Genomic DNA, 230,686 nt, shown 5'->3' with positions numbered 1-230,686 from the left:
GTCATCCTGTTGGGTGATCAGCTGGCGGATCAAAGCAAGAAGCGCCATTGCAAGCACAGCACCGATGAGCGGCGAGAGCATCCAGCTGGCCGCAATACCACTGAAGGTGAACCAATCTACCGCGCCAAATCCCGCCGCTGCGGTGGTCGCGCCCAATATGGAGCCGATGATGCTCTGGGTGGTGGAAACTGGTGCGCCCATCCATGTGGCCAGATTGACCCAGAGCGCCGATGCAATCATGGCCGACATCATCGCCTGCACAACGGTTTGTGGGGCGCTCATGGCCTCTGGGTCGATCAGCTTGCTGGACACCGTCGCGACCACTTCGCTGCCACCAAGGAGTGCGCCAGAGACCTCGGCCAAGGCGGCGGCAATCAGGGCTGCGGTCATCGGAAGCGCCTTGGCACCAACCGCAGGCCCCATGTTGTTGGCCACGTCATTGGCCCCGATGTTGAGCGCCAGATAAGCACCAAACACGGCCGCAACCATGGCCATGATGGTCGTAGGCGATGTGCCGAGCACGAGTGCGGCCTCGACACCGGCCAGTGCCATGAATGCGAGCGCCAATCCGAGCCCCAAAAGCGGGCGCACGACATAGCCTGTGGTGCGCTCCATCTGGTTGAGACGGGCGAGATCTTTGTCCAGCAATCTCCAATCAGGGCGCGCCATCACAGGGAACTTTCGTCAAAACGACAATTGGCTACGGGATGCCCGGCATGTCCGGCAGACTGACCGGATGCCTTATGGGCGAGGATAAGGGCGAAGGGTAACAGCGAGTTCAAGAGGGGCGGAAGCTGTTCAGAAGGTCTTGAAGCTGAGGTTCGCGCACCATTTGCGCGGCTTCTTGAGGTGGCACCCAGTTGCGCTTGCGCTCATGAGCCTCTGGAAAATCATCGCGCAGATCTTCGACCTCGATTGCATAGACCAAAGTCTCCAAAGGCTCCGCAGTGCCGTTATCGAGACGTTTGTCATATTCAAAACGCCCCACCGGAGCCTCGTCGAACTGCCCCTGACGCACGCCTGCTTCTTCCCAGGCTTCCTGTGCGGCACTTTCTGCACTGGATTTACCTTCCATGGGCCAGCCCTTCGGGATGACCCAGCGGCCTGTATCTCGGCTTGTTACAAGCAACACCTCGCACCCCGTGTCGGTACGGCGAAAGCACAGCGCCGCAACCTGCAGCCTGCGCGGGCGCGACAGCATGGGAAGAAAGGTCTGAGACCAGAATTTCTGCAGTAACTGTTGCATCGAATGCTCGAAGCCTTTTGGGCGTGTTCTTATACTCTTTAGCTGAACGAGGAAGTGCAGATAGTCTTGTTCTGGGGTGAGTACAACTTCTTTGTGTTAAACTTTCGCTACCGTTGCTCTTATATCATTGTTGCATCGGCTATTCACTTGCGCGGGCGGGCGCGCAGGGTTGCTTCGGCTTGAGTGGGATCTTCGGGCCAGGGGTGTTTGGGGTACTGCGCGCGCATGTCCTTGCGCACATCGGCGTAGGAGCCGGACCAGAATCCCGGCAGATCGCGGGTGATCTGGATCGGGCGACGGGCTGGCGACAAGAGCGTGACCTTCAGTGCCACACCCGCGACGGTGGGATGGCGGGTGACGCCGAACATCTCCTGCAGGCGGACCTCGATCCCCGGCGTGTCGCTGGCGTAGTCAATGGGGATCTTGCGCCCAAGCGGTGTCACGAAACTGCCCGGAACCTCGCGGTCAAGGAGCTGGGTCTGTTCCCACGTCAGCGCGGCGCGCAGGGCCGGGAGCGCGTCAAAACCCTTCCAATCAGCGTCCGTGCGCATGCCCGTTAGCATGGGCAGCAGCCAGTCCTCGAGAGTTGCCATCAGGCCCGCCTCGGAGAAATCCGGCAGGTCGTGGCCTTCGGCGCGCAGCAGTTCGACACGGGTGGCAAGCCGCGCGGCGGCGGGCGACAGGCGCAGGCCGAGGTCACGCACACCGTCGAGCATGGCGGTGGCGGTGGCCTCGGGCGGGACGTCCTTCCAGATGCGGTCGTCCAGCACCAGCGCGCCAAAGCGTTCCTGTTTGCGCGCCACCACGCGGCGGTCGCGTTTGGACCAGCTGCAGAGATCCTGCCAGTGGATCTGATCTGCAAACAACGCGCGGATTTCGGCCAGGGTTATCTGCGCCGCAAGGCGGATCTTGGCCTCGCGCGGATTGCCGTCGCTGTCGGTCACAACAAGGTAGGAGGCCGCGGCCAGCGGGTCGGAGTTTTCCAGCACCGCGCCCTTGCCACCAGAGAGCACATAGCGGGCGTCATCGCCCTTGCGGCGCTGCGCCACCCGATCCGGATAGGCCAGCGCGGCCATGGCCGCCGCAGAGAGCGGCTCTGATGTGGCGGCGGCGGCGGGTCTGCCCGCGGCGCTGGTCGAAGCGTCGCTCTGCCCGCCGCGTTGCCGGCGCAGGCGCTTTGCCTCGCTGGTGATCGCCTGCAGAGCGGGGGTCTTGACCTGATAGGGGCGGCGGTCGCGGAAGCGGCGCAGATCCCGCAGGGCCTCAAGACGCAGCGCCAGATCGACCGGCGCGCCGCGCAACGGGTCGCGGTCCGCCATCAGCGCCGCCAGTGCGGCGCTCTCCGGTCCCGCCACTGCCAGCATATGCGCCAGACGCGGGTGCAGGGGCAGGCGGGCCAGCGCGCGGCCATGGTCGGTGATCCGCATCTGCCCATCCAGCGCGCCGAGCATCTGCAACAGGGCACGCGCCTCGGACAGGCTACCGGCAGGGGGCTGGGTCAGCAACGGCAGATCCGCAGGCTCCGCGCCCCAAAGCGCCAGTTCCAGCGCCAGACCGGTGAGGTCTGCGGCCTCGATCTCGGCCCGGGGGTAGGCCATCAGCGCGCCCTCTTCGCCCTTGGACCAGAGCCGATAGCAAGTGCCCTCGGCCACGCGACCGGCGCGGCCCTGCCGCTGAGTGGCTTCGGCGCGGGTCACGCGTTCTGTCACCAGCCGCGACATGCCAGCACCGGGGTCGAACCGGGCGCGCCGGGCCTGTCCCATATCCACCACGACGCGGATGTCCTCGATCGTCAGGGAGGTTTCGGCGATGGAGGTCGCCAGCACCACCTTGCGCCCCTCGGAGACGGGGGCGATGGCGGCGCGTTGTTCGGCAAAGGGGAGGGCGCCAAACAGCGGACGGATTTGGCAATTCCCGGGCAGACGGGCCTCCAGCGCGCTGGCGGCGCGGCGGATTTCGCCCTCGCCGGGCAGGAACACCAAAAGGCCCCCGCCGGTTTTGCGGGTCTCCCCTTCCGCGCGGGCGACCAGATCCACCAGCGCGTCCAGCTTGCGTGCCTTGGCGGGCAGGGGGCTGTCGAGCCAGCGGGTTTCGACCGGGTAGCTGCGGCCCTCGGAGGTCACGATGGGCGCATCCATCAAGGCCGCCACCGGGCCTGCATCCAGCGTGGCGGACATCGCCAGCAGCAAGAGGTCGTCGCGCAGGGCACCTGCAACCTCCAGACAGAAGGCGAGCCCCAGATCGCCATTGAGGGAGCGTTCGTGAAATTCGTCGAAGATCACCGCGCCGACGCCCGGCAAGTCCGGGTCCGATTGCAGCATCCGGGTCAGGATGCCTTCGGTGACAACCTCGATGCGGGTGGATTTTGAGGCCTTGGCCTCGCCGCGCACCCGGTAGCCGACGGTCTGACCGGGGCTTTCTCCCAGGGTTGACGCCATGCGCTCTGCCGCTGTGCGGGCGGCGAGGCGGCGGGGCTCCAGCATCAGGATGCGCCCGGTGGTCAAGCCTGCCTCAAGGATCGCAAGCGGCACCTTGGTGGTCTTGCCCGCGCCGGGGGGCGCTTGCAGCACCGCGCGGCCCCGCGCGCGCAGAGCATCAATCAGGTCGGGGAGCGCGTCATCAATCGGGAGCCTTATCATGGCGGCGCTTATCGCCAATCGCGGGCTTAACGTCCAGCCTGCGTAAGCCCACCTTGCAACGTCACAGTGCCGAAAACCGTGGCGACTTTGGCGGCGGACATGTGGAAACGCCCATCCGGCCCGGCTTCGTAGCTGAGTTCGAGATCAAAGGACTTTGCCCGCGCCAATTCTCGCGTGCTGTAGCCGTCTTCGCGGTGCAATGTGCCCCGGCAGACAAACCCCGCCCCCTTTGGACGTGGCGGGCCCAGCACCAGCCGCGTGCGTCGTGCCCCATCAAAGATCGGCTGATCGAGAGTGCAGAGATCATCTGCTGCTTGCGGTGCCACTGCGCGGAAAATGGCGGTCGCCGGATCAACCGTGTCGCGCTGATGCTCCGGGCGAAGAGGCGGGGTGTCGGCACCAAGACGCCCGCCGGTGACCCGGGGCACGCCATTCGCATAATCGAGTTGAGCCGTCGATTGCCTCTGCCCGGTGTTGACGTTTTCCAGGAACCACGCGGGCCGAGGGCCTGCAGGGGTCCAGCGCCCCCGTGCCTGCATCTCGAAATGAACCTTTGCCAATAGCGCCACCGCACCGGTCGAGGTAAAGCGACTGCGCACGCCATAGGTGCCACCGCTGCGCTGGCTGGCAAGAGTGAAAGTGCCAAGTTTGACGCCGAGGCCCCGCACAACATAGTGCTGCTGATCGCGCGTGCTGGGGTCATTCGCGAATACAACCATGGGCGATATGAAGGCCGCGAGCAGGATAACCCCTCTGAGGACAAGGTAACGGCGCATCAAGGCAATTCCTTTCCAATATCAAGCGTATGTTTCAAAGCGGCATTGAGGTTTTGCGGCAGGGCCACTGGACAAGCGCGCCCCGGCTGCGCCATCAATGCGCGGCAAGGACGAGAGGCGCGCCATGGACATCGCACAGCTGAGTGACAGGATCTTAAACGCGGACCGTCGGGCCTTGGCCCGCGCCATCACATTGGTGGAAAGTGCGCGTCCGGATCACCGTGCGCAGGCGGATGACTTGCTGTCGCGGCTGGCCAAAAGCGACCGTCAGGCACTTAGGATCGGTCTGTCAGGAACGCCCGGGGTGGGTAAATCCACCTTTATCGAGGCCTTTGGCATGATGCTCATCGGGCAGGGGCTGCGGGTTGCGGTGCTGGCGGTTGATCCCAGCTCGGCGCGGTCCGGTGGATCAATTCTGGGGGATAAAACCCGGATGGAGCGGCTCAGCCGTGAGCGCGCGGCGTTCATTCGCCCCAGTCCCAGCCAGAGCCACCTTGGCGGCGTCGCACGCCGCACCCGCGATGCGGTAGCGTTATGCGAGGCGGCGGGGTTTGACGTGGTGTTGATCGAAACCGTGGGGGTGGGGCAGTCGGAAACCGTTGTGTCGGAACTGTCCGATCTGTTCCTGTTGTTGCTGGCCCCGGCAGGTGGCGATGAGCTTCAGGGCGTGAAGCGCGGCATCATGGAGATCGCCGATATGATTCTGATCAACAAGGCCGATGGCGATCTGAAAGCGACGGCGACTCGCACCTGCGCCGATTATGCCGGGGCGCTGCGGCTTTTGCGCAAACGTCCGCAAGATCCGGATGGTTTTCCCAAGGCGTTGACCGTCTCTGCAATCGAGGCCGCCGGGTTGGATAAGGCGTGGGCAGAGGTGCAGGCGCTGGCCGGGTGGCGGCGCGAAAACGGGTTTTGGGACCAAAACCGGGCGCAGCAAGCGCAGTATTGGTTTTCTGAAGAGGTGCGACAGGCGCTTTTGGCGCGGCTTCAGACCTCTTGGGCAAAGACGCGCATGACGGAACTGTCGAAAAAGGTGGCTGAGGGCGCGCAAACCCCACAAGAGGCTGCGCGCGATCTGTTGACGGGTTTGGGTGTCGCGGACCTTGACCCGTCGCGCGTGGGCTAGGACCTGCGACTCAGGTGCGACGGTTGAGGGTGTTCACGGCCTAATATGGCGTGCACACGCTTGCATCTTGGCCTCGAAATTGTAAAAGCCCGCCAGCGCTGGAGGGGATGGCGCGGGAATGTCGGCTGGTCTGCCATAAAAGCGTCGCATATGGCTTGACCATCTTCGCGATTCCTCCTAAACGCATCCAACCAGTTTTCGGGCGCAGCCAATGGCAGCGCCCTTGTAATTTGGCGACTGATTCCAAAAGGCCGGGCAGGCTGTACTCGGGTCGGGACGCCGCAGATACGAAGGATAACACCATGTCGCGCCGTTGCGAACTGACCGGAAAAGGCCCGATGACTGGCAACAATGTCAGCCACGCCAACAACAAAACCAAGCGTCGTTTCTTGCCGAACCTGAACGACGTCACCCTGCAGTCCGAGACTCTCGGCCGCGGTGTGAAGCTGCGCATCTCTGCTGCAGCGCTGCGTTCGGTTGATCACCGTGGTGGTCTGGACGCCTTCCTTGCCAAAGCAAAAGACGCAGAGCTGTCTGACGCGGCGCTGAAGGTCAAAAAAGAAATCGCAAAGGCACAAGCCGCGCAGGCCTGATAGGCTGCGTGATTTCTTGATCCTGCCCAAGAATTTCAAAAGACCACCGAGTGCGAATCTCGGTGGTCTTTTCCGTTTGGTGCCAACGATTCATCTCCGCGACTCTTTGCCCGCGGCTTAGGGTCGGGGCTTGTGGCATGTCTGTCTTCCTGAGATATGATTGTGCCAATGACATTGCTTAGACGGTATACCGCCCTGCTGCTCGCGGCGGCATTGTTGCTGACCGGCCATAGCGCCGCTGCCAGCCGCTTTGCGCGTGATGCGACGGGGCAGGTCATCCTGTGCACCGGCACGGGGCCTGTGACTGTCTATGTCGACGAGAACGGCGAACCGACGGGCGCGCCGCATATCTGCCCGGACTGCATCAATCACATCCTTGATCTGGCTCAGAGCCCGATGGTGTTCCTCGCGCCCGCTGCCGTGATGCGGCAAGCGCATCGACTGCCCTCGCGCGCGCAGAGCGATGTTGCAACGGAGCGCACGGCCCGTGCGCGCGCGCCACCGTTGGTCTGACCTGTTCCCAAACTTTACGTCAGGCCGGTTGCACGCATGTGCCCGAAGCCAACAGTCAAATTCTCAAGGAGACAAAAGATGTCCTTTAAATCTCTCAGCCGCTCGGCAGCATTTTCCGCGATTGCAACTCTCGCTCTTGCGGGCACCGCTGCGGCGGAAATGGTCGTGCAGGACGCCTATGCGCGGTCCAGCAATAAAATGTCGGGCGGGGCCTTCATGGAGGTCCTCAATCAGGGCGACACCGATGACCGCCTTGTGGAAGCGCGCTCTGACGTGGCCAAGCGGGTGGAGTTGCACACCAGCAAAGAAGACGCCAACGGCGTTATGAAGATGATGCCTGTAGAAGAGGGCTTTGCGATTCCGGCAGGTGGGACGCATATGTTCCAGCGGGGTGGCGATCACATCATGTTCATGGGCCTCAACCGTGAACTCAAGGATGGCGATAAAATCGACGTCGCCTTGGTGTTTGAAAAAGCCGGAGAGGTCCCGGTTCAGATCGAGGTGGATATGGACCGTCAGCCGACAGAAGGGCATGCGGGCCACGATAATCACGGCGACCACAGCGAGCATTCCAACTGATCGTCTGCAGGTCTTTGACCGCAGGCAGATGAACGCAAAGCCCCGGCATATGTCGGGGCTTTTTTATGCGTTGCTGCCCGTCAGCAGGCCTTCAACCCATTTTGGCACAATCTCTGTTGCAGGGCCAAAATGACGCTCTCCAAAGGCCCGGCTGATCTCCGAGGGTTCCAGATTCAGCTCGACCGTATCAGCGCCATTGGCTGCCGCTTCCTGCACAAAGGACGCGGCCGGGTAGACCTGCCCAGAAGTCCCAATCGACGCGAACAGATCGGCCTCTTCCAGATGAGAGATGATCTCTTCCATGTGATAGGGAATTTCACCGAACCAGACCACATCGGGGCGCGCCTGTTGAGCGCCACAGGCGGGGCATGTTGTCGCCAGTGTCATTTCCATAGGGGCCTGCCATTGATGCGCGCAGGCAGCACAGAGAGCGCCTCCTAATGTGCCGTGCATGTGGAGCACATTGCGCGCACCTGCTGCTTCATGCAGCCCGTCCACGTTTTGCGTCACGATGACGACCTCTCCCGCCCAGTGTTGTTCGAGCTGCGCGAGGGCGAGATGGGCCGCGTTCGGCTGGGCTTCTGCGGCCTGTTGGCGGCGTGCGGAGTAAAAGCGATGCACCAGCTCGGGGTCGCGGGCAAAACCCTCAGGTGTTGCTACATCTTCGATCCGGTGCTGGGACCATAACCCGCCCTCGTCGCGAAATGTGCCGAGCCCGCTTTCTGCTGAAATCCCGGCACCGGTGAGGATCACAATCTTGCTCATGTCACGCCCTTTGTGTCGCGGTTTATTCATGGTCGCTGTGTTGATAAACTGGCATAGTCGGGCAGGTGCCGAAAATACTTAATTTCAGCATTTCAAATCTAAAAGGGATCTTCCGTGAAAAGCGTATTGTTTGTCTGTCTTGGTAATATTTGCCGATCGCCCGCTGCGGAGGCGCTTTTTCGAGAAAGATGCCCTCATATACGAACGGATAGTGCTGGCACCTCGGATTTCCACGTGGGAGAGCCGCCATACGCGCCTATGGCGACCGCAGCAGGCGCGCGTGGAATTGATATGAGCGATTTGCGGGCACGACAATTCACCACGAGTGATTTTCGAAACTTTGATTTGATCGTCGTGATGGATAAAGAAAACCGGCGCAACGTGGAGAGCTTGCGCCCAGCCGGAAATACCACCCCGGTCGAGCTGTTTGCTCCCTTTGCTGCGGAGGGGACTGCAGATGAGGTGCCTGACCCCTATTACTCCCGCGACTTCGACGGCTGCCTCGACCTATTAGAAAGCGCTGCAATTGGATTGCAGCGCAAGATCTCGTAACGGTGATTGGGGGGGCGTCGGTAAACCTTAGCTCTCAAGCACGCGCAATTGCCCGGCCAGCCATGGCAGGCGGTTGATTGCGGGTGCGATGATCTGGCTTTGGGTAAGGCGACGCACAGTGCCGGCAACTTCGAGCGGAACCGTGTCCGGCCAATCCGACTGCGCAAACAGAGAAATGCGACGTGAAAAGCCTGCGAAGGGCAGGGCGAATGCGTCGATCTCTTCGTGGAAACGCGCGGCACGCATGTAACCCAGCGGCGTGGTGATCGCCCAACCGATGCGGCGTGCAACCATTGCCATCAGCGCAAGATGAGAGCCAATTTCGAAACGGTCATCAAACTCCATCTTGTGGCGGGTCAGATGAGATTCGATCTGCTGGGAGATCAATTGATCACGGGCATAGCGCAACAAAGGCAGGTGATTCAGTTGATTTCCAACGTCATCCGGGTCGGTGACGCGTCCGCGCGGTGCAACAAGGATGAACGGATCTTCGATCAGCGGATATTCGTTCATATCGGAACGCAGCTCTCCGGTGGAAGCGGCGACGCCGATATGCAGTTCTTTTTCTGCCATGGCCTTATAGATGTCATGGCTGGACGCGGTGACCATCTTGAAGCGGCATTGGGTCAGGCTATCGGCCAAAATGGTTGCAAGGCGCGGTGTCAGATCATTGTCGAAGTCATCAATCAGCCCCATGGAAAGCGCGGGCAGATGTGAAAGATCCATCACCGTAAGCTCGCTCTGGGCCAGTCGTAATTCGCTCAAAACCGCCTGAGTGCGGGACAGGAAGCTGCGCCCGGCCGAAGTCAGAACCATAGGGCGACGACCGTGATCTACGAGATCGGAGCCAAGGGCTTTTTCGAGGTTGCGAAGCTGCTGGCTGACCGCTGGCTGACTAAGACCAGTAATGTCGGCAGCCTGCGCAACAGAACCCGACTTGGCCAAAGCTTCAAAAACTTCTAGCCCTCGGAGAGTAACGCCTTTCATAAGCATAGGTTGGCTCCCAAAAGTCCAATTTCATTCAAACTCCGTCACGCGATGCTTCTGCCGGGGGAGCGTCTGAACACTACACATCACAGGATTTCCCTGCATGCGAAACAATCTTCAATGTTTCTATTTTTATTTTATTAGTTTGAAAAGGAAAAAGTTATCAATTCGGATGATTTATAGGAAGTTTCACGTTTTTGAAAGAAAAATGGTCACGGGCAACGCCAATTAACCATTTTTCCATCAAAGATCAAAGTTGACGGTAAACGCAGCATTAACCGCAGATGCGCTCGGCGTCACTTCCAAAAACTTTGTATTTCTTCCACAGGCGAGCATCGCTGCTGCGTGCTGATTGGCGCACTTCTTGTGCCCGGTGGGGATCAGCAAACCATTTGGAGACGGTGCGCTGTTCGGATTTGGTCAATCGGCCTTCGGCGACCTGCTGGATGCAACGGCACAGGTTTGCCTCGGCAGCGCTTCTGTTTGAATTGCGGCATGCACGCTCAATCGCCCCGGCTTCAGCTGACGGTGCGACAAAGAGGGTGGAGGTAACGCATAGGCAGGCGGCGAGGGTCAGTCGGAACACGATCATCATTCTCCGGTTGGCACAGTTGGGAATACGAGAAATTTGACTACCTATTCCACATCTCAACGGGAGATTTCAATGGGGAGACAGCGGAGTTTGGCTGCTTGGGATCTCGTAGGCGGCAACAGGTCGCATCTGCGTGCATTTCACCGGCGCACAAGCGCACGATCCACCTTGACCAAACGCAAAATCCCAATCATATGCGCTTGTCATGACAGAGCTCTCGAAAATCCGCAATTTCTCCATCGTCGCTCATATCGACCACGGCAAGTCCACGCTTGCTGACCGCCTCATCCAATCGACGGGGACGGTGCAGGATCGTGACATGAAAGAGCAGCTGCTCGACGCCATGGACATCGAGCGCGAGCGGGGCATCACCATTAAGGCGAACACCGTCCGCATCGATTACGAGGCCGACGACGGTGAACGCTATGTGTTGAACCTGATCGACACCCCCGGTCACGTCGACTTCGCCTATGAGGTCTCCCGCTCCATGCGCGCGGTTGAAGGTTCTCTGCTGGTGGTCGACTCGACCCAAGGGGTTGAGGCGCAAACACTGGCGAATGTCTATCAGGCAATCGACGCAGATCATGAGATCGTACCGGTTCTCAACAAGATCGACCTGCCCGCCGCTGATTGTGATCGCGTCGCCGAGCAAATCGAGGATGTGATCGGCATTGATGCGACAGATGCCATTCAGGTGTCAGCCAAAACCGGCATTGGCATCAAGGAAACCCTTGAAGCAATCGTGAAGCGCCTGCCCGCACCAAAAGGGGAGCGCGACGCCCCTCTGAAGGCGATGCTGGTGGATAGCTGGTATGATGCCTACCTCGGCGTCATCGTGCTGGTGCGCATCATGGATGGCGTTCTGAAAAAGGGTGACCAAATCAGGATGATGCAGACCAACGCCCGCTATGGTGTTGAGCGTATCGGTGTGTTCCGCCCTGCCATGCAGACTGTTGATGAGCTTGGCCCCGGCGAAATCGGCTTTATCACCGCCTCGATCAAGCAGGTGCGCGATACCAAGGTGGGCGATACCATCACCCATGATAAAAAGGGTGCCGAGGTCGCGCTGCCGGGCTTTAAACCCTCGGTGCCGGTGGTGTTCTGTGGTCTGTTCCCGGTGGACAGTTCCGAATTCGAAGACCTGCGCAACGCGATTGAGAAACTTGCGCTCAATGATGCGTCTTTCTCTTACGAGATGGAAACCTCTGCGGCACTGGGCTTTGGCTTCCGCTGCGGCTTCCTGGGGCTCTTGCACCTTGAGGTGATCCGCGACCGGATCGAGCGCGAATACAATATCGAACTGATCACAACCGCGCCCTCCGTGGTTTATCACGTCTTTGGCAAAGACGGTGTGATGTCCGAACTGCACAACCCTGCCGACATGCCCGATCTGTCCACAGTGGATCACGTCGAAGAGCCGCGCATCAAAGCGACCATTCTGGTGCCGGACGAATATCTCGGTGATGTGTTGAAACTCTGTCAGGATCGCCGTGGCATTCAAGAAGACCTCTCCTACGCGGGGTCGCGCGCCATGGTCGTTTATGATCTGCCGCTGAACGAAGTGGTCTTTGATTTCTATGACCGGTTGAAGTCGGTGACCAAGGGCTATGCCTCTTTTGACTATCAGATGCTCGGCTACCGTATCGATAATTTGGTCAAAATGTCGGTGCTGGTGAACGATGAGCCTGTGGATGCGCTGTCGATGATGGTACACCGCGACCGCGCCGAAGCGCGGGGGCGTGCGATGTGCGAAAAGCTCAAGGAGCTGATCCCGCGCCACATGTTCAAGATCCCGATTCAGGCAGCCATCGGCGGCAAGGTCATCGCCCGCGAGACCCTTTCCGCAATGCGCAAGGACGTGACCGCGAAATGCTACGGCGGCGATGCCACCCGGAAGCGCAAGCTCTTGGACAAGCAAAAAGCCGGTAAGAAAAAGATGCGCCAATTTGGTCGTGTCGATATCCCGCAGGAGGCGTTTATCTCTGCACTGAAGATGGACGATTGATCCTCAAGGCCTCCCTCAGCGGGAGGCCTTTTTCGTTGCGCGCCTGCTTGGGTGAGGGGGGAACCCTGCGCCGGAACACCGGATCGACTTGTCGTCGACCTGTGTGGGGAGGTGGTTCCTGCCACATGTTGTCTGCGCTTGCATTCTGGCCCCGCTCAGGTGCAATGTCGCGCCGATTTGAACCACTATAAATGAGGTGAAGCATGATCCCGGTCAAAGGCGTCACAGGACAAAACGTGGCAGTGCTGGGGTTGGGGCGTTCGGGGCTTGCCACTGCGCGTGCGTTGCGCGAGGGCGGGGCCGAGGCGATCTGCTGGGATGACAACCCTGCCGCGCGCGAAAACGCCGAAGCGGAGGGGTTCACCTGCCGCGAGTTGACCAAGCAGGGCGCATTCGAAGGCATCTCAGCCCTGATCGTGTCACCCGGTATCCCGCACCTCTATCCCAAACCGAACCCGGTGGTGCGTGCGGCATTGAGCGCGGGTGTCCCGGTGGACAATGACATTGGCCTGTTCTTCCGCTCAGTGGCGACGTCGGAATGGGATGAGTTCGACACACCGCCAAAAGTGATCGCGGTGACTGGCTCCAACGGGAAATCAACCACGGTGGCGCTGTTGCACCACATTCTTGAACATGTCGGGCGCAACAGTCAGATGGCGGGCAATATCGGGCGCGGGGTGCTGGACATCGACCCACCCGTGGACGGCGGTGTCGTGGTGCTGGAGCTCTCATCTTATCAGACGGATCTGGCGCGTGCGCTCACCCCGGATGTGGCTGTTTTCACCAATCTCACCCCGGATCATCTGGACCGCCACGCAGGCATGGGGGGCTATTTCGCCGCCAAACGACGTCTGTTTGCCGAAGGTGGCCCTGACCGCGCGGTCATTGGCATCGACGAGGATGAAGGCCTGTTCCTTGCGGGGCAGATGAGTGAGGGCAATGGTGACGACCGGGTGATCCGCGTCTCATCGGAGCAAAAACTCTCTGGCAACGCGGGGTGGAGCGTATTCGCCCGCAAAGGGTTCCTGTCGGAGTACCGCAAGGGTCGGCAGGCGGGATCAATTGATCTGCGCGACATTCCCGGCCTGCCCGGTGCGCATAACCACCAAAACGCCTGCGCGGCCTATGCGGCGGCGCGCACCCTTGGTCTTGCGCCGCGGGTGATTGAGGCTGCGATGAAGACCTACCCGGGCCTGCCACACCGCAGTCAGCGTGTCGCGCAGGTGAATGGGGTGTCTTATGTGAATGACAGCAAGGCCACCAATGTGGACAGCGCGGCCAAGGCGCTGAGCGCATTCAAAAAGATCCGTTGGATCTGCGGCGGTCTTGAAAAAGAAGGCGGGCTTGAGGCGCTGAAGGGTGCGACAGGTGAGGTTCTCAAGGCCTATGTGATCGGTCGCGAAGCGGCGCAATTTGCCATGCAGCTCAACGTCGATGCGGAGGTCTGTACCACTATGGCAGCGGCGGTTGAACATGCGATGGCCGATGCAGGTGAGGGGGAGACTGTGCTCTTGGCTCCTGCGGCGGCGAGCTTTGATCAATACGATAGCTTTGAAAAACGCGGCGAGGATTTTATCGCAGAGGTCACAGCGCGTCTGAACGGCCAGGGCCCCAACGATTAACCCCGGATAGCGGTTCCTGCGGCGTGGCCTGACGCCCATGCCCATTGGAAGTTGTAACCGCCAAGCCAGCCGGTCACATCCACTGCTTCGCCAATAGCATAAAGGCCGGGCACCGCCTTGGCCTCCATGCTACGCGACGACAGCGCATCGGTGTCGATGCCGCCCAATGTGACCTCGGCGGTGCGGTAACCTTCGGTGCCCGTGGGTTTTAATCGCCAGTCTTTCAGCCGGTCGCACAGCGCCTGAAGCGCTGCGTCGGACTGATCGGCCAATCGCCCCTTAAGGCTGCCATCTGCCGCCAGATCCTCTACCAGCCGTGCGGGTAGGTGGCGGGCAAGTTCTGTGGTCAGATCCTTGCGTCCGCTCTGTTGGCGTTGCTCGCGCAGGGCCACAAAGAGATCCACCTCCGGCAAGAGGTGCACCGCGATCTCCTCGCCCTCGCGCCAATAGCTGGAGATTTGCAGGACCGCAGGGCCAGAAAGTCCACGGTGCGTGAACAGCAGGGCCTCATCAAAACTGGCCTCGGCATTGGAAATGCGCGCAGAGACCGACACGCCCGCAAGGGGTTTGAACCGATCCGCCCCAAAGGTGAAGGGCACAAGGCCCGGGCGTGTGTCCAGAACATGAAGGCCGAACTGCGTGGCGATCTCATAGGCAAGCCCAGTTGCACCCATTTTGGGGATCGATTTGCCCCCCGTCGCCAGCACGAGGTTTTGCGCGGTGACCGTCACGGGTTTGCCTTCGCGTTCCAGCCGCACGGTGAAACCGGCGCTGCCATGAGACACATCGACCACCGAGGTTTGCAACCACAGATCGGCGCCCGCATCGCGCAGCTCTTTGACCAGCATCGCAACGATCTGTCGGGCGGAGTCGTCACAAAACAGCTGGCCAAGGGTTTTCTCGTGCCATGCGATGCCATGGCGGGTGACCAGCTCGATGAAATCCCATTGGGTGTAGCGCGCCATCGCCGATTTGCAGAAATGCGGATTCTGCGAGAGGTAGTTTTCCGGCGCTGCATACATATTCGTAAAGTTGCAGCGCCCGCCGCCAGAGATGCGGATCTTTTCGCCCGGTGCCTTGGCATGGTCCACCACGAGGCAGTCGCCCCCTGCGCGCGCTGCGCACATCATGCCAGCTGCGCCAGCGCCGAGAATCAAGGTTTTTATCCGCATGGGCCGCATCGACCATGAAAGCGCGCACCACGCAAGTCGCAGCTGCAAAAGCAAATGTGACCACTGCGGGGCGGAATGATGTCATTTTCCCCGGCTGGATGCCCGGAAGATGCTGGCCTGATCGGCGCAATCGGGTTACACTTTAGCCAATAAGTCCCAAAAACGGGACACATCGAGGCGAAACAGGCCCTGCACCTATGGGCCCAATCAAGGCAGTGAACCCATGACTGAGATGGTCTATGGCGCGCTTCCCGCGCAAGAGGGGGAGCCGATCCTCCCGAAATGGTGGCGGACACTGGACAAGTGGACGACGACTTTCATCGTGTCCCTGTTCATTGTTGGCCTGCTTCTGGGGCTGGCGGCGTCGGTTCCGCTGGCGGCGCGCAACGGTCTGGACAATTTTCACTATGTGCAGCGTCAGGCCTTTTTTGGCTGTAGCGCATTGGTGGCGATGATGCTGACCTCGATGATGTCGCCGACGCTGGTGCGCCGGTTGGCGGTGATCGGTTTTATCTTTGCTTTCGTGGCGATGGCGCTCTTGCCCATCTTCGGCACCGATTTTGGCAAAGGGGCGGTGCGCTGGTACAGCCTTGGCTTTGCGTCGCTGCAACCGTCGGAGTTTCTAAAGCCCGGTTTCATCGTGCTTGCCGCCTGGATGATCGCCGCCAGCCAGCAGATTTATGGCCCTCCGGGGACGCTGCTGTCCTTTGGGCTTTGCATGGCAGTTGTGATGCTTCTGGTGCTGCAACCCGACTTCGGTCAGGCCTGTCTAATCCTCTTTGGCTGGGGCGTGATGTATTTCGTCGCCGGCGCGCCGATGCTGCTGTTGGTGGGCATGGCAGGCGTGGTGATCTTTGGCGGCGTCGTTGCCTATTCCAACTCCGAACACTTTGCCCGCCGCATCGATGGCTTTCTGAGCCCGGACCTCGACCCGACCACGCAGCTTGGTTATGCCACCAATGCGATCCGTGAGGGTGGTCTGTTTGGTGTCGGCGTCGGCGAAGGACAGGTGAAGTGGTCACTGCCGGATGCGCATACCGATTTCATCATTGCCGTCGCGGCCGAGGAGTACGGTCTGGTGCTCGTCTCCATCATCATCTTCCTCTACGCGATGATCGTTGTCCGCTCGCTGTTCCGCTTGATGCGCGAGCGGGACACATTCATCCGCCTCGCCGGGGCGGGGCTGGCCTGCACATTCGGCGTTCAGGCGATGATCAACATGGGCGTTGCGGTGCGTCTTCTGCCCGCGAAAGGCATGACTTTGCCGTTCGTAAGCTATGGCGGCTCCTCCCTGATTGCAGGCGGCATCGCAATGGGTATGCTCCTAGCCTTCACCCGGTCCCGACCTCAGGGCGAAATCGCGGACGCCTTGCGCGGACGTGGGCGCGGATAAGAGAGGTGGGCCGGTCAACGGATAAGAACGCGAAGGCAGGCACAAGATGACACAGAAACTGCTCCTGATGGCGGCGGGCGGCACCGGGGGGCATATGTTCCCCGCGCAGGCCTTGGCAGAAGCGATGTTGCGCAAGGGCTGGCGGGTGAAGCTCTCAACCGATGCGCGTGGTGCGCGCTATACCGGCGGCTTTCCCCATATGACCGAGATCACCGAAGTTTCTTCGGCCACATTTGCGCGCGGTGGGCTGCTGGCAAAGGCCATGGTCGCGCCCCGCATCGCGGCTGGCGTGGCCTCGATGGCGCTGGAAATGCGGCGTGAACGGCCTGATGCGGTGATCGGCTTTGGCGGCTATCCCTCGATCCCGGCGCTGGGGGCGGCGACGCTGTTGGGGCTGCCGCGCATGATCCACGAACAAAACGGCGTGCTGGGCAAGGTGAACCAGAAATTCGCCACCCGCGTGGCGCAGGTCGCGTGCGGCGTCTGGCCCACGGAGCTGCCGGAGGGCGCGCATGGCGTGCATGTCGGCAATCCGGTGCGCGGCGCGGTGCTGGAACGTCAGGGCGCGCCCTATATTCCGCCCGGCGATTATCCGATGTCGCTCTTGGTGATCGGCGGCAGTCAGGGCGCGCGCATCCTGTCGGATGTAGTACCCGGCGCAATTGCCGCGCTGCCCGAAGCCCTTCGCCGCCATTTGCGCGTCAGTCATCAGGCCCGCGACGAAGATCAGGCGCGTGTTGCGCAGTTTTACGCCGATGCGGGGATTGATGCCGAGGTGCAGCCCTTCTTTACCGATGTGCCGTCGCGCATTTCCGAGGCGCAGCTGGTGATCTCGCGCTCCGGTGCGTCCTCTATTGCGGATATTTCGATCATTGGGCGCCCTTCGATCCTGATCCCGCTCGTCACAGCTGCAGGGGATCACCAGACTGCCAATACCCGTGGGCTGGTTGAAGCAGGCGGTGCCATTCGTATCCCGGAGAGCGCCCTTGACACTGCAACACTAGCAGAGCAAATCGCCGCAGTCCTGACCAATGCCCAAGGGGCCACCCAGATGGCGAACGCAGCATTGAGCACAGGCATTCCCGATGCCACGGATCGTCTCGTGGTGCTTGTTGAACATTTGTCCGAGGAAGCTGCCCAATGACCCCTGCCACCAAATTGCCCGGCGACGTCGGCCCGATCCATTTTGTCGGCATCGGCGGCATCGGTATGTCTGGCATCGCCGAAGTTTTGCTCAATCTCGGCTATGTGGTGCAGGGTTCGGATCTGAAATCCTCCAAGATTACCCAGCGACTGGAAACCCTCGGGGCCACCGTGTTTGAGGGCCAGCGCGCCGAGAATTTGGAAAACGCCGAAGTGGTGGTTATCTCCTCCGCGATCAAACCCGGCAATGCCGAGCTGGACGAAGCCCGCGCGCGCGGGCTGCCGGTGGTGCGCCGGGCCGAGATGCTGGCCGAACTGATGCGGCTCAAGTCCAACATCGCCATCGGCGGCACCCACGGCAAGACCACCACCACGACCATGATGGCCGAGCTGATGGTCGCGGGCGGCTTTGATCCCACCGTGGTCAACGGCGGCATTATCCACGCCTATGGTTCGAACGCGCGGATGGGGCAGGGCGAATGGATGGTGGTCGAGGCCGACGAGAGCGACGGCACCTTCAACCGGCTGCCCGCCACCATCGCCGTCGTGACCAATATCGACCCTGAGCATATGGAACACTGGGGCGACTTTGACCGGCTGCGCGACGGGTTTTACGAGTTTGTCTCCAACATCCCCTTTTACGGCCTTGCGGTCTGCTGCACCGACCACGCCGAGGTGCAGGCGCTTGTGGGGCGGATTTCGGACCGCCGCGTGGTGACCTATGGCTTTAACGCACAAGCGGACGTGCGGGCGGTGAACCTCACCTACAAAGGCGGCGTGGCGCATTTCGACATCCTGCTGCAAGCCGAAGGGCAGAAGATCGAAGGTTGCACCCTGCCGATGCCGGGCGATCACAACGTCTCTAACGCGCTGTCGGCGGTGGCGGTGTGCCGTCACCTCGGCATGAAGCTGGATGAAATTCGCGCAGCACTTGCGGCCTTTGGCGGCGTGAACCGGCGCTTCACCAAAGTGGGCGAAGTCGACGGCGTCACCATCATCGACGACTACGGCCACCACCCGGTGGAAATTGCCGCCGTGTTGAAGGCTGCGCGTCAGGCCATTGGCTCTGAGGGTGAGGGCCGCGTCATCGCGGTGCACCAGCCGCACCGCTATTCGCGCCTGTCCAGTCTGTTTGACGATTTCTGCGCCTGTTTTAATGACGCCGATGTGGTCGCCATTGCCGAGGTCTTTGCCGCCGGGGAGGACCCCATTGAGGGCGCCAGCCGCGATGATCTGGTGGCGGGGCTGATCCGCCACGGCCATCGCCACGCCCGCGCGATCCTCAACGAGGACGATCTGTTGCGTCTGGTCCGCGAACAGGCGCGCCCCGGCGACATGGTTGTGTGCCTCGGTGCCGGTACGATTTCGGCTTGGGCCAACGGCTTGCCCGAAAGACTGAAGGGGTGAGGTCGGACGCACTCCGGCCCGCGACGGCAAAGGGGAGGGGCAGATGATGTCCCTCTCGCTCATTGCCAGCGCGGTCTGGGTGCTATGTGCGAGCGTGGTGGCGTTCCTGCCGCTACGCTACCAACGCCCACCGGGGCTGTTGCTTCTGTTGATTGCGCCCGTCCTGATCTGGTTGCTGTACCGAGATTTTGGCTTGTCCGCCGCAGGTCTTGGCCTGTTTGCGTTGCTGTCGATGTTCCGCAAACCTCTGACTTACCTATTGCGCCGCTCCTTTGGCGGGACCGAGAGTGGAGGCCCCCGGCCATGAACACCTCGTTGATCCTTGCGTGTCTCTGGGTGGTGCTGGCCAATGTGCTGGCGCTGATCCCATCAAAAGACAACCACTGGACCCGCGCCTATGTGCTGATCGCAATCGGCATCCCGATCCTCGGATATGTCACCTATGAAAATGGCCCATGGTGGGGGTTGGCGATGCTGGTTGCGGGCATGTCGATCCTGCGCTGGCCGGTGATCTATCTGGTGCGCTGGCTGCGCGGATTGCGCAAGGGTTGAGCACTTGCCAAGCCGCTCGCACTGCCGCAAGTTGAGCGCAAGGGTATTTTGAGGCGGCTATGGTTGAGATTGGCGAGATTACGGATCAAGACAGCCTGATGAAATGGTTGGATGGGCAACCGCGGGAAGTCTTTGTGGCGGTTGCACTTCGAATGGCTCTCAGGGTGTGCCCCATATTTCTTCTTGAGGCTTTTGAAGCTGACAAGTCAGAAGGTGAGCAATTAGCTTTGGCAGGTATTGGAGCGTTGCTCTTGTCATCAGTCGCTCATGAAACCGATAATGCTTGGTTGCGTACCAGAGCTGCGGATTTGGCTCGCCGACACTCCGTTGCAAAAAGGAGTGCTGTCAAGGCAGCAGTATTTGCTTCAGTCTTTGTGAGCGGCAACGCTAACACGATGCGTACATCGATTGGCGCTGCGCTTGCTGCTTTTCGTGAGTTTGGTAAGTCAAATAAGTATGTTGATGCGGGATTGGCTGATGAAATCGCCATCGACAATATGCGACATGACTGTTTGGCTGTATCGCAAGGCAACGATGTTTGGCAGTTGCCGCTTTGGGTAGATGAGAACCCGATAGGTCGTGATATAGTTAGGCTGTTCGCAAGGCTCCATGACGCCGTAGGTGATTGGTCGTTCTGGAGGGAGTGGTACGAGCAGATGCTCGATCCCGTTTCAAATCCGCCCAACTGGGATCTGCTGGAACAGGTTGCGCTGATCGAGCCTCAGGTCTGGGATGCCGGTCCAGAAGCCGTGGGCGTGGCAATCGAGAGGATCAAGGAGGGGCGTATTAAAAATGTGCGGTCCCGATCCACCAACATGGATGTGATCGACGAGCGGCAACATGTGCTGCAATCCACGATGGACAGTCTGCAGGATGAAGTGTCCTCGCTGGAAGAGCGCTTGCCATTGCTTTCCAAAGAGAATGAAGCACTTCACGAACGATATGCCGCGCTCTCAAAAGAGATAGACGCGCAGAAAAAGAATTTTGAAACCTCCTTTGACGCGTTGAGTGAGGACTATAAGAACAAGTTCTCAACCGCGTTGGCGGGTTTTGTTGAGGATCAGAAGATCAAGGCCCCGGTTGAGCTCTGGCAGGAGAAAGAAACCGAACACACCGAACGGCGCAATAAGGCTTGGGTGGGGTATCTTCTTGCGCTTGCTCTTGTCGCAACCCTGATTGTTGTGATCATAGGTGTGCTTTGCTTTGGAAATGAAATATTGGAACGGGTTTTGACGCCGGTTGGCTGTGACCCGATCAATAAGCCTGAGCTTTGCAATGGTTTCAGTTTCCGAGGGATGATCGTCTCTGGTTCGGTGCTGACCTTGCTGACACTGGCGCTGTGGTTTGCGCGAATCCAGATGAAGGAATACCTGTCAGAGCGGCATTTGGCGCTGGATGCGCGCGAGCGCCGGGCCTTTGCACAGGCCTATATTGGGCTAATTAATGAGGGCGATAGCGTGACTGATGAGGCTAGGGATCAGCGTGCACTTGTTTATGCGGCACTGTTTCGGCCGAGTTCAGATGGCATAATTAAAGAGGATAGCGGGATTGATCCCTCGCTGACAGCAGCGTTGAGTAAGCTACTGTCGAAATGATGTGCTAAGCGTCCGACCGAGATGGGGGCGGAGCGCGCACACCGGGGCGGGCGCGTTACTTTCGCTGGCGGGATCGGATTGTCTGAGCGGAAAGCCGCTTTCCTTGGCTCTTTCTTCTACGTGTGGGATAGCCTAAACCCTGCGCGAAACCTGAAGTGAGCCATCATGACCGACCTTCCTGCCGTACGCGGGCGACTGACGCCGAACCGAGACCTCTCAGACCTCACTTGGTTGCGCGTGGGCGGGCCTGCGGACTATCTGTTTCAGCCTGCGGATCTTGAGGATTTGCAGAGCTTCCTGCGGGATCTCCCTGCAGATGTGGATGTCTTTCCCATGGGGGTCGGGTCAAACCTCATCGTACGGGACGGCGGTTTGCGCGCAGTGGTGATCCGGCTTGGTCGGGGGTTCAACACGATTGAGGTCGAGGGCGACACCGTAACTGCAGGCGCGGCGGCGTTGGATGCGCATGTGGCCCGCAAGTCTGCTGAGGCTGGGGTGGACCTGACATTCCTGCGCACTATTCCCGGCAGTATCGGCGGAGCGGTGCGAATGAATGCCGGATGCTATGGCTCCTATGTCGCGGATGTCTTCGTCTCCGCGCAGGTGGTCTTGCGCGATGGCAGTCTAAAAACGTTGACGGCTGACGTTCTGAATTTCCAGTATCGCCAGACCGACCTGTCAGAGGGCGCTGTGCTGGTCTCCGCCACGCTACGCGGCCCCGAGGGCGATCCCGGTGCACTTGCCACGCGCATGGAAGAACAATTGCGCAAGCGTGACGAAAGCCAGCCCACCAAAGAGCGCTCGGCGGGATCGACCTTTCGCAATCCGGCGGGATTTTCCTCCACGGGCAAGGCTGATGACGTCATGGACCTCAAGGCGTGGAAGGTGATCGACAACGCCGGATTGCGGGGTGCGACCCTTGGCGGCGCGCAAATGAGCGTAAAACATTCCAACTTCATGATTAATGCCGGTGGCGCAACAGCCGCTGATCTTGAAGGATTGGGCGAAAATGTGCGAAAAAAGGTTTACGCGGACTCCGGCATTTGGCTAGAATGGGAAATCATGCGTGTGGGCGATCCTGAGCGGTCGTAACCTCCGAAAACTCAAGTGAATTCATGAATATGGGCCAGTGTGGCGATGTGCCGTCCGGGCTCTGTGGCGAGGTTTCGAGGGGATCAGGGCGCGCTGACAGGTTACCTTGGTTAATGAAGCTGTAACGCTTCAGTCATAATCTGGGCACTGTCGGAGCAGGCCGTGACGTGTTCGCAGGTGTGAAAATTCGACAAAGGGGAACAGGCCCCCGTTGTCGAGACAAAGAATTACTGTACGGGAGCCGGAAAACCGGTGCCGTTATAATGATAATACGGGCGCAAATGCCCGAGTAAAATTGAGGCAGTGATCGTGGGTGGAGCGAGCGGAACACTCCCGAAGGTTGCGATGTTGATGGGTGGCCCCTCTGCCGAGCGCGAGGTGTCACTGTCGACGGGGCGTGAATGCGCCCGCGCGCTGAGAGGGGAGGGCTATGAGGTGGCCGAGGTCGATGCAGGCCCGGACCTTGTGGCGCAACTCAAAGACATCAAACCGGATGTGGTTTTCAACGCGCTGCATGGCCGTTGGGGCGAAGACGGCTGCGTGCAGGGCATTCTTGAATGGCTGCGCATTCCCTACACCCATTCCGGCGTGCTGGCCTCCGCTTTGGCGATGGACAAAGAACGTTCCAAGGCGGCCTATCGCATCGCTGGTCTGCCGGTGGTGGATAGCGTTCTGGCCTCAAAAGATGAGGTCATGGCCGGCCATGTGATTACGCCGCCTTATGTGGTAAAGCCCAACAATGAGGGCTCCTCCGTCGGGATCTATATCGTGCATGAGGCCGCTAACAGCCCGCCGCAGCTCTCGGACGAGATGCCCGCGCAGGTGATGGTCGAAACTTATGCGCCGGGTCGCGAGATGACAGTGACGGTGATGGGCGATCGCGCACTTTGCGTGACCGACATCCTCACCGATGGTTGGTACGACTATGAGGCCAAATATGCCACGGGCGGGTCGCGTCATGTGCTACCTGCGGATGTGCCCGAAGAGATTACCAAGCTCTGCCTTGACTACGCGGCTCGCGCCCATGACGTGCTTGGCTGTCGCGGTATCTCACGTACAGATTTTCGTTGGGATGAGGCACGCGGTGCCGAGGGGCTGGTGCTTCTTGAGACCAACACACAGCCGGGCATGACGCCAACTTCTCTGTCGCCTGAACAGGCGGAGCATTGCGGGATCACATTTGGTCAGCTTTGCGCGTGGCTGGTGGAGGACGCCTCATGCGAGCGTTGACCTCCCGTATGTCTCGCAACCGTGCCGCCGAGGGAAAGGCCGATCCCGCGCCCTCCCGGCTGAAGTATCGTATTCAGCGCTGGATGCTCACCCCCGGTATTCGCACCGGGTTGCGTGTAGGGTTGCCGCTTGGTGCCATTTTGATCGCTGCGGGCAGTTATCTGGCGAGCGAGGCGCGCCGGGATCACTTGGTGGCTCTTTATAATGAGGCGCGCGCCTCCTTTGAGACCCGCCCCGAATTCATGGTTAACGTGATGGCCATCGACGGGGCGGGAGAGAGTGTTGCGACCGACATCCGCGAAGTCACCTCTCTGGATTTGCCGCTAAGCTCCTTCGATCTGGATCTTCCTGCCATTCGCGATCTGATCGTGGGGCTTGATCCGGTCAAAACCGCAGCCGTGCGCATCCGCCCCGGTGGCATCCTGCAGGTCGATGTTGTGGAGCGTGAGCCTGCGATTGTCTGGCGCAGCCGGGACGGTTTGGCGCTGCTCGATGAAACCGGTGCCTTTGTGGCGGAACTTGGTCAGCGCAGCCTTCATCCTGAACTGCCACTGATTGCAGGGCGGGGCGCGGACAAACGCGCAGCGGAGGCCCTGCGTTTGTTTACGGCAGCGCGCCCACTTGGGGATCGCTTGCGCGGCATCGTGCGTATTGGTGAGCGCCGCTGGGACGTTGTGCTGGATCGTGGTCAGCGCATTCAGTTGCCGGTGGAACGCCCGGTGGCAGCGCTTGAGCGGGTGATCGCCGTAAGTGAAGTAAAAGATCTTTTGGAACGGGACGTGGCTGTCGTGGATTTGCGCCTGCCTGCCCGTCTGACCGTGCGGATGAATGCACCAGCCGTTGAGGACTGGTGGCGCATCCGTCAATTGAATGAGAGCTCCTATTGATATGACAGACCTGTATCAATCCCAACGTGCGATGCGGCAGATGCGCCGCCAGGCCATGCAACGCGGTGTGGTGGCCATTCTGGATGTGGGCAGTTCCAAGATCTCCTGTCTGGTGCTGCGGTTCGACGGGATCGGGCGGCTGAGCGAGGACAACTCCATCGGTTCTCTGGCGGGGCAGTCGGGGTTTCGCGTCATCGGTGCGGCCACCACACGCTCGCGCGGGGTGCAGTTTGGCGAGATTTCCGCCATGCAGGAAACCGAGCGCGCCATCCGCACAGCCGTTCAGGCGGCGCAGAAGATGGCCGAGGTTCGGGTCGATCATGTGATTGCCTGTTTCTCCGGCGCTCTGCCGCGCTCTTATGGGCTGGATGCCACGGTCGAACTCGAAGGGCAGGAAGTCACCGAGAACGAAATCGCTCGTGTGCTGGCCGCCTGCGAGGTGCCGGAATATGGCGCAGGACGCGAGGTGCTGCACGCGCAGCCGGTGAATTTCGCACTCGACAATCGTTCCGGTCTTGAGGACCCACGTGGCCAGATGGGACAGGCGCTTTCGGTTGATATGCATATGCTGACGGTCGAGGCGGCAGCGATCCAGAACCTGGTGCGCTGCGTGCAGCGTTGTGATCTGGAGTTGGCGGGGATTGCGTCCTCGGCTTATGTGTCGGGCATCTCAGCTCTTGTTGAGGACGAGCAGGAACTGGGCGCGGCCTGTATCGACATGGGGGGCGGAACCACCTCGGTGTCGATCTTCATGAAGAAACACATGATCTATGCCGATGCGGTGCGCATGGGCGGCGATCACATCACCAGCGACATTTCCATGGGGCTCGGGGTGCCGACTGCCACCGCTGAGCGGATCAAGACCATGTCGGGGGGCGTGCATGCCACCGGGGCGGATGACCGTGACATGATCGACATCGGCGGCGAGACCGGCGACTGGGAGCGCGACCGCCGCACGGTTAGCCGGGCGGAACTCATTGGGATCATGCGTCCCCGGGTCGAGGAAATCCTGGAGGAGGTGCGCGTCCGTCTCGACGCCGCCGGGTTCGACCATCTGCCGAGCCAGCAAATCGTTCTGACCGGCGGCTCCAGCCAGATCCTCGGGCTTGATGGGCTTGCAAGCCGCATCCTTGGCCAGCAGGTACGTCTGGGGCGCCCGATGCGGGTGCACGGGCTGCCACAGGCGGTGACCGGGCCGGGCTTTGCCTCGGCGGTGGGGATGTGTCTCTTTGCTGCCCATCCGCAGGATGAGTGGTGGGATTTCGACGCGCCGGTGGACCGGATGGCGGGTGGATCGATGCGCCGCGTCGTGCGTTGGTTTAAGGACAACTGGTGATTTGCGCGGCGCTCGGCAAACCTTTGCCGATTGCCGCAAATGCGCCAAAAGTTACCCACAGGTTTCCCACAGCTTCTCCACATTGGTCGTGACAGGCCCGTGCGGATCAGGTAAAGCTGCATGAAATAGGCTGAAAATCAGCGATGTGCGAGGCCGAGCAGGGGTTCGCCGCAATCTGAAGTTAAGGTTTTTGCCGTCCGCGTTTTGCGTGCGGGGTGACCTTCTGTTGTGTGTTGGTCCTGTAATTTACACCATATTTCGCCAGAAAGGCGATATTCGGCAAGTTCCCACGCCTTTTGGCCCATATTTTGTGGGGCAATGCGCTTTTGGGGATGACGAGACTCATGCGTCGCGATAAGATTAAGGCAGAAGAGTGACAATCGACGCCCTTGCGGGAGGGCTAAAAACACAGGCGGAAAAAGCATGACCCTGAACCTTTCGATGCCCGGACAAGAAGAGCTGAGCCCCAAGATCACCGTATTTGGTGTGGGCGGTGCGGGCGGCAATGCCGTCAACAACATGATCGCCAAGCAGCTTGAGGGCGTAGATTTTGTTGTGGCCAACACCGACGCGCAGGCGTTGCAGCAAAACGCGGCCAAGAACCGGGTGCAGCTCGGCGTTAAAGTGACTGAAGGTCTTGGCGCGGGCGCACGTCCTTCGGTAGGCTCTGCTGCAGCAGAAGAAAGCATCGAACAGATTGTGGATCACCTCGCAGGCGCACACATGTGCTTCATTACTGCGGGCATGGGTGGCGGCACCGGTACCGGCGCGGCTCCGATCATCGCGCAGGCGGCACGTGAACTTGGCGTTCTGACCGTGGGTGTCGTGACCAAGCCCTTCCAGTTTGAGGGTGGTAAGCGGATGCGTCAGGCGGAAGAGGGTGTTGAGAGCCTTCAGAAAGTCGTCGACACGCTGATTATCATTCCGAACCAGAACCTGTTCCGTCTCGCCAATGAGAAAACCACCTTTACCGAGGCGTTCTCCATGGCGGATGACGTGCTCTATCAGGGTGTTAAAGGCGTCACCGACCTGATGGTCCGTCCGGGCCTCATCAACCTCGACTTTGCTGACGTTCGCGCCGTGATGGATGAGATGGGCAAAGCGATGATGGGCACCGGAGAAGGTGAAGGCGAAGATCGCGCCATTCAGGCTGCCGAGAAGGCCATCGCCAACCCGCTGCTCGACGAAATCAGCCTCAAGGGCGCCAAAGGTGTGCTTATCAACATCACCGGTGCGCATGACCTGACCTTGTTTGAACTGGACGAGGCGGCAAACCGCATCCGCGAAGAGGTCGACCCGAACGCAAACATCATCGTTGGCTCCACGCTGGATACCGAGATGGAAGGCAAGATGCGCGTTTCCGTCGTTGCAACGGGTATCGACGCGTCTGAAGATGCCCATGAGGTTCCGGTTCCGCGCCGTCCGATGTCTGCTCCGCTGACCAAAACCGTGAGCGTTGAGGAAAACCGTCGCGCACCTCTGGAGCTGACCGAGCCGATGGAAACTGCGGCCCCAGTTGCTCAGGCAGCGGCTGAGGTTCCTGCCGGGCAAGAGCCTTCGCTCTTTTCCGAGTTTGACTCACAGCAGGGCGCACAAAACGATGACCTGATCGAGGATGTGCGCGAAAGCGCCGATGCGACTGATGGTCTGCCGCCGCCTGCGTATCAGCCGCAACCTCAGCAGCAGATGCAACAACAGCAGCCGCAGCAGGTTCAACAGCAACCTGTGCAGCAGCAACCCGCAGTAACGCAGGCCGAAGTGTTCGTTGCACCGCGTGCCCCGGCGCCGGGAACACCATCACAGGATGCAATCGTGCGTCTGCGTGAAGCGGCTCAGCGTCATCAGGGTGGCCAGCAACAGCAGCAACCTGCAGCGGCCGCGCCGCAACAGCAGCGTCGTGCAGCAGATGCGCAAGAGCAGCGTCGTTTCGGCCTGAATTCTCTGATCAATCGTATGACCGGCCATCCGCAGGAGACGACGCAAAATCGTCCCCAAGCGGCGCAACGGGTCCAGCCGAGCATGCAGAACGCACAGCCCCAGCAGGCTGAGCAGCCGCATGATGAAGATCAGGAGCGGATCGAAATTCCAGCTTTCCTGCGTCGTCAGGCCAATTGATCTGTCAATAAATACGTGAAAAAAGGCCGCCGAAAGGCGGTCTTTTACTTTTTGTTTTCATGGGGTTAGGTTAGTCTCAGCGGTGTTTTGCCAAACTGTAATATTCATGTTTCATTCGGTTACAAAGATTGAATTGAGGCTAGTGCACAGAGCCCTTAGGTGTACCGGCAAGGCGGCCCCAGAGGCCGAAGCTACCCATGAGGCACATTGTGCAAAACACGCTCAAAGCAGCAGTTACCTTTGAAGGCACCGGCCTGCATTCAGGCAAACCGGCCAAGATGATTGTGCGCCCGGCTCCCGCCGAGCATGGCATCACCTTCATGCGGACCGACATTGCCTTGGGTAACACACTCATTCCAGCGCGCTGGGATATGGTGGAGCGCACCGCGCTGTGTACACGCCTCGTGAACGGAGCCGGTGTGTCGGTTTCGACCGTAGAACATATCATGGCGGCGCTTGCAGGCTGTGGTATCCACAATGCTCGTGTCGAGATCGACGGGCCTGAAGTACCCATCATGGATGGCTCTTCTGCAGAATTTGTCCGCAAGATGATGGCGACTGGCATCCGTCGCCTGGGCGTACCTGTCCGCGCATGGAAAGTGTTGAAACCGGTCATGGTGGAAACCGAGGACGCGCGCGCAACCCTGTTGCCCTGCGACCGGTTGAAAATCTCTTTTGACATCGAGTTTGCGGAAGAGGGCATTGGCCATCAGAGCCGCGAACTGGACCTGCGCAACGGCACTTTTGCTCGCGAACTCTGCGACAGCCGCACATTCTGCCGTCGTTCCGACGTTGAGGCGATGCAGGCCAATGGTCTCGCGCTCGGCGGTGTGCCGGGAGAGAATGCAGTGGTTTTTGATGGCCCTGTGGTCCATGCAGGTTCCGGTCTGCGCCACCCGGATGAGCCTGTTCGTCACAAGATGCTCGATGCACTTGGGGATCTTGCACTGGCAGGCCTGCCGATCTTTGGTCACTATGTGGGGGAACGGGCAGGGCACTCGCTCACCAATACTCTGCTTCGTGCGCTCTTTGATACGCCGGGTGCCGTGCGCGAAGTTACCTGTGATCCGATCATGACCGCACGCCTGCCGGGCCAAGGCTTGGTCTGGTCCGAAATCCCGGCACAGGTGCGCCGCGTCGCCTGATCGCGGGTCGTGCAAATACTCCAATCAGATATGAAACGGTCGGCTCGCGTCGGCCGTTTTTCACTTTGTGCTTCGGTGCGCGTGTTTGAGGCTATGGAATGCTGCGGTTTGAGGAAGCAACCAGACTTGACCCTCACCGGCTTTCTCTGCCAATTGAGCTTGAGCAGTGTGAAAGGCGTTTTGCACATCATATGAATGTGCTAGACCGTGGCGACGCCCCGTCCCATACATGGGATGTAAGGCCCCGCCCGCGCCAAGACGCAGGCGAAAGGACGCGGTCGCGAGGCTGCAGAACGAGACGGTGAAGTGAGGCAGGAATGATCGGCATCAGGGCAGCAGCCAAAGGGATCGGAGTGGTCGCACTGATGGCGACTCTTGCCGCGTGCGGTGGTGCGGATGGTGATGCACAGCGCTCGGGACAAGATCTCGAAGTATTTACTCCGGCTCAGATCTACGAACGCGGTGAGTTTGAGCTTGCTCGGAACCGCGAACAGGATGCGGCTTATTATTTCTCTGAGGTTGAGCGGCTCTATCCCTATTCTGAATGGGCCAAGCAATCGCTGATCATGCAGGCCTTCACCTATCATCAGGCCGAGGATTACGAGAACAGTCGCTCCGCTGCACAGCGCTATATCGATTTCTACCCCACTGATGAGGATGCAGCCTACGCGCAGTATCTTCTGGCGCTGAGCTATTATGACCAGATCGACGAGGTCGGGCGCGATCAGGGGCTGACGTTCCAGGCGTTGCAGGCGCTGCGCACGGTGATCGAGGTTTATCCCGATAGTGAATATGCCACTTCCGCGATCCTGAAATTCGACCTCGCCTTTGATCACCTTGCGGGTAAGGAGATGGAGATCGGTCGCTACTATCTGAAGCGCCAGCACTACACCGCAGCGATCAATCGCTTCCGTGTGGTGGTTGAGGATTTCCAGACCACCTCGCACACGGCCGAAGCATTGTATCGCCTGATCGAGGCTTATCTGTCGCTCGGTCTGACAGATGAGGCACAGTCTGCTGGCGCCATTCTGGGTCACAACTTCCAATCAACAGATTGGTATGAGGATGGCTACAAACTGCTGACTTCGCAGGGCCTCAAGCTCAAGGATCGTGGCAACAACTGGCTCGCCAAGATCTATCGCCAGTCGATCAAGGGCCAATGGCTCTGACGGACTACAGTTCTGCGCAATTGGATCCGAGCGTTGGTGTGCAGCGTTCGGATCGCGCTCAATACGGGGCATCTAGATGCTGCGCGCGCTTGATATTCGCGACCTTCTGATCATCGACCATCTGGAACTGACGTTCCAGCCGGGTCTGAATGTACTCACCGGGGAAACCGGTGCCGGTAAATCCATCCTTCTTGATTCTCTGGGCTTTGTGCTGGGCTGGCGCGGACGCGCGGCGCTGGTGCGCCAAGGTGCTGCGCAAGGGGAGGTCGTTGCGGAATTTGATCTGCCCGAGGGACACGCGGCGCGGGCGGTGCTTGAAGAGGCTGGGTTGCCGGTTTCAGACAGTCTGTTGTTGCGGCGGGTAAATACCGCGGATGGGCGTAAAACGGCATGGGTCAATGATCGCCGTTGCTCGGGCGAGGTACTCAGAGCGCTTTCTGATACATTGCTGGAGCTGCATGGCCAGCATGACGACCGGGGCCTCCTTAATCCGCGTGGCCACCGGGCGATGTTGGATGAATTTGCCAATGCCACAGCCCAAGTGGAGGAGGTACGCACCGCATGGAGCGCCGCAGCCCGCGCACGCAAGCAGGTGGCCGATACCCGTGCAGCCTTGGAAAACGTGCGCGCAGAAGAGGAATTCTTGCGTCATTCGGTGTCCGAACTGGACCAGTTGAACCCGGAACCCGGCGAAGATGAGAATTTAGACACCCGCCGCCGTCATATGCAGGCCGCTGAGCGTATCCGGGGCGATATTGCCCGCGCGCACAGCCTGTTGTCTGAAGGGGCGGAGGGCGCGATGGGAGAGGCGCAGCGCTGGCTCGAAGCCGTCTCAGGTGATGCAGGCGAAGCGCTGGATGCACCATTGGCGGCCCTGAGCCGCGCCATGATCGAGCTGGGCGATGCTCAGGACGGGGTGGAGCGGTTCCTCGAAGGGCTCGATTTTAACCCCGGCGATCTGGAAGATTGCGAGGAGCGCCTCTTTGCGATCCGCGCCTTGGCCCGCAAACACAATGTCCAGCCAGATGATCTGGCAGAGCATGCGGATGTGTTGCGCCAAAAACTTCAGGCACTGGATGCGGGCGATCAGAATCTTGCGGATCAGGAAAAAGCACTGAAGGCGGCAGAGGCCACATATCAGACCGCAGCAGACCGTCTGTCCGCCAAACGTCGCGATAGCGCGGCGACATTGGATGCGGCGGTAATGGCGGAGCTGGCACCGTTGAAAATGGAACGCGCGGTGTTTGAAACCTTGATCACTGACGCAGAACCGGGCCCAGAGGGCGTGGATGCGGTGGCCTTCACCGTCGCGACAAACCCCGGCGCGCCAGCTGGTCCGCTTAATAAGATCGCATCCGGTGGCGAGTTGAGCCGCTTCCTGCTGGCGCTCAAGGTCTGTCTGCGCGGCGAGGATGCAGAAAAAACGCTGATCTTCGACGAGATCGACCGTGGGGTCGGAGGCGCAACTGCAGATGCGGTTGGGCGGCGGCTCAAGGCGCTCGCAGATGGCAGCCAGGTGCTGGTTGTCACCCATTCGCCGCAGGTGGCGGCGCAGGGGGCCCATCACTGGCGGGTGCAGAAATCCGTTGAGGCGGGCGTGACGCTGTCGCAAGTGGTGCCACTCAGTGACGACGAGCGGATTGATGAAATTGCGCGTATGGTCTCGGGGGACCGCATCACACCAGAGGCACGCGCGGCGGCCAAAGCTCTGCTGGCAGACGTCTAGCTACGCGCCGCAAGAATATTTGTTAACCCTCACAGGATGGGTGTGGCACTGATAGGTCAGTGAAGGGATCGGAGAACCTAAATGGCGCGATTTGAACGCTCTGCACTGTCCGAATATTTTGCCCAAGCCAAGGCGAGCCTGAAGGATGCGCAGCGTGTTCTGGTCCACCGTGGCCCGAGCCAGCTACAGTTTTGGCTGATCGCCATGATCATCGGTATCCTTGCAGGCTTTGCTGCACTGTTCTTTCGCAAGGGGATCACCGCATTGCAGGGCGCGGTCTATGGTGCGGAGGACGTCGACTATCTGCATAGTTTCGCCGCCACGCTGCCTTGGTATGTGCTGCTTTTGGTCCCGGTGCTTGGGGGGCTGATTGTTGGGATCATCCTGCATCGCTTTACGCCGGACGGCCGTGTACGCTCTGTTGCCGATGTGATCGAGGGCGCGGCCCTGCGCGACGGGCGTGTCGAGATCCGTGAGGGGCTTGCCTCAGCCTGCGCCTCGTTTCTGACTCTCTCTACCGGCGGGTCTTCGGGCCGAGAAGGGCCTGTGGTGCATATCGCGGGTATGATTTCCACATGGATCAGCGATCGCATTCGCGCAGATGGGGTCACCGGGCGGGATCTCTTGGGCTGTGCGGTGGCGGCAGCGGTCTCTGCGAGTTTTAACGCACCTATCGCGGGTGCGCTCTTTGCAATGGAAGTGGTGCTGCGGCATTTCTCGGTCAATACTTTTGCCCCGATCGTGGTGGCTTCCGTTGCTGGCACGGTGATCAACCGGCTGGAATATGGCGATGTGACCGAGTTCGTTCTCGCAACCCCCGGCGCGTTGCAGTTCTATGTAGAATTGCCTGCCTTCTTGATCCTCGGTCTGATCTGCGGCGTTGTGGCGGTGGTGCTGATGCGCTCGATCTTCGTAACCGACAGGTTAGGGAGCGCGGTCCAATCCGCGCTTGGCGTGCCACGCTGGTTGCGTCCGACAGCTGCTGGCTTTCTGCTCGGCATGATCGCGATCTGGTTTCCCCACATTATCGGCGTTGGCTATGAGACCACGGTTCTGGCGCTATCTGGTCAACTGCTGCTCAGCCAAGCGATCCTCTTCACCATCGTAAAAGTGGCCGCCGTTTCCATCACGATGGGCGGGCGCATGGGCGGGGGCGTGTTCTCGCCTTCCCTGATGGTTGGTGCTTTGACGGGGCTTGCCTTTGGGCTTATCGCCACCAACCTGCTGCCAGATGTGTCGGGCACCCACACGCTTTATGCCTTTGCGGGGATGGGGGCTGTGGCGGCGGCGGTGCTGGGCGCGCCCATCTCAACCACGCTTATCGTGTTCGAACTGACGGGGGACTGGCAGATCGGTCTGGCGGTGATGGTCTCTGTGTCAATGTCTACCGCTCTGGCCTCGCGCCTTGTGGACCGGTCGTTTTTTCTGACCCAACTGGAAAAGCGTGACATTCACTGCGCCGCAGGACCACAGGCTTACCTTCTGGGCACGCTGCGGGTCGGAAAAGTCATGCGCCCGCTGTCAGCCTCAGATCCTGAGAGCGCGCAATTTCTGATGGACGAAGGCATTGCAATCAGCCCAACCGCGACGCTGGAGGCGGCATTGCCGATCTTTGACAGGGCAGGGGTAGAATTCATTCCCGTGGTTGATGAAGAAGAGCTCTCCGAAGAGACCGGAGAGCCAAAGATGACCCTGATCGGGGTCATCCACCATATTGATGCGCTCAAGGCCTATAACCGGGCTTTGGTCGCCATCGCCGCAGAAGAACATCGTTAAGGCACGTAGAGGGCGTGCGCCCCGAAGGGGCTCCGGGCCCAAGGCTGCTTGTGCTGCATCTTTGATGCAGCGCACAGGCGCGGGAGCCACCCCCGGTCTGTGATGCGTCAGCGCTGACGCCAGAGGGCGTGGAAGATATGCGTGAAGGTCGCAGCGCCCAGGATCGGGATCAACAGGTTCACCAACGGGATCGACAGCGGCATCGCCATCAACACACCCGCTGCCCAGATCGTGGCACCATGACGTCGCCGCAGGCGTTTGGCTTCCACCAGCCCAACCCGGCGCGCGGCGGCGAGGGTGAAATACTCACGCCCCAGCAAGAACCCGTTGAGACCCCAGAAAATGAACAACGCCGCTGGGGGGAACATCACATAGAGGATGAGCGCGAGCACGTTTGCAGTGAGCAAAACGCCGAGAAAATTCACGGTGTCTTTGACGCCTTCCCAAATCGATAACCCCGGAACCGGCGGCAAGTGGGGATAGTGTTTGGCCTCAACGGCGGCAGCCACCTCGTCCAGAAACATCGATGTGATCGCCGAGGCGACCGGAACCATCAAGAACACCGACAGCAGCATCATGAAGAAGAATGATCCGACCGAAAGCAGATCATTCAGCCATGTCACCTGACCAATCAGCGGCAATGTCGTTTCAGGCCCGACCAGCGATTGGATCAAGATCAAAAGCGCTGCATAGGCCGCAACCAGCAGCGCAAACGTAAGCCCCACACCGAGAAAGAGAACCCGGCGAAAGCGCGGGTCTCCAATTTGGCCAAGAGCATTGCCAAAGGCGGTAAAGATCATGTTTCAACCCATGTGGTGATCGCATCGACATCCGGACGCGGGCGCTCGGGCGGCACGGCACCTTCGGTGGCGATATGGATGAGGCCCGCGATACGTTCGTTTTCCGCCAGATCAAAGGCAGCTTTGCAAAATCCGCGATCATGGCTCATCCAGCCAGAGAGCCAGTTTGCGCCCCAACCCGCGGCCAGTGCCGCGTTCAGCAGCGCGAGGCAAACGGCGCCTGCGGAATAGGTCATCTCCAGTGGCGGGATCTTGGGGCTGTCCTTTTGGATCTCAACCACCACCACTGCAAGCTGGCCGAGGTCGAACTGGCTGCGTGCCTTGGCGATATCCTCGGAGGATTTGCCCAAACGCGCGCCCGCTTCTGCAGTGAGATCACCCAGCCGCTGCATCGCGCCCTTTTCCACCACGATAAAACGCCAAGGCTCCAGCTTGCCGTGATCCGGCGTACGGGCGGCTGCCGTCAACAGCGGCATGAGGTCTTCACGTGTGGGAGCAGGAGCGATCAGCGTTTTGGCCGGGCGAGAACGGCGATTGTGCAGAAAGTCGAGGGCGGCATCATTGCGTTGTGGCATATGTAAAACCTTTTTACATCTTGTCCTGCCCTATGTCGGGCAGCTTGAGGCGGGTTTCAAGGGGAAAGCGGCCTTGCGGGGCCAGTCACTTGAGTGCGCGGGACTGGGGGCTGGGAACGCATCTTCTGCGGGTGTATTGCTGCCACGAGAATGTGTCCACGGGCATCATCGCACATGACAAGTGGCGCCAATGCACAACAGGCTTTTATGCGCGCCTCAACAAGGACCATGACTCATGGCAAAACCTAAAGCACGCGCATTGGCCGACCTGAGTGATCTGGCTCAACCCGGCGCTGAGATCACGGTGCGTGTCACGCCAAAAGCGGCCTATAACGCAGTGCTGCGCCAAGGGGATGTGATCAAAGTGATGGTGACCACCGTCCCAGAGGGCGGCAAGGCAACTGCGGATGTCGCAGCCCTATTGGCGCGCGCATTGGGTGTAGCACCGTCGCAGATTACTCTGCGTCGCGGGGCAACCAGCCGGGACAAGACATTTGTTCTGACAGAGCAGTGACGCGCACGCTTTGAGGCGATCCACGGGTTGGGTCAGCCGTTCTTTTCCATCACCAGCCGATAAACCCCCTCGGGCAGGTCCAGTGCCGCAGCGAGGTCTTGAACCTGTTCGGGCGATAAGGTGATGCGCAGCGTCGAATTGGTGCGGGGATCGAATTGTTCGATTGTGACACATTCGGCGAAAGCATTGATGATCACATCCTCGTTCAGATGGGTTTTACCCTCATCGACGAGCGTGATCACAGTGGAATCAAATTCATGCTCAATGGTAAACATGACCTGAGCTTGCCATCGGTTTCGCTACGCTGGCAAGTCGCGTTCGACATTCGGTTCCAGTATCTGTGACGGGCAGTTGATTGCATATACTGCAAAATCCGGGCTAGCCTGAGGCAACCGATTGTGGAGTACCATGCGCCGTTTCCTGATTCTTCTCGTCCTCTGGGTTGCAGCTTGTACCGGGATCAACCCGGACGATCCGCATTATCGTGCCTTTGTTGATGTGGCGCAGAAGGTGGAGCCTGTGGGCGAGGCGCAGTGCCGGAAGAAGAACCCAAACCGCAATTGTGATTTTCAGGTTCAACTCGATCTTGATCCCGCAGCACCGGCAAACGCCTTCCAATCCGTAGACCGCAGCGGTCGTCCGGTGGTGATTTTTACAGGAACGATGCTGAAAAGCTTTCGCAATGCCGACGAGATGGCCTTCGTCATGAGCCACGAAATGGCCCACCACATCCTTGGCCATCTCGATCGACAACGCATCAACGCGGTGAAGGGAGCGGTTTTCCTCGGTGAATTGGTGTCCCTCGAAGGGGGCACGCCGGAGCAGGTGGCCAATGCCCAATATGTCGGCGCAGTTGTGGGCGCGCGTAGCTATTCCAAGGCGTTCGAGCTCGAAGCTGACACGCTCGGCACGATCATCACTCATCAGGCTGGTTACCGCCCAAGCATTGGCGTCAAATACTTTGATGCGATCCCCGATCCCGGCGATGCATTTCTGGGCACCCATCCCGCCAATCCGGATCGCATCCGTTTGGTCAATCAAACCATCCGCAAATACCGCCTGAACTGAGAGGGCATCATGTCAAAGGATACCGAGGTCACCCGGCTGGCCCTCAAAAAGCTTGGCGTGGTGCTGACAGATCGCGGATCAAAATACGCGGTGAGTGGTGCATGCGTGCGCAGCCGCGAGGATGTGGATGCAGTGCTCGCCACCCTCAAAGCAGAACGCAGCTACGCCAAGGCCACCCACAATACATGGGCCGCAATGCTGCCTACCGGTGCGCTCAAGGCTGACGATGGTGAAAGTGGCGCAGGTATGGTGATCCTGCGCATGATGGAACGTGAGGGTCTCAGCGATCATGTAATCATCGTAACGCGCTGGTATGGAGGCAAAAAACTCGGTGGAGATCGATTTCGCCGAGTGCAGGATGCAGTCCGCGCCTATATTGAAGCGCTCTGAGGCGCAGGCGTAAAACCTCTATTTGACCTGCATCAAGGCGCTATGTGTCGGGGGACGGCATGCTTCTCCCTGAATTCAGGAGCAGGAGCGCGCAGCATGATTGACCCGGAAAAGCTCAAAACCCACGCAGCCCTTTTTGACAAGATGGGCAAAGCGGTCGGTCTCGATCTCGAAGAAGAAGCCATAAATGGCAATCTTCAGTTCGACGAGATTGCCGAGGCGGTATTGCGCTGTACGCGCTGCGCCTGTCCCAAGACCTGCTCTCGCTATCTGGATGGTTTGACCGAGGAGGTCGAGCGCACGCCCGACTATTGCCGCAACGCTGATCTGCTGAGCTATCTTAAGGAAGAGCGCGCGATGGCGGCGGAATAAGGGCCGCAAACAGCCAGAACGATACACAAAAGGCGACCCGGAGGTCGCCTTTTTCATTGGAAGGGCAGGACGTCGCCTTAGCCCAATTTCTTCGCGACCAGTTCGTTCACAGCCTTGGGGTTGGCCTTGCCGCCGGTGGCTTTCATCACCTGACCGACGAACCAGCCCGCAAGTTTCGGGTTCTCTTTTGCCTTTTCCACCTGTGCGGGGTTGGCGGCAATGATCTCGTCCAGAGCTGCCTCAATCGCACCGGTGTCGGTGACCTGCTTCATGCCGCGCTCTTCGACGATCTGGGCCGGGTCGCCGCCTTCGGTATAGACGATCTCAAAGAGGTCTTTGGCGATCTTGCCGGAGATGGCGTCAGAGGCGATCAGATCAATCACACCGCCAAGCTGCGCAGGCGAAACCGGGCTGTCGGTGATGTCCTTGTCATCCTTTTTCAGGCGACCGAACAACTCGTTGATGACCCAGTTCGCGGCCAGTTTGCCGCTGCGGCCCTTGGCCACCTCATCAAAATAGTTGGCGCTTTCCAGATCTGCAGTCAGCACGGAAGCGTCATAATCGGTCAGGCCAAAGTCTTTGATGAAGCGCGCTTTTTTCTCGTCGGGCAGCTCGGGAAGGGCCGCCTTGATGCCATCCACCCAGTCTTGCTCAATCTCCAGAGGCAGCAGATCGGGGTCGGGGAAGTAACGATAGTCATGCGCTTCTTCTTTGGAGCGCATCGAACGGGTTTCACCCTTGTCGGGATCATAGAGCCGGGTTTCTTGCACCACTTCGCCGCCAGCCTCGACAATGGCGATCTGACGCCGGGCTTCAACCTCGATCGCCTGCTGGATAAAGCGCATGGAGTTCATGTTCTTGATCTCGCAACGAGTGCCGAGATGCGAGAAATCCTGCGTTTCCTGATACTTTTCGTACTGGCCCGCGCGGCAGATGGAGACGTTCACATCGGCGCGCAAGTTGCCGTTCTGCATGTTGCCGTCGCAGGTGCCAAGGTAACGCATGATCTGGCGCAGTTTAGCGATATAGGCGGCGGCTTCCTCGGGGCCACGAATGTCCGGGCGCGAGACGATTTCCATCAGGCACACGCCGGTGCGGTTCAGGTCCACAAAAGACATCGACGGGTCCATGTCGTGGATCGACTTGCCGGCGTCCTGTTCCATGTGGATGCGCTCAATCCGCACCATGCGTGCAGTGCCGTCGCCAAGCTCCACCAGCACTTCGCCTTCGCCCACGATGGGGTGATAGAGCTGGGAGATCTGATAGCCCTGCGGCAGATCGGGGTAGAAATAGTTCTTGCGGTCAAAGGCGGACCAGAGATTGATGTCCGCCTTGAGGCCAAGGCCCGTGCGCACCGCCTGTTCGACGCAATATTCGTTGATCACCGGCAACATGCCGGGCATCGCCGCATCCACAAAGGCCACGTTAGAGTTGGGCTCCGCGCCGAATTGGGTCGAGGCCCCCGAGAAGAGCTTGGCATTGGAGCTGACCTGGGCATGCACCTCCATGCCGATGACCAGTTCCCAGTCATGCTTGGCGCCCGCGATCACTTTGGGCTTGGGGAGTTCATATGTCAGGTCGAGCATGGTTTTCCGCCGTATCCGTATATCTGTGTCTGCAAAGCGTTCTAGGCCCGTGGGCGGCAGGGGGCAAGGGGGCAGGGGGTACAGGAAACCGGGAGCTGGGTCGATATTTCCACTTTTGCACGGGCTGCAAGCCCGGGCAGCGCCCGTCCGCCCCCATGGGCGGGCGCTTCGCTTCCGCCCGCGGACGTGCGTTGCCCTCAGCGAAGGATGGCTTGGCGGTGATTCAGCCTCTTGGCGGCGTGTGCAGGCAGGGCTAGAACTGGCAGCCCGAGCAGTTCAAAAGGAGGCCGCCTTGGACACATCCGCACGCATCAGCCAGACCATCGCCGGTGAAATCAGTGCCAACGCCAATCAGGTGAGCGCTGCCGTTGCGCTGCTGGACGAAGGCGCCACCGTGCCCTTCATCGCGCGCTACCGCAAAGAGGTCACTGGCGGGTTGGATGACACCCAGCTGCGCACACTCGCTGAGCGTTTGGACTACCTGCGCGAGATGGAAAAACGCCGTGCGGCCATCCTCGAGTCGATCAAATCTCAGGATAAGCTGACGGATGATCTGGCGGCCTCCATCGCCAAGGCGGAGACCAAAGCGCAACTGGAAGACATCTATCTGCCCTACAAGCCCAAGCGCCGCACCAAGGCGATGATCGCGCGGGAAAACGGGCTGGAGCCGCTGCTGGATGCGATTCTGGCGGATCGCGCAGCCGACCCCGAGGCGCTGGCGGCAGGCTATCTGTCCGAGGCGGTAGAAGACACCAAATCAGCCCTGAATGGTGCCCGTGACATTCTGACGGAACGCCTGACCGAAAACGCCGATCTATTGGGGCGTTTGCGGACCTATATGCAATCCGAGGCCGTACTGAGCGCCAAGGTCGTCGAAGGCAAGGAACAGGCGGGCGCCAAGTTCTCCGATTACTTTCAACACTCTGAAAGCTGGAAAACCACCCCCTCGCACCGGGCGCTGGCGATGCTGCGGGGCTCCAATGAGGGCATCCTGACGCTGGACATCGCGCCGCCGGGCGAGGAGGGCGTGGCGCGGGCCGAGGAGATGGTCGCGGCGGTGCTGGATGTGCGCGGCAGTGCACCGGGCGACAAATGGCTCCGTAAGGTGGCGGGCTGGACGTGGCGGGTGAAACTGTCGCTGTCGATGATGCTGGAGCTGATGGGCGATCTGCGCACGCGGGCACAGGATGAGGCGATCGCCGTCTTTGCGCGCAATCTCAAGGACTTGCTCTTTGCAGCGCCAGCCGGTGCGCGACCGACTCTCGGGTTGGACCCGGGCATTCGCACCGGCGTCAAAGCGGCGGTGGTTGATGCAACCGGCAAATTGGTGGCCACCGAGACCCTGTACCCGTTTCAACCAAAAAATGATCTGCGCGGGGCGCAGGTCTCTATCCTGAAGCTGATCGCAGAACACGGTGTCGAGCTGATCGCGATTGGCAATGGCACCGCCAGCCGCGAAACCGAACGCATGGTGGCAGAGGTTCTGAATAACCTGCCCGCCAAGGTCAAAGCCCCGACCAAAGTGGTGGTTTCTGAGGCTGGCGCTTCGGTCTACTCCGCGTCCGAACTGGCCGCGCGAGAGTTCCCGGATTTGGATGTCAGCTTGCGCGGGGCGGTCTCGATCGCGCGACGCCTGCAGGATCCGCTGGCGGAGCTGGTCAAGATCGAACCCAAGAGCATCGGTGTCGGCCAGTACCAGCATGATGTTGACCAGCACAAACTCTCCAAATCGCTGGAGGCAGTCATTGAGGATGTGGTGAATGCGGTGGGCGTCGACCTCAATATGGCCTCAGCCCCGCTCTTGGCGCATGTCTCGGGCCTTGGCCCCGGCCTCGCCGAAGCCATCGTGGCCCATCGCGATACCAACGGCGCATTCGCCACCCGCAAGGAACTGTTGAAAGTCGCACGTCTCGGCCCCAAGGCGTTTGAACAATGCGCCGGGTTCTTGCGTATCCAAGACGGCAAAGAGCCTCTGGATGCGTCCGCCGTACACCCCGAAAGCTATGATGTCGCGCGTAAAATCGTGGCCGCCTGTGGGCGTGATATTCGCCAAATCATGGGTGATGGTGCTGCATTAAAATCCCTGCGCGCTGAAACATTTGTTGCGGGCGACGTTGGCCTGCCCACCGTTCGGGATATCTTTGCGGAGCTGGAAAAACCGGGTCGTGACCCGCGCCCGTCCTTTGTGACTGCCAGCTTCACCGATGGTGTGGAAGAGATCACCGATCTCAAACCGGGCATGGTGCTCGAAGGCACGGTGACCAATGTCGCGGCCTTTGGGGCCTTTGTCGATATCGGCGTGCATCAGGACGGGTTGGTGCACGTCAGCCAGCTGGCCGACAAATTCGTGAAAGACCCGCATGAGATCGTGAAAACCGGTCAGGTGGTGAAAGTCACAGTGGTCGAGGTAGACGTGCCTCGCAAACGCATCGGTCTTACGATGAAAAAAGACGGTGGCGCGTCCGCACGGGATGATCGCAATGCCCGTGGTCCCGCAAGGGGGGGCGCGCGCGATGGAGCGAAGGGGCGTTCATCGCAACACTCACGACAAAAGATGTCGGCCGCCCCCAAAGGCAAAGCCAACAACGACACCGGTGCGCTGGGCGCGGCTCTGATGGACGCATTCAAGAAGAAATAGCGCAAGGGAGACGCGCTGCCCCTGTCCTCTTCTAACCCCAAATATCCCGGGGGAGAGGCCCTGCAAGGGCCGAGGGGGCAGCGCCCCCTCTAACCTGCGGTGACTTCGGGACCGGTGTCGGTGAAAACCACCCGATAGCCCGCCTCAATGTCATCGCGAAACAGATCTGCAATGGCACGCAGCGCATCCATTCTACCCCGTTCGGCAAATTGCCGGACGGACCGCACCTGCGTGTCATTGTCAAACCCGGTTGATGCATGTGCCCAGATCATCGGATGCAATTCACGCAGATGGTTGCGGATCAGCCAATGGGCGGCCTCAGCGATCTGTGCCCGGATCTGTGCAACCTCGGCGGGCGTTTCAGCCTGTGAGCGCAGGGCGATACTACAATAGGCTGACATCAGGTTGATGCGTTCCTGAGAGGGCGCACGGGCAACGATATCGGCCACCCCATCCAGAAAAAACGCCACATCGACACCCTGACAGGCGGCATCGGACTGCGCTAGCGCGTCGAAATAGACCCAAGTATACCCCGCAGCGCCCCAGTGGTCTTGCACCAAGGAAGCAACGCGGCGCGCCTCTAACTCCAATGCCATCAAGCCTTCAGCACCTTGTTCCACAAGATGCGTCCCAAGCGCGCGCAAATGGCGCGGGTTGCCGGGGTCAAGGCGGATCAGATCAATGTAATCATCGGCGATTTGCCGCAGATCAGCCGAGCGATCCGCACTATAAAGCGCGCAACGCGCTGCGGCTACAAAGGGTTTGGCTGCCGCTTGCGCCGGGATCTGCAGCAACAGCGCTTTGGCACGGTTTTGATGAGCTTCTGACCGCGACGTCAGGGTCGCCCGTTGCCGGTTCGCTTTGCGCTTTGATATCCGACGGCAGGCCCAGGCAATATCCAGATGGGCAAGCGCCACCAGCGTGGACATGACCGGCGTGCGCTCACATTCCAGCCGCATCCGTTCAAGCGACATAATTCCGTCCAGTGTGACACGTTCAGAGGGCGACAGGCCTTCGCTGAGCGCATGCTCAACAGCATTTATGACATCCGCTCGGGCCCCATAGGCAATGAGATCCGCAATGGGCGTGCCGCCGGGCGTCGCTTCGCGGGCCGTGTCTGCCGCGATGATCCGCGCCTCGACATCGTCCCATCGTTCTTGGCGCGCCAGAAATTGCCCTTGGGCTATGGCGGCATCGGCGGCTTCGTCCTCTGCATTGGTCGCGGGCACCGGGATGGACAACACGTCCTCAAGGCGCAAGGGGGCCTCCGGTTCCTTGGCCTGTGTCCGTGCCGATGCCAGCGATAACGGCAAACGGAGCTTTGGAAAATTCATCCCGTCACGAGCAAGCAACGTCGACACGCGAGGTGCGATCAAGCGGAGCGCTTTTTTTAAACCGTCTTTTGCCGGTGGTGCAGAGAGTGGCATCAGCTGGTCCCAATTATTTTCAGCAGTCTGTTCTGAACCAAACTGTCTGAAAGATTTGAGGCGCAAACATGGCAGGGGCGGGGTGTTCACCAGATCAATTTCGACAGGCCGCCGGGTAATGGCGGCAAAAGCGCGGCATTTTGCCGATAGTGCGAAAAGTCCGGGCAGAAGGCCGCCGATTGGTGCAGCTTAGAGAACAGTAAAATGCTGTCGTTTCATCGCGATCCGGCGCGCGGCCAATGCATCCTCAAAGGCGGACAACTTGGGAGTGACCTCCGCGGGAATGCGATGATGCGTGCCGATGCGTGTGTGAACGGTCGCGCGAATGGAAAAATCCCAGCGTGTCACCAGTAAGATATGATCGATTTCGCCCAGTGCGATATCGGCGCTACTGCGCACGCTCTGCCAACGCAAGCGATCTTCGGAGAGTTCAAGCCACGCAACGGGATTGCGCCACATTTCCCAAAGGGCTGGGAGCAGCGGCAAGGTCAGGAGCACAACAATCCAGCCGCGCGCCCCAAACATAAACGCGATTACGCCTACCGCCAGCGCCCATGCGCCGATCACCAATATGGTGCCAGTTGAGCGCGCGTCCCGTCTGAAACGGAACGCGCGGAGATTTGGGTCGCCCGTCTCAGGCATCAAGGATACGGCTCACCATCTCATTGGTGTCACGGCTCAGGCCGTCTGCAGCTTTGATCCGTTTGAGCTCGGTCAGGATTTTCTCTTGCCGCTCTGCATCATAGCGCTTCCACGTCTGGAACGCGGTACACATGCGGGCAGTGGTCTGTGGGTTCAGCGGATCAAGCGCGATCAACTGATCTGCCAATAGGCGATAGCCGCTGCCATCCGCCTGATGGAAACCGGCGTGGTTCATCGACAAGGCCCCCATCACCGCGCGGAAGCGATTGGGGTTCTTGATGGTAAAGAGCGGATGCCGGGTCAGCGCTTCGGCCACGCCGGGGGCACGTTCAGGACGTGCGGTGGCAACCTGCAATGCAAACCATTTGTCCATCACCAGCCGGTCGTCTTTCCACTGCTCATAAAACGCCTGTGATTGCGCCTCGCCTTTTTCGGCCTTTAGCAAACACGCCAGTGCGGTGTTTTGCACTGTCATGTTGTCTGCCGTTTCAAACTGTTTGGCTGCGGCCTCTGCGCCATCTATGCGGGTCAAAAGCGCCAGAATACGCCCGTTGAGCGCCCGAAGGCCCGCATCCCGCGCGTCCGGCTTATAAGGCCCCTCGACCTTAGTTGCCGCAAACAGCCGGGGCAGGCTATCTGAGAGGTTCTGAGCCAACGTCTGAGCAAAAGTTTCGGCCGCATCATGGATGGCATCCGGGTCGGGCGTCACACCCTGATCGGCAAGCGCCTGCGCAATCTCGCTCTCGGAAGGGGGTGCCAGCACCAGCGCGCGGAAGGCTGGATCAAGCGCATCATCCCGCACCAGAGATTGCAGTGCGTCCAGATATTGCGCATCCGGGCTTGCGCCCTCGGTCACCATTGCAATGCGCGAGGCCTTGGCCAACTCACGCCCCGCTTCCCAACGATTGAAGGGATCCGTGTCGTGGGCCAACAGGAACGCACGCTCCTCGGCCGAGGTCTCGCGTGTCAAAATGACCGGTGCGGAGAAATCCCGCAGGATTGACGGGATCGGACGGGCCGACAGCCCCTCAAAGCGGAAACTCTGTTCGGCCTTCGTCATTTCCAGCACGGTGGTTGGAACCACCTCATCGCCATTGGGGTTGAGCAGCCCCACCGCAATCGGAATGACTTTTGGGTCTTTGTGATCCTGACCGGGGGTCGGCGGCGTGGTCTGGCGGAACGTCAGCGTATAGGTGCCACCCTCATAGGAGTCCTGCACCGTAAGGCGCGGCGTGCCTGCCTGACTGTACCAATTCTTGAACTGTGCCAGATCGCGGCCGGTGGAATCCTCAAACACCTTGATCCAGTCCTCAATGGTGCAAGCCTGCCCATCGTGACGCTCAAAGTAGAGATCGAGTGCGGTGTAATAGGCCGCGTCCCCAACCAACCGTTTCAGCATGCCGATCACCTCGGCACCCTTTTCATAGACGGTTGCGGTATAAAAGTTGTTGATCTCCTGAAACGCCTCGGGGCGCACCGGATGGGCGAGGGGGCCATTGTCCTCGGGGAATTGGCGCGCCCGCAGGTCAATCGCATCCTCGATCCGCTTCACCGGGGCAGAGCGCATGTCGGCCGTGAACTGCGCATCGCGATAAACGGTCAGACCCTCCTTCAGACAGAGCTGGAACCAATCTCGGCAGGTGATCCGATTCCCGGTCCAGTTGTGAAAGTACTCATGAGCGATGATGGCCTCAATACGTTCGAAATTTGCATCTGTAGAGGTTTCTGGGCTGGCCAGAACACAAGAAGAGTTGAAAATGTTCAATCCCTTGTTTTCCATCGCACCCATGTTGAAGTCATCCACTGCGACGATATTGAACACGTCTAGGTCGTATTCGCGCCCATAGACTTCCTCGTCCCATGTCATCGACTTTTTCAGCGCTTCCATACCAAAGGCACATTTGTCCTCGTCACCGGGGCGCACCCAGATGTTGAGTTCCACATCCTTGCCGGAGCCTGTGGTGAAGCGATCCGGATGATTGATCAGATCGCCTGCCACCAGCGCAAACAAATAGGCCGGTTTGGGCCATGGATCGTGCCATTCGGAATAGCCCGCCCCGCGATCACCGGGGTTGCCATTGGACAGCATGACCTTTTCCTCGCCCTCAATGCGCACGCTAAAAGTGCTCATTACGTCAGGGCGGTCGGGATAATAGGTGATCTTGCGGAACCCTTCGGCCTCACATTGGGTGCAATACATGCCATTGGACATATAAAGCCCTTCAAGCGCGGTATTGGCCTGTGGGTTGATCTCGACCTCGGCCTCCCAAATGAATGGCTTATCCGGCACATCGCAGGTTAGTCCCGTGTCGGTCAGAACTGGCGTGACCGCCTCACCGTTGATGCGTGAAGATATCAGTTTAAGCTTTTCACCATGCAGGAAAAAATTCCGGTGTGGGGCGTCTGGATTGGGAACAAAGCGGATCTTTGACAGCACCCGCGTGGTTTCCGGAGCGAGGCGAAAAATCAGCTCGACACTCTCCACGACAAAGCCAAACGGGGCATAGTCCTTTAGGTAGAACGTCTCTGGCTGGGTGCTTGGAGCGGCGTCGTTCATGGATACATCCTTCGCGATTTTTGGGAACCTGCGCCGGGGCGCGTGCGTTTCACCTCCAAGACCTATGCAACCGAGGGCAGACGGGCAAGCTCCCTTCGTCCTCATTTGAAAGGAGAAGCTCATGTCCGAAGCTGACACACCGATGACCACCCAGCGTGAGGTTCGCCAGCGCAAGCGCGGGCTCTACTGGCTGATTGCTCTCGTTGCGCTGATCTTGCTTGGTCTTGCGATCTTCGGGCTTGGGGATGACCTCACAAGCATCGAAGGGCAGGCGATTGATGCGCCCGCCGCTGAGAGCGTGACCACAACGGGTGAAAGTGGCGATTGATCCCCTAGAGGGTGCGCCGTTCATGCGAAATTGTGGACATAAAACTAGAGCATCGTCCTGCAAATCTGCAACATGGGCGATGCTCTATCCATTTGTATTGTCGCGCAATATTATCCGAAAACCGGTTCCCACTTTTCGGATTGCGCTCTAGACATATGAAAAAGGGCGCCCCGATTTCAGGGCGCCCTTCTTTGGATTTTATGCACTGACCTCACTCGATGATATTGAGGAGTGTGCTGAGGGATTGTTTTGCGTCGCCGTAGAACATGCGGGTGTTTTCCTTGAAGAACAGCGGGTTCTCGATGCCGGAATAGCCGGTGCCCTGACCGCGTTTGGAGACAAATACTTGTTTCGCCTTCCAGCACTCCAGAACCGGCATGCCGGCGATCGGCGAGTTGGGGTCTTCTTGCGCAGCCGGGTTCACGATGTCGTTGGAGCCGATCACGATGGCCACATCCGTCTCCGGGAAGTCGTCGTTGATCTCATCCATCTCCAGCACGATGTCATAGGGCACCTTGGCCTCGGCCAGGAGCACGTTCATGTGTCCGGGCAAGCGCCCCGCCACCGGATGGATCGCAAAGCGCACGTTTTTGCCCTTGGCGCGCAGGCGGCGGGTCAGCTCGGCCACATTGGACTGCGCCTGCGCCACCGCCATGCCGTAGCCGGGGATGATCACCACGCTGTCGGCTTCTTCCAGGGCCGCGGCCACGCCATCGGCGTCAATCGCCACCTGCTCGCCCTCGACCTCCATCGCGGGGCCGGTGCTGCCGCCAAAGCCGCCCAGGATCACCGAGACAAACGAGCGGTTCATCGCCTTGCACATGATGTAGCTCAGGATCGCCCCCGAAGAGCCCACCAGCGCGCCGACCACGATCAACAGATCATTGCCAAGGCTAAAGCCAATCGCCGCCGCCGCCCAGCCGGAGTAGCTGTTGAGCATGGAGACCACCACCGGCATATCCGCACCACCGATACCCATGATCAGGTGATAGCCGATGAACAAGGCCGCCAGCGTCATCAGCACCAGCGGCAGCATGCCGCCCGCGCCCAGATACCAGAACAGGCACAGAAGCGAGATCCCCGCCGCGCCGATGTTCAGGAGATGCCCACCGGGCAGTTTGGTCGCCGCCGAGGAGACCTTGCCCGAGAGCTTGCCATAGGCAATCACCGAGCCGGTAAAGGTCACCGCCCCGATAAAGACCCCAAGGAAGACCTCCACCCGCAGGATGTTGATCTCAATGCTGTCTTTCTTGGCCAAGAGGGCGGCAAAGCCTTCGAGCGTTTTGCGCGCGCCTTCGTCCATCGCCAGCACCCGGCCCAGTTCGATATGGGCGTTAAAGCCCACCAGCACGGCGGCCAGACCCACCAGCGCATGCATGCCCGCCACCAGTTCCGGCATCTGGGTCATCTCGACCTTGGAGGCCAGCATATAGCCGATCACACCGCCCGCGCCGATCAGCACCAGCGACAGGAACCACAGGCCAGAGCCCGGCCCGATGAGCGTCGCAAACACCGCCAGCGCCATGCCGGTAATGCCGTACCAGACCGCGCGTTTGGCGCTTTCCTGGCCCGAGAGCCCGCCAAGCGAAAGGATAAAGAGAACCGCCGCGACCACATAGGCCGCCGTCGTGAATCCAAAGTCCATGATCTCTCCTCCCTTAGGATTTCTGGAACATGGCGAGCATGCGCCGTGTCACGAGGAAGCCGCCGAAGATATTGATCCCGGCCATAAAAACGCTGAGGGCCGCGAGGAAAATCACCAGCCACGAGCCAGAGCCGATCTGCATCAAGGCACCGAGAATGATGATCGAAGAGATCGCATTTGTGACCGCCATCAAGGGCGTGTGCAGGCTGTGCGAGACGTTCCAGATCACCTGAAAGCCGACAAAGACCGAGAGCACAAAGACGATGAAGTGCTGCATGAAGCTCGCCGGGGCCACCAGCCCAACGGTCAGCAACAACGCAGCGCCCACCGCCAGCAATGTGACCTGATTCTTGGTCTGCTGCTTAAAAGCCGCGACTTCTGCGGCGCGTTTTTCCTCGGCCGTCAGCTCCTTGGGTGGTTCGGGTTTCTTTTGCGCCGCAATGGCTTGCACCTTGGGCGGCGGCGGCGGGAAGGTGATCTCGCCCGCATGGGTCACGGTGGCCCCGCGGATCACGTCATCCTCCATGTCATGCACCACCTGACCGTCCTTTTCCGGGGTCAGATCGGTCATCATGTGACGGATGTTGGTGGCATAGAGGCTGGAGGACTGGCTCGCCATCCGGCTGGGGAAATCGGTGTAGCCGATGATGGTCACACCATTGTCGGTAACGACCTTTTCGTCCCGCACGGTGCCTTCGACATTGCCGCCCCGCTCGGCCGCCAGGTCGACGATGACCGAGCCGCGTTTCATCGCCGCGACCATATCCGCCAGCCACAGCTTCGGGGCCTCGCGGTTGGGGATCAGCGCGGTGGTGATGACGATGTCCACCTCCGGCGCCAACTCGCGGAACTTGGCCAGCTGGGCCTCGCGGAATTCCGGGCTCGATACAGAGGCATAGCCGCCGGTGGCCGCCCCATCCTGCTGCTCTTCCTCAAAGTCGAGATAGACAAATTCCGCGCCCATCGACTCGACCTGCTCGGCCACTTCGGGGCGCACGTCAAAGGCGTAGGTGACTGCGCCCAGCGAGGTGGAGGTGCCGATCGCCGCGAGGCCCGCAACACCGGCGCCCACCACCAGAACCTTGGCCGGGGGCACCTTGCCCGCCGCCGTGATCTGGCCAGTAAAGAACCGGTCAAAATTGTTGCCCGCCTCGATCACCGCGCGGTAGCCGGCGATATTGGCCATGGAACTCAGCGCGTCCATCTTCTGCGCGCGGCTGATGCGCGGCACCATTTCCATGGCGATCACGGTGGCGCCCTTGGATTTGGCGAGCTCCAGCCCTTCTTCATTGCCGCCCGGATTGAAGAAGGAAATCAGCGTCTTGGATTTATTGAGCCGCTTCAGTTCGGTCTCATTGGGTGCGCGCACCTTGGCGATGATATCGGCGGCTTTCCACAGCCCGGCGGCGGTCTTGATCACCTCCACCCCGGCCTCGGCATAGGCCGCATCGGTAAACCCCGCAGCCTCACCCGCGCCAGACTCAATACAGCACTCAAACCCCAGCTTCTGAAGATCAAGCGCCGACAATGGCGTCATCGCTACACGCGACTCGCCCTCGGCTATCTCTTTTGGTGTGCCTATTTTCACCAGTCGTCCCCCTGTCTGCATCGATCAAATTGATCGCATGCGCACGTTTCGCAAACACATTACATACATTGCGCAACAATCTTGCGCAAGCAATTTGCCGCGTTGCGGCAAGATTTTGAATTCACGCCCCTTATTTGACCTTTGGTCAGGTTGAGCCGTGACTGATCCACCGAACACTGTGCGCCCACAGCAGCAGATGTGACGCAGAATGAAAAGGACGCGATGGGCGATTCATCCCCTTTGCGACATTTCAACCTTCGATGACGCCAAATTCGCGCATGAGATTGTCAATCTGTCCATGAAACCTGTGCGGATTGGCGACAAAGTGATGTCCGGAGGGCGATGTTGACTTGATCAGGCAGAAAGGGGCAGGGACACAGGGCGATGGTCCTGCGCCCAGGCGCGAACAGCCGCGCCAAAGGCCTCAAACAGCGGACGCGAAACAGGGTCCTGGCCTGCGCGATATTCGGGATGCCACTGCACCGCGAGCGAAAATCCGGGAGCATCTTTGACATAGAGCGCTTCGGGGGTTCCGTCTTCGGCCTCCCCGTCGATCACAATTCGCGCACCCGGTGCCTTTATGCCCTGACCGTGGAGCGTGTTCGTCATCACTTCGGGTGCACCGAGCAGTTGATGAAAAACCCCACCCTCGCGCAGTCGCACCGGATGGCGCAGGGCGAATTTCTCTTCAATGGTACCATCTGGGGGCATGCGGTGGTTCATCCGGCCGGGCAGGTCGCGAATTTCCGGATAGAGCGTTCCTCCCATGGCGACGTTCACTTCCTGAAAGCCGCGGCAAATGCCCAAGAACGGCTGCCCCCGTTCCACACAGGCACGCACCAGGGGCAGGGTGATCGCATCACGGGCGCGGTCGAAATCGCCATGCGCTTCGGTCGCGTCTTCTCCGTATTCCTGAGGGTGCACATTGGGCCGACCACCGGTCAGCAAAAAACCGTCAAAGCTTTCTAGGAGTTCCTCGACAGAGACAAAGCGCGGATCGGTCGGGATCAGGAGCGGCAAACAGCCCGAGACATTGGCCACCGCGTCCGAGTTCATGGTGCCCCCCGCATGGGTCGGGTATTGGTCATTCATGAGGTAGGAATTGCCGATAATGCCGACTTTGGGGCGCACGTTTGATCTCCAGATTAATGTGTTCGTCCTATCACACTAATGTGGCTCGTCTTTTGCGCGCAAGGGCGCCGGGCGGCGCATAGGCCTGTTCGTTGATGCACAGACCTGAGGTTTCAGCCCCGAAAGGCTGAAACCTGTTGTATAAAGACGGGCGATCAGCCCCGCGCCTTAAGTTCCAGACGGCGGGCGTGCAGGACCGGCTCGGTATAGCCAGAAGGTTGCACGCGGCCTTTGAACACCAGATCGCAAGCCGCCTGAAACGCGACACCGTCAAAGCTCGGGGCCATCGGGCGATATGCAGGATCAGACGCGTTCTGGCCATCCACAACGGCGGCCATCTTCTGCATCGCGGCCATCACTTGCTGTTCGGACACAACCCCGTGGTGCAGCCAGTTTGCCAGTGCCTGACTGGAAATCCGGCACGTCGCGCGATCCTCCATCAGACCAACATCATTGATATCGGGCACTTTGGAACAGCCGACACCCTGATCGACCCAGCGCACCACATACCCAAGGATGCCTTGGGCGTTGTTTTCAATCTCGCGCGCGATGTCCTCGTCCGAGAGGTTCTCGCCAGCCATCACCGGGATCGTCAGCAGATCATCAAGCGTGCCACGCGCGCCGCCTGCCTTGAGTTCATCCTGACGGCCAAGAACATCAACTGTGTGGTAGTGGGTTGCATGCAGAGTTGCCGCAGTGGGCGAGGGCACCCAAGCACAGGTCGCACCGGATTTCGGGTGGCCGATTTTAGCCTCCAGCATGTCGCCCATACGGTCGGGAATGGCCCACATGCCCTTGCCGATCTGCGCGCGTCCCTTGAGACCGCAGGCCAGACCGATATCGACATTGCTATCCTCATAAGACGCGATCCACGCGGTGGATTTCATCTCGCCCTTGGGCAGCATCGCCCCGGCTTCCATCGAGGTGTGGATTTCATCACCGGTGCGGTCAAGGAAGCCCGTATTGATAAAGGCAACGCGCGATTTCGCGGCACGGATGCATTCCTTGAGGTTGGCCGAGGTGCGGCGTTCTTCGTCCATGATGCCGATTTTGACAGTGTTACGTGGCAGTCCCAGCGCGTCTTCGACATGGTCAAAGATCTTTACGGCAAAGGCGACCTCCTCGGGGCCGTGCATCTTTGGCTTCACCACATAGACCGAGCCATGCAGCGAGTTGCCACCGTCCGCCTGCAAATCATGCATCGCGATCAACACGGTGATCATCGCGTCCATCAGACCTTCGCCCGCCTCACGGCCTGCGCTGTCCAGAATGGCCGGATTGGTCATCAGGTGGCCCACATTACGCACCAGCAACAGCGAACGCCCCTTGAGCGACGCCGCCTCACCTGCGGGCGTGGTATAGGACACATCGTCATTCAGGACGCGGGTAAAACTCTTGCCACCTTTGCTGACCTCCTCAGCAAGGTCGCGTTTCATCAGGCCGAGCCAGTTGGAATAGGCTGTGACCTTGTCTTCGGCATCGACGCAGGCGACCGAATCTTCGCAGTCCATAATCGTCGACAGCGCGCTTTCCAGCGTGATGTCATTGATCCCTGCCGCATCGTCTTTACCGATGTTGCCTGCGGCGTCGATCTCAAGGATCGCGTGCAGGCCGTTGTTTTGCAAAACAATCCGTGTGGGGGATGTGGCATCACCGACGTAGCCTGCAAATTGGCTGGCGTCCCGAAGTGCGGGAACCAATGCGCCGTCTTCCACTCGTAGGCCAGAGATGTCGGACCAAGAGCCACTGGCAAGCGCGAAGGTCTCATTCAGGAAGCGGCGGCCCCATGCGATCACCCGCGCGCCGCGCGTCGCGTCATAGCCCTTGCCGCTTGGCAAATCACCCATGGCGTCGGTGCCATAAAGCGCATCATAGAGGCTGCCCCAACGGGCATTCGCGGCGTTCAGCGCAAAACGTGCATTGGTGATCGGCACCACCAGTTGCGGCCCCGGTACATGCGCGATTTCGGGGTCAACATTTTCTGTCTCAATCTCAAAATCCGGCCCCTCGGGCACCAGATAGCCAATTTCGGTCAGGAATTCCTTATAGGCCGCCGCGTCGTGCGGCTGACCGCGACGTTCCAAATGCCACGAGTCGATTTTGCCTTGGATCTCAGCACGTTTGATCAGCAATGCGCGGTTTTCGTCGCCCATTCCATCAACCAGACCGGACAATCCAGCCCAAAAGGCATCCTTGCTGACACCGGTACCCGGCAGTGCCTGTTCTTCGACAAATGCCACCAGTTCGGAGGCCACCTGCAGTCCATTCCGTTCGATCCGGCTCATTGTACTCTCCTTCTGGCGGTGCACGATTGCATGCAGTTTGATACGGGATAAGTTTCCGATCAGCAACAAAACGAGCCCTCTGGAAATGCAAACGCATCTTATTGTTTTTCAAGAAAGTGCTGAGGATTTTCGCTGCCGTTTTGGATGGCACGCGCAGTGACGCGCCGAAAGTGCGGCACCGGCCCGGCAATCACCGCTGCGGATTTATACGTCACTTTGTATACCGTTGCATTCATCTAACATGTTGATTAGAAATAAAAACTTTACACATAGGGAGGTGTTTGGCTACGGTCTGGAAACTCTTGTGGGAAGGTTCCTATGGCCGCGATAGAAGATCACCCCTTGCGCTATCAGCTTGCAAATGAGCTGCACGCGCGCCCGTTTCCAACCATCCCCGTGCCCGGCACGGTGGCCTATCTGGCAGTGAAACAACCAAGCGAAGCGGTGCATCGCGACCGGATGGCGGACCTGCAGCACCTGAAAGATCTGTTGGATCGCCACGGTGCACCACATCCGCAACCCGGAGCCACGCATCACACGGCGCAGCTTGGCCGCTACACGCTCAAATGGGAGCAGCACACGGAGTTTGTCTCCTACACGCTACACGGCGACGGGATCAGCGACCGCGCCTTTGACCCGAAGGATTTCGAATTGTTCCCGCCCGATTGGTTGGAAAAAGCGCCGGGGCAGCGGATTACCTCGGCCTTGATCCGCGTTGTGGCGCGACCAGACCCCGAACAGATCAAAACATGCGTGCGCGATTGGTTTGTCCCCGAAAGCCTCGCCATGGCGACGGTGCTGGATGACAACGCGGTGGTTGCGGGGGATTTTCGGATCGACCCGGCAGGGCACATGCGGTTTGCATTGTTTGTGAATAAGGAAACCGGCCCGCAGCGGGTGGGACGGGTGGTGCAGCGCCTGTGCGAGATTGAGACCTACCGGGCGATGTCGATGCTGGGGTTTTCGCGTGCGCGCGGACTGACGCCCACCATCAGCGCCATGGATGCGTCGCTCTCTGAGATGATGCGAGAGATGACCCGCGGCCATGTTCCAGCCGATCAAACACTGAGCCAGCTTCTGACGATCTCTGCCGAACTTGAGGCCATGGCGGCGCAATCGGCCTTTCGCTTTGGCGCGACGGGGGCCTATGCGGCATTGGTCAATCAGCGGATTTCCCTGTTGCGAGAAGAGCGCTTTGTCGGGTTTCAGACCATGGCCGAGTTCATGCTGAGGCGGTTTGAACCCGCCATGCGCACGGTGGAATCCACGGAAAAGCGGCTTGATGTGCTGGCAGACAGGGCGCGCAGGGCAGGGGAGTTGCTGCGAACCCGTGTCGATGTTGAGCGCTCGGCGCAGAATCAGGCTTTGCTCGAGAGCATGGACCGTCGTGCGGATCTGCAATTGCGGTTGCAGCACACGGTTGAGGGGCTTTCGGTGGTGGCGATCAGCTATTACGCGGTGTCGCTCGCGGCCTATGCACTCTACCCGCTCGGCAAGGCCTTGGATCTCAGTAAAGGAATGCTGACCGCGATTCTGACGCCGCTGGTGATCGGTGCGGTGTTCCTGGCGGTGCGGCGCATTCGAAAGAGCCTGCATTAGAAAACGGATGTCCGTCCCTTGCAGGTTGAAATCAAAAAGGCCGCCTCATCGGGCGGCCTTTTCGATTGTTAGTAGTGCCTCAGCGGCCCCGAATGCGTGGGTCCAATGCATCGCGCAGGCCGTCGCCGAGATAGTTCACCGACAGAACCGTCAGCGAGATCAGGATACCGGGCCAGAGTACACGCTCGGGGAACAGGGTCATCCGGTCCACCGCATCATTCAGCAAACGCCCCCACGTCGGGAAATCTGGCGGGAAGCCAAAGCCGAGGAAGGAGAGCGCCGACTCGGTGATGATCGCGGTGGCGATCCCGAGCGTTGCGGACACCATGATCGGCGACAGCACGTTGGGCAGGATGTGGCGCGAGATGATGCTGCCGGGCTTGGTGCCGATAGAACGGGCCGCCAGAACGAACTCTCGTTCCTTGATGGCCAGTACATCGCCGCGCACAATCCGTGCGGTCGGCATCCATGAGGTGATCCCGATCAGGCAGACGATCAACACGAAGATGCCGCCTTCCGGACCGATGGATTTGGACAGGCTCTCGCGAAACAGCACCGCAGCCACAAGGATCATCGGCAAGAGGGGCAGGGCGAGGAACAGGTCAGTCATCCGCATCAGGAGACCGTCGAGCTTTTTGAAGTAGCCCGCCAGCACCCCGATCAGGCTGCCAAGGATCAGCGCAAGGATCATCGCCGCCATACCCACCGCAAGCGACACCCGGCCACCGAACATCAGGCGCGCAAGCATGTCACGGCCCAAATTGTCAGTGCCCAAGGGATAGGCCCAGTCCATCTTGGCTGAGGGGTCCCACAGCACATGATAGATCGGGCGCATGTCGCGCAGGGTGATGAAGTCGCGGCCCGTGGGCACGAATTTCGCATCGTTCCAGTAGACGAACGGGCCGACCACAACGCCGAGCACGATGAACATGAACAGGCAGCCACCAAACAGCGCGCCCCGGTGAGATTTGAACTGCACCCAAATCTCGCGCCATTGGCTGCGCGCCGGTTTGGAGAGTTCGTCCTGCACGCTGGAATGCTGCAGGGTCTTGTCTTTTGCAGCGTCAGTCATAGCGGATCCTCGGGTCGAGAATGCCATAGAGCACATCGGCGATCAGGTTGAACAGCACGATGAGCACGGCAAAGATGAAGGTAAGCGTCTGCACCATGGGCAGGTCATTGGCCTGAATGGCGCCGATCAGCAACTGGCCGATGCCGTTCACCTTGAACACCTGCTCGGTGATGATGGCGCCGCCAAAGATCGACGGAATACCCAATGCGATCACGGTCACAACCGGGATCATGGAGTTGCGCAGCACATGCACCATGACGACGGTATATTCGCCCAAGCCCTTGGCACGCGCGGTGCGCACGTAGTCCTGGTTGAGGTTGTCGAGCATGGACGCCCGCATAAAGCGGCTGAGCTGTGCGGTGATCTGAAGCGCGAGCACCATCACCGGCATCACCATCTGCTGGAGTTGCTTCACGAAGGTCTCCCAACTGGTGATCTCCAGCGTGGTGTCATAGATCGACGGGAACCAGCCAAGCTGGACCGAAAAGATCACAATCACCAGAACACCAGAGAAGAATGGCGGCACCGAAAAGCCCACCATCGACACAAAGGTGCCGAGCTGGTCGAACCAGCTGTACTGGCGATAGGCAGAGTAGATGCCGATCGGCAGCGCGATCAGGATCGCAACGATGTAGGCGGTGCCCACGACCGAGAGGGTCTGCGGCAGGCGCTGCACCACGATGTCCATCACCGGGGAACGGGTCTGCCAGGAGATCACGCGCAGATCGCCGGCGGAAAAGGAAGTGCCGAAGATATGGTCGATCAGAACCTGGGGTTCGATCCAGAAGAACTGCACGATCCATTTCCAGAACCGGATATGGACGGGCTCGCCAAGGCCGAGGGCCAGGCGCATCTTCTCTTTCACTTCGGGGGGGACGGTCAGGGGGACCTGTGCCATGGGATCGCCGGGGGCGAGTTCCAGCAGCAGGAAAATCACGAGACTGATAAACAGCAGGGTTGGCACTGCTATGATCAGCCGTCGGATGGTAAAAGTCAGCATCAGCCGGGCGCCTTTGCAAATGGGTTGTCGACAGGTCCGCGTTTGCCTTGCCCTTGCGGGGCGGGGTTTCGCGCGATGCAGGGTCTCTTAAGCTAAGTCCGATGTAACAACAATGCCGGACCGCGCAGAGAATGGTAACGCGAATATCAGCGGGCCCCGGCATGAGAACCGGGGCCCTTCTGGTCGCGGACGAACGCTTATTCGGTGCGGTACCAGTCAGCTGCGTTCCACAGCTCGCTGTCCCACACGTTGAGGTCGACACCACCCAGCGTGTTGGACACACCAGACAGACGGCCACGGTGAACGATCGGGATCATGCCACCTTTTTCAAACACGATGGTGTTGAGTTTCTGACCGATCTCGATGCGCTTTTCAGCGTCGGCGGTTTGGCTCAGCTCTTCGTGCAGCGCGTCATACTCTTCATCGCAGAAGCGGGAGATGTTCTCACCCTGCCACTGGGACGCCGGAGTCGGTGCTTTGTCGCACAGACCGTTGCCGAAGTAGGACTGCGGGTCGGTGCCGTTGAAGGTGTTGGCGTACATTTCAACGTCAGCATAGAACTTCTGGAAGGTGTCCGGGGAGCCGGGATCGCCACCAAAGAAGACGGAACCGTTGATGTTACGCAGTTCGGTTTCAACACCGATCTCGCTCCACCACTGTTTGATCAGCGCTTGGAAGTCCTGACGCACCGCGTTGGTGGAGGTCTGGAACAGGATCTCGAGCGGAACACCGTCTTTTTCACGGATGCCGTCGCCATCGGTGTCGACGATGCCAGCCTGATCCAGCAGGGCATTCGCGCCAGCGATGTCTTGGACGTTACAGCCCTCGGGGTTGATCGCAAATGCTTCCGGTGCCGGAACCCAAGAGCAAGACGGGCGGCCCGCTTTGCCATAGCCGATCTCGACCAGCAGTTCGCGGTCAATCGCCATGGACAGCGCTTTGTAGACCGCCGGGTCAGACAGGAACGGATGCGGACGGATCACCGAACGCTCTTCCGGGCTCAGGTCCGCAGAAGGGTTGGTGTTGTTGAGCATGATACGCTCCAGCAGCGGACCAAAGCCTGCAACGGCCTTGCCTTTGCCGCCAGCTTCCATCTGCGCGATGACATCGGGTGCCAGCTGCAGGTTCCATGCGTAGTCAAACTCGCCGGTTTCCATAACCGCACGGCCCGCTGCGGTTGCGTCGCCGCCACCTTTCAGCAGAACTTTTGCGAAAGCAGGTTTTGCCGGGTCGCGGTAGTTCGGGTTTGCCGACAGGGTAATCACGTCGTTGGGTTTGAACTCATCCACAACAAACGGGCCGGTGCCGATCGGGTTGAAGTTCGCTTCGGTACACTCAGGCGCTTTGGCACCGAGGCACTCGCCGAACTGTGCGGCCTGAATGATCGGGCTCTCACCACCAACAAAGGGGCCGTAAGGGTAAGGGGTCGCCTTGTCGAAGGTCACCACGACGGTGTTCTCGTCGGGTGTTTCAACACCGGTCACGCCTTCAAATTTGGTGACCTGCGCACAACCGCCCTCGGGGTGGGTGCAATACTCGTAAGTGAACTTGACGTCTGCCGAGGTCAGATCGGTGCCGTCGGACCATTTGATGCCCGGCTTCAGCTTCCATGTGATCTGAGTCAGGTCTTCGCTGACGCCGCCGTTGCTGACGGTCGGGATTTCCTCAACCAGCCACGGAACCATCTCGCCAGAGGCATTGAAACGCGCCAGCGGCTCGATCACGAGCGAGGCTGCTTCCACGTCCTTGGTGCCGCCGGACAGAAACGGGGTCATGATGGACGGGGCTTGCCAATAAATAATGTTGACCTGACCGTCCGAGCCACGCTCGGCAAAGGCCGCAGGTGCGACGGCGGCAGTTGCCACAGCACCCAGCAGAAGGGTTTTCAAAGTCATTACACTCTCCTTGTCGGAACCGACATAGTGTTATCGTTGTTAAAGGCTGCACATTGGTTGAGGCGTGCAACCCGCGACCGCCTGAAGACGGTCAAGGTATTGCGTCCACCGCGGACGTATGGATGTCAGGAAACCCCGCAGATAGTTTCTACGGATGAGAGGGTCCGTTTTGCCGGACCTGTTTTCTTAACCCCCTGTCGCCTTTGGCGTTCACTGCGGATATCGAACACAGTGTTGTGAAGAAATGCAAGACCTGGCCGACATGAAAACCGGTCGGGGGTTTGACGGTCAGGGCTGCATAGGCTTAGATCGCGCCCAAATAGGCACCGCCAAGGTGCGTCAAAACAGACAGGATACGCGGATGCTGGACCAGCCCATTGCACAAATCAAAGGCCTTCGGGTCGAATTCGAAACCAAGGACGGCCCAGTGGTCGGTGTTGAGAATGTTTCGTTTGACGTTACGGCTGGTGAAACTTTGTGCATCGTAGGGGAGTCCGGATCGGGCAAATCTGTCTCGTCCCTCTCTCTTATGCGTCTTGTTGAATATGGTGGCGGCACCATCGCGGCGGGCGAATTGATGTTCGATCCGGGCGATGACAAGCCCATCGACCTCGCCAAATCCGAGACCGATTTGATGAAGCAGATTCGCGGAAATCAGATCGGAATGATTTTTCAGGAACCGATGACGGCGCTCAATCCGGTGTTCACTGTGGGCCGCCAATTGACCGAAGGTCTGCGAATCCACAAGGGCATGACCAAGAAAGAGGCAGAGGCGCGCGCCATCGAGATTTTGCGCGAGGTCCGCATCCCCGAGGCCGAGCGGCGGATGAAACAATACCCGCATGAACTCTCTGGCGGCATGCGCCAGCGTGTGGTGATCGCAATGGCCATGGCCTGCGAGCCGCGTCTGTTGATTGCGGACGAGCCCACAACCGCGCTCGACGTGACCATTCAGGCCGAAATTCTTGCACTGATGGATCGTCTGAAGCGCGAAACCGGCACCGCGGTGATGTTCATCACCCACGATATGGCGGTGGTGGCGCAGATGGCCGATCGCGTGGTGGTCATGTATCGCGGCAACAAGGTCGAAGAAGGCACCGTCCACGAGATCTTTGAGAACCCGCAGCACGACTATACCAAGGCGCTGCTGGCCGCGGTTCCAAAGCTCGGAGAGATGCGCGGTAAGGATTACCCCGAGCCCATGAAGCTGATGGGCGTCGAGCAGGCCGAGATTAAGCCGATCAAAGGCACCGATGAGGTGCTGCTGAATGTGGAAAACCTCGTCACCCGTTTCCCGGTCAAGGGCGGCATTTTGCGCCGCACAGTGGCGCAGGTGCATGCGGTCGAGGATGTGTCCTTTAAGGTGTTCAAAGGTCAGACCCTCAGCCTCGTGGGCGAATCGGGCTGTGGTAAATCCACCTGTGGCCGATCCATCCTGCGCTTGGTGGAGCCCACTTCCGGCAAGGTTGAATTTGAGGGCCGCGACGTTCTTGGCTTCAGCCAAAAAGAACTGCACAAGGCGCGCCTTGATATGCAGATGATCTTTCAGGATCCCTTTGCTTCGCTCAATCCGCAGATGCAGCTGATGGATCAGGTCGCAGAGCCGATGAAGAACTACAACATCGCCTCTGGCTCTGAAATTCAAGACCGGGTTGCCGCGCTCTTTGATCGGGTGCATCTGCCGCGCAGCTTCATGCGCCGCTTCCCACATGAAATGTCAGGCGGCCAGCGTCAGCGCATCGCAATTGCCCGTGCCCTCGCACTGAACCCGAAACTGATCGTCGCGGATGAAGCCGTCTCGGCGCTGGATGTGTCGGTGCAGGCGCAGGTTCTGAATCTGATGATGGAATTGCAGGCCGATCTGGAGCTGTCCTTCCTTTTCATCAGCCACGATATGGCGGTGGTCGAGCGCGTCAGCCATCAGGTGGGCGTGATGTATCTGGGCCGCCTCGTGGAAATCGGCCCACGTGCACGGGTGTTTGAAAACCCGGCGCACCCCTACACGCAAGCGCTGATGAAGGCGGTTCCCATTGCCGATCCGAACCAGCGCAAAAGCGAGAAGGATCTGAACTTCAAGCCGATCCCATCGCCGATCCACGGCATGAGCTATCAGGCCGAGCCGTCGCAATACATGGAGGTGGAACCCGGCCATTTTGTGCTGACCACCGACTCCGGCTACTGATCATGACCAACAGACTGTCCCCGCTGGAGATCATGACGCGTCTGGTCTCCTTTCCAACTGTGAGCCATGATACCAATCTGCCCCTCGTCGAATGGGTGGCCGAGTATCTCAGCTCTCACGGGATTGAGCACTACATCTGGATCGATCCAGAACAGCCTGAAAAGGCGGGACTTTACGCACATGTCGGCCCCAAGGTCGACGGCGGCGTGGTCTTGTCTGGGCATACGGACGTGGTGCCCGTCGAGGGGCAGGACTGGAGCTCTGACCCTTATGTGGTGGTGGAACGCGACGGCAAATATTTTGGCCGTGGCTGCGCTGACATGAAAGGCTTTGACGCGCTGGCGCTCTGGGCACTGGTTGAGGGGCACTATGCGGACCTTCAGCGCCCGCTTCAGCTGGCTTATACCTTTGACGAGGAAATCGGCTGCACCGGTGCGCCGCCCCTGATTGAAGAGATGCAGACACATCTGCCCAAGGCAGAATCTGTGATTGTGGGTGAGCCGTCGATGCTGAAGGCCGTAACCGGTCACAAAGGGGCCTTTGCCATGGCCACCCATGTGCGCGGCTATGAGGTCCACAGCTCTTTGATGCATCAAGGCGTGAGCGCGGTGATGGAGGCGGCGCGGATCATCGACTGGGCCAACCATCGCAACACCGAGAACCGCGCCAAGCCGCAAACCGAGGTGGCCGCGATGTTCGCACCGCCTTGGACCACGGTGCATGTGGGCAAGGTGTCTGGCGGCACTGCGCATAACATCACGGCAGGGGACTGTCATTTCTGGATGGATTTCCGCGTTGTGCCGGGCGAAAGCCTTGATGATTGGCAAGCCGCCTACGAACAGGAGATCGCCCGTGTCGAGGCAGAGATGCAGGCCGTCAATCCCGAGGCGGGCATCAGCATAGATAAAGCCTTTAGCGTGCCGGGATTGGTGCCAGAAACCGACGGTGCCGCTGAAACATTGGTGCGGGCACTCACCGGTGACAACGCGCGCCATGTGGTGAGCTATGGCACCGAGGCCGGTCACTATCAGGTTGCGGGCTACTCCGCCGTGGTCTGCGGCCCCGGCGACATTGCCCAAGCGCATCAGGCGGATGAGTTCATCACCGTTGCGCAGTTTGAGGCAGGCACCCAGTTCATGCGCGATCTGATCAAGCGCCTCGCGGCTTGATGAAACCAAACGCCCCGACCTGCCGCGCCCCTTAGTGGCGGTGTGGGTCAGGGCGGACTGCCCCCAATCGGGTGCTCAGCGGCGCTGGGCGCGCTCAAATCAGGCGGGGCATGGCACCTGTTGGTTCAATTGTGCAACAACCCTTGCCTTCCGATCCGCCTTGCGGCACTCATTTCGCTAACACGTTAAGGAGAGAGCCCATGCCCGTCCGGAATCGCTTTGCCGAGTTGTTGCCCGAAATCACCGCGTGGCGTCATGATTTCCATGAACACCCCGAGTTGATGTATGACGTGCACCGCACCGCCGGGCTGGTGCAGGAACGCCTGACCGCCTTTGGCTGTGACGAGGTGGTGCCGGGGATCGGCAAGACCGGTGTGGTTGGCGTCATCAAGGGCAAGAGCACCGCGTCCGGCAAGGTGATCGCCCTGCGTGCCGACATGGACGCGCTGCCGATCCACGAGGAAACCGGGCTGGAGTATGCCTCCAAGACGCCGGGCAAGATGCACGCTTGCGGCCACGACGGCCACACCGCGATCCTGCTGGGGGCTGCGAAATACCTCTCTGAGACGCGCAATTTCGACGGCACCGTGGTGCTTTTGTTCCAACCTGCCGAGGAAGGCGGGGCAGGGGGCAAGGCCATGGTCGATGATGGCGTGATGGACCGTTGGGGCGTGCAGGAGGTCTATGGCCTGCACAATATGCCAGGCCTGCCGGTGGGCCACATCGCCACCCGCGTCGGCGGCCTTTTGGCCTCCTCGGATGAATTTGAAATCGAAGTCACCGGCAAGGGCGGCCATGCTGCCGCGCCGCATGATGCCATCGACACCACGCTGGTGGCGTCGCAGATCGTGGTCTCGCTGCACTCCATCGTGTCGCGCACCGTGAACCCGATCCACCGTGTCGTGCTGACAGTCGGCACCTTTGAGACCGACAGCACCGCCTCTAATGTGATCGCCCATCGTGCCAAGCTCAAAGGCACCGTGCGCACGCTAGATGCAGAAAACCGCGAGCTGGCCGAAGACCGCGTGCGCCGCGTTGCCGAAGATACAGCATCGGCGTTTGGTGCCACTGCCAAGGTCACATGGACGCCCGGCTACCCGGTGACAGAAAACACCGCCGATGAGGTTGCTCATGCCGTGGAGGCCGCGCGTGCTGTCACCGACAGCGTTGATCCCGAAACCGCGCCCATCATGCCGTCCGAGGACTTCGCCTACATGCTTGAAGCCCGCCCCGGCGCCTATATCTTCCTCGGGAATGGCGACACCGCGATGTGCCATCACCCGGCTTATCAGTTCGACGACAGCGCCATCCCGCTTGGTTGTAGCTGGTTTGTAGAACTCTGCGAACGCCGGATGCCTGCCAGCTGAGTTTTCAGGGGGCTGAGGTTCAGGCCCCGGGCAACCGCCTGCCGCGCGGGGTGCCCAATTATGATAGACAAGGAGAAAGACCCATGCCCGTCAAAAACCGTTTTGCCGAACTTCAGGCAGAGATCACCGCGTGGCGACGCGATCTGCACGAAAACCCTGAAATCCTGTTTGAGACCCACCGCACCAGCGCGCTGGTCGAGGAAAAGCTCAAGGAATTCGGCTGCGACGAAGTGGTCTCGGGTATTGGCCGCACCGGCGTTATAGGCGTGATCAAGGGCAAATCCGACACGGCTGGTAAGGTCATCGGGTTGCGCGCCGATATGGACGCGCTGCCGATCCACGAAGAAACCGGTCTGGAGTATGCCTCCAAGACCGCAAACGCCATGCACGCCTGCGGCCATGATGGCCACACTGCGATGCTTCTGGGCGCGGCGAAGTATCTGTCGGAGACCCGCAATTTCGACGGCACCGTTGTGGTGATCTTCCAACCCGCCGAAGAAGGCGGCGGCGGCGGCAAGGAAATGTGCGACGACGGCATGATGGACCGTTGGGGCATCCAAGAGGTCTACGGCATGCACAACTGGCCGGGCCGCCCGGTGGGCAGCTTTGCCATTCGTTCGGGCGCGTTTTTTGCCGCGACGGACCAGTTCGACATCACCTTCACCGGCAAGGGCGGTCACGCTGCAAAACCGCATGAGACCATCGACTCCACCGTGATGGCCGCGCAGGCGGTGTTGGCGCTGCAAACCATCGCGGCCCGCAACGCCGACCCGGTGCATCAGATCGTGGTGTCCGTGACCTCCTTCGAGACCTCTTCCAAAGCCTTCAACGTGATCCCAGAGCGCGTGCAAATCAAAGGCACGGTGCGCACCATGGCCCCTGAGATGCGCGACCTTGCGGAAAAGCGCATCAAAGAGATCTGCGCCGGTATCGCCTCCACCTTTGGCGGTGAGGCAGATGTGACCTATTACCGTGGCTATCCGGTGATGGTGAACCACGACGAGCAAACCGAATTTGCCGCCAAAGTGGCGCGTGATGTCTCTGGTCAGTGCGACGAGGCGCCGCTTGTCATGGGCGGCGAAGATTTCGCCTTCATGCTCGAAGAGCGCCCCGGCGCTTATATCCTCGTGGGCAATGGTGACACCGCCGCCGTGCACCACCCCAAATATAACTTCACCGACGATGCGATCCCGGCTGGCTGTAGCTGGTGGGCCGAAATCGTCGAGCAGCGCATGCCTGCGGCCTGATCACGCGGTATCGCCAAGACATAAGCCAGACATAAGAAAGGGGGCCAAATTGGCCCCCTTTCGCATGGAAAACACCCTACCTTACGCAGACAACACACGTCCGCTCCATGACTGGGTAGGTTACTTGGTATAGCTCTGGCCAACGATGGCACAGCGGTCAAAGCCGTCGGGCAGGCTTGCCTCACACTGGCTCAGCGCCGCAACGTCAGCAGCTTTCTGATCGCTAAAGCCCCAAGATTGACCGGTCGGCAGTACAGCTGCTGGCTCGGCACAGTCAATCGTCACACTGGCAGGATAGACTGGCACCGCGTAAGAGCCGTGACCGTCGATTTTCGCAGCCCAATCCACCATGGCCTCTTTGGCGCTGGTGCAGAGACCTGCGTCAACGCGCAGCATGCGCAGATCCTTGTCGACCATCGGGTTTGCGGATTGTGCAAAAGCCGGGGCGGACAGTGCAATTGCGGAGCCAAGGGTGATTACGGCGAGAGAAACCTTATTAAACATCGAAAACCTCCTGCATCATGGCGGGCATGACAGCTGTTACGTCTGCATCGGCGCCGTGTCGCGCCGTCTGACCTGAAAACGACTCAAACACTCAAAGGTTCCGAGATTTTTATGCACCCGTCTCGGTGCATAGGTCATCGGTTATGGTAAGCGTTTGAAAAGTCGCAATGTTACGGGGCTGCGATTTGATGCAATTTATTGGCTCATTTCGCGCTTCAAAAAACCAAAGGGCGCTGCATTGCCCCCTTTGGTCGGTTTGAAACCTCTATTGAGCGAAGCTCTGCCCAATAACCGCGCAGGTTTTGAAACCGCTCGGGAGATTGGCGGTACAGGCGGCGAGGGCAGCTGCATCCGCCGATTGCTGATCCCCAAATCCCCAAGATTTCCCAATCGGCAGGGTTGCACCAGAATTGCTGCAATCCACGGTCTGGCCAGCCGGGTAGCGCGGAACTGCAAAAGATCCAAATCCGTCAATCTTACGCGCCCAAGACACCATTTGCTGTTTTGAAGAGGCGCAAATGCCTTTTGAGATCCGCAGGATTCGTGGGGTGTCGGATGACATCTTCATCGGATTGCCTGCAACAGCGGGGGCCGCGATACCCAGTGACAGTGTAGACAGGGCAGCGGCGAGGGCTACAGATTTAAACATATTAACCTCCAGACAAAAGAAGAATTCAAATTCTTCAATACTGTGAGTCGTTCTCATGTGTGAGGTGGACTCAGGACGTTAACGAGCATCTCTGTTTTTGCGGAGAAATATCGGGAAAAACCGCCCAAATCGCGTCATTTATTAACGTTTCGGCAATATTTAGCTGATCGCAACAGGGTTGAAGCACGGAGCGCTTAGAAGCGGCAGTATTAAATTTCCAAAATGAGGGGCGGCGTTAAAACGGCTCCCCAGTCAAAGGGCGTAAATGGTCAATTGTTCAGTAGCTCTCGATAGATAGCGATGAGCGTTTCAGCCTCACGCTCAATGGCAAACTGCTCTTCGACCCGCTGCCGAGAGGCAACTGACCACGCGCTCAAACGCCCCTCTGGCGTCAGTACCGCATCAATGGCCCCTATCATCTGCGAAACCTCGCCGGGGTCGATCAGCTTTCCGGTGATGTCTGGTGCGATGAGTTCTTCGAAGGCACCGACCCTAGTTGCAACCACTGGCACTCCGCAGGACATCGCTTCGAGCGGGGTGAGGCCAAACCCTTCCCAGCGTTGTGGCGCAACATAGAGATCAAGCGCCTGATACCACTGCGCCACTTCCCAAACGGGCACCTCTGGGGGGAACAGCAATCGATCCTGCATTCCGGCTGCGGCGACCCGTGCGCGCAGGTCGCGTGCGAAATCGACGTGTTTTTCGGTAGCCCGTCCCATAACCACGCCCACAGCTTTGGGGTGATTTTTCAGGATTTCGAGCATGGCATCTACAAAAACATCGGTGCCCTTTTGCGCGCGGATACGGCCATAACAGCCAACGAGTATCGCCTCTTCGGGCAGGCCGAGTTTGCGACGCAGGGCAGGTTTGTCGGCGGTGGGCGTAAAATCGCGTGTGTTGATACCGTGATGGACGACTTGCGCAGGCACCTCCAGATACTTCGCCCCTTTAGCCGAGGTGGCAATGACCTGATCCATCTTTGAAATCAACCATTTGGTGTAACCTGTGTGCTTCCTTTGCGATGCGGAGGTAAAGAGCAGTTTTAGATTTTTGCGAAGCAAGACCTTAAGCAACAACCCGCCCAGCATTTCGACATTGCGCCGCGCGTGCCAGACGCGCGCACCTTGAGGGCCATTACGCGACATCGTCAGCAGTTGAATCACCGACAGATGCGGCAGTTCTGCGGGAAGGCCGCTGCCCGCGGTTGCAATAGTGATCTGCTGCGCCTGCAGGGGAACCAATCGCACAATCGTGGAGGTCACGCCAGACAGGCGACGTTTGAAATTAGGTGCAATCACCTCGACCAACTTGGCGTCAACCTGCGTCATCAGGCTCTCCTGTCGGTGGCGGCATCAGCTGAAGAAGCGCCGTCACGGTTTGATCCATCTGATCGGACTGGCGCGCAAGAAAGCCGCGCGCCCGGTCGCGCGCTGTGTCTAGGGTATGCGGCTCTGTCAGCCAAGCCCCGACCGCATGGGTAAGCGTCTCGGCGCTGGTCACTTCTTTCGCGGCCCCCACCTCGATCAGCTCGGCAAAGGATTCGGCAAAATTATAGCCACCGGGACCGGTTAGCACCGCACCACCGGCCTGCATCACCTCAAACGGGTTGTGACCGCCAATCTCGCGCAGGGAGCCACCCAAAAAGACCAGCGGACACAGGCTGTACCAGATGCCAACCTCGCCCAGCGTGTCGGCAAGATACACTTGAGTGGAGGTGCGGGGCAGGGCGTCGCGACTGCGCCGGATCGAGGTCAGGCCCGCCTCGGCAATCATCGCCTCCAGCTGGTCGCCTCGGTTCGGATGGCGCGGGGCTAGCAGCAGCAGCAAATCGGGGTGATCCACCAGCAGCGCCTTATGTGCCGCCAGCACGGTCTCCTCCTCGCCCTCATGGGTGGAGGAGGTCACCCAGACCGGGCGCGGGCCAATGGCGTCGCGGACCTCTGTCAGTGTGTCTTGATCCACCGGCAGCGGATCGGAGAGCGCCTTGAGGTTGCTGCCTTCCTTCAGACGGGCGGGATCGGCACCCATGGCCTTCAGGTTGACGGCGGTTTGCGCATTTTGCGTCAGCATCAGCGCGAACTGATCCAGCAGGAACCGCGCCGTGGCGTGGCGTTTGGTCCAACTGGCGACCGATTTCGGCGACAGGCGCGCATTCAGCAGCACCAGCGGCACGCCCGTCCCCCGTGCGCGCACCAGCATTTGCGGCCATAGCTCGCTCTCGACAAAAACGCCGAGGTCGGGTTTCCAATGGTCCAGAAACCGCGCCACAGCCGCGCCGGTATCCAGCGGCGGAAACTGATGGCGGGTGCGGGGTGGCAGCCGCTTGGCAATCAGATCGGCCGAGGTCGGCGTGCCGGAGGTAATCAGAAACTCCAGATCCGGCGCCGCCTCGCCGAGGCGGTGGATCAGCGTCAGCACCGACAGGCTTTCTCCGACCGAGGCGGCATGAAACCAGACCAGACGGCCCGCGGGGCGGGGCAGGGTGGCATAGCCCAGACGCTCGCGCACCCGCGCCTCTGGCACGCCATGCTGGCGCAGCTTACCCGCAACCTTGGACCACATCAGCGGGGCCAACAGTGCAGAGGCACCGCGATAAAGATGATAGAGCAGAGTCGGGCGGACCTGCGATTGATCGCTCATATATGGGGCCTTACCCGCCGGTGTGGCTCATGTGGCGCGGCATCTGGCCGTCCACGGTCTGGCGGGAGTAGTCAAAATCATGCCCTTTGGGCTTGAGGTTGATGGCGGCGCGAATGGCCTCTTCCAGCGGGGCCTCTGTGTCGGGGTGGTCCCGCAGCGGCGCGCGCAGATCGGCCATGTCTTCCTGACCAAGGCACATATACAGCTCACCAGTGCAAGTGAGGCGCACCCGGTTGCAGCTTTCGCAGAAATTATGGCTGAGCGGCGTGATGAACCCGATCTTCTGGCCGGTTTCCTCAAGCCGCACATAGCGGGCAGGACCACCGGTGCGTTCGGCCAAATCAGTGACTTGATAGCCAGCCTCGTAGGCTTTGCGCACATCCTTCAGCGACCAATACTGGCCCAACCGGCTTTCATTGCCGATATCGCCCATTGGCATCACTTCGATCCAGGTCAGATCAATGCCACGCTCGGCGCACCATGCGGTCATCGAGAACAGCTCGTCCTCGTTAAAGCCCTTGAGCGCGACTGCGTTGATCTTGATCCTGAGTCCCGCAGCCTGCGCCGCATCAATGCCCCGCAGCACCTGCGGCAAGCGGCCCCAGCGGGTGACATCTGCGAATTTCTTCTCATCCAGCGTATCAAGCGAGACATTGACCCGCCGCACACCCGCATCAAACAGCGCTTGTGCGTGTTTTTCCAACTGTGAGCCGTTGGTGGTTAGGGTCAGCTCCTTGAGCGCGCCGCTGTCCAGATGGCGGGTCATCGACCGGAAAAAGGTCATAATATCGCGGCGCACCAAAGGCTCACCGCCGGTAATGCGCAGTTTCTCGACCCCGAGATGCACAAAGGTGGAGCACATGCGGTCCAGCTCTTCCAGCGTCAGAAGCTCTTTCTTCGGCAGGAAGGCCATGTTCTCGGACATGCAGTAGACGCAGCGAAAATCGCAACGGTCGGTGACCGAGACCCGCAGGTAGGTGATCGCGCGTGCGAAGGGATCAATAAGAGGTGCTGTCATAAAGACATAGGTAAGGCGGTAATTCGCTCAGGACAATAGGGGCTTGCATGGAGCAAGCGGCATTGTGACTGGCATCCGCGCAGCGGTGCCGCTAGGGTCGCGCCATGACTCGACGTGTGTTCAAATATTTGACCCTTGCCGCGCTCGCTGCCGGAGGGGTCTCCGCGTGCAACGCCCTTGGCGGTGTGCATCTGAGTTCTCAGGTTCTGCAGGGCTCCGGCTCTGGTGTGCAGATGGAGCCCTCAAGGCCGGTCTCCCCGGATGCGCCGCCTGCAGTGCAAACGCAGGAGCTTTCGTCCTCGGGCGGCACCACATGGTCCTCTCCGTCTGATCGCCAAGAGGTCAGCACCGCCGCGTTGGACACGCCCGCCTCCCGTGAGGTCGCGCCTGTGACAACAACCACACCGCAGACCAGCGCACCGGCGCCTGTGGTGGCCTCCGCGCAGTCTTTTGTTGGCCAGAAAACCACCGTCGCAGGTCTGGGCGACCCCGGTCGTGATGGGTTGTGGATGGAAACGCCGCTGGTCTCATCGCGCCGCAATGCGCGTCTGACTGCGCCGAACGGCAAATCAATCGTCGTCACGCTGGAGCCGATCTCAGGTGCCGCAGGGCAGGGCAGCCGCCTGTCGATTGACGGGATGCGGGCGCTGGGCTTGCCTTTGACGGAATTGGTCGAATTGAAAGTTGGCCCGGCTTAAACGCCGCGCCAACCTGAATTTACGCGTTTATTTCAAGTATTTTACCGCTTCTTTGCGGGCAAAGGCCTTCATCTGATCGCCATGTTCCGCAAGAAACGCACGGGTGCGGTCTGCGTCATGTTTCGACAGATCCCGGAGCCACCACGCGATGGATTTCTGGATGAACCAGTCGCGATCTTGAACATAGGTCGCCGCCCAGCCGAGGATGCGCTCGCGCGTGGCTAGATCCGCAGGTTTTGGATTGGACAGTTTGGCCCACGGCAGGGTGGAGACTAGCGCCGCGCGGCGGCTCCACATATGGTCTGATGTGGTCCAGCCTTCGACCACATCCAGCCGCGCCGGATCAGCCTGCAAACGCTTGGAAATGGCCGAGGCCGCGTGATCCGCAATCGCCCAGCTGTCGAAATCGGGAACCCAGGTTTGCACAAGATCCCAGACCGCCGTGTCCGGCTTGATCCGGGCCTGCGTCAGCAGCTTGGCCGCAAGAATGCGCGCTTCAAAGATGTCACTGGCCCAGAGGCCTGCGGCAAGATCCACGCGGGCCTCAAGGTCCAGTTGCCCGCGCCAGTCACGCGACAGCGTGTTGAGCACCTCATTGCCGACACCCAGAACCGTGCGGCTCTGTTTGTGATAGGCGATCATCTGCTCTGCGCGCCCCGGTTCAACCTGCGCCCGGAGCGCGTCCAGCGCCGCGTCCGGCGTCATTCGACCGTCACCGATTTGGCAAGGTTGCGCGGCTGGTCCACATCCGTGCCTTTGGCAATCGCGGTGAAATAGGCGATCTGTTGCGCCGGAATGGCATAGAGGATCGGCGCCAGCGCGTCGGGCACCTGCGGCATGGTGATGACCTCGGCGGTGCCGTCAGAGGCTTCGCGCGCGCCATCGGCATCCGTCACCAGCACCACGCGCCCGCCGCGTGCCATCACCTCCTGCATGTTGGAGATGGTCTTTTCAAACAGCGCATCACGCGGTGCCATAACGATCACCGGCACACTGTCATCAATCAACGCGATGGGCCCGTGTTTCAGCTCGCCCGAGGCATAGCCTTCGGCGTGGATATAGCTCAGCTCCTTGAGCTTCAGCGCGCCCTCCAGTGCCAGCGGATAAAGCTGACCGCGACCAAGGAAGATAATATCACGTGCCCCCGCCAGATCGCGCGAGACGGTGGCAATCTGCGCTTCAGACGCCAGCGACTGATGGATCAAACCGGGGAGGGCGCGCAGATCGGCGGGCATGCCTGCGGGCAGGGGCAGACCGCGATCCTGCGCCGCCTTGAGCGCCAGCATCAACAGCACCGTCAACTGGCAGGTGAAGGCTTTGGTCGAGGCCACGGAGATTTCCGGGCCTGCGTAGATCGGCAGCACCACATCGCTTTCCCGTGCGATGGAGCTTTCGGGCACATTTACCAGCCCGGCGATGACATCCGCCTTGCCCACCATGTAGCGCAGTGCGGCCAGCGTGTCGGCAGTCTCGCCGGACTGCGAGACAAACAGCGCCAGCGTGCCGGGGCTGACGGGCGGTTCGCGGTAGCGAAATTCAGATGCTACATCGACCTCGACCGGCAGGCGCGCGATGGTTTCCAGCCAGTATTTCGCAACCATACAGGCATAATAGGCCGTACCGCAGGCGACCAGAGACAGGCGCTCGATCTTGCTGAAATCCAGCCCCTCTGGCATCTGGATCTCGCCACTGTCGCTCAGATAAGCCTTCAGCGCCTTATCAACCGCAACCGGCTGTTCGGCGATTTCCTTGGCCATGAAATGCTTATGGCCATCCTTGTCGACGCGGGCGTTTTCCAGCTTGATCTGGCGCATCTCGCGGTTGGCGAGGTTGCCCTTGGCGTCCCAGATCTCAAGGCTCTGGCGGGTGAGGACGGCAAAATCGCCCTCTTCGAGATAGGTGATCTGATCCGTCAGCGGGGCCAGCGCAATCGCATCCGAACCCACATACATTTCGCCCTCACCATGGCCCACCGCCAGCGGCGAGCCCTTGCGCGCGGCGACCATCAGATCCTCTTGACCGTCAAACAGGAAGGCCAGCGCAAAAGCGCCATCCAGACGCGCCACGGTCTTGCGCGCGGCCTCCGTCGCGGAGGTGCCGTCACGCATATAAAACTCGCAGAGCAGCGCCACGGTCTCGGTATCGGTCTCAGTGACAAAGCGGATACCATGACCGGCAAGCTCGTCGCGCAATTCCTTGAAATTCTCGATGATGCCGTTGTGAACCACCGCCACGCAACCTGCCTGATGCGGATGCGCGTTGGACACGGTTGGCGCGCCGTGGGTGGCCCAGCGGGTGTGGCCGATGCCGGATTTGCCGGGCAGCGGATCATGCACCAATACATCCGAGAGGTTCACCAGCTTGCCCACGGCACGGCGACGGTCCAGATGGCCACCGTTCACGGTGGCGATGCCGGCGCTGTCGTAGCCGCGATATTCCAGTCGCTTCAGCGCCTCAACCAGAATGGGCGAAACCTCGTGAGTGCCGAGCACCCCAATAATACCACACATAAAATCTATCCTTTGGCCTTCGCCGCTTTTTTCGCGCGCAGCATGTCCATCAGCTTGCGCGCGCGGCCGGGTTTGTTTGTCTGCTGGGCGCGTGCAATAGCAAGATCCCCGTCATCAACATCCTTGGTGACGATGGTGCCGGTTGCGGTCATCGCCTCATTGCCGACCTTCACTGGGGCCACCAGACAGGTGTTGGAGCCGATAAAGGCCCGCGCACCGATCTCTGTGCGGTGCTTCATTACGCCATCATAGTTGCAGGTGATGGTGCCCGCGCCGATATTTGTCGCCTCTCCGACAGAGGCATCGCCGATGTAGCTCAGGTGATTGACCTTCGCGCCCGCCGCGATTTCGGCGTTTTTGATCTCAACGAAGTTGCCCACATGGGTGTCCTCTGCCAGCTCTGCACCGGGGCGCAGGCGGGCGTAGGGGCCGACCTTGGCGCCACGCGACACGTGACAGCCCTCAAGATGCGAAAACGCCCGGATCAATGCGCCGCTCTCCACGGTGACGCCGGGACCAAAGACCACATTGGGTTCGATCACGCTGTCGCGCCCCACGATGGTGTCAAACGCCAGATAGACCGTCTCCGGTGCCATCAGCGTGACGCCGAGGTCCAACAGCTCTGCTCGTGCGCGGGCCTGAAAGACCGCATCCGCGGTGGCCAGATCGGCGCGGGAATTGATGCCGAGCGTCTCGTCCTCGGGGCAAGCCACAGCCGTCACCGCAAGCCCGTCCGCACGGGCCAGCTCCACCAGATCGGTCAGGTAATATTCGCCAGAGGCATTGTCGTTGCCGACCCTATCTAGCAGGCGGAACATCACGTCCGCATCGCAGGCCATCAGGCCCGAATTGCAGAAGGTGATCGCACGCTCGGCCTCGCTTGCGTCCTTGAACTCGACAATCTTCTCAAGGCTTTCCCCGTCCATGATCAACCGGCCATAGCGTGCGGGGTCCGCCGCCTCAAAGCCAAGGATCACCAGATCAGCGCGGCTGCGGGCGGCAATCATGCGCTCCAGCGTGTCTGCCGACACAAACGGCGTGTCGCCATAAAGCACCACCACATCGCCCTGAAACCCCTCAAGCGCCGCACGGGCCTGCAGGACGGCATGACCGGTGCCAAGTTGCTCTTCTTGCAGAACCACGGCGGCATCCGGGTCAATCTCGGTGGTGGCGGCGCGCACCAGATCTGCCTCATGACCTGCCACGACCACCGTGCGATCCGGGTCAAGCGCACGCCCTGCGCGCATGGCATGTTCCAACATCGGAGCTTGTGCAATCGGGTGCAGGACTTTTGGCAAATCGGAATTCATCCTGGTGCCTTTGCCTGCGGCGAGGATGACGAGGGCAGTGCTCATGGGGTGTTTTCCCTTTGAGTTTTTGTTGCCCCCGTTCTATCCGCTAACAGAGGATGCGCAAGGTGCGTGACCATAAACTTCAGTTGCGACTTGCAATATCTGGCGGCGAATTTGCGCCGAAGCGGAGGACTTTTGATGCGCACAGTGATCTTTGACCTTGATGGCACCCTGGCCGATACTTCCGTGGATTTGTTGGCGGCGGCCAATCACTGCTTTGGGGTTATGGGGCTTGGTGACATGCTGACCCACCCCGAGGACGCCAAGATCGCGCTGCGTGGCGGCAAGCGTATGCTGACCGAGGGGCTGACCCGTGCGGGCCAGTTCAAGGACGCCACGGTAGAAGAATACTACCCCGTGCTGCTAGAGGCTTACCGCGATGGCATCGACACGCATACGGTGATGTATCCCGGCGCAATGGACGCGGTGGAGGCCCTGAAAGCGGCAGGCTACGGCGTTGGCATCTGCACCAACAAACCCGAAGCCTTGGCTGAGGAACTGATGCAGCGCCTTGGCGTGCGTGATGCGTTTGCGTCTCTCGTGGGCGCTGACACTTTGCCGGTGCGCAAACCGGACCCCAAACCGCTCTTTGAGGCTGCTCGCCGGGCCGGGGGCGCGCCTGAAATGTGCGTGCTGATCGGGGACAGCGACACGGACCGCAATACCTCAAAGAATGCAGGGGTGCCGTCAGTGCTGGTGACTTTTGGTCCGGCCGGGCCGGAGATGGCCGCGCTCAACCCCGAGGCGCTGTTGCATGATTATGCCGATCTTCCGGGGATCGTGGCGGAGCTGATTGGGGTCAACAACATCGGCTGACCCCGCATTCGGTCTCAGGGCGTCATGATGGCGGCACGCTCGAACACGGCCTCGGCGGTGGTCAGATCATCATAAACCAGACGGACCTTGATGTTTTGCACGGACCCCAGCTCAAAGCTGCGGTATGGCGCGCCATCGCCGCTCTTGATTGCGCCGGGAGAGCCCTCATCGGCGTGGCATTTCGGCATGTCCCAGATTTCATACTCCCCCTCATTGATGGCCACTTCCATCTGCAAGAGCCCGCAGCGCCACGCCCACAGATGGGTCACATAGACCAGATCCTGCCCGTCATATTCCCGCACCGCGACCCAATTGGCCTGCGTTGCGTTCAGCACGGGTTTCACCTCGGTGGCGGTCAGGAATTTGCCGGTCACAATCTGCGGTTCTGCCGTGAGGCCGGTGGTGTCCTGCGCCTCGGCTGCGGTGCTGTAGATCGCTGCCGCCAGCGCAATCGGGGTGAAAATGGAAGACATAAAAAGGCCCTTTCGCGGGTTCGGGTCATCGTTGCGCCCAAAGCTACCCTGAGCCGAAGGGCGAGGGAACCGCAAAACCTGCGGCGAGCTGGCATCCCGCGCGCTCTTGACCTTGGGCGGGCAGCGGATCATGACTTTGCTTATGACAGAGCGATTTACCGGAAACTTCACCCAGCAAGACCCCATCCCCGAGGAGGCCATCGCCGCCGCCGTCGAGGTGATGCGCCATGGCCGTATTCACCGCTACAACCTTGCCGGTGACGAGCAGGGCGAAACCGCGCTTCTGGAGCAGGAATTTGCGCAGATCATGGGGGCAAAATATTGCCTTGCGGTGGCATCGGGCGGTTATGCGCTCGCCACCGCCCTGCGCGCCATTGGGGTGGGGCACGGGGATAAGGTGCTGACCAACGCCTTTACCCTCGCGCCAGTGCCGGGGGCGATTGCTTCGGTGGGGGGCACGCCGATCTATGTGGGTGTGACCGAGGATCTGACCATCGATCTTGAGGATCTGGCGGCGAAGGCGCAGGACGCCAAGGTCTTGATGCTCAGCCATATGCGAGGGCATCTGTGTGATATGGATCGCCTGATGGAGATCTGCACGGCCGCCGGGGTCACGGTGATCGAGGATTGCGCCCACACCATGGGGGCCAGTTGGAATGGCACGCTGTCCGGGCGTCATGGATTAATCGGCTGCTACTCTTGTCAGACCTACAAACACGTAAACTCCGGCGAAGGCGGCCTGCTGATCACCGATGATGCGGAGGTCGCGGCCCGCGCCATTATGCTGTCGGGGTCTTATATGCTCTATTCGCGCCATTTGGCGGCACCTGAACCTGAGGTGTTTGAGCGGGTTAAATACGACACCCCCAATATCTCGGGCCGGATGGACAATCTGCGCGCCGCGATCCTGCGCCCGCAGCTGCGTGATTTGAACGCTCAGGTCGATCGCTGGAATGAGCGTTACCGCACGCTGGAGGCAGGTCTGCGCGACACGCCGGGCCTTACCGTGATTGAACGCCCAGAGGCGGAGGTCTATGTCGGCTCTTCCATCCAGTTCCTGCTCTTGGATTGGTCTCCGGAGGCCGTTCAGGAGGTGCTGACACGATGCGGTGCGCGTGGCGTGGAGCTAAAATGGTTTGGTGTGCCGGAACCTGTCGCCTTTACCTCGCGCTACGACAGCTGGCGCTATGCCCCGGCGCAAAGCCTGCCTGACAGCGACCGTATCCTTGCGGGCATTATGGATATGCGCGTGCCGCTGACCTTCAGCCTTGAGGATTGCGCACTGATCGCCCGCATCATTCGCGCCGAGGTCAGCGCGGTCTGGCAAGCGCAGGGCGCAGATGGCTGACCCTATGTCGCGCTAGACCGCGATTTGCGTGACCGTGGACGGCTCCAGCAGCGCCCGTTGATTTTTGAGCGCCCGCGCAATGAATTGTTTCTGGCGCGCGTTTTGCGGAATGGGACGGGCAGGGGCGGTCAGAACACCGCCCATCGCCGCCAGTTCCGGGAACAGATAGGTGATCTCTGCCCGTGCTTCCGGTGTGACCGCCGAAAGAGAGCGCTCCGTGACCAGAAAACTCTCGCTCGGCGCGCCATTGGCATAAACTACCTCATGCGCATCAAACAGCATGTGAAAATAGATCACCGGCTGCTCTGCGTCGCATAGGCTGACATCGGGATGATCCAAGAGGCGTGCCGCTGCAACAAAAACCTCAGCCTCGCCAAACATTCGCTCTGCAATCCGCGAGCGCACCAGCATACGATGCTGACGCGAGACATAGAGCGGCTGTTGCGGCAAGCCGCCGCCCAATGCGCCGCGTCCAATCCGCACCGGGCGCAGTTTCGGGTTCTGCGCGAGGTGCTGACGCGACAGCGGACGCCGTCCCATCCAGCGCAGTGGCCTGAGCCCACGCGCGGTAACGATCATATCGCCGGGACGCAGATCCTCAATGCGGCGTTGCCCCCGTGCGGTCTCAATCAGCGTGCCTGCGCAAAAACACACCATCATCTCCACATTGTCGATGATCGCGCCGAGGCTGTCGTTGGGGCCAATCTCTGTAAAACGCAGAGTGTAATCGCCCGCAGCGGGGAACGTGATGTTCAATGACACCTGATTAAAGCTGTTGGTGGTGGGCAGAACCGTCATCGACGAGACGACATTGCCCGCATCATCAAGGATTTCGACCTCGAACCCTTCGATACCAGCGTTAGAAGTGGAGGCGTTACGTAGCGCCACATCAAAGGTCAGCTGTGTTGTGATCGGATCGTCGATGCTAAATGTCTGCTGCATGACTGTGGTCTGGCCAGCACGACCATCCAGTTCCGCCACGCGATTGCCGGAGCCGCCACTGATGTAGGACGACTGCGTATATGAGGCTTCGATATCGTTGCCCGTCCAATGCGCAGCACCACTGTCAAACGTGCCATTCAGAATCAGATTGTGAAGCGGCATGAGACGTATCTCTCCCGTCGGGCCAAACTGTTTATGGTAACTTATTGGTAGGGGATATGGCCAAAGTGGGGCCAAAAGTAACCCTTTGATTAAAAAAACAATCCAATGTGAAGTTTTCGACCCGCAAAGACCGATAGGCCGCCATTTCACCGCGCATGCGTGTCCACAAACCCGTCGCGGCGGGAGCGGAGCGAACATCGGCGTTGACCGATCTGCGGGGCTGTGGCATTTATTGAACAAGTGTTCATTAAATATCGTGACTCGGGAGGAGACGCGCAAATGTTCAACGCAAGCATGACATTCGATCTGGGCGAGGACGTAAACGCCCTGCGCGACATGGTGCACCGCTGGGCGCAAGAGCGCGTCAAGCCAATGGCGCAGGAGATCGACCAGAAGAATGAATTCCCCGCCGACCTCTGGAAAGAAATGGGCGAGCTGGGCCTTCTGGGGATCACCGTGGATGAGGAATATGGCGGCGCGGGCATGTCCTATCTGGCGCATACCGTCGCGGTTGAGGAAATCGCGCGGGCCTCGGCCTCGGTATCGCTGTCTTACGGCGCGCATTCCAACCTCTGCGTCAACCAGATCAAGCTCAACGGCAACGCCGAGCAAAAGGCCAAATACCTGCCGCGGCTGATTTCCGGCGAACATGTTGGCGCGCTGGCAATGTCAGAGGCTGGCGCGGGCTCCGACGTGGTGTCGATGTCGCTGCGCGCTGAAAAACGCAATGACCGCTATGTTCTGAACGGCAACAAATACTGGATCACCAACGGTCCTGACGCGGACACGCTGGTGGTCTATGCCAAGACCGATCCCGAAGCAGGCTCCAAAGGCATCACCGCCTTCCTGATCGAGAAAGAGTTCAAGGGGTTCTCCACCTCCAAACATTTCGACAAGCTCGGAATGCGTGGATCGAACACTGCCGAGCTGGTGTTCGAGGATGTGGAAGTGCCGTTTGAAAACGTGCTGGGCGAGGAGGGCAAGGGTGTGCGCGTCCTAATGTCCGGTCTGGATTACGAACGCGTGGTGCTTGCGGGCATCGGCACCGGCATCATGGCGTCATGCATGGATGAGATGATGCCCTATATGGCCGAACGCAAACAGTTCGGCCAACCCATCGGAAACTTCCAGCTGATGCAGGGCAAGATCGCCGATATGTACACCGCGATGAACACCGCGCGCGCCTATGTCTATGAGGTCGCAAAGGCCTGCGACAAGGGCACGGTGACCCGTCAGGACGCGGCTGCCTGCTGTCTCTATGCCTCCGAGGTGGCGATGACGCAGGCGCATCAGGCGGTGCAGGCTTTTGGCGGGGCGGGCTATCTCAGCGACAACCCGGTTGGTCGGATCTTCCGCGATGCCAAGCTGATGGAAATCGGCGCGGGCACATCGGAAATCCGACGCATGCTGATTGGACGCGAATTGATGTCGCATATGAGCTGATGCGGATCGTCTACTGGATCCCGATTGCGGTGCTGGCGTTGGTGCTGGCCGGGATCGGGTTCCGCTATGGCATCATTCGCCAAGGCATCACCGAGTCCGATGTGATCACGCATTACGCGCAAAAATATCTCGCGGATCACGCAGTTGCCGGGGCCGCTGGCCGGGCAAAGCTCAGCGATTGTGTGGCGCGGCCCGCAAAAGACGCCGGTTTCTGGACGTGGCTTGTGGTCACCTGCCGCCCTGATGGCACCGCTCAAGACGTGGGGTTTCGCTATCAGGTCAACTGGTTGGGTGGGCTGATTGATGTCACAAGGCTGGGGCAAACGCCGCCCACAACGCCCCAGACCTGAGAGAGGGCCGATTGCAGGCGGATACGCCTTGAAGGCTGCCACAAAAAAGGCGCCGCAGACAGGCGGCGCCACTTGGATCAAACGCCGGGCAGGCAAGGCCCACCCGGCATCTGGAAGGGATCAGAAGCGGTGCACGTAGGAGACACCCACAGTGATCGGATCAATGCTCGCGGTGCCGATGGGGGCACCGTTCAGCTTGGCGTCGGTGTCGATATCCATGTAGCGCACGTTCAGACGCAGCGCGCCCCGCTCAGAGATTTTCCAATCCGCCCCCACGGTTGCAGCAAGACCAAAACTGTTGTCCAGATCCAGACGCCCCAACGGGGTCTTTTCCGAGAAGAAGGTGGTGTAGTTCACACCCAACCCGACAAAGGGCGTGATCTTGCTGTTGGTGGGGATGTGATAGACCAGCGACAGGGTCGGCGGCAGATGTTTGGCGGAACCAATGTTGGTGCCGCCAAGCGCAATGTCATGCTCAAACGGGGTGGCTGCCAAAAGCTCGATACCGAGGTTGTCGCGGATGAAATACTCCGCCGTGAGCGACAGTTGGGTGTCGTCGTCAATCTTGGCCGCAGCACCGGCAAGGGTGCCATTGTCGGGTTTGGGGTTCACGTTGATGATCCCGACACCGAAGGTCCAGTCGCCCTGCGATTGTGCCATGGCAGGGGCGGCGAAGCTCGACGCGGCAACGCCCAGGGCGAGGGCGGAAACCAGAGTTTTCATGGGGGTAATCCCTTCTTCAATCAGTACGTCGCGACAGTGCCACGTCAGCCGCGCGACATCTCTGATCCAGATCAAATTCCCTCTGCCTTTCCCCTTGGAAAGACAGGGAAAAATCGCATATCAGCTATGCGCTACGTGCAGGGTTAAACATGACTATCAAACGCATCATTCCGGGGCTGACAGAGGCAGGCGCTTGGGACATTCCAGAGCGGCTCAATATGGCCGCGCAGGTGATGGATCACGCGGCCGATAAACTGGCGATCATTGACCTCACTTCCGGGACCCGCCGTGATGTGAGCCATGGGGATCTGGCTGTGATGGTCGATGGTCTGGCGCGCGCATTGCTGCAACGTGTCGCCCCCGGTGATCGGGTTGGCGTACTCCTGTCTCAGTCGCCGTGGTGTGCGGCGGCGCATCTGGCGATCTGGAAGATCGGCGCCATTTCCGTGCCGCTCTTTAAACTGTTCCAGCACGACGCCCTTGCCAACCGGGTGGAGGATGCAGGTGCAAAATATGTGCTGACCGACCGGGAGGGCGCGGCGCAGCTTGGCGATCTGGCCGAGCCGCTGATCGCCGCAGAGATTGGCGTCGAGGGCGATCCGGTGCCCTTTGCCGATACTGGATCTGAGGACCCGGCGGTCATTATCTATACCTCCGGCACCACCGGCAAACCCAAGGGAGCCTTGCACGGGCACCGGATGCTGACAGGGCACCTGCCGGGCGTGTCGATCAGTCACGACCATCTGGGCCAACCCGGTGATTGTCTCTGGACGCCCGCAGACTGGGCGTGGATCGGCGGGCTCTTTGATGTCGCCATGCCGGGGCTTGCGCTGGGCGTACCGGTGGTAGCCGCGCGGCTTGATAAGTTCACGCCAGACACCTGCGCCGAGGTGATCCGCTTGGGCGAGGTGCGCAACGTCTTCTTTCCGCCCACCGCCCTGCGTATGCTGAAAGCGGCGGGGCAGGGGCTTCGGGCCTTGCGCTCTGTGGCCTCCGGCGGAGAGCCCCTGGGCGCGGAGATGCTCGCTTGGGGCCAGCGTCATCTGGGCGTCACCATCAACGAATTCTACGGCCAGACCGAATGCAATATGACGGTGTCCTCCTGTGGCGCGGACTTCCCCGTTCGCCCCGGATGCATCGGGAAACCGGTGCCGGGGCATGTGGTCGAGGTGATCGACGCAGACGGCCAGCCCACCCGTGAGGAAGGCGATGTGGCGGTGCGCCGTGGTTCCGGGTCCATGATGCTGGAGTACTGGAACCGCCCCGACGCTACCGCCGAGAAGTTTCACGGCGACTGGCTGGTGACGGGCGATCGTGGCATCTGGGAGGCGGGCTATCTGCGCTTTGTGGGGCGCGAGGATGACGTGATCACCTCTGCCGGTTACCGCATCGGCCCCTCCGAGATCGAGGATTGCCTGATGACCCACCCCGCGGTGGCAACGGTGGGCGTGGTCGGCAAGCCCGACGCCCTGCGCACTGAGATCGTCAAGGCCTATGTGGTGCTGAAGCCGGACCACGCCCCGAGCGAGAAAGAGCTGCAGGACTACGTCAAAGAGCGCCTTGCCAGCTATTCCTATCCCCGCGAGATCTCCTTTCTGGAGGCCTTGCCGATGACGGTCACGGGCAAGGTGATCCGCAAAGAACTCAAGGCGCGGGCTGCGGGGGAGGCGAAACAGAAATGAGCAACAGTAATACTGCCGACGACCTACAGCAGTTTTTGACGGAAGTAGATCGAAAATTTTATGATGAGTTTGACCCTTTTTACTTCTGGACCCTTGCGGAGTGTTTGAACAAGGCAACACCAAGCAGGTTTCGTATTCAGGACATCGATTCTGGTGAAATCTTGGGCGAGCATTCCGTTCTTGATGGACTTATGAAATCTCGTAAACGCTATGCAGAGTATGCGATCCATACCATTAGGGCGTTGCGCTACTTTTCCTCTGAAACACTGATTCTATTCGTTTTGTGCGGTTCAGACTTTGGGCCATTTGCGCGAATTGCATCCACGATTCGGGAAAGGGCATTGGCTCAGGTCTATCGGGCGCTGAAAGATGAAAAAGTACCTGAAGGGTTTGAGGTAGCTATTGGCGGGCAGACGCTCGCATTCGATGAATGGCTATCCTACCAACTTTTTGCTGACCCGAGACAGTTGGATGCCGCCACTGAAGGAGAGATTAAGCAGCTGGTTGTCGAGGAAGCTGAACTACTTTGTGAACGCGGGGCAATAAACGCATTTAAGCACGGAAAGCCAACCTATTTTGGCTCTGGCGTTGCTTTAAAGGTCAAAGACGAAAATGGTGAGTTTATCGTCCTGAACGAAGTTGTTTCAGGGCTGAATTGGGTGGATTGGTATGAAGGCAAGGATAGGGACTTCTCCGTAGCTTTTGGGACCGAAGAGCTGAATTCGGAACAAGATATGAAACGTCTCATGGCTGTTTCTTTACTGCTGCATTCGATTTGTTTGATCAGAAGAGCAGTATTAGCAGGGGAAACACAAGTTGATGTGCACCTCCCCAATAACTTTGAAACCGGCCTTTCTGTGAAAAGGCAGAAGTTCAAGTTTTCGTTCAAGCAAAAAGGGAGTGCCAGCTAAATGAAACTTCAATCCAAGGCAATGCCCTCCTCTGAAGGGTTCAAGGCAAACAAAGCTGCCCATCTCTCCGCTCTGGCCGAGATCAGCGAGGCCGCCGAGGCCGCGCGCTTGGGCGGGGGCGAGAAATCCCGTGCCCGTCATGAAAGTCGCGGCAAGATGCTGCCGCGCCGTCGGGTGGCGAACCTGCTCGATCCCGGCTCGCCCTTTTTGGAGGTCGGCGCGACGGCGGCCCATGGCATGTATGGTGGCGCAGCCCCGGCGGCAGGCGTGATCGCAGGCATCGGGCGCGTCCACGGTCAGGAGGTGATGGTGGTCTGCAATGACGCCACCGTGAAGGGCGGCACCTATTTCCCGATGACGGTGAAAAAACACCTGCGCGCCCAAGAGATTGCCGAGGAAAACAATCTCCCCTGCGTCTATCTTGTGGACAGTGGCGGTGCCAACCTGCCGCAGCAGGATGAGGTCTTTCCCGACCGCGACCACTTTGGCCGGATCTTCTACAACCAGGCGCGGATGTCGGCCAAGGGCATTCCGCAGATCGCCGTGGTCATGGGGTCCTGTACCGCGGGGGGTGCTTATGTGCCGGCAATGTCCGACGTCACCATCATCGTCAAGGAACAGGGCACCATCTTTCTTGCAGGCCCGCCGCTGGTGAAGGCCGCCACGGGCGAGGTCGTCTCGGCCGAGGATCTGGGCGGCGGGGATGTACACACGCGGCTTTCGGGCGTGGCGGATTACCTGGCTGAGGATGACGCCCATGCGCTGGCCCTCGCGCGGCGCGCGGTCAGCCATCTCAATCGCACCAAGCCCCAAGGCGTGAACTGGCAAAGCCCGGAAGAGCCCGCCTATGACCCCGAGGAAATTCTTGGCGTGGTGCCGGGCGATCTGCGCACGCCCTATGACATCCGCGAGGTGATCGCGCGTCTCGTTGATGGTTCGCGCTTTGATGAGTTCAAACCCCGCTTTGGCGAAACGCTGGTCACCGGCTTTGCCCACCTCAAGGGCTGCCCCATCGGCATCATCGCCAACAATGGCGTGCTCTTTTCAGAAGCCGCACAAAAGGGCGCGCATTTCGTCGAACTCTGCAGCCAGCGCAAGATCCCGCTGGTCTTCCTGCAAAACATCACCGGTTTCATGGTGGGCCGCAAATACGAAAACGAAGGCATCGCCCGCCACGGCGCCAAGATGGTGACGGCGGTGGCCTCCACCAATGTGCCCAAGATCACCATGCTGGTGGGCGGCTCCTTTGGTGCCGGAAACTACGGCATGGCCGGGCGTGCCTATTCGCCCCGGTTCCTCTGGACATGGCCCAACTCGCGCATCTCCGTGATGGGCGGCGAGCAGGCGGCGGGCGTTCTGGCCACGGTCAAACGCGATGCGATCGAGCGCCAAGGGGGCACATGGTCCGCCGAGGAAGAAGCGCAGTTCAAACAGCCCACAATCGACATGTTCGCCGAACAAAGCCATCCGCTCTATGCCTCCGCACGGCTTTGGGATGACGGCATTATCGACCCACGTAAGAGCCGCGATGTGCTGTCGCTGTCGCTCAGCGCCGCCCTCAACGCCCCCATCGAGGACACACGCTTTGGCGTGTTCCGCATGTAACCTCTTCTAACCTCAAATATCCCGGGGGTCCGGGGGCAGAGCCCCCCGGCCGCGACGGTCCCTCAAAAGGAGCACCGCAAGATGTTCAACAAGATCCTGATTGCCAACCGTGGCGAAATTGCATGCCGGGTGATGGAAACCGCCCGTCGTCTGGGTGTACGCACGGTCGCCGTCTACTCCGATGCTGACCGAGACGCCAAACATGTGGCTCTTGCGGATGAGGCTGTCCATATCGGTCATGGACCTGCCCCGGCGGATAGCTACCTGCTGCAGGACGAGATTCTCGCCGCCGCCAAAGCCACCGGCGCGCAAGGCATACATCCGGGCTATGGGTTCCTGTCGGAAAACCCCGATTTCGTGGAAAAGGTCGAGGCCGCAGGTCTCGCCTTCATCGGCCCCTCTGCCAGCGCGATCCGCAAGATGGGCCTCAAGGACGCCGCCAAGGCGCTGATGGAAGAGGCGGGCGTGCCCGTTGTTCCCGGCTATCACGGCGACACTCAGGACGCGGGCTTCCTCGCCGAACAGGCCGAGAGCATCGGCTACCCGGTCCTGATCAAGGCGGTCGCGGGCGGCGGTGGCAAGGGCATGCGGCTGGTCGAGGACCCCAAGGATTTCAACGATGCGCTGGCCTCGGCGCAGGGCGAGGCCACCACATCCTTCGGCAACCCGGCGGTACTGATTGAAAAATACATCCAGAAACCGCGCCATATCGAGGTGCAGGTCTTTGGGGACGGCACATCGGCGGTGCATCTGTTTGAACGCGACTGTTCGCTGCAACGTCGCCACCAAAAGGTGATCGAAGAAGCCCCGGCCCCCGGCATGACCGAAGAGATGCGCGCCGCCATGGGGAGGGCCGCCGTGCGCGCCGCCGAGGCGATCGGATATGCGGGCGCGGGCACGGTGGAGTTCATCGTCGATGGCTCGGACGGGCTGCGTGCGGACGGGTTCTGGTTCATGGAGATGAACACCCGTTTGCAGGTGGAGCATCCGGTCACGGAACTCATCACTGGCGTCGATCTGGTGGAATGGCAGCTGCGCGTCGCCTCTGGCGAAGGGCTGCCCCTGCAGCAGGAGGATCTCTCCATCAGCGGTCACGCCTTTGAGGCACGGCTTTATGCCGAGGACGTGCCCAAGGGCTTTTTGCCTGCCACCGGCACGCTCTCGCATCTGGCCTTCCCCGAAGGCGTGCGCGCCGACAGCGGGGTGAGGGCAGGGGACACCATCAGCCCGTGGTATGATCCGATGATCTCCAAGGTGATCGTGCATGGCCCCTCCCGCGCCGCCGCACTGCGCCAGCTGGATGACGCGCTCGCGCGGACCGAGGTTGCCGGAACCGTGACCAACCTTGCCTTCCTCGGCGCGCTGACCCGTCACGCGGGCTTTGCCGCAGGCGATGTGGACACGGGCCTGATCGCACGTGATCTCGACACGCTCGCGGCAGCTCCAGTCGCAAAGCCCGAGCATAAGGCCGCCGCTGCGATGGCTGCGCTCGATCTGATCGAGGCGCGCCCTGACATGGGCTTTACGTTGTGGGCCGACCTGCACCGCTCCGTCACGCTGGAGTGGCAGGGCGAGCGGTTTGAGGCCACCGTCGAGGTCAACGGCCCCGACCGTCAGGATTGGACGATTGAGGGCGCGCATATCGCCGTGAACCGCATGGCCTCAGGCTGGGTGATTGGCAGCATGCCCCTGCCGCCCCTGTCGATCTGCGGCGACACGATCACGGTGTTTGATGACTACGGGCTGAGCTTTACGGTGATCGACCCGCTGGACCGCGCCGCAGGCGCCGCCGGGGATGGCAACCTGATCGAGGCCCCGATGCCGGGCTTGGTCAAGGCGGTCTTTGCCGAGGCGGGTGCCGCAGTCAAAGAAGGCGACCGGCTCGCCATCCTTGAAGCCATGAAAATGGAACACTCTTTGCTGGCCGCCCGTGACGGTGTGGTCGCAGAAGTTCTTGCGCAAGCGGGCGATCAGGTGGAGGCTGGAGCAGCGTTGGTCCGGCTGGAGGAAGATGCCTGAACCGCGCCCATGAACCGGGAGGAGCAAAACCCATGAAAGACCGCGTCGAGATCTTTGAGGTGGGCCCACGCGACGGGCTGCAAAACGAAAAGCGCGACATCCCCGTCGCCGACAAGGTGGCGCTGGTGGATTGCCTCAGCCGCGCAGGCTTTTCCCGGATCGAGGTGGCGAGTTTCGTATCTCCGAAATGGGTGCCGCAGATGGCGGGCAGCGCCGAAGTGCTGGCCGGGATCACCAAGGCCAAAGGCGTGCGCTATGCGGCGCTCACCCCGAATATGCGAGGCTATGAGGACGCACTGGCTGCGCGCGCCGATGAAATCGCCATTTTTGCCTCTGCATCCGAGGGGTTTTCACAGGCCAATATCAATGCCTCGATTGCCGAGAGTATTGAACGCTTTGCACCCATTCTGGAGGCCGCGCGCCATATTGACCTGCCGGTGCGGGGTTATGTCTCCTGCGTGACCGACTGCCCCTATGATGGCGCTGTCGCCCCCGACAAAGTGGCCGAGGTCGCGGATCGGCTGTTCTCGATGGGCTGCTATGAGATCTCGCTGGGCGACACTATCGGCAAGGCCACCCCCGACAAGATCGCCAAGATGCTGATCGCGGTCAAAGACGCCGTGCCAGTGACGCGGCTTGCGGGGCATTACCACGACACCGCAGGCCGGGCCGTGGACAATATCGACGCCTCGCTGGCGCTGGGCGTGCGGGTGTTTGATGCCGCCGTGGGCGGGCTTGGCGGCTGTCCCTATGCGCCGGGTGCGGCGGGTAATGTCGCCACCGAGGTCGTGCACGAACACCTGACCCGGCTGGGCTATGACACTGGGCTGGATGGCGATGTCTTGCAGGAGGCTGCCGCCATGGCGCGCGCCCTGCGCCCCATTGCCGCCGATGCCTGACCCTTCATCATAATAAGGACCCTTAGGCCATGTATGACACGCTAACGCTCACGCGCGATGATCGCGGCGTGGCGACCCTGACGCTCAACCGTCCCGAAAAGCACAACGCCATGTCGGGAAAGATGCTGCAGGAATTGCAGGATGCAGCGCGCGCGCTGGCTGCGGACCGAAGCGTGCGTGTGGTGGTCCTGACCGGCGCGGGCAAAAGCTTCTGCGCCGGGGGCGATCTGGCGTGGATGCAGGCGCAGATGGATGCGGATGCCGAGACCCGCGCCCGCGAGGCGCGGGTGCTGGCGGACATGCTGAACCTTCTGAACACCTTGCCGCAGCCCTTGATCGGGCGGCTACAGGGCAATGCGTTTGGCGGTGGCGTGGGCATGGCCTCGGTCTGTGATGTGGCCATCGGCGTCGACAGCCTCAAGATGGGCCTCACCGAGACCAAGCTCGGCCTGATCCCTGCCACCATCGGCCCCTATGTCATCGCCCGCATGGGCGAGGCGCGCGCGCGGCGCGTCTTTATGTCGGCACGGCTTTTTGATGCGTCGGAAGCGGTGGAGCTGGGCTTGCTCAGTCGCACCGTTTCTGCCGACTCACTTGATGCCGCAGTGGAGGCAGAGGTAACTCCCTACCTCGATTGTGCGCCCGGTGCGGTGGCCGATGCCAAGGCACTGGCCCGCGCGCTGGGTCCTAAGATCGATAAATCCACAATCGATTTTACCATTTCCGCCCTCGTCACCCGCTGGGAGAGCCCGGAGGCGGTCGAAGGCATCAATGCGTTTTTTGAAAAACGGCGCCCCTCTTGGCGTGACAAATAAGGGGATTCATCCCCCTCGGGCGCAGCAAATTTGCGCCCGTTTTTCGCAGCTTAAAAACTGAGTGAAACCATAAGGTTTTAGGGTATTGTTGCACTGCTGCGAAACTGGCCAATAAAGCTTTTCACATTAACTTCCCCTTGGTTGACGGTCTGTAGGGACAGGAGTAGTAACGGCGCAAGTCAACACGCCAATTGACGGTGCACGAGCAGATCTTGCCGTGTGCGCGGAAAGGAGCCACTCGTGGAAGAGATGTTGCGGGAATACCTGCCCATTCTGGTGTTTTTGGCCGTCGCCATCGGCCTTGGTCTCGTGCTTATTCTTGCTGCCGTTGTTGTTGCGGTGCGCAATCCCGACCCTGAAAAAGTCAGCGCCTATGAGTGCGGTTTCAACGCATTCGATGACGCCCGCATGAAATTTGACGTGCGCTTTTATCTGGTCTCGATCCTTTTCATCATCTTCGATCTGGAGATTGCCTTCCTGTTCCCTTGGGCCGTTGGCTTTAAGGACATCAGCGATACCGGCTTCTGGTCCATGATGGTGTTCCTGGGCGTTCTGACCATTGGCTTTGCCTACGAGTGGAAGAAAGGGGCTCTGGAATGGGAGTGATGGCTGGCGCGAACACCGCAGGTGTCGACAAGGAAGTGGTCACTCAGGCCCTGAACGCGGAACTGCAGGACAAAGGGTTTCTGCTGACCTCTGCCGAAGATATCATCAACTGGGCGCGCACCGGATCGCTGCACTGGATGACCTTTGGTCTGGCCTGCTGCGCGGTTGAGATGATGCATACATCCATGCCACGCTATGACGCCGAACGCTTCGGCATCGCGCCACGGGCGTCCCCGCGTCAATCGGATGTGATGATCGTTGCGGGCACCCTCACCAACAAAATGGCCCCGGCGCTGCGCAAGGTCTACGACCAGATGCCAGAGCCGCGCTATGTGATCTCGATGGGGTCCTGCGCCAATGGCGGTGGCTATTACCACTACAGCTATTCCGTCGTGCGCGGCTGTGACCGGATCGTGCCGGTCGACATCTACGTGCCCGGCTGCCCGCCCACCGCAGAGGCGCTGCTTTATGGGTTGATGCAACTGCAGCGCAAGATCCGCCGCACCGGCACCCTTGTGCGCTAAGGGCAGGAGACACAGATGATTGAAGCATTGCAAGACCTTGGCCATCAGATCGAAGCCAAGCGCCCCGATTGTGTGTTGTCCTGGGACATCGCGCATGGCGAGCTGAATATCGACGTGAAACCGGCCAATATCGCAGGTCTTGTGGAGTTCCTGCGCGTGGACAGCGCCTGCCGGTTCTCCACCTTGGTCGACATCACCGCCGTGGATTACCCCGAGCGCACCAAGCGCTTTGACGTGGTGTATCACCTGCTGTCGATGTACCAAAACCACCGCATCCGCTTGCGGGTTGCGGTGCGCGAAGAGGACATGGTGCCCTCCATCGTGGATGTGCACCCCTCCGCCAACTGGTTCGAGCGCGAAGTCTTTGACATGTTCGGCATCCTGTTCACAGGCCACCCGGACCTGCGCCGCCTGCTGACCGACTACGGCTTTCGCGGCCACCCGCTGCGCAAGGATTTCCCGACCACCGGCTACACCGAAGTGCGCTATGACGAGGCGCAAAAGCGCGTGGTCTACGAGCCGGTGAAACTGGTTCAGGAATACCGCCAGTTTGACTTCATGAGCCCATGGGAGGGTGCCGACTACATCCTGCCCGGTGACGAGAAAGAGGGGGCGAAATGATGGACGGCTCCAAAGGTTTCGACGACGCCCAGACGGGTGAGCAGAAGATCCGTAACTTCAACATCAACTTCGGCCCGCAACACCCGGCGGCCCACGGCGTTTTGCGTCTGGTGCTGGAACTGGACGGCGAGATCGTGGAACGCTGCGATCCGCATATCGGCCTCTTGCACCGTGGCACAGAAAAGCTGATGGAGAGCCGCACTTACCTGCAGAACCTGCCGTATTTCGACCGCCTCGATTATGTGGCGCCGATGAACCAGGAGCATGCATGGTGTCTGGCGATCGAGAAACTCACCGGGGTTGAGGTGCCGCGCCGCGCGCAGCTCATCCGGGTGCTTTATTCGGAGATCGGTCGCATCCTCAATCACCTGCTGAACGTCACCACGCAGGCGATGGACGTGGGCGCGCTGACGCCTCCGCTCTGGGGCTTTGAGGAACGCGAAAAGCTGATGATCTTCTACGAGCGGGCGTGTGGTGCACGTCTGCACGCGGCCTACTTCCGCCCCGGTGGTGTGCATCAGGACCTGCCGGATGAGCTCCTTGATGATATCGACCTCTGGGCGATGGAATTCCCCAAGGTGATGGATGACATCGACGGCTTGCTGACGGAAAACCGCATCTTCAAACAGCGTAACTGCGACATTGGCGTGGTCACCGAAGACGACATTCAGAAATACGGCTTTTCGGGTGTCATGGTGCGCGGCTCCGGCCTTGCATGGGATTTGCGCCGCGCGCAGCCCTATGAATGCTACGACGAGTTCGAGTTCCAGATCCCGGTTGGCAAAAACGGCGACTGTTATGATCGCTACCTTGTCCGCATGGAAGAGATGCGCCAGTCGCTGTCGATCATCCGTCAGGCCATCGCAAAACTGCGCGAGGCCACGGGCGATGTCATGGCGCGGGGCAAGATCAGCCCGCCCAAACGCAGCGATATGAAAACCTCGATGGAGAGCCTGATCCACCACTTCAAGCTCTACACCGAAGGCTTCCACGTCCCCGAGGGCGAGGTCTACGCCGCGGTTGAGGCCCCCAAGGGCGAATTCGGCGTCTATCTGGTGGCGGATGGCACCAACAAACCCTATCGCGCCAAGCTGCGCGCGCCGGGGTTCTTGCACCTTCAGGCGATGGATTATGTCGCCAAGGGCCACCAACTCGCGGATGTTGCCGCAATTATTGGAACCATGGACATCGTGTTCGGGGAGATTGACCGATGACACTGCGCGCTCTTATTGCAGGGGTTTCCCTGTGCCTCATCGGCCAAACCGCACTGGCAGAGAAACCCTTGGCGGATCTCATCGCCGAGTCTGTCGGCTATGTGCATGTGCGCGAGGGCGTGATCCTCGTCGAGGATGAGTATGATGAATACATCTGCCGCCTGAACGCCACCGATGCCGCTTTCGACGCCAAAGCCGCTGGTCAGGAGATTCCCGAAGGGGCGCTTACATCGACCTGCATTCTGCTTGAGGAGTTCGACAAGTAATGCTGCGCCGTCTGCACCACGAACAACCCGACAGCTTCGCTTTTACGCCCGCTAATCAGGCTTGGGCAGAGGCGCAAATGACGAAATACCCCGAGGGCCGTCAGGCCTCGGCGGTGATCCCGATCCTGTGGCGCGCGCAGGAACAAGAGGGCTGGGTCACCAAACCCGCGCTGGAATATGTCGCCGATATGCTCGGTATGGCCTATATCCGCGTGCTGGAGGTGGCGTCCTTCTACTTTATGTTCCAACTGCAACCCACCGGTTCTGTTGCGCATATTCAGGTTTGCGGCACCACGTCCTGCATGATCTGCGGCGCTGAGGATCTGATTGCGGTCTGCAAGGACAAGATCGCCGCAAAGCCGCATACGCTGTCGGCGGATGGCAAATTTTCCTGGGAAGAGGTGGAATGCCTCGGGTCCTGCACCAATGCGCCGATGGCGCAAATAGGCAAGGACTACTACGAGGATCTGACCGCCGCGAGCTTTACCAAGCTGATCGACGATCTTGCTGGGGGCAAAGCCGTTGTGCCCGGCCCGCAAAATGGCCGTTACGCGGCAGAGCCAAAATCCGGCCTAACCTCGCTCAAGGACTATGAGGCGGACAAGCCGCAGTATAACGCGTCTGCCGCGCTGGCGACCGAGCTTGGCGATGGTGTGAAGCGCATTCAGGGCGATGAAGTACCGCTGCTGACCCCCTGGGTCGGCAAAGATGGCGTGGTTGCCGGACGTGCTGCGGCAGAGCCCACTCCGGCAGCGCCCGAGCGCCCCAAACCTGCGGCAAAGCAGGCCGAGGACGCCAAGAAAGAGGCCGCACCTAAGAAAAAAGCGCCGGTCAAGAAATCCGACGCCGCCACCCCGGCACAGCCCGAGGCCGCTGCCGCGAAGGTGACGGAGCCCAAGACAGCACCTAAGGCTGAGGCGACCGAGACGGTCGAAGAAAAAGCACCCGAGACGCTGACAGCGGCGCGCGAGGGCGGGGCGGACGACCTCAAACTCCTCAAAGGGGTGGGGCCGAAGCTTGAGCAGACGTTGAATGAGCTGGGCTTTTTCCACTTTGACCAGATCGCCAAGTGGACCGAGGCCGAGGTGGCATGGGTGGATGCGCGCCTGAAGTTCAAAGGCCGCATCGAGCGGGACGGCTGGATCGACCAAGCCAAGCAACTGGCATCAGGTGAAGAGACCGAGTTTGCCAAATCGGCCAAGAAAGACGGCCGTTACAAAGACAAATCATAATCGCAGATCGCGGCCATGGGGCCGTGCGCTGTGGTCAAGGATGACTGGACCGGATGACACAGGACGAACAGGACAAGGCCATTGCAGCCAAGGGGCGGCACATCTCGCTGGTGATCGCCGGCACGATGGTGGCCTGGCTGATCCTGTCGCTTCTGATCGGTCCCGCGATCGGCCTGCCGGGCCGCTATGCGCTGCTGTTCGATTTCGCCGCTCTGGCGGCGATGATCTATGCGGGCGTCAACATCGTTCAACTTTGGCGCATGCGTCAGTGAGAAGTGAGATGAGGAATGGAGCAGAACATCGGCTTGATCGGATTGTTGATTGCAATACCGCTCTTAGTGTTGATGTTACTTCCGTTCTGGAAAATGTGGCGAAGAACCGGGCATGGTGTGCTGATTTCTTTGCTGATGACGTGGCTCTCGGTTCTGGGCTTGATCGTTTTGGCGTTCAAGTCCTGGCCGATAGACAGAAACAAGGGGTAACGGGATGCTGAAGGATCAGGACCGGATCTTTACCAACCTGTACGGGATGCATGAGCGGACGTTGGCGGGCGCACAAAAGCGTGGCCATTGGGACGGTACGGCGGGCCTCATTGAAAAAGGGCGCGACTGGATCATCCAGACCATGAAGGATTCCGGTCTGCGCGGGCGCGGCGGTGCGGGCTTCCCCACCGGCCTCAAATGGTCCTTCATGCCCAAGGAAAGCGACGGACGTCCGGCCTATCTGGTGATCAACGCCGATGAGTCCGAGCCCGGCACCTGCAAAGACCGCGAAATCATGCGTCACGATCCGCATACGCTGATCGAGGGCGCGTTGATTGCATCCTTCGCGATGAACGCACACACCTGCTACATCTACCTGCGCGGCGAATATATCCGCGAGCGCGAGGCGCTGCAGGCGGCGATTGACGAATGCTACGACAAGGGTCTCTTGGGCAAAAACGCCGCAGGCTCCGGCTGGGATTTCGATGTCTTCCTGCACCACGGGGCAGGGGCCTACATCTGTGGCGAGGAAACCGCTCTGATCGAGAGCCTTGAGGGCAAAAAAGGCATGCCGCGCATGAAGCCGCCATTCCCGGCGGGCGCGGGGCTTTATGGCTGCCCGACCACCGTAAACAATGTGGAATCCATCGCCGTGGTGCCAACCATCCTGCGACGCGGGGCGGAGTGGTTTGCGGGCTTTGGCCGTCAGAACAACGCGGGCACCAAGCTCTTTGCGATCTCCGGTCACGTCAACAACCCCTGCGTTGTTGAGGAAGCGATGAGCATTTCCTTTGAGGAACTCATCGAAAAACATTGCGGCGGCATTCGCGGCGGCTGGGACAACCTTCTGGCGGTGATCCCCGGCGGTTCCTCGGTTCCTTGCGTGCGCGGCGAGAAGATGCGTGACGCGATCATGGATTTTGATTACCTGCGCGGCGAGTTGGGCTCCGGCCTTGGCACCGCGGCGGTGATCGTGATGGACAAGCAGACCGACATCATCAAGGCGATCTGGCGTCTGTCCAAATTCTACAAACACGAGAGCTGCGGCCAGTGTACCCCTTGCCGTGAGGGCACCGGCTGGATGATGCGCGTCATGGATCGTCTGGTCCGGGGCGAAGCAGAACTCGAAGAAATCGACATGCTCTGGGATGTCACAAAACAAGTTGAAGGCCACACCATCTGTGCATTGGGTGATGCAGCTGCTTGGCCCATTCAGGGTCTCATTCGCAACTTCCGCGAAGAAATCGAAGACCGCATCAAGGCTCAGAAAACGGGTCGCGTCGGCGTGATGGCAGCGGAATAACCTGAAGAGATGATAATGACCTCACGTTTTACTTTAACGCTGATATTGGCGGCCTCGGTCGGGCTTGCGGCCTGTGGCGGCAAAACCCGCGAGGACAAGCGCATGCGGTTTGACGGCATCGCGTTCCGCACAAGCGTCAAAGCGATCAATAAGAAAGAGACCCTCGCGAATTTCCGCGTTGAGGTGCGTGATGCGCTGCGATCCCAGCGTGGTGCGCTGGCGGCCGCCGATCACGAGGCCAAACGCTACTGTATCGAAAACTACGGCACCTCGCGGTTTGATTGGACCAACATCGCGCTGGACGCCGAGGGCAACTATAAGATCCAGCTCGACAAGAGCGATGCGATCTACACGGGAAGCTGCGAGTCTTGATGCGCAGATCGGCATATCATGGCCGGTTCGGCGGGGCGTTATTGAATAACAGCGCGTCTCACTCCTGTGGTTCTGTCAGAACCACAAAGGAGTCTGACATGTCTGAATCAATTGCCATTTCCCCGGCACGCACCGCCGTGATGGCCACCTCTCTGGCGGCTTTGTCGGCCCTGCTTCTGGCCTTTGGTGCCAGCGCGGGCGAGGCCCGGCCGTCGTTGCGCGATGTGCAGGAAATTGAGGATCCGCTCTTTGCCGTGGCCGTGGCCAGCGAAGTGGCCGATCAATGTGATCGCCTCGCGCCCCGCACGCTCAAAGGGCTGAACCAGCTCTATCAGATCCGCGCGCGCGCCAATGCGCTTGGCTACAGCGACGCTGAAATTAAGTCTTACATCAAGTCGGACCAGGAAAAATCCCGTATGCGCGCCAAGGGCGAGCGCCTGCTGCGGCAGGCAGGGGTTAAACTGGACCAGCCAGAAACATTCTGCGCCTACGGGCTGGCGGAAATTAAGAAAAACAGCGCGATCGGCGTGTTACTGAGGGCGAAATAGACCATGTCTGACCTCCGCAAGATCAACATTGACGGAACCGAGATCGAAGTCGACGGGGCGATGACCCTGATCCAAGCCTGCGAGCAGGCCGGGATCGAGATCCCGCGCTTCTGCTACCACGAGCGTCTCTCGATTGCGGGCAACTGTCGTATGTGCCTTGTGGAGGTCGTCGGCGGCCCGCCCAAGCCCGCCGCCTCTTGCGCGATGCAGGTGCGTGATCTGCGCCCCGGTCCCGAGGGCCAGGCGCCGCAGGTGAAGACCAATTCACCGATGGTGAAAAAGGCGCGCGAAGGGGTGATGGAGTTTCTCCTGATCAACCACCCGCTCGATTGCCCGATCTGCGATCAGGGCGGCGAATGCGACCTGCAGGATCAGGCGATGGCTTACGGCGTTGATTTCTCGCGCTTCCGCGAGCCCAAGCGCGCGGTGGACGATCTGAACCTCGGCCCGCTTGTGGGCACCGCGATGACCCGCTGCATCTCCTGCACCCGTTGCGTGCGCTTCACCACGGAGGTCGCAGGCATTTCGCAGATGGGCCAGACCGGGCGCGGCGAGGATGCGGAGATCACCTCCTACCTCAACGAGACGCTGGATTCGAACCTGCAGGGCAACATCATTGACCTTTGCCCGGTCGGCGCGCTGACCTCGAAACCTTATGCGTTTACCGCGCGTCCGTGGGAACTCACCAAGACCGAGACCATCGACGTGATGGACGCGTTGGGATCAAACATCCGCGTGGACACCAAGGGCCGCGAAGTGATGCGCATTCTGCCGCGCAACCATGATGGCGTGAACGAAGAATGGATCTCCGATAAGACCCGTTTTGTCTGGGATGGCCTGCGTCGCCAACGTCTGGACCGCCCCTATGTGCGTGTGGATGGCAAGCTGAAGCCCGCCACATGGCCCGAGGCGCTGGAGGCTGTCGCCACCGCAATGAAGGGCAAGAAAGTCGCAGGTCTCATCGGTGATCTGGTCCCGGTCGAGGCGGCCTATGCGCTGAAAAACCTGATCGAGAGCCTTGAAGGTAAGGTCGAATGCCGCACCGATAATGCGCGTCTGCCCATCGGCAACCGCGCCGCATATGTCGGCACCGCCACCATTGAAGACATTGATAACGCCAAGTTTATCCAGCTGATCGGCACCGATCCTCGCAATGAGGCCCCGGTGCTGAACGCCCGCATCCGCAAGGCATGGCTCAAAGGCGCGCAAGTGGGGCTTGTCGGCCCTGCGGTGGATCTGACCTATGATTACGCCCATGTGGGCACCGATCGTGCCGCGCTCGAGGGTCTGTTGAACAAAGACTACGGTGCGGTGCTGGATGCGCCGTCCGTGGTGATCGTGGGGCAGGGTGCCCTGCGTGAGGCTGATGGTCTGGCGGTTTTGGCCGCCGCGCAGAAACTCGCCGCGGACACCAACGGTAAACTGATGATCCTGCACAGCGCAGCAGCGCGTGTGGGCGCCATGGACATCGGGGCTGTCACCGAAGGCGGCGTAGCTGCTGCGATCGACGGTGCAGAGGTGATCTACAACCTCGGGGCCGATGAGGTCGAAATTGATGCAGGCGCATTTGTGATCTATCAGGGCAGCCACGGCGACCGTGGCGCGCACCGCGCCGATGTGATCCTGCCGGGGGCTGCCTATACCGAAGAAAACGGCCTGTTCGTGAACACCGAAGGCCGTCCGCAGCTTGCCATGCGCGCAGGCTTTGCTCCGGGTGAGGCCAAGGAAAACTGGGCCATCCTGCGGGCGCTGTCGGCGGAACTCGATGCAAAACTGCCCTATGACAGCCTCGCGCAACTGCGCAAGGCGCTGATCAAGGACGTCCCGCATCTGGCCAAGGTCGATCGCGTTGTTGCCAATGAAGGCGAGGCGCTGCCGGTTGAAAAACTCGGCAAGGCGGATTTCCTGCCTGCGGTCAAAGACTTCTACCTGACCAACCCGATTGCGCGCGCATCGCAGCTGATGGCGGAGCTCTCCGCTCAGGCCAAGGCGCGTCGCGACACGGCGATTGCGGCAGAGTGATCCGCGCGGCGCTCATATCGCTCGCGGGGCTTGCCCTCATGGCCTGCACGGATGTGTCGGGCGATGAGGTGAGCCGCGCCGCGCCCGATTATCTGGGCGTGGACACCAGCCTCCTCGATGGGGATCTGGTGCAGTTCCATGTCACCATGGATCGGGTCGGGGCGCTTGAGGATCTGAACGACTATGCCGATTGCGCGGCAGCACAATATGCGCTGATCCGGGGATACGGCTTTGCGCGTCATGTGCGCACAAAAACGAAACAAGAGGCTGGTATTTGGAAGGCCGATGCGGTCTACACCATCTCGCCAGCCTTACCGCGCGGTTTGCGCACCCTCGACGCCGAAGTCGTGGTGCAGGACTGCAAGGCAAACGGAATACCTACGGTGTGAGGACCCATGGCTGAATTCTTTAACACCCCAGGCGGCATTGCTGTCATCATCCTGGCGCAGACCCTGGCGGTTGTCGCCTTTGTGATGATCTCGCTTCTGTTCCTTGTCTACGGCGACCGCAAAATCTGGGCGGCTGTCCAGATGCGGCGCGGTCCCAATGTGGTGGGCGTCTTTGGCCTGTTGCAGACCGTCGCGGATGCGCTGAAATATGTGGTCAAGGAGGTGGTCATCCCGGCCGGCTCTGACCGGACCGTGTTTATCATGGCGCCGCTCACCTCATTCGTGTTGGCGATGATCGCCTGGGCGGTGATCCCGTTCAACGACACATGGGTGCTCTCGGACATCAACGTCGCCATCCTTTATGTGTTCGCGGTCTCCTCGCTTGAGGTCTACGGCGTCATCATGGGCGGCTGGGCGTCGAACTCCAAATACCCGTTCCTTGGCTCCTTGCGCTCTGCGGCGCAGATGATCTCCTATGAGGTCTCCATCGGCCTCATCATCATTGGTGTGATCCTGTCGACAGGCAGCATGAACTTTGGCGACATCGTGCGGGCACAGGACGGAAATGCAGGCCTGTTCAACTGGTACTGGCTGCCGCATTTCCCGATGGTGTTTCTGTTCTTCATCTCCTGCCTTGCGGAAACCAACCGCCCGCCGTTTGACCTTCCCGAGGCGGAGTCGGAACTGGTGGCAGGCTATCAGGTGGAATACTCCTCGACGCCGTTCCTGTTGTTCATGGCCGGTGAATACATCGCCATCTTCCTGATGTGCGCGCTCACCTCGCTGTTGTTCTTTGGTGGCTGGCTGTCGCCGGTGCCGTTCCTGCCGGACAGCCCGCTGTGGATGATTGCAAAGATGGCGTTCTTCTTCTTCCTCTTTGCCATGGTCAAAGCCATCACCCCGCGTTACCGCTACGACCAGCTGATGCGTCTGGGCTGGAAAGTCTTCCTGCCGTTCAGCCTGATCTGGGTGGTCTTCGTGGCCTTTGCCGCACGTTTCGATTGGTTCTGGGGGGCGTTCGCCCGCTGGAGCACAGGAGGCTGATATGACCCAAATCGATTACACCCGCGCCGCCAAATACTTCCTGCTGCAAGACGTGTGGCAGGGGTTCAAACTGGGGCTGAAGTATTTCTTCGCCCCCAAGGCGACTTTGAACTACCCGCATGAAAAAGGCCCGCTCAGCCCGCGTTTTCGCGGCGAGCATGCGCTGCGCCGTTATCCCAATGGCGAGGAACGCTGCATTGCCTGCAAACTCTGCGAGGCGATTTGCCCGGCGCAGGCCATCACCATTGATGCCGAACCGCGCGAGGACGGCAGCCGCCGCACCACGCGCTACGACATCGATATGACCAAATGCATCTACTGCGGTTTCTGTCAGGAAGCCTGCCCGGTGGACGCCATTGTCGAGGGGCCGAATTTTGAATTCGCCACCGAGACCCGCGAGGAGCTGTTCTACGACAAGGACAAGCTTCTGGCCAATGGCGAGCGCTGGGAAGCCGAGATTGCCCGCAACCTTGAGCTGGACGCGCCCTACAGATGAGTGAGACGCCGAAAAACCCTTTCGAGGCCATGATGGCCCAGGCGCAGGAGATGGCGAAGGCCCTCAATCCTGCGCTTGAGAGTTTCTCTCCCAAAGGGTTTGAGGCGCTCTGGCCCACCATGCCCAAAGAGGTCATGGAGATGATGTTCGGCAACACCGTCAACAAAGACGGGCTTGATGCCAAAACCCGCCTGCTGCTGACGCTGGCGGGGTTGACCATGCAGGGCGCGCAGGCCGATACCGCCGTGCGTCAGACCGTGCGCCACGCTCTTGCGGCGGGCGCGAAGAAACAAGAGATCGTTGAAACGATCGGACAGATGTCGGTCTTTGCCGGCATTCCGGCCATGACCCGCGCAATGGATTTGGCGCAGGAGGTCATGGACGACAAAGGGGACGATGAGACATGAGCGTGTTTGCCTTTTACCTCTTCGCCATCAGCGCCATCACCGGCGGGCTGTTCACTGTGATCAGCCGCCAGCCGGTGCATTCGGTGCTGTGGCTGATCCTGGCGTTTATTTCCTCGGCCGGGCTGTTTGTGCTGCTGGGGGCGGAATTTGTCGCCATGTTGCTGGTGATCGTCTACGTGGGCGCGGTGGCGGTGCTGTTCCTCTTTGTGGTGATGATGCTCGACGTCGACTTTGCCGAGCTCAAGGCCGAAATGGCCCGTTACATGCCGCTGGCACTGCTGATCGGGCTGGTGATCCTGATGCAATTTGTGATCGCCTATGGCTCGTGGGAGAGCGCGCATGACGTGGCGCAGAACCTGAGCCAGCCGATCCCTGTTGATCGGCACAATACCGAGGCGCTTGGCCTCATTATCTACGACCAATATTTCCTTCTGTTCCAGCTTGCGGGTCTGATCCTTCTGGTGGCCATGATCGGTGCCATCGTTCTGACCCTGCGCCACCGCCAGGATGTGAAGCGTCAGGACGTGCTCGCCCAGATGTATCGCGACCCGGCCAAGGCAATGGAGCTCAAGGACATCAAACCGGGGCAGGGGCTTTGATCAATGATCGGACTTGAACATTATCTCACCGTCGCGGCGACGCTCTTCGTTATCGGCATTTTCGGGCTCTTCCTGAACCGCAAGAACGTGATCATCCTTTTGATGAGCATCGAACTCATGCTGTTGGCCGTGAACATCAACCTCGTCGCCTTCTCGTCGTTCCTTGGCGATCTGGTGGGGCAGGTGTTCACGCTGTTCGTGCTGACCGTCGCCGCCGCTGAGGCCGCGATTGGCCTTGCGATCCTCGTCTGCTTCTTCCGGAACCGCGGCACCATCGCTGTCGAAGACATCAACGTGATGAAGGGCTAATCCAGATGGAAACCATTCTCCTCTTTGCCCCGCTGGTGGGGGCGGTGATCTGCGGCTTTGGCCATAAGATCATCGGCGAAAAAGCCGCCATGTGGACCGCCACCGGCCTGTTGTTCCTCACGGCGCTGTTGTCGTGGATCACATTCCTGTCCTTTGACGGCGAAACCCGCATCATCGAGATTTTCCGCTGGATCGAGAGCGGCAGCCTGTCGACCTCCTGGTCGATCCGACTGGACCGGTTGACCGCGATCATGCTGATCGTGATCTCTACGGTGTCGGCGCTCGTGCATCTCTATTCCTTCGGCTACATGGATCACGACCCGCAGTACAAAGAGGGCGAGAGCTACAAGCCGCGCTTCTTTGCCTATCTGTCGTTCTTCACTTTCGCCATGCTGATGCTGGTGACTTCCGACAACCTTGTGCAGATGTTCTTCGGCTGGGAAGGCGTGGGCGTTGCCTCCTACCTTCTGATTGGTTTTTACTACCGCAAGCCCTCTGCCGGGGCGGCGGCAATGAAAGCCTTTATCGTCAACCGTGTCGGCGACTTTGGCTTCTCGCTTGGGATCTTTGCGCTGTTCTTCCTGACTGACAGCATCAACCTTGGCACCATCTTTGCGGCGACGCCGGATCTGGCGGAGACCACTGTGTCGTTCCTCTGGACCGACTGGAACGCGGCCAACCTGATTGCCTTCCTGCTGTTTGTCGGCGCGATGGGGAAATCGGCGCAGCTGATCCTGCACACATGGCTGCCGGACGCGATGGAAGGCCCGACCCCGGTGTCGGCACTCATTCACGCCGCAACCATGGTGACGGCGGGTGTGTTCCTCGTGTGCCGCATGTCGCCGTTGATGGAGGTTGCGCCCGAAGCGACCACCTTTATTACCGTGCTGGGTGCCACAACCGCGTTCTTTGCCGCGACCGTGGGTCTGGTTCAGACCGACATCAAGCGCGTGATCGCCTATTCGACCTGTTCGCAGCTGGGTTACATGTTCGTGGCCGCAGGTGTGGGCATGTACTCGGCGGCGATGTTCCACCTGTTCACCCACGCGTTCTTTAAGGCGATGCTGTTCCTTGGGGCTGGCTCCGTCATTCACGCGATGCACCACGAACAGGACATGATGAATTACGGCGGCCTGCGCAAAAAGATCCCCTATACCTTCTGGGCGATGATGATCGGCACGCTGGCCATCACCGGCGTTGGCATTCCGCTCACCCACATCGGGTTTGCCGGCTTCCTGTCCAAGGATGCCATCATTGAGAGCGCCTATGCGGGCGGGTCCATGTATGGCTTCTGGATGCTGGTGATCGCGGCGGCGATGACGTCGTTCTATAGCTGGCGCCTGATGTTCCTGACCTTTTACGGCAAACCGCGCGGCGACAAGCACACCCATGATCACGCGCATGAAAGCCCGATGGTCATGCTGATCCCGCTGGGCGTTCTGGCGCTGGGGGCGATCTTTGCCGGTATGCTCTGGTACAACTCCTTCTTTGGTCACGCCGACAAAGTCGGCAAATTCTACGGCATCCCGGTGGCCGAGGCTTCTGCCGAGGGTCACGCCGCAGAAGGCGAGGCAGCAGCACATGGCACGGATGTATCCGAAGGCCATGGCGAAGAGACCGCAACAGCGGGCGAACATCACTATGTGTTTGCAGGCAAGCCGGGTGAGGGCGCGCTCTATATGGCACCGGACAACCATGTTCTGGATGACGCCCATGCCGCGCCAAAATGGGTGAAGGTCTCGCCCTTCATTGCCATGATCCTGGGCTTTGGTCTGGCGTTCCTCTTCTACATCGTGAAACCGGATCTGCCCAAACGCCTCGCGCAGCAGCAGCGTCCGCTCTATCTGTTCCTCAAGAACAAGTGGTACTTTGACGAGCTTTATAACGCGGTCTTTGTCAAACCAGCGCTGGCGCTTGGCCGCTTCTTCTGGAAGAAGGGCGACGGCAAGACCATTGATGGGTTCCTCAACGGTGTGGCGATGGGGATCGTGCCCTTCTTCACCCGTCTCGCAGGCCGGGCACAGTCCGGTTACATCTTCACTTATGCCTTCTGGATGGTGCTGGGGATCGCAGCCCTTGTCACCTGGATGTCGATCGGCGGAGGATCGCACTGATGGACAATATTCTCTCCATCGTAACTTTCATTCCCGCATTGGCAGCCGCTGTGATGGCGCTCTTGATGCGCGGCGAAGACGAAGCGGCACAGCGCAACGCCAAATATGTTGCGCTGATGGCCACTTCGATCACCTTCTTTGTCTCACTGTTCATCTATTTTCAGTTTGATCCCTCCAACACGGGCTTTCAGTTCGTCGAGGAACGCGCGTGGATCTTTGGCCTGAAGTATAAGATGGGCGTTGATGGCATTTCGGTCCTGTTTGTGCTGCTGACGACCTTTGTGATGCCGCTGACCATTCTGGCGAGCTGGTCCGTCACCACCCGCGTCAAGGAATATATGATCGCCTTCCTGCTGCTGGAAACGCTGATGCTCGGCGTGTTCATGGCGTTGGATATGGTGCTCTTTTATCTGTTCTTTGAGGCGGGCCTGATCCCGATGTTCCTGATCATCGGGATCTGGGGTGGCAAGGACCGCATCTACGCCTCGTTCAAATTCTTCCTCTACACCTTCTTTGGCTCCGTGCTGATGTTGGTGGCGATGGTGGCGATGTATTTCGATGCGGGCACCACCGATATCGTCAAGCTGCTGGCGCATGAGTTCTCTTATGCAAGCATGAATGTATTGGGCGTTCACGTGGTGGGCGGCATGCAGACGCTGCTGTTCCTTGCGTTCTTTGCTTCCTTTGCGGTGAAGATGCCGATGTGGCCGGTGCACACATGGTTGCCGGACGCCCACGTTCAGGCCCCGACGGCGGGCTCTGTGGTGCTGGCGGCGATCCTGTTGAAAATGGGCGGCTACGGCTTCCTGCGCTTTTCCTTGCCAATGTTCCCTGTCGGATCCGAGGTGATGACCGATGTGATCCTGTGGATGTCGGCCATCGCGATTGTCTACACCTCGCTGGTGGCGATGGTGCAGGAAGACATGAAAAAGCTGATTGCCTATTCCTCGGTCGCCCACATGGGGTTTGTGACCATGGGCATCTTTGCGGCGAACCAGCAGGGTGTGGATGGGGCAATTTTCCAGATGCTCAGCCACGGCTTCATCTCTGCCGCCCTCTTCCTTTGTGTGGGCGTCATCTATGACCGCATGCATACCCGCGACATCGACGCTTATGGCGGTCTGGTGATCCGCATGCCCGCCTATGCGCTGGTCTTCATGTTCTTCACCATGGGCAACGTGGGCCTGCCGGGCACCTCGGGCTTTATCGGGGAATTCCTGACCTTGATGGGTGTCTTCCAGGAAAACACCTGGGTTGCCTTTGTGGCCACCACTGGCGTGATCTTCTCGGCCTGCTATGCGCTCTGGCTTTATCGTCGGGTGGTCTTTGGCGATCTGATCAAAGAAAGCCTCAAGAGCATCAAGGACATGAATGCCCGCGAGAAATGGATCTTTGCACCACTGGTCGCAATGACACTCTTGCTGGGGATCTACCCTTCCGTCGTCACTGATGTGATCGGTCCCTCGACCGAAGCGCTGGTGCAATCCGTCAACGCGGCCGTTGCCGACGCGGGGCCCCTCTGGGATGCCGCCGAGGTCGATGTCGCCGCCACCAATTCCCACTAAGGAGCTGATGAGATGCAAGCTGATCTCTCCGTGATCCTGCCCGAGATCATCCTCGCCGTCTTCTCGATGGCGGCGCTGCTCGGTGCTGTCTACACCGTCAAGGACAAGCTGGCGCCGATGCTCGTGTGGGTGACCGCCGCGCTGATGGTGGTGCTGGGCATCTGGATCGGAACCTCCGGTTCCGGCGCCACCGAGGCCTTTGGCGGCATGATCGTCAACGACGCCTTTGCGCGCTTTGCCAAAGTGGCGATCCTATTCTCTGCCGCCGCCGTGATGGTGATGGGGCAGGACTATATGTCCAAACGCGGCATGCTGCGGTTTGAATACCCGATCCTGATCGCGCTCTCTGTCATCGGCATGATGGTGATGGTCTCCGCAGGCGATCTGATGGCGCTTTATATGGGGCTGGAGCTGCAATCGCTGGCGCTCTATGTGGTGGCCGCCCTGCGCCGCGACAGCATCAAATCCACCGAGGCGGGCCTCAAGTATTTCGTACTTGGCGCGCTCTCCTCCGGTCTGCTGCTCTATGGCGCGTCGCTGGTCTACGGCTTTGCGGGCACCACCAAATTTGCAGGCATCATCGAGGTCGCCCAGCATGGTGAGGTCTCAATCGGCCTGTTGTTCGGGATCGTCTTCCTGATCTCCGGCATGGCGTTCAAGGTCTCTGCGGTGCCGTTCCACATGTGGACGCCGGACGTCTACGAGGGCGCGCCGACCCCGGTCACCGCCTTCTTTGCCTCCGCACCCAAAGTGGCCGCGATGGGTCTCTTTGCCCGCGTGTTGCATGATGCCTTTGGCTACGCGATCGAGGACTGGAGCCAGGTCATCGCGCTCCTGTCGGTGCTGTCGATGTTCCTCGGCGCGGTTGCGGCCATTGGCCAGACCGACCTCAAACGCCTGATGGCCTATTCGTCGATTGCCCATATGGGCTATGCGCTGATCGGTCTGGCGGCGGGCACTGCGCTGGGTGTGCAGGCGCTGCTGATCTACATGTCGATCTATGTGGCGATGAATATTGGCACCTTTGCCTTCATCATGATGCTGCACCGCGACGGCAAACCCGTCACCGACATCGCCGCGCTGAACCAATACGCCAAACGTGAGCCGGGCCGCGCGCTTGGCATGCTGGTGCTGTTGTTCTCGCTTGCGGGCGTGCCACCGATGCTGGGCTTCTTTGGCAAGTTTTTCGTGCTGCGCGCCGCGGTCGAGGCGGACATGGCATGGCTCGCCATTGCTGGTGTGATCGCCTCGGTGATCGGAGCCTACTACTACCTGCGCATCGTGTTCTTCATGTACTTCGGCTCTGAAGGCGATGACGTGGAAACCTCCCGCTCGCCGGTGCTGCTGGCCTTCTTTACGGTTGGTGCGGCGCTGATGCTGGTGGGGGTTATCACCACCTTTGGGCTGGAAGGTGCTGCGGCCTCTGCGGCGGCCATGCTGGTCAACTGATGAGTGCAGGCAATAATTCGTCAAAAGGCCCGGTCCGGAGCGACCGGGCCTTTTGCCTTTTGTCAAACCGGGTGCTAAAGGGGCGCGCATGACAGATTGGCCTATCGGATACGGGCGCCGTGTGCTGGCAGAAGTCGACAGCACCTTAGACGAGGCCGCCCGCCTTGCGCCCAGCCTTACCGGGCCGGAGTGGATACTCGCCCTGCGCCAGACCAAAGGCCGCGGACGACGCGGACGCGCGTGGACCGATCCCAAGGGCAACTTCGCAGGCACGCTGGTTTATCGCCCCAAGGGCACGCCCGACCAGATCGCCCTGCGCAGCTTTATCGCCGCACTTGCGCTCTATGACGCCGTAGAGACCGTGACTGGCCGCACCAGCGGACTTGCGCTCAAATGGCCCAATGATGTGCTGCTCAATGGCGGCAAGCTTGCGGGCATCCTCCTTGAAAGCGCGGGCGTCAAATCCGGTGTCGATCATCTCTCTATCGGGATTGGCGTCAATCTGGCCGAAACCCCGATGAAAGAATGGCTGGAACCCGGCGCAGTGTGGCCGGTGTCGCTCCAGTCGGAAACCGGCGTGCGTGTCGACCCGGAGACGTTTCTGTCGGCGCTTGCCCTTGCATTTGCCCGCCATGAGGACCAGTTCACCACCTACGGCTTTGCGCCCATCCGCGAGTTGTGGCTGTCACGCGCGGCCAAGCTGGGTGAGGTGATCACCGCCCGCACCGCGCGCGAGGAAACCTCGGGCACCTTTGAAACCATCGACGACGCGGGCAACCTCGTTCTCAAGACCGCAAAGGGGACCGTCACCATCCCCGCCGCGGATATCTTTTTCTGACGGAGGCGGGGCACATGCTTCTCGCGGTTGATTGCGGCAACACCAACACTGTCTTTGCGCTCTGGGACGGCGATCAGATGATCGGCCATTGGCGCACCTCGACCGAATGGCAGCGCACCGCAGATCAGTATTACGTCTGGCTCTCCACCCTGATGACCCTGCAAGGCATCAAGGCGCAGATCACAGATGTCATCATTTCCTCGACCGTGCCGCGCGTGGTTTTCAACCTGCGCGTGCTGTCGGACCGCTATTTCAACACCCGCCCGCTGGTGGTGGGCAAGCCCGAATGCGCGCTTCCGGTGGATGTGCGCGTCGACGAAGGCACCACCGTCGGCCCGGACCGTCTGGTCAATACGGTCGCCGGCTATCACAAATACGGCGGTGATCTGATCGTCGTTGATTTTGGAACCGCAACCACATTCGACGTGGTGGCCAAAGACGGCGCCTATGTGGGCGGCGTCATCGCGCCGGGGGTGAACCTCAGCCTTGAGGCGCTGCACCATGCCGCCGCCGCGCTGCCCCATGTCGACATCTCGAAACCACAAAATGTCATCGGCACCAACACGGTCGCCTGTATGCAATCCGGCGTGTTCTGGGGCTATGTTGGCCTCGTGCGCGAGATCTGCGATCGCATCAAGGCCGAATCCGGCGTGCCGATGAAAGTCATATCAACCGGCGGGCTGGCGCCGCTCTTCCAGCAGACAGCAGATCTATTTGACGCATACGAGGATGACCTGACCATGCAAGGTCTGCGGCGCATCCACGAACATAATAAGGATATCGGTACTCACGCATGAGCAGTGAACGTTTAATCTATTTGCCCCTCGGTGGGGCAGGTGAAATCGGCATGAACGCCTACGTCTATGGCTATGGCACGCCGGGCAAGGAACGCCTGATCCTGGTGGATCTGGGCGTGGCCTTTCCCGACATGGACACCACCCCCGGCGTGGATTTGATCATGCCCGACATCAGCTGGCTGGCGGAACGCGCCGATCAGCTGGAGGGGATTTTCATCACCCACGCCCACGAGGATCACATCGGCGCGGTGGCGCATCTTTATAGCCGCCTCAATGTGCCGGTCTATGCGCGCGCCTTCACCGCCAATATCGCCCGTCGCAAGATGGAAGAGCAGGGCCATGACCCGGACGCCGTGGTGACGATCTCGCCCTGGCCCGAAGTGACCAAGCTCGGCCCCTTCACCATCGGCGCGGTGCCGATCTCGCACTCGATCCCGGAATCGGGTGGTCTGGTGATCGACAGCCCCGCAGGCCGGGTGATCCACACCGGTGATTTCAAACTAGACGCCAACCCCATCGTGGGCGAAGCCTTTGATCCCGACCTTTGGGCCGAGATTTCCAAGGATGGCGTGCAGGCGCTGGTGTGCGATTCCACCAATGTGTTTTCACCGCATGCGGGCCGCTCCGAGAGCGATCTGGGCGACAACATCACCAAACTCATCTCCGAGGCCTCCGGCATGGTGGCCGCGACCACCTTTGCCTCTAATGTCGCACGCGTCAAAACGCTGGCGCAGGCGGGCGAACGGGCAGGGCGCTCTATTGTGCTCTTGGGCCGAGCCATGCGCCGGATGATCGAAGCCTCGATCGAAACCGGTGTGCTGAGCGATTTTCCCAAAGTGGTTCAACCCGAGGAAGCAGCTGATATTCCGCGCGAAAACCTGATGCTGATCACCACCGGATCGCAGGGCGAACGCCGTGCTGCGACCGCGCAGCTGGCCCGTGGCAAGTATCGCGGTATGGAACTCAAGGAGGGCGATCTGTTCCTGTTCTCCTCCAAGACCATTCCCGGCAATGAAAAAGGCGTGATCTGGATCATCAACCAGTTCTCCGAGAAGGGCGTTGATGTGGTGGATGACAGCTCCGGTCTCTATCACGTGTCTGGTCACGCCAATCGCCCCGACCTTGAGCAGATGCATGACATCGTGAAGCCCAAGATCCTGATCCCGATGCACGGCGAACACCGCCACCTGCGCCAGCATGCGCGCCTCGGCGAGGACAAGGGCATCGCGTCCGCCATTGCCGTCAACGGCATGATGATGGACCTCACGGGCGATACGCCCAAGGTGGCCGACTATATCGACACGGGCCGCACCTATCTGGACGGTTCGGTCAAGATCGGCGCCATGGATGGCATCGTGCGCGACCGCATTCGTATGGCGCTTAATGGTCATGTGGTGGTCACGGCCATCCTCGATGAAGAGGACGAGCCGCTGGGCGAACCCTGGGTGGACCTCAAGGGCCTTGCCGAGACCGGTCAGTCCAACGCCGCATTGGCCGAGGTCATGGAAGAAGACCTGAACCAATTCCTGATGCGCGCGGGCAAGAAGACCCTCAAGGATGACGATAAGCTGGAACAGGAACTGAAGCGCATTGCGCGTCAGACCGCCCAGTCGGAGATCGGCAAGAAGCCCGAAGTGACGGTTGTCGTCAGCCGTATGCGCTGATCGCGGAGGAGGGGGCGCTGCCCCCTCGTGCCCCTTCGGGTCACTTCGCCCCCGAGATATTTTTGAAAAGATGAAGGGGGAGGCGCTCTGTCCTCTCCCTTTTCGTTAATACGCGGTTACAGCATCTGAACGGCGATGCGGTTGCCCTCGCTGTCTTCGATTTCCGCAACAAACCCACCATCGTCCAAAGCGGTCTTTGGAAGCAGGATCTGCTGGTCAAGGTTTGTCGCGCGTTGCAGCACCGCGTCGATGTCGTTCACGCTGAAATACAGCAACGCGCCCTGATGTGTGGGCACATAGATCTCCCCCTCTGCCAAGGCCCCGCTGGCCCCGTCTTGTCCTTCGGTGAACGGAAAGAAGGCCATACGGTTGCCATGGATGCTGGTGATGTCGGAAAATGCGATTTCAAACACGGTGCTGTAAAATGTCATGGCGCGCTCAAGATCGCGTACAGGAATTTCAACGTGGGCAATAATGTTCACGGGTTTCTCTTTGAAAATAAAGGGTTCGGCAGTATCGCAAACGAAGCCCCAGGGCTCCGTTTGCGATGACTTTGCGCAATATGAGCGCTCAGCTGGCTGCCAGCGCCGCAATGATCGGTGCAAAATCAGCGGACTTCAGGCTGGCCCCACCCACCAACGCGCCGTCGACGTTTGAGACGGCAAAAATCTCTGCCGCATTGCCGGGTTTCACCGATCCGCCATACAAAAGCGGCACATCCGCGCCCGCATTGCCAAAGCGCTGCACCAGCGCGTCGCGCAAGGCGTTATGCACCTCTGCGATCTGCTCCAGCGTGGGGACCTTGCCGGTGCCAATGGCCCAGACCGGCTCATAGGCGACAACAGTGTTTTGTGCCGTGACACCATCGGGTAGGGAGCCTGCCAGTTGCATGCCCACCACCTGCAGGGTGGAGCCCGCCTCGCGTTCTTCCAGGGTTTCACCGATGCAGACCACGGCGACCAGATTGGCAGCATGGGCGGCGTCGGTCTTGGCGCGCACGATTTCGTCGCTCTCGCCATGATCGGCGCGACGTTCGGAGTGGCCGAGGATCACATAAGAGGCCCCCGCATCTCGCAGCATCTCGGCGCTCAGGTCCCCGGTATGCGCGCCGGATGCGGCCGCGTGGCAATCCTGCCCGCCGATGGCGATCTTGTCCGCACGTTCTGCCGCGCGGGAAATCAGCGTGGCGGGGGGGCAGATCAATACGTCCACGCCTTTGGGCAGATCCCCCTTGGCGAGCGCTTCCAGCTCTGCGAGGCTGTCGCCGGTGCCGTTCATCTTCCAATTGCCTGCCGCGAGTTTGCGCGCCATGTCGCCCCCCATATCTTGTTGCATAATACTGTCATCATTGGTGGTAGCACCGGGGCGCGAGGCGGGCAATCATCGCCGCACCCCACATCAAAAAAGGGCGGCGCATGGCCACCCTTTTGATACGAAATATGAGTGTTGTTCGAGGGGTTATTCGCCGACCTTAAAGCTGATCGATTCACCGCAACCGCAGGCCTCTGCGACGTTGGGGTTGTTGAACTTGAAGCTCGATTCCAACAGCGTGGTCTCATAGTCGATCTCGGTGCCAAACAGGAACATCTGCGCCATTGGTGCAATCAGCACCCGCGCGCCGTCCTGTTCCACCACCTCGTCATTGGGATCGGCGGCATCGACATATTCCATGGTGTATTCCATGCCCGCGCAGCCGCCTTTTTTGATGCCGATGCGCAGACCCGCATGGCCCGCCTTCTCCATCAGCTTGGAGATTTGCGCGGCGGCGCGGGGGGTCATGGTGACAGCTTGCTTGCCGGGAATGGCGAACATGAGGAAGGCTCCGTTATGTGTTACCCTGTAACCTAAGTTGTCCGCTGCGGCCCATCAAGGGGCGGCTGGCAACAGGGTGGGGCCGATTGGCCTGCGATCACGATACTGCGACCGCAGGGTTTCGATTACATGAACCCGAGTTCCAGCCGGGCTTCATCCGACATCATGTCCATGCCCCAGGGTGGTTCCCATGTGAGTTCCACATCGACGCTTTTGACGCCGGGCACGGGGGAAACCGCATCAACGATCCAGCCGGGCATGTCGCCTGCAACGGGGCAGCCGGGTGCGGTCAGGGTCATGATGATTTTCACATCGTTTTCATCAGTTATATCAACCGTGTAGATCAGGCCAAGATCGTAGATGTTGACCGGGATTTCCGGGTCAAAGACGGTACGGCAGGCATCAACCACCGGCTCATAGAGCGAGTGGGACACGGAGGAGGGCGCAATCAGCGGGGTGCCTTCAAGCGGTTCGGATGCGTCGGTCATTCAAGCCTCGGTCAGTTATCTGAGGTTTTATATAGGGAAACGAGCGCGCCGGGTCCAGAGAGCGTGGCGTTTTCGAAGACTGTTGTGATGGCCAAGATTGGGTGCAGGATACGCTGCCAAGCCTCCGGTTGGGTATCACACTCCGGTGCGTGATGCGAATGTTTCAGAACTCACCTTGATAACAGCTGCTGCGCATTCGAGGCTCAAAAAACCAACGCGCTGCGCGGAGTGGTGTGACCAATCGAATTTCAATAAAACCTATATCACTGAGAGACTTTGAACATGACTGAACAGGTTATTGCCCCGAAAATAGCGTTTGTAGAAAATAAGCCAGAGATGATGTTTGCGAAGTGGTTGACTTACGCCCTCGGCGCGGTCTCAGCCGTTGTTTTAAACGCGCTCTCTGGTGCGGCGGATCAGCCGCATATGTCTGCAATGCTAATCCGGTGGTTCGCGGCGATACCGTTCTTGGGCTTTGGGATCTATTACGCGGCATTGGTCTATTTGCAGCACTACAAGCTGCCGGACACCCATGAAAATGACCCACGGCCCAGTTGGATGATCGCAATGACCAACTGGATTGCAGCCAAAACACCCGCACGGGTCAAAACCGTGTTGAAGATGTCAGTAGAAACCAACTTATTGTTGGTCATGCTAGGTGTGTCGGCGGTGTGCCTGTCGTTGGCTGCAATATTGTTTTGGGACGGGTTTGAGCTGTTCAATCAGGTGAACACGCTTCTTTATCAACAACAGGTGCAAGCGCTGATGGTGAAGTAATCAAAAGCGCCGAGGCATTCCCCCGGCGCTTATGTGTTGCTCAATCGTTGATATCGGTGTCGAAGGTCTTCACCTGACCCTTGGGCAGGGCAAAGACGCGTCTGAGGATCAGCCATGCTGCCAGTGACAGCACCGCAAAGACCAGCAAAAGCACCGGTAAAGTGAGGCTCAATGGTGTCAGCAGGATCACCGCAACCGCTGCCGCCCCAATGGCGAAGCCAAGAAAGACAAACCCCGGCAGCAGGATCTCAATGATGGCAAGGCCCAGGGCAATCACGCCCCAGACCCACCACAGTGACCAGAGCGCCCCCATCACTTCGCCTTCAGCATTTTGAAGGCATCGCCAAAGGCCTCAATAGCTTGCGCTGGCACGATAATGGTCTGTTTGCCATCGCCATTGCCCAGCGCGTTGAGGGCTTCGACCTGTTTGAGGGCCACCTGATACTGCGCTGCGGCCAGACCGTTCTCGGCAATCGCCTTGGCCACGACTTCGGTGGCAAAGGCTTCGGCCTCGGCCTGAATACGGCGCGCTTTTGCGGTTTGCTCTGCTGCATAAAGCTCAGCATCGGCGGCCAGCTCGACCGCGCGCTTCTTGCCCTCGGCTTCGGTCACATGCGCGCGGCGGGCGCGTTCGGCATTGAGCTGCTGCAACATCGCATCGCGGGTGGCCTGATCGAGGTTCACGTCGAGGATCTCGGCGCGTGTCACCTCGATGCCCCAGTCATCCACCGCGCTCTCCACGCTTTTCTTGATCTCACCAATCAGCTGCGAGCGGTTGGATTGCACCTCGTCGAGGTCCATCTTGCCGATCTCGGCACGCACGATCCCGGCCACGGTGGTGGAAATCGCCCCGTCCACATCGCGGATACGGTAAACGGTCTTTTCCGGTTCCAGAATGCGGTAAAACACCGAGGTGTCGATCTCGACCAGCACGTTATCGCGGGTGATCGCATCCTGGCTGGCGTTGGGCAACTGACGCTCCAGAATGGAGACTTTGTGGCGCACAACATCCAGAAATGGCACGATAAAGTTGATGCCCGGCCCAAGCACGGATTTCAGGCGGCCAAAGCGCTCGACCACGTATTTTTCCGATTGGGGTACGATGCGGACCCCTTTGAAAATCACGATGATCACAAAGAGGGCGGCAACGATATAGAGCAGCCCACCAGAGAGGGCGTCGATGATATCTTGTTCTGTCATGGGAAAAATCCGGGTCTAAATCAACAATGGGCGCAGAGTTTCCCCTCAACGCCAGAGCGTCAAGGGGAAAGGGTCTTCGTTCATCGCATGGGTTTATTCGGCGGCGTCGCCCAGTGCCTTGCGGCTGCGTAGGGGCGTGGGGCGCACATTGGTCTCGATCTCGTCGTGGATCAGGGCTGCGATGTCTTTGTTTGACGTCTTCTCGATCCCCTCTAGACCCGGCGAAGAGTTCACCTCCAGAACCTTTGGCCCGGTTTCCGAGCGCAAGAGATCGACACCCGCCACCCCAAGGCCAAAGCAGCGCGCGGCGCGGATTGCGGTTGCGCGCTCTTCCTTGGTGATGCGGACCGAGACGGCACTGCCGCCCAGATGCAGGTTGGAGCGGAAATCGCCCTCCGCACCGGATCGCTTCATTGCTGCGACCACTTTGGACCCCACCACAAAACAGCGAATGTCGACGCCTGCGGCCTCTTTGACGAATTGCTGCACGAGGAAGTTGGCCTTGAGGCCACGAAACGCCGTAATCACCGACTCCGCCGCCTTCTTGGTTTCCGCCAGCACCACACCTTTGCCTTGTGTGCTCTCAAGCAGCTTCACAATGAGCGGCGCGCCACCGACAATATCAATCAGCGCGTTGGTGTCCTTGGGCGAGGCGGCAAAGGCGGTGGGGGGCATGCCGATCTTGTGACGTGCCAGCATCTGATGCGCGTGCAGCTTGTCGCGGCTGGCGGTGATGCCCGCGCTGCCGTTAACGCAATAGGTGCCGATGGTCTCAAACTGGCGCAGCAGCGCCGTACCATACTGGGTGATCGAGGCCCCGATCCGCGGGATCACCGCGTCATAGCGGGGCAGGCGTTTGCCATCATAGTGGATTTCCGGTGCCAGCGCGTTGATCGACATATAGCAGCGCGAGGTGTCGATCACCTCCACCGAATGGCCACGGCGTTCGCCTTCTTCGACCAGACGGCGGGTGGAATAATTGTCCTCGCGGCTCAGCACCGCAATCCGCAGCGCGCGGTTCGGGGCCTTTTTGCGGATCGCGGGCGTGGTGTAGACGGAGTAATCCAGTTCCGGCTGGCAATAGCGCTCGGACGGCACCACAGAGATGTTCTCGGTAAGCGCCTGCCGTCCCAGCAGCATATGCAGCGCCATGCCGCGCCGATCGGTCAGCGTGATCTCCACCGGCCAGACCTGTCCGCCGATTTCCAGATTTGTTTCAATCACATAGCGCAACTCCCGATCCCCATTAGACGAGATCACCTCGCGGCGGTCCTTGATCTCGGCAGAGCAGGGGATGAGCAGATCATCGCGCCCCGGAATCGGGTGCACGGTAAAGCGGACCTTGGGGGCCTTTGAGGGGCCAAAGGTCTCAATGTCAGTCGCATGAAGGGCAGAGGTCCGGGCGCCAGTGTCGACCTTTGCACGCAATGCGGGCAGGCCAAGTGTGGGCAATCTGACCCATTCCTCCCAACCTAGACGCAGGTTCTGGTTCGGGTCATCTGTGGACATAGGGACGCCTCCTTGGCATTAGGGGTGAATCACCGCCCTCGCGGTGTGCAGACTGACGCAGGAACATGAGATGGCAGAGCTTTTCAACTTTGAAATGACAGCAACGGACGGCAAGGCACGCACTGGTGTAATTCATACACCACGTGGCGACATCCGCACCCCTGCCTTCATGCCCGTCGGCACCGCCGCCACCGTTAAGGCGATGATGCCCGAAAGCGTGCGCGCGACTGGTGCGGATATCCTGTTGGGCAATACGTACCACCTGATGCTGCGCCCCACCGCCGAGCGGATCGACCGCTTGGGGGGCTTGCATAAATTTATGAACTGGGATCGGCCTATCCTGACCGACAGTGGTGGTTTTCAGGTGATGTCGCTGGCGGGGCTGCGCAAGCTCACCGAAAAGGGCGTGACGTTCAAATCCCACATCGATGGCTCGCGTCACGAGCTGACGCCGGAACGCTCGATGGAGATCCAGGCGCTTCTGGGTTCTGACATCGTGATGTGTTTTGACGAATGCCCCGCGCTGCCGGCCGATCGCGACCGCATCGCCGAGAGCATGCGCCTGTCGATGCGCTGGGCGGAACGCTCGCGCGAGGCCTTTGGTGATCGCCCGGGCCATGCGCTCTTTGGTATTCAGCAGGGTGGTCTGGAGCAGGATTTCCGCGCCGAAAGCGCCGAAGCCCTCACGAAGATCGGCTTTGACGGCTATGCGGTCGGCGGCCTTGCGGTGGGCGAAGGACAAGAAGCGATGTTTGGCTGTCTGGACTATGCGCCCGACATGCTGCCCGTGGACAAGCCGCGCTACCTGATGGGCGTCGGCAAGCCCGACGATATCGTCGGCGCGGTGGCCCGCGGTATCGACATGATGGATTGCGTGCTGCCGTCGCGCTCTGGTCGCACGGGGCAGGCGTTTACCCGTCATGGCGTGGTCAATATCAAGAACGCCCGCCATCAGGACGACCCGCGTCCCTTGGATGAGAATTGCAGCTGTCCGGCATGCAGCAATTATTCGCGCGCCTATCTGCACCACGTGTTCCGGTCGAACGAGATGATCTCCGGCATGCTTCTGACATGGCACAACCTGCATTACTTTCAGGACATCATGGCTGGCATGCGAGAGTCAATCGCAGCGGGCACATTTGACGCCTGGCAGAAGAATTTCCACGACATGCGCGCCCAAGGCGATATCGAACAGCTCTGAGCCTGATCCTCGTCGGGGCAAGAAGCTGAGAGCGCAGTGTTTGTCAGATATCGCATCGCCACCCGCACGAGACGTCCGGGTGGCGATGCGTTTATTCTGTTTGTCAGAAACCTTGAGCTGCGAAGATTATCTGAAAATGACGCCAATCGTTTTGGGATAGGCGCGTTCCTGTGGTTTCGCGATTTTGTCAAAACGAACCACATGTGTCACCGCTTGCTGCTGCGCGCCGATGACTGCAGTGCATTGTAGGGTGATAGGCTCCTGTATGCCGGGTGTCACAGCAAAGGCAAGTTTGGCCGGGGTCTTTATCTTCTGACGCCGCGCGCCCTGCCGCACCTCGCAAGAGGCTCCTGCAATTTCAGTGGTGGCGCTGTCGGCAGCAAAGGCGGTGCGTAGGGCTACGGCTTCTGTACGTTCAGCCGCAGCCCCTTGAAAACCAATTGCCTGTGCTGCTTCCGGCAAGGGCAGCGGGGCGCTGCATGCGCTTAGCCCCAGACCCGCAGCGATCAGCCAAACTGCTGGCCGCATCACTTTTTACCCGGCTGCAGGTTCACTTCGACCCGGTCTGAGTAGCGGAACTTGTCATTGGTGGCGTCGCGAGAAGACTTGATCGCGCCTTTCACCAATGCAACGGCAAGAGCACCTGCCAAACCACCACTGGAAGATTGCGCACTGTTGATTTTTTCAACGGTCGCGTTGATGGCAGGAATTTTCTGGCTCACACCAGCACCGTTCAGACGGCAGGTCACCGAGGCATCTTCAGTTTTGCCCAAATAAGTGGGCAGCGAGACCCGCGCGGGGCTCACAATCCCGGCACTATAGCCGATACCGTTGATCGTGCAGGGCACACCCTTGGCTTCGACCGTTTTTCCATCCGATTGCGTCAACGTGCGAATTTCCACAATGGCGTACTCGCTGACATTTTGTTGTGCGATGCGGCTGGAAAAACGCACGCTCTCCGGCGGGGTGTCCAGCGGCTCATATTGCATACATGCCGACAGCGTGCACATCAGTGCCACGAGTGAAATTTTCTTCATGTCCCAAAGCCTGTAGTTATTTGAAGTTTTTAGTGCCTCCCGCAGAGGGCGAGTAGTTCTTACCGAAACATGAGCAGGTTGAACACTATTACGTGATAAAATTTTAGGCGGCGTGTGTCGGCGTATCTACGCAACCCTCGCATTGATTGAAACATGGCCCGGCCGCCCCGTAATTCCCCTGCATGCGTGCGGGTCAAAGGGAGCGATTGCGCTGGGTTTTTCGGGGTTTCGAAACATTCTCGTTGCTGGAGGGTTGAAAGGTGGAGGGGGGATGCTCAGTTCTTGTGGGGCAACATTCCTGTTGCTGGATACTTTGAGCGAAGGATACTCCCCGTGAGCCAGAAACCCGTGAGCCAGAACCTGTTTGCCGCAACCACCGCCGGTGCCCTTGAGTTGACAAATCGCGTGGTGATGGCGCCGCTGACGCGCAACCGTGCCGACGACACCACCGGAGAGGTGCTTGACCGTCACGCCGAATACTATGCCCAACGCGCCAGCGCCGGTCTGATCATCACCGAAGGCAGCCAGATCAGCGCTGAGGCCAAAGGGTATATCCAGACCCCCGGCATCCACACCGCCGGGCAGGCTGCCGCATGGCGCAAGGTCACCGATGCGGTGCATGCCAAGGGCGGCAAGATCGTGATCCAGCTGTGGCACGTGGGGCGGATCACCCATGACTCGCTGCTGCCCGAGGGCGTAAAAGCGGTGGGGCCGACCGATCAGGCGGCGGAGGCGCAGACCTTTACCCATGCCGGGTTTGAACCCACCGCGACGCCGGAGGCGCTGACGGTTGCAGGCATTCAGCGCGTGATCGAAGATTACGTTCAGGCTGCAAAATACGCCAAAGAGGCGGGTTTTGACGGCGTTGAGCTGCATGCCGCCAATGGTTACTTGCTGGAGCAATTCCTCAAGGATGGGGTCAACACCCGCGGTGATGCCTATGGTGGCTCGGCAGAAAACCGGGCGCGTTTCCTGTTTGAGGTGCTGGACGCATTGGCCACCGTCTGGGAGCCGGGGCGCATTGGCGTGCGGCTGTCGCCCTTTGCCAGCTTTAACGATGTCTCCGACAGCGACCCGGTGGCCCATTACACCCCGGTGATCGAACGGCTGAACACCTATGGTCTGGCCTATCTGCACCTGATCGAAGGCGACACCGGCGGCGCGCGCGAAGGGGATTTTGAGACCCTGCGCCAGCTTTATACCGGAACCTATATGGCCAATAACGGCTATGACCGCGAGACGGCCCTCGCCCGGACCGAAAGCGGCGCGGTGGATCTGGTGGCCTTTGGGCGGCCCTTCATCTCCAACCCGGATCTGGTGGCGCGCCTGAAGGCGGACGCTCCCTTGGCAGAGGGCGATCAAGCGACCTTTTATGGCGGTGGTGACAAAGGGTTCACCGACTATCCGACGCTGGAACTTCAGGCGGCGGAATAGGTCTCGACCTCCGGCCAGATCACCTTAGTTATATCGACGCAGGCGGGGAAATCCGCCTGCGGAACAACGACAATTTACGCCCGCTTATTGGCGACGGAACGGCATGGGCTGACGATGTTAGGGCTTTGCTCACCGTTTCACCATTTGCGCCCTTGTGGTCAGATCATGCACGGGGCATTCTGGTAGACAACGTTTGAGGCAGGGCGGTTGAATATCTCGACCCGCCTGACCAGATAAATAATCCGAGTGAGGAGACGACCGCGGTTGCCGAACATACGGGGCCTGGCCGTCTTGCTAAGAAAAAGGACCGAGTATGCAAGAGCCTCTCAATTCCTCCTACCCCGTACTGCCGCTGCGCGACATCGTGGTCTTTCCCCACATGATCGTGCCGCTGTTCGTGGGCCGGGAGAAGTCGGTACATGCCCTCGAAGAAGTCATGTCCGATGACAAGCAGATTCTCTTGTCCAGCCAGATCGACCCGTCCGAGGACGATCCGGATCAGGATGGTATCTACCGCACTGGCGTGCTGGCCAATGTGCTGCAACTGCTGAAGCTGCCCGACGGCACCGTGAAGGTGCTGGTCGAAGGACATCAGCGGGTGAAGATTACCGAGTTTCTGGACAACGACACTTTCTTTGAGGCCCGCGCCGAGGCGCTTTCGGAAATGCCCGGCGATGTGACCACCACCGAGGCGCTGCTGCGCACTGTCGGTGATGAGTTCGAGCGCTATGCCAAGGTGCGCAAAAACATCCCCGAAGAGGCGCTGACCGCCGTCGGTGAAACCACCGAGCCTGCCAAACTGGCTGACCTCGTGGCGGGTCATCTCGGCATCGAGGTGGACCGCAAGCAGGAGCTTCTGGAAACCCTGCCGATCAGCGAGCGGCTGGAGAAGGTCTATGCGCTGATGCAGTCCGAACTGTCGGTGCTGCAGGTCGAGAAAAAGATCAAGACCCGCGTCAAGACACAGATGGAGAAGACCCAGCGCGAGTATTATCTGAATGAGCAGATGAAGGCCATTCAGAAGGAACTTGGCGACGGCGAAGATGGCGCTGGCGAAATTGCCGAGCTGGAAGAAAAGATCGAAGGCACGAAGCTGTCGAAAGAGGCCCGTGAAAAGGCCGATGCCGAGATCAAGAAGCTCAAGAACATGTCGCCGATGTCGGCCGAGGCCACAGTTGTGCGCAACTACCTCGACTGGATGCTGTCGATCCCGTGGGGCACCAAATCCCGCGTCAAAAAGGATCTGGGCCGCGCGCAGGATATCCTCGACAAAGACCACTATGGTCTTGAAAAGGTGAAAGAACGCATCGTTGAATATCTCGCGGTGCAGCAGCGTTCTGCCAAACTCAAAGGCCCAATCCTGTGCCTTGTTGGCCCTCCGGGCGTAGGTAAAACCTCGCTGGGCAAATCCGTGGCCAAGGCGACGGGCCGCGAGTTCATCCGGATTTCCCTGGGTGGCGTGCGCGACGAGTCCGAGATCCGTGGCCACCGCCGGACCTACATTGGCTCGATGCCGGGCAAGATCATTCAGGCGCTGAAAAAGGCCAAGACCACGAACCCGCTGATCCTGCTCGATGAGATCGACAAGATGGGGCAGGACTTCCGTGGCGATCCGGCCTCGGCGATGCTCGAAGTGCTTGATCCGGAACAGAATGGCACCTTTGTGGACCACTATCTTGAGGTTGAATATGACCTCTCGAACGTGATGTTCCTGACCACCTCGAACAGCTACAACATGCCGGGCCCGCTTCTGGACCGGATGGAGATCATTCCGCTCTCCGGCTACACCGAGGACGAAAAGCGCGAGATCGCCAAGCAGCATCTGATTTCCAAACAGGTGAAGAACCACGGTCTCAAGGCCAAGGAGTTCGAGCTGACCGACGCAGCACTCACAGAGATCATCCGCACTTACACCCGTGAGGCGGGCGTGCGGAACCTCGAACGTGAGATCGCCAAAGTGGCCCGCAAGGCGCTGACCTCTATCGTCAAGAAAGAGACCGAAAGCGTGAAGGTGACGCCTGAGAACCTCGGCGATTTCCTCGGCGTGGCGAAGTATCGCTACGGTCTTGCCGAGCTTGAGGATCAGGTCGGGGTTGTCACCGGGCTCGCCTATACCTCCGTGGGCGGGGAGCTGCTGTCCATCGAGGCGCTGCGTCTGCCGGGCAAGGGCCGGATGAAGACCACCGGTAAACTGGGCGATGTGATGAAGGAGTCGATCGAGGCGGCAAGCTCTTATGTGCGCTCCGTCTCGCCGCGCCTGGGCATCAAGCCGCCGCGCTTTGACAAATGGGACATTCACGTCCACGTCCCCGAAGGCGCGACGCCCAAGGATGGCCCCTCGGCGGGTCTGGCGATGGTGACCTCCATCGTGTCGGTGCTGACGGGCATTCCCGTGCGCAAGGACATCGCCATGACCGGCGAGGTCACCCTGCGCGGCAATGCGCTGGCCATCGGTGGTCTGAAGGAAAAACTGCTCGCAGCGCTGCGTGGCGGCATCAAGACCGTTCTCATCCCCAAGGAGAACGAAAAAGATCTGCCGGAAATCCCGGACAACGTGAAAGAAGGGCTGGACATCATCCCGGTCGATCACGTCTCTGAGGTGCTGAAACACGCGCTGGTCAGCCAGCCCGAAGCGATCGAGTGGGACGAGGAGGCCGAAGAGGCCGCCGCCGCCGCTGCCGCGCTGAAAGGCGGAGACGACGCCAGCGGCGCCACAGCGCACTAAGCACCGTCGCGTATTGAGTGTGATGAAGGGCGTCCCGATACGGGGCGCCCTTTCTTTATGCAGGGCGTCGTTGGGTTGGGTGCGGTGCGATCCTCAGGTTTCGCGGTTTTGCACCAGTTGGCGGCGCCGCCGAGAGGGCAGGCGGGTTTGATCCACGCGGGCCTGTCCCGCGCGTGATCCGGATGAAGTCTTCAGATCGGACCCCCTGCACCTTTGGTTGAGAGGTGATCTCAGGGGGCAATTCCCGGTCCGGAGGTGTCAATTCCGGTGCCATGTCGCGACATTCGTCACTGTGCCATTGAAACCTGAAAATCCACCAACCTCAGCGCCCGCTTTTTACGCAACAGGATGCGAGGCTCTGCCTCGCGCTCCGGGATATTTGGAGTTAGAAGAGAGCCAGGGGGTGTTTCTCACCTATTCTTCTAACTGAAAATATCCCGGGGTGAATTGGCCGCAGGCCAAGAGGGGCGGAGCCCCGGATGTTGGGTTTTCCATGATTTTCTATCGGTTATGCGCTAGGTTCACCGCAGAAGGTGATCTGCGTGCGCTCGAGTATCGAAATCCACGCAGGTGAGACGAGCACAGAAAAACAAAAGGCAGGACCCATGGCAAAACCCCGCACCCCCTCCACAAGCCCGCGGCCGAAACACAGCACCGCGCGCGTTGCGCCCTCATCTCCAAAGGTAGAGGTTGCGACATCTGCAGCTGAAACAGCGGCGGGTTCGTCCTCTGCACCTGTGGAGCAAACCCCAGTTCTTGAGCTACGAAAAAAGGAGTTGATCGACCAAGTTGTGGCGCGCAGTGGTGTAAAAAAACGCGATGCAAAACCTGTGGTCGAGGCCATGCTGGCGGTTCTTGGCGAGTCCATTGACTCTGCACGGTCGCTGCATCTGGAGCCGATGGGGAAACTGCGCGTAAACCGCAGCAAGGATACCCCAAACGGGCGCATCCATATTTGCAAATTGCGGCGTAAACCTGCGATTGCCGAAATGCCATCGCAGGAGCAAAAAACTGCAAGTACCCCTCTTGCGAAGCCTGAGCGCTGAGGATAAACACCGGCCTCACGGGTGATTAGCTCAGTGGTAGAGCGCTTCGTTCACATCGAAGATGTCAGGAGTTCAAATCTCTTATCACCCACCATTCTACCCCTTTGATTTGCATGAGTTTTTGCTTAATTGCAGGAAAACTCTGCCCCGACTGGTGCTTAGAGGTGGTGCATCAACATGGGACGAGGGATGCCGAAGCCAATCCGAACTATTAATTGAGGATTGCTGTGCTCGCTGCGATCCAAGTCACCATGCTGTCGAAATTTGACCTCAATCTCTGATGAGCGCACGATCTGTCGGGCAGTCTGATCTGCGGCGGGCAACCTGATTGGCGCTGTGAGGATCAGATCCGCGATACAGGTTGCCCGGCAGAGGTGTTGTTTGGTTCAGTTCATGACGCCAAGGTTGATTGTCATCTGACATTCAATACCCTTTAGAAATCAGTCCAATCCCCATTTGAAACGCGCTGCCCTCCGCGTGGTGGTTCGAAGACGACCACCTCGGGCTGATCATTGCGCGTTCTGGTTCGTCCGTCAAAGCCAACCTCGATGAGTGGAGAGCCACTGGTCGGGGCGGGCTTGCGCGGCGCTTGAGGGTGTGCCTGAGCGGTGCCTTTGCGCAATGTAAACCGACCGACCTGACTTTCGAGAGATGCAGCTTCCTGCTGGAGCGTGGCGGCTGCGGCAGATGTTTCCTCGACCATTGCAGCGTTGTGCTGGGTCACCTGATCGAGCTGCGTCGCGCCCACGTTGATTTCAGCAAGCCCAACGGATTGTTCGTTTGCACCCGCAGCGATTTCTGACATCTCGTCGGCGACGCGGGCAACGCGCTCCACGATGTCGGTGAGGGAGTCCCCTGCGCGGTTGACCAAATCGACCCCGGTCGTCACTTGGGCAGAGCTGGCTTCGATCAGCTGTTTGATATCCATGGCCGCCTCAGACGAGCGCTGCGCAAGGCCGCGCACCTCGGAGGCCACAACCGCGAAGCCACGACCGACCTCACCTGCGCGCGCGGCCTCAACGCCGGCGTTCAGAGCCAGCAGATTGGTCTGAAAGGCGATGTCTTCGATGACATTGATGATGTGTTTGATCTTTTCCGAGGACTTCTCGATCTCTGACATGGCGACCACCGCATCTCTGACGATGGTACCGGAGGTTTGGGCATTTTTACGGGTCTCGGAAATATTACGTTCCGCATTGGAGGCGGTATCCGCGGCGGAGCGGACGGAGGTTGTCATCTCATCAAGCGCTGCAACCGTTTCCTCCAGCGTGGCAGCCTGGCTTTCCGTACGGCGCGCCAGTTCATCAGAACCCAAGCTGATTTCATCTGAACGCGCGCGAATTTCCCTTATGCTCTCGGAGAGCTTTGCCATCATGTCATTCAATGTGTTGACGGTCAGGTTGAAGTCCTCTCGCAGGGCCTCGTAGGAGCCGGAGAAACGGACATCAATTGTGTGCGACAGATCGCCTTTTGCTAGGGCTTGCAGGCTCTTGGCGAGTGTTTCCACAACCCGCGCCTGCTCTGCTTGCTGGCGGTCCTGTTCCTGCTCCATCTCTTCTTTTTCGAGCAAGCGTGCGCGCAAGGCTTCGACAGATGCGGCCATTGTGCCGACGTCGTCCTGGCGTTCGGTGCCCTGCACTGCATCACTGTATTGCCCGGCGGCGAGCTTATTGACAGAGGCGAGCATGTCGCCAAGGGGGCGTCCCACCAAGGCCCGCGCGGTCAGGTAGATCGTGCCCAGCGACATTATCAGGATCAAGACCCCACCTGACACGGAAGAGAAGACGGCCTCGCGGACCGGGTTGGTGAAGACCGCGGCCGGGACATCCAAAATTGTGGCCCAGGTTGTGTTCATGCCGGGCGCGGTGAACGGAAAGACGAGGCGGGTGGCGCCATCAGGAAGCCCCTCGATCACCCGTGGTGCACCGTCTGCCAAGGCCGCCTTCAGGAGATCCGCCCCAGCGTCGTCATAAGGTTGGGTCAAGATCGCTTCATCTGGGTTGGCGAGCCATTTGCCTCTGCTGTCCACCAACATCACGCGTCCACCTTCGAAGGTTTCGAGCGTTGCGAGCATTGTGGTCAGATCTGTCAACACGATGTCGACGCCGGCCACGCCGAGCGTTTGCCCCTCGACGATGACGGGAACAGCGACCGAGGTCAAAAGCCGGCCTTCCTCAGAGAGGTAAGGTTCGGTGATGATTCCTTTTGCGGTGTTGACCGGCACGGCAAACCACTGTGCGCTCGCGTCGATCGCGAAGGTTGCAAAATCCAGACCACCCTGCGCGGCCTTGGTCCAATAGGGGGTGAAGACACCGTTGTCGTTGCGACCCTCCGATCCTGTCAGAAAGGCATCGGTCCCCCCATCGGGCAGGCCCGCCATCCACGCAGAAAAGACTGTATCGTACTGTGTGGGAACACCACGCAGGATTTCGATCACATTGGCGGTGGTGGCGTTGCCAGTGGACATATAGCCCGAGACCGCGCCACTGACGGCTGCACCCGCCGACGTCGCTTGTGTGATTTGAACGGCAATGGTCTGGGCAATCTCTCCCGCTGTTTCGCTGGCGAGTGCCATGACCTGGTGATCGGCCTGTCGCGACGCGCGCCATCCGCTGTAGCTGATGTAGCCCGCGAGAATGACAGTGATTGCTATTCCGGTCGCTAGGACCAGTTTACCCGCTACCGTTTTGAAAAGATCGCTCATGGCTGATGCGCCCCGAATGTCCAACTATCTATCGGCTGGTATCATGTTGAGCTTGCCAAACCTTTAAACTGAGGCGCGCAATTGGCCCCACCAGATCCGGTAGCGGCCGTGGACACCACACCGTGGGCCGGACATCGGTTTTACGACTGTACGCCACTGCGGTGAAATTGACTTTTTTCGCAGTAGGGGCGATATCACCCCTATGGTTGAGAAGGACATCCACATTGTCGCCCGGTCAGCCGGTATCCCCATGGCGGGATGCCGGGATGACGATCACGCGACCTGACCACGCCGATTGCCAGCCTCGGCCTCGCCCCATTTGGACGAGGTATCTTGGCGTGGAAAACGTGCCTCGTCCTGCTTTTTATCAGGAGATACACATGGCACAGAATATCTACGACAACCCCGACTTCTTTTCTGGCTACAGCCAATTGCCCCGGCAGGTGCAGGGGCTGGATGGCGCGCCGGAGTGGCCCGCCATTCGCGCGTTATTGCCGGAGCTTACAGGCAAGCGGGTGGCGGATTTAGGCTGCGGCTTTGGTTGGGCGTCGCGCTGGTTTCGCGCGCAGGGGGCGGACAGGGTTCTGGGACTAGACCTGTCGCAAAACATGATCGACCGAGCGCAAGCTGACACCAGCGATTCCGCTATCACCTATCGCATTGCCGATCTTGATCGGCTTGATCTGCCTGAAACCGCATTTGATCTGATCTACAGCGCTCTGACCTTCCACTATGTGCAGGATTTTGAGCGATTGATCCGTATGATCCATGCGGCGCTGAGTGCGGGCGGTGATCTGATCTTTACCATCGAACACCCGATTTTCATGGCCGCAGCGCATCCGTACTGGATCGAGGATGAGGACGGGCGCAAAACTTGGCCGGTCAACGGGTATTCAAACGAGGGTGAACGCCGCACCGACTGGTTCGCCAAAGGGGTGTTGAAACACCACCGGACACTTGCCACGACGATCAACACCCTGATCAACGCGGGGTTCACCTTGCGCAGGGTTGAGGAATTCGCGCCCGCGCCAGAGCAGATTGCAGCGATGCCGGAATTGGCAGAGGAGTTGGAACGGCCAATGATGTTGATGGTTTCGGCGTATAAGAACTGATCTCAGCGCAGCCCGATCATGGTGTTCGGGCTGCGTGCTCTACCGATAAGGTGTGGGGCAATGTGGGCCGGGGTGGGGGCAGGAATACCTGACCTAGTGCTCGTTGGCGCCTTTTCCGTCGATGATCTTATCGCGAAATTTCGCGATCCGGTTCACCCTCGTTTCCTGTTTCTTGGCACCGTTGAGGTTAATGACGTAACTTCTCTGCCGCCCGCGTGTCAGGGCGTGGAAGGCCTCTGACAGCTCCGGGTCGGCATCGAGCGCTTCGACGAGTTCTTCGGGGAGGTCGAGCGCGCTGTCGTCCTTTGGGAGCGTCTGACCCGTCGCGGCATAGCCTGTTGCCTCTTGCAGATAAGCGAGGATAACATCTTCCATCTGCGCCGGGCCGCTATTTGATGTAAAGCGGATCAGGTTTGGATGTTTGGTGTTCGGACCTTGTCGTTCGAGGATATTTTCGGCGTCTTTCATCAGCGCAGCGTTAAAGAAGCTAAGCCCGAAGTCCTTCCGAAACGCTCCCAAAAGCGCGATGTTGCGATCTGCGAACATGTAGCAGGGATGGCCCCATTTGACCGTCTCTTTCAAATCGGCCGAGAGGCAAATACTGCGCAACTGCGCCAGACCCTCTTGCCAATCCTTGATTGAGCAATCCGGCGTGCTGAAGCGCGCGCAACGTCCGCAGCCTTTTGAAAAATAAGTCTCGATATCCGTGATCATCATATCGCAAACCTATCACGCCGTGGTGTTATGCGCATCTTTGCTGTGGTCCTGAGCCTCTGGCGGTTGTCTCGGTTACACCCCGACTAGGCTTGCCATGTCATGCGTCCGGCGCAGAATGTGAAGGCGGCGCGCGCTTGGTTCAGGGTCTCAGGATCCATGGTTTCAAGGTTATGATCCATGACGGCAATGTCGGCCATCATACCGGGTTTCAGCTTGCCTTTGCGGGTCTCGTTGAATTCGACCCAAGCGTTTCCGGCGGTGTAGCTTTCGAGCGTATCCAGCAGGCTTTGTGATTGGTCACGCCAAGGCGCGCCGAGTTTCAGCGGAGCGACAGCGCCCTTGATTGTAGGCATCACATCCACCGGGATCACTGGCCAATCTGTCGAAAAGATCACCTTTGCGCCGCTGTTGCGGATATCGGCCCAAGCATAAGACAGGGGGATCTGCGCGTCATGCAGCATCGCACTAACGCCTGCGGGAGGGAAATAGCCGCCAAACGGTGCGTGGCCCGGTTGGATCGAGGCCACCACGCCCAAGTCCTTGAACCGGGGCAGGTCGTCCGGATGCAGCACCTCGATATGTTCGATCCGGTGGCGGCTGTCTCTTGCGCCATTGGTGCGGCGCGCGGCCTCGTAGCCATCAAGCGTGCGCCGGACTGCGAGGTCACCAATTGCATGGGTGGCGATCTGCAGGCCCATGGCATCGGCGCGGATACAGGCCTGATTGAAATGCTCGGCCTCAAAAACCGCGTCCCCGATGTGATCGGTGCCGGGGTAGGGCTGCAACATCAGGGCGGTGCCGCTCTCGACCACGCCGTCCATGAACATTTTTACCCGGTTGCACCAGACCATGTCACTGTTAAAGCGCTGCCGCATTTCTTGCGCCTCTGAGAAACGGTCCAGCGGGTCGGGACTTTTGTAGTGAAATGGCACCTCGGTCCGACACAGCAGCGTGCCGTCGCGCTCCATCTCCGAGAGGAGTTCCAGCTGATAGAAATTGCCGTCCATATTGTGCAGACCGGTGATCCCATGGCTGGCGCAATGTTTGAGACCGCGTTCCAGCGCGGCCTTATCCAGCGTGCGTTCTGCCAATGTTGCAGGCGGTACCGGATCCGCGCCGGTCACCAGCCCCATCATGTCGCGGCCTGCGTGGCGGGTCATGCGCAACACCGGCGCATAGGCTGAGGGTTCCTGCAACTCGCCGCTGGCCAGCCCGTCAGAGCCCATCACCACCTGTGCTCCGGTCTCGACCTCGGCTCCGTGCAACAGACCTGCGGCCTCCAGTGCTGCGGTATTGGCCCAGACCGTGTGGTGGTCGGGGGCATACATGGCAAAGGGGCGGTCCGGCAGGACCCGGTCCAGCGCTTGCCGCGTGGTTTTGATGCCATCCCCCAAAATGGCGTAGTCGGCTTGCACCGCAAAGACCAACTGGTCATCGGTGTTCCACTTGGCCCAGTCGCGCACCACCTCGGTCAGCTGGGCCTCGCCCTTGATACTTGTGAGATCAAGACAGGCCAATTCGACCGAGCCGCCAAACAGATGGACATGACTGTCGATGAAACCCGGCAACACCGTAGAGCCAGCAGCGTCGATCACGCGGGTGGATGGCCCCGCCAATGCACGGATCTCTGCGGTGGAGCCAACAGCGGTGATGACCCCATCTGCGATGGCCAGGCCTTCGGCGTAGGGGCGCGCGCTGTCAAAGGTGATCAGGCGCCCATTGAGGATCACGGTATCTGGGGCTTTGGTCATAATGGGGTCCGTCTTTTTATGGATGGGCCGCGCCGTATCAGGGCGCGACCCGATGTGTCATCAGATCTGGCGCGGTTACTTGGTCAGTTCGGTCCAGATCTTAGAGTAGATTTTCAGCACCTCGGGCGGGCAGCTTGTCGCCAGATAGCCTGCGTCTTGCAGACCCTCGGGGACGACAATTTCGGGTGCCGTGGCCATCACCTCATCCATAAAGGGCTCTGACCCTTTGATGCCATTGGCGTAGCGGGCAAAGTTCGACAGCAGCGCGGCGTTTTCCGGTGCCATGATGTAGTTGATGAACAGTTTTGCATTCTCGACGTTCTGCGCATCCGCGAGGATTGCGGCATTGTCCATCCAGATCGAAAACCCGGTCTGGGGGTAGCCGAAGGCGATGTCATCATTTTGCAGACGGGCGCGAAGGGATGCGCCGTTCCAGTTGGTCCCCGCCGCAAGGTCACCTTTGGCAAATTTCTCAATGTTGCCATAGGCCATGGAGAGCCAGTGTTTCTTGGCTTCGACCAGTTTGTCGCGGACTTTCAGCAAGACGTCCTTGTCGGAGGTACATTGCTCGCCGCCCATATAGTGAATGGCCATGCCCATCACGTCGACCATTTCTGGCACCACGTTGATTTTGCCCTTCAGCTCTTCGGGGGGATCAAAGATCAGCGCGGCCGAGTTGATATCGCCGGAATAGACCGCCGTGTTCACGGTGACGCCCACGGTGCCCCATTGCCATGGCACGGTGTAGTCGCGGCCCGGATCAAACTCCACATCGACCCAACGCGGGTCCATGTTTTTAAAGTTTTCCATCTGGTTTGGCATCGACTTCATCAACAGCCCTTCGCTGATGAAGATCGGCACATAGGTGCCCGACGGGACCACGATATCATAGCCATGACCACCCGCCTTGAGCTTGGCGAGGGCGGTGTCGTTGCTGTCATAGTCGGTGATGGTGACGTCGATGTCGAACTCCTGTTCGAACTTTTCGATCAGTTCCGGGCTGGTGTAATTGCCCCAGTTGAAGATGTTCAACTGTCCCTCGGCCGTGGCCGCCGTCACGGAGACGGTTGCAAGCGCCGTGGCTGCTAGCAGATGTTTCATGGGTCTTCTCTCCTGTCGGATGTTGGGTTTTGATGTGCGGCCAGTTTCATCCGGCTCGTGGTTTTCGGATTATTTGCGGGTCTTGTTGATAAAGAAAAACGCCGTGACCATGATGACTGAGATGGCGAGAAGGGCGGTCGAGATCGCGTTGATTTCGGGTGTGACCACCCGGCGCAACTGCCCCAGCATATAGGTGGGCAATGTGTCCTGTCCCGCAGATTTCACAAATTCGGTGATCACCACGTCATCAAGCGAAATGACAAACGCCAGCATCGCCCCGGCCAAAATCCCCGGCCACAGCTGCGGCAAGGTGATGTGGCGAAAGACCTGCAGAGGCGTGCCGTAGAGATCAGATCCCGCTTGTTCGAGGCTCAGATCCATGCCCTGCAGGCGCGCGCGCACCGGCATATAGGCAAAGGGAATGCAAAAGGCCGAATGTGCGAGGATCAAGTAGCCAAGCCCGGTGTAGCCGGTGAAGGATTTCACCACGGCAAAGACGATGAGCAGCGACACGGCGGTCACGATTTCGGGCACCATCAGCGGTTGGTTGACCATGGCAAACACCACCGTCTGTCCCCGCCATGGTTTGCTGCGGGTGGTGGCCAGCGCCGCCAGAACCGCAGCGGTGGTGGCTACGGCAGAAGAGGAGGCTGCGAGGATCAAAGAACGGATCGTGGCGTCCTTGACCTGCTCGTTTTCCCAAGCCGAGGCATACCAGCGCCATGAGAAACCTTCCCAGATTGCAATCGATTCACCGGCGTTGAAAGAGTAGGCCACCAACAAGATGATGGGCAGGTACAGCAGGATGAAACAGCCCATCGCAATTGCGCTAAAGCCCGGCTGACGGCGAACATCAAATCCTTTACGCATTGTGTTCGCCCTCCCGTCCAATGGCACGCACGTAAAAGACCAGGGCCACCATCACCACGGCCAAAAGCGTCAGCGCCAGTGCGGCCCCAAGCGGCCAATTGCGCAATTGTCCAAACTGCAATTCAATCAGATTGCCGAGCATCAACTGCTTGCCCCCGCCCAGAACGCGTGGGGTCACATAGGCCCCGAGACACGGCACAAAGACCAGAATAGACCCGGCCACCACGCCCGGTTTGACCAGAGGGAAGATGATGCGCCGCAACACCTGAAGCCGGGTCGCGTAGAGGTCATAGCCTGCCTCCACAAGATTGAAATCGAGCCGCTCCATCGAGGCGTAGATCGGCAGGATCATCAGCGGAAGGTAAACATAGGTCATGCCCACCAGCACCGAAAACTCTGTGTAGAGCATCTGGATCGGCTCATCTATCACGCCGCTGGCCATCAATAGGGTGTTGATGGTGCCTTGGTTGCGGATCAGCTCCATGATCGCGAAGGTGCGGATCAACAGGTTGGTCCAGAAGGGGATCATGATCAACAGCATCCACATATCCCGTCGATGCGCGGGGCGAGTGGCGATGAAATACGCAGTGGGAAAGCCCACAATCAAACAAAGGATCGCCGTCATCAGCGAGAGTTTAATCGAGCGCCAGAAAACCAGGAGATGAGCATCGGCGAGCTTGAGTTCTTCGGTGAAAAAGTCTCTTTCGGCGACCACATTGAACCATGGATCGAGCGAAAACTGCCACTCCACGCCGCCATAGTCTCCGGGCGTCAGGAAGGAATAAATCACCACCACCAGAAGGGGTCCACTGGCAGCAAGACTGAGGATCACGAGGGCCGGGGTGAGCAGCAACCAGCGGCTGCGCCGTTCGCGGCGGGCCCGTGTCTCGGGGCTTGGGGCGGGGTCGGACAGTGCCATATCACTCATCCGATCAATCCTTCAGGATCTGGGCGGTGCCGGGGGCAAAGTCCAGTCCCACCCGATCGCCTGTCGCCCAATTTTGCGTGTGGCCCGGCTGGTTTTGGCGGCGCAGAATGAACATCTCTCCGCCCTCCAGACCCACATGATAATGCGTATCGGTGCCGAAATAGACGACGTTTTTCAGACGACCGGCCAAGAGCGCGCCATTTGGATCGCACAGATCGGCGTGTTCCGGGCGCACGGCAAGGGTCACGGAGGCGCCATTCGTCGCTGGAGGCTCGCCCTGTGCAGGTTTCGCCATGATTTCCGCACCAGACGACAGGCGTACTTTGGAGCCAGCGCCCTCGGTCGAGAGCATCTGGGCCTTGAGGAAATTGGTGTCACCGATGAAATCCGCCACAAAGCGTTCCGCCGGGTGATCATAGATATCACGTGGCCCGCCGATCTGCCGGATGGTGCCCGCATTCATCACCGCAATGCGATCAGACATGGTGAGCGCCTCTTCCTGATCGTGGGTGACAAAGACAAAGGTGATGCCGGTTTCATGTTGCAGGCGCTTCAATTCCAGCTGCATCTCTTTGCGCAGTTTGAAATCCAGCGCGGAGAGCGGCTCGTCCAGCAACAGAACCTTCGGACGCGGCGCGAGGGCACGGGCCAGCGCGACACGTTGCTGTTGACCACCCGAAATCTGAGCGGTCTTGCGGTCGGCCATGGCCGTCATCTGCACCAGTTCCAGCATTTCTGAAACGGTGGCAGAGATTTCCGCCTTTGGTCGCTTAAGCATCTGCAATCCAAAGGCAATGTTTTCCGAAACCGTCATATGCGGGAACAGTGCGTAGGATTGAAATACAGTGTTGACCGGACGATGGTGCGGCGGCTTGCTGAGCAGGTCCTCACCGTCCAGCGTCAACTTTCCCCGTGTTGGATCAAGGAAACCCGCAATGGTGCGCAGAAGGGTGGTTTTGCCACACCCCGATGGCCCGAGGAGCGTGAAAAATTCGTTGGATTGGATCGTGACCGAGACATCGTCCAGCGCGGTAAAAGCAGTTGGCCCTTCTCCAAATGTCTTGGTCAGGCCCTCTATGTCGATCATGCGTGCGCTCCCTGTTGGCATTGCGAGCGCGACGCGCCCGGGTGTCCTGTGATCTGGGTAGAATGCCCGAATGCAATTTGCTGGCTTCTGGCGGCCTTTCTCGGCATCTGCCCGGTCAGCTTGCGATTTGATCAAATTGAGAGTCAATAATTTTTAACACAGACGCAATGTGTGCCACTTCTATGGGCATCGCGAGATGGACTGATGAACGCGCCGGGTGATGGCGGTCTTTAGACCTGTCTTGACGAAGGTTTTGCAACTGTCGAGACGACATGAGATGCGGCGGGGCCTTGATGTGCTTCCCGGAGTGCGTTGGAAGTTCTGAATAAAATATGCCGACAACCAGACTGGGGGGATACGTGCGCAGCCGCAGGCCTTAGCCCCGTGCTGGTCGGCTGTAGCCCGGACGACATCAGATCAGTCTCCAGCGCATCTTGAAAAAAGGCGGGCAATGCAAGTCTTTGGAATGACCTCGGAATTTCCCAACAGAAACGTATGATCATATATGATCACATAGTTTAACGGAAAAACTGCGCATGGCCTCTGCTGTTATATGAGAATGAAATCTTATTATACAGCAATGCCAGGGTGAAAAATTCACATTTTCTGATGTTTTCTTGGGCGGTTTTATCAATCTTTAAGTGCTGCGCGCCAAGTTTTTCGATGAACCGGGAAAATACCCGTTGCACCAATCACCCTCAATGAAAGTTGATGTTAAGGGCGTTTTGCAATTAGGCATTTTTAACAGTTCAGTTTTGTAAATGAAACCACCCGCCCGTCAGTGAAAATAACGTGTAGAGTGAAAATGTCTGATCTGTCCGATACCCATCCAGAAACTTGCCGTCGTTTTGGATTCTTACGAAGCGTACGCGCGAAACTAACCGCGATTTTGCTATCGGTGGGGCTTGGCTTCACATTATTTGCCTACCTGATTTACGCCATGTTGATGGAAATCGACATCCATATGACGGAGTTGAACGATGAAAACCTGCCTGACCTTGGTGTATCTCAGGAAATCACTCTGGCTGCAGATATGGCTAAGGACAGTATGATCACCATGCTGGTGGTTGATGGCCCGGCTGGCGTGGAAAAGGCCATGCAAGAGGTCAATGCCGCGACCACTGCTTTGGCGACGTCGATTGAGCACCTCAACGACGAAATTGAACCACAGTTTTCTTCTGGTCTTGATGAGGTCTCGCGCGCCCTCAGTGATCTTGCACAAGCCCGCAATACTGCGTTTGCCAGTGATGACCAGATCGAAGCACGTGTGCGCGAAATGCAGAGCATTATCAGTGAACTTAGCAGTGCGATGGCCGAATTGTCGGACTCCGCAGCTGAAGAGTTGAAAGAGGGAGCTGAAGCGACCGATCAAAAAATTGACACTTCTGTCAAAAATCTCGTTGATGTCGATTTTCAGAACCTCTCACTTCTTTTAGAGTCGCGAGCAGAGCTTAATCTCATGGCGGGGGCCTCTGTTGCTGCAGGGGGAACAAAAGACCCGGAGACTTTGGCCAGTATTGAAAAACTGGCTGAAACATCCCGCGCGCGTTTGTTGGAAATTGCTGATCTTATCGACGAGCGTGCCCCAGAATTAATAGATGCTTCTTTGATCAGAAACGCTGTTTTTACACTTGAGACCGTGCTCGCGCAAAGTCTTTTCCCATCTGAAACACTCCGTAAGGCTGCCATGAAAGCGCGCTCTGACACGGATCGTTTTATTACCATGGCCATTGATGCGCAGATGTTTAAACTGCATGCCGCCGTCGATAAGGCGAGTAAATCAAATGGTGAGGCGCTAGAGCTCTTGTTGACGAACGAGGTTGGATTCCTCGACGAATTGATTGAAATCGGAATCGCGGCCAATAAGTTTCAGGTCGCAGCGCTTGATGCAGCAACCTCAGATGATGAGGCCAGCGTTAATGAAGCCGCCCAAGTGATGGCCGAGGCAGGTGCGGTTCTTGCTCAATATCAGGATTTCCGGGATGCGCGGGTGGCGGAGTTGCTCCTTGCACTCAATGGCCTAAATGACCCGCAAACCGGTTTGGCGGCGCTTCAAATCAGAGGCATTGAAGCTGCAGAGGCAGCGGATGAGGCTACTCTTTTTGCAAGGGCATCGGTTGAAGCAATTTCGCAGCGCGCATCGGAGTTTACCGCCAGCACGCTGAAAGAAATTGATGTGATGACGGATGATATCTTTGCGGAGGTTGCGCTTATTGTGCGGAACCTTGTGATCTCTGTCAGCATCGCGGCTGTGTTCTTCCTGTCCATGCTCGGATTTATCCAAGTGCTTATCCTGCGCCCTTTGAACCGGGTGAGTGACCGCACGGAGGCGCTGGCAAATGGCGACCGGAAACCCATCAGCGGTTTTGCAAATGCCAGCACGGAGATTTACCGCATAGCGCGTTCGCTATCAGTGTTCCGGGACGGGATCGTGGAAAAAGAGAAGATGGAAGAGGCGGCGGCCGAAGAACGTGCGCAGCGGCGCGCGGTGCAGGACAAGGCGGTAGATGCGCTTGGAACGGGTCTGGCCCGCCTGTCAGAGGGCGATCTCACGGCCCATATTTCCGATGAACTGGGCGAGGGATATGACCGGCTGCGTATTGATTTCAACCGCACGCTGGATACGCTCAATGATACCGTTGGACAGGTGATCAACACCTCGTCTTCGATCCGCAATGGAGCCTCTGAGATCAGTCAGGCCTCGCAGGATCTGTCGCATCGCACCGAGAGCCAGGCGGCAACGCTGGAGGAGACGGCAGCAGCGTTGGATGAGATGACCGCCAGCGTGACCTCGGCGGCGACGGGGGCCAGGGATGTGGAACGCACCACAAATGAAGCGCGCGCCGAAGCGGAAGCCAGCGGGGAAATCGTGCGCAATGCGGTCTCGGCGATGACGGAAATTGAACAAAGCTCCGGCAAAATCGCGCAGATCATTTCCGTAATCGATGACATCGCCTTTCAGACCAATTTGCTGGCGCTGAATGCCGGGGTCGAGGCGGCGCGCGCAGGCGAAGCGGGGCGGGGTTTTGCGGTGGTTGCCTCCGAGGTCCGCGGGCTGGCGCAGCGGTCGTCCGATGCGGCGCTGGAGATCAAGAACCTGATCGGCGACAGCTCCGTGCAGGTGGAGCGCGGTGTGGATCTTGTTGGCAAAGCGGGCAGCGCGCTTGAGAATATCTTGCAGCGGGTGAGCCATATATCGGAGTTGATTTCCGGGATTGCCACGGGCGCGCAGGAGCAATCTACGGGGCTTGGTGAAATCAACACGGGCATGAACCAATTGGATCAGGTCACCCAGCAGAACGCGGCCATGGTAGAACAAGCCACGGCGGCAGGGCAGTTGCTCAACACCGATGCACAGACGCTTGCAGAATTGGTGGCACGGTTCCAGACGGCCCAGATCGACCCGGCGGCGGCAGACCCCGCCAGTCCCAAGGACAGCCCCGCGCCGAGCAGCTGGGGAGAGAAGGCGGATGTGGAGTGGGACACCACAGATGTGGTCGAAGCTGAAGCGCCAAGAGTGACAGACTGGTCCGACTTCGATGACGTCAAGGCAACGGGAACGTAGGCCAGTTCGCACCAGATCGGCCTATTGCTGTGGCGGCGAATATAGCGAGTGCATCGTCGGATCGCACCCTAATGGGTTGGAGTTTTTAGGGGTCTGATAACCAAACTCCAATCCAGCGGGCCTTTTATGTGGGTAAGGCATGCATTGTTGAGTGTGGTTTCTGACCCTAAGTCATGTCGCATCCATTGGCAATTTCGCCAGCGCTTTGCTGAGCGCTGGCGATTGGGGCACTGCGTGTAGGTCTGGACTGGTTTTATGACCCTAATCCAGTGTCGCTGAGACCATAGATGCGGTTAGTCGCGCAGCCAGTTCAGGATGGCCTCGGTGGTCTCTTGCGGCTTTTCTTGCTGTATCCAGTGGCCGCAATCGAGACTGATGACCTCCACGTTTGGCACCAGATCGCTGAGGTTTTGCGCGCGTGGGATACTATCCTGCTCGCCGTAAATCATCAGAGCAGGATGGCGGATGACTGGATCCACATCCGCCAAAATATGCCAGTTTCGATCCAGGTTCCTGTACCAGTTGATACTGCCGGTGAAGCCGGTTTTCTGAAAGGAGTCGATGAAGACTGCGAGTTCACTCTCGCGCATAAGAGGCTCCCCATATGGCCTCTCTGAATGCGCGAGGTTGAGCATCAGCATTCCCGGCTCAGGCGGCACGCGCGGCAGATGCTTGCGAAACAGATTGCGCAGGAAACGGCCGGTATTTGCGTCAAGTACGGCGTCGGCGACGCCGGGATGGCGGTTGAAATGCACGAAGTAGTTGTCGCTTCCCATGACCTCTTCCATAAACTCGATCCAGGGTTTTGGCGTGCGAGGCTGATAGGGAAGCGCCAGACTGATGATTTTTCTAACGCGGGTTGGATGAAGGATCGCCATGCTCCAGACCACATTTGCGCCCCAGTCATGCCCGACAAAAATTGCGTCCCGATAGCCGAAGTGATCAAGTAAACAGGCAAGATCACCCGTCAACTGTGTGATATCAAAGGCGGATACATCGCTTGGGTTTGACGAATTGCCATAGCCGCGTTGATTGGGGACGATGACGTGATAGCCCGCAGCAGCAAGTATGGGAATTTGCGCGCGCCATGAAAACGCATGCTCCGGCCAGCCGTGGCACAGCACTATAGGCGGCCCGGCGGTTTTGTGACCGGCTTCAAAAACTTCGAGTGTCACGCCATTGACGCAGATCAGCTTGGGGCTGGGAAAATCAGGGTGATGAAACATGTCGCTTGCCTCTTGTTGTTAAGCTCAGAAGGGGCGTAGATCTTAATGGTGCCAAAACCTGGCACCATTAAGAGGCGCCGCGGAAATGAACACACGTCTTCGACAAGATGCGATTGTGCGATACCTGCGCCGCACAGGTGCAACCACCGTTGCTGATCTTGCACAGGAGGTCGGCGCGTCTCGGCGTACGATATTGCGCGACCTAAACAGCCTGCGGGATGAGGGATTTGTGATCCATTCCGAGCCGGGGCGCGGGGGCGGGTTACAACTTGATCCGCAATCGGTCCAAACCACCACGCGGCTATCTGTGGCGGAGGTTTTTGCGCTGCTGATCAGCGTTGCATCAATGCGTGCGGCTGGCGGGTTGCCGTTCTCTGATCTTGCAGATCAGGGGTTGGCGAAGATTGAAAGAGCGCTGCCCCCGGAAAAACTGCGCGATTTGCGCAGATTTCTGGATTGCCTTTATGTCGGTCAGCTTGCACCGCAGGTCGATATTTCTGATCTGGGAGAGATGGATGCGGACTTGCTACCGGCATTTGAGCCTGCGTTCCTGAAACAGTTGCGCCTGCAGTTTTCCTATTGCGACGCCAAAGGCGTGGTCACGCAGCGCCATGTTGAGCCGCAGGCGATGCTGATCTTGCCCCCGGTCTGGTATCTGGTGGCGTGGGATCCGGCGCGACAGGATTTCAGGCATTTTCGCATGGACCGCATCAGCGCACCGGAATGCGTTGAGGGCACGTCTTTTCGCCGCCGACATGTCCCGTTCAAGAGCGATGTGCGGCCGCTACAGCCAGCCTCTGCGTGACGGTGTAATCGGACAGGACCTCACGCGTGATCGAGGCGCAATTGGTAGAGGCGGCGCACCGCTGCGCAATCATCAATGCGGTTTTTGAGATCATCCAGCAGGCCCGCATATGTGGCGTGGCTTTCATGGCGGGTGTGCGGCCAGTCGCTGCCCCAGACGAAGCGATCCGCCGCCAGCAGGCCCAGCAGGCGGTCGATATGGTCTAAACCCTGTGCTGACCCACGGTAAGGCGCTGAAATTTTGACGTAAAAATTCTCTCTCTCCGGTAGCGCATCCAGCGCATTTAACCATGGCTCCTGCGCTGCGGTGGTTTCGGGCAGGCCGAGATGGTCGATCACCACAGGCAGCGGCAGATCTGCCAATTGCGGCAATAGCGGCGCGAGGCGTTTGCTTTCCAATTGCAGTTCGAGGTGCATGTCGTGGCGTGCGAGGGTCCGCATCAGCGATTGTACGGCAGAGGAAGTCAGGTCCGGGATTGTCGCCCCGGCCACAAGATTCCAGCGAATGGCGCGCACCCCAGCAGCGCAGAGCCGCGCGATTTCTCTGTCTGGAGTGCCGATGTCGATGACGGCAACCCCGGCAAAGCGCCCGGTGGGCAGCTTTTGCAAAGCCGCCAACATCTGACTGTTGTCGGTGCCAAGGAAACTGACCTGCACGATGACACCGCCAGCCAGACCATGTGAATCCTGAAGCGCGCGCCAATCTGCAAGCGGGGCAGGACGCGTGGGCAGATAGCGCACCGCGCCGTGAGCGACGATCTGGTCATAGACATGGGCGTGGCAATCGAAATGTATCACCGGCAGAGTCCTTTGGTTATTTAGTTCTATATAGAACCAGTTGACTGATGCAGTCAAATCCTCCATTTTCGCGTCAGTGAAGAGGAGGAATCATGGTTCAGGCTCAGTCTCGCTTTGATGATCGGCTGCCAGCGTATCTGCGGTTGCGCGATGAATTGGCCAGCCGGATTGCCGCCAGCGAATGGTCGGCAGAAGAGCCTCTTCCGTCTGATAACGCCTTGGCGCGGGACCACGGGCTGTCGGTTGGGACTGTCCGAAAAGCTGTGCAACAATTGGTGGACGAAGGTCTGTTGGAGCGCCGTCAGGGGACGGGCACGTTCTTGCGCAAACCTGCATTTGACGCGACGCTCTTTCGCTTTTTTCAAGCGCGTGAGGCCAACTCCGAAGCCTCCATTCCGACCAGCCGTCTGATTTCGCGCGTGCGCACCACCGCGCCCGATCATGTGGCGCAGGCTTTGGGCACTGGTGACGTCATTCGCATTGAGCGTCTGCGGTACCTGTCTGAGCAACCTTTCCTCTCGGAGGAGCTTTATATTCCCTATGCCCGTTTCGCCGGGTTTGAGACGCTCCCCGACAGCGAGGTGGGTCCGCTGCTTTATCCTGTTTATCTCGACCGTTACGGCGTGTTTGTGAACCGCGCGGAGGATGAGGTGCGCTTTGGTGCGGCGGACGGCGTCACGGCAAAGCGCCTTGGGCTGGAGCAAGGCGACCCGGTGGCCGTGATTGAGCGCACGGCCTTTACCGTGGCGGGCGAGCCCATTGAGTGGCGCATTGCCCGCGGGCGCGCCGACAGTTTCCGATACCGCAGCCGCATTGGCTGAGAGCTGCCAAATACCTGACATCACACCTGAGGGAGGACACTTTCATGAAACATCTTGCCATCACGGCCGCCGTGCTTGCACTGGCGACGCCCGCGTTTGCCGAATACCCCGAGCGCGCGATCGAAGTGACCATTCCGGCACCTGCCGGAGGAGGCACGGACACCAGCGCGCGCAAACTGGCCACGCTTCTTGAAGAAGAGCTGGGTACTTCGATTGCAATTTTGAATGTGGCAGGCGGGGGCGGCTCTGTCGGTGTGACACAGTTCATGTTGCAAAAGCCCACCGGCTATTCGTTGCTGGCGACTTGGAACAGTCCGATCACAACGGTGCCGCAGGTGCAGCAGACCGCCTATCAGCCCGACAGTTTCACCCCCATCGCTTCGACCTCTGAGACCGCATACACGCTTTGCGTCAAACCGGATTTTCCGGCGGACACGGGGGAGGCGTTCTTGGAGGAGCTTGCCGCCAATCCGGGGAAATATACCTACGGGAACGATGGTATCGGCGGTACGATGCAACTCGCGGCGGAGCGGATTTTCCAAAGCCGGGGGATCGAGGCGGTTGCGATTCCCTTTGGCGGCGCAGGCGAGACCTTGCAGAATTTTCTGGGGGGACATGTCGATATCTACGGTGGGTCGATCTCACCGGTCTTGCCCTATACCGAGACGGGCGAGGCCAAATGTCTGCTCGTCACCTCTGCTGCACCGGTGAAGGCGCTGCCTCAGGCGGCAGGGTTGGAAAGCCTCGGTCTGGGAGATGAGGAAACATTGCTGTGGCGGATGGTTTTGGGGCCTGCAGGCATGGATGCGGATGTGGTGGCGACCCTGTCGGCGGCACTGGAGAAGACCGTAAATGACCCCGCATATGTAGAGTTTCTCGCCACCAAAGGTGAAATTCCAAATGTCGTAACGGGCGCGGCGCTGACTGCACGGGTGCAAGGTGAGTATGACGCGCTCGCTAAAGTGGCCAAAGCGCTGGGGCTGAGCCAGTGACCGAGCGGCGGCAGGACATCCTGCTTGGTGGCGTCTTTGCCGCCGTCGGCAGCACCGCAGCCTTGATGGCTGCGGAGTATCCGGGGGCGTCGGGGATCTACCCGACGGCCCTGGGATGTGTGGTTGCGGGCTTGGGCGCTTTGGTTGCAATCCGCGCCGTTCTGCGAGGGGCAGACGGCCCGCGCGCATTGGTCGAAAACGCGCCCCGCGCGGCCCTCACGCTTGGGCTGGCAGCGCTCTATCTCGTCTTGGTGCCGGTGCTTGGGTTTTATCTGGCCTCGGCGTTGCTGGTGGTGGTGGTGCCGCTGTGTCTTGGCTTTCGGCGGCCCCTCTACAGTCTGGTGAGCACGGGTGTTTTTATCGGCATTGTCTGGCTGGTATTTTCTGTCGTGCTTGAAAAACCGCTGCCTGCGCCTGTTTGGCTGAGCTACTGAGGAGCTACAAACCATGGGTTTGATTTCGGAAATCCTCGGGGGTGTTTTTGCGGCGGGCCCCATTGTCGCAATGATCGGAGCCTCGATCCTTGGCGTGTTTATCGGCGCGCTTCCGGGGCTTAATCCGGTGATGGCCATCGCGCTGTTGCTGCCGCTTACCTACTCGATGGAGCCATTGGTGGCGCTGGGCATGGTCGCAGGCATCTACAACGGGTCGATGTATGGCGGAGCGATCCCCGCGATCCTGCTGCGCATCCCCGGCACACCTGCCGCAATCGCCACGACATTTGACGGCTATCCGATGGCCCAGAAGGGCGAGGCGGCACGGGCGCTCAAGATTGCATGCTGGTCCTCTGCGATTGGCGGTGTGGCCTCGGCGATTGCGCTGATGACCATCGGCCCGATCCTTGCCCGCGCCACCTTGTATTTTGGTCCCGCAGAGTATTTCTGGATCGCGATGTTTGGCATGGCGTCGATCGGGGTCATGGTGGGCAGTGATGCCGTCAAAGGGCTGATGGCAGCGGCGCTTGGTTTGTTGCTGGGCACGGTTGGGCTGGATCAGCTGTCGGGCGTTGCGCGTTTCACCTTTGGCGAGGTGTGGCTGCTGAGCGGGTTGGATCTGATCGTGATCCTTGTCGGGCTTTATGCGCTGCCGCCGGTGATCTCGTTGGCAGAAGCCGCAGATATCAAAGGGCTTTCTGCAAGTGATCTGAAGCTGGAAGCTGTAAAAGTCCCATGGAGCGAAGTCCGGGGGCTTGTGCCGACGTGGCTGCGTTCGTCGCTCATTGGGATTGGCGTCGGTATCCTGCCGGGGGCCGGGGGCAACATTGCGGCGTTCCTCAGCTATAATGCGGCCAAGAGTGCCAGTGATGAGCCAGAGAGCTTTGGCACAGGCAATCCGCAGGGCGTTGCGGCGGCGGAATGTGGCAATAACTCTGACAATGCAGCGTCCATGATTCCGGCGCTGACCTTGGGCATTCCCGGCAATGTGATCGCCGCCTTGGTGCTTGGGGCGCTGTTGATCCATGGCCTGCAACCCGGCCCGCAATTGTTTCATCAAAACCCCGGACTGGTCGGCGGGTTTATGGTGCAGATGCTGCTGACATCGCTGCTGATCCTTGCGGTGGGTGGTGCGGCTGCCACTCGCATTTTTGCGCAGGTTCAGCGCTTGCCGGGGGTGCTTTTGGTGCCGATGATCCTCGTTTTGATGGCTGTTGGGGTCTATGTGATCAACGGGCGGGTGATCGACCTGTGGGTGATGTTTGCAGCCGGCGCTGCCGGCTACATACTTGAGAAAATCAACGTGCCCTTGGCCCCGATTGTGCTAGGGCTGATCCTTGGCCCGATGGCCGAACAGAGCGTGCGGCGGGCATTGCTTATCAGCCGAGGCGACCCGACCGAGCTGTTCACGCGGCCATTGTCGGCGGTGATTGCGCTGGCGACCCTCGGGCTGGTGCTATGGCCAATCTTAAAGGGCCTGAAAGCGCGCCGCCGCCCTCAGGCGTAATGATCCAGGCCTGAGCCGCGCCCTTGTTTGGCGGAACACCACACACATCGCCTGCCGCCGTGGCGTGGGCGATGTGTGGCGTTTGGCGGACCGAGCAGGTCAACGCAGACTATCGCGACCCAGATCCCGCGAACCGCGGCCATAAATTCACCATCAAGAAATTTCCATAAGCGCAGGGGCGCGCAAATTCTTGACCTGAGTAAACATCGACGTAAGGATATGTATTCGGGACCGAGACTAAAAATTACAACGGGGGACAAAACATGGTCATTTTCGAAAGGATACGCGCCTGACGCTTGCAGGCTTTGCCGCCAGAAGGGGCAGCAAAGCTACCGTCATATTGCTTCAGCAAAGCCGGGCTAGAGCTCTTGTGCAGCTTATACGGAACGCTGAGGCAATGGCCGCTCCGATGACTGGGAGCGCGGATTGCTTGGTTTGAAAGGCACGTCTTTGATTTCTTTTAGCACGACCCGACCTATTCAGAGCATGGCTCAGGCCGCCGTATTTGTGGTGTCGCTTGGGCTGTCTGCGGCGCAAGCTCAGACCTATAGTCTGGGCGCTGTGGCCGATCCCGAAGTATATGGCGCGGTGCCCAAATCGGCGCCCCTAGCGCGCGGTGATTATCTCAGCGCCCCGTCCGAGATGTCGTTAAAGCGGTTCGTGCCTCCGGTTGGCGATCAGGGGCAGCAGGGCAGTTGCGTTGGCTGGGCCACGGCTTATGCCGCCCGTACGCTGTTGTCGGCCAAGGATATGGAGGTCGACAGCTCGTCGCGCCTGCGCAATATGGTGCTGTCGCCTGCCTATGTGTTCAACCAGATCCACCAGCCGGGCTGTAATGGCTCTTATGTGGCGGAGGCGCTGACATTGATGCAGCGTCAGGGCGTGTCGCTGCTGAGCGATTTTCCCTATGACGAATATTCCTGCACGGCGCAGCCCTCCTCCAGCGTGCGCGACAAGGCGAGCGCCTTTCGCATCAAGGGATATTCCCGCCTGTGGGGAGGTTCGGGGCGTAACAAACACGTCGCCACTCGCCGGGCCTTGGCCAATGGCAACCCGGTGGTGATCGTGATGGGGGTGGGCGAGGGCTTTATGCGCCATAGCGGCAGTGGCACATGGCAACCATCCTCGACCGAGTGGAATGAACTGCGCAGCAACACGCTGGGCGCCCATGCGATGACCGTGATCGGCTATGACGACACGCGCGGGGGCGGCGCGTTTGAGGTGGTGAACTCATGGAGCAGCGGTTGGGGCAATCGCGGATTTTTCTGGATCTCCTATGAGGATTTCAACGCCTTTGTTTATGAAGGCTATGAGGTGCTGCCACCTGATCCGCCACCGCCGCCTCGTGTGGTGGACATGGGCGGCAGCGCGCGGGTGCTGCATATTTCGGGCGACGCGCTGGATGTGACGCGCACGAATGACGGCTACCGGCTGCGCCAGCCTCTGCCCTCGGGGACACGTTTCCGGGTGGAGGCCTCCAGCCAGTTCAACGGTGCGCTTTATGTGATTGGGGGCGATGCAAGTGGTGACTATGTGACCCTGTTTCCGCGCGGAGATCGGGTGACGCCTTATACGCATAGCGGCACCACACTGTTGTTGCCGGGGCCGACAGAGCAGCATTTCACCCGACTGAATGACACGGTTGGCACCGATTATTACGTGCTTTTGTACACCCAAGAGCCGCTGGATGCGCAGGCGGTGGCTGCGCGGATGGCGCGTGCTTCGGGCAGCGTGACTGCGCGGCTGCGCAGTGCTTTGGGCAACCGGCTGGTGCCACAGGATGAAATGGAGCTGCTGGCTTCTGTGATTGGCTTTGAGGCCGACAGCGGTGATGCCGATGTGGCGGCGGTGGTTCTGAGCATCGACCATGTCGCGGCAGACCCAGCCAAGGACGACAGCGACGCGCCGCTCATCGTGCTGACGGATCCCGCGCCAGAGGCTTTTGACAGCGATGACACGGTGATCCCGGTGCCAAGCCGCCTGTTCCGCCTAGAGGGCATGGCGCAGGACCAAAGCGAGATTGCATCCCTCAAGGTCGAGGGAGCGCTGAGCAGCCGCTATTCCTCGCGCGGGCCATTCCGGGCAGAGATCGAACTGCCCGAGGGACCGGGGCCGCACCCGATCAGCATCGAGACCCGAGATGCGGCAGGCAACACTGCGCGCCGCACCTTTCAATTCAGCCTGACTTTCAACTGATCCTTGCAGGAGACGTTCCGTGATCCGAACTGCCATACTTCGAGTAATTTGTTTTCTATCGCTGGCATGGGGGGCCTCTGCGCAGGCGCTGGAATGTCGATACTGCGAAGGCAAGGACCTTGGCGATCTGATTGAGCTGTCGGTGTCGCGCAACAGCGGCGCGCTGCGCTCTCAGATCCGGGGCTGGATTGCCGAAAAACACCCCAATACGCCCGCAGGATATGTGGCGCGCGCCTGGGTGCTTGATCAAAGCGGCGGTGATCTGAAAGAGGTTGAGCAGCTTTATAGGGAAGGCATCAAACGTGACCCTTCGCTTGGCCTTGGCTTTACCAATCTGGGCTACAATCTGGAACGCCAAAAGCGGTACGACGAGGCGTTTGATTACTATCTGCAAGGGGCCAAAGCCTGGCCGCATCACGCATTTTTTGTACAATACGCCTATTTCAACCTGAAAAACCGGGAAGGCGAGGCTGCTGCAAACGAGTGGTTCAACAGCTACGCGCCGACCGGTCCGGCGCAGGATTGGGTGTATGATTATGTGCGCGGGGTGATGGCGCGCACCAAGGGCGACCGCAGCACGGCGGACCGCTATTTTAAACAGGCGCTGGATCGCTCCACCAATGCAAGCGCTCTGACGGCGTGGCTTGATAATCGGCTGCGGATCCTGAGCGCCCAACGCGCAGACCGTAATACGCGTTTTAATGCCATTGGCGAGGCGATTGATTGGGCCAATGACAACCGCAATGACGCGGCGCTGCGCCATATCGGCAAAATCCTGTGGGATGATTTCAAGATGCACCGCGAGGCGCATCCGATTTTCCGCGCGGCCTATGAGATGAACCCGTCGCCAGAGGCGGCGCATGATGCCTTTGGCTCTATCGGCAATGATGATTTTGAGTCCGCAATTGCGGTTCTCAATCAGGGCTTGCGCGATTTTCCGAACAATTATCACGTGTTGATCGGCGCTAACTGGGCGTGGAGCGAGTTCAAGTTCGATCCGCAAAAGGCCGAAGACTACGGCGCCCGTGCAATCGCGATGGCCCCCACACAGGGAGAGCTTGATAATGCGATCAACCAATATGCCCGGTTCGCCAAAGAGGCCGCGCTTTATGATCGCGCGGTGCCGGTGTTTGAAAAATATCTGCCGACGGTGAACGGCACCGCCTATCGCAATATTCTGGGCGATTACGTCGACAACCGTGTTCATGCGCGCGATTTTGAGCAAGCCAACCGCCTGCTGCAACGCGCCAAAGAGTATGGCGGTTTTTCGGATAACTGGATCGCGGGGCGGGAAAACCGCATTCGCAACGCGCTGCGCCTTCAAGGCCAGCGTGAACGCTTCTTTGCGGAAAATCCCTTTCTCAAGGATTGGGAACAGCGTTTTGGGGACAGTTTGCGGGTGACGGTTGAGTTTGCCACCGGCAAGGCCGACATCCGCGAGGCGGGTCTGGGTGTGCTGCAGCAGGCGGCAGATGCGCTCAAGGCGCTGGGGGCTGAAAACTATGTGTTCCTGATCGAAGGTCACACCGACATTACCGGCAGCGACAAGGTCAATCTGCCGCTGAGCGATGCGCGTGCCAAATCGGTAGAGCAGTATTTTGTCGAGAGCGCGGGTATTGCGCCGGAGCGCCTGCAAACCGTGGGCTATGGCTCGCGCATACCGCTGGCGACCAATGCCACCGACCGTGGCAAGCAGACCAACCGACGGGTCGAAATCCGCCCCTATGGCAATATCTCTGCGCCGCAGATCTCAACCTCGGGATGGCTGGATGCGCGGTCGCTGACGCTGAGCCCCGATGGCCGCTATGCGGTGACCGGCAACACGCCCGCACAGGTCTGGGATCTGGAACGGATGCTGCGGGTGCATCAACTGCCCATCGGTGGCAGCTCGCGGGAGATTTCGCCCAATGGGCGCTATATTGCGGTGAAATCCTCCTTTGTGGGGGTCACTGGTGTTACGGATAATCTGCTTTATATCTACGACATGCGCACGGGGCTGATGCACAGCCAGCTGCCCAACTCAATCGAAATTGACGAGATCTCCTGGTCGCCCTTCTCGGATGCGGTGGCCTATAGCGACCGTACCGGTTTCCTGAAGGTCTATGACATGGCAACGCGCACGTTTCGCGGCGTGACCAAGATGGGCACCATTCGCGGCTCCGAGCAGATCGTCTGGTCGGGGGATGGGGCGCATATCGTGACCAAATCGCCGCGTACCGCGCATGCGGTGGTGCGGGACGCCAAATCGCTGCAACCGGTGGGATCGCTGCGCAATACCGGATGGCTGCATGGGTTCGCCAATACGCCTGACGGTAAGTATCTGGTGGGGATGAACAACAGCTATGAGTTGATCGTCTGGACCACCTCGGACTGGCGCGAGATTGCACGCAAGCGGATGCCTGCGATGACGTTCAAGCTGATCGCCCATCCCACGGAGTCCAAGGTGATGATCGCCGATACATTCACCAATAACACCCGTCTGGCGCTGGTGGAGGTGCCGAGCCTCAACGTGACCGCACAGCTTCAGGGGGACCCGGAAAAGATCCTTTATGGTGGGTTCACACCAGATGGTGGGCATTACATCACAGCGATGGATGACCAGATTGTCTATCTTAATACCCGTGATCTGAGTGTCGATCAGCGTAAGGACGGGGCCGCATATAAGGGCCGTGGGCTGACCATGGTGCCCTCGCAGGATCTGGTGATGTCGCGCGACAGTGCTGGCACCAGCGTATGGAACATCAAGACGGGCCGCAGGGTGCACCGGATCGAGGGGGAGGTTTACCAGACGTGGAGGCCGCTCAATCAGGATGGCTCGGTTCTGTTCACCTTTGACGAAGATGGGCAGATGCTGAAGTTCGACACCACCACCTTCCGCAGTGAGGTGATTAAGCAGATCGACGGCAAGCCCTACAGCATGCGCGAAAACGACACGCATATCGTGGTGGGCACGGTGCCGCAGGGTGAGGGGCCGTTTCAGGCGCCGCGATCCACGATCTATATGATCGAAAAGGCAACGCTGAATGTCGTGATGCAAAAGAGCTTTGACATCGTGTCCGAACCTGTACGGTTCAATGACATCTATGATCCACGCGTGTTTGTGCGCCTTGCGGACAATGGCATGGTTGCGGTGACGTCCTCCTGGATGGCTGGGTTCAAACAGGGCTCGACCGATGGTCGCGTCGTGACCATCTATGATGGGCCAGCCAATCGCGAGGTAACAACGTTTCAGGCCGAGGATCGCTATTTCCAGATGGACTGGGCCGAGGGGGGCGATGTGCTCAAGTTCCGCGGCAAGGGGACTTGGTATCTGCACGATCCCAGCAATGGCAAAAACACTGGCCGTGAAACGCCCAGCCCGAACTATGAGATCGAGCTTGCGGATGGTCGCACGCTGGAATGGTTCTGGGATCACGTCGCACTGGATGGCAAAGAGCTGACCTTCCCGCACAACCTGCGCTATCTGGAGGCCCACGCAGAACGCAATCTGGCGATTGGTCTTACCACAGGTAACGAGCTGATCTTTATTGATTTGAACCGGATGGAGCAGGCGCTGACCATTGCGCCCCGCAAGGATGGCGAATGGATCGCCTATACCCCCGATGGGCGCTACACAGCGTCCTTGCAGGGGACAGAGGATGTCTATTGGTCGCTGGGTGACAATTACGTGCCCTTCTCGGCGCTGGCCGAGAACTATGAGCGTCCGGGCCTGATCCGCAATCTTCTGGACGCCATCGCACGTGGGGAAGCACTGCCGGATGATGGCGTGGATGTTGATGCGGACGTCTTTGAAGCGCCCTATGCGGTGCGCCTGATTTCGCCCCAACGCAGCAGCACCAAAGACGAAACCTATGTGGTGGAGTTGGAAGTGCTGAAGGACAACGCCGATCTGGCCGATCCTGAGATCGAATATACGCTCAACGGGCGCCGGGTGCTGAAATCACGTGGCTTTGAGGAAGAGGCGTTTTTCGACGGGCAGGAAACCGTAGGCTTCAGTCGCCGGTTTGACCTTAATCCGGGGCGCAACGTCATTGAGGCATCATTGGTGTGGCGCGATGCGCGCATCCAGACCCAAACGCTGGAGATTATCCGCGAAGGCGGCGAGGCCCCGGATGAGAAACCTTCCGGCCAGACGCTGTGGTTCTTTGGGGTTGGGGTGTCTGACTACGAGCGGTCCAGTCAGAACCTAAACTTTGCCGACCGTGATGCAACGGAACTGGCAAAGCTGATGGAGTCGCAGGAGGGCAAGCTGTTTAACCGGGTCGAGACCAAGGTTCTGACCGATGCAGAGGCCACAGAGCGCAATGTCCGCATCCAGATGAACGAGTTTCTCGACCAGTCGGCGGATGACGATGTGGTTGTGCTGTTCCTTGCCGGGCACGGTGTGGTCGACGAGGAACAAGAGCTTTACTTCATGACCCATGAGGGCGATCTGGCCAAACCCTACACCGGCATGAGCGTTGATCGCTTCCGCGACTATCTGGAAAACCGGCCGCTCAACCAGAATGCGCTGATGCTTCTTGATATTTGCCATTCTGGTGCCGGGGGGAACCGGGTGGTGGCCGATGATGCGGTGCAAAACCTCACCAAAGGCACAGGTGCAGTGGTGTTTGCATCCTCGTCCGGCTCCGAACTCAGCTTTGAGGACGAGAGCTTTGGCGGTGGTCACGGGGCCTTCACGGCGGCGCTTTTGGAGGGCTTGCGCGGGCTGGCGGACAACCGCGTCGGGGATCGCAACGGGTTTAACTCCTTGCAGGAACTGGTGCTCTTTACCTCGTCGCGGGTGCCGGAACTGACCGAGGGCCAGCAGCGTCCACAAATTCCGGCGCTGTCGCTCAATGTGGATTATCCGCTCAGCATCGCGACGAACTGATCCCAAACCTCCCCCGCTGCAGATGTGGCGGTGGGGGAGGTCAACAGGCCGTGGTGGCGGCCTCCTGCAAGAGCCAGTCCTTCACCGCAGAAACCTCGGGGCGAAAGCGGTTTCGAGCATTGGGCTGTACCAGATAGTGACCTTGTCGGGCAGGCAGCGTCAGATTCGTGGCCTCCACCAATGTGCCCCTGTCGATATAGTTTTGCGCAAAGACGCGGGCGATGAGGGCAACACCCATCCCGCGAGAGGCAAGCTCCAATGCGATCAGGGATTGGTCGACCTTGAGCGCCGGATCTGATGCGGCAGGCTCCAGCCCGTGTAGGGCGAAGAAATGGTGCCAAGTATCTGTCACACCTAAGACTTCGATCAATGGGCGGGTGGCGATCTGCCTTGGGTCGGGGCCGGGATGCAGCGCGGGCGCACAGACCGCGATCACATCATGATGCATCAGGGGCGTGGCCTCGCCATCGGACCAATTGCCATCGCCATAGCGAATGTCGATGTCGATTTGCGCCGCGTCCGGGGCTTCGCTCCAAAGCGAGGAGAGCAGCCGGAGTCTGCCATTGGGGTTGAGGCGGTGATAGTTCGAGAGCCTTGGCGCAAGCCACAGCATATTGAGCGAACTGAGGCACCGGATCGTGACCTCCTGCGCGGCAGATTTGCCAAAGAGGTTCGATGTGGTGGCCTCGATATCGCCAAAGGCTTTGCTGACCACAGGCAGATAGGCCTGACCCAAACGGGTCAAGAACAGGGACTTTTGCTTTCGAATGAAGAGCTTATGCCCTAATGCTGCCTCAAGGCCACGCACTTGATAGCTGACCGCAGAGGGGGTGAGACCAAGTTCCTCGGCGGCGAGGGTGAAGTTTCCAAGCCGCGCGCTGGCATCAAAGGCGCGCAACCACGGCAGAGGGGGCAATTCCTGATACATGCAATGACAGATAAGCTAATCTGCGAAATTTTTTAAGGTAGTGACGAATTATTTTTCGTTATGGGGATTGCAGCAGCACCTGTAACGCTGGCGCGATGAATAAGGACGGACATCGCGGTGCGTGAATACGATTACATCATTGTGGGCGCAGGATCGGCGGGCTGTGTGCTGGCCGAGCGCCTGAGCGCAAATGGCAGCCATAGCGTGCTGGTGCTGGAGGCGGGTGGCATGCCGCGCAAGCCGTGGGTCGCGCTGCCACTGGGATATGGCAAGACCTTCTATGATCCGGCGGTGAACTGGAAATATCAGAGCGAGCCCGAGGAAGCGCTGGGCGGGCGCAGCGGATATTGGCCACGCGGCAAGGTTGTGGGCGGGTCTGGCTCCATCAATGCCATGGTCTATGCCCGTGGTCTGGCTCAGGATTTCAATGACTGGGAGGCCGAAGGGGCCAAGGGCTGGAATTGGGAAACCGTCCAGCAGACCTATGAGCGCCTGGAGACCCGCATCGCCCCGGATGGCACCCGGCATGGCGGTGGGCCGATCCATGTGCAGGATGTCTCTGACCAGATCCACAAGGTGACCCGGCATTTTTTCGCGGCGGCGCGTGAACTGGGCCTGCCGCAGACGCTGGATATGAACGGCACCTCGCCTGAGGGGGCGAGCGCCTATCGGATCAATACCAGTGGCGGGCGCCGGATGCATTCGGCGCGGGCCTGTCTGGCCCCGGCGTTGCGGCGACAGAACGTGACGCTGATGACCGGCGTGATGGTGGCGCGGATCGGGTTTGACGGGCGGCGCGCAACCCGCGTCGAGGTCACGCATAAGGGGCGCGCGCAAAGCCTGCGGGCAAGGCGAGAGATCATCCTGTCGGCAGGTGCGGTCAGCTCGCCTCGTTTGCTGCAACTGTCGGGCATTGGCCCTGCGGGAATGTTAAAAGAACACGGGATCACACCGATGATGAACGCGCCTCATGTGGGGGGCAATCTGCAGGATCATCTTGGCGTAAACTACTATTTTCGCGCAACAAAGCCGACGCTTAACAATCAGCTGCGCCCGCTGCACGGAAAGGTCCGCGCCGCATTTCAGTATGCGCTGACGCGGCGCGGGCCACTGTCGCTTTCGGTCAATCAATGCGGTGGCTTCTTTCGCTCTGACCGAAGGCTGACAGCTGCCGATCAGCAGCTCTATTTCAACCCCGTCACCTACACCACGACACCTGCGGGTACGCGCACGGTGATAGAGCCTGATCCCTTTGCCGGGTTCATCATCGGGTTCCAACCCACGCGCCCCAGCAGTCGCGGGCGCATTGATATCAGCGCAAATGACCCCCTCGCGCCGCCCCGGATCAGGCCCAATTCGCTCGCCACACCAGAGGATCAGGCGCAGGTGATCGCAGGTGGGCTGCTGTGTCAGAGACTTGCAAAGACCGCCGCGATCACCGGTCTGATCAAAGCTCCAATGGGGGAGGATCTGCGCCAGATGACCCCGGAGCAGATCCTTGCTGATTTTCGCGCCCGCTCGGGGACTGTATTTCACCCCATCGGCACCTGCCGCATGGGAGGGGACATCAGCCATTCCGTGGTGTGTCCGCGCCTGAAGGTCCATGGCGTTTCGGGGCTGAGGGTGGTGGATGCGTCGGTTTTTCCCAATATCACTTCGGGCAACACCAATGCCCCGACTATGATGCTGGCCCTCAGGGCCGCCGATCTCATTCTGGAGGATGCATGAGCACGCCTTATTCCACATCCGGCGCAGTGCCGGTCAGTTATCAACGCGGCGCGGCTGACACCGGCCCGCGCATCACCCGGATTGAGACATTTTGCACGCCGCTCATCGGGTTTGTGCGCGTCACCGCCGAGGATGGCACGCAGGGCTGGGGGCAGGTGTCGACTTACAACAGCGATCTGACCTCAGAGATCCTGCACCGTCAGGTGGCGCCTTGGGCGCTGGGGCGGGGCATGGATGCGCTGGAGGCGGTGATCGCTGAGATCCCGCTGCGCGAGCATAAATTTCCCGGCACCTATCTGCGCCGCGCCATGGCGGGGCTGGATACGGCGGTGTGGGACTGGCGCGGCAAAGCGCAGGGCAAACCGGTGGCAGAGCTCTTGGGCGGCTCAAGCGGTCCGCTGCGGGCCTATGCTTCCTCGATGCGGCGCGACATCACCCCCGAGGCAGAGGCCGAACGCATGCAGCGGCTGCGCGACGCACATGGGTTTGATGCCTTTAAGGTCCGGGTCGGCGCGGAATGCGGGCAGGACCGGGATGAATGGGACGGGCGCACCGAGGCGATCATTCCCACCATGCGCAAAGCACTGGGACCGGATGTAGCGCTCTTGGTTGATGGCAATTCAGGCTTTAGCCCCGCCCGCGCGATTGAGGTTGGGCGCATGCTGGAGGCCAACGGCTATGAGCATTTCGAGGAACCCTGTCCCTATTGGGAGCAAGAACAAACGCTTGAGGTTACCCGTGCTTTGAACATCGATGTGGCGGGCGGAGAGCAGGACTGCGATCTTCAACACTGGAAACGAATGATTGATAACCGAGTGGTCGATATCATTCAGCCAGATATCCTTTATCTGGGCGGAATGGTGCGCAGCATGGAAGTGGCCCGCATGGGGCACGCGGCGGGGCTGGCCTGCACGCCGCACGCGGCGAATCTGTCGCTGGTGACATTGTTCACCATGCATCTGCTGCGCGCGGTCCCCAATCCGGGTCGTTATCTGGAGTTCTCCATCGAAGGGGATGACTATTACCCCTGGCAACGCGAATTGTTCGTGAATGACCCCTATCAGATCACCGACGGTCAGGCGCATGTCACCGACGCCCCCGGCTGGGGCGTGGAAATCTGTCCGGAGTGGCTTGCCAAATCTACCTACAAATGCAGCGAGGACGAGCAATGAGCGTTAACGCCCTGATCTCTAATTATTTTACCACGGGTGCGCTGTCTGATCTGCCCAGCGATCACTTTATCGATGGAGCGTTCGTGCCCTCTGAGCGTGGCAACCGGATGGAGAGCTTTGATCCCGGTACGGCCACTGTCTTTGGTGATTTTGCGGCGGGTACTGCGGCGGATGTGGACCGTGCGGTCAGCAGTGCCAGCGCGGGTTTTGCCCTCTGGCGCGACACGCCGCCCGCCCGGCGTTGTGCGATCCTGATGGAGGCCGCACGGTTGATGCGGGCTGAGGCGGATTGGCTGGCGGTTGTCGAAAGTCTCGACAGTGGCAAAACGCTGACTGAGGCCTATGGCGATATTCATGGATCGGCGCGTTTGTTTGAATATTACGCGGGTGCTGCGGATAAACTCGATGGGCGCAGCGTCAATCTTGGCAATGACAACGCAGCCTTCACCCTGCGCGAACCTGTTGGTGTGACCGCGCATATCGTGCCGTGGAATTACCCGACCTCGACGTTGGTGCGCGGTATTGCGCCAGCACTTGCGGCGGGATGTTCGGCGGTTGTGAAACCGGCAGAGACCACGCCCTATACCGCCCTGATGATTGCCGAACTGCTGATCCGTGCCGGGGTTCCGGCGGGGGTGGTCAATGTGGTCACCGGCACCGGCCAAGAGGCCGGCGCGCCACTGGTTCAGGATCCGCGCGTGCGTCATGTGACCTTTACCGGCTCTGTCTCCACAGGTGTTGGCGTGATGCAGGCGGTGGCTCCGAATGTGACCGGGCTGAAGCTGGAACTGGGCGGAAAATCCCCGCTGGTTGCCTTTGCCGATGCAGATGCCGAGGCGGTGGCCGAGGGGGCGCTTTGGGCGATATTCTCCAACGCAGGTCAAATTTGTTCGGCAGGCTCACGTCTGGTGATCCACCGTGATCTTCATGCGCCGGTGCTGGAGCTGCTGGTGAAGAAGGCCAAGGCGCTGACCCTCGGTCATGGGCTGCGCAATACCGATATGGGGGCGGTGAATTCCGAGCGTCATCTGGCTGCGATTTCCGCCCATGTGGAACATGCGCGCAGCCGCGGAGTGGAGATCCTCTGCGGTGGTCAGGCGACCTCTGACCCGGAGACCGGCAAGGGCTGGTTCTTTGAGCCGACGATTTTGGACGGGCTCAGCGCGCAGGACCCGGCGATCCAGCAGGAGATTTTTGGCCCCGTGCTGGGCGTGCAGGTGTTTGAGGATGAGGAAGAGGCGCTGGCCCTCGCCAATGGCACCGAATTTGCATTGGCGGCAGGGGTTTATACCAAAGACATCGCAACCGCATTGCGCATGGCGCGCCGCATCGATGCCGGGCAGGTGACGGTAAATGACTATTGGGCCGGAGGGATCGAGCTGCCCTTTGGTGGCAACCGAAAATCCGGATTTGGCCGCGAAAAAGGGCTGGAAGGCATTGATGCCTACACCCGCGCAAAGGCCATCACCCTCGCTGTGTAAGCGATACATGGGGGCCGCGCCACATAGGGAGTGGCCCCCAAAGGGACCGGGTTACTGTTCGCGAAACGCACGCGTCATACTGTCGGTCACGGGCTTGATCAAATACTGCACAAAGGTGCGGTCCTGCGTTTTTATCATGATCTGCGCGGGCATGCCGGGGGTCGGGTTGAAGCCACGCACCCGGTCCAGCTCGCTTGGTGGTACAGAAATCCGGGCGACATAAATCTCCTGCGGCAACTCCTGCGAACGATCTAAAATAGCATCGGCTGAGACATAAAACACCTCGCCCTGAAGCGTGGGCGTTGTGCGCTGGTTCAGCGCTGTGAGGCTGACGGTTGCGGCCTGTCCTTTGCGCACCACATCGATTTCCGTGCGCGGGATCTGCACCTCAATGATCAGCGGCTCACCCGTGGGCAGGATCTCAAGAATGGCCTTGCCGCTTTCGACCACACCGCCGGGGGTGTGATAGTGGAGCCGGATAACAGTGCCGGACACCGGTGCGACAATCTCGGTCCGGGTCAGGACGCTTTCGGCGCGGCGGGCCTGCTCGCGCACGCTTTCCAATTCGGATTGCACCGCCTGTAGCTCATCAAGTGCGGCGCTCTGACGATCCGCGATGGTTTGCGTGATCTGCGATTCATAGCGTTGGGACAAGGAGGCGGTCTCATCCACCTGCGCCTCCAGGCGCCCGATTTCGCCAATGGCTTCGGCGAGGGCGCGGCGCAGCGTGTTATATTCAGTTTTGCGCACCAGTCCTTTTTCCAAGAGAATTTCTTTGGCGGCGGAGTCCTCCTCCAGAATTTCCAGCTGCGCTCTGGTGGCGATGAGCTGTTTTTCATAGCCGGAAGAGCGGTCTTTGAGGGCTTCAATACTTTGGTTCAGGAGATTGATATCATTGCTCAATTGCTGGGTTGCAGCATTGAATACGATTTGCTGGCCATCCAGCATGGCCGCGACATTGAAATCTGAGCGCAACTCTTCCAGCCGGGGCGGGTAGATCAGCGTGTCCTTGCGATCAAACTCCGCGAGAATGCGGGTTTCCATGGCCTCCAGCCGGACTTGACGGAGGAACAATTCGCGCTGCGTTGCCAGTGCGGAGGTTTCATCCAGTAGCACAATCGGCTGACCTGCCACGACATTTTCGCCTTCTTCGACGAGAATGGCCTTGATGATGCCTCCCTCAAGGTGCTGCACGATCTTATTGCTGCCAGTGGCGACAAAACTGCCCTGAGAGATCACCGCAGCGGCCAATGGTGCCATAAACGCCCAGATGCCAAACCCGCCAAGACCGAAGATCAAAAGGAACATGCCCCAGCGCACATGGCTTTTGACAGAGCGGGGAACCTCTTCATACCAGACCGTGGGTTCGGCATAAGTTACCAGTTCAGCCATTTCCGGCTCCTCCCTGATTTTGGTTCGCGAGTCGACCACCGTTGGAGCGTTCCTGAAGTTTCTGAAGCACCTGCTGGCGTTCTCCGAACAACACGATATTGCCGTCTGCCAGCAGCATGATCTTGTCGACCACACTCAACAGCGACGGTTTCTGCGTAATCACCACCACGGTGATCCCAGCCTCGCGCGCGTGGCGGATGGCGTTGGCCAAGGCCTGATCGCCAGAGGTGTCAAGATTGGAGTTCGGCTCGTCCAGCACCAAAAAGCGAGGGTTGCCGAAGAAGGCCCGTGCCAAAGCGATCCGCTGTTTTTGCCCACCAGAGAGTGGCGAGCCATCAGCGGCCACCATGGTTTCATAGCCATGGGGCAGGGAGGCGATCATGTCATGCACATCCGCCAAAAGGGCGGCGCGGTGGATATCTTCGTCACTGGCACCTTCGCGCATACGGGCGATGTTGTTCTTGATCGAGCCGGGAAAGAGCTGCACGTCCTGCGGCAGATAGCCGATGTTCTCGCCAAGCTGGCGGTCATCCCAGTTGCGCAGATCCATAAGATCCAGGCGCACATTGCCCGATGTCGGCAGGATCGAACCCACCAGCATTTTCCCAAGCGTGGTCTTGCCCGCACCAGAGTTGCCGATCACCGCCAGAGAGTCGCCGGGGTTGAGGCCAAAGGTCAGACCGTTCAAAACCACTTGCTTGGTGCCTGCAGGCACATAGAGCAGCCGTTCGACGTTCAGGCGGCCTTCGGGGCGGGGCAGGCGGAGCTTTTCGTATTTTTGCACCGAGGACATCATCAGGTTGCTGACGCGGTCATAGGCGGCACGCGATTGCGAAAAGCCATTCCAGCCCTCGATTGACCCCTCAATGGGCGCAAGGGCGCGGCCGGCGATGATGGAGGCAGCGATGACCATACCGCCAGTGATTTCACCTTCGAGCGCCAGAAATGCGCCCCAACCCAACATGCCGATCTGGGTCAACAGGCGCGCCCCCCGCGAAACAGCGGCCCAGACGATATTGCGATCCTGCGCAACAACCTGCGCCCGGAGTGAAGCGGCAGTGTCGCGCCCCCAGAGCGCCACGGCCTCGGGCACCATGGCGAGCGCATTGATGATCTGGCTGTTACGCGACATGGAGTCGAGATGCATGTTCGCCTTGGATTGCGCCAGATTGGCCTCGGCAAAGGGTTTGGAGGTGGCTTTCTGGTTGATAAACGCGATCACCATCAAGGCCAGAGCCGTCCCAATCACAATGAGCCCGAGATGCGGATGCACCAAGAAGATTGCGAGGATGAACATCGGCGCAAAAGGCACGTCCAAAAAGGAAATCAGGGTGCCAGATACAAGGAATGACCTGAGCAGCTGCAAATCCCCAAGCGTTTGATATTGCCGCCCGTTGTCATGCAGGGATGCATGGGCCGCCGCGCTGAGAACCGGTGCACCCAACAGCACTGCAATTTCGACCGCCGTGCGCATCAGAATAAACCGGCGGATAGCGTCAAATACCGCCTGCAAGATCACCGCGCCCGCAATCACAATGGTGAGCATAATCAACGTATCAATAGAGCGGCTGGTCAGAACGCGATCAGAGATCTGAAACAGGTAAATCGGTACTGCGAGCACCAGAAGATTGGTGGCGCAGGTGAGGATCATCACGAAGCCGAGGTTGCGGCGTACCACCTGACGGCCCTTGCGCAACTGCTGGACAAACTGTTCTGGTCCCGGGCGTTTGTGAAATTCCGGCTTTGAGCCGCCACCATCGCCGCCGCCATTCCCGCCATTTGTATTGGCCGGAGGCTGGCCCCCGTTTTGTTTGAGAGCGGGGCCGGTATCGGCCTCGATCTGGACACCTCCCAACCCTTTGGCGATGCGTTCTGGCGCGGCCTTCATGCTTTCAGCACTGTCGCATCTGAGATCGGGCGTGAGTTTTAATAGGTCTTTCTCAGAACAGCCGTGAGCGGTGGCTTTTGTGTCGTCTGCGGTGGCGTCTGGCGTTTGGCCAGAGCCGGTAAAGGTCTTATCTAACATAATTTTTCCCTGTCACTGTCAGGCCAACATCGTTTGCATCAGGTCGGGGCCTGCACTGTTTTCAGGCGGCGTCGCGATGATTTCGGTGTCGTTGGTTGTGTCGATTTCGGGACCGATCATATTGTCGGCGAGGAAGGCCACCGCTTCATTGGCAAGCGCGGGCAGGGCGACGCCAAGCGGGTCCGCATCAGTGTCGATCAGATCGGCCTGATAAAGCAGCGCGTCGCTGTAGACTTCGCCACCAACCCTCACCTCTGAATCGATGCCATAGGTGTCGATACTGGCGAGGTTGATGGCCGCGTTTGATCCGGTGGTCAGATTGATCTCGGCTCCGGTGTCCTCGGCAAAGTTTTCCAGTGCGAGGTGAACCTGATCGGAGTCCCCCATCACATTGGTCTGCTCCAGCCAGTTGATGGTGGTCAGATCGCCAGAGATGTAGAGCACGGTCAAAACGTCATCGCCCGCAAATGCACCGTCATGAGCGACATCTGTGGTGATCGAGTTGGCCCCTTGTGCAAAGCCATCACTGGCCTCGGCAAAGTTGTCGGTCATCTCACCATAGGTATCGAGCCCGGTGTTGGTGATGCTGGCGCCGTTAAAGAGTAGGTTATCACCGCCGGAGTACCCCACAGGCACCCCATTCGAAGAGGTGATCGTATCGTAATCCATCATCACATTGGTCTGGCTGATCTGATTGATGGTGATCAGGTTTCCGCCAATCATGATCAAATCATACCCGTAGCCAATCTCGGCCAGATCGACCACATTGGCGATGGTATTGTCGCCCATCACAATCTGCGTGTTGGTGCCGGTGAATTGAACGTCGGCCCGGTCATTGTCGGTCATGAAGCTGAACTGGCTGACCCAATTGACCGTCAGAATGTCGCCATCGATGCGGGTCACGGCCCAGTTGTCGGGAAGGCCCAGATCTTGGGGTGTTGTGTCCTCCACGGTGCTGCCGTCTTCGACTGCAGGCATGGATGACACATTCGACATGACGGCGACATTTATGGTGGCAGACGCAGACGCCGCGGTTCCACCGTTAAAGCTGACCTGTTCGAAAAGCACATTGACCTGACTGATCGAGTTGAGCTCCACCACGTCGCCCATCACCGAAATCACCGGCGCATCGAGCCACCCGACCATGACGGAGGCGTCGTTGACCATCACATTGGCCCCGGTCACCACATTATGGCCGTCGTCGATTTCAAAAGTATCCGCATCCGATGAGGACCCGTCGAGGCCCTGAAACGGATCCGTGTCCGCCAGTGCGTCTCCGTCTTCCTCGGTATCGCTCTCTTCCTCTTCGAGCGTCACATCGGGATTTTCCGCCTGAAAATAGGCGGGCATCACATCGTCCAGAACCGGTGTTTCCTCGACGGTTTCGCCGTTCACGAAACTGCCTTGCGCGTCGGTTCCGAAGGATATGGTCACAGTTTCACCAATGCGGGAGGCATCCTCGACGGCGCTGATCGCCTCATAAAATTCGAGCGCAGCTGAAAGGGTGCTTTCGCTGAAATCAAGCGGTGCTTCAGAGGTGGTCGCTCCAAGCGCCTTGGAGATCAGCGCCAAACTGTGCAGAGACGTCAGATAGGCCGAAGGGTCGACAAATTCTGCCTGCTCTTCGTTGAGGTAAAGCTCATCATCATCTTCCATCCATGCAACCTGAGCGGTGATGGTGGCAACGCTGCCCGGCGGCTCCAGCGTCAGATGTGGGCGTGCCGGGAAAAAGGGCAGCGGAGCGGCCTGCCCATCAGGTGACCCCTCGATCAAGGCAAGTTGGCCCAAGGGTTGATAGAAGAGATCTGCGAGATAGAGGCCGTAGCCATCGGGGGCGAAGAAATAGTCCGCCGCCGATGGCGTATACTCGACCGAGGGTGAAAAGTCCGTGAGTGTGTAGGGTGCGCTGATCTTGACTGAAATATTGAGAAGATCCTCAACTGCGGGATCTTCCAGTTTGGCCGCCTGAAACTGGGCGTAGACGTCGCGCATACGCGCTTCTTCAATGGCGATGTGGAATACACCGATCATATGGGCGACAATTTCGGTTACTTTGTCGAACATGGTACTGGCCCCAATTGCTGGGAATGAATGGGCTGCTCACCTCTTTTTTTGTTATGGGCGGATTGAATTATCCGCAGTGCGAGCTTGGGAAATGGTGGAAAACCGGGCCCGATGATCGGGCCCGGTCCGTTGGTTTAATGTGCGATTATGCGCCGTCGCCATCGTCGCCGATGTAGCTGGAGCTGAAGCCCCCGCCGACCACGGTCATATCAACGGTGTTCCCAAGCACGTTGGCACCCATCACGATGCTCTGGTTGAACGCGGTGGTATCGACCTGAGCCGCCGACGAAGCGAAGGACTCACCGGTTACGAAACCATCGTCACCGTTGTTCGATCCCCACATGCCCGCGTTGCCGCCAGCACCGCCAGCACCGGTGGTCGCCATGCCGCCAGCACCGCCGGTTCCGCCACCGGCCTGCACACCGCCGACGACAGCCTGACCGCCGAAGCCGTCACCGCTGCTGCCGCCCCAGGCGTGTCCGCCGTAGCCATCCCCACCGTCACCGGCACCTGCAACATTCATGCCGCCATTGCCCTGAGAGTTGTTCAGAGCAGCAGCCCATGCCGCGGCGTCGCCGCCGTCACCACCGTTGGCGTTGCCGCCAGAGCCGTAGCCTTCACCATTGCCAGCTGCAGCTGCCAGAGATCCGGCGTCACCGCCGTTTCCGCTTTCGCCAGAGCCGCCACCGATACCGGTGCCGATTGCATCCGCATCGGATGTGCCGCCGTCACCGCCGTCTGCACCCGCAAGGCCAAGACCCAGAAGTCCCAGACCACCGCCAATAGCGCCGGTATCACCGGTGTCGCTGCTGTCAGAGTTGGCTCCTGCAGCGCCGACGCCTACGCCAAGACCGCCTGCATCACCGGTGTCGCCACCGTCTGCATTCGATCCAGCCAGCCCTGCGCCGACACCGAGGCCCGCACCGATGGAGGTTGCTGCTCCGCCGTCGTCGCTGGTCGCGTCAGAGTCTGCCCCTGCGCCACCAATCCCGACACCAAGGCCGATGGATGCAGCGTTGCCGCCGTTTGCACCGTTACCACCCTGTGCGGATCCGTTGCCACCGTTGCCGCTGGCTCCGCCAGTTGCCCCGGCTGCGCCGCCGATCCCCAGACCGCCAAGTGCGCCTGCACCGTTTGCGGTGGCTCCGCCGCCGCCGGTACCGCCGCCTGCGCCAGCTGCGATACCATCGTCAGCAGTCGCAGTGCCGCCTTTTGCGGTGTTGGTCTGGTTCATCGTGCCATTATTGGACACGTTGCTCAGGTGGTCGTTGTCTTGCAGGTTGTTGGACTGCGCGTTGATGGTTCCGGCGTCGTTGCCAGCACCGTTCAGCGCGTCGTTCAACATGCTATCCAGATCAAGGTCGTTGCCCGGATTATAGTCGATGTTGCCCTTCGCCATGATGAAGTCACCGGCGTTGGAGTGATCCAGATCGATGTCGGCAAAATCATCGTCGGTGGGCTCATAGCCTTCGACCCCCACCGCGACATCCACGGTGACCGTAGAATCGTTGGTGTTGGAGTTCAGGTTGCCATTGGCGTTGAGGTTGGCATTGCCGTTGGCGTTGCCATTCGCGTTGCCGTTGGCATTCCCATTGGCGTTGCCGTTCTGGTTGCCGTTGGCATTGCCGTTCCCGTTGCCATTGATGTTGCCGTTCCCGTTACCATTGCCGTTCATGTTGCCATTCCAGCTCTCACTGGATTGGTACTGGCCCTGATCCTGATCTTGATCCTGGTCGGACAGCTGACCCTGCGCCTGCAGCTGAGCTTGCAGCTCCGCCTGCGCCTGACCCTGGCCCTGCAGCTGGTCTTGATCCTGATCCTGAGACTGGTCGCCCATCGGGCCGAAGTGGAATTGGTTTTTCTTAGACATAGGATGTCTCCCGTAATGCATTCCCGGGATCGCCACTCATATCAAAAGCGATCATTTGGGTTTGCCATTGATGTGTTTTCATGAAATTGCGCGCCGTTGAGATTTCGCTTCTGCCGGTGCGCTGCAGAAGTTTCGTGTGTCAGATATTTGATCCCCCCTCGCTATGCATTTTTGAAACAAAAGAGCCGGAGACAAACAGGCGATGATAGCGCTGTATTGTTGGCTCCTTCCTGCGGGCGCTGAGGCCAGCAAGGTCACAAAAGGTGACGTTCAGAGCATTGCGAAAGCAGAAACGTAAAACCACCCAACCATAGGATTAGGAATGGCAAATAATTGCTTATGTATTTGTTTTAGTGGTATTTTTTACATTGTTCTTGTGATCGCGAAACGATGTGCTGGCCGTGGATGTCATTCGTTTCAGTTGGCCTAATCAATGGGTTTAGTTCAGTTGAAACAAGGAGATTGCGATGACCGTTCACAAGGCCTAGGCCATATGAAGGAGGGGCAATCTGTGGCCGCAAATTTAATCCACTGATTTAATATGTAGGCTGACTATAATGTATGCTGTCAAAATAGAAAAAGATTTCCGAACCAGCCGTGCAACTAGAATGAGATGCGGTGTAACTCGTGGAAATTATTAAGGTTGTGCGCAGATGATTCGAAGATTCGTATGAAAGCGCCGCACCTTCGCCAAATGAGCAGTCCGTTCGGTGTGAGAATTTGTGATAACAACAACTCACAGGCGTGAAAATGCCGTGATTTCTGCAGGGTTACGCGCGTTTCTTCTGTTGAGTAGAGGTCTCATTGACCCTGCGTCAACTTTTTGATTTTTCAGGGTGATTTTTGAAAAACTACATCTTGATCGCGAGAATAGGCGTCACGATTGAGCAAATTTACGCCCGAACACGGCAGACACTTACGATAAATTGTGATAATTTTTTGTAGTTAGTTTGGCATTAATCAATGTTCCCGTCTCCGGGGGGAGGGAGCATCACGCTCCAGGGACAATTGGTGCATCGGGCGATATCGAGCGCCCTGCTATCGGATGAATAAATCCGAAGCAAAAAAGTAGTTTTAGTCGTTCAGGTACGTTCGCAACATGTGAAAACCAAGTGGGATGCGACATGAAGAGTAACGAGTTCAAAAGTGAATTGAGTGGGATCACGTGCTATTTCGTAGGAAATGCGCATGACTTCTCAGAACCAGCCATCGAACTGGCGACGATCAGTTTCAAGTCTGTTCGGTTTGAACGTCTTGAAACGATTGAAGATCTCCTTTCCCTAGATGTGGATCGGGTAGATCGCGTGCGTTCGATTATTTTAAATCAATCTATGGATGAATCGTTTAGCAATTCCATAGATCAAATTCAAGATAAATTTCCCAGTGCCACCACGGCCTTTGCGTATCGGCAGCCTGAATTGGCACGTTCTTTTTTAATTCGAATGAAGAACCAACGCCCAAAGCGCGGGGTTGGCTTTTTGCCGATGAATCGGGATCTTGATCGCTGGCTTACGGTTTTGCGGTTGCTGGTGCGGGGGGAAAACTACGTGCCGGGGGAGCTCTATGATGATTTTTTTTCGGGCGCTGACGTCGCGGCGGCGCATGAGCGGCCGCCAGCGTCGAGCGAACCGGAGCCATCCTCTCCCAAGTCGCGCGCCGCAGGTCAGCAGCGCGCATCAAAGGCAGGCAATATCCGCCTGACCACGCGCGAGGCACAGGTCCTGTCCTGTGTCGCCGAGGGCAAGCAGAACAAGCTGATCGCCAATCGGCTCGGGTTGTCGGAACATACAGTCAAGCTCCATATCCACCATGTGATTGCCAAGCTTGGTGTCAACAACCGAACCGAGGCCGCTGTTTGGTTTCTGGAAAACCACGGCTCTGATCAGTTCGTTCAATGAAGGGGACCGCGCATCAACCCAGTTTTGATGCGTTCCTCTTGCTGGTCGGTCGGCTCAACTATGCGTGGACCAATACCGAAAGCCTGTTGATCCATCTGATCGCCGGGCTGGCCGAGGTGGATAAGGAAACCGCGACGGTAATCTTCCTGACCCTCAACACCACGCGTGCGCGCATCGATCTGGTCGAGCGGTTGAGTAAACTCGACAGGGTTTCTGCCGATGAAAGAGACCCGGTGCTTGCGCTGACCGGGCGCATCCAGCGTCAATCCGCACTGCGCAATCGCTACAATCACTGCATCTATGCGTTTGACCCTGAGAATGGGAATCTCCACACGATTCTCATGCGAATCGCGGACCGCAAGGACACGCTGAAAATCGGTCAATCCACACCGCTGAACGATGCCGCCGCTGAAGATATCGAGACGGCAATCTCGGAATTGACAGCGATAAATCACGGTATCTGGCAGGTGATTGCACAGTTTGGTTATCCGGCCTGAGATCTCGGCCCCAAGACCCTAGCCAAACGGTCTAACCCTATTGCTAGCTTCACAGAAAATGCTTTGATTTTATGATGATAAGCTCAGTGTTTTTTAATTTTGAGCAGCTTGGATGCGGTGAGGGACGGTGACGGTTTTCACTCCATAACTCCGAAGAAATGCATCCGGCACAACCGCAATTCTGGGCTGCTGATTGACACCGGGGGGTGTGAGTAATGGCAGCTAGAGTTTCATTGGTTCCGATCTCAAAGAAAACGAGCCAAAACAGACGCCGGATTATGGTGGCAGGGGGCGCAGGTTTTGTCGGCGCGCATCTGTGCCAACGGCTGGTTCATGATGGCCACGAGGTCATCTGCATCGACAATTTTCAAACCGGTCGCATGTGCAATATCGTGCATCTTTTGGATGACGAGAATTTCGCCTGTGTGTCGCACGACATTGTCGATCCGCTGCCCGACCTGGGACACGTGGATGAGATCTACAACCTCGCCTGTGCGGCCTCTCCCAAGAAGTATCAGGTCGATCCGGTCCATACGTTCAAGACAAATGTGTTCGGGGCGTTGAACCTGCTGGAACTGGCGTTGCAACACGATGCAACGATCCTGCAATCTTCCACCTCTGAGGTTTATGGCGATCCGGAAATTACGCCGCAGGCGGAGACCTATCGCGGCAACGTCAATACCATGGGGCCGCGCTCTTGCTATGATGAAGGCAAACGGGCGGTGGAGACGCTGTTTTACGATTTCCATCATGCACGCGGCGCCAAAACCCGCGTGGCCCGTATCTTCAATACCTACGGTCCGGGCATGTGCCCTCAGGACGGGCGGGTGATCTCTAACTTCGTTACTCAGGCGCTGTCAGGAGTGCCGGTTACCGTCTATGGCGATGGCAATCAAACCCGTTCCTTCTGTTTTGTGAGCGATCTGGTGGAGGGGCTTATGGCGCTGATGGCATGCGAGGATGCGCCGGTTCAGGCCTATAACCTCGGTAATCCCGGTGAGTTCACCGTAAGGGAGGTGGCGCAGCACATCATCGAGACCTTGGGGTCCAAGTCAGAGGTCGCTTATCTGGACCTGCCGGTGGATGATCCGCGCCAGCGCTGCCCAGACATTTCCCGTGCCAAGGCTGATCTGAACTGGGCGCCCAAAGTGTCGCTCGCGGATGGGCTGCGGATGACGGTTCCTTATTTTGCGGGGCAGCTTCAACGGCCTGCCGCCCGCCTGCTGGTTGCGGAATGAAGACCGGGCAGAACATATGCGTGACCGGTGGAGCCGGTTACATTGGCAGCCACGCCTGCTATGCGCTGGCGCGCGAAGGGGTCTCGCCGATGGTGGTGGACAATCTGTCGACGGGCAATCGCAGCGCCATTCGCTGGGGGCCGCTGAGTCAGATTGATTTGCGCGATACAGAGCGGCTGGCACAAGCGCTGATCGCCCATGATATTTCGACCGTGATGCATTTCGCAGCGTCTGCCTATGTCGGGGAATCCGTCGCAGACCCAATGAAGTATTACGACAATAACGTTGGTGGCATGCTATCGCTGCTGCGCGCATGCGCGTTGGCGGGGGTGGAGCGGTTTGTGTTCTCCAGCAGTTGTGCCACTTACGGGATACCAGATGTTTTGCCCGTGGATGAGCGCGCCGAGCAACGCCCGATCAATCCCTACGGCGAAAGCAAACTGATCTGCGAACACTTGTTGCGCGATATTGCGCCTCAGATCGGAATGTCCTTTGCGATCCTGCGGTATTTTAACGTCGCAGGTGCTGACCCCAGCGGCGCATTGGCAGAGCAACATGACCCCGAAACCCATCTGGTGCCACTGACGCTCTTTACGGCGGCGGGGCGGCGGCATGTGCTCACGCTGTTTGGCGCTGATTATGATACGCCCGATGGCACCTGCATTCGTGACTACATCCATGTCAGCGATCTGGTGCAGGGGCATCTGCTGGCGCTGGATCATCTTGAGGACCACAAGGGCAACCTGATTGTCAATCTGGGCAGCGGTCACGGGGTATCCAACCTGCAGATCATTCGCACGGTCGAGGAAATCACCCAGCGCCACGTCAGATTGATGACTGCAGAGCGCCGGGTGGGAGATCCGCCGGTTCTGGTTGCCGACACCACATTCGCCAATCAGATCCTCGGCTTTGAGCCGCAACGCTCTGATATTGAGACCATCGTCACCGATGCGGCGCGCAGCTTTGGCCTGTTGGAGGCGCAAAATGCAGAATCTGCATGACCTCTCCCACCAGCCCTTCCGCAGGCCGGTCCTGCAGGGGCGATTGCGTCGCAAATACCTGGCGCTGGCGCTGCTGTGGCTGATCGCGGCGGTCTTCTTCTGGCAATGGTGGCTGCGCCCGGATCATTATACGAGTTGGTATCTTTATTGGCCCGTCACCCTGTGTGTGTTCTGGGTGTTCTTTGTGCAGGCATATCTTCTGGTGTTTTTCCTGCGCGCGCAGCATGCCACTGGCAGCCTCGCCGCGCTGGGGCCGCATCGGGTGGCGATGGTTGTGACCAAGGCCCCCTCAGAGCCGTTCGACGTGGTGCGGGTCACGCTGGAGGCCATGTTGGCGCAGGATGTGCCTCATGACACATGGCTGGCGGATGAAGACCCCGACCAAGAGACCCTTGAATGGTGCGCCCGGCACGGAGTTCAGGTCTCCACCCGCAAAGGCGTCGAGGACTACCACCAAAAAACATGGCCTCGGCGCACCCGCTGCAAGGAGGGCAACCTTGCCTATTTTTATGACCATTACGGCTATGATCGCTATGATTTTGTCTCGCAACTTGATGCGGACCACGTGCCGCAACCGAACTACCTGAGGGAAATTTTGCGCGCCTTTGTCGACCCGGATGTGGGCTATGTCAGCGCGCCGAGCATCTGCTCGCAGAATTCTGCCAACAGTTGGGCTGCCCGCAGTCGACTACACAGCGAGGCGGTCTTTCACGGTGTGGTGCAGGCGGGCTATGCCAATGGCTGGGCGCCGATGTGTATCGGGTCGCACTATGCGGTGCGGACCAAAGCCCTGCGCGACATCGGTGGACTGGGGCCGGAACTGGCCGAAGATCACTCCACCTCGATGTTGATGAACGCGGGCGGCTGGAAGGGCATGCACGCCATGGATGCCATTGCGCTGGGGGATGGGCCGGCCACATTTGTCGATCTGATTGTGCAAGAGTTTCAATGGTCTCGCAGTCTGATGACCATTCTCTTGCAATACACGCCACGTTATTTCATGGCGCTCTCGCCCCGGCACCGGGTGCAGTTTGTCTTTTGTCAGATGTGCTACCCGCTGCTTGCGGGGTTTATGGCGCTGATGTTCCTCTTTCCCATTGTCGCGCTGTTGTGTGACGTACGCTATGCGGAAGTGACGTTTCCTGCTTTTCTTGCCCATGTCTGGCCGTCGACACTGGTGCTGCTGATATTGGTGGGCTGCGTTCGCAGGGACGGGTTCCTGCGGCCCTATGACGCCAAGGTGTTGGGCTGGGAGAAGGTGGCCTTTGCCTTTGCGCAATGGCCTTGGGTTCTCTTGGGTATCGCGATGGCCGTGCGGGACAGGCTGTTTGGCGGTTTTGTCGATTTCCGTGTCACGCCAAAAGGCTCCGGCGTGGTCGCCATGATCCCCTGGGCTGTGCTGTTGCCTTATGCAGTGCTGGCGATGATGTCGCTACTGCCAGTGCTGCTGGTCGAGCACATCTCGGACGCGGCGGGCTTTTACATCTTCGCGCTGATCAATGCGATTATCTACACGGTGCTGTTTTTTGTGATTGCGCATAAGCATCTGCAGGAAAATCAAATCCGAATTTTCAACTGGCCGCTGCGCACGGCGGCTCAGATGGGATGCGTGGTGCTGCTGTCGGGTTTTATCATGGTGGGCTTTGTGGAGCGCACCAACGCGGCGCTGGTCGCGCTGACCGATACCGGCGGCAAGATCAAGATTTTTAAGCCGTATTTCCCGGTTTCCGGGGCAGGGCGGAGCACCACCAACAGCCCAGTCATGGCCTACGACCCCGACTGGTACTCTCAATTACTCAACTCTCTGATTTCGCAAAGGACGGGAAAATGAAACGCCTCATGGACTTGAAATGCCAGACCTTCAGATATCTTGGGGTCACTGCCGCGCTGGTGCTTGCCACTGCCAGCGCGCCTGCGGCTCAGACGGTTCCGCCGGGGAGCCTGCCCTTTGGTGTCTATGACCCCAATGGTGATTTTACCGACCTCAATGGGGTCTCGATCGAACATCTTTTCCTGCCGTGGGAGGACGTGCTGTTGTCGAGCCTCGAAGAAGCCGAGGATTATGCCAAGGCGCGTGATCGTACATTACTGGTCACCATCGAACCCTGGACCTGGTCGCGTGACGAACGCAACACGCCCCGGGTGCTGCGCAACGGTATCGAAAGCGGTGCGTATGACGAAAAAATGGCCAATATCTGCGCCGCGCTGGGGCAACTCGACATTCCGATGACGATCCGCTGGGCGCAGGAGATGGACGACAAGAGCGGCCAGTTTATCTGGGCCGGGTGGGAGCCGCAGGCGTATATCTCCGCCTATCGCCGGATGAATGATGTCTGCCGCCAAAGTGTTCCGGATGCCAAATACATGTGGTCGCCACTGGGGCTTGAGAACATGGCCGACTACTACCCCGGAGATGACTTCGTCGATGTGGTGGGGCTTTCGGTGTTCAGCTATCAGCCATGGGAAGGGGCGGTGCTGGGCGGTGCACAGAGCTTTGAGGACATATTTGGACCGCGGTACGAGCGTGCCATTCAATTCGGCAAACCTGTGATGGTGGCCGAACTGGGCTTTGTGGGGGATGCGGAGCATGTCGCCCAATGGAACGCCGATGTCAGAACCAAGGGAGATCTCTATCCGGAGCTGACGGCTGTGGTCTATTTCGACCAGCAGGAGGTCTACCCCTGGCCGGATGGATTTGGCCTGCCGAACTGGCGCCAAACGGCGAACGTTCTGGAGTGATTTCGCAGCGCGCGGGCAAGGCATTTGCTGCAAGACTGCAAGAGGTCTGGTCTTCGCCAAAGATGAAGAATCACAAATACGCAGTTTTTGCGATATATTCGCGCCCGGCCTGGCCGTAGTGGCGGGTTTTTGCCTGTGCTCTACGCTGACGAAGTGTGGTTTGGTCAATCATACAAAGGCCACCGCAAGTATTGCCGGTAACAAACTGGCAGTTCATAAGAAAATACACCGCCGCCTCTGAAATATGGGCGCGCGTGTTTTGTTTTCGTTTCCCCAAACTCTCTCTTACTCGACGATATGCGGCTCCGGACCTGCCTTGGGGGCCGCTTGACCGTTAATTATATGTTGTCCTAAATGAGGCACAGGTAACGAGACCCGCTTAATAAAGGGTGGGCTCACAACCCGAGGAGAGCAGTTTTGGTAAGACAGGTAGCACGCCAGTGTCGGCGCGGTTTTTTGGCATTTTCAATCGGAACATCGCTTCTTGCGAGTGCAGCGCTGGGCGCACAAGCAACGGGTGTCAGCAGCCCTAAAGAGGTCGTTCTGGCATCTGGCTCAGGCAGCTATGTGTGCACACCTGCCGGGTTTGGAAAGAAATCCCGCTGCTATCGCCGCTGATCTATTCCAGCCCTGCGCCCATGATTTGAAGTCGTCTTATGCCCCGCGTCTGGGGCTGAATAGACGCGCTAATGTTGCGGCAAACTGTTCATAGCTTCCTGCGCGTATTGGGCCGCCATGGTGATTAACGCATTGGCCGCATTGCGCGGGCGGGCGCAGAACAAAGGCAGCTTGGTCGGCGTGTTGTCGACCTCTATGACCTCCAACTGGCGGTTGCTCAGTTCCCTTGCGATTGCGGCACGCGGCACCAGCGCAAGCCCTGCACCTTCGACCGCCATGCGGATCATCATGAACAAGCTGTCGCTTTGCGTAAAACGACGGTGACGCCCCAGTCCAAAGGCGGGTCGGTGAGTGCTGCCATGGATGGGCGAGTCCCAGCTGTAGCCGATGATCGGAGAGCGCCCGAGGTCATCATCGCTGAGGCAACCCTGAAACAGCCCCGGCGCGGCAATCCAAACCATATCAAAACTGCCAAGCGGTATATATTTCAGGCTGCTGTCCTGGCTTTCGCTTGAGGCAAAGGCGATATCGAGCTGACCGGACCCCATGTGGCGCAGCAGGGTTGCGCTTTGGTTGACTTCGATCTCGACCCGCAGGTCGGGGAACTTGCGCTCCATACGCTCCACCAAAGGCATCAGCCATGTGGCCGCAACCGGCCCGTTGGCACCAAGGCGCAGGCGGCTGTCGCGGGCGTCGGCGCTGCGGTGAAACGACAGATCCTCCGTCAGGCGCAGCACCGTGCGAGCATATTCCAGCAGTTCTTCCCCTTGCACTGTCAGTGCGAGATTTTGATCGCGGCTCAGCAAGGTGACACCCAGTTCTTCCTCCAGTCCGCGGATACGCGAAGAGACCGTCGGTTGTGAGATATTCAGCACCTTTGCAGCCTTGCGAAAACTGTTGAGGCGGGTGACCCAGTAAAAGGTCCGAAGGCTGTGAATTTGCATGGCATTCTCTAACTGATAGAATAATCCTATCGGATTGATCCGCGAATTCAAGTGGACCCGTTCATATCAGCTGGTACGTGATAGAGAAAACGAACCGGAGCTGAGATGACCTATATCCTCGACCCTATGCCGCAGGCGATTGCACCCCAGAGCCTTGCGCGCCTTTGCGCCTTTGAGACGGTGCTGCTGGGACATTTCCTCTATCGTGGCATGTTGGACCCGGCGATCCGTCCGGTTGCGGCGGCGCCTCGGGTGGTGGGGACGGCGGTGACACTGACCTTGCCGGGGTTTGATTCCACATTGCTGCATCACGCGGCGGGGATGCTGCGTCAAGGCGACGTGCTGGTCATCGACCGCTGCGGCGATCACAAGGCCGCATGTCTGGGTGGCGGGGTCGCCATGGCGATCCGCAATTCCGGCGCGGCTGCGGTGGTGATTGATGGCTGCCACACGGATACGGAGGAATTGGCAGCGCTGGGCTTGCCAGTCTTTAGCCGTGGGGCCTCTGCTCAGACCACGCGGCTGACAGGCCAGGGCGGGGCCCTGAACCGCCCTGTGAGTGTCGGCGGCGTGCCAGTGCTGGCGGGCGATGCGATCCTTGCCGACGGGCTGGGTGTGGTGTCGCTCCATGCGGTGGAATTGCCCGAAATTCTTGCACAAGCAGAAGCGTTGCAAGCGCTCACCGACACGACCATTGCAGGCGTTGCACGTGGCGAGCGGATTGGTGATCTGTCCGGCGCAAGCGAGATGGTTGCGCGGCTCACGGCACCGGCGGGCTGAGCGGGATGGGCACCGTCGCAGATCTGGTGGATGCGGTCTATGCAGACCTTGGCCCGCAGGTGCAGGGACTGGTCTATGATTACTCCCCGGTGCCCTTTTCCCACGAACCGGGCCGCTTTGTACTGCCCGAAATTATCGAGGCGCGCGGTGCGGCAGAGGTGTTGGTGGACGACTGGTGTGGCCGGTCGCTGTATCGGGCCGACCCTGTGCAGCGGCGGGCTGCGAAAATCCTCAATCCTTTTGTCTGGAGTTACCACGCCGAGGAATGCTCGGTCATTCGCGAGGATCTGGGCCAAGGTGATGTGCGTGAGGTGCGCGAGCGGCTCTTGGACTGGACGCTGGGGCGCGGCATGACCGTACCCTTGCACCTGCCGGGGCGGGGATTTGCGACGCTGTCGGCCTTTATTGAGGGGCGGGCAGATATGGATATGCTGGCACGTTTTGCGTTGCAGGCCTTTGAGTTGCAGGATCGGATCTCGGTCGAGCTGCGGCAGGCGCGCGGCCCGCTGACCCTGCGCGAGGCCGAATGTCTGAGCCATACCGCCGCGGGGCTATCCGCCAAACAGATCGCCCATGAACTCAACCGCTCCGAGAGCATGGTGGTCAAACATCTGCAGGCTGCGGCCTCCAAACTCGGCGCGCGCAATCGCAGCCATGCAGTCGCGATTGCCACCCGTCAGGGCTGGATCGACTGAACCGCGCGCGCGGCGGCGTCACGCAGCAGGCCGACATCCGATGTGAAAGTGACCAAGGCATGCCCTCGGGCAAACAGGTCTTGCGCGTGTTCTCCGGGCAGTGCGGCCCCACCCAGCAGCTTGCCAGAGGCGCGGATCGCCGTTTCTGCATCTCGCAGCGCCTGTGCCAATTCGGGCGAGGCAAGATCGCCAAAGCTGCCATAGTCGCTGGTCAGATCCAGCGGACCCAGAAAGAGCATGTCGATCCCTTCGATCGCTGCAATCTCGGGGATTGCCTCCAGCCCTGCGCGGCTTTCGATCATCACGGCAACAAGGATCGAGACATTGGCTTTTTGCGCATGGGAACTGTCAGCGCCAAAGCGGGCAGCGCGCGAGACGGTGAACTGTGCGCCGCGACGGCCCAGCGGCGCGTAGCGCGCGGCCTCTGCAATGACGCGGGCCTCTGTGCCAGAACGCACATCGGCCACCATGATCCCGTCAAACCCCGCATCAAGCAGCGGCTTGATCGCCCCGGCAGAACCATCTCGGGCGCGGGCCATGACAAAGGCATCCGACATCGCGCGAATGGCGCGCAGTTCGTGCAAGGCAGATTGCATGTCTGCCGCCGCATGCTCGCGGTCGACAATCAAGAGCGGAAAGCCCGCTTGCGCCATCACCTCATCCACATCGGGATTGGCGAGGAACAGAAATGCGCCGGGCAGGCGGGTTCCGTTCAGCAGTGTCTGGCGCAGGGATCTCATGGGGCTTCTCCGGTTTTGCATGAGGCTAACGCGGACTGGCCCAGGCGGCATCCTGCAAGATCTTGCAGCTTGTTGGCGGGGCAGCGCCTGCGGCAGTTTTGCCCGAATATCGCCCCCGGTCTGAGCATTGGGGCCAATGGAAGGAGCCGCGCCATGCATCAAACCCCGAAGGTCCAAGAGGGCTACTGCGCCTTTGGTGAGCACCAGACCTGGTATCGGGTGACGGGAGATCTGAGCAACGGCGCGCTGCCCTTGGTGGTGGCCCATGGTGGGCCGGGTTGCACCCATGATTACGTCGATGCCTATAAGGCCATTGCTGCCACAGGGCGGGCGGTGATCCATTATGATCAGCTGGGCAACGGGCGCTCGACCCACCTGCCGGAGGCCCCGGCAGAGTTCTGGACCGTAGATCTGTTTCTTGATGAGCTCGACACCTTGCTGGCGCATCTGGGGATTGCTGATGGCTATTGCCTCTTGGGGCAAAGCTGGGGCGGCATGCTGGCAGCAGAACATTCGGTGCGTCGCCCTAAGGGTTTGAAAGCCTTGGTGATTGCAAATTCACCGAGTTCTTTTCCCACTTGGGTCGAAGAGGCGCTGCGCCTGCGTCGTGCGTTGCCGGGCGGGGTGCATGAGACCTTGCTCAAGCATGAAGCGACGGGTGATTTCGACCACCCCGAATACCAAGCCGCGAGCGATGTCTTTTATCGCAATCATGTTTGCCGCCTTGATCCCTGGCCGCCCGAGGTGGTGGCGACCTTTGATGCGGTGGCTGCTGATCCCACCGTCTATCACACCATGAATGGGCCGACGGAGTTTCACGTCATCGGCACCCTGAAGGATTGGACCATCGAGGACCGTCTGCACCGAATTGAGGTGCCGACGCTGGTGTTAACCGGCCGCTTTGACGAGGCCACGCCGCGCGCTGCTGAGGCCTATTCCACCCGTATTCCCGGCGCGCAATGGCTGATCCTCGGCCAGTCCAGCCATATGCCACATGTGGAGGAGCATGAGCTCTGTATGCAGGTGGTGTCGTCTTTCTTGGACCGGAGCACAAAATGACCCGTTTTGCCGCAATTCAGATGTGTTCGACAGCGGATGTTGCTGCGAACAATGCCGCGATCGAGGCCCTTGTGCGCGAGGCCGCAGGGCAGGGCGCACGCGTGATCAGCCTGCCGGAGGCCGCCAACATCCTGCTGCGCGACCAGATGGAGTATCCCGCGCGCTGCCTCTTGGAAGCTGAGGACAGCACGCTTGCGCTCTGTCAGGCGCTGGCGCAGGAGCTGGGTGTCTGGCTCCACACCGGATCATTGTTGCTGCGCACCGAAGAAGGCGGCCGTATCTGGAACCGCGGCCATATGATTTCACCCACTGGGGCGATCACGGCGCGCTATGACAAGCTGCACACATTCGACGTGGCGCTGGGCGGGGCGGGTGATTTCATCGAGAGCCGCGCGGTGGCACCGGGGCAGCGCGGTGCTATCACCTGCGAGGCGGACGGGCTGAAGCTGGGCCTGTCGATCTGCTATGATCTGCGATTTTCCTATCTCTTTCGGGCACTGGCCAGCGCGGGCGCTTCGGTCCTGATGATCCCTGCCTCCTTTTCACCGATCACCGGCCCCTTGCACTGGGAGCCGCTGCTGAAAGCCCGTGCCATCGAGACCGGGTCTTATGTGGTGGCGGCGGCGCAATCTGGCACCCGTGACGGGCTGCGCACCCATGGTCAGTCGCGGATCATCTCCCCCATGGGCGAGGTGCTGGCCGCCGCAGGGGATGAGCCAGGCGTGATCTGCGCCGAGATTGACTTGGCCGAGGTCACCGAGACCCGCCGCCGCCTGCCAGTGCTTGCACAGACCCGCGAGATCGGCGAGGTGAGCCATGAGGCGTGAGGTGCCCAAATTTTGCGTTGGTTTCTCGGGCCTTGGCACCGAACTTACCCCCTTATTTCGATCACGAGGTCTCGTATGACATCTGATTCTGCAGCAAAGGCGCTGGCGACGTGTCAGCTGACCGACAGCCCTTGGCGCTACGCGTTGCAGGTGGCCGAGGCCCCGGATGCGCCGCTGGTCATCGCGGCGCATGGAAGTGATCGCGACATCCGGGGCTTGCTCGACGGGTTGGGGCTAGAGGGGCAGGTGTCGGTTCTTGCACCGCTGTTTCCGGCAGAGATCGACGGCGAAAACACTGGCGATGACTACAAATTCCTGACCGGGGGTGGTGCGGATTATCTGGTTCTGATGGACCGTATCCTTGCGGATGCGCTGACGCGGCTGAATGGCAGGCCCCGCCAGATCTGGCTGTTCGGGTTTTCGGGTGGGGCGCAATTCGCGCAACGCTACGCGCTGTTTCGCGCGGCCCAACTGGACGGGATGATCCTTGCAGCGCCCGGTGGGGTGACGCTCTTGCGCGAGGATGTAGACTGGTGGCCTGGGCTGCGTGGTGCTGCGCGGGCCGTGGGGGCAGAGGTGGATTTCGAGGCGCTCAAAACACTGCGCACAGCAATCCTTGTTGGTGCGGAAGATCGCGCCGCTGGCATGGTTTCGCGTGCGGAGGGCACAAAATTCGGGGCACGTGACGCAGGCCTTGCCGGAGATACCCGCATCGACAAGGCGCGCGCGCTGCGCGACAGCCTGAGCGCCCATGGTGCGCCAGTGACTTACACAGAACTTCCCGGTGTGGGGCATAAGCTTGCCCCCTGCACTGAGGCCGCCGCAGTGATCCTGCGCGATTGGCTGACCCAAGAACAAGCAAGCACTCTTCCAACATCCGACAGGAGACACAGATGACAGGTTTCTGGATCACTGGCACGGCAGCCCTGTTTGCCGCAGGTGTGGCGCAGGCACAGTCCATTCCCGAGGGCTACCCCGCCGATTATGCAGAACTGATCAGCGCAGCCGAGACTGAGGGCTCTCTGCTGATCTACACCAACCTTTCCAACACCAACCTCGGCCCCGTCGTCGAAGCCTTTGCAGAGGCTTACCCCAACATCACCGTGGAATCGATCGAGATGGGCCCCTCTGAGGCCTTCTCGCGCTATGAGGCTGAGGTGGGCACCGGTGTTGAAAGCGCTGATTTGATCATCGCCAATTCGATCCCCGACTGGATACGCGCGGTTGAGGAAGGCGTCATCGCCGATTATGCCTCGCCCGAACGGGCGAACCTGCCGGAATGGTCCTATCCCGAGCCGGGGCTTTATACGTTTTCTGCCGATCCGATGGTGACGATCTACAACAAGATCACCGTGCCCGAAGAACTGCAGGTCAGCTCTATGGAGGAATATTTCGCCAATATCACCGCGCATCCTTCGGTTTTCGAAGGCAAAGTAGGCACCTATGACGGGCGCTACGCCTTTGGTGGTTCCATAGGCTATGCCTTCACTCAGCATCACGGCGATGCGGCGTGGAATTGGTTTGCTGCTGCCGGGCCATTGACCCGTCCGGGTGGCGGTGCCGGTGGCATGATTGAGCGCACGTTGACGGGCGAGTTGTCCTCGTCATTCTTCGTCTCCGGCCCGGTGGTCTTTGGCAAGATGAAAGACGGGCTGGAAGCCGTTCTAGGCTGGACCTTCCCCTCTGATGGCACGCCAGTGTTCCTGCGTGGCATGGGCATCACCGAGAGCGCGCCGAATGCAGCAGCGGCACGGGTCTTCCTTGATTTTGTGCTCTCCGAGCCGGGCCAGCAGGCCGTAAGCGCCGGTAGCCTCACGGCCTATCGTCCGGGTGTCGCACCCGAGGCCGAGGATGCCTATGCGCTGGATGACGTGATCAAGGCCATCGGTGGTGCCGAAAACCTCATCCTGATCGATTACGACCCGGAAATGGTCGCAGGTTTCAAGGCCTTCAACGCCCGCTGGGGCGAAGCCTTCAACATGTAATCTCTCCGGGGCCGGTGCGCAAAATTGCAATCGGCCCCGTTTGAAAGGACCTCTCCCCCATGGCATTTCTGTCTCGGACCGGCCCCCACCACGGCACGGCCTCCCCGCCGCCGTTTGACCGGGCGCGGCTTATTCAATGGCTGATTTTTCTGGTCACGGCCTCGCTGATGCTGGCGCCCGCGCTGCCTATCCTGTTGCAGGTGGTCGTAGATCGCCCCCTCTATGCGGATGACTGGCAGTTCACCCTTGGCAATATTGCGCAGATCTTTCAGTCAGAGCGCATCGGCCGCGTTGCGCTGACCACCGGGCTGTTTGCGCTCTTTAGTGTGATTATCGCCGAGGTGCTGGGTATCGCCGCCGCGCTGCTGATCGGACGGACGGACATGCCGGGCCGTAAGGTGATGGGCGATGTCTTGATGTGGCCGCTCTACCTGTCGCACCTTATCTTTGCGCTGGGCTGGGTGATCATCTACGGCCCCTCAGGATTTGTGACGCAGTTGATTGCCCAAAGCACCGGAGAAGTGCCGTGGAACCTCTATTCCATTGCGGGCATGTCGGTGGTGGCCGGGATCAGTCAGGCTCCGCTGGCCTATCTCTACTGTCTTTACGGGGCGGTGCGGTCAGTGGATTCCACACTGGAGAGTGCCGCGCGCACCACGGGCGCTGGCCCACTGCAAGTGCTGCGCAAGGTGACGCTGCCGCTGATGATCCCATCGATCATCACCTCCACGGCGCTCAATCTGGTGATTGCGGTGGAGACCCTGTCGATCCCGCTGTTTCTGGCCCGACCGGCGCGGATCGATACCCTGTCGACCTTTCTTTATGCCGAGGGCATTGCGGCCTCCAATCCCAATCACGGGCTGGTTGCGGCCTCATCGCTTCTGTTGATGACGCTGGTTGGCTCCACGCTGATGCTGCAACGCATGCTGCTGCGCCATGGCCACCGCTATGAGACCGTAAAGGGCAAGGGCTCGCGCCCGATGGTGCTGGGACTGGGCAAGTTGCGCTGGCCACTGGCGATCCTGTTCGCAACGGTGCTGATAACCACCGTGGTTGTGCCGATTGCGGGCATCATCTTGCGGGCCTTCACGTCCTTTCTGTCGCCATTGGTGCCGGTGTCTAAGGTGCTGACACTCAACAATTTTGATAAGCTCTTTGCAGATGAGGCCAACATCCGCGCGATCTGGAACACGGTTGAAATTGCGCTGCTGTCTGCGGGGTTGGGCACGTTGCTGGCGGTGGCGGTGGCGCTGGTGATCCAGCGATCCGATTTTCGCTTTGCCGGCACGCTGGAGGCATTGGCCTATTCGCCGCGTGTGGTGCCGGGCATGATCACCGGTCTTGGCGTGTTCTATGCTGCGGTGATCCTGCCGCCGATGGGCTGGCTCCGCGGCAATATCGGTATCATCGTGGTGGCCTATGTGATGGCAACCCTGCCGCTGGCGATGGGGGTGATCCAGCCTGCGATCGTGCAGATCGGGCGGGATCTCGACCGGGCGGCGCGCACGGTGGGTGCGGATTGGAGCGATGCCATGCGCCTCATTCTGTTGCCGCTGCTGAAACCGGCGCTGTTGGGCAGTTTCATCCTGCTTTTTGTGTTCCACCTCAAATCCTACATCATCGCCATCTTCCTGATGGCACCGGGGCTGGAGGTCATGGGCGTGTCGATGCTGTCGCTCTGGACCAATGGTGACGTGGGCGTGCTTGCGGCCTTTGCCACCTTCCAGATCGTGCTGGTCGCCACGCTGCTGCTCCTCGCCCGCTTCCTCTTCAAGGTTAAGATCTATGACTGAACTTGTTCTCTGTGATGTGTCTCGCCGATATGGCGCGGCGCTGGCCATCGACTCGCTGAACCTCACGGTGTCTGAAGGCGAATTCCTGACGTTTCTTGGTCCCTCGGGCTGCGGCAAATCCACCACGCTGGCCTCCATCGCTGGGCTGGACCAGCCGACCGGCGGGCGGATCACCTTTGGTGATCGGGTGCTGGTGGATGCGGATACTGGCGCCTATCTGCCACCCGAAGCGCGCGGATTTGGCGTGGTGTTCCAGAGCTATGCGCTCTGGCCGCATATGACAGTGGAAAACAACGTCGCCATGTCGCTCAAATTGCGCAAAGTCCCAAGTGCCGAGCGCAAAAAGCGGGTGGCCGAGGCACTGGAGCTGGTAGAGCTGGGCGGCCTGGCGAAACGCTATCCGGGCGAGCTTTCTGGTGGCCAACAGCAACGGGTCGCACTGGCGCGCGCGATCGTCTTCCGCCCGCCGCTGTTGTTGCTGGATGAACCACTGTCCAACCTTGATGCGCAGCTGCGCCAGCAGGCGCGGGTCTGGCTCAAGGATATTCAGCGCGAGCTGGGCCTGACAACGATCTACGTGACCCATGATCAGGACGAGGCGCTGGCCATGTCGGATCGCATTGTGGTGATGCGCGGTGGCAAGGTGATCCAGCTTGGCACCCCAAAAGATATCTACCGCGACCCGCAGCATCCTTTTGCTGCGAGCTTTATCGGCAATGCGAACCTGCTGGAGGTGTCCGGCGGCGCGGTGGCAGAGCCGGGAGCCTGCACTGTTACGCTGGCCGATGGGCAGCCGATCCATGGCCGTGCGCCGGTGGGCGGGCTGGTCTCGGGCAAGCAGTTGCTGGCGGTGCGCCCCCATCTGATCCGCCACGAGGCCTGCGCGGCTGCGTCGGAAATCACGGTCGAGTTCGGCGCTGAGAGCTATCTTGGCGATCATTTTGAACAGGACGTGCATGTGGCCGGGATCACCCTGCGCCTGAGCGTCGAAGAGCCACAGCCGCGCGGCACCGGGCGTATCTGGATTCGTCAGCAGGACGCGGTGGTGTTTTGTGCGGATAGCTAAGCTGGGTGGTTGAGACCTGAGAGAAATCTGCCCGCGGTGTTTTAAACACCGCGGGCAGTTTCATTTTCGACCTATTGCTTGGGCGGCGGCGAGGCCAGAACCGGGGCAAGGCTGTCGACAAAAACATCCATGAAGTCACGCACGACCCGTGGCACGCTGACGGCACTGGGGAAAAGGATCGACAACCGGTGGTGAATTTTGGGCTCGAACGGCTTGATAATAATGCCAGAATCTCGAAACCCTTCGGCATCAAGCGCGCTCACCACAGACGCGCCGACACCTTCGCGCACCATCAGGCAGGCAGATGTGAACTGCCGCACCTCCACAAGGCTGTTCATCTCGGTCTCATATTCAGCAAAGGCGCGCGAAAGGCGGCGATAAAAGCCACTGTCGCGCCGTGTGTGGATGAGTTTCTCTTCGGCCAGATCACGCGGAGTAATGACGGGCTTGTGCGCAAGCGGATGCCCTTTGGGCAGAATGCAGGCGGAACGCACAAAGAGATCAATGCTCTCGGTTGCCGGGTGACCGGCGAAATCATCGGTGATGCCGCAGTCGTACTGCTCGCCAATGATCCATTCCAGAATGCGCTCGGGGCGATCCGGCTCCAGCGCCACGGTGACGCCGGGGCGTTCTTTTAGAAATCGTGCAAGGATCTGTGGCAGGTGCGAAGTGGCAAAGCCGGGCAGGCAGGCAATCCGCATGTGTCCGCCGGTGCGTTCCTTGAGATCGCGGCGCAGATCTTCGAGGTGATCCAGACCCGCTAGGATGCGGCGCACCTCGGTCAACAAGTGCCGAGAATCGCTTGTGGGTTCCAAAATTCCGCGACGGCGCTGGAACAATTCGAGGTCCATCGAGGCGGAAAAATCAGAAATCAACCGGCTGACAGCGGGCTGTGAAATCCCCAGCATCTCTGCCGCTTTGGTGATGCTTCCGGTCTCCGCGACCGCTTTGAAAGCCTGAAGTTGGCGTAATTTGAACTGCACTCTTGCATCCTTGTTGCGGTTGATGGTCGAGGGGTGATGAGCTGTTTATAATATTGTGTTATGACATTGTTGTGAAACTTTCACTTGAATTATGTTTCTTCCTGTCAAATGCTGCCCGCGAATGACCTGAGGAGGATAAAACGATGGGTGTTTCAAAAATCGCATTGACCTGCGCCTTGGCAACGGGCCTGACCGCCGGTGCCGCTTGGGCCGAGACTGAAATTCAGTGGTGGCACGCCATGGGCGGTGCCAATGGCGAGCGCGTGGACAAGATCGCAGCCGACTTCAACGCCAGCCAGTCCGACTACAAGATCGTGCCCACCTATAAGGGCAACTACACCGAAACCATGACCGCCGCCGTGGCGGCCTTCCGCGCCGGTGAGCAGCCGCATCTCGTGCAGGTGTTCGAGGTCGGCACCGCCACGATGATGGCCGCCAAGGGTGCGATCTACCCAGTCGAGCAGATGATGGCCGACGCGGGCGAGCCGTTTGACAAATCCGACTATCTGCCGGCGGTGATCTCCTACTACCAGACCCCCGAAGGGGAACTGCTGTCGATGCCCTTCAACAGCTCCACCCCGGTGATGTGGTACAACGCCGATGCGCTGGAGGCTGCGGGCGTCGATGTTCCCGAAACATGGGATGACGTCAAAATCGCCGCACAGGCGCTGGTCGACAACGGCATGGAGTGCGGCCTGTCCTTTGGCTGGCAGTCCTGGGTGATGATCGAGAACTTCTCCGCGTGGCACAACATGGAGATGGGCACCAAGGAAAACGGCTTTGCCGGGTTTGACACCGAATTTGTGTTCAACAACGACAAGGTTGAGGCCCGTCTGGACGACATCGCCTCCATGAGCGAGGGCAACCTGTTCAAATACGGTGGCCGTCGCGGCGACAGCCTGCCGCTGTTCACCAATGGCGAATGCGGCATGTGGATGAACTCTTCGGCCTATTACGGCTCCATGGTCGAACAGGCGAAGTTCAAGTTCGGTCAGACCATGCTGCCGCTCGACACCTCCGTCGCGGATGCGCCGCAGAACTCCATCATCGGTGGCGCGACCCTCTGGGCGCTGGCCGGTCACGAAGCTGAGGAATACAAAGGTCTGGCGAAGTTCATGACATATCTGTCCTCGGCTGAGGTGCAGGCCTGGTGGCATCAGGAAACCGGCTATGTTCCGATCACCACTGCTGCCTATGAGCTGAGCAAGGAGCAGGGGTTTTATGACAAAAACCCCGGCACCGACACTGCGATCAAACAGCTGAGCCTCAACATGCCGACGCCGAACTCTCGCGGCATTCGTTTTGGCAACTTCGTGCAGGTGCGCGACGTCATCAACGAAGAGCTCGAAGCGCTCTGGGCTGGTGATAAGACCGCTGCCGAGGCGCTTGATACCGCAGTGGAACGCGGCAACGCGCTTCTGCGCAAGTTTGAACGCTCCGTGAAGTAATCGCCCACGGCTCTCCCCGGTCTTGCAGTGATGCAGGGCCGGGGAGGGCCGATTTTTATCCTTTTCCAGAAAGGACCCCGAGGCGCCTATGCTGAAACGCGTCCATTTCCCCTCATCCCTGTTGCCCTACCTGCTGGTCGCGCCGCAAATCGCGATCACTTTGGTCTTTTTCATCTGGCCCGCCAGTCAGGCGGTCTATCAGTCGTTCCTGATCGAGGATGCCTTTGGTCTGTCGACCGAATTCGTCTGGTTCGAGAACTTCGAGCTGTTGTTCGAGGACGACATCTATCTGGCCACCTTTGGTCGCACGATCTTCTTCTCCGCTGCCGTGGCGATCCTGTCGATGTCGATGGCGCTGATCCTTGCGGGTTTTGCCGACCGGGTCGTGCGCGGCGCGACGGCCTATCGCACACTCCTGATCTGGCCCTACGCGGTGGCGCCGGTTCTGGCGGGTGCGCTGTGGGTGTTCATGTTCAACCCGACGCTGGGGATCTTTCCCTATATCCTCGATTTTGTCGGCGTGGACTGGAACCACTACCTGAACGGCAATCAGGCGATGGCGCTGGTGGTCTTTGCATCCGCATGGAAGCAGATCGCCTATAACTTCCTGTTCTATCTTGCCGCGATGCAGTCGATTCCGCGCTCGGTGATCGAGGCCGCCGCCATTGATGGCGCAGGCCCGATCCGCCGGTTCAAGGATTTCATCTTCCCGCTGGTGTCGCCGACCACGTTTTTCCTGCTGGTCATCAACGCGGTCTATGCGTTTTTTGAAACCTTCGGCATCATCCACGCGGTGACGCAGGGCGGGCCTGCGAACTCCACCACCATCCTCGTCTACAAGGTGTTCAACGACGGCTTTGTCGGCCTTGATCTGGGTGGCTCTGCCGCTCAGTCGGTGATCCTGATGGTGCTGGTCATTGCCATGACCGTGGTTCAGTTCCGTTTTGTCGAGAGAAGGGTGCAGTACTGATGGTTGAAAATCGACCCATCCTGAACATCGTCAGCCACATCGTCCTGATCCTCGGCATCGCCATCGTGGCGCTGCCGATCTGGATCACCTTTGTGGCCGCCACCCATGACGCGGTGCGCATGACACAAGCACCGATCCCGCTCCTGCCGGGCAGCCATTTCTGGGAAAACTTCCAACAGACGCTGTTTGGCTCCGGTCTGTCGGGCACCGAGATTGCCCCGGTCTGGCGGATGCTTCTGAACTCTCTGGCGATGGCGATGATGATCTCGCTGGGCAAGATCGCGATCTCGCTGATCTCGGCCTTTGCTATCGTCTACTTCAAGTTCCCGTTCCGCATGGGCTTCTTCTGGCTGATCTTCATCACCCTGATGCTGCCGGTGGAGGTGCGCATCCTGCCCACGTTTGAGGTGGTCGCGGATCTTGGCATGCTCAACAGCTATTGGGGGCTGTCGGTGCCGCTCATCGCCTCGGCCACCGCGACGTTTATGTTCCGGCAGGTGTTCTTGACCATCCCGGACGAGATGCTCGAAAGCGCGAGGATCGACGGGGCAGGGCCGATGCGGTTCTTCTGGGACATCGTGATCCCGCTCAGCCGCACCAATATTGCGGCGCTCTTTGTGATCCTGTTCATCTACGGCTGGAACCAGTACCTCTGGCCCTTGCTGATCACCACCGACACCGACATGACCACCATTGTCATGAGCATCAAACAGATGCTGGAGGCCGCAGAGCAATCCCCGCAATGGAACATCATCATGATGACGGCCCTTCTGGCGATGATCCCGCCGGTCTTTGTCGTCGTCGCAATGCAGAAGCTCTTTGTTCAGGGCCTCACCGAGACAGATAAATAGGCATCCCACATGGCAAGCATTACCCTCAAGGATCTGGTGAAATCTTACGGTGACACCGAGGTCCTGCATCACATCGACGGCGCGATCAACGATGGCGAATTCGTCGTGATCGTCGGCCCGTCGGGCTGCGGTAAATCCACCCTCTTGCGGATGATCGCGGGGCTGGAGACCGTGACCTCTGGCGACATTCAGATCGGCGACCGGGTGGTCAATAATCTGGAACCCGCCAACCGCGACATCGCGATGGTGTTTCAGAACTACGCGCTTTATCCGCATATGTCGGTGCGTGAAAACATGGGCTACGGCCTGAAGATCCGCGGCAACAGCAAGGCCGACATCAACCGCCGCGTCGAAGAAGCCGCCGCGATCCTCGAAATCGGGCCCTACCTTGACCGCAAACCCCGGCAGCTGTCGGGCGGGCAACGGCAGCGGGTCGCCATGGGGCGCGCCATCGTGCGCGATCCGCAGGTGTTCCTGTTTGACGAACCACTCTCCAATCTGGATGCCAAGCTGCGGGTGCAGATGCGCCTTGAGATCCGCAAGCTGCAACAGCGCCTTGGCGTGACCTCGATCTACGTGACCCACGATCAGGTGGAGGCGATGACGCTGGGCGACCGGCTGATGGTGCTGAATGGCGGCTATGTCGAACAGTTCGGCACGCCCATTGAACTTTATGATCGCCCCGCCACGCTCTTTGTTGCGGGTTTCATCGGCTCTCCGTCGATGAACTTCCTGCCTGCCGAGGTCGCCTCGGGCATGGTGACGCTGGCCAATGGCGCGCGCCTTGCGGGTGGGGGCACCGCTTCGGGCGAGGTGACGCTGGGCCTGCGCCCGGAACACCTGATCGCCGATGAGACGGGTCCCATCGAGCTCAATGTGCAGCTTTGCGAACAGCTGGGTGCGATCACATTGCTGCATGGCCATCTGAGCGGCACTGATGTGGAATGTGTGGCCAGCATGCCCGGTCACGTATCCGCAGCGCCCGGAACGCTGATGCGCTTTGCCATTGCGCCGGAACATCTGCATATGTTCGACACGCAGACCGGTAAACGAGTGGACGCATGAGTCATTTTCCCCAAATCGACGCCTATCGTGGCGAAGCCGGGCTGATCCGAGTGATCGGCCATCGTGGTGCCCGTGGTGTCATGCCTGAAAACACGCTGGAGGGCTTTCGCTTCACCTTCGACATCGGCGTCGACGCGCTGGAGTTCGATGTGGTGCTGTCTTCGGACGGTGTGCCAGTGATCACCCACAATCACGCGCTGTCGCCAGCGGCGGTGCGCGATGCCGGGGGCGCTTGGATCGCACAGGACGACATTCAGGTCGCGGATCTGCCACTGAGCGAGTTGCGCCGCCTCGATGTGGGTGGGCTCGACAGCCGGTCCACCTATGGGCGGCGGTTCCCCGATCAGGCGTTTCTGAGCGGGGTCCGTATCCCCACGCTCGCTGATCTATGCGCGCTGGTGAAAGAGCCGCAATATGAACATGTTGCCCTGCTGCTGGAGCTCAAGACCGATCTGAGCGATCCGGATATTGCGGCAATCCGCGTGCAGCAGGTCTCGGCTGTGGTGGAGGTCGTGCGCGCCCATGGGCTGAGCGCGCGCACTGCGCTGCATAGTTTTGACTGGGCGCTTCTGGACGAATGCCGCCGGCAGGCCCCGGAGATGCCGACCTCCTATCTGTCCGAGGCCCCGCGCGGAACAGAAGGCGAGCAACCAGCAGGTGTCACCGATGTGACTGCCCTGCCTGAAGTGGTCGCCAAAGCCGGTGGTCAGATGTGGTGTCCGTGGTTTCAGGACGTCACCCCGGAGCTGCTGGCACAGGCCCGCGCGCTGTCGCTTCCGGTCACCGTCTGGACTGTCAATGAGACCGCCGATATCGAAGCGATGATTGATGCGGGTGTTGATGGGATCGTGACGGATTATCCGGGCCGGGTGCAGCGTCTTTTGCTGGAGCGCGGCTTGCGCTGGAGCGAACGTGTCCCGACACCCGCCATCGCGACATGAGGGATATGAGCACAATGATCGGCACCGACTGGGCGTTTCAACGATATGAGAGCGTGCGCGCGACACTGCCGGATGCACGTTTTACCGCCCGTTCGCGCGCGGGACAGGATCTGGGTGATACCGTCGATGCGTATGATGCCTATATTCTCGATGCCTTTGGCGTGCTGAACCGAGGCGAGACCGCCATCGACGGCGCGGTCGAACGCATGGCAGCACTGCGCGCCTTGGGCAAACGGCTGGTGGTGCTGACCAATGCCGCCAGCTACACGCGCGCGGAGGTGCTGGCCAAATATCACCGGCTCGGCTTTGATTTCACTGCATCCGAGGTGGTTTCCAGCCGCGACGTGGCCTTTGCCGGGCTGCCGACGCTGCCCGAGGGCACTTGCTGGGCTGCTGCGGCGGCCCCGGAAGATGACTTTAACGATGCGCCCTCGGGCGCACAGATTGCACATCTCGCGGACAACCCGGACCTGTTGCAAACCGCCGGGGGCTTTTTGCTGCTGTCATCCGCGCGCTGGGATGCGGCCGACACAAAGGCGCTGACCGACGCGCTGCTGGAAAATCCGCGCCCGCTGGTGGTGGCCAATCCCGATCTGGTGGCCCCGCGCGAAGAGGGCCTGTCGCTGGAGCCGGGCCTCATCGCGCATGACATCACCGAACGCACTGGCGGCAAGGCGATGTTCTTTGGCAAGCCCTTTGGCAATGCCTTTGACACCGCGTTGGCGCGGCTGGCGGACATTCCTCGCGCCCGTATCGCCATGGTGGGAGATACGCTGCACACGGACGTGCTGGGTGGCGCTGCGGCGGGGATCGGATCTATTCTGATAACCGATCACGGGCTGTTTAGCGGCCATGATGTCGCGCCTTACATAGAGAAGAGCGCAATTCGACCGAGCTGGATCGTCGCAACGACGTAATCTCGTCAAAAAACGTCGGGCGAAGGTTCGACCATACGCGAGGGCGGAACACAGGATTGACGGCATTTTTGATACAGATCGCGGGCGCGGCAGCGCTCTTGCTGTGGGCGGTGCGACTGGTGCGCACCGGTGTGGAGCGGGCGTTTGCCACGCAACTCAGACAAGGCCTGAGGCGGGCGTCGGATAACCGGTTGCTGGCGGCAATCTCGGGGCTGGTGTCGGCCATGCTGCTACAAAGCTCTACTGCCGTTGCGATGCTGGTCTCAAACTTTGCCAGCAAAGGCGCGCTGAGTGCAGCGGTAGGGGTGGCGATGCTGCTCGGTGCGGATCTGGGGTCCGCATTGGTGGCGCAGATCCTGCTGGCCCGTCCCGGCATATTGGTGCCTGCACTGCTGCTGGTGGGGGTTGCCCTGTTCTTGCGCAGCAACCAGCGCAAGCTGCGCCAGACTGGCCGCATCCTGATCGGACTGGCGCTGATCTTTGTCTCGCTTGATATGCTGCGCACGGCCACGGCACCGATTATCCAGAGCGAGGGCGCAGTGGCCGTCCTTGGCTATCTCGACAGTGATTTGCTGACCGCCTTCCTGCTGGGTGCGGTCTTTGCGTGGGTGGTGCATTCCAGCGTTGCAGCCATCCTGCTGTTTGTAACCATGGTGGCGCAGGGGGCGCTGCCGCCGATGGCAGCGATGGCAATGGTTCTTGGGGCCAACCTTGGTGGCGCCATGATCGCATTTGTGCTGACCTTGGCGGCCGATGTGCGCGCCCGCCGTATCGTGAGCGCCAATCTCGCGCTGCGCGGTGGTGGCGCCTTGGCTGTGTTGCTTGCGCTCAATTTGGATGCGCTTGATCCCACATGGCTGGGGCAGGGCGCGGCGGTACAGGTGATGGGGCTGCATCTGGCCTTTAACCTTGCGTTGTGCCTGCTGGCGCTGCCGTTTGTCGGCCTCATTGCCCGTATGAGCAAAGGCGTGATGCGTGATCCCACCGTTCAGTCGCTGGGGCGCGGGATGAGTGCCTTGGACCCTGCCGCCCTTGAAGATCCGCCGCGCGCACTTGGCTGCGCTGCGCGGGAACTGTTGCGGATGGGTGAGGTCATCGAGAAAATGCTGGTCGCCGCCATGGGCCTTTATGAGGTCTGGGACGACCGCGTCGCCAGTGCGATCCGTGACGAGGACAAAGCGCTGCGACAGATGCATCTGGACCTCAAACTCTATTTGGCGGGGATGAACCGTCACAAGCTGGATGACAGTGCCGTCAATGGCGCGATTGAGGCGTCGCTGATGGCGGCCAACCTTGAGGCCGCCGCCGATCAGGTGGCGCGAAAAATGACCGATCTGGCCCGCAAACTGTCGCATGAGGGGATCAGCTTTTCCAAAAGTGGCAAGCAGGAGATCGACGATTTTATGGACCGCATTCAGGCCAACGTACAACTGGCGCTGACGGTGATGATGACGCGCAACCCTGATGATGCACGCGAGTTGGTTGCGGAGAAAGAAAGCATCCGCACCGCAGAGCAGAGACTACAAAGCAAACACCTGACACGCCTGCGCGAAGGCGTGAGCGAAAGCATTGAGACCAGCGCCATTCATCAGGAAACCTTGCGCATCCTGAAACAGGTCAATACCTCCTTTGCGATGGCAGGCTATCCGATCCTCGATGAATCTGGTGATTTGCTCTCAAGCCGTTTGTCCTCACAAGGGTAGCAATCGGCAGCCCCTTTGGTATCGGGCTGGAACGGGCGCGGACCTGCGTGGCATGCATTCAATAAGGATTTGAAAATGAGAGATTTCCCCAAGATTTGGTTCTTGCGGCATGGTCAGACCGAATGGAACGCTGAACAGCGCGTGCAGGGGCAACTGGAATCTGATTTGACAGAATTGGGCATCGCGCATGCGCATCGGCAGGCGGAGTTGATGGCGCCTATTCTGCGCGATCAGCGACCGCCCTGTCTGGTCTCGCCGCTGCGCCGCGCCCAGCACACGGCGCGTATCGCACTTGGCACGCAGAGCTTCGTGACCGAGCCTGCATTGGCAGAAGTCTATGCAGGTCAGTTTCAGGGGCTTACCCTTCAGGAAATCGCCGCGCGCTATCCTGAAATCGATGCCCGCGTTGACACCCACCTCGATCTGTTTTGCGCCGCGCCCGAAGGCGAGGGATTTGCCGCGCTGCACGACCGCATTCTGGGCCTCTTGCAGCGTCTGGAGGCCCCTACCGTATTGGTTGCGCATGGGCTGCTGGGGCAGGTGGTGCGCGGATTGATATGCGGGCTGGAGCGTGACGAGATGGCGGCCCTGCCCAATGAACAGGGCTGTGTCTATGTGCTTGAAGAGGGGCGCGAAACCGTGTTGCGCTGAAGGTTGTCACATTTTCTCAAAAAACCTTGCGATGCCCTCTTGCACTTTCCCTCAGCATTCTCTAAATCCCCGCTCACCGGGTCGTTAGCTCAGTTGGTAGAGCGCTTCGTTTACACCGAAGATGTCGGGAGTTCGAGCCTCTCACGACCCACCATATCCTCAAAGTTTCAGATCAACTTTGCGACGTGTGCGCAAAATAATTGAGCCTAAAACGCGGCACGCAAGCCTACGCTTGGCGGTGTTGCGAACTCGCGCCTTAGGCCTGACGGCCAGCTTCGTTAGGCTGGCAACTATCCTGGCCGGTTGTCGAAGCAGAAGCTTGGACAAGTACTTGATATTAAATCAAATTGGATCGCTGCAAGGCAGCTTTGAGCCGAGTTTGAAAAATGCTGCGCTTTGCGCAAAGGACTGCTTCCTGATGGCAGGGAAAATCCAACGAACGCGTGTAGACAACGACTTTATGTTTGGCCAATGTCGTCCGAAATGTAGCTACCCGTATCAAGGTGCCAACCAAGTTGCTTTAAATTAGGGCCACCTCAATATGCGATCTTTGCTACTTATCTTCGTGATGGTTGGTGCGGCGAACGCACAAACAGGAAACTCTCAGGCGACCGAGAATTTGATTTCAATTCTTAGCCGATCAATGGATCAAGAGACGCCAGCATATTTGCAGATCGGCGACGGGCCTTGTTGGGAGGCAGTTATTGAAGTGATTGATGGAGACCTGACTTTTGGCGGCGGACAAGGGCCTGCGCCACGCATTTTTGCGGATCAATCAGGTCCGATGCTCTTGCTAGACGGTGCGTCTGATCAGGTCGGTGGCGAGAGCTACTTGGTATTGCGAGCCAGCGAAGCAACCACTGATCCGACCGGAACAATCCTCAGGCCTGTGGCGCTGTGTCGAGATGCTGAAGGCGCGCCACGATGCACTGGAAAGATCGGAGGATTGCGGCAATTCTCGCTTCGCGCATCGTCTGATAACATTTGCGAATAACGTCGGAAACTCTATCGAGCTCAACTGAATTGATGACCTCAAGACCGGGACGGGTGATCGCAAGACTGTGAAAAAAATTCGCAAGCCTTTCTGCGTCTGCCAACGCGGCCATTGGCGCAGTTGCAGCAAAAGCCCGGTTTTCCCGCAGCCCTTCAAATCTGTGATGTTCTTGGCTGCATCGTAAGCGAAGGTTGGCGTCTCGTAGTCCTCATGCGGCGTCGGGTCGCCGATTGGCTCGCAACTGTGTTTATGCACCGGGTGTCCGAGCTCAGAACATCCTGATCCAGAACCGGCGCCGCTTGCAATCTGTGCGAGATCTGCAATAAGCCCCGCCATCCGGTCGCAGCCTACCCGGACATCAAAACAAGGGCCTCAAAATGAAAACACTTGTCATCTGCTCAGGCGGACTCGATTCCGTGTCGCTTGCGCATATCACAGCCAATGAGCATCAGCTCACCCGGCTGGTCTCCTTCGACTATGGTCAACGCCACCGCAAGGAGGTCGACTTTGCCGAAGCGGCTGCCAAGCGGCTCGGCGTGCCGTTCCACCTGATCGACATGCGCGGCATCGGTGGAGCGCTGACAGGCTCCGCCTTAACCGACGATATCGACGTACCCGACGGGCATTACGCCGAAGAAACGATGAAAATCACCGTTGTGCCAAACCGGAATGCGATCATGCTGTCGATCGGCTTTGGCATCGCTGCGGCGCAGGGGGATGCGGCTGTGGCCACCGCCGTGCATGGCGGCGATCACTTCATCTATCCAGACTGCCGCCCCGGTTTTACACGCGCTTTCGACGCCATGCAGCAGGCGGCGTTGGAGGGGTATGCCGATGTCCGGCTGCACACGCCCTTTGTTGAACACAGCAAAGCCGAGATTGTCCGTCAGGGCGCGCGGCATGGCACGCCCTTTGCCGAGACGTGGTCTTGCTACAAAGGTGGCGCGTTCCATTGTGGGCGCTGCGGCACCTGTGTGGAGCGGCGCGAGGCCTTTCATCTGGCCGGGGTTAGTGACCCCACCACCTATGCTGACCCGGAGTATTGGACCACGGCGCTCGCCACGCGAGGGGAAAGCTGATGTTTCGCATTCGTAAGGAATTCCACTTTTCGGCCAGCCATCAGTTGAGCCATTTGCCCGACGACCACCAATGCGCGCGCCTGCATGGGCACAACTATATCGTGGTGGTCGAGCTGGCCGCCGAAACCCTCAACACTGAGGGGTTTGTGCGCGATTACCACGATCTGAAGCCGCTCAAGACCTATATCGATGACACCTTCGATCACCGGCATCTGAACGATGTGCTGGAGGGCCCCTCGACGGCGGAGAACATGGCGAAACATTTCCATGACTGGTGCGCCGCACGCTGGCCCGAGACCCGTGCCGTACTGGTCAGCGAAACGCCAAAAACATGGGCGGAATACCGGCCATGACCCTGCGTATCGCCGAGATATTCGGCCCAACCATTCAGGGCGAAGGCGCGTTGATCGGAGAGCCCACCGTCTTTGTTCGTGCTGGCGGGTGTGATTATCGGTGCAGTTGGTGCGACAGCCTGCATGCCGTAGAGAGCCAGTATCGCCATAGCTGGGCACCGATGGAGACCGATGCTGTCTGGGCCAAGGTACACAAGCTCTCGGGCGGGCAGCCCCTGACGGTGTCGCTGTCCGGGGGCAATCCGGCCATTCAGGATTTTGGCCCGCTCATCACCAAGGGCAGGGCGGTTGGCTACCGGTTTGCCTGTGAAACCCAAGGCTCTATCGCCCGGCCGTGGTTCGCCGAACTTGACACGCTGGTCCTGTCGCCCAAACCGCCATCAAGCGGCGAGAACGTGGACTGGGATGCCTTCGACAGCTGCCGCACCATCGGTGCTGGCGCGCGACAGCAGGTCATTAAGATCGTGATATTCGACGAGACCGACTACCAGTGGGCGCGCGAGGTCCACAGACACCACAGTGATCTTGCCCTCTATCTTCAGCCCGGCAATCCCGAGGTAGATCCCGCGACCCCGGTCGACCTGCAAACACTGGCCAACCGTCTCGGCTGGCTCACTGAAAAAGCGATGGCCGATGGCTGGTTCGCCCCCCGCATCCTGCCGCAACTGCATGTCCTGATCTGGGGCAATAAGCGCGGTGTCTGACGTGATGGAGACTCTGATGTCCGAAGATATCTACAGCAACCTCAAGCAACTCGGCGGCGAGACCCGCATCCCCGCCAGCCCCGAAGAGGCGGAACTTGAGCGCGTGCCGAACCCGCAGGCCGATGTGGCCTATAACGTGCGTTTCACCGCGCCGGAGTTCACCTCGCTCTGCCCAATGACCGGTCAGCCGGACTTTGCCCATCTGGTGATCGACTATGTTCCCGGTCCTTGGCTCGTCGAGTCGAAATCGCTCAAACTGTTTCTGACATCATTCCGCAACCACGGTGCGTTTCACGAGGATTGTACGATCTCTATCGCGCGCCGTCTGGCCGAATTCCTCGACCCTCAATGGTTGCGGATTGGTGGCTACTGGTATCCGCGCGGGGGCATCCCGATCGATGTGTTCTGGCAGACCGGACCACTGCCGGAAGGCGTATGGATCCCCGATCAAGGCGTGCCGCCTTACCGAGGCCGCGGCTGAGGGTTGCATATTGGCCCTACGCGTCGCGGACAGACCGTAGCAACAGCGGGCGCGGTTTGTGCAAGTTGCATGGTCGGGCCTTTTGATATGAAAGAGCAAACGCCGCCCTACAGAAGGGCGGCGCAGGGCAGCACGGCACGGTCAGGTCTCGGCGCGATAGTCAAGCAGAGGCTCAAACCCGCCCCACATCATGCGCATGCCGTCAAAAGGCATTTCGGGAATGTCGGGATTGTCCTTGTCCTCATCCATCATTTTGATGGCGTTTAGATAGGTTTCCCGGTCCGGCCATGTGGTCCAGCCGATGACCGGAACCTCACCGTCCTGTGCCTTGGTTGCGCGGAAGAAATCGGTTCGTTGGCCCTTGGGGATGTCTGTGCCCCAGACTTCGGTAATACTAGACGCACCGCCGCTGTGAAACATCTGCCAAATCGGTTCGATCATGGCCTCATACTGCGACTTGTTGGCTTCGGGCACGGCGAGCAGGAAGCCCTGATAATAGCCGGTGTCGGGCGTGTCGCCGGCCGCAAAGAGCGGGGAGAAGCCACCAAAGATCATGCGAGAGCCATCAAAGGGCATCTCGGGCAGATCTTTCATGGCGGGGTCGTTTTCCATCTTCTGCCATGAGGCATCCGCAGTCGCCTTGTCGGGCCATTCCATCCAGGAAAACACCACCGTTTCATCGTCCTGCGCGGCCACCGCCTGATAGAAATCGGTGACTTTTCCAGTTGGCACTTCGCTGCCCCAGGTCTCCACCATGCGCAAGGCACCATAGGAGCGAAACAGCGGCCAGGCGGCCTTGGCATGTTCTCGATATTTGTCCTTGTTGGCCGTCGGAACCGCGACCAGCGCACCTGTGTAATAGCTCATGTTTTATCACCTCTCAAAAATGAACAGGCAGGCGAATCCCTGCTTGCGGCTCTAGCGTGTCAGCGATAGTATGAAAAAACAACTGAAAGTATAAAAAAGTGACTGAGCAGGCAAAATCCAAACGTGTGCGCTACGACGAAGGCTGCCTTGCGGCGCATGCGCTGAACCTGATTGGCGACCGCTGGGCGTTGCTTGTGGTGCGCGAATTGATGTTTACGCCCAAACGGTTCCAGATGATCCGCGCCGGTCTGCCGGGGATCACCGCGAGCGTGCTCACCGGGCGTTTGACGCAATTGGTGGAAATCGGCGTGGTGCTGCATGACACCCGGCTTGGGGTCTATTCCCTGAGCGGGCAGGGGCGGGGCCTGCTGCCGGTGCTGGAATCCCTGTGCCGCTGGGCGCTGATGATGCCGGGGCATGATCCGTCGCGATTTATCAGCCCGTCCGCCCTGATGATCTCCATGGGGGTGAACCTGATCCAAGAGCGCGCCGCTGGGCGCAGCCTGACTGCTGGCTTTGATTTCACCGATGAGGCGTTTGAGATGCGTCTGGATGGCGCGGCTCTTGAAACCCGCTTTATGATCCCGCCGCAGACCCCGTTTGTGATCACGGGGACGGGGAACACAATGGCGGCTGCGGTCTATGGTGCAAGGCCGCTGCCGGACCTTGTGGCGGCCAATATGGTCACTGTCAGCGGTGACATGGAGGCCGCGCAGGAGTTTCTGGCGCTGTTTCAGCTCGGAAAGACTTGATCGCGGGGTATTCTCCAAGATTTTCAGTCTCTTATTCAAAACGGCCATTTTTTTCAGTGGAAAGCCCGGAAAATGGCATTTCTGCGCTTGACGCCCCCCGCGACCTGCGAATATTACACCCCAACGTTCAGCCACGGTGCTGGACGCAACAGCAAGCGGTTGTAGCTCAGTTGGTTAGAGTACCGGCCTGTCACGCCGGGGGTCGCGGGTTCGAGCCCCGTCAACCGCGCCACTGTTGCCCTGCCTGAGGGGCCTCTTAGGAGGATCAGGACCGTCCCGGAGGGAAGCCGCTGGCCGAGGTCAGCAATGAAAGTGCGGTTGTAGCTCAGTTGGTTAGAGTACCGGCCTGTCACGCCGGGGGTCGCGGGTTCGAGCCCCGTCAACCGCGCCACTTTCACCCCGCCTGTGGGGCCTGTCACAAGGCATCAGGACCGTCCCGGAGGGAACCCGCTGGCCGAGGTCAGCACTGAAAATGCGCGGTTGTAGCTCAGTTGGTTAGAGTACCGGCCTGTCACGCCGGGGGTCGCGGGTTCGAGCCCCGTCAACCGCGCCACTTTCACCCTTCCTCTTTAAATCTCTTAAAAGACAGACATCTGATGCCTCAAAGCGCGATCACTGCGGTTTTGCCTTTTCCTGTGCGGGCGCTGGCGACACAGTGGGGGTGACCCCAGCCATCCGTTCACAGATGAGAGCCAGCCCATGTCTTTGCCCGAAAGCCCCCCTGAAACCCAACCCACGATCCGCGTGATTGCGATGCCGACCGACACCAACCCGGCGGGCGATATCTTTGGCGGCTGGTTGATGAGCCAGATGGACCTTGCCGCAGGCACCATTGCTGCGCGGGTGTCAAAAGGGCGTGCCTCCACCGTGTCGGTCGAAGAGATCCAGTTTCACCGCCCGGTTCTGGTTGGCGATGAGGTCTCGCTTTATGCGGAGATGCTAAAGATAGGGCGGACCTCGATGCGAATACGGGTCCGCGCGTGGCGGCGGGCCCGTCATCAGGAAGAGACCCAGCAGGTGACCGAGGCGATCTTTACCTTCGTGGCGCTGGATGACCACGCGCGCCCAAGGCCGGTGCTGCGCGCAGAGGAATAAGAGCCGCGTTTATTTTAACGATCGTATCGTCCGACCGTTAGGTCGGACAGCCCCCTCCCTAGGTCGGCGGCTGTCCTTGTGGCTTAGCCGGGGGCGCTGAGTGCCCCCGGGACGCTTTATGCCTTGCTCAACGCATCTAGGACACGCGCCCAGGAGCGGATACCTTTATGGAAGCTCTCTAGGTCATATTTCTCATTCGGAGAGTGGATCGCGTCATCCTCATTGGCAAAGCCGATCAGCATCGCGTCCATTCCGAGGATCGACTTGAAATAGCCTGCCACAGGGATGGACCCGCCCATGCCTGAGAACACGGCCTCGCGGTTCCATTCCTCGGTCAGCGCGCCACGGGCGGCCTCAAACTCGGGGCGGGTGGTGTCGATGACGTAGGCAGGCGCTCCATCCAGATCGAGATCCCATTTCACGGTGCAATCTGTGGGCAGGCGATCCTCGACATGTTTGCGGATCTTCTTGCGCAGTGCTGCCGGGTCCATGTCACCCACCAGACGACAAGTGATCTTGCAATGCGCCTCGGACGGAATCACCGTCTTGGTGCCTGCACCCTGATAGCCGCCCCAAAGACCGTTGATCTCCAGCGTCGGACGGGCCCATTGCTGTTCCAGCACGGAATATTTCTTCTCGCCATGCGCTTCGGTGTAGCCCGCATTGGACAGGTAGTCTTTTTCGTCAAAGCCGCAGCCTTCCCACTGGCGCAGGATATCGGCGGGCACCTCATGCACCCCTTCATAGAACCCCTCCACGGCGACGGCACCGGTTTCGGTGTCGTGGAGAGAGGCGATGATGTGGGACATCTCGCGCAGCGGGTTGAGGCCGGGGCCGCCGTAATGGCCGGAATGCAGGTCGATCTTGGGGCCGATCAGGGTGAACTCATCCTTCATCATACCGCGCAGTTGCGACGCCACCGAAGGCACCCCGCGCGCTACCATCGACGTGTCGCAGATCAGGGCAATATCCGCCGACAGCTCTTCCTTGGCCGCATTGAGGAAGGGGATCAGCGAGGGTGAGCCGGATTCCTCTTCACCCTCAAAGAAAAAGGTGATGCGGCAGGGCAGGGTGCCATGCACCGCCTGCCAGGCGCGGCAGGCCTCCACAAAGGTCATCAGCTGGCCCTTGTCATCTGATGCCCCACGGCCCCGGATCACCGTGCCATTGGCGGTCTCTTCGAGCTTGGGCTCAAAGGGCGGCGTGTTCCACAGGTTCAGCGGATCTACCGGTTGCACGTCGTAATGGCCGTAAAACAGCAGATGCGGCCCGTCGGTGTTTTCTTCGCCCACATGGCCCACCACCATGGGGTGGCCCGGAGTTTCGCGCTTTTCGGCCTTGATGCCGATGGAATTCAGATCCTTCACCAGCCAGTCAGCGGCGGCGTCGCAATCGGCCTTATAGGCGGGGTCAGTGGAAATGGAGGGAATACGCAAAATCTCCAGCAGCCGGTCGGTGGCGGCGGAAATATCGGAATCGATCTTATCGAGAACCGGGGTAAGGGACATGGGTCGCTCCTGAAAATAGTGCCTGCCCGCACCGGGCGCGATGACACATCGACAGGGCCGGGCGGGTCTCGGGACGGAGCCTAGCAGCGCAATATGACAAGGGCCAGTCGCACGATTGTATCAAAACACCACCAGCGGTTTCCGGCGGGCGCGGGGTTTTTGCACGCACGGCACCCACGCAAAACCCGTTGCAGAACAAAGGTTTCCTATCCGCAACACAGCCCGCCCCCTGCGGCGTTTTGCGCGCAGGATGCATGGCAGCTTTGATGGTCCGCATGCTTGCCTGAAGTTCAGAATGGTTCTAAAACCTCTGAAAGGTTTATTTGACCTGTATCAAGGATGATGGGGGCCGTGACACTCTATCACGTTGATGAGGACAAAGGTGCCGGTTAGACACCGCAACAAGGATCGCGGCGTTTGTTGCCCCAAGGGGCAGGTCGGGATCAAGACGCAGCCAGGCCGGATTGGCACCGGCAGACAGCTATGGAGATGACGGTGGACTATACCGCACAACTCGACGCAGCGATTGAACGCCTTCACGAAGAAGGCCGCTATCGGACGTTCATTGATATCGAACGCCGTCGCGGTCAGTTCCCGCATGCGGTCTGGACCCGCCCCGATGGCAGCGAACAAGAGATCACCGTCTGGTGCGGCAATGACTACCTTGGCATGGGCCAGCATCCGGTTGTGCTGAAGGCGATGCGTGAAGCAATCGACTCCACCGGTGCAGGCTCGGGCGGGACGCGCAATATCTCCGGCACCACGGTCTATCACAAAGAACTGGAAACCGAGCTTGCCGATCTGCATGGCAAGGAGGCAGCGCTTCTGTTCACCTCCGCCTATATTGCCAATGACGCGACCTTGTCGACGCTGCCCAAGCTGCTGCCGGGTCTCATCATCTATTCCGACGCGCTGAACCATGCCTCGATGATCGAGGGCGTGCGCCGCAACGGCGGCGCCAAGCGGGTCTTCCGCCACAATGACGTCGCCCATCTGCGCGAGTTGCTGGAGGCCGATGATCCCGCCGCGCCCAAGCTCATCGCCTTTGAAAGCGTCTATTCAATGGATGGAGATTTTGGCCCGATTGAGGAAATCTGCGATCTCGCCGATGAATTCAACGCGCTGACCTATATCGACGAGGTGCATGCGGTGGGGATGTATGGCCCGCGGGGTGGGGGCGTGACTGAGCGCGACAACCTCGCGCATCGCATCGACATCATCAACGGCACCCTCGCCAAGGCCTATGGCGTCATGGGCGGCTACATCGCCGCCTCCGAGAAAATGTGCGACGCCATTCGCTCTTATGCGCCGGGTTTCATCTTTACCACCTCGCTGGCGCCTGCGATTGCGGCAGGGGCGGCGGCCTCAGTGCGCTATCTGAAGACCGCGCAGGAGCTGCGCGACAAGCATCAAGAACAGGCGCGTTACCTGAAGACACGCCTCAAGATGATGGGCCTGCCCGTTATCGACCACGGCAGCCACATCGTGCCGGTGATTGTCGGAAATCCGGTCCACACCAAAAAACTGTCGGACATGCTGCTGTCTGATTTTGGCATCTACGTGCAGCCGATTAACTTCCCGACCGTGCCGCGGGGCACCGAGCGTCTGCGCTTTACGCCGTCTCCGGTGCATGGGCCCGGCGAAATGGACCACTTGATCCGCGCAATGGATAACCTTTGGTCGCATTGTGCGCTAAATCGCGCCGAACTGGCCGGATGAACCTAAGCTAAGTGTTCATTAAACAGAATTGTGTTATTCTTTCATCAATGAAACTGCGCTGACGAATCGGGAATCGGTTGGTACAGCGTAAATGTCGCAAAACGGCAGGACTTGATGGGACAGCAGGCATGATCGGGCGCCTAACGCAGCGCACTTTTGGACGTCGTGAAGATACCCCGGAACCGCCACGCGGTTTCGACGATTTCGAGTTGCGACTTGGCGACATGATGCGCGGTGAACGCGCAACCATGGGTAAGTCTCTGCTGGATGTACAACGCGAACTCCGGATCAAAGCTTCTTACATCGACGCGATTGAAAACTGCGACCCGACCGTTTTTGACACGCCCGGCTTTATTGCAGGGTATGTGCGCTCCTACGCCCGCTATCTGAACATGGACCCGGAAAAGGCCTTTGCGGGCTTTTGCGCCGAAAGCGGATTTTCCGTCGCCCATGGCATGTCGTCCGAGGCATCGGTGCGCAAACCCCGTGATATGGCCGCCGTCAGCAGCAATGGTCTTGGCGGCGATGCCTTCAGCAATTCTGCCACGCCATTTGTACCGGTGACCGACAGCTTCCTCAGCCAGATTGACCCGCGCGCCATCGGATCGCTCTTGGTTCTGGCCACTGTGATCGGTGGTCTGGGCTTTGGTGGCTGGAAAATTCTGCACGAGGTGCAGCAGGTGACATTCGCCCCTGTCGAGCAAACGCCAGAAGTTCTGGCGGAGCTTGACCCATTGGCCAGCGCGACGCTTGCAGCGGCAGAACTGACCGAGGATCCCGCGACCGAGGCGCTAGACCGTCTTTATCGCCCACAGGCGCTTGATGTGCCGGTGCTGGTGGCACGTGATGCGCCGATCTCCACCCTCGATCCGCGCGCCCACGGCAATTTCGCCGGGTTTGAGCAGCCGGGTATTGTCTTGGCCGACGCCATGGTGCCCGCAAATGAATACACCGACCTCGCGGTGCCGCAGGTTCTCGAAGACCGCGCGCCTTCGGTTGAAATGATCGCCGTACGCCCCTCTTGGGTTCAGGTCAAAGCGGCCGATGGCTCTGTGATCTTTGAAACCATCATGGAGCCGGGACAGACCTTCGAGGTGCCGCTGACGGAGGATGCGCCACAGCTACGCACCGGCGAGAGCAGCGCGATCTACTTTGCGGTCAACGGCCAGCACTACGGTCCCGTCGGTGGGCGCGGGCAGGTCACTAAGAACGTCGACCTCTCCCCCGACGCTCTAAGCGGACGCTTCCAGATCGCCGATCTTGAGGCAGAACAGAATCAGGCGCTTGCCACTATGGTGGCCCAGTTGCGCGCCACCCAAACCAACCCGGTCACCAACTCCGACTGATCAATACCGCGTGTATCGCGCCGGGATGACCCATGGATTTGCACAACGCCCCGGACAGCCATTGCAGGCTCCGGGGCGTCGGCCTATCTAAGGGGCACGCGACACGCAGGACGAGGCAGCCATGTCCATGAATCACATCCGCCCCTGGCGGAACATCGAACGCCGCAAGAGCCGCCAGATCCATGTGGGCAATGTGCCCGTCGGAGGCGATGCGCCCATTGCGGTGCAGACGATGACCAACACATTGACCACCGATATCAAAGGCACCATCGCGCAGGTACAGGCCGCCGCAGAGGCTGGCGCTGACATCGTGCGCGTGTCGGTCCCGGATGAGGCCTCAGCCCGTGCACTCAAGGAAATCGTGCGCGAAAGCCCGGTTCCGATCGTCGCCGACATCCATTTCCACTACAAACGCGGCATTGAGGCTGCAGAGGCGGGGGCGGCCTGCCTGCGCATCAACCCCGGCAATATCGGTGATGAAAAGCGTGTGGCAGAGGTGATCAGAGCCGCCCGCGACCATAATTGTTCAATCCGCATCGGTGTGAACGCGGGCAGCTTGGAAAAACATCTGCTGGAAAAATACGGCGAACCCTGCCCGGATGCGATGGTCGAGTCTGGTCTCGACCATATTAAGATCCTGCAGGATCATGATTTTCACGAGTTCAAGATCTCGGTAAAAGCCTCTGACGTCTTCATGTCGGCTGCCGCTTATCAGATGCTTGCGGATGCCACCGATGCGCCGATTCACCTCGGCATCACCGAGGCCGGAGGGCTGATGTCCGGCACGATCAAATCCGCAATCGGCCTTGGTCAGCTTTTGTGGATGGGGATCGGCGACACCCTGCGTGTGAGCCTTTCGGCAGACCCGGTCGAGGAAGTCAAGGTGGGCTTTGAAATCCTCAAATCCCTCGGGCTGCGCCACCGGGGCGTTAATATCATCTCCTGCCCCAGCTGCGCGCGTCAGGGCTTTGACGTCATCAAGACGGTTGAGGCATTGGAAGAACGGCTTGAGCACATCAAAACCCCGATGAGTCTGTCGATCATCGGCTGTGTCGTGAACGGCCCGGGCGAGGCCTTGATGACCGACGTGGGCTTCACCGGCGGCGGGGCCGGCTCCGGCATGGTCTATCTGGCGGGCAAGGCCAGTCACAAAATGTCCAACGACCAGATGATCGACCATATCGTGGAAGAGGTCGAGAAAAAAGCCGCCGCGCTGGATGCGCAAGCGGCTGAGGAGATCAAAGCGGCGGAATGACGCCCTGCATCTTCTAACCCCAAATATCCCGGGGGTCCGGGGGCAGAGCCCCCGGCGAGTGGATCAACTGCGATTTTCGCGAATAGTGTCGATCATGATCTGAAGCTGATCTGCGGGCAGATAGCCCCGCAGCATCTCGTCTTCCAGAACAAAGGTCGGCGTGCCGGAGATCGACAAGGTCTGTGCCAGAGTGCGGGTGCGCTGGATCTGGTCCGTCACCTCCGGGTCATCCATCTTGGCAAGGATTGCATCCGCATCCAGTGACAGACCTTCAGCCATGCGGCGCAGCGCGACCTCACTAGGTTCCCCCTGAAAGGCAATCAACGTGTCGTGGATGTTCTTATAGGCCTCGTCACCAGCAACCATTTTGGTGGCCACTGCAAAACGCGAAGACACCATGGAGGCTTCCCCAAGGATTGGGAACTCCTTGACGACAAAGCGGATATTCTTGTCAGCTGCCAGCAATGCCTCGACTTCAGGCGCGGCCTTGCGGCAATAGCCACAGCGGTAGTCCATGAATTCGACCAAGGTGATGTCACCTTCGGGGTTGCCCCCCACCCAGGAATAGCCATCGTCCTGCAATTCCTGCAGGTTGGCTTTCACCAAGGCATCATCGCGTGCCGCTTCGGCCTGTTGTTGCTGTTGTTCCAGCACATCCACCGCCTCAAGGATCACCTGCGGATTTTCCAGAAGATAGCTGCGTACAGCCGCGCCAAAGGCCTCCTGCTCGCCGGGGGTCATATTGTCGAGGTCAAGCGCCCGCGCCGCCGGAGCGGTGAGAGAGAGCGCGCAGGCCGCCATCAGGGCCATGCGTGTCGGGGCAATCATTTTTGTTTCCTTTTCTCGTCTTGTTCAAAGGCAATCAGAACATCTTGGGCCCGGCGCCACGCCGGAGACCCTTTTGCCAGCAGGCTCATTGCGCGTTTTGCGTGTGGGCCTGCATCTTTCAGCCGCCCTTGCAGGGCGTAACGCTCTGCGGTCACAAGGGCGGCCATACCGGTTTGTTTGGTCTGGGCGTAAGCCAGCGACATATCACGCAGCAAGGTTGCGTTGCGAAAATCGAGACCACGCGCCTTTTCCATCGTCTTGAGTGCCGCGCGCGGATTGCCTGCAGCGAGCTCTGCGCGCCCAAGGCTCGCAAGGATCAGCGGTTCATTTGGGGCCAGCTTTGCCGCGGTGCCAAATGCCGCGACGGCCGCCGCCCAGCGGCGGTTCTCATAAAGGATTTGCCCCCAAAGCTCATGATAATAGGCATCCTTGGGGCGAGAGGCCAAAAGCGCCTGCATTTCTTTTTGGGCGCGGCCAAAATTGTGCTGGCGATGCTGCGCCACAGCCAGACGCATCCGCTTTACATCCGCATAGGTCTCGGAAGAGCTGCGCCGTTTGGTCCAGCTCGGTGCACGGGTAAACGCAGAAAGCTTACCCTGCACCCGCGCCAGCCAATAGGCGGCTTCGGGATTGGTTGCAGGACCGTCACCAGCGCTCGCCACATAGGCCTCGGCCGCGCGCATCCGGTCACGGGTCAGCGGGTGCGACCGCATATAAGGATCTTGCGACGAGGCGCTGAGCGCCTCTTGTCCGGCAAAGATGCGGTGCAGGTCGACCATTCCCTTGGGATTGATCCCGGCGGCGGTCAAAAACCCGATAGCGGAGCGGTCGGCAGAGGATTCTTCGGCGCGGGTGTGGGACAAGAAATTGCGCAGTGCCGAAGATTGCACACCAAAGGCCACGCCGGCGCCAGCCTCGCCGCCACCCGCAATCGCGGCCAGCATCCCAAGCGCCGTGCCCAAGCCCGCAGCGGTGCTCGCAGACCGCATATTCTGAATGCGCCGCCCGATATGGCCATTGGCGATATGCGCGGCTTCATGGGCCAGAACCGCCTGCAACATTTCAGGCGTTTCCGCCTTTAGGATCAGGCCGTAGTTCACAAATATTGCGCGATGATCGATCACGAAAGCATTGAAACTGCTGTCATCTACCACCAGAATCCGCACCCGTCGCGGACTAAGACCCGCCGCGGTCAGGATGGGACGCGCCAGTTCGGTCAGACCGTTTTCGATATCGGCGTCGCGCAGCAGCCGGATGGATTGGGCCTGTGCGGCGAATGGGGCCAGCGTCAGCGCCGCCACCAAGATCAGACCCTGCGTCTGCATAGATCCCGACCGGCCTCTGACCGCGTGGGAAAGAAGTCGAAACAGGCGTGCACACGGGATTGACGCCAGAGAGAATACGCGGTCAAAACTCATGGCCGCACCATGGGAGATCAACATGCGAAACTCAAGCCGGTCCAAGGTCGATCCCTTCATTGTGATGGATGTGATGGAAGCTGCCCGCAAAGCGGAGGAGCAGGGCCGTCATATCATCCATATGGAAGTGGGCCAGCCCTCTACGGGTGCGCCAGAGGCCGCGCGGCGGGCGCTTGCCGATGCGTTGGAGCGTGACGCCATGGGCTATACCGTTGCACTTGGGCTGCCCGCGCTGCGGCAACGTATCGCACGGCTTTACGGCGAATGGTATAATGTGGACCTGAACCCGGAACGGGTGGTGATCACCCCCGGCTCCTCGGGGGCGTTTATCCTGAGTTTCACATCGCTCTTTGACAGTGGCGACCGGGTTGGCATTGGCGCGCCGGGCTATCCGTCCTATCGCCAGATCCTGAGCGCCCTTGGCATGCAGCCCGTGGATATTCAGACCGCGCCCGAGCATCGCCTGCAACCGGTGGCCGATGATATTCGCGACCAGAACCTTGCCGGATTGATGGTGGCAAGCCCCGCCAACCCCACCGGCACCATGCTCGACAAACCGGCGTTGGCGGCGCTGATGGAGGCCGCGCACGCTGAAGGCGCGAGCTTTATCTCTGACGAGATCTATCACGGCATTGAATACGAGGCTAAGGCGGTGACGGCGCTGGAAATCTCGGATGACGCCTATGTCATCAACTCCTTTTCCAAGTATTTCTCGATGACCGGCTGGCGTGTCGGCTGGATGGTGGTGCCCGAGGATCATATCCGCACCATTGAGCGGATCGCGCAGAACATGTTCATCTGCGCCCCGCACGCCAGTCAGGTCGCGGCCCTCGCCGCGATGGATTGCGGCGAGGAGCTGCAAGCCAACCTTGCCGTTTACGCGAAAAACCGCGCTCTAATGCTTGAGGGGCTGCCCAAGGCGGGGTTCACCAAAATCGCACCGCCGGACGGGGCGTTTTATGTCTATGCGGATGTTTCGGACCTCACCGATGACAGCCGTAGCTTTGCCGCAGAAGTGCTTGAAAACGCAGGGGTCGCGGTGACGCCGGGATTGGATTTCGATCCCGTACGTGGTGCCACCACGCTGCGGTTTTCCTACGCGCGCTCTACCGCAGACATCGAGGAAGGCCTTGCACGGTTGAAGACCTTTATGGAGGCGCGGGCGTGATACGACTGTTTGCGGCACGCCTAACGACTTGCCTGATCCTGACCCTGTCGATCCTGTCGCCTGCTGCGGCGCTGGCGCAGGGGTTTTCCGCATTGGCGCGGGTGCTGCCCGAACAAAGCAGCCTTATGGACAAAGGGTCAGATGTGGAGCTGCAACTGGGCCTCAGCCAAGGGGTGCCATACCGGATTTTTGCGCTGCGCGACCCCTATCGGCTGGTGTTGGACTTTCAGGAAGTGGACTGGACCGGGCTGCAGCTAGAGACATTTGATCGCTCCGAGACAATCGAAAGCGCGCGGTTTGGTGGCTATGTGCCCGGCTGGTCGCGGATGGTGCTGAAACTGACAGAGCCGATGCAACTGCGCACGGCCGCGATGAATATCGACGCAGAAACCAGTGCCGCAACCCTTCTGGTCAGGCTTGCGCCGACGGATGCAGAGACCTTTGCCGCCACCGCAGGTGCACCACATGATCCACGTCTCGATCTGCCAAATGCCGCTGAAATCACCACAAATGCGCCCCGCGATGAGGACGCGCCCTTGGTGGTGATGATCGATCCGGGTCATGGCGGCCTTGATCCCGGTGCTGAGGCCGAGGGGGGCATTGCGGAAAAAGACCTGATGCTGGCCTTTGCCTATGATCTGGGAGAGCGTCTGGTGCGTTCTGGTGCGTTTGAGGTGCTGTTGACGCGGGAGGGTGATTATTTCGTCTCGCTCGAACGCCGGATTGCCATGGCGCATCAGCAAGGCGCGGATCTGTTTATCTCTCTGCATGCAGATGCGGTCACCGAGGGCATGGCCCATGGGACGGTGGTCTACACTTTGTCAAAAGACGCCTCCGATGTGGCCTCTGCCAAGCTCGCAGAGCGCCACGACCGCGCCGATTTGCTCTCAGGCAGCGATCTGACTGCTGCAGATGATGAGGTCACGGACGTGATGCTCGATCTGGCCCGCCAAGAGACCCACCCGCGCAGCACGGCCCTTGCGCGTTCGGTGATTGAGGCCCTGATGGAGCAGGGCGGACCGGTCAACCGTCGCCCGCTGCGATCCGCTGGGTTTTCGGTGCTGAAATCCGCCGACATCCCGTCCATCCTGATCGAGCTTGGGTTTATGTCCAGCCCGCGCGATCTGGAGCTGCTTACTGATCCCGACTGGCAGGCAAAAACGGCGCAAAGCATTCTGAATGGTTTGCTGGCATGGCGCGAAGAAGACGCCGCCCGCCGGGCCTTGGTGCGCCAATAGCGGCGCGCCCTTCGGCCCCGGAGCAAAACGCCTTAGTGCAATAGCCCCAAGCGCCGGGCAATTTTGCCGGCCAGGCGGCGCATGGGCTGCGGCAGCTTGGCTCCGAGCTTGCGCAGGGCAGAGCCGATTATCGGCTGCTGGGTGGTGGCTTGTGCCCCGGCAGGGGCACCAGACTGCGGCGCGGGGGCGACGAAATGCGCGCCTCTGCGCACCACCACGGTCAATGCGCCGCCGGGGTAGCGGATGAAATCATTTCCTTCGGGCGTGTAGATCGCATCTGGGCGGCGCTTGGCCTTCTTTGGCGAGAAACACTTGGAAAACACGATATCACCGCCCGCCGCTTTGACCGCGACCTGCAATCCTTCGTTGGTGAAGAAAATCGTATGCGGGTCGTGGCGGCTGCTCAGTTTTAGATGACTCAGACCACCTTGCGGCACCTCAATCAGTAGATGCCCATCCGGCTTCAATGCCGCCAGCAAGACCCTGAGCGTGGCGATCAAATCGCCAACCGGCAGGTGCTCCATTGAATGCGATGAGACGACAGCGTCAAAGTGATTTCTGGGCAATTCCTGCAGCGCTACATATTGCGTTGCGTTGATATGCGAGAGGTATTTTTCGCTGTCTTTATCGGGTTCAAAAGCGGCAATTTCCTTGGCGTTGGACAGATATAGCAAATATCCGGGACCGCTGCCAAAATCGAGCAACCGTTCCACCGGGTTGCCCAAATCGCGCAGCAGATCCAGCTGCCGTGTGCCGCGTTTGAAATAGCGCGAGAGCTTGGGGCTTTTTTTCTCGGGTGGCTTCCGAGAAATAGAGGTTCGGCTCCATCATCCGGTCGCGGCGGTTGGACCGGGAATATTCTGTCTCATAGTAGCCGTCCAGCAATGCGCCTGCGCCGGGAACGTATCCTGACCCGCAATGCGTGCAATATTCGACCACGGTTGATGCGAACGGTTCGACCTCTGAGGGGTAGCTGCTGAAGTATGCGACACTGTTTTCTTGGCAGATCGGACAGCTCTTTTTGGGGGGCAGAGGTTCGAATGGATGCACGTCAAATTCCTGAGGCTATTGGGCGGCGAGGATTTTCTACCAGCTATCTGAACCCACGAAGGGGAGGCAAGACAGAAGTTTCCCCGGACTCGACCTGTTGCTTCCGGGTCGAATTTCACACCATCCCGCCGTCGTCCTCAGGGATCTGCCCTGTGGGGCGGGCTTACATGCTTGGCGCTGCAGCATGATGCGACGTGCCATCATCTTCCCCGCAATTTATCGCCGATTTCGCTGGTTTTTGCCGGTTTATGCCCTCATATCCCAATCTGAGGGTACAGGCGCGCTGGCATCTGCTAAGCTGCGCGCTACCTCCTAACCGGTGGTGCCTTTGGTGCCGCCATAACTCGTTTTGACCCTTGTCACCTTGCCCCCTATAAGGGGCCGCATCGTGCGAGAGAGGCCCACACTGTGATCAGATTCATTCTGTCCATCTTTGGATCCATATTCAGTACCATCACCCTTGGCATTGGGGTTATGGCCCTGTCCATCGGGGCGATTTTCTGGGTCTATGGCCGGGATTTGCCGAGCCATGAATCACTGGCGCAATACCAGCCGCCAACCATCAGCCGGATTTTCTCGGGCGAGGGGCAGTTGATTGACGAGTTTGCCAAGGAACGCCGCCTGTTCACGCCCTCGGATGAAATTCCGGCGCTGGTGAAACAGGCGTTTATTTCGGCCGAAGACAAGAACTTCTACTCTCATGCTGGCTATGACGCGCGCGGCATTCTAGCCGCTGGTATTGAGGCGGTAAAATCGCGTGGTCAAAACGTCCGCGGTGCCTCCACCATTACCCAGCAGGTGATGAAGAACTTCCTGCTGTCCGGCGACCGTCGCGCGGAGCGTAAAATCAAAGAGATCATCCTCGCCACACGGCTGGAGGAGACGCTGTCCAAGGATAAGATCCTGGAGCTGTATCTGAACGAGATTTTCCTCGGTCAGAACTCTTATGGTGTGACGGCAGCGGCGCAGACCTATTTCAACAAAACGCTTGGCGAGTTGGAACCGCATGAGGCTGCGACGCTGGCGTCGATGCCCAAAGCGCCCTCCGACTACCATCCGGTGCGCGAACATGAACGCCTGCTCAATCGCCGCAACTACGTGCTGCGCGAGATGAAAGAGAACGGCTACATCTCTGAAGCCGTTTATAAAGTGGAGCGCGACCAGCCGCTGCGTTCGGTACAGAACGGTGATTTCGACGCCTTCCGCACGGCGCTGCCGCCGCGTGACTACTTTACCGATGAAATCCGCCGCCAATTGTCTGTCGACTTTGGTGAGGGGGAGTTCTTTACCGGTGGTTTCACCATCCGCGCCACCATCGACGAGGAAATGCAGACAGAAGCGGCCCTAGCCATGCGCAAGGGGCTGGAACAGTTCGACCGCAGCACCGGTGTCTGGCAAGGTCCGATCGCCGAGATCGCCCCGGAGCTTCTGGGCGAGGAAACCAGTTGGCGCGAGGCGCTGAGCAATTCCGATGCCTCCCGCGATATCATCACCGAGGATGGCGCATGGCTGCCAGCGGTGGTTCTGAAGGTCGAAGACAATGCGCTGACCATCGGGGTTGAAAGCGTCGAAGGCACCGGAACCATTCCACGCTCTGACATCAAATGGATGCGCGGCAACTTCTTTGACAACTTCAAGCCGGGGGATGTGATCCACGCGATGGCAATCCGCGACGGCGACAGTGTCAAACACTGGTCTGCCCGTCAGGTTCCAGAAGTGCAGGGCGGTTTTGTCGCGATGGACGTGAACTCTGGCCGGGTTCTGGCGATGCAGGGGGGCTTTTCCTACCAGCATTCGGTCTTTAACCGCGCCACACAGGCGCAGCGTCAGCCGGGTTCCAGCTTCAAACCCTTCGTTTATGCGGCGGCACTTGATAGTGGCTATAGCCCCGCAACCATCGTGATCGACGCCCCCATCGAGGTGAACACACCGCAGGGGGTTTGGCGGCCCAAGAACTCCAACCACAAGTTCTATGGCCCCACACCGCTGCGCACCGGGATCGAGATGAGCCGGAACCTGATGACCATTCGTCTGGCCCAAGAGGTCGGTATGCCGGTGGTGGCGGGCTATGCTGAGCGCTTTGGTGTCTACGACAACATGGGCACCTTCCTCGCCAACTCCCTCGGCGCGGAAGAGACCACTCTTTATAAGATGGTTGCAGCCTATGCGATGTTTGCAAATGGCGGCGAGCGGGTTGAACCGACACTGGTAGACCGCATCCAGGACCGCTTTGGCCGGACGATTTATCGCCATGATGATCGCGATTGCGTCGATTGTAGCTATACGGAGTTGGAACAGGGCATCGCGCCCAAGATCGTGACCAACCGCGAACAGGTGATGGACCCGATCACCGCGTACCAGCTGACCTCCATGCTCAAAGGTGTGGTGGATCGCGGCACCGCTTCCAGCGTTATCAATCTGCCAGTGCCCACCGCAGGCAAAACCGGGACCACCAATGACGCGCGGGATGCGTGGTTTGTGGGCTTCACATCGAACATCGTGGCAGGTTGCTATTTTGGCTATGACAACCCGCGCCCGATGCGGGGCGGTCGTGGATACGGTGGCACGCTTTGTGGTCCGGTGTTCCAGCAGTTCATGCAGAAGGCGACCGAAAAATACGGTGGCGGCCCGTTCGAGGTGCCTCCCGGTGGCCACTTCATCAAGATCGACCGCTACACCGGTAGCCGTCTGCCCAATGAAGCTGGGGGGGCCAATGTGGTGGCGGAGTATTTCCGCGACGGCGAAGAGCCGATCTTTGGTCTCGCCTTTGATGGGGGCTTTGGTATGGGCTCCAACCTGCCGCTCTTTGAGGAGGTCACCGAATCCGGGCGTCAGGTCACCACCTCCAGTGGCGGCACCGCCGTGCTGGGGCCCAAGGCCACCTTTGGCGACGTAAGCTCTGGCGGGCTTTACTAACCATCCCCAATCGTTTTGATGCGGGCAGGCGAGAGATCCTCGCTTGCCCGCACTCTTGTAGTGGTCCCGGACGTGCGGTATCACCCATTCTCAAACAAGATTTCAAGGAATGCTCATGCGCGCCGAGATCCAGACCATCGTGGCCGATATCGAAAAATCGCTCGACCTGCTTGCCCAGCGGATGAACTGGGAAACGGCGGAATTCCGGCTTGAGGAATTCAATGCGCGTGTGGAAGATCCCAACCTCTGGGATGATCCAGCGGCGGCGCAAAAGCTGATGCGGGATCGTCAGTCTCTGGTCGACGCAATCGACACCTATAAGGGCATTCGCCAGGACCTCGACGACAGCGTTGAGCTCATTGAGCTTGGCGAGATGGAAGAGGATGACGAGGTCGTCAAGGACGCCGAGGAAACCCTGAAAGCGCTGAAGGAAAAAGCCGCCCAGAAAGAGCTGGAAGCGCTTCTGGATGGCGAGACCGACCCCAACGATGCCTTCCTTGAAATCAAGGCAGGCGCGGGCGGCACCGAGGCTTGCGACTGGGCGTCGATGCTGGCGCGAATGTATGTGCGTTGGGCCGAGAGCCGGGGCTTTAGCGTTGATCTGCAGGAAGAGCAGGCCGGCGCTGAGGCGGGTATCAAATCCGCCACCTATCAGATCAAGGGCCACAACGCCTATGGTTGGCTGAAATCCGAGAGCGGCACCCACCGGTTGGTGCGGATTTCGCCCTTTGGCAAGGGCACGCGCGAAACATCCTTTGCCGCCGTGGGTGCCTATCCGGTGATCGACGACAATATCGAGATCGAGGTCAACCCGGCCGACATCCGCATCGACACATACCGGTCATCCGGTGCGGGCGGTCAGCACGTCAACACCACCGACTCTGCGGTGCGGATCACCCACGAACCCACGGGCATCGTGGTAACCTCATCCGAGAAATCGCAGCACCAGAACCGCGACATCGCCATGAAGGCCCTGAAATCGCGTCTCTATCAGTTGGAGCTTGATCGTCGCAACGCCGAGGTGAACGCCCTGCACGAGGCCAAGGGCGACGCGGGCTGGGGCAACCAGATCCGCTCTTATGTGATGCAGCCCTATCAGATGGTCAAAGACCTGCGCACCAACCATGAGACCGCCGACACCAAAGGGGTGCTGGATGGTGATCTGGATGGATTTATGGCCGCGACACTGGCGATGAAAGTCGCCGGCAAAAGCCGCGCCGACGCTAAGAGCGAAGACTAAGGCCATGCGGATACCTGCGCTGAAGTGTGTCATGGTCACGTGGCTGCTTTTCGGAGGTATCCTTCCCGCAGCGGGAGAAGATCGCGCCTCTACTCCGGAAACAACTGAAGAGGCGTTGCTGACTTACCTCGGTGGCGATGGCTGCGTGATCGGGCCGCATAGCGCCGACGCTGCCATGGCGGCGGGGCTTGATGGGGACGCACTGGAGGCCCTCGGCGCACGGCTTCTGGCGGATGGATCTGCAGAGCAGCAACGCGACTGGACTCTGCTGGGCCCAGAGGTCTGCACGATCCGGTTTCCGGATGTCACATCAGAGCTGACGCTGAACAGTCCCGAGGTTCAAGCCACCTTGCAGAGAGACTTGTGGGTGCCTTCTCTCGAGACGATTCAACACCTTGGTGAGACGTCAGAAACGCTTAGGGAGTTTGATCTGTCGTTGCGTGATTTTGAGGAAGAAGGCATTTTGGCTGACGAGTTGCGCAAGGCCGGCATAGACCCGGATGACCTCGCCGAATATGTTGAGCGCTATCCTTGTGTCGTAGACGCCTCCGCTTTGATGAAGGAGTTGAAAGAGACACGCGGTTGGCCAGAAGAGCGCAGCTTTCGTGCGTACGCGAAGCTCATAGCTGCTGGTGTGAAGTCAGGAGAACTTGTGTTTTTTTCCAAAAGCCCCCTGCAAACGCCACCTGCCATGATGCTGACAACGCCTGTTTGTTGGTCGGACGAGGATATGGAGGCCATAGCCCATGATCGCACCATTCGGGAACAGTATTTCGATGCCTTCATCAGGCAGATCAGCGAAAAGACCTCCTGTGAAGGAGGCGCAGTTTCTGATGCAATAATTGGTGGTGCAGCGAACAAGCTTTGGGCAGAATTGGCAGATGAGAAGCCCGAAAATGCCTGGATCGGGGTTGACGTGCTTTGGGGCGCTATTGGCGCCGGATGGTTTGAGGGCGCGTCATTCTCCAACAAAGGTACGCCGCGTCCGCCGTTGTGTCGCTTCTAGGCCGCGCGTCCCATTGGGTCTCTTCAGTGTGCGTCGCCGCATTGACCTGACGGCCAAAGCCCCTTGCTGGCGCGAATGGCTCCCGCCTCCGGTGCAGGCATCATAGATGCCCTTCCGGCGTTGGGCGCCCTGACGGGCGCGCTGCGGGCGCCTGTGATGACGGGCGGGATCAAGCCGGAAATTGACAATCGGGGATGCGTGCGAAACGGTGAGCAAAATTGCTGTGAGGAGATCCGATGCTTGTAGATGTGAACCTTCCGCTCATTCTCCTTGCGGCTTTGATCGCCGTGGCCAGTCCCGGTCCTGCGACGCTTGCCCTTGCCGGGACCTCTATGGCTTCTGGCCGGGCCTCGGGGCTTGCATTGGCTGCGGGTATCACCACCGGATCTCTGACATGGTCGGTTGCTGCCGCAATGGGTCTTGGGGCCGTTATGCTGGCGCATGTCTGGATCTTTGAGATGGTGCGCTATTTCGGTGCCGCATATCTGATGTATCTGGCGTATAAGGCGGCACGATCTGCGCTCTCCAACAAGGACTTGGCCACGAAGTCCTTTGCGGGTGGAAAACGCTCCCTTTATGCAAAGGGCTTGGCGCTCCATCTGACAAACCCAAAGGCAATATTGTTCTTTGGGTCTTTGTTCTCTCTTGGGGTTCCAGCTGGAACCGGCGTACAGGACCTGATGATTGTCATTGCAGCGGTTGGGGTACAGAGTGCGCTGGTGTTTCACGGATATGCGCTGCTTTTCTCATCGCAGAGCATGACAAGGATTTACCTCAAACTGCGCCGTGGGTTTGAAGGGGCATTTGCGGTTGGATTTGGTGCCGCCAGCATCAAGATCCTGACAGCGCGCATCCAGTCGCCGTAGGTTTTCACCTGTGGCGCCTCGCCTGAATGACGTGCGCGGCAAAGGTGAGGCCTATTCCTGCCAATTCTAAGTTTCGTGCAAATTATAGATGCATGTCATAGGCATCTATTTATCAACGGCTGCGCATCGGACATTCTGCAGCACGGCAGAATTTTAGGGGCTTTTCAGACCGTTATCGGCGTCCTAGGCTCTCAGCCATATAGACTGAGAGGAAATTGCGATCATGCTTTGCGACAGGACAGCCACCGAGATTTTGCAGGACCTTGCGCGCGGGTCGCTGACCGCCGAGGCTTTGATGGAAGCCACGCTTGCGCGGATCGCTGAGCGCAACCCGGAACTCAATGCGATTGTTGCCCTGCGCCCGGCCGAGGAACTGATGGCAGAGGCGCGCGCAGCAGATGCGGTGCCGATGGATGAGCGCGGTGTGCTTCACGGTGTGCCAATGGCAATCAAGGATCTGTCCAATGCAAAAGGTCTGGTCTGCGCGCAGGGATCGCCGATCTTTGCGGGGCAGGTGGCGCAGGACGATGATATCTTTGTGGCGCGACTGCGCGCGGCGGGCGTGATCGTGATCGGCAAGACCAATACGCCTGAATTTGGCCTTGGCTCGCACACCTATAATCCCGTCTACGGCGCAACTGGCAATGTGGTGGACCCAAGCCGGTCTGCGGGGGGCTCTTCTGGCGGGGCTGCGGTTGCGCTGGCTGCGGGGATGGTGCCGCTGGCGGATGGCTCTGACATGATGGGGTCCCTGCGCAATCCGGCGGGCTGGAATGAGATCTACGGCTTTCGCCCGACCTGGGGCTGGGTGCCGTCTGAACCGGTTGGCGATGTCTTTTTGCACACGCTGGCCAGCAATGGGCCGATGGCGCGCACACCCGATGATCTGGCGCTGCTGATGGATGTGATGTCTGGCGGCGATCCGCGCCTGCCATTGCACCGCGGGGCCGAGAAAGTGTCTCCGCTCAGCCCACCTAAACCGCTGCGGTTGGGCTGGCTTGGCGATTGGGGAGGGGCCTATCCGATGGAGGAGGGCATCCTCGACACCTGCGAAGCGGCCATTGCAACGCTGGAGGGGCAGGGCCATCAGGTTGATCGTCTGGCACCCCCTTATCCGGCTGAGAAAATCTGGCACAGCTGGATCACGCTGCGCTCCTTTGCCGTGGCGGCGGGCTTGCGCGCGCTGAAAGATCGGCGCGATCAATTGAAAGAGGCCGCTCTTTGGGAGCTTGATCGTGGGCTGGGGTTCTCGGGTCAAGAGGTGCAAGAGGCGTCAGATTTGCGTGCGGGCTGGATGCGTGCGGCTGCACGTATGTTTGACAGCTATGACGCGGTGCTGTTGCCAAGCGCGCAATGCTGGCCCTTCCCGGTGGAATGGGACTACCCGAAAGAGATCGCAGGACAGGCGATGGACACCTACCACCGCTGGATGGAGGTTGTGGTGCCCGCAAGCCTCCTTGGGCTGCCTGCGCTTGCGGTGCCAGCCGGACGTGGCGGGCCGGACCAGCTTCCCATTGGTCTGCAAATCATCGGCCCCCATGGCAGCGACACGCAGATCCTCGGGCTAGGGCAGGAGTATCACCGGGCGCGCTCGGCCACATAGCCGCCACCTAACACTCAGCTCGGACAGGCCAGGCAAAAGGGAGCAAGATGACGCAAACCATAGAAACCACCGCCCCCATCACGCGCCCATTGGGCGTGCCAGAGTTGCGACGCGTCAGCTGGGCAACATTGAAGCAGGCACTCGGTGGGGGCTGGCGCGATTTCTGCGCCAAGCCCATCTACGGCCTGATCTTTGCCGGGTTCTACGTGCTTGCAGGCTGGTTCATGGCTTGGGTGACGCTTCGGACGCAAACCAGCTATTGGCTGGTTCTTGCGGCCATCGGTTTTCCACTGATCGGCCCCTTTGCGGCGGTGGGGCTATACGAGGTCTCTCACCGGATCGAGCAGGGGCGCAGGCTGGATGCGGGGCGGATCTTTGGCGTGATCTTTGAACAAAGTCGCCGCCAGTTGCCATCCATCTGCGCCATTATCATCGTGGTGTTCCTGTTCTGGTTCTTCCTTGGCCATATGATCTTTGCGCTGTTTCTTGGTCATATGCCGATGGTCAATGTCTCCACCTCGTCAGAGGTGTTCCTGACCACGCAGGGGGTGATGATGCTGGGGGTGGGCACGGTGGTCGGCGCGCTCTTTGCGCTGCTGATCTATATGATCACCGTGTTGGGCTTGCCGCTGCTGCTCGATCGCGAGATCGATTTTGTAACAGCGATGATCACCAGCTTTGCCTATGTGCAGGCAAACCCGCTGCCGATGCTGACATGGGCTGTGATGATTGCCGCGCTGACCTTTGTTGCGCTTTTGCCGGGGTTCTTCGGCCTGCTGATCGTGCTGCCGTGGCTTGGGCATTCCAGCTGGCATCTCTACCGGCTGCTGCGGGTCGAGGAGGACGCTACTTAAACGGTGTGCCCAGCTGCAACAGGCGGCGGTGAAAGGGAATGATCTCAGGCGCGGTGGTAAAGCCGCAGCCGCGCGCCGCCGCAATGGCGGTGCTGACATCATTGCCCAGATACTCATAGATCATCCGCAGCACCCGCTCGCCGCTTTCGCTTTCGCGGATGGTGCGTGCGACATAACCGGTCCAGAGGCTGTTTTCCGCCGCTGAGACCCGCGCAAGATAGTTGAACGAATAGGTCAGCGTGTTGCGGCGGCTCAGCACAAAGGCCACCCCATCTTCATGGCAGGTCATATAGCCGCGATACTCGCGCGAGGGGCCATGGGTGGACAGCCCTTGATAGCGCATGCCGGCGCGCGGCTCATATCCGCGCACATAGGTGACACCATCAATGCGTTTCACATGCACGATGCCCAGAACGTAACTCTCATCGCTGATAAAACTGCGCCGGGTGAAGCGATAAAACCCGGTTGGAAACACATCTTCGGTGACGCGCATCAGGCCTGCGTCGATAAAATCCTTGAGGTAGTCACTGTGCAGCGCGCTGCCTTCCGGACGGTCGAGGGTTTCCACCGGGGCCAGCAAAATCCGCGCATCGACCTCAAAAAAGTTGCAGATCCGGTCCAGTACATCGGGGCGGGGAAAGCTCTCACCTGAGAGGTAGCGGTTAAACTGCGTCCGGTTGATGCCAAGGCGCCGCGACAGTTCCGAAATGGACGGGTACTCCCGAGCGAGACTGCGCAGATTGTCGCCGAACACTGTCCTTAATTCTGCGGGGGATCGGGAGCTTTTTAACATGTTTGTTCCGGGATAGCGGCGTGATGGTTCACAAGGGCATCATGAGGTGACGCGAGTTAGGTTCAATTGCGGAGTTTATGACGCTGTAGCGTATCAATGCCGACACAAATTGCAATTCCCTATTCGAAACTTTGGGATGTTTGACTTCCGTCTTTTGACGCAGAATAGAGTCGGGCAAAAATGGGGTCCGCAATGATCGGGGTTGTCGTATGGGCCGATACCGCAAAGTCAAAAGCGGTCATCTGGTGTGAAGATCAAAGAGATTTAGCCTACTACATGCAGCAGGAGGAGGTCGCTGATGCGATTTCGCTGCAAAAGGGCGATCTGGTAGAATTTGAAAGCCGGTATGAAAGCGGTGTGCGCATGGCCGGCGGCGTACAAGTGGTTGAACCAAGTGCTGAACCGAGCCTTGCGGAGGTGCTGCGCGCGCGTAAACGCGGCGAACAGAACCGCAGTGAGGAGCCGGTTGATACCGCCCATCAGGGCGCAGAGGTGGCCACCCTGTCGATCCCGGAACGATGTAGTTCCCGTGTTGAGGGACGCCGCAGTACCGGTGAACGCAAAAGCGCAAAAATTCTGCCTTTCCCGGAATTGCTGCGCGCTTAACGATTACGTCTCAGGCGACCCCGGATCATAAAGCGGACACAAAAAAGCGCACCATTTGGTGCGCTTTTTGTTTTTACACGGGCTGAAATGCGCAGCGGTTATTCACCGCGCAAAAGTGCGGCAACGCCGGTGCGGGCGATCTTGGTCAGACCCAGCGGGCGCATCAGATCGGCAAAGGCATCGATCTTGTCGGGCGTGCCGGTGATCTCAAAGATGAAACTGTTGAGTGTGGTATCGACCACTTTGGCGCGGAAGATATCCGCAAGCCGCATCGCTTCGACGCGCTTTTCGCCTTCGCCGACCACTTTGACGATGGCCAGTTCACGCTCCACAAAGGGGCCGGCCACAGTGAGGTCGGTGACCTCATGCACCGGCACGATGCGGCCGAGTTGCGCCTTGATCTGTTCGATCACCTGCGGCGTGCCGGTGGTGACCACGGTGATACGTGACAGATGCCCGGTGTGGTCGACTTCGGCCACGGTGAGGCTGTCGATGTTGTAACCACGGCCTGAAAACAGCCCGATGACGCGCGCCAGTACGCCGGGCTCGTTTTCCACCAGCACAGTGATCGTGTGCCGCTCCTGCGTGTCGGAGAAATTCGGGCGTAGGTTATAGGCGGAGTGCTTGGAAGCACCTTTTTTGATGTGTAGGGCAGACATGTCAGTCCCTTTCCTCGAAATATCGGGGCAAGGCGCTGCGCGCCTTGCAAGCAAATCTCAGATGATCAGACCAGAACCGCGCCGCCGGACTGGATCACGCCCTGCGTCTCGGCTGCGCCCAGCAGCATCTCGTTATGGGCTTTGCCCGAGGGGATCATCGGGAAGCAGTTTTCGTGCTTTTCCACCAGACAGTCAAAGATCACCGGCCCGTCGTATTCAAGCATCTCCATGATCGCATCATCCAGATCCTTGGGATCTTTGCAGATGATACCCTTGGCCCCAAAGGCTTCGGCGAGTTTGACAAAATCGGGCAGCGCTTCGGACCAGCTGTGCGAGTAGCGCTCACCATGCAAAAGTTCCTGCCACTGGCGCACCATGCCAAGGCGTTCATTGTTGAGGATGAACTGTTTCACCGGTAGGCGGTACTGGGTTGCGGTACCCATTTCCTGCATGTTCATCAGCCAAGACGCCTCGCCTGCGACGTTGATGACCAACGCATCCGGGTGGGCGATCTGCGCCCCGATAGAGGCAGGCGTTCCATAGCCCATGGTGCCCAGTCCACCGGAGGTCATCCAGCGGTTTGGATCTTCAAAGCCAAGGAACTGCGCTGCCCACATCTGGTGTTGGCCGACCTCGGTGGTGATGTAGCGATCCCGACCCTTGGTCAGCGCCTCCAGACGTTCCAGCGCGTATTGCGGCTTGATGGTGGTCTCTGACATCTCGTAGGTCAGGCACTTCACCGCGCGCCACTCGTCGATCTGGCCCTGCCATTTCGCCAGTGCCTCGGTATTAGTCTTACGACCGCGGCTTTTCCAGACCTTCAGGATATCCTCAAGCACATGGCCCACGTCGCCCACAATCGGGATATCGACGCGGATCACCTTGTTGATCGAGGAGGGGTCGATGTCGATATGGGCCTTTATCGATTTGGGGCTGAAGGCATCGATACGGCCGGTGATCCGGTCGTCAAAGCGTGCGCCGACGTTGATCATCAGGTCGCAGTCATGCATCGCCATATTAGCCTCATAGAGACCATGCATCCCGAGCATGCCAAGCCACTGTTTGCCGGACGCCGGATAAGCGCCAAGCCCCATCAATGTCGAGGTGATTGGAAAGCCCGTGGCCTCAACCAGTTCGCGCAGCAGCTGGCTGGCGGCAGGACCTGAGTTGATGACACCCCCACCCGTGTAGAACACCGGGCGTTTGGCGGTCTCGATTGCGGCAACCAGTTCGGTGATCTCTTCCATATCGCCCTTCACGACGGGCTGATAATGCGAGGCCGACGGTTTTGGCGGCTGATAGGTGCCGGTGGCAAACTGCACGTCCTTTGGCACGTCAATCAGCACTGGGCCGGGGCGGCCAGAGGTGGCAACGTGGAAGGCCTCATGGATGGTGGAAGCCAGAGTATTGGTGTCCTTCACCAGCCAGTTGTGCTTGGTGCAGGGGCGGGTGATGCCCACGGTGTCGGCCTCCTGAAAGGCGTCAGAGCCGATCATGAAGGTCGGAACCTGACCTGTGAGAACCACCAGCGGGATGGAATCCAGCAACGCGTCCGTCAGGCCGGTCACCGCATTGGTGGCACCGGGGCCTGAGGTCACAAGCACAACGCCGGGTTTGCCGGTGGAGCGCGCATAGCCTTCGGCGGCGTGCACCGCGCCCTGTTCGTGACGGACCAGAATGTGGCGAATGTCATTTTGCTGAAAGATTTCATCGTAAATGGGTAGGACAGCGCCTCCGGGATATCCGAATACCGTGTCCACGCCCTGTTCTTTGAGGGCTTGAACAACCATTTTTGCGCCGGTCATTTCACGTGTCATCTGCTTTGCTCCAGTTCACGACATCGTCTTTCTTCGCGTCAGTCTAACGTCAGTGTGTATCGCATAAAAAAGCCCCCGATTTTGAGGATCGGAGGCGCATGGGTTCGAATATGGTCTACCGTCACCGGCCCATGCGCGTGTGTCCTACAATTACGACTAGCTGAGCCATCGTCAGGGTCTCCATCATGCATTGACGGGGACATTATGGGGCAGGCGGCGGAGGGTCAACCGCAAAAAGGCGGTTTTTTCGCGGGTTTGTGAACTTATCTTACGTTTGGGGGCTGTTTTGAGATATTTATGGCAATATTGATGCGTGATTTTGTAATGGCTAGCGCTGCGACATGTGGTTTGAGGGGCTTTGAGGAGCGCCTGCGGCGCGCAGGGGGAGCACCGCGCATCTGCGCGGTGCCGTTTGCGAGGCGCTGCCTCGCGCTCCGGGATATTTAAGGTTAGAAGAGGAGGCTGGGTGGAAGGCTGGCAGTGGTGCGCCGCGCCGGGCGTCAGCCCGGCGCCCGGCCCAACGGGAGCGGATCGGCTTTGCCGATCTGGCGACGGGCGGGAGGGCGCCCTCGTGCTGTTTCAGATGCCGCGGCCTGTGCCTTGGAGCACGCCATGTTCCAGCGCGTAGCGGGTGAGACCTGCAGTTGAGGAAATCCCGAGCTTGCGTTTGATGTTCTTGCGGTGGGTTTCAACCGTGCGCACCGAGATATCCAGAGTGAGGGCGACTTCCTTGTTGGATTTGCCCTGTGCGAGTTCCAGCAATATTGTCTGTTCGCGCCCCGTCAGGGCCTCGCGACTGGTATGCGATTGCGGCGACAGTGATCCTGCCGCCCCGGTGCAGAGGTATTGCGTGCCGCGCATCACCGCATCAATGGCGGTTTTGATTTCCTCGGGTTGCACATCTTTGAGCACATATCCCACTGCGCCGTGACTGAGGGCAGTGGAGATATATTCCGGGCTATCGTGCATCGACAGGATCAGCACCCGGGTTTCAGGGCGGCGTTCAAGGATGATTTCCGTCGCACTGAGGCCGCCGACATCCGGCATATTGAGATCCATCAGAATGACGTCCGGCACGCAGGCTTCGGCCTGTGCAATCGCCTCTCGACCGCCGGAGACTGCGCCTATGACTTCGATATCGCTGTAGCTTTCCAGAATGGACTGGATGCCCTCGGCGACCATCGGGTGATCGTCTACGATCAAAACACGGGTGGGGCCGCTCATCTGTTGTCTCTCGCTTTGGTCAATCGCCGGCTTTCCTGTGTTGTGCGCCGCGCCCGCATGGATCAGGGGAGGCGATGGGCGGCGAGTTCGTCGCCGGGTGGCAGCAGGTGGCTCAGGGGCAAGCTGGCCTCGATGACGGTACCGCTGTCGCGGCCTGCGCGAGATGACAGAATGCGGATGGTGCCGTCAAGCTGTTCCATCCGTTCCTGCATGTTGCGCAGGCCTATCCCGGCGTGGCTGCGGTCCTGTTCGGTGGGCAGGCCAGAGCCGTTATCGCTGATGCGCATGGTGGCGCCATTCTCATGTCCGCGCAGGTCCATGGTAACACGGGTTGCGCCAGAGTGGCGCTCGATATTGGTGAGCGCTTCTTGGGCGATCCGATAAAGCGCGATCTTGGCTTCTTGGTCGAGGCGGTTGCGAAACACCACGGTGGTAAACACCGTCTCGATGCCGGTGCGGGCGGCAAAATCATCGGTGAGCGCCTTGAGCGCCGGGCCAAGGCCGAGATCATCCAGCACACCGGGGCGCAGATCGCGGCTGATGCGGCGCACCTCGGTGATGGCGGTGGCAAGCCCATCGACGCCCTTGTCCAGCGGGCTGGCTGCGGCGTCAAATTCACCGCGACTGATGCGCCGTTTTACGGTCTCCAGCGCATAGCGCACCCCCACCAGCAATTGGCTGATGGAATCGTGCAATTCACGTGCAACCCGGCCGCGCTCTTCTTCTTGGGCGTCAAAGACGCGCTGCGTGAGTTCCTTGAGCTTGGCATCGGCCAGTCTGCGCTCGCGGATGTTCAATAACATGCCGGAGGCGAACACAAAGATCAGCGCCACCAGTGTAATCGCACCTATATATATAAAGGTGCGGCGCACCCGGTTTTCGACTTCCATGCGTGAAGTGGCGATAGACGCGATCACATCGTCGATAAACACGCCTGTGCCCACCGCCCATCGCCAGTCCTGCAGGCCCACTACATAGGCGATCATCTGCGCCTCTTCGCCGGTGGAGGGTTTTTCCCACATGAAACTGTGCCAGCCCGCCCCCTGACGGGCGATATCGATAAAGGTGTTGACGACCGGCACGCCATTGCCATCGGTCAGCCCCGCCCAGTTGCGGTTGATGAACTCGGTCTGACGTGGGCTCACCAGATTGGTGCCGTCGTAATCATAGACAAAGAAGAACCCATCCTTGCCGTAGATCATCGCGCTCAGGATCTGGGTGACCTGCTTTTTGGCCTCCTCGTCATCCGGGGCAGCGGGGCCATAGATATGCATAAACCCGTTGCGCGCCTGTGTGACGTAATTGCGCAGCTCTGCTTTCTTCGCCTCGATCAATTGCCGCTCCAGAACCTGGATCTCGCGTTCTGCCATGGAGCGGGATTGATGCGCGACCAGCGCGGCGATGCACAGGCCCGCCACGATCAGGGGCAGGGTGGCAAGCAATGACAGCTTTTGTGCGTAGTTCGGGCGAAACAGGCGCCGGATCATCTTGTGGTCCCGAATATGGCTCTTTGGGCAGGCGTGCGGGGTGTGTTTCGAATCGTTACGGCAATGGCGCAAGGAATCAAAGCCCGGAAACCTGTGGGCTCTGTGTGATCGCCCCGAACAGGCGCGTCCAGGATGTGAATGACACCGATCCGAGTGAAAAAATCGCCGTTTCTACGTAGTACTTGGTATTCACATGTTTCACGGTCCCGTTAGGGTGTTCTCACTTCAAAGAGGCCGCGGGGGAAGGGCGATTTCGTGCACCACGGCGGTCAATACGTTTTGGGAGGAACCAACAACATGGATCGCAGATCCTTTCTGAAGACATCCGCAATCGGTGGCTCCGCTGCTGCCGCATCCGCAGCTCTGGCCGCACCGGCCTACGCACAGGGCAACCGCACCCTGACTATGGTCACCACCTGGGGCCGTGGCCTTGCTGGCGTGCACGACTCCGCGCAGCGCGTGGCCGACAGCATCACCGCCATGACCGATGGCGCGTTGACCGTTGACCTTAAGGCCGCAGGCGAACTCGTTGGCGCGTTTGAGGTTTTTGACGCCGTGACCGCAGGTCAGGCCGATATGTATCACGGTGCCGACTACTACTTCGTGGGTCAGCACCCGGCCTATGCCTTCTTCACCGCTGTGCCCTTCGGCATGACCGCGCAGGAACTGGCGAACTGGTACTATCAGGACGGCGGCATGGAGCTGCATGACGAGCTGGGTCAGATCTTTGGTCTGAAATCCTTCCTCGGCGGCAACACCGGCGCGCAGGCCGGTGGTTGGTACTCCAAAGAGATCAACAGCCCCGACGACTTCAACGGTCTGAAGTTCCGTATGCCGGGTCTCGGCGGTAAAGCACTGGGCAAACTGGGCGCCTCCGTTCAGAACATTCCGGGCTCCGAAGTGTATCAGGCGCTCTCCTCCGGTGCGATCGACGGCACCGAGTGGATCGGCCCTTGGGCGGACGAAAAAGCCGGTTTCCAGGAAATCACCAAGACCTACTACACCGCGGGCTTCCACGAGCCGGGTGCGGGTCTCTCTGTTGCGACCAACCGCGACGTCTTTGAGAGCCTGTCGCCAGCGCATCAGAAAGTGATCGAGATCGCCTCTGCCGAAGCGCACCAATGGAACCTGAGCCAGTTCCTCGCCAACAACGGTGCAGCGCTGCAGCGTCTGCAGGCCGGTGGCGTTAAGGTCATGGAATTCCCCGACAGCGTTTGGGATGCCTTTGGTAAGGCCTCCATGGAAGTGCATCAGGAAAACATGGGCGACGATCTCTACAAGAAGATCTACGACAGCGCGATGGCGTCGATGAAGTCCTCTTCGGGTTGGATCAACACGTCCTCCGGCACCTATGTTGCACAGCGCGACCGCGTTCTGGGCTAATCCCCGGTTGTGAACTTGAAACGGATCCCCCGCGCAGGGTGCGGGGGATCTCTTTTGCACTCGCGGTCTGAAAAAGCTGCGTCGCCGGAGCTCTCCGATGACAGACGCGCCCGACCGCTTGCCTGAACTTCCGGGGGAGCCATGCAGGACGACATGAGTATTTCCTTTTTTGGCGCGATTGGCGGCTTCCTATGGTGGCTCGCCTCTAATGTTTTTGGCGCCTTTTATAATCTCGGCTATGCCGTCACCCATCCCGAGCTATGGCTCGACTGGCTGACCTGGGCTGGCACCACCGAGGACAAAGCTTCCGTGATGCGCTTTGTCTACTACGGTGGCTCGGTCGAGTTCTTCTTTGTGATCTTCACTACGTTCCTCGTGCTGACGGGCGTCGGAATGTACTTCCGTGGCTTTATGTGGGGCATGGTGCGCGCGCTTGAGGGCTTTGCCAACACGCTGGGCCGTTTCTTTGCCTGGGCCGGGCTGTTGATGGTGGTTCAGCAGATCATCATCGTGTTCATGCAGCGCGTCTTTGCCCGCCCGGACATGAGTTTCGGCCTCGGGATCGCGCTGGAAAAAGACATCTCGTGGTTTGCCGAAGAGCTGAAGCTCTATAACGCGCTCGTGGTGTGTTTCTGTGTCACCTACACCTTTGTGCAGGGCGGCCATGTGCGGGTGGACCTCGTTTATGCCGGGATTTCGCATCGCGCCAAACGTGTGGTCGATATGGTCGGCTCGCTGATCTTCATGATGCCGGTTGCGGTTTTGACGTGGATGTACGGCTGGTTCTTCCTGTGGCGTCACCTGATCGTGCCGAAACCTTCGGCGTCCGATCAGCTGGACCGTCTGGTGATGAAGGCCCGCGCGCTGCGCTGGAATGTCGAAACCATCGGCTTCTCACCCAACGGCTTTGACGGCTATTTCCTCTTTAAGATCCTGCTGGTCGCATTTGCGGGCCTTGTGTTCCTGCATGCGGTGGCGTTCTTCTATCGCTCTTTCCTCGAGTTCATTGAGGGCGAAGAGTCAGAAGGGAAATACCTCGACAGAGATACGCTTGGCGAAGGCGAAGAAGCCTATGAAGGCGCTCATTAACTAAGGGACAGCACCCATGCTATTCGGACTTGATGGCGTCGAAATCGGCCTGATCATCGTCTTTCTCTGCCTCTTCGGGGGCATTCTCTCGGGCTTTCCGGTGGCCTTTGCCATCGGGGGCGCCGGGGTCATCTCCTTTGGGATCATCGCCGCACTGGACAGTGCCGGTCTGCTGATCCATCAGGCCATTGACACCTCCAGTCAGGCCTACCGCGATATTGTCAATTCCGGCGTGAAACCGGATGTGATTTCCGTGTTCCGATACCCGGAGTTGCCACGGATCGGCGAACCCGTGTTCCCGCAGGGCTGGGAAGTTGCGATGGACCGCAACGTGTCCTTCATTGTGAACCGGATCAACGAGCGGGTTCTGGCAGGCGCTTCCATTGAAACGCTGCTGGCGGTGTTGATGTTCGTCCTGATGGGCATCACGCTTGAACGCTCCAAGATCGCAAACGATCTGCTGACCACCATGGCGCGCGTCTTTGGCCCGCTTCCGGGCGGTCTGGCCGTGTCCATCGTGGTTGTGGGCGCATTTCTTGCAGCCTCCACCGGGATCGTGGGCGCGACCGTTGTGACCATGGGCCTCTTGGCCCTGCCGACCATGCTGCGCAACAACTACTCGCCGGAACTGGCGACGGGTGTGATCGCGGCGTCAGGCACCTTGGGGCAGATCATTCCGCCCTCCATCGTGATCGTGCTTCTGGGCACGCTGGCCGGTGACCTCTATTCCACCGCGCAGGAAAACCGCGCACAGGAAGCGGGCTGTTCCGATGCGCTGACCTATCTGGGGGAACCTGCGGTTGTTTCCGTTGGCACGCTGTTTCAGGCGGCTTTGCTGCCGGGCATCATGCTTGCCCTTCTCTATGCGCTTTATGCCTTTGGCTATGCGCTGTTGAACCCAGAAAAAGCACCTGCGGTGCAGATGGGTGCGGCCAATGAGGAGCCGATCACCCGAGGCGAGAGCCTGACATGGTTCCTCGGCGTTCCGGCGGCTTTGATTGTCGGCACCGTGCTTCTGAGCAGCGTGAACTTGGTGGGCAGCCAGAACATCACCGTATCGGCCTTTTCCGATGCGGGGCAGACTGCGAGCCTGCGCACCAATGTGGGGCCAGACTGTCAGGCTGCGATGATCGACCTGCACGGTCAGTCCGCATGGGATGCGGCTGTGGCCGAACAAGCCGAAATCGACGCCGCTGGTGGCGTAGAAGAGGCGCATAAGCTCTCGGAAGAAGAGCTGGCCACCGCGCTGGCCCAGAAGATCGACAATGCCGCGCCTATCGGTACCGGGATTGCGACGATCATCGTGCTCTTGGGTCTGACGCTGGCTGTGGGCCGTGGGGTGGCACCCTCGCGCGATGCCAAGCCGCTGATCCTCGGGGCCATTGGCCTCTTGCTGCTGGCGCTGGTGGATGTGCTGGCGATTGCACCAACGACCTCGGCCTCGGCCACGGTTGCGTGGATCTTGCTGCCGGCATTGCTTGCGCTTTACGGCTGCAAGGAAGCGGCGGCGCGCTGTGCCCGCAATGATCTGATCCGGGTGGTGTTCCCGCCGCTGGTTCTGATCGTCGCGGTGCTGGGCTCGATCCTGGGTGGGATCACCAATCCGACGCCGGCTGCGGCGCTTGGGGCAGGGGGTGCAATCATGCTGGCGGCCTACCGTCGCCTGAAAGACGAGGGCCAATCCGGCAATATCATCATCTGGGCCACCTTTGCGGTGATCCTTGCGATCCTGACCGGCGTGAATTTCGATCTGCGCATCAATCAGGACGTGGTTCCGGCAGAAAGCTATGCGGCGTTCTTCTTTGCCTATGGCTGCTATCTGTTTGCGCTCTTTGGTCTGCTCTACGGGATCTGGGTGCTGTTCCGGGGCGGGGTGATGACGCCGATCGTGCGCGAAACGGCCAAGGTCACCTCGATGGTGTTCACCATCCTGATCGGCTCGCAGCTGTTGAATCTCGTGGTGATCTCCTTTGGGGGCGAACACTATATCCAGCAGTTCCTGAAGAGCTTTGACAATGAGCTGACGGTGTTCCTCATCGTGATGATCGTCTTGTTTATCCTCGGCTTTGTGCTCGATTTTCTGGAGATCATCTACATCGTGATCCCCATTGTCGGGCCGGTGATCTATGGCGGCTCGTTTGATCCCAAATGGGTGACGATCATGGTGGCGGTGAACCTGCAGACATCCTTCCTGACGCCGCCCTTTGGCTTTGCGCTGTTCTATCTGCGCGGGGTGGCACCTCGGGAGGTCACCACGGGTCATATCTATCGCGGGGTTTTGCCCTTCGTGCTGATCCAGGTGCTGGGGCTTGCGATCCTGTGGTTCTTCCCGGCAATTGTGACCATTGTCCCGGCGCTGATCCCGAACTGATCCAGCGCATAGCTGTAAATCGGAAAAAGGCCCCGCGATTGCGGGGCCTTTTGCATTTGTGTGAGATGTGAGGGGCGCGGCCCCTCTTGGCCATTCGGCCAATTCACCCCGGGATATTTGGGGTTAGAAGAGCTATGGGGTCAGGTGAACTGAATGAGGTCCCAGCGGTTCCCAAAAGGATCACGCCAGACGGCAACAGTGCCATAGGGTTCATGGCGGGGGGCTTCTTCGAAGGCAACGCCTGCAGCCTGCATCGCGCGGTGGTCGCGTTCAAAATCATTGGTGGCGAGAAACAGGCCAACGCGGCCGCCGAACTGATCGCCGATGGCGGATTGTTGTGCGTCGCCTTCGGCGCGGGCGAGGATCAGGCTGCCCTGTGATGCGCCGGGAGGCAGGATGCGCACCCAGCGTTTATGTCCCTGATCCACATCTTCGGCCATCTGCCAGCCCAGAGTGTTGCAGTAAAAGGCGATGGCCTCGTCGTAATCGGGTACGACAAGGGCGACAGCGTGAAGATATTGCACGAAAGTTACCTCTTGGAGGGGTGTTTGCCTTGGGGCAGTTGGATATTGGCCACTTGTTCCGCCACGGGGGCGGTCGAGAGCGGGTGTTCTTCGGCAGCAAAGCTCTCCGGATCTTTGAGTGGCACCCATTCGCCGCCAAAATAGACCTCAAGGCCTGAGAATTTGGCCTTATAGCCCATCTTCTGGCTGCCGGGCACCCAGTAGCCCAGATAGACATAAGGCAGGCCCGCCTCGCGCGCGATCTCGATATGATCAAGCACCATAAAGGTGCCAAGCGAGTTCTGCGGCAAATCCGGTGTATAGAAGGAATAGACCATGCTCAGACCGTCCTCGAGCACATCGGTGAGCGCCACGGCAGTCAGCGCATTGGTCTCCGGGTCGGTGTATTCCACCACCCGTGTACGGATCGGGGTTTCCTCGACCATGGCTGCATATTCAAACACATCCATATCCGCCATGCCGCCATCGGCGTGGCGCTGGTCCAGATAGTCGCGAAACAGCGCGTATTGATCCTCTGTCGCCCAAGGGGACGTGGCGCGGCGGTCCAGATGGCGGCTGCGGTTCAGGGTCTTGCGCTGGCTGCGGGTGGGGGTGAACTCTGCCACATTGATCCGGGCCGACATGCAGGCGGAGCAATCAGAGCAGGACGGCCGATAAAGGACATTCTGCGAGCGCCGGAAGCCTTGCTGGCTCAGAGAGTTGTTCAACTGCTCCACCCCATCGCCCTGCAATGATGTGAACAGCTTTCGCTCCATGCGCCCTTCGAGATAGGGGCAGGGCTGCGGCGCAGTCACGTAAAACTGAGGAGCAATGGGAAGCGTGTGGCGCATATGTGGGGTCAGCGGCTCTCATTAAAGACGTGAAGGACCGTCCAGTGCAGACGGTCCGACATCAATGTGGTTTGATCTTTGATGATAACAACCGCCCCGTGGCTGACAAGCCTCCATGTGCAAATTGGATTAACGCGGCTGTGCGTCGGGATGGCAGCGCGCGCTTATGCGCGCCGCTTTAGCATCACGGTGCCAAGCATATGGTCGCTCAGACCCTGACCGCGTGCAGTGGTCAGCATCAACAGGATCGAGATGATTTGCAGGATCGGCACCGCCATGGAGACCGTATAGCCAACCGTGTGCAACAGGGCGCTGCCGCCGTCCAGCCGCGCGCCGGAGTGCTCGCGCAGCTCAATACCGCAAAAGCGCATACCCAATGTGGCGGAGCCATTGGCCAGCGTCGCCACCCGGTAGATGAAGCCAACGGTCAGGTAGAGCATAGGCCAGACCAGAAGGCCGAGAAAGGCCGTGAAGGGCACGATCACCGCCGCGATGGCGAAGATCAACACAGAGTCGATCAGGAAGGCAAACAGGCGTTTGGCGGTGACACCGGAGTAAAACTCGGCCTGCATGTCTGGATCGGGGAGGGCGGTCATTCGGGGCTCCTGCGGGGTTGTCGATACTATCTCAAAATAGGGACTCTGCCCGGAGTGAGCCGGGCAGAGAAGGCGTCTTAGGCCTGAGACGGACGCGGGGCGTCTTCGTCTGCGTCGCCCTCATCGGGGCGGGTGGCGCGTTCGTCCATGAACTGGTCGAACTCTGCCTTGTCCTTGGCGGCGCGCAGCCGGGCGAGGAACGCCTCAAAGTCGGTCTGTTCCTGCTCCAGACGCGCCAGCGTGTCGGCCTTATAGGCGTCAAAGGCGCTGTTACCACTGGATTTCATGGCGTGAAAGCCACGATGCATGTGGGTCGAACGGCGGCGGCAGGAGGATTTGAACATACGTTTGCTCCAGATCATATAGGCGAGGATTGCAAGACCGACAGGCCAGAAGAAAATGAAGCCAAGGACCATTGTCGCGATCCATGCGCCTTTTCCTTTTGAGTCGAGCCAGGCTTCGCTTTTGGCAAGCCACCCCTGATGCGGGGTCGGCGGCAGGTTGGTCGTGTAACTTGTCATCAGGTTCTCCACGGCGTTGGGGTGAATGTGAACTTCATTTACATCACCGATATGTGCAGCAGGGGAGTGCCCTTCAAGGGTGTATGTAAATGTTTTTCACATTTACTTATGAAGGTGCTGATTTTGTGGAGATAATCTCTGATGGCGGCTCGTATTTTGTGAGATTTTATCGGGCAAATGCAACCATGCGCGCCCCATTGCTTGCGCCGAGGACACCATATGAAGGGCATCATATGAAGGATTGAGCAAAAGGTGCAGGGTGCGGCCACGCTCCCAAAACCATGTGTACTCAAAAAACGCCCGGTGGCCCGGTTCACTCCGGGCGCCCGTCAGAGCGGGTCTGAACGGGCGGGCAACTCATTACCTGCATCACTCGGTCCCCGAAACGGGAACGTGACCACGAAATAATGTTATCGCAGTTTTGCGATTTG

General features: G+C 59.6%; 202 protein-coding genes and 5 tRNA genes (1 of these 207 only partly in view). 134 read left to right on the top strand and 73 right to left on the bottom strand.

All coding sequences use genetic code 11. From position 1 onward, the window contains the following. From K529_RS10015 to K529_RS10000, 4 genes are all read right to left on the bottom strand, one after another. Positions 1 to 669, bottom strand: the beginning of a protein-coding gene (locus K529_RS10015) for an inorganic phosphate transporter (RefSeq protein ID WP_046002630.1). 822 nt of this gene lie to the left of the window's left edge; the window shows 669 of its 1,491 coding nt (coding positions 1–669); its start codon is at positions 667 to 669; its stop codon lies beyond the left edge, outside the window. Between the two features lie 109 nt (positions 670 to 778). Further along, positions 779 to 1,246, bottom strand: a complete 468-nt coding sequence (locus K529_RS10010) for an NUDIX hydrolase (protein WP_005662206.1) — start codon at positions 1,244 to 1,246, stop codon at positions 779 to 781. A gap of 143 nt (positions 1,247 to 1,389) precedes the next feature. After that, entirely contained in the window at positions 1,390 to 3,885 is a 2,496-nt protein-coding gene (gene hrpB, locus K529_RS10005) for an ATP-dependent helicase HrpB (RefSeq protein WP_046002631.1), read from the bottom strand. A gap of 26 nt (positions 3,886 to 3,911) precedes the next feature. Then, a complete protein-coding gene (locus tag K529_RS10000) occupies positions 3,912 to 4,661 on the bottom strand; it encodes a DUF3108 domain-containing protein (protein WP_046002632.1) in 750 nt (249 codons plus the stop codon). Between the two features lie 124 nt (positions 4,662 to 4,785). Between K529_RS10000 and meaB the strand changes: the two genes are divergently transcribed. From meaB to K529_RS09980, 4 genes are all read left to right on the top strand, one after another. Then, positions 4,786 to 5,787 (top strand): methylmalonyl Co-A mutase-associated GTPase MeaB, encoded by a 1,002-nt coding sequence (gene meaB, locus K529_RS09995; protein ID WP_005661590.1) that lies wholly within the window; start codon positions 4,786 to 4,788, stop codon positions 5,785 to 5,787. A 302-nt stretch (positions 5,788 to 6,089) separates the two neighbouring features. Then, entirely contained in the window at positions 6,090 to 6,380 is a 291-nt protein-coding gene (gene rpmB, locus K529_RS09990) for a 50S ribosomal protein L28 (RefSeq protein WP_005661592.1), read from the top strand. 168 nt (positions 6,381 to 6,548) lie between these two features. Then, the gene (locus tag K529_RS09985; protein ID WP_227511849.1) at positions 6,549 to 6,893 is read left to right on the top strand and encodes a hypothetical protein; all 345 of its coding nucleotides are present in this window, start codon (positions 6,549 to 6,551) and stop codon (positions 6,891 to 6,893) included. A 78-nt stretch (positions 6,894 to 6,971) separates the two neighbouring features. After that, a complete protein-coding gene (locus K529_RS09980; protein ID WP_005628738.1) occupies positions 6,972 to 7,472 on the top strand; it encodes a copper chaperone PCu(A)C in 501 nt (166 codons plus the stop codon). Positions 7,473 to 7,535: 63 nt separating this feature from the next. On the opposite strand, the gene K529_RS09975 is transcribed toward K529_RS09980, so the two are convergent. After that, a complete protein-coding gene (locus K529_RS09975; RefSeq protein ID WP_005628740.1) occupies positions 7,536 to 8,237 on the bottom strand; it encodes an NAD-dependent deacylase in 702 nt (233 codons plus the stop codon). 114 nt (positions 8,238 to 8,351) lie between these two features. Here K529_RS09975 and K529_RS09970 point away from each other — a divergent pair, with 114 nt between their 5' ends. Beyond that, positions 8,352 to 8,789 (top strand): low molecular weight protein-tyrosine-phosphatase, encoded by a 438-nt coding sequence (locus K529_RS09970; RefSeq protein ID WP_040642820.1) that lies wholly within the window; start codon positions 8,352 to 8,354, stop codon positions 8,787 to 8,789. 27 nt (positions 8,790 to 8,816) lie between these two features. On the opposite strand, the gene K529_RS09965 is transcribed toward K529_RS09970, so the two are convergent. Together K529_RS09965 and K529_RS09960 are read right to left on the bottom strand one after the other, a co-directional pair. After that, positions 8,817 to 9,782: a LysR family transcriptional regulator gene (locus tag K529_RS09965; protein WP_040642822.1), complete on the bottom strand. Its 966-nt coding sequence runs from the start codon at positions 9,780 to 9,782 to the stop codon at positions 8,817 to 8,819. A 268-nt stretch (positions 9,783 to 10,050) separates the two neighbouring features. After that, on the bottom strand, positions 10,051 to 10,371 hold the full coding sequence (locus K529_RS09960; protein WP_005628747.1) for a hypothetical protein: 321 nt from the start codon (positions 10,369 to 10,371) through the stop codon (positions 10,051 to 10,053). 202 nt (positions 10,372 to 10,573) lie between these two features. Between K529_RS09960 and lepA the strand changes: the two genes are divergently transcribed. Both lepA and murD read left to right on the top strand, forming a co-directional pair. Further along, on the top strand, positions 10,574 to 12,373 hold the full coding sequence (gene lepA, locus K529_RS09955) for a translation elongation factor 4 (RefSeq protein ID WP_005628750.1): 1,800 nt from the start codon (positions 10,574 to 10,576) through the stop codon (positions 12,371 to 12,373). A 203-nt stretch (positions 12,374 to 12,576) separates the two neighbouring features. After that, positions 12,577 to 13,995: a UDP-N-acetylmuramoyl-L-alanine--D-glutamate ligase gene (gene murD, locus K529_RS09950; RefSeq protein WP_005628753.1), complete on the top strand. Its 1,419-nt coding sequence runs from the start codon at positions 12,577 to 12,579 to the stop codon at positions 13,993 to 13,995. Here murD and K529_RS09945 read toward each other — a convergent pair. Next, complete coding sequence (locus K529_RS09945; protein WP_005628756.1) at positions 13,992 to 15,167, bottom strand: BaiN/RdsA family NAD(P)/FAD-dependent oxidoreductase; 1,176 nt, start codon at positions 15,165 to 15,167, stop codon at positions 13,992 to 13,994. The genes murD and K529_RS09945 overlap by 4 nt on opposite strands. A 223-nt stretch (positions 15,168 to 15,390) precedes the next feature. Between K529_RS09945 and ftsW the strand changes: the two genes are divergently transcribed. The 15 genes from ftsW (at position 15,391) to K529_RS09870 (ending at position 33,733) form a co-directional block, all read left to right on the top strand. Then, positions 15,391 to 16,560, top strand: coding sequence for a putative lipid II flippase FtsW (gene ftsW, locus K529_RS09940; RefSeq protein WP_005628759.1), 1,170 nt, complete (start codon positions 15,391 to 15,393; stop codon positions 16,558 to 16,560). A 46-nt stretch (positions 16,561 to 16,606) separates the two neighbouring features. Beyond that, complete coding sequence (locus K529_RS09935; RefSeq protein WP_046002634.1) at positions 16,607 to 17,704, top strand: UDP-N-acetylglucosamine--N-acetylmuramyl-(pentapeptide) pyrophosphoryl-undecaprenol N-acetylglucosamine transferase; 1,098 nt, start codon at positions 16,607 to 16,609, stop codon at positions 17,702 to 17,704. Further along, a complete protein-coding gene (murC, locus tag K529_RS09930; RefSeq protein ID WP_009179233.1) occupies positions 17,701 to 19,110 on the top strand; it encodes a UDP-N-acetylmuramate--L-alanine ligase in 1,410 nt (469 codons plus the stop codon). Before K529_RS09935 ends, murC begins: the two co-directional genes overlap by 4 nt. A 43-nt stretch (positions 19,111 to 19,153) precedes the next feature. Beyond that, positions 19,154 to 19,417 carry a DUF2484 family protein gene (locus tag K529_RS09925; protein WP_005617989.1) on the top strand — a complete coding sequence of 88 codons (264 nt, stop codon included), beginning with the start codon at positions 19,154 to 19,156 and terminating at the stop codon, positions 19,415 to 19,417. Beyond that, positions 19,414 to 19,662, top strand: a complete 249-nt coding sequence (locus K529_RS09920; protein WP_005617988.1) for a DUF2484 family protein — start codon at positions 19,414 to 19,416, stop codon at positions 19,660 to 19,662. The genes K529_RS09925 and K529_RS09920 overlap by 4 nt, the downstream gene beginning before the upstream one ends. A gap of 59 nt (positions 19,663 to 19,721) precedes the next feature. Further along, entirely contained in the window at positions 19,722 to 21,257 is a 1,536-nt protein-coding gene (locus tag K529_RS23465) for a DUF6161 domain-containing protein (protein WP_005617985.1), read from the top strand. A gap of 165 nt (positions 21,258 to 21,422) precedes the next feature. After that, positions 21,423 to 22,349, top strand: a complete 927-nt coding sequence (gene murB, locus K529_RS09910; protein ID WP_005617984.1) for a UDP-N-acetylmuramate dehydrogenase — start codon at positions 21,423 to 21,425, stop codon at positions 22,347 to 22,349. Positions 22,350 to 22,694: 345 nt separating this feature from the next. Continuing rightward, the gene (locus tag K529_RS09905; protein ID WP_005617983.1) at positions 22,695 to 23,579 is read left to right on the top strand and encodes a D-alanine--D-alanine ligase; all 885 of its coding nucleotides are present in this window, start codon (positions 22,695 to 22,697) and stop codon (positions 23,577 to 23,579) included. Next, the gene (locus K529_RS09900; RefSeq protein ID WP_005617982.1) at positions 23,567 to 24,466 is read left to right on the top strand and encodes a cell division protein FtsQ/DivIB; all 900 of its coding nucleotides are present in this window, start codon (positions 23,567 to 23,569) and stop codon (positions 24,464 to 24,466) included. The genes K529_RS09905 and K529_RS09900 overlap by 13 nt, the downstream gene beginning before the upstream one ends. A 1-nt stretch (position 24,467) precedes the next feature. After that, entirely contained in the window at positions 24,468 to 25,802 is a 1,335-nt protein-coding gene (ftsA, locus tag K529_RS09895; RefSeq protein ID WP_009179265.1) for a cell division protein FtsA, read from the top strand. Positions 25,803 to 26,225: 423 nt separating this feature from the next. Further along, entirely contained in the window at positions 26,226 to 27,917 is a 1,692-nt protein-coding gene (gene ftsZ / locus K529_RS09890) for a cell division protein FtsZ (RefSeq protein WP_005609838.1), read from the top strand. Positions 27,918 to 28,114: 197 nt separating this feature from the next. After that, positions 28,115 to 29,062: a UDP-3-O-acyl-N-acetylglucosamine deacetylase gene (gene lpxC, locus K529_RS09885; RefSeq protein ID WP_005609841.1), complete on the top strand. Its 948-nt coding sequence runs from the start codon at positions 28,115 to 28,117 to the stop codon at positions 29,060 to 29,062. Between the two features lie 317 nt (positions 29,063 to 29,379). Beyond that, on the top strand, positions 29,380 to 30,231 hold the full coding sequence (locus K529_RS09880; RefSeq protein ID WP_005609843.1) for an outer membrane protein assembly factor BamD: 852 nt from the start codon (positions 29,380 to 29,382) through the stop codon (positions 30,229 to 30,231). 76 nt (positions 30,232 to 30,307) lie between these two features. Next, positions 30,308 to 31,957, top strand: coding sequence for a DNA repair protein RecN (gene recN, locus K529_RS09875; protein ID WP_046002635.1), 1,650 nt, complete (start codon positions 30,308 to 30,310; stop codon positions 31,955 to 31,957). Positions 31,958 to 32,038: 81 nt separating this feature from the next. Further along, complete coding sequence (locus K529_RS09870; RefSeq protein WP_005609756.1) at positions 32,039 to 33,733, top strand: chloride channel protein; 1,695 nt, start codon at positions 32,039 to 32,041, stop codon at positions 33,731 to 33,733. 107 nt (positions 33,734 to 33,840) lie between these two features. On the opposite strand, the gene K529_RS09865 is transcribed toward K529_RS09870, so the two are convergent. Beyond that, on the bottom strand, positions 33,841 to 34,533 hold the full coding sequence (locus tag K529_RS09865) for an EI24 domain-containing protein (RefSeq protein ID WP_005609753.1): 693 nt from the start codon (positions 34,531 to 34,533) through the stop codon (positions 33,841 to 33,843). Beyond that, positions 34,530 to 35,108, bottom strand: a complete 579-nt coding sequence (locus K529_RS09860) for a nitroreductase family protein (RefSeq protein WP_005609751.1) — start codon at positions 35,106 to 35,108, stop codon at positions 34,530 to 34,532. Before K529_RS09860 ends, K529_RS09865 begins: the two co-directional genes overlap by 4 nt. Positions 35,109 to 35,343: 235 nt before the next feature. Between K529_RS09860 and K529_RS09855 the strand changes: the two genes are divergently transcribed. Further along, positions 35,344 to 35,622: a DUF167 domain-containing protein gene (locus K529_RS09855; RefSeq protein WP_005609747.1), complete on the top strand. Its 279-nt coding sequence runs from the start codon at positions 35,344 to 35,346 to the stop codon at positions 35,620 to 35,622. Positions 35,623 to 35,654: 32 nt separating this feature from the next. Here K529_RS09855 and K529_RS09850 read toward each other — a convergent pair whose 3' ends face one another. Next, a complete protein-coding gene (locus tag K529_RS09850) occupies positions 35,655 to 35,897 on the bottom strand; it encodes a hypothetical protein (RefSeq protein WP_005609744.1) in 243 nt (80 codons plus the stop codon). A 133-nt stretch (positions 35,898 to 36,030) separates the two neighbouring features. Between K529_RS09850 and K529_RS09845 the strand changes: the two genes are divergently transcribed. From K529_RS09845 to K529_RS09835, 3 genes are all read left to right on the top strand, one after another. Further along, entirely contained in the window at positions 36,031 to 36,690 is a 660-nt protein-coding gene (locus tag K529_RS09845) for a M48 family metalloprotease (protein ID WP_005609740.1), read from the top strand. Between the two features lie 9 nt (positions 36,691 to 36,699). Then, on the top strand, positions 36,700 to 37,080 hold the full coding sequence (locus K529_RS09840; protein ID WP_005609738.1) for a YigZ family protein: 381 nt from the start codon (positions 36,700 to 36,702) through the stop codon (positions 37,078 to 37,080). A 96-nt stretch (positions 37,081 to 37,176) separates the two neighbouring features. After that, the gene (locus tag K529_RS09835; RefSeq protein ID WP_005609735.1) at positions 37,177 to 37,452 is read left to right on the top strand and encodes a DUF6455 family protein; all 276 of its coding nucleotides are present in this window, start codon (positions 37,177 to 37,179) and stop codon (positions 37,450 to 37,452) included. A 77-nt stretch (positions 37,453 to 37,529) separates the two neighbouring features. Here K529_RS09835 and gatB read toward each other — a convergent pair whose 3' ends face one another. Continuing rightward, positions 37,530 to 39,038, bottom strand: a complete 1,509-nt coding sequence (gene gatB / locus K529_RS09830; RefSeq protein ID WP_005609733.1) for an Asp-tRNA(Asn)/Glu-tRNA(Gln) amidotransferase subunit GatB — start codon at positions 39,036 to 39,038, stop codon at positions 37,530 to 37,532. Positions 39,039 to 39,330: 292 nt separating this feature from the next. On the opposite strand from gatB, the gene K529_RS09825 reads away from it, so the two are divergent. Then, the gene (locus K529_RS09825) at positions 39,331 to 41,676 is read left to right on the top strand and encodes a Tex family protein (protein WP_046002636.1); all 2,346 of its coding nucleotides are present in this window, start codon (positions 39,331 to 39,333) and stop codon (positions 41,674 to 41,676) included. A gap of 89 nt (positions 41,677 to 41,765) precedes the next feature. On the opposite strand, the gene K529_RS09820 is transcribed toward K529_RS09825, so the two are convergent. The 3 genes from K529_RS09820 to pepN form a co-directional block, all read right to left on the bottom strand. Beyond that, positions 41,766 to 43,052, bottom strand: a complete 1,287-nt coding sequence (locus K529_RS09820; RefSeq protein WP_227512260.1) for a hypothetical protein — start codon at positions 43,050 to 43,052, stop codon at positions 41,766 to 41,768. 240 nt (positions 43,053 to 43,292) lie between these two features. Further along, entirely contained in the window at positions 43,293 to 43,745 is a 453-nt protein-coding gene (locus K529_RS09815; protein ID WP_005641181.1) for a hypothetical protein, read from the bottom strand. Beyond that, on the bottom strand, positions 43,738 to 46,302 hold the full coding sequence (pepN, locus tag K529_RS09810; RefSeq protein ID WP_005641183.1) for an aminopeptidase N: 2,565 nt from the start codon (positions 46,300 to 46,302) through the stop codon (positions 43,738 to 43,740). The genes K529_RS09815 and pepN overlap by 8 nt, the downstream gene beginning before the upstream one ends. Positions 46,303 to 46,423: 121 nt before the next feature. Between pepN and K529_RS09805 the strand changes: the two genes are divergently transcribed. Beyond that, a complete protein-coding gene (locus tag K529_RS09805; RefSeq protein ID WP_005641186.1) occupies positions 46,424 to 46,630 on the top strand; it encodes a hypothetical protein in 207 nt (68 codons plus the stop codon). Between the two features lie 211 nt (positions 46,631 to 46,841). Here K529_RS09805 and K529_RS09800 read toward each other — a convergent pair whose 3' ends face one another. The 4 genes from K529_RS09800 to K529_RS09785 all read right to left on the bottom strand — a co-directional run bounded on the left by K529_RS09800 (position 46,842) and on the right by K529_RS09785 (position 53,279). Further along, positions 46,842 to 48,275, bottom strand: coding sequence for an NAD(P)(+) transhydrogenase (Re/Si-specific) subunit beta (locus K529_RS09800; protein WP_065317464.1), 1,434 nt, complete (start codon positions 48,273 to 48,275; stop codon positions 46,842 to 46,844). Between the two features lie 13 nt (positions 48,276 to 48,288). Next, the gene (locus K529_RS09795) at positions 48,289 to 49,863 is read right to left on the bottom strand and encodes a Re/Si-specific NAD(P)(+) transhydrogenase subunit alpha (protein WP_065317484.1); all 1,575 of its coding nucleotides are present in this window, start codon (positions 49,861 to 49,863) and stop codon (positions 48,289 to 48,291) included. A gap of 354 nt (positions 49,864 to 50,217) precedes the next feature. After that, positions 50,218 to 50,955 (bottom strand): gamma-glutamyl-gamma-aminobutyrate hydrolase family protein, encoded by a 738-nt coding sequence (locus tag K529_RS09790; RefSeq protein WP_235858805.1) that lies wholly within the window; start codon positions 50,953 to 50,955, stop codon positions 50,218 to 50,220. Between the two features lie 194 nt (positions 50,956 to 51,149). After that, positions 51,150 to 53,279: a malate synthase G gene (locus K529_RS09785; protein ID WP_005610624.1), complete on the bottom strand. Its 2,130-nt coding sequence runs from the start codon at positions 53,277 to 53,279 to the stop codon at positions 51,150 to 51,152. Between the two features lie 318 nt (positions 53,280 to 53,597). On the opposite strand from K529_RS09785, the gene K529_RS09780 reads away from it, so the two are divergent. Then, positions 53,598 to 54,878 carry a DUF3422 family protein gene (locus tag K529_RS09780; RefSeq protein ID WP_005610623.1) on the top strand — a complete coding sequence of 427 codons (1,281 nt, stop codon included), beginning with the start codon at positions 53,598 to 53,600 and terminating at the stop codon, positions 54,876 to 54,878. A gap of 79 nt (positions 54,879 to 54,957) precedes the next feature. Here K529_RS09780 and K529_RS09775 read toward each other — a convergent pair whose 3' ends face one another. The 3 genes from K529_RS09775 to K529_RS09765 all read right to left on the bottom strand — a co-directional run bounded on the left by K529_RS09775 (position 54,958) and on the right by K529_RS09765 (position 58,845). Beyond that, positions 54,958 to 55,950 carry an ABC transporter permease gene (locus K529_RS09775; RefSeq protein WP_005610621.1) on the bottom strand — a complete coding sequence of 331 codons (993 nt, stop codon included), beginning with the start codon at positions 55,948 to 55,950 and terminating at the stop codon, positions 54,958 to 54,960. Beyond that, complete coding sequence (locus K529_RS09770; RefSeq protein ID WP_005610619.1) at positions 55,943 to 56,950, bottom strand: ABC transporter permease; 1,008 nt, start codon at positions 56,948 to 56,950, stop codon at positions 55,943 to 55,945. The genes K529_RS09775 and K529_RS09770 overlap by 8 nt, the downstream gene beginning before the upstream one ends. A gap of 197 nt (positions 56,951 to 57,147) precedes the next feature. Further along, on the bottom strand, positions 57,148 to 58,845 hold the full coding sequence (locus K529_RS09765; RefSeq protein ID WP_005610617.1) for a peptide ABC transporter substrate-binding protein: 1,698 nt from the start codon (positions 58,843 to 58,845) through the stop codon (positions 57,148 to 57,150). 361 nt (positions 58,846 to 59,206) lie between these two features. Here K529_RS09765 and K529_RS09760 point away from each other — a divergent pair, with 361 nt between their 5' ends. The 4 genes from K529_RS09760 to K529_RS09745 all read left to right on the top strand — a co-directional run bounded on the left by K529_RS09760 (position 59,207) and on the right by K529_RS09745 (position 64,810). Further along, the gene (locus K529_RS09760) at positions 59,207 to 61,027 is read left to right on the top strand and encodes an ABC transporter ATP-binding protein (protein WP_040641351.1); all 1,821 of its coding nucleotides are present in this window, start codon (positions 59,207 to 59,209) and stop codon (positions 61,025 to 61,027) included. 2 nt (positions 61,028 to 61,029) lie between these two features. Beyond that, positions 61,030 to 62,196, top strand: a complete 1,167-nt coding sequence (gene argE, locus K529_RS09755; RefSeq protein ID WP_005610614.1) for an acetylornithine deacetylase — start codon at positions 61,030 to 61,032, stop codon at positions 62,194 to 62,196. Between the two features lie 200 nt (positions 62,197 to 62,396). Next, positions 62,397 to 63,563 carry a M20 aminoacylase family protein gene (locus K529_RS09750; protein ID WP_005610613.1) on the top strand — a complete coding sequence of 389 codons (1,167 nt, stop codon included), beginning with the start codon at positions 62,397 to 62,399 and terminating at the stop codon, positions 63,561 to 63,563. Between the two features lie 83 nt (positions 63,564 to 63,646). Then, positions 63,647 to 64,810 carry a M20 aminoacylase family protein gene (locus tag K529_RS09745; RefSeq protein ID WP_005610611.1) on the top strand — a complete coding sequence of 388 codons (1,164 nt, stop codon included), beginning with the start codon at positions 63,647 to 63,649 and terminating at the stop codon, positions 64,808 to 64,810. A gap of 120 nt (positions 64,811 to 64,930) precedes the next feature. Here K529_RS09745 and K529_RS09740 read toward each other — a convergent pair whose 3' ends face one another. From K529_RS09740 to moaA, 5 genes are all read right to left on the bottom strand, one after another. Continuing rightward, entirely contained in the window at positions 64,931 to 65,314 is a 384-nt protein-coding gene (locus K529_RS09740) for a hypothetical protein (RefSeq protein ID WP_005610609.1), read from the bottom strand. A 265-nt stretch (positions 65,315 to 65,579) separates the two neighbouring features. Next, positions 65,580 to 65,963, bottom strand: coding sequence for a hypothetical protein (locus tag K529_RS09735; protein ID WP_005610608.1), 384 nt, complete (start codon positions 65,961 to 65,963; stop codon positions 65,580 to 65,582). Positions 65,964 to 66,232: 269 nt separating this feature from the next. After that, on the bottom strand, positions 66,233 to 67,291 hold the full coding sequence (locus tag K529_RS09730; RefSeq protein ID WP_005610606.1) for a glycosyltransferase family 4 protein: 1,059 nt from the start codon (positions 67,289 to 67,291) through the stop codon (positions 66,233 to 66,235). Beyond that, complete coding sequence (locus K529_RS09725; RefSeq protein ID WP_046002282.1) at positions 67,278 to 68,603, bottom strand: 3-deoxy-D-manno-octulosonic acid transferase; 1,326 nt, start codon at positions 68,601 to 68,603, stop codon at positions 67,278 to 67,280. The genes K529_RS09730 and K529_RS09725 overlap by 14 nt, the downstream gene beginning before the upstream one ends. Positions 68,604 to 68,613: 10 nt before the next feature. Continuing rightward, positions 68,614 to 69,621 carry a GTP 3',8-cyclase MoaA gene (gene moaA, locus K529_RS09720; RefSeq protein WP_005673790.1) on the bottom strand — a complete coding sequence of 336 codons (1,008 nt, stop codon included), beginning with the start codon at positions 69,619 to 69,621 and terminating at the stop codon, positions 68,614 to 68,616. Between the two features lie 104 nt (positions 69,622 to 69,725). On the opposite strand from moaA, the gene K529_RS09715 reads away from it, so the two are divergent. Continuing rightward, positions 69,726 to 70,319 (top strand): hypothetical protein, encoded by a 594-nt coding sequence (locus K529_RS09715; RefSeq protein ID WP_227512300.1) that lies wholly within the window; start codon positions 69,726 to 69,728, stop codon positions 70,317 to 70,319. Positions 70,320 to 70,346: 27 nt separating this feature from the next. Here the strand turns inward: K529_RS09715 and K529_RS09710 are convergent, their stop codons facing one another. Genes K529_RS09710 through glmU form a run of 3 tightly spaced genes read right to left on the bottom strand, consistent with a single transcriptional unit; the run spans position 70,347 to position 74,184 of the window. Continuing rightward, positions 70,347 to 71,024, bottom strand: coding sequence for a DNA alkylation repair protein (locus K529_RS09710; RefSeq protein ID WP_005673786.1), 678 nt, complete (start codon positions 71,022 to 71,024; stop codon positions 70,347 to 70,349). Beyond that, positions 71,021 to 72,829, bottom strand: a complete 1,809-nt coding sequence (gene glmS / locus K529_RS09705; RefSeq protein ID WP_046002281.1) for a glutamine--fructose-6-phosphate transaminase (isomerizing) — start codon at positions 72,827 to 72,829, stop codon at positions 71,021 to 71,023. Before glmS ends, K529_RS09710 begins: the two co-directional genes overlap by 4 nt. A 5-nt stretch (positions 72,830 to 72,834) precedes the next feature. Then, on the bottom strand, positions 72,835 to 74,184 hold the full coding sequence (gene glmU / locus K529_RS09700) for a bifunctional UDP-N-acetylglucosamine diphosphorylase/glucosamine-1-phosphate N-acetyltransferase GlmU (protein ID WP_005643868.1): 1,350 nt from the start codon (positions 74,182 to 74,184) through the stop codon (positions 72,835 to 72,837). A 135-nt stretch (positions 74,185 to 74,319) separates the two neighbouring features. Between glmU and K529_RS09695 the strand changes: the two genes are divergently transcribed. Beyond that, positions 74,320 to 74,997, top strand: a complete 678-nt coding sequence (locus tag K529_RS09695; protein WP_005643866.1) for an HAD-IA family hydrolase — start codon at positions 74,320 to 74,322, stop codon at positions 74,995 to 74,997. Between the two features lie 14 nt (positions 74,998 to 75,011). On the opposite strand, the gene K529_RS09690 is transcribed toward K529_RS09695, so the two are convergent. Continuing rightward, positions 75,012 to 75,470, bottom strand: coding sequence for a hypothetical protein (locus K529_RS09690; protein ID WP_040643179.1), 459 nt, complete (start codon positions 75,468 to 75,470; stop codon positions 75,012 to 75,014). Between the two features lie 142 nt (positions 75,471 to 75,612). On the opposite strand from K529_RS09690, the gene K529_RS09685 reads away from it, so the two are divergent. Then, the gene (locus K529_RS09685) at positions 75,613 to 76,818 is read left to right on the top strand and encodes a DegT/DnrJ/EryC1/StrS family aminotransferase (RefSeq protein WP_040643178.1); all 1,206 of its coding nucleotides are present in this window, start codon (positions 75,613 to 75,615) and stop codon (positions 76,816 to 76,818) included. 12 nt (positions 76,819 to 76,830) lie between these two features. Here K529_RS09685 and K529_RS09680 read toward each other — a convergent pair whose 3' ends face one another. Then, complete coding sequence (locus tag K529_RS09680) at positions 76,831 to 77,922, bottom strand: Hint domain-containing protein (protein WP_005643858.1); 1,092 nt, start codon at positions 77,920 to 77,922, stop codon at positions 76,831 to 76,833. 279 nt (positions 77,923 to 78,201) lie between these two features. On the opposite strand from K529_RS09680, the gene K529_RS09675 reads away from it, so the two are divergent. Then, positions 78,202 to 79,365 carry an isovaleryl-CoA dehydrogenase gene (locus tag K529_RS09675; protein ID WP_005643856.1) on the top strand — a complete coding sequence of 388 codons (1,164 nt, stop codon included), beginning with the start codon at positions 78,202 to 78,204 and terminating at the stop codon, positions 79,363 to 79,365. Continuing rightward, positions 79,365 to 79,715 (top strand): hypothetical protein, encoded by a 351-nt coding sequence (locus tag K529_RS09670; RefSeq protein ID WP_005643854.1) that lies wholly within the window; start codon positions 79,365 to 79,367, stop codon positions 79,713 to 79,715. The genes K529_RS09675 and K529_RS09670 overlap by 1 nt, the downstream gene beginning before the upstream one ends. 120 nt (positions 79,716 to 79,835) lie before the next feature. Here K529_RS09670 and K529_RS09665 read toward each other — a convergent pair whose 3' ends face one another. After that, positions 79,836 to 80,438: an OmpW/AlkL family protein gene (locus K529_RS09665; RefSeq protein WP_005643853.1), complete on the bottom strand. Its 603-nt coding sequence runs from the start codon at positions 80,436 to 80,438 to the stop codon at positions 79,836 to 79,838. Between the two features lie 149 nt (positions 80,439 to 80,587). Between K529_RS09665 and K529_RS09660 the strand changes: the two genes are divergently transcribed. The 30 genes from K529_RS09660 to K529_RS09515 all read left to right on the top strand — a co-directional run bounded on the left by K529_RS09660 (position 80,588) and on the right by K529_RS09515 (position 109,230). Continuing rightward, positions 80,588 to 82,120, top strand: coding sequence for an AMP-binding protein (locus K529_RS09660; protein ID WP_046002280.1), 1,533 nt, complete (start codon positions 80,588 to 80,590; stop codon positions 82,118 to 82,120). Continuing rightward, on the top strand, positions 82,117 to 83,031 hold the full coding sequence (locus K529_RS09655; protein WP_005633586.1) for a hypothetical protein: 915 nt from the start codon (positions 82,117 to 82,119) through the stop codon (positions 83,029 to 83,031). The genes K529_RS09660 and K529_RS09655 overlap by 4 nt, the downstream gene beginning before the upstream one ends. Continuing rightward, a complete protein-coding gene (locus K529_RS09650) occupies positions 83,032 to 84,636 on the top strand; it encodes a carboxyl transferase domain-containing protein (protein WP_011538082.1) in 1,605 nt (534 codons plus the stop codon). It begins immediately after the preceding gene. 81 nt (positions 84,637 to 84,717) lie between these two features. Beyond that, a complete protein-coding gene (locus K529_RS09645; RefSeq protein ID WP_046002279.1) occupies positions 84,718 to 86,655 on the top strand; it encodes an acetyl-CoA carboxylase biotin carboxylase subunit in 1,938 nt (645 codons plus the stop codon). 32 nt (positions 86,656 to 86,687) lie between these two features. Further along, complete coding sequence (locus K529_RS09640) at positions 86,688 to 87,554, top strand: hydroxymethylglutaryl-CoA lyase (RefSeq protein ID WP_009178931.1); 867 nt, start codon at positions 86,688 to 86,690, stop codon at positions 87,552 to 87,554. 29 nt (positions 87,555 to 87,583) lie between these two features. Beyond that, on the top strand, positions 87,584 to 88,369 hold the full coding sequence (locus tag K529_RS09635) for a crotonase/enoyl-CoA hydratase family protein (RefSeq protein WP_046002278.1): 786 nt from the start codon (positions 87,584 to 87,586) through the stop codon (positions 88,367 to 88,369). Positions 88,370 to 88,609: 240 nt separating this feature from the next. After that, positions 88,610 to 88,975, top strand: coding sequence for an NADH-quinone oxidoreductase subunit A (locus tag K529_RS09630; RefSeq protein ID WP_005618552.1), 366 nt, complete (start codon positions 88,610 to 88,612; stop codon positions 88,973 to 88,975). Next, positions 88,966 to 89,499: a NuoB/complex I 20 kDa subunit family protein gene (locus K529_RS09625; protein ID WP_005618554.1), complete on the top strand. Its 534-nt coding sequence runs from the start codon at positions 88,966 to 88,968 to the stop codon at positions 89,497 to 89,499. The genes K529_RS09630 and K529_RS09625 overlap by 10 nt, the downstream gene beginning before the upstream one ends. Before the next feature lie 15 nt (positions 89,500 to 89,514). Further along, complete coding sequence (locus K529_RS09620; RefSeq protein WP_005618556.1) at positions 89,515 to 90,120, top strand: NADH-quinone oxidoreductase subunit C; 606 nt, start codon at positions 89,515 to 89,517, stop codon at positions 90,118 to 90,120. Continuing rightward, positions 90,120 to 91,334, top strand: a complete 1,215-nt coding sequence (locus K529_RS09615) for an NADH-quinone oxidoreductase subunit D (protein ID WP_005618558.1) — start codon at positions 90,120 to 90,122, stop codon at positions 91,332 to 91,334. The genes K529_RS09620 and K529_RS09615 overlap by 1 nt, the downstream gene beginning before the upstream one ends. After that, positions 91,331 to 91,600, top strand: coding sequence for a hypothetical protein (locus K529_RS09610; protein ID WP_005618559.1), 270 nt, complete (start codon positions 91,331 to 91,333; stop codon positions 91,598 to 91,600). Before K529_RS09615 ends, K529_RS09610 begins: the two co-directional genes overlap by 4 nt. Further along, positions 91,600 to 92,832 carry an NADH-quinone oxidoreductase subunit E gene (locus K529_RS09605; RefSeq protein ID WP_005618560.1) on the top strand — a complete coding sequence of 411 codons (1,233 nt, stop codon included), beginning with the start codon at positions 91,600 to 91,602 and terminating at the stop codon, positions 92,830 to 92,832. Before K529_RS09610 ends, K529_RS09605 begins: the two co-directional genes overlap by 1 nt. A 53-nt stretch (positions 92,833 to 92,885) precedes the next feature. Then, a complete protein-coding gene (locus tag K529_RS09600) occupies positions 92,886 to 93,104 on the top strand; it encodes a DUF5337 domain-containing protein (RefSeq protein ID WP_005618562.1) in 219 nt (72 codons plus the stop codon). Between the two features lie 15 nt (positions 93,105 to 93,119). Continuing rightward, positions 93,120 to 93,314, top strand: coding sequence for a hypothetical protein (locus tag K529_RS09595; RefSeq protein ID WP_005618564.1), 195 nt, complete (start codon positions 93,120 to 93,122; stop codon positions 93,312 to 93,314). Positions 93,315 to 93,318: 4 nt separating this feature from the next. Beyond that, the gene (gene nuoF, locus K529_RS09590) at positions 93,319 to 94,617 is read left to right on the top strand and encodes an NADH-quinone oxidoreductase subunit NuoF (protein ID WP_005618566.1); all 1,299 of its coding nucleotides are present in this window, start codon (positions 93,319 to 93,321) and stop codon (positions 94,615 to 94,617) included. A 15-nt stretch (positions 94,618 to 94,632) separates the two neighbouring features. After that, the gene (locus K529_RS09585) at positions 94,633 to 94,989 is read left to right on the top strand and encodes a hypothetical protein (RefSeq protein ID WP_005618568.1); all 357 of its coding nucleotides are present in this window, start codon (positions 94,633 to 94,635) and stop codon (positions 94,987 to 94,989) included. 98 nt (positions 94,990 to 95,087) lie between these two features. Then, complete coding sequence (locus tag K529_RS09580; RefSeq protein WP_198528101.1) at positions 95,088 to 95,537, top strand: DUF5333 domain-containing protein; 450 nt, start codon at positions 95,088 to 95,090, stop codon at positions 95,535 to 95,537. Positions 95,538 to 95,540: 3 nt separating this feature from the next. Further along, positions 95,541 to 97,559, top strand: a complete 2,019-nt coding sequence (gene nuoG / locus K529_RS09575; protein ID WP_046002277.1) for an NADH-quinone oxidoreductase subunit NuoG — start codon at positions 95,541 to 95,543, stop codon at positions 97,557 to 97,559. After that, entirely contained in the window at positions 97,556 to 97,948 is a 393-nt protein-coding gene (locus tag K529_RS09570) for a hypothetical protein (RefSeq protein WP_005624612.1), read from the top strand. Before nuoG ends, K529_RS09570 begins: the two co-directional genes overlap by 4 nt. Positions 97,949 to 97,954: 6 nt before the next feature. After that, positions 97,955 to 98,992: an NADH-quinone oxidoreductase subunit NuoH gene (nuoH, locus tag K529_RS09565; RefSeq protein WP_005624615.1), complete on the top strand. Its 1,038-nt coding sequence runs from the start codon at positions 97,955 to 97,957 to the stop codon at positions 98,990 to 98,992. A 1-nt stretch (position 98,993) separates the two neighbouring features. Further along, positions 98,994 to 99,488 carry an NADH-quinone oxidoreductase subunit NuoI gene (gene nuoI, locus K529_RS09560; protein WP_005624618.1) on the top strand — a complete coding sequence of 165 codons (495 nt, stop codon included), beginning with the start codon at positions 98,994 to 98,996 and terminating at the stop codon, positions 99,486 to 99,488. Continuing rightward, the gene (locus tag K529_RS09555; RefSeq protein WP_005624621.1) at positions 99,485 to 99,895 is read left to right on the top strand and encodes a carboxymuconolactone decarboxylase family protein; all 411 of its coding nucleotides are present in this window, start codon (positions 99,485 to 99,487) and stop codon (positions 99,893 to 99,895) included. Before nuoI ends, K529_RS09555 begins: the two co-directional genes overlap by 4 nt. Continuing rightward, the gene (locus K529_RS09550) at positions 99,892 to 100,494 is read left to right on the top strand and encodes an NADH-quinone oxidoreductase subunit J (protein WP_005624623.1); all 603 of its coding nucleotides are present in this window, start codon (positions 99,892 to 99,894) and stop codon (positions 100,492 to 100,494) included. The genes K529_RS09555 and K529_RS09550 overlap by 4 nt, the downstream gene beginning before the upstream one ends. A 3-nt stretch (positions 100,495 to 100,497) precedes the next feature. Beyond that, entirely contained in the window at positions 100,498 to 100,803 is a 306-nt protein-coding gene (nuoK, locus tag K529_RS09545; protein ID WP_005624625.1) for an NADH-quinone oxidoreductase subunit NuoK, read from the top strand. Between the two features lie 5 nt (positions 100,804 to 100,808). Then, positions 100,809 to 102,917: an NADH-quinone oxidoreductase subunit L gene (nuoL, locus tag K529_RS09540; protein WP_005624628.1), complete on the top strand. Its 2,109-nt coding sequence runs from the start codon at positions 100,809 to 100,811 to the stop codon at positions 102,915 to 102,917. Beyond that, positions 102,917 to 104,482: an NADH-quinone oxidoreductase subunit M gene (locus tag K529_RS09535; RefSeq protein ID WP_005624629.1), complete on the top strand. Its 1,566-nt coding sequence runs from the start codon at positions 102,917 to 102,919 to the stop codon at positions 104,480 to 104,482. The genes nuoL and K529_RS09535 overlap by 1 nt, the downstream gene beginning before the upstream one ends. Positions 104,483 to 104,494: 12 nt before the next feature. Next, complete coding sequence (gene nuoN / locus K529_RS09530) at positions 104,495 to 105,931, top strand: NADH-quinone oxidoreductase subunit NuoN (RefSeq protein WP_005624631.1); 1,437 nt, start codon at positions 104,495 to 104,497, stop codon at positions 105,929 to 105,931. 88 nt (positions 105,932 to 106,019) lie between these two features. Then, positions 106,020 to 106,769, top strand: a complete 750-nt coding sequence (locus K529_RS09525) for a biotin--[acetyl-CoA-carboxylase] ligase (protein ID WP_005624633.1) — start codon at positions 106,020 to 106,022, stop codon at positions 106,767 to 106,769. Positions 106,770 to 106,783: 14 nt separating this feature from the next. Further along, positions 106,784 to 107,566, top strand: coding sequence for a type III pantothenate kinase (locus K529_RS09520; protein WP_005624635.1), 783 nt, complete (start codon positions 106,784 to 106,786; stop codon positions 107,564 to 107,566). Further along, positions 107,563 to 109,230, top strand: a complete 1,668-nt coding sequence (locus K529_RS09515; RefSeq protein WP_005624637.1) for a ribonuclease J — start codon at positions 107,563 to 107,565, stop codon at positions 109,228 to 109,230. The genes K529_RS09520 and K529_RS09515 overlap by 4 nt, the downstream gene beginning before the upstream one ends. A 116-nt stretch (positions 109,231 to 109,346) precedes the next feature. Here K529_RS09515 and K529_RS09510 read toward each other — a convergent pair whose 3' ends face one another. From K529_RS09510 to K529_RS09495, 4 genes are all read right to left on the bottom strand, one after another. Then, a complete protein-coding gene (locus K529_RS09510; protein WP_005659684.1) occupies positions 109,347 to 109,712 on the bottom strand; it encodes a VOC family protein in 366 nt (121 codons plus the stop codon). A gap of 88 nt (positions 109,713 to 109,800) precedes the next feature. Next, positions 109,801 to 110,541 carry a triose-phosphate isomerase gene (gene tpiA / locus K529_RS09505; protein WP_046002283.1) on the bottom strand — a complete coding sequence of 247 codons (741 nt, stop codon included), beginning with the start codon at positions 110,539 to 110,541 and terminating at the stop codon, positions 109,801 to 109,803. Positions 110,542 to 110,688: 147 nt separating this feature from the next. Continuing rightward, entirely contained in the window at positions 110,689 to 111,042 is a 354-nt protein-coding gene (locus K529_RS09500; RefSeq protein ID WP_005618153.1) for a HesB/IscA family protein, read from the bottom strand. A gap of 125 nt (positions 111,043 to 111,167) precedes the next feature. Then, complete coding sequence (locus K529_RS09495) at positions 111,168 to 111,530, bottom strand: SUF system Fe-S cluster assembly protein (protein ID WP_005618150.1); 363 nt, start codon at positions 111,528 to 111,530, stop codon at positions 111,168 to 111,170. Between the two features lie 282 nt (positions 111,531 to 111,812). On the opposite strand from K529_RS09495, the gene K529_RS09490 reads away from it, so the two are divergent. Next, positions 111,813 to 112,307 (top strand): hypothetical protein, encoded by a 495-nt coding sequence (locus tag K529_RS09490; RefSeq protein WP_005618148.1) that lies wholly within the window; start codon positions 111,813 to 111,815, stop codon positions 112,305 to 112,307. Between the two features lie 40 nt (positions 112,308 to 112,347). On the opposite strand, the gene K529_RS09485 is transcribed toward K529_RS09490, so the two are convergent. The 3 genes from K529_RS09485 to rimK all read right to left on the bottom strand — a co-directional run bounded on the left by K529_RS09485 (position 112,348) and on the right by rimK (position 115,016). Then, positions 112,348 to 112,620: a hypothetical protein gene (locus K529_RS09485; RefSeq protein ID WP_005618146.1), complete on the bottom strand. Its 273-nt coding sequence runs from the start codon at positions 112,618 to 112,620 to the stop codon at positions 112,348 to 112,350. Beyond that, a complete protein-coding gene (locus K529_RS09480) occupies positions 112,620 to 113,507 on the bottom strand; it encodes an SPFH domain-containing protein (protein WP_005618144.1) in 888 nt (295 codons plus the stop codon). Before K529_RS09480 ends, K529_RS09485 begins: the two co-directional genes overlap by 1 nt. A gap of 93 nt (positions 113,508 to 113,600) precedes the next feature. Next, positions 113,601 to 115,016, bottom strand: coding sequence for a 30S ribosomal protein S6--L-glutamate ligase (rimK, locus tag K529_RS09475; protein WP_005618143.1), 1,416 nt, complete (start codon positions 115,014 to 115,016; stop codon positions 113,601 to 113,603). Positions 115,017 to 115,086: 70 nt separating this feature from the next. Between rimK and tgt the strand changes: the two genes are divergently transcribed. Beyond that, complete coding sequence (tgt, locus tag K529_RS09470) at positions 115,087 to 116,217, top strand: tRNA guanosine(34) transglycosylase Tgt (protein WP_005618142.1); 1,131 nt, start codon at positions 115,087 to 115,089, stop codon at positions 116,215 to 116,217. A gap of 126 nt (positions 116,218 to 116,343) precedes the next feature. Here the strand turns inward: tgt and K529_RS09465 are convergent, their stop codons facing one another. Together K529_RS09465 and K529_RS09460 are read right to left on the bottom strand one after the other, a co-directional pair. Next, the gene (locus K529_RS09465; RefSeq protein WP_005618140.1) at positions 116,344 to 116,745 is read right to left on the bottom strand and encodes a hypothetical protein; all 402 of its coding nucleotides are present in this window, start codon (positions 116,743 to 116,745) and stop codon (positions 116,344 to 116,346) included. Next, positions 116,745 to 117,254, bottom strand: a complete 510-nt coding sequence (locus tag K529_RS09460) for a hypothetical protein (RefSeq protein ID WP_005618137.1) — start codon at positions 117,252 to 117,254, stop codon at positions 116,745 to 116,747. The genes K529_RS09465 and K529_RS09460 overlap by 1 nt, the downstream gene beginning before the upstream one ends. 333 nt (positions 117,255 to 117,587) lie before the next feature. Here K529_RS09460 and K529_RS09455 point away from each other — a divergent pair, with 333 nt between their 5' ends. The 4 genes from K529_RS09455 (at position 117,588) to K529_RS09440 (ending at position 122,553) form a co-directional block, all read left to right on the top strand. Continuing rightward, positions 117,588 to 118,688 (top strand): alkene reductase, encoded by a 1,101-nt coding sequence (locus K529_RS09455; protein ID WP_005618134.1) that lies wholly within the window; start codon positions 117,588 to 117,590, stop codon positions 118,686 to 118,688. 313 nt (positions 118,689 to 119,001) lie between these two features. Beyond that, positions 119,002 to 121,413, top strand: coding sequence for an endopeptidase La (gene lon / locus K529_RS09450; RefSeq protein WP_046002276.1), 2,412 nt, complete (start codon positions 119,002 to 119,004; stop codon positions 121,411 to 121,413). Between the two features lie 737 nt (positions 121,414 to 122,150). Continuing rightward, on the top strand, positions 122,151 to 122,459 hold the full coding sequence (locus tag K529_RS09445; RefSeq protein WP_040641983.1) for an HU family DNA-binding protein: 309 nt from the start codon (positions 122,151 to 122,153) through the stop codon (positions 122,457 to 122,459). 19 nt (positions 122,460 to 122,478) lie between these two features. Further along, positions 122,479 to 122,553: transfer RNA gene (locus K529_RS09440), tRNA-Val, on the top strand. A 339-nt stretch (positions 122,554 to 122,892) separates the two neighbouring features. On the opposite strand, the gene K529_RS09435 is transcribed toward K529_RS09440, so the two are convergent. After that, positions 122,893 to 125,163: a methyl-accepting chemotaxis protein gene (locus K529_RS09435; RefSeq protein WP_005617177.1), complete on the bottom strand. Its 2,271-nt coding sequence runs from the start codon at positions 125,161 to 125,163 to the stop codon at positions 122,893 to 122,895. A 380-nt stretch (positions 125,164 to 125,543) separates the two neighbouring features. Here K529_RS09435 and K529_RS09430 point away from each other — a divergent pair, with 380 nt between their 5' ends. After that, the gene (locus K529_RS09430) at positions 125,544 to 126,275 is read left to right on the top strand and encodes a class I SAM-dependent methyltransferase (protein ID WP_005617178.1); all 732 of its coding nucleotides are present in this window, start codon (positions 125,544 to 125,546) and stop codon (positions 126,273 to 126,275) included. 93 nt (positions 126,276 to 126,368) lie between these two features. On the opposite strand, the gene K529_RS09425 is transcribed toward K529_RS09430, so the two are convergent. From K529_RS09425 to K529_RS09400, 6 genes are all read right to left on the bottom strand, one after another. Next, a complete protein-coding gene (locus K529_RS09425) occupies positions 126,369 to 126,992 on the bottom strand; it encodes a YdeI/OmpD-associated family protein (RefSeq protein WP_005617179.1) in 624 nt (207 codons plus the stop codon). A gap of 83 nt (positions 126,993 to 127,075) precedes the next feature. Then, positions 127,076 to 128,743 carry an amidohydrolase gene (locus K529_RS09420; RefSeq protein ID WP_005617180.1) on the bottom strand — a complete coding sequence of 556 codons (1,668 nt, stop codon included), beginning with the start codon at positions 128,741 to 128,743 and terminating at the stop codon, positions 127,076 to 127,078. Between the two features lie 75 nt (positions 128,744 to 128,818). Continuing rightward, on the bottom strand, positions 128,819 to 129,844 hold the full coding sequence (locus K529_RS09415; protein WP_005617181.1) for an ABC transporter substrate-binding protein: 1,026 nt from the start codon (positions 129,842 to 129,844) through the stop codon (positions 128,819 to 128,821). Between the two features lie 69 nt (positions 129,845 to 129,913). After that, on the bottom strand, positions 129,914 to 130,714 hold the full coding sequence (locus tag K529_RS09410) for an ABC transporter permease (RefSeq protein ID WP_005617184.1): 801 nt from the start codon (positions 130,712 to 130,714) through the stop codon (positions 129,914 to 129,916). Beyond that, complete coding sequence (locus K529_RS09405) at positions 130,707 to 131,642, bottom strand: ABC transporter permease (protein WP_005617187.1); 936 nt, start codon at positions 131,640 to 131,642, stop codon at positions 130,707 to 130,709. The genes K529_RS09410 and K529_RS09405 overlap by 8 nt, the downstream gene beginning before the upstream one ends. Positions 131,643 to 131,646: 4 nt before the next feature. Continuing rightward, positions 131,647 to 132,729 (bottom strand): ABC transporter ATP-binding protein, encoded by a 1,083-nt coding sequence (locus K529_RS09400; RefSeq protein WP_005617191.1) that lies wholly within the window; start codon positions 132,727 to 132,729, stop codon positions 131,647 to 131,649. Between the two features lie 805 nt (positions 132,730 to 133,534). Between K529_RS09400 and K529_RS09395 the strand changes: the two genes are divergently transcribed. After that, positions 133,535 to 136,294: a methyl-accepting chemotaxis protein gene (locus K529_RS09395; RefSeq protein ID WP_065317477.1), complete on the top strand. Its 2,760-nt coding sequence runs from the start codon at positions 133,535 to 133,537 to the stop codon at positions 136,292 to 136,294. A gap of 293 nt (positions 136,295 to 136,587) precedes the next feature. Here K529_RS09395 and K529_RS09390 read toward each other — a convergent pair whose 3' ends face one another. Next, entirely contained in the window at positions 136,588 to 137,520 is a 933-nt protein-coding gene (locus K529_RS09390) for an alpha/beta fold hydrolase (protein ID WP_005624466.1), read from the bottom strand. An 85-nt stretch (positions 137,521 to 137,605) separates the two neighbouring features. Here K529_RS09390 and K529_RS09385 point away from each other — a divergent pair, with 85 nt between their 5' ends. After that, positions 137,606 to 138,325 (top strand): helix-turn-helix transcriptional regulator, encoded by a 720-nt coding sequence (locus K529_RS09385; RefSeq protein WP_005624464.1) that lies wholly within the window; start codon positions 137,606 to 137,608, stop codon positions 138,323 to 138,325. A gap of 20 nt (positions 138,326 to 138,345) precedes the next feature. On the opposite strand, the gene K529_RS09380 is transcribed toward K529_RS09385, so the two are convergent. Beyond that, complete coding sequence (locus K529_RS09380; RefSeq protein WP_005624461.1) at positions 138,346 to 139,122, bottom strand: amidohydrolase family protein; 777 nt, start codon at positions 139,120 to 139,122, stop codon at positions 138,346 to 138,348. Positions 139,123 to 139,214: 92 nt separating this feature from the next. Here K529_RS09380 and K529_RS09375 point away from each other — a divergent pair, with 92 nt between their 5' ends. The 6 genes from K529_RS09375 to K529_RS09350 all read left to right on the top strand — a co-directional run bounded on the left by K529_RS09375 (position 139,215) and on the right by K529_RS09350 (position 149,945). Continuing rightward, on the top strand, positions 139,215 to 139,943 hold the full coding sequence (locus tag K529_RS09375) for a GntR family transcriptional regulator (protein ID WP_005624457.1): 729 nt from the start codon (positions 139,215 to 139,217) through the stop codon (positions 139,941 to 139,943). A gap of 44 nt (positions 139,944 to 139,987) precedes the next feature. Continuing rightward, complete coding sequence (locus K529_RS09370; RefSeq protein ID WP_005624454.1) at positions 139,988 to 140,935, top strand: tripartite tricarboxylate transporter substrate binding protein; 948 nt, start codon at positions 139,988 to 139,990, stop codon at positions 140,933 to 140,935. Further along, positions 140,932 to 141,369, top strand: coding sequence for a tripartite tricarboxylate transporter TctB family protein (locus K529_RS09365; protein WP_046002357.1), 438 nt, complete (start codon positions 140,932 to 140,934; stop codon positions 141,367 to 141,369). Before K529_RS09370 ends, K529_RS09365 begins: the two co-directional genes overlap by 4 nt. Positions 141,370 to 141,382: 13 nt before the next feature. Next, positions 141,383 to 142,876: a tripartite tricarboxylate transporter permease gene (locus K529_RS09360; RefSeq protein ID WP_046002356.1), complete on the top strand. Its 1,494-nt coding sequence runs from the start codon at positions 141,383 to 141,385 to the stop codon at positions 142,874 to 142,876. A 486-nt stretch (positions 142,877 to 143,362) separates the two neighbouring features. After that, on the top strand, positions 143,363 to 145,072 hold the full coding sequence (locus K529_RS09355; protein ID WP_046002355.1) for a C1 family peptidase: 1,710 nt from the start codon (positions 143,363 to 143,365) through the stop codon (positions 145,070 to 145,072). Positions 145,073 to 145,091: 19 nt separating this feature from the next. Continuing rightward, positions 145,092 to 149,945: an OmpA family protein gene (locus K529_RS09350; protein ID WP_005609455.1), complete on the top strand. Its 4,854-nt coding sequence runs from the start codon at positions 145,092 to 145,094 to the stop codon at positions 149,943 to 149,945. A 40-nt stretch (positions 149,946 to 149,985) separates the two neighbouring features. Here K529_RS09350 and K529_RS09345 read toward each other — a convergent pair whose 3' ends face one another. Beyond that, positions 149,986 to 150,873 (bottom strand): LysR substrate-binding domain-containing protein, encoded by an 888-nt coding sequence (locus tag K529_RS09345; protein WP_005609457.1) that lies wholly within the window; start codon positions 150,871 to 150,873, stop codon positions 149,986 to 149,988. 117 nt (positions 150,874 to 150,990) lie between these two features. Here K529_RS09345 and K529_RS09340 point away from each other — a divergent pair, with 117 nt between their 5' ends. From K529_RS09340 to K529_RS09330, 3 genes are read left to right on the top strand one after another with little or no spacing between them, the layout of a single operon-like run. Beyond that, positions 150,991 to 152,601, top strand: a complete 1,611-nt coding sequence (locus K529_RS09340; protein WP_046002354.1) for a GMC family oxidoreductase — start codon at positions 150,991 to 150,993, stop codon at positions 152,599 to 152,601. Then, entirely contained in the window at positions 152,598 to 153,773 is a 1,176-nt protein-coding gene (locus K529_RS09335; protein ID WP_046002353.1) for a mandelate racemase/muconate lactonizing enzyme family protein, read from the top strand. The genes K529_RS09340 and K529_RS09335 overlap by 4 nt, the downstream gene beginning before the upstream one ends. Then, positions 153,770 to 155,254: an aldehyde dehydrogenase family protein gene (locus K529_RS09330; protein ID WP_005631282.1), complete on the top strand. Its 1,485-nt coding sequence runs from the start codon at positions 153,770 to 153,772 to the stop codon at positions 155,252 to 155,254. The genes K529_RS09335 and K529_RS09330 overlap by 4 nt, the downstream gene beginning before the upstream one ends. A gap of 51 nt (positions 155,255 to 155,305) precedes the next feature. Here K529_RS09330 and K529_RS09325 read toward each other — a convergent pair whose 3' ends face one another. From K529_RS09325 to K529_RS09310, 4 genes are all read right to left on the bottom strand, one after another. After that, positions 155,306 to 156,646 carry an HlyD family type I secretion periplasmic adaptor subunit gene (locus K529_RS09325; protein WP_005631280.1) on the bottom strand — a complete coding sequence of 447 codons (1,341 nt, stop codon included), beginning with the start codon at positions 156,644 to 156,646 and terminating at the stop codon, positions 155,306 to 155,308. Further along, positions 156,639 to 158,672: a type I secretion system permease/ATPase gene (locus K529_RS09320; protein ID WP_005631277.1), complete on the bottom strand. Its 2,034-nt coding sequence runs from the start codon at positions 158,670 to 158,672 to the stop codon at positions 156,639 to 156,641. The genes K529_RS09325 and K529_RS09320 overlap by 8 nt, the downstream gene beginning before the upstream one ends. 18 nt (positions 158,673 to 158,690) lie before the next feature. Further along, positions 158,691 to 160,736, bottom strand: coding sequence for an autotransporter outer membrane beta-barrel domain-containing protein (locus tag K529_RS09315; RefSeq protein WP_005631274.1), 2,046 nt, complete (start codon positions 160,734 to 160,736; stop codon positions 158,691 to 158,693). Between the two features lie 145 nt (positions 160,737 to 160,881). Further along, complete coding sequence (locus K529_RS09310) at positions 160,882 to 162,606, bottom strand: hypothetical protein (RefSeq protein ID WP_046002352.1); 1,725 nt, start codon at positions 162,604 to 162,606, stop codon at positions 160,882 to 160,884. 1,124 nt (positions 162,607 to 163,730) lie between these two features. Here K529_RS09310 and K529_RS23820 point away from each other — a divergent pair. The 6 genes from K529_RS23820 to K529_RS09280 all read left to right on the top strand — a co-directional run bounded on the left by K529_RS23820 (position 163,731) and on the right by K529_RS09280 (position 169,979). Next, complete coding sequence (locus K529_RS23820) at positions 163,731 to 164,504, top strand: helix-turn-helix transcriptional regulator (RefSeq protein ID WP_005620030.1); 774 nt, start codon at positions 163,731 to 163,733, stop codon at positions 164,502 to 164,504. Then, the gene (locus K529_RS09300) at positions 164,501 to 165,001 is read left to right on the top strand and encodes a hypothetical protein (protein WP_005620029.1); all 501 of its coding nucleotides are present in this window, start codon (positions 164,501 to 164,503) and stop codon (positions 164,999 to 165,001) included. The genes K529_RS23820 and K529_RS09300 overlap by 4 nt, the downstream gene beginning before the upstream one ends. Before the next feature lie 215 nt (positions 165,002 to 165,216). After that, entirely contained in the window at positions 165,217 to 166,239 is a 1,023-nt protein-coding gene (locus K529_RS09295) for a UDP-glucuronic acid decarboxylase family protein (protein WP_040642235.1), read from the top strand. After that, positions 166,236 to 167,240: a UDP-glucose 4-epimerase GalE gene (gene galE, locus K529_RS09290; protein WP_005620026.1), complete on the top strand. Its 1,005-nt coding sequence runs from the start codon at positions 166,236 to 166,238 to the stop codon at positions 167,238 to 167,240. The genes K529_RS09295 and galE overlap by 4 nt, the downstream gene beginning before the upstream one ends. Further along, the gene (locus K529_RS09285; RefSeq protein WP_005620025.1) at positions 167,224 to 169,071 is read left to right on the top strand and encodes a glycosyltransferase family 2 protein; all 1,848 of its coding nucleotides are present in this window, start codon (positions 167,224 to 167,226) and stop codon (positions 169,069 to 169,071) included. The genes galE and K529_RS09285 overlap by 17 nt, the downstream gene beginning before the upstream one ends. Beyond that, entirely contained in the window at positions 169,068 to 169,979 is a 912-nt protein-coding gene (locus K529_RS09280) for a glycoside hydrolase family 26 protein (RefSeq protein WP_005620023.1), read from the top strand. Before K529_RS09285 ends, K529_RS09280 begins: the two co-directional genes overlap by 4 nt. Positions 169,980 to 170,665: 686 nt before the next feature. Here K529_RS09280 and K529_RS09275 read toward each other — a convergent pair. Further along, positions 170,666 to 171,541, bottom strand: coding sequence for a LysR family transcriptional regulator (locus tag K529_RS09275; protein WP_005620022.1), 876 nt, complete (start codon positions 171,539 to 171,541; stop codon positions 170,666 to 170,668). Between the two features lie 105 nt (positions 171,542 to 171,646). Here K529_RS09275 and K529_RS09270 point away from each other — a divergent pair, with 105 nt between their 5' ends. Both K529_RS09270 and K529_RS09265 read left to right on the top strand, forming a co-directional pair. Beyond that, positions 171,647 to 172,321, top strand: a complete 675-nt coding sequence (locus tag K529_RS09270; protein ID WP_046002351.1) for an RraA family protein — start codon at positions 171,647 to 171,649, stop codon at positions 172,319 to 172,321. A 5-nt stretch (positions 172,322 to 172,326) separates the two neighbouring features. Next, positions 172,327 to 173,016, top strand: coding sequence for a helix-turn-helix transcriptional regulator (locus K529_RS09265; RefSeq protein ID WP_046002350.1), 690 nt, complete (start codon positions 172,327 to 172,329; stop codon positions 173,014 to 173,016). Here K529_RS09265 and K529_RS09260 read toward each other — a convergent pair. Further along, on the bottom strand, positions 172,998 to 173,756 hold the full coding sequence (locus K529_RS09260) for an HpcH/HpaI aldolase family protein (RefSeq protein WP_046002349.1): 759 nt from the start codon (positions 173,754 to 173,756) through the stop codon (positions 172,998 to 173,000). The genes K529_RS09265 and K529_RS09260 overlap by 19 nt on opposite strands. Positions 173,757 to 173,909: 153 nt before the next feature. On the opposite strand from K529_RS09260, the gene K529_RS09255 reads away from it, so the two are divergent. From K529_RS09255 to K529_RS09230, 6 genes are all read left to right on the top strand, one after another. Then, positions 173,910 to 174,815 (top strand): proline iminopeptidase-family hydrolase, encoded by a 906-nt coding sequence (locus tag K529_RS09255; protein WP_005637230.1) that lies wholly within the window; start codon positions 173,910 to 173,912, stop codon positions 174,813 to 174,815. Continuing rightward, positions 174,812 to 175,642 carry a carbon-nitrogen hydrolase family protein gene (locus tag K529_RS09250; RefSeq protein ID WP_046002348.1) on the top strand — a complete coding sequence of 277 codons (831 nt, stop codon included), beginning with the start codon at positions 174,812 to 174,814 and terminating at the stop codon, positions 175,640 to 175,642. The genes K529_RS09255 and K529_RS09250 overlap by 4 nt, the downstream gene beginning before the upstream one ends. A 75-nt stretch (positions 175,643 to 175,717) precedes the next feature. Next, entirely contained in the window at positions 175,718 to 176,539 is an 822-nt protein-coding gene (locus K529_RS09245; RefSeq protein WP_046002347.1) for an aspartic acid hydrolase, read from the top strand. Then, entirely contained in the window at positions 176,536 to 177,627 is a 1,092-nt protein-coding gene (locus K529_RS09240; RefSeq protein WP_005666124.1) for an ABC transporter substrate-binding protein, read from the top strand. Before K529_RS09245 ends, K529_RS09240 begins: the two co-directional genes overlap by 4 nt. 59 nt (positions 177,628 to 177,686) lie before the next feature. Then, on the top strand, positions 177,687 to 179,420 hold the full coding sequence (locus K529_RS09235; RefSeq protein ID WP_005666128.1) for an ABC transporter permease: 1,734 nt from the start codon (positions 177,687 to 177,689) through the stop codon (positions 179,418 to 179,420). Next, positions 179,413 to 180,486, top strand: a complete 1,074-nt coding sequence (locus K529_RS09230) for an ABC transporter ATP-binding protein (RefSeq protein WP_046002346.1) — start codon at positions 179,413 to 179,415, stop codon at positions 180,484 to 180,486. Before K529_RS09235 ends, K529_RS09230 begins: the two co-directional genes overlap by 8 nt. Before the next feature lie 71 nt (positions 180,487 to 180,557). On the opposite strand, the gene K529_RS09225 is transcribed toward K529_RS09230, so the two are convergent. Beyond that, positions 180,558 to 181,469: a LysR substrate-binding domain-containing protein gene (locus tag K529_RS09225; protein ID WP_005608100.1), complete on the bottom strand. Its 912-nt coding sequence runs from the start codon at positions 181,467 to 181,469 to the stop codon at positions 180,558 to 180,560. A 143-nt stretch (positions 181,470 to 181,612) separates the two neighbouring features. Here K529_RS09225 and ugpB point away from each other — a divergent pair, with 143 nt between their 5' ends. From ugpB to queF, 14 genes are all read left to right on the top strand, one after another. Beyond that, positions 181,613 to 182,917 carry a sn-glycerol-3-phosphate ABC transporter substrate-binding protein UgpB gene (ugpB, locus tag K529_RS09220; RefSeq protein WP_005608096.1) on the top strand — a complete coding sequence of 435 codons (1,305 nt, stop codon included), beginning with the start codon at positions 181,613 to 181,615 and terminating at the stop codon, positions 182,915 to 182,917. Between the two features lie 88 nt (positions 182,918 to 183,005). After that, on the top strand, positions 183,006 to 183,887 hold the full coding sequence (gene ugpA / locus K529_RS09215) for a sn-glycerol-3-phosphate ABC transporter permease UgpA (protein WP_005608093.1): 882 nt from the start codon (positions 183,006 to 183,008) through the stop codon (positions 183,885 to 183,887). Continuing rightward, the gene (ugpE, locus tag K529_RS09210) at positions 183,887 to 184,738 is read left to right on the top strand and encodes a sn-glycerol-3-phosphate ABC transporter permease UgpE (protein ID WP_005608091.1); all 852 of its coding nucleotides are present in this window, start codon (positions 183,887 to 183,889) and stop codon (positions 184,736 to 184,738) included. The genes ugpA and ugpE overlap by 1 nt, the downstream gene beginning before the upstream one ends. Before the next feature lie 9 nt (positions 184,739 to 184,747). Beyond that, positions 184,748 to 185,803: a sn-glycerol-3-phosphate import ATP-binding protein UgpC gene (locus K529_RS09205; RefSeq protein WP_046002345.1), complete on the top strand. Its 1,056-nt coding sequence runs from the start codon at positions 184,748 to 184,750 to the stop codon at positions 185,801 to 185,803. Continuing rightward, a complete protein-coding gene (locus tag K529_RS09200; protein WP_005682184.1) occupies positions 185,800 to 186,744 on the top strand; it encodes a glycerophosphodiester phosphodiesterase family protein in 945 nt (314 codons plus the stop codon). Before K529_RS09205 ends, K529_RS09200 begins: the two co-directional genes overlap by 4 nt. Positions 186,745 to 186,758: 14 nt before the next feature. Next, positions 186,759 to 187,661, top strand: a complete 903-nt coding sequence (locus tag K529_RS09195) for an HAD-IIA family hydrolase (RefSeq protein WP_198528105.1) — start codon at positions 186,759 to 186,761, stop codon at positions 187,659 to 187,661. Between the two features lie 56 nt (positions 187,662 to 187,717). Continuing rightward, the gene (locus tag K529_RS09190; RefSeq protein ID WP_046002343.1) at positions 187,718 to 189,364 is read left to right on the top strand and encodes a Na/Pi cotransporter family protein; all 1,647 of its coding nucleotides are present in this window, start codon (positions 187,718 to 187,720) and stop codon (positions 189,362 to 189,364) included. 75 nt (positions 189,365 to 189,439) lie between these two features. Beyond that, the gene (locus K529_RS09185; protein ID WP_005622866.1) at positions 189,440 to 190,015 is read left to right on the top strand and encodes a histidine phosphatase family protein; all 576 of its coding nucleotides are present in this window, start codon (positions 189,440 to 189,442) and stop codon (positions 190,013 to 190,015) included. Positions 190,016 to 190,093: 78 nt separating this feature from the next. Then, a tRNA-Val gene (locus tag K529_RS09180) sits at positions 190,094 to 190,169 on the top strand. Positions 190,170 to 190,556: 387 nt separating this feature from the next. Then, positions 190,557 to 191,009 (top strand): hypothetical protein, encoded by a 453-nt coding sequence (locus K529_RS09175; RefSeq protein WP_005622865.1) that lies wholly within the window; start codon positions 190,557 to 190,559, stop codon positions 191,007 to 191,009. Positions 191,010 to 191,386: 377 nt separating this feature from the next. After that, on the top strand, positions 191,387 to 192,088 hold the full coding sequence (gene queC, locus K529_RS09170) for a 7-cyano-7-deazaguanine synthase QueC (protein WP_005622864.1): 702 nt from the start codon (positions 191,387 to 191,389) through the stop codon (positions 192,086 to 192,088). Beyond that, complete coding sequence (gene queD / locus K529_RS09165) at positions 192,088 to 192,441, top strand: 6-carboxytetrahydropterin synthase QueD (protein WP_005622863.1); 354 nt, start codon at positions 192,088 to 192,090, stop codon at positions 192,439 to 192,441. Before queC ends, queD begins: the two co-directional genes overlap by 1 nt. After that, complete coding sequence (queE, locus tag K529_RS09160) at positions 192,438 to 193,145, top strand: 7-carboxy-7-deazaguanine synthase QueE (RefSeq protein WP_005622862.1); 708 nt, start codon at positions 192,438 to 192,440, stop codon at positions 193,143 to 193,145. The genes queD and queE overlap by 4 nt, the downstream gene beginning before the upstream one ends. A 16-nt stretch (positions 193,146 to 193,161) precedes the next feature. Then, positions 193,162 to 193,626 (top strand): preQ(1) synthase, encoded by a 465-nt coding sequence (queF, locus tag K529_RS09155; RefSeq protein ID WP_005622861.1) that lies wholly within the window; start codon positions 193,162 to 193,164, stop codon positions 193,624 to 193,626. A 141-nt stretch (positions 193,627 to 193,767) separates the two neighbouring features. On the opposite strand, the gene K529_RS09150 is transcribed toward queF, so the two are convergent. Continuing rightward, positions 193,768 to 194,493, bottom strand: a complete 726-nt coding sequence (locus tag K529_RS09150) for a DUF1428 domain-containing protein (protein WP_005622860.1) — start codon at positions 194,491 to 194,493, stop codon at positions 193,768 to 193,770. Positions 194,494 to 194,591: 98 nt separating this feature from the next. On the opposite strand from K529_RS09150, the gene K529_RS09145 reads away from it, so the two are divergent. The 5 genes from K529_RS09145 to K529_RS09125 all read left to right on the top strand — a co-directional run bounded on the left by K529_RS09145 (position 194,592) and on the right by K529_RS09125 (position 196,340). Continuing rightward, positions 194,592 to 195,245 carry a winged helix-turn-helix transcriptional regulator gene (locus K529_RS09145; RefSeq protein WP_005622858.1) on the top strand — a complete coding sequence of 218 codons (654 nt, stop codon included), beginning with the start codon at positions 194,592 to 194,594 and terminating at the stop codon, positions 195,243 to 195,245. Positions 195,246 to 195,400: 155 nt separating this feature from the next. Further along, a tRNA-Asp gene (locus K529_RS09140) sits at positions 195,401 to 195,477 on the top strand. A gap of 82 nt (positions 195,478 to 195,559) precedes the next feature. Continuing rightward, a tRNA-Asp gene (locus K529_RS09135) sits at positions 195,560 to 195,636 on the top strand. Between the two features lie 85 nt (positions 195,637 to 195,721). Then, positions 195,722 to 195,798, top strand: a tRNA-Asp gene (locus tag K529_RS09130). Positions 195,799 to 195,944: 146 nt separating this feature from the next. Then, positions 195,945 to 196,340: an acyl-CoA thioesterase gene (locus K529_RS09125; protein WP_005622856.1), complete on the top strand. Its 396-nt coding sequence runs from the start codon at positions 195,945 to 195,947 to the stop codon at positions 196,338 to 196,340. Between the two features lie 116 nt (positions 196,341 to 196,456). Here K529_RS09125 and K529_RS09120 read toward each other — a convergent pair whose 3' ends face one another. Next, positions 196,457 to 197,848 carry a dipeptidase gene (locus K529_RS09120; protein WP_005622854.1) on the bottom strand — a complete coding sequence of 464 codons (1,392 nt, stop codon included), beginning with the start codon at positions 197,846 to 197,848 and terminating at the stop codon, positions 196,457 to 196,459. Positions 197,849 to 198,343: 495 nt separating this feature from the next. On the opposite strand from K529_RS09120, the gene hemA reads away from it, so the two are divergent. From hemA to ispG, 3 genes are all read left to right on the top strand, one after another. After that, positions 198,344 to 199,567: a 5-aminolevulinate synthase gene (hemA, locus tag K529_RS09115; protein ID WP_005622852.1), complete on the top strand. Its 1,224-nt coding sequence runs from the start codon at positions 198,344 to 198,346 to the stop codon at positions 199,565 to 199,567. A gap of 128 nt (positions 199,568 to 199,695) precedes the next feature. After that, the gene (locus K529_RS09110) at positions 199,696 to 200,913 is read left to right on the top strand and encodes a helix-turn-helix domain-containing protein (protein ID WP_005622851.1); all 1,218 of its coding nucleotides are present in this window, start codon (positions 199,696 to 199,698) and stop codon (positions 200,911 to 200,913) included. Between the two features lie 121 nt (positions 200,914 to 201,034). Next, positions 201,035 to 202,168 carry a flavodoxin-dependent (E)-4-hydroxy-3-methylbut-2-enyl-diphosphate synthase gene (gene ispG, locus K529_RS09105; RefSeq protein WP_005622848.1) on the top strand — a complete coding sequence of 378 codons (1,134 nt, stop codon included), beginning with the start codon at positions 201,035 to 201,037 and terminating at the stop codon, positions 202,166 to 202,168. Positions 202,169 to 202,231: 63 nt separating this feature from the next. Here ispG and K529_RS09100 read toward each other — a convergent pair whose 3' ends face one another. Both K529_RS09100 and K529_RS09095 read right to left on the bottom strand, forming a co-directional pair. After that, complete coding sequence (locus tag K529_RS09100; RefSeq protein ID WP_005622846.1) at positions 202,232 to 202,996, bottom strand: DsbA family protein; 765 nt, start codon at positions 202,994 to 202,996, stop codon at positions 202,232 to 202,234. Then, positions 202,993 to 204,438: a M48 family metalloprotease gene (locus tag K529_RS09095; protein ID WP_080929595.1), complete on the bottom strand. Its 1,446-nt coding sequence runs from the start codon at positions 204,436 to 204,438 to the stop codon at positions 202,993 to 202,995. Before K529_RS09095 ends, K529_RS09100 begins: the two co-directional genes overlap by 4 nt. Between K529_RS09095 and K529_RS09090 the strand changes: the two genes are divergently transcribed. After that, positions 204,437 to 205,582 carry a pyridoxal phosphate-dependent aminotransferase gene (locus tag K529_RS09090; RefSeq protein WP_005629858.1) on the top strand — a complete coding sequence of 382 codons (1,146 nt, stop codon included), beginning with the start codon at positions 204,437 to 204,439 and terminating at the stop codon, positions 205,580 to 205,582. The two genes, K529_RS09095 and K529_RS09090, sit on opposite strands and share 2 nt — an antisense overlap. Continuing rightward, positions 205,579 to 206,820, top strand: a complete 1,242-nt coding sequence (locus tag K529_RS09085) for an N-acetylmuramoyl-L-alanine amidase (RefSeq protein WP_005629856.1) — start codon at positions 205,579 to 205,581, stop codon at positions 206,818 to 206,820. The genes K529_RS09090 and K529_RS09085 overlap by 4 nt, the downstream gene beginning before the upstream one ends. Before the next feature lie 32 nt (positions 206,821 to 206,852). Here K529_RS09085 and K529_RS09080 read toward each other — a convergent pair whose 3' ends face one another. Next, a complete protein-coding gene (locus tag K529_RS09080) occupies positions 206,853 to 207,554 on the bottom strand; it encodes a class I SAM-dependent methyltransferase (protein ID WP_227512598.1) in 702 nt (233 codons plus the stop codon). A gap of 724 nt (positions 207,555 to 208,278) precedes the next feature. On the opposite strand from K529_RS09080, the gene K529_RS09075 reads away from it, so the two are divergent. The 6 genes from K529_RS09075 (at position 208,279) to K529_RS09050 (ending at position 216,355) form a co-directional block, all read left to right on the top strand. After that, positions 208,279 to 210,786: a penicillin-binding protein 1A gene (locus K529_RS09075; protein WP_005610116.1), complete on the top strand. Its 2,508-nt coding sequence runs from the start codon at positions 208,279 to 208,281 to the stop codon at positions 210,784 to 210,786. Between the two features lie 115 nt (positions 210,787 to 210,901). Beyond that, the gene (gene prfB / locus K529_RS09070; RefSeq protein WP_005610118.1) at positions 210,902 to 212,026 is read left to right on the top strand and encodes a peptide chain release factor 2; all 1,125 of its coding nucleotides are present in this window, start codon (positions 210,902 to 210,904) and stop codon (positions 212,024 to 212,026) included. Between the two features lie 175 nt (positions 212,027 to 212,201). After that, the gene (locus K529_RS09065; RefSeq protein ID WP_131664984.1) at positions 212,202 to 213,032 is read left to right on the top strand and encodes a hypothetical protein; all 831 of its coding nucleotides are present in this window, start codon (positions 212,202 to 212,204) and stop codon (positions 213,030 to 213,032) included. A 236-nt stretch (positions 213,033 to 213,268) separates the two neighbouring features. Beyond that, complete coding sequence (locus K529_RS09060; RefSeq protein ID WP_005610121.1) at positions 213,269 to 213,898, top strand: LysE family translocator; 630 nt, start codon at positions 213,269 to 213,271, stop codon at positions 213,896 to 213,898. 223 nt (positions 213,899 to 214,121) lie between these two features. Next, complete coding sequence (locus K529_RS09055; protein WP_005610124.1) at positions 214,122 to 215,501, top strand: amidase; 1,380 nt, start codon at positions 214,122 to 214,124, stop codon at positions 215,499 to 215,501. A 47-nt stretch (positions 215,502 to 215,548) separates the two neighbouring features. Beyond that, positions 215,549 to 216,355, top strand: coding sequence for a DUF2189 domain-containing protein (locus tag K529_RS09050; RefSeq protein ID WP_005610127.1), 807 nt, complete (start codon positions 215,549 to 215,551; stop codon positions 216,353 to 216,355). Here K529_RS09050 and K529_RS09045 read toward each other — a convergent pair. Next, positions 216,348 to 217,109 (bottom strand): helix-turn-helix domain-containing protein, encoded by a 762-nt coding sequence (locus K529_RS09045; protein WP_005610130.1) that lies wholly within the window; start codon positions 217,107 to 217,109, stop codon positions 216,348 to 216,350. The two genes, K529_RS09050 and K529_RS09045, sit on opposite strands and share 8 nt — an antisense overlap. Positions 217,110 to 217,340: 231 nt before the next feature. Between K529_RS09045 and K529_RS09040 the strand changes: the two genes are divergently transcribed. Beyond that, entirely contained in the window at positions 217,341 to 217,754 is a 414-nt protein-coding gene (locus tag K529_RS09040) for a hypothetical protein (RefSeq protein ID WP_005610133.1), read from the top strand. A 98-nt stretch (positions 217,755 to 217,852) separates the two neighbouring features. Here K529_RS09040 and ilvN read toward each other — a convergent pair whose 3' ends face one another. The 4 genes from ilvN to K529_RS09020 all read right to left on the bottom strand — a co-directional run bounded on the left by ilvN (position 217,853) and on the right by K529_RS09020 (position 222,941). Next, complete coding sequence (ilvN, locus tag K529_RS09035) at positions 217,853 to 218,413, bottom strand: acetolactate synthase small subunit (protein ID WP_005610137.1); 561 nt, start codon at positions 218,411 to 218,413, stop codon at positions 217,853 to 217,855. A 65-nt stretch (positions 218,414 to 218,478) separates the two neighbouring features. Then, a complete protein-coding gene (locus K529_RS09030; RefSeq protein WP_005610140.1) occupies positions 218,479 to 220,230 on the bottom strand; it encodes an acetolactate synthase 3 large subunit in 1,752 nt (583 codons plus the stop codon). A gap of 579 nt (positions 220,231 to 220,809) precedes the next feature. After that, positions 220,810 to 221,454, bottom strand: a complete 645-nt coding sequence (locus K529_RS09025; RefSeq protein ID WP_005677350.1) for a response regulator transcription factor — start codon at positions 221,452 to 221,454, stop codon at positions 220,810 to 220,812. Positions 221,455 to 221,516: 62 nt separating this feature from the next. Continuing rightward, positions 221,517 to 222,941 carry a cache domain-containing protein gene (locus K529_RS09020; RefSeq protein ID WP_046002340.1) on the bottom strand — a complete coding sequence of 475 codons (1,425 nt, stop codon included), beginning with the start codon at positions 222,939 to 222,941 and terminating at the stop codon, positions 221,517 to 221,519. Between the two features lie 297 nt (positions 222,942 to 223,238). Here K529_RS09020 and K529_RS09015 point away from each other — a divergent pair, with 297 nt between their 5' ends. The 3 genes from K529_RS09015 (at position 223,239) to K529_RS09005 (ending at position 227,784) form a co-directional block, all read left to right on the top strand. Then, the gene (locus K529_RS09015; RefSeq protein ID WP_005629465.1) at positions 223,239 to 224,324 is read left to right on the top strand and encodes a TRAP transporter substrate-binding protein; all 1,086 of its coding nucleotides are present in this window, start codon (positions 223,239 to 223,241) and stop codon (positions 224,322 to 224,324) included. Positions 224,325 to 224,465: 141 nt separating this feature from the next. Next, positions 224,466 to 225,413, top strand: a complete 948-nt coding sequence (locus K529_RS09010) for a TRAP transporter small permease subunit (RefSeq protein ID WP_040642873.1) — start codon at positions 224,466 to 224,468, stop codon at positions 225,411 to 225,413. A gap of 16 nt (positions 225,414 to 225,429) precedes the next feature. After that, a complete protein-coding gene (locus tag K529_RS09005) occupies positions 225,430 to 227,784 on the top strand; it encodes a TRAP transporter large permease (RefSeq protein WP_046002339.1) in 2,355 nt (784 codons plus the stop codon). A gap of 140 nt (positions 227,785 to 227,924) precedes the next feature. Here the strand turns inward: K529_RS09005 and K529_RS09000 are convergent, their stop codons facing one another. The 4 genes from K529_RS09000 to K529_RS08985 form a co-directional block, all read right to left on the bottom strand. Then, positions 227,925 to 228,308: a VOC family protein gene (locus K529_RS09000; RefSeq protein ID WP_005624375.1), complete on the bottom strand. Its 384-nt coding sequence runs from the start codon at positions 228,306 to 228,308 to the stop codon at positions 227,925 to 227,927. A 5-nt stretch (positions 228,309 to 228,313) separates the two neighbouring features. Then, the gene (locus tag K529_RS08995; protein ID WP_005624377.1) at positions 228,314 to 229,138 is read right to left on the bottom strand and encodes an arginyltransferase; all 825 of its coding nucleotides are present in this window, start codon (positions 229,136 to 229,138) and stop codon (positions 228,314 to 228,316) included. Between the two features lie 164 nt (positions 229,139 to 229,302). Continuing rightward, on the bottom strand, positions 229,303 to 229,734 hold the full coding sequence (locus K529_RS08990; RefSeq protein ID WP_005624379.1) for an RDD family protein: 432 nt from the start codon (positions 229,732 to 229,734) through the stop codon (positions 229,303 to 229,305). Between the two features lie 77 nt (positions 229,735 to 229,811). Further along, positions 229,812 to 230,255 carry a DUF2852 domain-containing protein gene (locus K529_RS08985; RefSeq protein WP_005624381.1) on the bottom strand — a complete coding sequence of 148 codons (444 nt, stop codon included), beginning with the start codon at positions 230,253 to 230,255 and terminating at the stop codon, positions 229,812 to 229,814. Between the last annotated feature and the right edge of the window lie 431 nt (positions 230,256 to 230,686).

It is taken from the genome of Tritonibacter mobilis F1926 (genome assembly GCF_000376545.2).
Classification (GTDB): Bacteria; Pseudomonadota; Alphaproteobacteria; order Rhodobacterales; family Rhodobacteraceae; genus Epibacterium; species Epibacterium mobile.
Note: the sequence above shows the minus strand (reverse complement) of the source record. Positions and strands in the feature narration are given on the sequence as shown.

What these genes read in the sequence shown, in the direction of transcription:
- K529_RS09625 (WP_005618554.1), top strand. Translation starts at nt 88,966, where the DNA reads ATGGGAGTGATGGCTGGCGCGAACACCGCAGGTGTCGACAAGGAAGTG.
- K529_RS09595 (WP_005618564.1), top strand. Translation starts at nt 93,120, where the DNA reads ATGGAGCAGAACATCGGCTTGATCGGATTGTTGATTGCAATACCGCTC.
- K529_RS09635 (WP_046002278.1), top strand. Translation starts at nt 87,584, where the DNA reads ATGTATGACACGCTAACGCTCACGCGCGATGATCGCGGCGTGGCGACC.
- K529_RS09850 (WP_005609744.1), bottom strand. Translation starts at nt 35,897, where the DNA reads ATGTTTACCATTGAGCATGAATTTGATTCCACTGTGATCACGCTCGTC.
- K529_RS09965 (WP_040642822.1), bottom strand. Translation starts at nt 9,782, where the DNA reads ATGCTTATGAAAGGCGTTACTCTCCGAGGGCTAGAAGTTTTTGAAGCT.
- K529_RS09880 (WP_005609843.1), top strand. Translation starts at nt 29,380, where the DNA reads ATGATCGGCATCAGGGCAGCAGCCAAAGGGATCGGAGTGGTCGCACTG.
- murB (WP_005617984.1), top strand. Translation starts at nt 21,423, where the DNA reads ATGACCGACCTTCCTGCCGTACGCGGGCGACTGACGCCGAACCGAGAC.
- ftsW (WP_005628759.1), top strand. Translation starts at nt 15,391, where the DNA reads ATGACTGAGATGGTCTATGGCGCGCTTCCCGCGCAAGAGGGGGAGCCG.
- K529_RS09695 (WP_005643866.1), top strand. Translation starts at nt 74,320, where the DNA reads ATGCGCACAGTGATCTTTGACCTTGATGGCACCCTGGCCGATACTTCC.
- nuoH (WP_005624615.1), top strand. Translation starts at nt 97,955, where the DNA reads ATGGCTGAATTCTTTAACACCCCAGGCGGCATTGCTGTCATCATCCTG.
- ilvN (WP_005610137.1), bottom strand. Translation starts at nt 218,413, where the DNA reads ATGTCTGCCCTACACATCAAAAAAGGTGCTTCCAAGCACTCCGCCTAT.
- queC (WP_005622864.1), top strand. Translation starts at nt 191,387, where the DNA reads ATGAAAACACTTGTCATCTGCTCAGGCGGACTCGATTCCGTGTCGCTT.
- K529_RS09230 (WP_046002346.1), top strand. Translation starts at nt 179,413, where the DNA reads ATGACTGAACTTGTTCTCTGTGATGTGTCTCGCCGATATGGCGCGGCG.
- K529_RS09750 (WP_005610613.1), top strand. Translation starts at nt 62,397, where the DNA reads ATGCCCGTCCGGAATCGCTTTGCCGAGTTGTTGCCCGAAATCACCGCG.
- tpiA (WP_046002283.1), bottom strand. Translation starts at nt 110,541, where the DNA reads ATGGCGCGCAAACTCGCGGCAGGCAATTGGAAGATGAACGGCACCGGC.
- K529_RS09805 (WP_005641186.1), top strand. Translation starts at nt 46,424, where the DNA reads ATGTCCGAAGCTGACACACCGATGACCACCCAGCGTGAGGTTCGCCAG.
- K529_RS09785 (WP_005610624.1), bottom strand. Translation starts at nt 53,279, where the DNA reads ATGAGCCGGATCGAACGGAATGGACTGCAGGTGGCCTCCGAACTGGTG.
- K529_RS09020 (WP_046002340.1), bottom strand. Translation starts at nt 222,941, where the DNA reads ATGATCCGGCGCCTGTTTCGCCCGAACTACGCACAAAAGCTGTCATTG.
- K529_RS09265 (WP_046002350.1), top strand. Translation starts at nt 172,327, where the DNA reads ATGGGCACCGTCGCAGATCTGGTGGATGCGGTCTATGCAGACCTTGGC.
- queE (WP_005622862.1), top strand. Translation starts at nt 192,438, where the DNA reads ATGACCCTGCGTATCGCCGAGATATTCGGCCCAACCATTCAGGGCGAA.
- K529_RS09430 (WP_005617178.1), top strand. Translation starts at nt 125,544, where the DNA reads ATGGCACAGAATATCTACGACAACCCCGACTTCTTTTCTGGCTACAGC.
- glmU (WP_005643868.1), bottom strand. Translation starts at nt 74,184, where the DNA reads ATGAGCACTGCCCTCGTCATCCTCGCCGCAGGCAAAGGCACCAGGATG.
- K529_RS09005 (WP_046002339.1), top strand. Translation starts at nt 225,430, where the DNA reads ATGCTATTCGGACTTGATGGCGTCGAAATCGGCCTGATCATCGTCTTT.
- K529_RS09335 (WP_046002353.1), top strand. Translation starts at nt 152,598, where the DNA reads ATGAGCACGCCTTATTCCACATCCGGCGCAGTGCCGGTCAGTTATCAA.
- K529_RS09270 (WP_046002351.1), top strand. Translation starts at nt 171,647, where the DNA reads ATGACCTATATCCTCGACCCTATGCCGCAGGCGATTGCACCCCAGAGC.
- K529_RS09525 (WP_005624633.1), top strand. Translation starts at nt 106,020, where the DNA reads ATGACAGATTGGCCTATCGGATACGGGCGCCGTGTGCTGGCAGAAGTC.
- K529_RS09860 (WP_005609751.1), bottom strand. Translation starts at nt 35,108, where the DNA reads ATGCCACAACGCAATGATGCCGCCCTCGACTTTCTGCACAATCGCCGT.
- recN (WP_046002635.1), top strand. Translation starts at nt 30,308, where the DNA reads ATGCTGCGCGCGCTTGATATTCGCGACCTTCTGATCATCGACCATCTG.
- K529_RS09600 (WP_005618562.1), top strand. Translation starts at nt 92,886, where the DNA reads ATGACACAGGACGAACAGGACAAGGCCATTGCAGCCAAGGGGCGGCAC.
- K529_RS09690 (WP_040643179.1), bottom strand. Translation starts at nt 75,470, where the DNA reads ATGTCTTCCATTTTCACCCCGATTGCGCTGGCGGCAGCGATCTACAGC.
- K529_RS09310 (WP_046002352.1), bottom strand. Translation starts at nt 162,606, where the DNA reads ATGTCTAAGAAAAACCAATTCCACTTCGGCCCGATGGGCGACCAGTCT.
- K529_RS09095 (WP_080929595.1), bottom strand. Translation starts at nt 204,438, where the DNA reads ATGTTGATCTCCCATGGTGCGGCCATGAGTTTTGACCGCGTATTCTCT.
- rimK (WP_005618143.1), bottom strand. Translation starts at nt 115,016, where the DNA reads ATGTCCACAGATGACCCGAACCAGAACCTGCGTCTAGGTTGGGAGGAA.
- K529_RS09175 (WP_005622865.1), top strand. Translation starts at nt 190,557, where the DNA reads ATGCGATCTTTGCTACTTATCTTCGTGATGGTTGGTGCGGCGAACGCA.
- K529_RS09710 (WP_005673786.1), bottom strand. Translation starts at nt 71,024, where the DNA reads ATGACGCCGGACGCGGCGCTGGACGCGCTCCGGGCGCAGGTTGAACCG.
- K529_RS09030 (WP_005610140.1), bottom strand. Translation starts at nt 220,230, where the DNA reads ATGACACGTGAAATGACCGGCGCAAAAATGGTTGTTCAAGCCCTCAAA.
- K529_RS09280 (WP_005620023.1), top strand. Translation starts at nt 169,068, where the DNA reads ATGAAACGCCTCATGGACTTGAAATGCCAGACCTTCAGATATCTTGGG.
- nuoG (WP_046002277.1), top strand. Translation starts at nt 95,541, where the DNA reads ATGTCTGACCTCCGCAAGATCAACATTGACGGAACCGAGATCGAAGTC.
- K529_RS09360 (WP_046002356.1), top strand. Translation starts at nt 141,383, where the DNA reads ATGGGTTTGATTTCGGAAATCCTCGGGGGTGTTTTTGCGGCGGGCCCC.
- K529_RS09775 (WP_005610621.1), bottom strand. Translation starts at nt 55,950, where the DNA reads ATGACTGACGCTGCAAAAGACAAGACCCTGCAGCATTCCAGCGTGCAG.
- rpmB (WP_005661592.1), top strand. Translation starts at nt 6,090, where the DNA reads ATGTCGCGCCGTTGCGAACTGACCGGAAAAGGCCCGATGACTGGCAAC.
- K529_RS09125 (WP_005622856.1), top strand. Translation starts at nt 195,945, where the DNA reads ATGTCTTTGCCCGAAAGCCCCCCTGAAACCCAACCCACGATCCGCGTG.
- K529_RS08990 (WP_005624379.1), bottom strand. Translation starts at nt 229,734, where the DNA reads ATGACCGCCCTCCCCGATCCAGACATGCAGGCCGAGTTTTACTCCGGT.
- nuoN (WP_005624631.1), top strand. Translation starts at nt 104,495, where the DNA reads ATGCAAGCTGATCTCTCCGTGATCCTGCCCGAGATCATCCTCGCCGTC.
- K529_RS09640 (WP_009178931.1), top strand. Translation starts at nt 86,688, where the DNA reads ATGAAAGACCGCGTCGAGATCTTTGAGGTGGGCCCACGCGACGGGCTG.
- glmS (WP_046002281.1), bottom strand. Translation starts at nt 72,829, where the DNA reads ATGTGTGGTATTATTGGGGTGCTCGGCACTCACGAGGTTTCGCCCATT.
- K529_RS09295 (WP_040642235.1), top strand. Translation starts at nt 165,217, where the DNA reads ATGGCAGCTAGAGTTTCATTGGTTCCGATCTCAAAGAAAACGAGCCAA.
- K529_RS09330 (WP_005631282.1), top strand. Translation starts at nt 153,770, where the DNA reads ATGAGCGTTAACGCCCTGATCTCTAATTATTTTACCACGGGTGCGCTG.
- K529_RS09395 (WP_065317477.1), top strand. Translation starts at nt 133,535, where the DNA reads ATGTCTGATCTGTCCGATACCCATCCAGAAACTTGCCGTCGTTTTGGA.
- K529_RS09670 (WP_005643854.1), top strand. Translation starts at nt 79,365, where the DNA reads ATGCGGATCGTCTACTGGATCCCGATTGCGGTGCTGGCGTTGGTGCTG.
- meaB (WP_005661590.1), top strand. Translation starts at nt 4,786, where the DNA reads ATGGACATCGCACAGCTGAGTGACAGGATCTTAAACGCGGACCGTCGG.
- K529_RS09680 (WP_005643858.1), bottom strand. Translation starts at nt 77,922, where the DNA reads ATGCCGCTTCACAATCTGATTCTGAATGGCACGTTTGACAGTGGTGCT.
- K529_RS09010 (WP_040642873.1), top strand. Translation starts at nt 224,466, where the DNA reads ATGCAGGACGACATGAGTATTTCCTTTTTTGGCGCGATTGGCGGCTTC.
- K529_RS09420 (WP_005617180.1), bottom strand. Translation starts at nt 128,743, where the DNA reads ATGACCAAAGCCCCAGATACCGTGATCCTCAATGGGCGCCTGATCACC.
- K529_RS09585 (WP_005618568.1), top strand. Translation starts at nt 94,633, where the DNA reads ATGACCTCACGTTTTACTTTAACGCTGATATTGGCGGCCTCGGTCGGG.
- K529_RS10010 (WP_005662206.1), bottom strand. Translation starts at nt 1,246, where the DNA reads ATGCAACAGTTACTGCAGAAATTCTGGTCTCAGACCTTTCTTCCCATG.
- K529_RS09980 (WP_005628738.1), top strand. Translation starts at nt 6,972, where the DNA reads ATGTCCTTTAAATCTCTCAGCCGCTCGGCAGCATTTTCCGCGATTGCA.
- K529_RS09415 (WP_005617181.1), bottom strand. Translation starts at nt 129,844, where the DNA reads ATGAAACATCTGCTAGCAGCCACGGCGCTTGCAACCGTCTCCGTGACG.
- K529_RS09580 (WP_198528101.1), top strand. Translation starts at nt 95,088, where the DNA reads ATGTCTGAATCAATTGCCATTTCCCCGGCACGCACCGCCGTGATGGCC.
- ispG (WP_005622848.1), top strand. Translation starts at nt 201,035, where the DNA reads ATGTCCATGAATCACATCCGCCCCTGGCGGAACATCGAACGCCGCAAG.
- K529_RS09655 (WP_005633586.1), top strand. Translation starts at nt 82,117, where the DNA reads ATGAGCAACAGTAATACTGCCGACGACCTACAGCAGTTTTTGACGGAA.
- K529_RS09870 (WP_005609756.1), top strand. Translation starts at nt 32,039, where the DNA reads ATGGCGCGATTTGAACGCTCTGCACTGTCCGAATATTTTGCCCAAGCC.
- K529_RS09060 (WP_005610121.1), top strand. Translation starts at nt 213,269, where the DNA reads ATGCTTGTAGATGTGAACCTTCCGCTCATTCTCCTTGCGGCTTTGATC.
- queD (WP_005622863.1), top strand. Translation starts at nt 192,088, where the DNA reads ATGTTTCGCATTCGTAAGGAATTCCACTTTTCGGCCAGCCATCAGTTG.
- K529_RS09245 (WP_046002347.1), top strand. Translation starts at nt 175,718, where the DNA reads ATGACATCTGATTCTGCAGCAAAGGCGCTGGCGACGTGTCAGCTGACC.
- K529_RS09325 (WP_005631280.1), bottom strand. Translation starts at nt 156,646, where the DNA reads ATGGCTGAACTGGTAACTTATGCCGAACCCACGGTCTGGTATGAAGAG.
- lepA (WP_005628750.1), top strand. Translation starts at nt 10,574, where the DNA reads ATGACAGAGCTCTCGAAAATCCGCAATTTCTCCATCGTCGCTCATATC.
- K529_RS09815 (WP_005641181.1), bottom strand. Translation starts at nt 43,745, where the DNA reads ATGCCTGAGACGGGCGACCCAAATCTCCGCGCGTTCCGTTTCAGACGG.
- ugpA (WP_005608093.1), top strand. Translation starts at nt 183,006, where the DNA reads ATGCTGAAACGCGTCCATTTCCCCTCATCCCTGTTGCCCTACCTGCTG.
- K529_RS09235 (WP_005666128.1), top strand. Translation starts at nt 177,687, where the DNA reads ATGGCATTTCTGTCTCGGACCGGCCCCCACCACGGCACGGCCTCCCCG.
- K529_RS09260 (WP_046002349.1), bottom strand. Translation starts at nt 173,756, where the DNA reads ATGAGATCCCTGCGCCAGACACTGCTGAACGGAACCCGCCTGCCCGGC.
- tgt (WP_005618142.1), top strand. Translation starts at nt 115,087, where the DNA reads ATGGCAGAGCTTTTCAACTTTGAAATGACAGCAACGGACGGCAAGGCA.
- K529_RS09790 (WP_235858805.1), bottom strand. Translation starts at nt 50,955, where the DNA reads ATGAATGACCAATACCCGACCCATGCGGGGGGCACCATGAACTCGGAC.
- K529_RS09865 (WP_005609753.1), bottom strand. Translation starts at nt 34,533, where the DNA reads ATGATCTTTACCGCCTTTGGCAATGCTCTTGGCCAAATTGGAGACCCG.
- K529_RS09550 (WP_005624623.1), top strand. Translation starts at nt 99,892, where the DNA reads ATGAGCGTGTTTGCCTTTTACCTCTTCGCCATCAGCGCCATCACCGGC.
- K529_RS09320 (WP_005631277.1), bottom strand. Translation starts at nt 158,672, where the DNA reads ATGTTAGATAAGACCTTTACCGGCTCTGGCCAAACGCCAGACGCCACC.
- K529_RS09740 (WP_005610609.1), bottom strand. Translation starts at nt 65,314, where the DNA reads ATGTTTAATAAGGTTTCTCTCGCCGTAATCACCCTTGGCTCCGCAATT.
- K529_RS09490 (WP_005618148.1), top strand. Translation starts at nt 111,813, where the DNA reads ATGACTGAACAGGTTATTGCCCCGAAAATAGCGTTTGTAGAAAATAAG.
- K529_RS09055 (WP_005610124.1), top strand. Translation starts at nt 214,122, where the DNA reads ATGCTTTGCGACAGGACAGCCACCGAGATTTTGCAGGACCTTGCGCGC.
- K529_RS09685 (WP_040643178.1), top strand. Translation starts at nt 75,613, where the DNA reads ATGACAGAGCGATTTACCGGAAACTTCACCCAGCAAGACCCCATCCCC.
- pepN (WP_005641183.1), bottom strand. Translation starts at nt 46,302, where the DNA reads ATGAACGACGCCGCTCCAAGCACCCAGCCAGAGACGTTCTACCTAAAG.
- K529_RS09150 (WP_005622860.1), bottom strand. Translation starts at nt 194,493, where the DNA reads ATGAGCTATTACACAGGTGCGCTGGTCGCGGTTCCGACGGCCAACAAG.
- K529_RS09900 (WP_005617982.1), top strand. Translation starts at nt 23,567, where the DNA reads ATGCGAGCGTTGACCTCCCGTATGTCTCGCAACCGTGCCGCCGAGGGA.
- K529_RS09405 (WP_005617187.1), bottom strand. Translation starts at nt 131,642, where the DNA reads ATGAGTGATATGGCACTGTCCGACCCCGCCCCAAGCCCCGAGACACGG.
- K529_RS09660 (WP_046002280.1), top strand. Translation starts at nt 80,588, where the DNA reads ATGACTATCAAACGCATCATTCCGGGGCTGACAGAGGCAGGCGCTTGG.
- K529_RS09195 (WP_198528105.1), top strand. Translation starts at nt 186,759, where the DNA reads ATGATCGGCACCGACTGGGCGTTTCAACGATATGAGAGCGTGCGCGCG.
- K529_RS09285 (WP_005620025.1), top strand. Translation starts at nt 167,224, where the DNA reads ATGCAGAATCTGCATGACCTCTCCCACCAGCCCTTCCGCAGGCCGGTC.
- K529_RS09665 (WP_005643853.1), bottom strand. Translation starts at nt 80,438, where the DNA reads ATGAAAACTCTGGTTTCCGCCCTCGCCCTGGGCGTTGCCGCGTCGAGC.
- K529_RS09905 (WP_005617983.1), top strand. Translation starts at nt 22,695, where the DNA reads ATGTTGATGGGTGGCCCCTCTGCCGAGCGCGAGGTGTCACTGTCGACG.
- K529_RS09120 (WP_005622854.1), bottom strand. Translation starts at nt 197,848, where the DNA reads ATGTCCCTTACCCCGGTTCTCGATAAGATCGATTCCGATATTTCCGCC.
- K529_RS09780 (WP_005610623.1), top strand. Translation starts at nt 53,598, where the DNA reads ATGGCCGCGATAGAAGATCACCCCTTGCGCTATCAGCTTGCAAATGAG.
- K529_RS09485 (WP_005618146.1), bottom strand. Translation starts at nt 112,620, where the DNA reads ATGGGGGCGCTCTGGTCACTGTGGTGGGTCTGGGGCGTGATTGCCCTG.
- K529_RS08995 (WP_005624377.1), bottom strand. Translation starts at nt 229,138, where the DNA reads ATGCGCCACACGCTTCCCATTGCTCCTCAGTTTTACGTGACTGCGCCG.
- K529_RS09390 (WP_005624466.1), bottom strand. Translation starts at nt 137,520, where the DNA reads ATGTTTCATCACCCTGATTTTCCCAGCCCCAAGCTGATCTGCGTCAAT.
- K529_RS23820 (WP_005620030.1), top strand. Translation starts at nt 163,731, where the DNA reads ATGAAGAGTAACGAGTTCAAAAGTGAATTGAGTGGGATCACGTGCTAT.
- K529_RS09960 (WP_005628747.1), bottom strand. Translation starts at nt 10,371, where the DNA reads ATGATGATCGTGTTCCGACTGACCCTCGCCGCCTGCCTATGCGTTACC.
- nuoL (WP_005624628.1), top strand. Translation starts at nt 100,809, where the DNA reads ATGGAAACCATTCTCCTCTTTGCCCCGCTGGTGGGGGCGGTGATCTGC.
- K529_RS09435 (WP_005617177.1), bottom strand. Translation starts at nt 125,163, where the DNA reads ATGAGCGATCTTTTCAAAACGGTAGCGGGTAAACTGGTCCTAGCGACC.
- K529_RS09425 (WP_005617179.1), bottom strand. Translation starts at nt 126,992, where the DNA reads ATGATGATCACGGATATCGAGACTTATTTTTCAAAAGGCTGCGGACGT.
- nuoK (WP_005624625.1), top strand. Translation starts at nt 100,498, where the DNA reads ATGATCGGACTTGAACATTATCTCACCGTCGCGGCGACGCTCTTCGTT.
- K529_RS09400 (WP_005617191.1), bottom strand. Translation starts at nt 132,729, where the DNA reads ATGATCGACATAGAGGGCCTGACCAAGACATTTGGAGAAGGGCCAACT.
- K529_RS09480 (WP_005618144.1), bottom strand. Translation starts at nt 113,507, where the DNA reads ATGACAGAACAAGATATCATCGACGCCCTCTCTGGTGGGCTGCTCTAT.
- K529_RS09025 (WP_005677350.1), bottom strand. Translation starts at nt 221,454, where the DNA reads ATGAGCGGCCCCACCCGTGTTTTGATCGTAGACGATCACCCGATGGTC.
- K529_RS09735 (WP_005610608.1), bottom strand. Translation starts at nt 65,963, where the DNA reads ATGTTTAAATCTGTAGCCCTCGCCGCTGCCCTGTCTACACTGTCACTG.
- K529_RS09495 (WP_005618150.1), bottom strand. Translation starts at nt 111,530, where the DNA reads ATGACCGACGCATCCGAACCGCTTGAAGGCACCCCGCTGATTGCGCCC.
- nuoI (WP_005624618.1), top strand. Translation starts at nt 98,994, where the DNA reads ATGACCCAAATCGATTACACCCGCGCCGCCAAATACTTCCTGCTGCAA.
- K529_RS09090 (WP_005629858.1), top strand. Translation starts at nt 204,437, where the DNA reads ATGCGAAACTCAAGCCGGTCCAAGGTCGATCCCTTCATTGTGATGGAT.
- K529_RS09240 (WP_005666124.1), top strand. Translation starts at nt 176,536, where the DNA reads ATGACAGGTTTCTGGATCACTGGCACGGCAGCCCTGTTTGCCGCAGGT.
- K529_RS09460 (WP_005618137.1), bottom strand. Translation starts at nt 117,254, where the DNA reads ATGAAGAAAATTTCACTCGTGGCACTGATGTGCACGCTGTCGGCATGT.
- ftsZ (WP_005609838.1), top strand. Translation starts at nt 26,226, where the DNA reads ATGACCCTGAACCTTTCGATGCCCGGACAAGAAGAGCTGAGCCCCAAG.
- K529_RS09605 (WP_005618560.1), top strand. Translation starts at nt 91,600, where the DNA reads ATGCTGCGCCGTCTGCACCACGAACAACCCGACAGCTTCGCTTTTACG.
- K529_RS09185 (WP_005622866.1), top strand. Translation starts at nt 189,440, where the DNA reads ATGAGAGATTTCCCCAAGATTTGGTTCTTGCGGCATGGTCAGACCGAA.
- K529_RS10000 (WP_046002632.1), bottom strand. Translation starts at nt 4,661, where the DNA reads ATGCGCCGTTACCTTGTCCTCAGAGGGGTTATCCTGCTCGCGGCCTTC.
- queF (WP_005622861.1), top strand. Translation starts at nt 193,162, where the DNA reads ATGTCCGAAGATATCTACAGCAACCTCAAGCAACTCGGCGGCGAGACC.
- K529_RS09275 (WP_005620022.1), bottom strand. Translation starts at nt 171,541, where the DNA reads ATGCAAATTCACAGCCTTCGGACCTTTTACTGGGTCACCCGCCTCAAC.
- K529_RS09205 (WP_046002345.1), top strand. Translation starts at nt 184,748, where the DNA reads ATGGCAAGCATTACCCTCAAGGATCTGGTGAAATCTTACGGTGACACC.
- K529_RS09840 (WP_005609738.1), top strand. Translation starts at nt 36,700, where the DNA reads ATGTCAAAGGATACCGAGGTCACCCGGCTGGCCCTCAAAAAGCTTGGC.
- K529_RS09675 (WP_005643856.1), top strand. Translation starts at nt 78,202, where the DNA reads ATGTTCAACGCAAGCATGACATTCGATCTGGGCGAGGACGTAAACGCC.
- K529_RS09715 (WP_227512300.1), top strand. Translation starts at nt 69,726, where the DNA reads ATGACTCGACGTGTGTTCAAATATTTGACCCTTGCCGCGCTCGCTGCC.
- K529_RS09370 (WP_005624454.1), top strand. Translation starts at nt 139,988, where the DNA reads ATGAAACATCTTGCCATCACGGCCGCCGTGCTTGCACTGGCGACGCCC.
- K529_RS09200 (WP_005682184.1), top strand. Translation starts at nt 185,800, where the DNA reads ATGAGTCATTTTCCCCAAATCGACGCCTATCGTGGCGAAGCCGGGCTG.
- K529_RS09985 (WP_227511849.1), top strand. Translation starts at nt 6,549, where the DNA reads ATGACATTGCTTAGACGGTATACCGCCCTGCTGCTCGCGGCGGCATTG.
- K529_RS09465 (WP_005618140.1), bottom strand. Translation starts at nt 116,745, where the DNA reads ATGCGGCCAGCAGTTTGGCTGATCGCTGCGGGTCTGGGGCTAAGCGCA.
- K529_RS23465 (WP_005617985.1), top strand. Translation starts at nt 19,722, where the DNA reads ATGGTTGAGATTGGCGAGATTACGGATCAAGACAGCCTGATGAAATGG.
- K529_RS09375 (WP_005624457.1), top strand. Translation starts at nt 139,215, where the DNA reads ATGGTTCAGGCTCAGTCTCGCTTTGATGATCGGCTGCCAGCGTATCTG.
- murC (WP_009179233.1), top strand. Translation starts at nt 17,701, where the DNA reads ATGACCCCTGCCACCAAATTGCCCGGCGACGTCGGCCCGATCCATTTT.
- K529_RS09760 (WP_040641351.1), top strand. Translation starts at nt 59,207, where the DNA reads ATGCTGGACCAGCCCATTGCACAAATCAAAGGCCTTCGGGTCGAATTC.
- K529_RS09725 (WP_046002282.1), bottom strand. Translation starts at nt 68,603, where the DNA reads ATGAGCGATCAATCGCAGGTCCGCCCGACTCTGCTCTATCATCTTTAT.
- K529_RS09065 (WP_131664984.1), top strand. Translation starts at nt 212,202, where the DNA reads ATGGCGGCGGGGCTTGATGGGGACGCACTGGAGGCCCTCGGCGCACGG.
- K529_RS09620 (WP_005618556.1), top strand. Translation starts at nt 89,515, where the DNA reads ATGATTGAAGCATTGCAAGACCTTGGCCATCAGATCGAAGCCAAGCGC.
- K529_RS09555 (WP_005624621.1), top strand. Translation starts at nt 99,485, where the DNA reads ATGAGTGAGACGCCGAAAAACCCTTTCGAGGCCATGATGGCCCAGGCG.
- K529_RS09355 (WP_046002355.1), top strand. Translation starts at nt 143,363, where the DNA reads ATGGCTCAGGCCGCCGTATTTGTGGTGTCGCTTGGGCTGTCTGCGGCG.
- K529_RS09385 (WP_005624464.1), top strand. Translation starts at nt 137,606, where the DNA reads ATGAACACACGTCTTCGACAAGATGCGATTGTGCGATACCTGCGCCGC.
- K529_RS09650 (WP_011538082.1), top strand. Translation starts at nt 83,032, where the DNA reads ATGAAACTTCAATCCAAGGCAATGCCCTCCTCTGAAGGGTTCAAGGCA.
- K529_RS09100 (WP_005622846.1), bottom strand. Translation starts at nt 202,996, where the DNA reads ATGATTGCCCCGACACGCATGGCCCTGATGGCGGCCTGCGCGCTCTCT.
- argE (WP_005610614.1), top strand. Translation starts at nt 61,030, where the DNA reads ATGACCAACAGACTGTCCCCGCTGGAGATCATGACGCGTCTGGTCTCC.
- K529_RS09535 (WP_005624629.1), top strand. Translation starts at nt 102,917, where the DNA reads ATGGACAATATTCTCTCCATCGTAACTTTCATTCCCGCATTGGCAGCC.
- hrpB (WP_046002631.1), bottom strand. Translation starts at nt 3,885, where the DNA reads ATGATAAGGCTCCCGATTGATGACGCGCTCCCCGACCTGATTGATGCT.
- K529_RS08985 (WP_005624381.1), bottom strand. Translation starts at nt 230,255, where the DNA reads ATGACAAGTTACACGACCAACCTGCCGCCGACCCCGCATCAGGGGTGG.
- K529_RS09945 (WP_005628756.1), bottom strand. Translation starts at nt 15,167, where the DNA reads ATGCGGATAAAAACCTTGATTCTCGGCGCTGGCGCAGCTGGCATGATG.
- K529_RS09615 (WP_005618558.1), top strand. Translation starts at nt 90,120, where the DNA reads ATGGACGGCTCCAAAGGTTTCGACGACGCCCAGACGGGTGAGCAGAAG.
- K529_RS09730 (WP_005610606.1), bottom strand. Translation starts at nt 67,291, where the DNA reads ATGACGCAGGTTGACGCCAAGTTGGTCGAGGTGATTGCACCTAATTTC.
- lpxC (WP_005609841.1), top strand. Translation starts at nt 28,115, where the DNA reads ATGAGGCACATTGTGCAAAACACGCTCAAAGCAGCAGTTACCTTTGAA.
- murD (WP_005628753.1), top strand. Translation starts at nt 12,577, where the DNA reads ATGATCCCGGTCAAAGGCGTCACAGGACAAAACGTGGCAGTGCTGGGG.
- K529_RS09975 (WP_005628740.1), bottom strand. Translation starts at nt 8,237, where the DNA reads ATGAGCAAGATTGTGATCCTCACCGGTGCCGGGATTTCAGCAGAAAGC.
- K529_RS09920 (WP_005617988.1), top strand. Translation starts at nt 19,414, where the DNA reads ATGAACACCTCGTTGATCCTTGCGTGTCTCTGGGTGGTGCTGGCCAAT.
- K529_RS09925 (WP_005617989.1), top strand. Translation starts at nt 19,154, where the DNA reads ATGATGTCCCTCTCGCTCATTGCCAGCGCGGTCTGGGTGCTATGTGCG.
- ugpB (WP_005608096.1), top strand. Translation starts at nt 181,613, where the DNA reads ATGGGTGTTTCAAAAATCGCATTGACCTGCGCCTTGGCAACGGGCCTG.
- K529_RS09800 (WP_065317464.1), bottom strand. Translation starts at nt 48,275, where the DNA reads ATGGACTTTGGATTCACGACGGCGGCCTATGTGGTCGCGGCGGTTCTC.
- K529_RS09845 (WP_005609740.1), top strand. Translation starts at nt 36,031, where the DNA reads ATGCGCCGTTTCCTGATTCTTCTCGTCCTCTGGGTTGCAGCTTGTACC.
- K529_RS09835 (WP_005609735.1), top strand. Translation starts at nt 37,177, where the DNA reads ATGATTGACCCGGAAAAGCTCAAAACCCACGCAGCCCTTTTTGACAAG.
- nuoF (WP_005618566.1), top strand. Translation starts at nt 93,319, where the DNA reads ATGCTGAAGGATCAGGACCGGATCTTTACCAACCTGTACGGGATGCAT.
- ftsA (WP_009179265.1), top strand. Translation starts at nt 24,468, where the DNA reads ATGACAGACCTGTATCAATCCCAACGTGCGATGCGGCAGATGCGCCGC.
- ugpE (WP_005608091.1), top strand. Translation starts at nt 183,887, where the DNA reads ATGGTTGAAAATCGACCCATCCTGAACATCGTCAGCCACATCGTCCTG.
- K529_RS09500 (WP_005618153.1), bottom strand. Translation starts at nt 111,042, where the DNA reads ATGTTCGCCATTCCCGGCAAGCAAGCTGTCACCATGACCCCCCGCGCC.
- lon (WP_046002276.1), top strand. Translation starts at nt 119,002, where the DNA reads ATGCAAGAGCCTCTCAATTCCTCCTACCCCGTACTGCCGCTGCGCGAC.
- K529_RS09300 (WP_005620029.1), top strand. Translation starts at nt 164,501, where the DNA reads ATGAAGGGGACCGCGCATCAACCCAGTTTTGATGCGTTCCTCTTGCTG.
- K529_RS09015 (WP_005629465.1), top strand. Translation starts at nt 223,239, where the DNA reads ATGGATCGCAGATCCTTTCTGAAGACATCCGCAATCGGTGGCTCCGCT.
- K529_RS09110 (WP_005622851.1), top strand. Translation starts at nt 199,696, where the DNA reads ATGATCGGGCGCCTAACGCAGCGCACTTTTGGACGTCGTGAAGATACC.
- K529_RS09410 (WP_005617184.1), bottom strand. Translation starts at nt 130,714, where the DNA reads ATGCGTAAAGGATTTGATGTTCGCCGTCAGCCGGGCTTTAGCGCAATT.
- prfB (WP_005610118.1), top strand. Translation starts at nt 210,902, where the DNA reads ATGCGCGCCGAGATCCAGACCATCGTGGCCGATATCGAAAAATCGCTC.
- galE (WP_005620026.1), top strand. Translation starts at nt 166,236, where the DNA reads ATGAAGACCGGGCAGAACATATGCGTGACCGGTGGAGCCGGTTACATT.
- gatB (WP_005609733.1), bottom strand. Translation starts at nt 39,038, where the DNA reads ATGCTCGACCTGACATATGAACTCCCCAAGCCCAAAGTGATCGCGGGC.
- K529_RS09645 (WP_046002279.1), top strand. Translation starts at nt 84,718, where the DNA reads ATGTTCAACAAGATCCTGATTGCCAACCGTGGCGAAATTGCATGCCGG.
- K529_RS09520 (WP_005624635.1), top strand. Translation starts at nt 106,784, where the DNA reads ATGCTTCTCGCGGTTGATTGCGGCAACACCAACACTGTCTTTGCGCTC.
- K529_RS09765 (WP_005610617.1), bottom strand. Translation starts at nt 58,845, where the DNA reads ATGACTTTGAAAACCCTTCTGCTGGGTGCTGTGGCAACTGCCGCCGTC.
- K529_RS09610 (WP_005618559.1), top strand. Translation starts at nt 91,331, where the DNA reads ATGACACTGCGCGCTCTTATTGCAGGGGTTTCCCTGTGCCTCATCGGC.
- K529_RS09050 (WP_005610127.1), top strand. Translation starts at nt 215,549, where the DNA reads ATGACGCAAACCATAGAAACCACCGCCCCCATCACGCGCCCATTGGGC.
- K529_RS09770 (WP_005610619.1), bottom strand. Translation starts at nt 56,950, where the DNA reads ATGCTGACTTTTACCATCCGACGGCTGATCATAGCAGTGCCAACCCTG.
- K529_RS09040 (WP_005610133.1), top strand. Translation starts at nt 217,341, where the DNA reads ATGATCGGGGTTGTCGTATGGGCCGATACCGCAAAGTCAAAAGCGGTC.
- moaA (WP_005673790.1), bottom strand. Translation starts at nt 69,621, where the DNA reads ATGACAGCACCTCTTATTGATCCCTTCGCACGCGCGATCACCTACCTG.
- K529_RS09315 (WP_005631274.1), bottom strand. Translation starts at nt 160,736, where the DNA reads ATGTTCGACAAAGTAACCGAAATTGTCGCCCATATGATCGGTGTATTC.
- K529_RS09255 (WP_005637230.1), top strand. Translation starts at nt 173,910, where the DNA reads ATGCATCAAACCCCGAAGGTCCAAGAGGGCTACTGCGCCTTTGGTGAG.
- K529_RS09745 (WP_005610611.1), top strand. Translation starts at nt 63,647, where the DNA reads ATGCCCGTCAAAAACCGTTTTGCCGAACTTCAGGCAGAGATCACCGCG.
- K529_RS09250 (WP_046002348.1), top strand. Translation starts at nt 174,812, where the DNA reads ATGACCCGTTTTGCCGCAATTCAGATGTGTTCGACAGCGGATGTTGCT.
- K529_RS09935 (WP_046002634.1), top strand. Translation starts at nt 16,607, where the DNA reads ATGACACAGAAACTGCTCCTGATGGCGGCGGGCGGCACCGGGGGGCAT.
- K529_RS09855 (WP_005609747.1), top strand. Translation starts at nt 35,344, where the DNA reads ATGGCAAAACCTAAAGCACGCGCATTGGCCGACCTGAGTGATCTGGCT.
- K529_RS09345 (WP_005609457.1), bottom strand. Translation starts at nt 150,873, where the DNA reads ATGTATCAGGAATTGCCCCCTCTGCCGTGGTTGCGCGCCTTTGATGCC.
- K529_RS09515 (WP_005624637.1), top strand. Translation starts at nt 107,563, where the DNA reads ATGAGCAGTGAACGTTTAATCTATTTGCCCCTCGGTGGGGCAGGTGAA.